At 43.9% G+C, this 230686-nt stretch carries 211 protein-coding genes, 27 tRNA genes, 7 rRNA genes, 3 pseudogenes and 2 other annotated features (1 of these 250 cut by a window edge); of the genes and pseudogenes, 35 read left to right on the top strand and 213 right to left on the bottom strand.

The window, feature by feature from the left end; translation table 11 throughout:
* The 41 genes from AB4027_RS01240 to AB4027_RS01040 all read right to left on the bottom strand — a co-directional run.
* A protein-coding gene (locus AB4027_RS01240; RefSeq protein ID WP_368645640.1) for a hypothetical protein crosses the window boundary here: on the bottom strand, nucleotides 1-56 show its 5' end (the start). 493 nt of this gene lie to the left of the window's left edge; 56 of the gene's 549 nt are visible here — the first part of the coding sequence; the start codon lies at nucleotides 54-56; the stop codon falls past the left edge of the window.
* Between the two features lie 183 nt (nucleotides 57-239).
* Entirely contained in the window at nucleotides 240-1616 is a 1377-nt protein-coding gene (locus tag AB4027_RS01235; RefSeq protein WP_368645639.1) for a peptidoglycan DD-metalloendopeptidase family protein, read from the bottom strand.
* 300 nt (nucleotides 1617-1916) lie between these two features.
* Nucleotides 1917-2258 carry a hypothetical protein gene (locus AB4027_RS01230; RefSeq protein WP_091488915.1) on the bottom strand — a complete coding sequence of 114 codons (342 nt, stop codon included), beginning with the start codon at nucleotides 2256-2258 and terminating at the stop codon, nucleotides 1917-1919.
* Nucleotides 2259-2591: 333 nt separating this feature from the next.
* A complete protein-coding gene (locus tag AB4027_RS01225) occupies nucleotides 2592-3866 on the bottom strand; it encodes a peptidoglycan DD-metalloendopeptidase family protein (RefSeq protein ID WP_368645638.1) in 1275 nt (424 codons plus the stop codon).
* Between the two features lie 332 nt (nucleotides 3867-4198).
* Complete coding sequence (locus AB4027_RS01220; protein ID WP_368645637.1) at nucleotides 4199-4819, bottom strand: class I SAM-dependent methyltransferase; 621 nt, start codon at nucleotides 4817-4819, stop codon at nucleotides 4199-4201.
* 204 nt (nucleotides 4820-5023) lie between these two features.
* On the bottom strand, nucleotides 5024-5779 hold the full coding sequence (locus AB4027_RS01215; protein WP_368645636.1) for a nucleoside/nucleotide kinase family protein: 756 nt from the start codon (nucleotides 5777-5779) through the stop codon (nucleotides 5024-5026).
* A 3-nt stretch (nucleotides 5780-5782) separates the two neighbouring features.
* Nucleotides 5783-6568 carry a tRNA pseudouridine(38-40) synthase TruA gene (truA, locus tag AB4027_RS01210; RefSeq protein ID WP_368645635.1) on the bottom strand — a complete coding sequence of 262 codons (786 nt, stop codon included), beginning with the start codon at nucleotides 6566-6568 and terminating at the stop codon, nucleotides 5783-5785.
* Between the two features lie 121 nt (nucleotides 6569-6689).
* On the bottom strand, nucleotides 6690-7175 hold the full coding sequence (locus AB4027_RS01205; protein ID WP_368645634.1) for a hypothetical protein: 486 nt from the start codon (nucleotides 7173-7175) through the stop codon (nucleotides 6690-6692).
* Between the two features lie 154 nt (nucleotides 7176-7329).
* A complete protein-coding gene (locus tag AB4027_RS01200) occupies nucleotides 7330-8127 on the bottom strand; it encodes an energy-coupling factor transporter transmembrane protein EcfT (RefSeq protein WP_091488905.1) in 798 nt (265 codons plus the stop codon).
* A complete protein-coding gene (locus AB4027_RS01195) occupies nucleotides 8124-8999 on the bottom strand; it encodes an energy-coupling factor ABC transporter ATP-binding protein (protein ID WP_368645633.1) in 876 nt (291 codons plus the stop codon). Before AB4027_RS01195 ends, AB4027_RS01200 begins: the two co-directional genes overlap by 4 nt.
* On the bottom strand, nucleotides 8975-9814 hold the full coding sequence (locus AB4027_RS01190; protein WP_368645632.1) for an energy-coupling factor ABC transporter ATP-binding protein: 840 nt from the start codon (nucleotides 9812-9814) through the stop codon (nucleotides 8975-8977). The genes AB4027_RS01195 and AB4027_RS01190 overlap by 25 nt, the downstream gene beginning before the upstream one ends.
* 369 nt (nucleotides 9815-10183) lie before the next feature.
* Nucleotides 10184-10600: a 50S ribosomal protein L17 gene (gene rplQ, locus AB4027_RS01185; RefSeq protein ID WP_091488900.1), complete on the bottom strand. Its 417-nt coding sequence runs from the start codon at nucleotides 10598-10600 to the stop codon at nucleotides 10184-10186.
* Nucleotides 10601-10627: 27 nt separating this feature from the next.
* On the bottom strand, nucleotides 10628-11572 hold the full coding sequence (locus AB4027_RS01180) for a DNA-directed RNA polymerase subunit alpha (RefSeq protein WP_091488898.1): 945 nt from the start codon (nucleotides 11570-11572) through the stop codon (nucleotides 10628-10630).
* A gap of 69 nt (nucleotides 11573-11641) precedes the next feature.
* Entirely contained in the window at nucleotides 11642-12040 is a 399-nt protein-coding gene (gene rpsK / locus AB4027_RS01175) for a 30S ribosomal protein S11 (RefSeq protein ID WP_091488897.1), read from the bottom strand.
* Nucleotides 12041-12069: 29 nt separating this feature from the next.
* On the bottom strand, nucleotides 12070-12435 hold the full coding sequence (gene rpsM, locus AB4027_RS01170; protein WP_091488895.1) for a 30S ribosomal protein S13: 366 nt from the start codon (nucleotides 12433-12435) through the stop codon (nucleotides 12070-12072).
* A gap of 27 nt (nucleotides 12436-12462) precedes the next feature.
* On the bottom strand, nucleotides 12463-12576 hold the full coding sequence (rpmJ, locus tag AB4027_RS01165) for a 50S ribosomal protein L36 (protein WP_034299928.1): 114 nt from the start codon (nucleotides 12574-12576) through the stop codon (nucleotides 12463-12465).
* Between the two features lie 36 nt (nucleotides 12577-12612).
* Entirely contained in the window at nucleotides 12613-12831 is a 219-nt protein-coding gene (infA, locus tag AB4027_RS01160; protein ID WP_034299926.1) for a translation initiation factor IF-1, read from the bottom strand.
* 174 nt (nucleotides 12832-13005) lie between these two features.
* Nucleotides 13006-13650: an adenylate kinase gene (locus tag AB4027_RS01155; protein ID WP_091488887.1), complete on the bottom strand. Its 645-nt coding sequence runs from the start codon at nucleotides 13648-13650 to the stop codon at nucleotides 13006-13008.
* Nucleotides 13651-13771: 121 nt separating this feature from the next.
* Nucleotides 13772-15070: a preprotein translocase subunit SecY gene (gene secY, locus AB4027_RS01150; protein WP_368645631.1), complete on the bottom strand. Its 1299-nt coding sequence runs from the start codon at nucleotides 15068-15070 to the stop codon at nucleotides 13772-13774.
* 2 nt (nucleotides 15071-15072) lie between these two features.
* A complete protein-coding gene (gene rplO / locus AB4027_RS01145) occupies nucleotides 15073-15513 on the bottom strand; it encodes a 50S ribosomal protein L15 (protein ID WP_091488884.1) in 441 nt (146 codons plus the stop codon).
* A gap of 37 nt (nucleotides 15514-15550) precedes the next feature.
* Nucleotides 15551-15730 carry a 50S ribosomal protein L30 gene (rpmD, locus tag AB4027_RS01140; RefSeq protein WP_091488883.1) on the bottom strand — a complete coding sequence of 60 codons (180 nt, stop codon included), beginning with the start codon at nucleotides 15728-15730 and terminating at the stop codon, nucleotides 15551-15553.
* A gap of 14 nt (nucleotides 15731-15744) precedes the next feature.
* Nucleotides 15745-16248: a 30S ribosomal protein S5 gene (rpsE, locus tag AB4027_RS01135; protein WP_091488881.1), complete on the bottom strand. Its 504-nt coding sequence runs from the start codon at nucleotides 16246-16248 to the stop codon at nucleotides 15745-15747.
* A 22-nt stretch (nucleotides 16249-16270) separates the two neighbouring features.
* Entirely contained in the window at nucleotides 16271-16636 is a 366-nt protein-coding gene (gene rplR / locus AB4027_RS01130; protein ID WP_091488927.1) for a 50S ribosomal protein L18, read from the bottom strand.
* 101 nt (nucleotides 16637-16737) lie between these two features.
* Nucleotides 16738-17274, bottom strand: coding sequence for a 50S ribosomal protein L6 (gene rplF, locus AB4027_RS01125; RefSeq protein WP_091488879.1), 537 nt, complete (start codon nucleotides 17272-17274; stop codon nucleotides 16738-16740).
* A gap of 32 nt (nucleotides 17275-17306) precedes the next feature.
* Complete coding sequence (gene rpsH, locus AB4027_RS01120) at nucleotides 17307-17705, bottom strand: 30S ribosomal protein S8 (RefSeq protein ID WP_091488877.1); 399 nt, start codon at nucleotides 17703-17705, stop codon at nucleotides 17307-17309.
* 37 nt (nucleotides 17706-17742) lie between these two features.
* Complete coding sequence (locus AB4027_RS01115; RefSeq protein WP_091488876.1) at nucleotides 17743-17928, bottom strand: type Z 30S ribosomal protein S14; 186 nt, start codon at nucleotides 17926-17928, stop codon at nucleotides 17743-17745.
* 33 nt (nucleotides 17929-17961) lie between these two features.
* On the bottom strand, nucleotides 17962-18501 hold the full coding sequence (gene rplE, locus AB4027_RS01110) for a 50S ribosomal protein L5 (protein ID WP_091488874.1): 540 nt from the start codon (nucleotides 18499-18501) through the stop codon (nucleotides 17962-17964).
* Between the two features lie 29 nt (nucleotides 18502-18530).
* Nucleotides 18531-18836: a 50S ribosomal protein L24 gene (gene rplX, locus AB4027_RS01105; protein WP_091488872.1), complete on the bottom strand. Its 306-nt coding sequence runs from the start codon at nucleotides 18834-18836 to the stop codon at nucleotides 18531-18533.
* Between the two features lie 34 nt (nucleotides 18837-18870).
* Entirely contained in the window at nucleotides 18871-19239 is a 369-nt protein-coding gene (gene rplN / locus AB4027_RS01100) for a 50S ribosomal protein L14 (RefSeq protein WP_091488870.1), read from the bottom strand.
* Nucleotides 19240-19314: 75 nt separating this feature from the next.
* Nucleotides 19315-19578: a 30S ribosomal protein S17 gene (gene rpsQ / locus AB4027_RS01095; RefSeq protein ID WP_091488868.1), complete on the bottom strand. Its 264-nt coding sequence runs from the start codon at nucleotides 19576-19578 to the stop codon at nucleotides 19315-19317.
* A 41-nt stretch (nucleotides 19579-19619) separates the two neighbouring features.
* A complete protein-coding gene (rpmC, locus tag AB4027_RS01090; protein WP_091488866.1) occupies nucleotides 19620-19811 on the bottom strand; it encodes a 50S ribosomal protein L29 in 192 nt (63 codons plus the stop codon).
* Nucleotides 19801-20232: a 50S ribosomal protein L16 gene (gene rplP / locus AB4027_RS01085; protein WP_091488864.1), complete on the bottom strand. Its 432-nt coding sequence runs from the start codon at nucleotides 20230-20232 to the stop codon at nucleotides 19801-19803. The genes rpmC and rplP overlap by 11 nt, the downstream gene beginning before the upstream one ends.
* 3 nt (nucleotides 20233-20235) lie before the next feature.
* Nucleotides 20236-20892 carry a 30S ribosomal protein S3 gene (rpsC, locus tag AB4027_RS01080; protein ID WP_091488862.1) on the bottom strand — a complete coding sequence of 219 codons (657 nt, stop codon included), beginning with the start codon at nucleotides 20890-20892 and terminating at the stop codon, nucleotides 20236-20238.
* A 3-nt stretch (nucleotides 20893-20895) separates the two neighbouring features.
* Complete coding sequence (gene rplV / locus AB4027_RS01075; protein ID WP_091488861.1) at nucleotides 20896-21252, bottom strand: 50S ribosomal protein L22; 357 nt, start codon at nucleotides 21250-21252, stop codon at nucleotides 20896-20898.
* Nucleotides 21253-21273: 21 nt separating this feature from the next.
* Nucleotides 21274-21549, bottom strand: a complete 276-nt coding sequence (gene rpsS / locus AB4027_RS01070) for a 30S ribosomal protein S19 (protein ID WP_091488859.1) — start codon at nucleotides 21547-21549, stop codon at nucleotides 21274-21276.
* Between the two features lie 61 nt (nucleotides 21550-21610).
* Nucleotides 21611-22450 (bottom strand): 50S ribosomal protein L2, encoded by an 840-nt coding sequence (rplB, locus tag AB4027_RS01065; protein ID WP_368645630.1) that lies wholly within the window; start codon nucleotides 22448-22450, stop codon nucleotides 21611-21613.
* 56 nt (nucleotides 22451-22506) lie between these two features.
* Entirely contained in the window at nucleotides 22507-22797 is a 291-nt protein-coding gene (rplW, locus tag AB4027_RS01060) for a 50S ribosomal protein L23 (RefSeq protein WP_368645629.1), read from the bottom strand.
* Nucleotides 22797-23420 carry a 50S ribosomal protein L4 gene (rplD, locus tag AB4027_RS01055; protein ID WP_368645628.1) on the bottom strand — a complete coding sequence of 208 codons (624 nt, stop codon included), beginning with the start codon at nucleotides 23418-23420 and terminating at the stop codon, nucleotides 22797-22799. The genes rplW and rplD overlap by 1 nt, the downstream gene beginning before the upstream one ends.
* 26 nt (nucleotides 23421-23446) lie before the next feature.
* Complete coding sequence (rplC, locus tag AB4027_RS01050) at nucleotides 23447-24082, bottom strand: 50S ribosomal protein L3 (RefSeq protein WP_368645627.1); 636 nt, start codon at nucleotides 24080-24082, stop codon at nucleotides 23447-23449.
* Nucleotides 24083-24121: 39 nt separating this feature from the next.
* Nucleotides 24122-24430, bottom strand: a complete 309-nt coding sequence (gene rpsJ / locus AB4027_RS01045) for a 30S ribosomal protein S10 (protein ID WP_091488850.1) — start codon at nucleotides 24428-24430, stop codon at nucleotides 24122-24124.
* Nucleotides 24431-24794: 364 nt separating this feature from the next.
* Entirely contained in the window at nucleotides 24795-25847 is a 1053-nt protein-coding gene (locus AB4027_RS01040; protein ID WP_368645626.1) for an IS30 family transposase, read from the bottom strand.
* Between the two features lie 436 nt (nucleotides 25848-26283).
* Here AB4027_RS01040 and AB4027_RS01035 point away from each other — a divergent pair, with 436 nt between their 5' ends.
* From AB4027_RS01035 to AB4027_RS01025, 3 genes are read left to right on the top strand one after another with little or no spacing between them, the layout of a single operon-like run.
* Nucleotides 26284-27246, top strand: a complete 963-nt coding sequence (locus tag AB4027_RS01035) for an AAA family ATPase (protein ID WP_368645625.1) — start codon at nucleotides 26284-26286, stop codon at nucleotides 27244-27246.
* Complete coding sequence (locus AB4027_RS01030) at nucleotides 27243-28298, top strand: DUF58 domain-containing protein (RefSeq protein WP_368645624.1); 1056 nt, start codon at nucleotides 27243-27245, stop codon at nucleotides 28296-28298. The genes AB4027_RS01035 and AB4027_RS01030 overlap by 4 nt, the downstream gene beginning before the upstream one ends.
* The gene (locus tag AB4027_RS01025; protein WP_368645623.1) at nucleotides 28279-30675 is read left to right on the top strand and encodes a transglutaminase-like domain-containing protein; all 2397 of its coding nucleotides are present in this window, start codon (nucleotides 28279-28281) and stop codon (nucleotides 30673-30675) included. The genes AB4027_RS01030 and AB4027_RS01025 overlap by 20 nt, the downstream gene beginning before the upstream one ends.
* Nucleotides 30676-31319: 644 nt before the next feature.
* Here AB4027_RS01025 and AB4027_RS01020 read toward each other — a convergent pair.
* The 9 genes from AB4027_RS01020 to AB4027_RS00980 all read right to left on the bottom strand — a co-directional run bounded on the left by AB4027_RS01020 (nucleotide 31320) and on the right by AB4027_RS00980 (nucleotide 48287).
* Nucleotides 31320-32192 (bottom strand): DMT family transporter, encoded by an 873-nt coding sequence (locus AB4027_RS01020; protein ID WP_368645622.1) that lies wholly within the window; start codon nucleotides 32190-32192, stop codon nucleotides 31320-31322.
* 186 nt (nucleotides 32193-32378) lie between these two features.
* Nucleotides 32379-33563, bottom strand: a complete 1185-nt coding sequence (gene tuf / locus AB4027_RS01015) for an elongation factor Tu (protein ID WP_368645621.1) — start codon at nucleotides 33561-33563, stop codon at nucleotides 32379-32381.
* A gap of 192 nt (nucleotides 33564-33755) precedes the next feature.
* Entirely contained in the window at nucleotides 33756-35843 is a 2088-nt protein-coding gene (gene fusA / locus AB4027_RS01010) for an elongation factor G (protein WP_368645620.1), read from the bottom strand.
* Nucleotides 35844-35957: 114 nt separating this feature from the next.
* On the bottom strand, nucleotides 35958-36428 hold the full coding sequence (rpsG, locus tag AB4027_RS01005; protein WP_368645619.1) for a 30S ribosomal protein S7: 471 nt from the start codon (nucleotides 36426-36428) through the stop codon (nucleotides 35958-35960).
* Nucleotides 36429-36655: 227 nt separating this feature from the next.
* Complete coding sequence (gene rpsL / locus AB4027_RS01000; RefSeq protein ID WP_368645618.1) at nucleotides 36656-37066, bottom strand: 30S ribosomal protein S12; 411 nt, start codon at nucleotides 37064-37066, stop codon at nucleotides 36656-36658.
* Nucleotides 37067-37412: 346 nt separating this feature from the next.
* Complete coding sequence (gene rpoC / locus AB4027_RS00995) at nucleotides 37413-41048, bottom strand: DNA-directed RNA polymerase subunit beta' (RefSeq protein WP_091490063.1); 3636 nt, start codon at nucleotides 41046-41048, stop codon at nucleotides 37413-37415.
* Between the two features lie 122 nt (nucleotides 41049-41170).
* A complete protein-coding gene (locus AB4027_RS00990) occupies nucleotides 41171-44794 on the bottom strand; it encodes a DNA-directed RNA polymerase subunit beta (protein WP_368645617.1) in 3624 nt (1207 codons plus the stop codon).
* A 1444-nt stretch (nucleotides 44795-46238) separates the two neighbouring features.
* Nucleotides 46239-46841 (bottom strand): class I SAM-dependent methyltransferase, encoded by a 603-nt coding sequence (locus AB4027_RS00985; RefSeq protein WP_368645616.1) that lies wholly within the window; start codon nucleotides 46839-46841, stop codon nucleotides 46239-46241.
* A gap of 96 nt (nucleotides 46842-46937) precedes the next feature.
* A complete protein-coding gene (locus tag AB4027_RS00980; protein ID WP_091489317.1) occupies nucleotides 46938-48287 on the bottom strand; it encodes a uracil-xanthine permease family protein in 1350 nt (449 codons plus the stop codon).
* 344 nt (nucleotides 48288-48631) lie between these two features.
* Here AB4027_RS00980 and AB4027_RS00975 point away from each other — a divergent pair, with 344 nt between their 5' ends.
* Complete coding sequence (locus AB4027_RS00975) at nucleotides 48632-49861, top strand: MFS transporter (RefSeq protein ID WP_368645615.1); 1230 nt, start codon at nucleotides 48632-48634, stop codon at nucleotides 49859-49861.
* Nucleotides 49862-49952: 91 nt separating this feature from the next.
* On the opposite strand, the gene AB4027_RS00970 is transcribed toward AB4027_RS00975, so the two are convergent.
* The 11 genes from AB4027_RS00970 to AB4027_RS00920 form a co-directional block, all read right to left on the bottom strand.
* Nucleotides 49953-50435, bottom strand: coding sequence for an LURP-one-related/scramblase family protein (locus AB4027_RS00970; protein WP_368645614.1), 483 nt, complete (start codon nucleotides 50433-50435; stop codon nucleotides 49953-49955).
* 11 nt (nucleotides 50436-50446) lie between these two features.
* The gene (locus AB4027_RS00965; RefSeq protein WP_368645613.1) at nucleotides 50447-51607 is read right to left on the bottom strand and encodes an FtsW/RodA/SpoVE family cell cycle protein; all 1161 of its coding nucleotides are present in this window, start codon (nucleotides 51605-51607) and stop codon (nucleotides 50447-50449) included.
* 24 nt (nucleotides 51608-51631) lie between these two features.
* Nucleotides 51632-52828 carry an FtsW/RodA/SpoVE family cell cycle protein gene (locus AB4027_RS00960; protein ID WP_368645612.1) on the bottom strand — a complete coding sequence of 399 codons (1197 nt, stop codon included), beginning with the start codon at nucleotides 52826-52828 and terminating at the stop codon, nucleotides 51632-51634.
* A gap of 201 nt (nucleotides 52829-53029) precedes the next feature.
* Nucleotides 53030-53395: a 50S ribosomal protein L7/L12 gene (rplL, locus tag AB4027_RS00955; protein WP_091489325.1), complete on the bottom strand. Its 366-nt coding sequence runs from the start codon at nucleotides 53393-53395 to the stop codon at nucleotides 53030-53032.
* 88 nt (nucleotides 53396-53483) lie between these two features.
* Nucleotides 53484-53990: a 50S ribosomal protein L10 gene (gene rplJ / locus AB4027_RS00950; RefSeq protein ID WP_091489327.1), complete on the bottom strand. Its 507-nt coding sequence runs from the start codon at nucleotides 53988-53990 to the stop codon at nucleotides 53484-53486.
* A 65-nt stretch (nucleotides 53991-54055) separates the two neighbouring features.
* Nucleotides 54056-54186 (bottom strand) — a sequence feature (ribosomal protein L10 leader region).
* Nucleotides 54187-54291: 105 nt separating this feature from the next.
* Complete coding sequence (gene rplA / locus AB4027_RS00945) at nucleotides 54292-54987, bottom strand: 50S ribosomal protein L1 (RefSeq protein WP_091489328.1); 696 nt, start codon at nucleotides 54985-54987, stop codon at nucleotides 54292-54294.
* Nucleotides 54988-55135: 148 nt separating this feature from the next.
* The gene (gene rplK / locus AB4027_RS00940) at nucleotides 55136-55561 is read right to left on the bottom strand and encodes a 50S ribosomal protein L11 (RefSeq protein ID WP_091489330.1); all 426 of its coding nucleotides are present in this window, start codon (nucleotides 55559-55561) and stop codon (nucleotides 55136-55138) included.
* A 149-nt stretch (nucleotides 55562-55710) separates the two neighbouring features.
* Nucleotides 55711-56262, bottom strand: coding sequence for a transcription termination/antitermination protein NusG (gene nusG, locus AB4027_RS00935; protein WP_091489331.1), 552 nt, complete (start codon nucleotides 56260-56262; stop codon nucleotides 55711-55713).
* A gap of 140 nt (nucleotides 56263-56402) precedes the next feature.
* Entirely contained in the window at nucleotides 56403-56579 is a 177-nt protein-coding gene (gene secE / locus AB4027_RS00930; RefSeq protein WP_091489360.1) for a preprotein translocase subunit SecE, read from the bottom strand.
* 34 nt (nucleotides 56580-56613) lie between these two features.
* A complete protein-coding gene (rpmG, locus tag AB4027_RS00925) occupies nucleotides 56614-56766 on the bottom strand; it encodes a 50S ribosomal protein L33 (protein ID WP_245751941.1) in 153 nt (50 codons plus the stop codon).
* 85 nt (nucleotides 56767-56851) lie between these two features.
* Nucleotides 56852-57910, bottom strand: coding sequence for an FAD:protein FMN transferase (locus AB4027_RS00920; protein ID WP_368645611.1), 1059 nt, complete (start codon nucleotides 57908-57910; stop codon nucleotides 56852-56854).
* A 175-nt stretch (nucleotides 57911-58085) separates the two neighbouring features.
* On the opposite strand from AB4027_RS00920, the gene AB4027_RS00915 reads away from it, so the two are divergent.
* A complete protein-coding gene (locus AB4027_RS00915) occupies nucleotides 58086-58658 on the top strand; it encodes a Gx transporter family protein (protein WP_368645610.1) in 573 nt (190 codons plus the stop codon).
* Nucleotides 58659-58751: 93 nt separating this feature from the next.
* Here the strand turns inward: AB4027_RS00915 and AB4027_RS00910 are convergent, their stop codons facing one another.
* The 11 genes from AB4027_RS00910 to AB4027_RS00860 form a co-directional block, all read right to left on the bottom strand.
* On the bottom strand, nucleotides 58752-59384 hold the full coding sequence (locus tag AB4027_RS00910) for a sigma-70 family RNA polymerase sigma factor (protein WP_091489338.1): 633 nt from the start codon (nucleotides 59382-59384) through the stop codon (nucleotides 58752-58754).
* Nucleotides 59385-59607: 223 nt separating this feature from the next.
* Entirely contained in the window at nucleotides 59608-60141 is a 534-nt protein-coding gene (locus tag AB4027_RS00905) for an NYN domain-containing protein (RefSeq protein WP_091489339.1), read from the bottom strand.
* Nucleotides 60142-60176: 35 nt separating this feature from the next.
* A complete protein-coding gene (gene rlmB, locus AB4027_RS00900) occupies nucleotides 60177-60902 on the bottom strand; it encodes a 23S rRNA (guanosine(2251)-2'-O)-methyltransferase RlmB (protein ID WP_368646392.1) in 726 nt (241 codons plus the stop codon).
* A gap of 94 nt (nucleotides 60903-60996) precedes the next feature.
* Nucleotides 60997-61413 (bottom strand): Mini-ribonuclease 3, encoded by a 417-nt coding sequence (locus AB4027_RS00895; protein WP_368645609.1) that lies wholly within the window; start codon nucleotides 61411-61413, stop codon nucleotides 60997-60999.
* A gap of 1 nt (nucleotide 61414) precedes the next feature.
* The gene (gene cysS, locus AB4027_RS00890; protein ID WP_368645608.1) at nucleotides 61415-62824 is read right to left on the bottom strand and encodes a cysteine--tRNA ligase; all 1410 of its coding nucleotides are present in this window, start codon (nucleotides 62822-62824) and stop codon (nucleotides 61415-61417) included.
* 137 nt (nucleotides 62825-62961) lie between these two features.
* Nucleotides 62962-64440, bottom strand: a complete 1479-nt coding sequence (gene gltX / locus AB4027_RS00885) for a glutamate--tRNA ligase (protein WP_368645607.1) — start codon at nucleotides 64438-64440, stop codon at nucleotides 62962-62964.
* Nucleotides 64441-64555: 115 nt separating this feature from the next.
* Nucleotides 64556-65254 carry a 2-C-methyl-D-erythritol 4-phosphate cytidylyltransferase gene (locus AB4027_RS00880; protein WP_368645606.1) on the bottom strand — a complete coding sequence of 233 codons (699 nt, stop codon included), beginning with the start codon at nucleotides 65252-65254 and terminating at the stop codon, nucleotides 64556-64558.
* Entirely contained in the window at nucleotides 65247-66362 is a 1116-nt protein-coding gene (locus AB4027_RS00875; RefSeq protein ID WP_091489349.1) for a PIN/TRAM domain-containing protein, read from the bottom strand. Before AB4027_RS00875 ends, AB4027_RS00880 begins: the two co-directional genes overlap by 8 nt.
* 86 nt (nucleotides 66363-66448) lie before the next feature.
* On the bottom strand, nucleotides 66449-67819 hold the full coding sequence (gene radA / locus AB4027_RS00870) for a DNA repair protein RadA (RefSeq protein WP_091489350.1): 1371 nt from the start codon (nucleotides 67817-67819) through the stop codon (nucleotides 66449-66451).
* Nucleotides 67820-67936: 117 nt separating this feature from the next.
* Nucleotides 67937-68434: a dUTP diphosphatase gene (gene dut / locus AB4027_RS00865; RefSeq protein WP_368645605.1), complete on the bottom strand. Its 498-nt coding sequence runs from the start codon at nucleotides 68432-68434 to the stop codon at nucleotides 67937-67939.
* Nucleotides 68435-68616: 182 nt separating this feature from the next.
* Nucleotides 68617-69723, bottom strand: a complete 1107-nt coding sequence (locus AB4027_RS00860) for an ABC transporter ATP-binding protein (protein ID WP_368645604.1) — start codon at nucleotides 69721-69723, stop codon at nucleotides 68617-68619.
* A 494-nt stretch (nucleotides 69724-70217) separates the two neighbouring features.
* Between AB4027_RS00860 and AB4027_RS00855 the strand changes: the two genes are divergently transcribed.
* Together AB4027_RS00855 and AB4027_RS00850 are read left to right on the top strand one after the other, a co-directional pair.
* Nucleotides 70218-71333, top strand: coding sequence for an NADH-dependent flavin oxidoreductase (locus AB4027_RS00855; RefSeq protein WP_368645603.1), 1116 nt, complete (start codon nucleotides 70218-70220; stop codon nucleotides 71331-71333).
* Between the two features lie 73 nt (nucleotides 71334-71406).
* Nucleotides 71407-71706 carry a HesB/YadR/YfhF family protein gene (locus AB4027_RS00850; protein WP_091489356.1) on the top strand — a complete coding sequence of 100 codons (300 nt, stop codon included), beginning with the start codon at nucleotides 71407-71409 and terminating at the stop codon, nucleotides 71704-71706.
* A gap of 151 nt (nucleotides 71707-71857) precedes the next feature.
* Here the strand turns inward: AB4027_RS00850 and AB4027_RS00845 are convergent, their stop codons facing one another.
* The 48 genes from AB4027_RS00845 to AB4027_RS00610 all read right to left on the bottom strand — a co-directional run bounded on the left by AB4027_RS00845 (nucleotide 71858) and on the right by AB4027_RS00610 (nucleotide 97219).
* Nucleotides 71858-72655 (bottom strand): ABC transporter permease, encoded by a 798-nt coding sequence (locus AB4027_RS00845; protein WP_368645602.1) that lies wholly within the window; start codon nucleotides 72653-72655, stop codon nucleotides 71858-71860.
* Entirely contained in the window at nucleotides 72648-73571 is a 924-nt protein-coding gene (locus AB4027_RS00840) for an ABC transporter ATP-binding protein (RefSeq protein ID WP_368645601.1), read from the bottom strand. The genes AB4027_RS00845 and AB4027_RS00840 overlap by 8 nt, the downstream gene beginning before the upstream one ends.
* A 73-nt stretch (nucleotides 73572-73644) precedes the next feature.
* Nucleotides 73645-73717: transfer RNA gene (locus AB4027_RS00835), tRNA-Asn, on the bottom strand.
* 30 nt (nucleotides 73718-73747) lie between these two features.
* Nucleotides 73748-73863 (bottom strand): 5S ribosomal RNA (gene rrf / locus AB4027_RS00830).
* A 115-nt stretch (nucleotides 73864-73978) separates the two neighbouring features.
* Nucleotides 73979-76894 (bottom strand): 23S ribosomal RNA (locus AB4027_RS00825).
* Between the two features lie 219 nt (nucleotides 76895-77113).
* A 16S ribosomal RNA gene (locus AB4027_RS00820) occupies nucleotides 77114-78667 on the bottom strand.
* 368 nt (nucleotides 78668-79035) lie between these two features.
* Nucleotides 79036-79108, bottom strand: a tRNA-Asn gene (locus AB4027_RS00815).
* 36 nt (nucleotides 79109-79144) lie between these two features.
* Nucleotides 79145-79260, bottom strand: a 5S ribosomal RNA gene (gene rrf, locus AB4027_RS00810).
* Between the two features lie 116 nt (nucleotides 79261-79376).
* Nucleotides 79377-82292 (bottom strand): 23S ribosomal RNA (locus AB4027_RS00805).
* Nucleotides 82293-82511: 219 nt separating this feature from the next.
* Nucleotides 82512-84065, bottom strand: a 16S ribosomal RNA gene (locus tag AB4027_RS00800).
* Together the 16S, 23S and 5S rRNA genes with 2 tRNA genes alongside form the textbook arrangement of a ribosomal RNA operon.
* Nucleotides 84066-84556: 491 nt before the next feature.
* Entirely contained in the window at nucleotides 84557-85189 is a 633-nt protein-coding gene (locus AB4027_RS00795) for a ThuA domain-containing protein (RefSeq protein WP_368645600.1), read from the bottom strand.
* 633 nt (nucleotides 85190-85822) lie between these two features.
* Nucleotides 85823-85906: transfer RNA gene (locus AB4027_RS00790), tRNA-Leu, on the bottom strand.
* A 19-nt stretch (nucleotides 85907-85925) separates the two neighbouring features.
* A tRNA-Cys gene (locus AB4027_RS00785) sits at nucleotides 85926-85996 on the bottom strand.
* Between the two features lie 14 nt (nucleotides 85997-86010).
* Nucleotides 86011-86082 (bottom strand) — tRNA-Gln (locus AB4027_RS00780).
* Between the two features lie 7 nt (nucleotides 86083-86089).
* A tRNA-His gene (locus AB4027_RS00775) sits at nucleotides 86090-86162 on the bottom strand.
* Nucleotides 86163-86230: 68 nt separating this feature from the next.
* Nucleotides 86231-86301, bottom strand: a tRNA-Trp gene (locus tag AB4027_RS00770).
* Between the two features lie 6 nt (nucleotides 86302-86307).
* Nucleotides 86308-86388, bottom strand: a tRNA-Tyr gene (locus tag AB4027_RS00765).
* Nucleotides 86389-86404: 16 nt separating this feature from the next.
* Nucleotides 86405-86477 (bottom strand) — tRNA-Phe (locus AB4027_RS00760).
* A gap of 20 nt (nucleotides 86478-86497) precedes the next feature.
* Nucleotides 86498-86570: transfer RNA gene (locus AB4027_RS00755), tRNA-Asp, on the bottom strand.
* Between the two features lie 159 nt (nucleotides 86571-86729).
* Nucleotides 86730-86802 (bottom strand) — tRNA-Met (locus AB4027_RS00750).
* A gap of 10 nt (nucleotides 86803-86812) precedes the next feature.
* Nucleotides 86813-86902, bottom strand: a tRNA-Ser gene (locus AB4027_RS00745).
* 36 nt (nucleotides 86903-86938) lie between these two features.
* Nucleotides 86939-87010 (bottom strand) — tRNA-Glu (locus tag AB4027_RS00740).
* Between the two features lie 15 nt (nucleotides 87011-87025).
* Nucleotides 87026-87100, bottom strand: a tRNA-Ile gene (locus tag AB4027_RS00735).
* A gap of 26 nt (nucleotides 87101-87126) precedes the next feature.
* Nucleotides 87127-87197: transfer RNA gene (locus AB4027_RS00730), tRNA-Gly, on the bottom strand.
* 13 nt (nucleotides 87198-87210) lie between these two features.
* Nucleotides 87211-87283, bottom strand: a tRNA-Asp gene (locus AB4027_RS00725).
* Between the two features lie 160 nt (nucleotides 87284-87443).
* Nucleotides 87444-87516: transfer RNA gene (locus tag AB4027_RS00720), tRNA-Met, on the bottom strand.
* A gap of 20 nt (nucleotides 87517-87536) precedes the next feature.
* Nucleotides 87537-87610: transfer RNA gene (locus AB4027_RS00715), tRNA-Ile, on the bottom strand.
* 18 nt (nucleotides 87611-87628) lie between these two features.
* Nucleotides 87629-87702: transfer RNA gene (locus AB4027_RS00710), tRNA-Met, on the bottom strand.
* 11 nt (nucleotides 87703-87713) lie between these two features.
* A tRNA-Pro gene (locus AB4027_RS00705) sits at nucleotides 87714-87787 on the bottom strand.
* 15 nt (nucleotides 87788-87802) lie between these two features.
* A tRNA-Arg gene (locus tag AB4027_RS00700) sits at nucleotides 87803-87876 on the bottom strand.
* 22 nt (nucleotides 87877-87898) lie between these two features.
* Nucleotides 87899-87984 (bottom strand) — tRNA-Leu (locus AB4027_RS00695).
* Nucleotides 87985-88018: 34 nt separating this feature from the next.
* A tRNA-Gly gene (locus AB4027_RS00690) sits at nucleotides 88019-88090 on the bottom strand.
* An 8-nt stretch (nucleotides 88091-88098) separates the two neighbouring features.
* A tRNA-Thr gene (locus AB4027_RS00685) sits at nucleotides 88099-88171 on the bottom strand.
* Between the two features lie 22 nt (nucleotides 88172-88193).
* Nucleotides 88194-88275 (bottom strand) — tRNA-Leu (locus tag AB4027_RS00680).
* Between the two features lie 27 nt (nucleotides 88276-88302).
* Nucleotides 88303-88375, bottom strand: a tRNA-Lys gene (locus AB4027_RS00675).
* A 9-nt stretch (nucleotides 88376-88384) separates the two neighbouring features.
* Nucleotides 88385-88457: transfer RNA gene (locus AB4027_RS00670), tRNA-Val, on the bottom strand.
* Nucleotides 88458-88466: 9 nt separating this feature from the next.
* Nucleotides 88467-88582: ribosomal RNA gene (gene rrf / locus AB4027_RS00665) — 5S ribosomal RNA — on the bottom strand.
* Nucleotides 88583-88720: 138 nt separating this feature from the next.
* On the bottom strand, nucleotides 88721-89248 hold the full coding sequence (gene msrA / locus AB4027_RS00660) for a peptide-methionine (S)-S-oxide reductase MsrA (RefSeq protein WP_368645599.1): 528 nt from the start codon (nucleotides 89246-89248) through the stop codon (nucleotides 88721-88723).
* 35 nt (nucleotides 89249-89283) lie between these two features.
* Nucleotides 89284-90558, bottom strand: coding sequence for a serine--tRNA ligase (gene serS, locus AB4027_RS00655; RefSeq protein WP_368645598.1), 1275 nt, complete (start codon nucleotides 90556-90558; stop codon nucleotides 89284-89286).
* A 65-nt stretch (nucleotides 90559-90623) separates the two neighbouring features.
* Nucleotides 90624-90846: a binding site (T-box leader), on the bottom strand.
* Between the two features lie 65 nt (nucleotides 90847-90911).
* Nucleotides 90912-92234, bottom strand: a complete 1323-nt coding sequence (locus tag AB4027_RS00650) for a serine hydrolase (protein ID WP_368645597.1) — start codon at nucleotides 92232-92234, stop codon at nucleotides 90912-90914.
* A gap of 225 nt (nucleotides 92235-92459) precedes the next feature.
* Nucleotides 92460-92645 (bottom strand): hypothetical protein, encoded by a 186-nt coding sequence (locus AB4027_RS00645; protein WP_091489503.1) that lies wholly within the window; start codon nucleotides 92643-92645, stop codon nucleotides 92460-92462.
* Nucleotides 92646-92795: 150 nt separating this feature from the next.
* Entirely contained in the window at nucleotides 92796-93920 is a 1125-nt protein-coding gene (locus tag AB4027_RS00640; protein WP_368645596.1) for a sensor histidine kinase, read from the bottom strand.
* 17 nt (nucleotides 93921-93937) lie between these two features.
* Complete coding sequence (locus AB4027_RS00635) at nucleotides 93938-94621, bottom strand: response regulator transcription factor (RefSeq protein WP_091489501.1); 684 nt, start codon at nucleotides 94619-94621, stop codon at nucleotides 93938-93940.
* A 119-nt stretch (nucleotides 94622-94740) separates the two neighbouring features.
* Nucleotides 94741-95049, bottom strand: a complete 309-nt coding sequence (locus AB4027_RS00630; protein ID WP_368645595.1) for a hypothetical protein — start codon at nucleotides 95047-95049, stop codon at nucleotides 94741-94743.
* A gap of 101 nt (nucleotides 95050-95150) precedes the next feature.
* Complete coding sequence (locus tag AB4027_RS00625) at nucleotides 95151-95744, bottom strand: class D sortase (RefSeq protein WP_368645594.1); 594 nt, start codon at nucleotides 95742-95744, stop codon at nucleotides 95151-95153.
* Nucleotides 95745-95941: 197 nt separating this feature from the next.
* Entirely contained in the window at nucleotides 95942-96247 is a 306-nt protein-coding gene (gene yidD, locus AB4027_RS00620; RefSeq protein ID WP_368645593.1) for a membrane protein insertion efficiency factor YidD, read from the bottom strand.
* A 496-nt stretch (nucleotides 96248-96743) separates the two neighbouring features.
* On the bottom strand, nucleotides 96744-96968 hold the full coding sequence (locus tag AB4027_RS00615) for a DUF2922 domain-containing protein (protein WP_368645592.1): 225 nt from the start codon (nucleotides 96966-96968) through the stop codon (nucleotides 96744-96746).
* Nucleotides 96969-97015: 47 nt separating this feature from the next.
* Nucleotides 97016-97219 carry a hypothetical protein gene (locus AB4027_RS00610; protein ID WP_091489489.1) on the bottom strand — a complete coding sequence of 68 codons (204 nt, stop codon included), beginning with the start codon at nucleotides 97217-97219 and terminating at the stop codon, nucleotides 97016-97018.
* Between the two features lie 365 nt (nucleotides 97220-97584).
* Here AB4027_RS00610 and AB4027_RS00605 point away from each other — a divergent pair, with 365 nt between their 5' ends.
* Nucleotides 97585-99762 carry an amino acid ABC transporter substrate-binding protein/permease gene (locus tag AB4027_RS00605; protein WP_368645591.1) on the top strand — a complete coding sequence of 726 codons (2178 nt, stop codon included), beginning with the start codon at nucleotides 97585-97587 and terminating at the stop codon, nucleotides 99760-99762.
* On the top strand, nucleotides 99755-100483 hold the full coding sequence (locus AB4027_RS00600) for an amino acid ABC transporter ATP-binding protein (protein ID WP_091489487.1): 729 nt from the start codon (nucleotides 99755-99757) through the stop codon (nucleotides 100481-100483). Before AB4027_RS00605 ends, AB4027_RS00600 begins: the two co-directional genes overlap by 8 nt.
* 54 nt (nucleotides 100484-100537) lie before the next feature.
* Here AB4027_RS00600 and AB4027_RS00595 read toward each other — a convergent pair whose 3' ends face one another.
* Both AB4027_RS00595 and AB4027_RS00590 read right to left on the bottom strand, forming a co-directional pair.
* Nucleotides 100538-100978, bottom strand: coding sequence for a VOC family protein (locus tag AB4027_RS00595; RefSeq protein ID WP_368645590.1), 441 nt, complete (start codon nucleotides 100976-100978; stop codon nucleotides 100538-100540).
* A gap of 1 nt (nucleotide 100979) precedes the next feature.
* Nucleotides 100980-101552 carry a DNA-3-methyladenine glycosylase I gene (locus AB4027_RS00590; protein ID WP_368645589.1) on the bottom strand — a complete coding sequence of 191 codons (573 nt, stop codon included), beginning with the start codon at nucleotides 101550-101552 and terminating at the stop codon, nucleotides 100980-100982.
* Between the two features lie 757 nt (nucleotides 101553-102309).
* On the opposite strand from AB4027_RS00590, the gene AB4027_RS00585 reads away from it, so the two are divergent.
* Together AB4027_RS00585 and AB4027_RS00580 are read left to right on the top strand one after the other, a co-directional pair.
* Complete coding sequence (locus tag AB4027_RS00585; protein WP_368645588.1) at nucleotides 102310-103518, top strand: glycine betaine/L-proline ABC transporter ATP-binding protein; 1209 nt, start codon at nucleotides 102310-102312, stop codon at nucleotides 103516-103518.
* A pseudogene (locus AB4027_RS00580) lies at nucleotides 103508-105311 on the top strand (ABC transporter permease/substrate binding protein). Before AB4027_RS00585 ends, AB4027_RS00580 begins: the two are co-directional and overlap by 11 nt.
* Nucleotides 105312-105869: 558 nt before the next feature.
* On the opposite strand, the gene AB4027_RS00575 reads toward AB4027_RS00580, so the two are convergent.
* The 8 genes from AB4027_RS00575 to AB4027_RS00540 form a co-directional block, all read right to left on the bottom strand.
* Nucleotides 105870-107045, bottom strand: coding sequence for a sodium:proton antiporter (locus AB4027_RS00575; RefSeq protein ID WP_091489708.1), 1176 nt, complete (start codon nucleotides 107043-107045; stop codon nucleotides 105870-105872).
* Nucleotides 107046-107126: 81 nt separating this feature from the next.
* Nucleotides 107127-107774, bottom strand: a complete 648-nt coding sequence (gene pcp / locus AB4027_RS00570; RefSeq protein WP_368645587.1) for a pyroglutamyl-peptidase I — start codon at nucleotides 107772-107774, stop codon at nucleotides 107127-107129.
* 230 nt (nucleotides 107775-108004) lie between these two features.
* Entirely contained in the window at nucleotides 108005-108214 is a 210-nt protein-coding gene (locus AB4027_RS00565) for a heavy-metal-associated domain-containing protein (RefSeq protein ID WP_091489713.1), read from the bottom strand.
* A 22-nt stretch (nucleotides 108215-108236) separates the two neighbouring features.
* Nucleotides 108237-109736 (bottom strand): copper-translocating P-type ATPase, encoded by a 1500-nt coding sequence (locus AB4027_RS00560; RefSeq protein WP_368645586.1) that lies wholly within the window; start codon nucleotides 109734-109736, stop codon nucleotides 108237-108239.
* Nucleotides 109660-110724, bottom strand: coding sequence for a copper ion binding protein (locus AB4027_RS00555; RefSeq protein WP_368645585.1), 1065 nt, complete (start codon nucleotides 110722-110724; stop codon nucleotides 109660-109662). Before AB4027_RS00555 ends, AB4027_RS00560 begins: the two co-directional genes overlap by 77 nt.
* A gap of 14 nt (nucleotides 110725-110738) precedes the next feature.
* A complete protein-coding gene (locus AB4027_RS00550; RefSeq protein ID WP_368645584.1) occupies nucleotides 110739-111167 on the bottom strand; it encodes a CopY/TcrY family copper transport repressor in 429 nt (142 codons plus the stop codon).
* Nucleotides 111168-111351: 184 nt separating this feature from the next.
* On the bottom strand, nucleotides 111352-111876 hold the full coding sequence (locus AB4027_RS00545; RefSeq protein ID WP_368645583.1) for a YcxB family protein: 525 nt from the start codon (nucleotides 111874-111876) through the stop codon (nucleotides 111352-111354).
* 87 nt (nucleotides 111877-111963) lie between these two features.
* A complete protein-coding gene (locus tag AB4027_RS00540) occupies nucleotides 111964-112677 on the bottom strand; it encodes an aspartate/glutamate racemase family protein (RefSeq protein WP_368645582.1) in 714 nt (237 codons plus the stop codon).
* A gap of 175 nt (nucleotides 112678-112852) precedes the next feature.
* Here AB4027_RS00540 and AB4027_RS00535 point away from each other — a divergent pair, with 175 nt between their 5' ends.
* Nucleotides 112853-114304, top strand: a complete 1452-nt coding sequence (locus AB4027_RS00535; RefSeq protein ID WP_368645581.1) for a transposase — start codon at nucleotides 112853-112855, stop codon at nucleotides 114302-114304.
* Nucleotides 114305-114626: 322 nt separating this feature from the next.
* Here the strand turns inward: AB4027_RS00535 and AB4027_RS00530 are convergent, their stop codons facing one another.
* From AB4027_RS00530 to AB4027_RS00505, 6 genes are all read right to left on the bottom strand, one after another.
* Entirely contained in the window at nucleotides 114627-116078 is a 1452-nt protein-coding gene (locus tag AB4027_RS00530) for a UDP-N-acetylmuramoyl-L-alanyl-D-glutamate--2,6-diaminopimelate ligase (RefSeq protein WP_368645580.1), read from the bottom strand.
* Between the two features lie 71 nt (nucleotides 116079-116149).
* Nucleotides 116150-117358 (bottom strand): M15 family metallopeptidase, encoded by a 1209-nt coding sequence (locus AB4027_RS00525; protein WP_368645579.1) that lies wholly within the window; start codon nucleotides 117356-117358, stop codon nucleotides 116150-116152.
* Nucleotides 117359-117444: 86 nt separating this feature from the next.
* The gene (locus AB4027_RS00520) at nucleotides 117445-118161 is read right to left on the bottom strand and encodes a TraX family protein (RefSeq protein ID WP_091489730.1); all 717 of its coding nucleotides are present in this window, start codon (nucleotides 118159-118161) and stop codon (nucleotides 117445-117447) included.
* Nucleotides 118162-118191: 30 nt separating this feature from the next.
* The gene (locus AB4027_RS00515) at nucleotides 118192-119757 is read right to left on the bottom strand and encodes a Mur ligase family protein (RefSeq protein WP_368645578.1); all 1566 of its coding nucleotides are present in this window, start codon (nucleotides 119755-119757) and stop codon (nucleotides 118192-118194) included.
* A gap of 52 nt (nucleotides 119758-119809) precedes the next feature.
* Nucleotides 119810-121003, bottom strand: a complete 1194-nt coding sequence (locus AB4027_RS00510) for a carboxylate--amine ligase (RefSeq protein ID WP_368645577.1) — start codon at nucleotides 121001-121003, stop codon at nucleotides 119810-119812.
* 3 nt (nucleotides 121004-121006) lie between these two features.
* The gene (locus AB4027_RS00505) at nucleotides 121007-122383 is read right to left on the bottom strand and encodes a M20 family metallopeptidase (RefSeq protein WP_368645576.1); all 1377 of its coding nucleotides are present in this window, start codon (nucleotides 122381-122383) and stop codon (nucleotides 121007-121009) included.
* A 426-nt stretch (nucleotides 122384-122809) separates the two neighbouring features.
* Here AB4027_RS00505 and AB4027_RS00500 point away from each other — a divergent pair, with 426 nt between their 5' ends.
* Together AB4027_RS00500 and AB4027_RS00495 are read left to right on the top strand one after the other, a co-directional pair.
* A complete protein-coding gene (locus tag AB4027_RS00500; RefSeq protein WP_368645575.1) occupies nucleotides 122810-124216 on the top strand; it encodes an MATE family efflux transporter in 1407 nt (468 codons plus the stop codon).
* Between the two features lie 311 nt (nucleotides 124217-124527).
* Nucleotides 124528-125901 carry an MATE family efflux transporter gene (locus tag AB4027_RS00495; RefSeq protein ID WP_368645574.1) on the top strand — a complete coding sequence of 458 codons (1374 nt, stop codon included), beginning with the start codon at nucleotides 124528-124530 and terminating at the stop codon, nucleotides 125899-125901.
* Between the two features lie 93 nt (nucleotides 125902-125994).
* Here the strand turns inward: AB4027_RS00495 and AB4027_RS00490 are convergent, their stop codons facing one another.
* Nucleotides 125995-126636: a hypothetical protein gene (locus tag AB4027_RS00490; protein WP_368645573.1), complete on the bottom strand. Its 642-nt coding sequence runs from the start codon at nucleotides 126634-126636 to the stop codon at nucleotides 125995-125997.
* Nucleotides 126637-126819: 183 nt separating this feature from the next.
* On the opposite strand from AB4027_RS00490, the gene AB4027_RS00485 reads away from it, so the two are divergent.
* The 6 genes from AB4027_RS00485 to AB4027_RS00460 all read left to right on the top strand — a co-directional run bounded on the left by AB4027_RS00485 (nucleotide 126820) and on the right by AB4027_RS00460 (nucleotide 132221).
* Complete coding sequence (locus AB4027_RS00485) at nucleotides 126820-127200, top strand: GntR family transcriptional regulator (protein WP_368645572.1); 381 nt, start codon at nucleotides 126820-126822, stop codon at nucleotides 127198-127200.
* On the top strand, nucleotides 127197-127886 hold the full coding sequence (locus AB4027_RS00480) for an ATP-binding cassette domain-containing protein (RefSeq protein WP_368645571.1): 690 nt from the start codon (nucleotides 127197-127199) through the stop codon (nucleotides 127884-127886). Before AB4027_RS00485 ends, AB4027_RS00480 begins: the two co-directional genes overlap by 4 nt.
* Nucleotides 127883-128731, top strand: a complete 849-nt coding sequence (locus tag AB4027_RS00475; protein WP_368645570.1) for a hypothetical protein — start codon at nucleotides 127883-127885, stop codon at nucleotides 128729-128731. The genes AB4027_RS00480 and AB4027_RS00475 overlap by 4 nt, the downstream gene beginning before the upstream one ends.
* A gap of 13 nt (nucleotides 128732-128744) precedes the next feature.
* Complete coding sequence (locus AB4027_RS00470) at nucleotides 128745-129986, top strand: hypothetical protein (protein ID WP_368645569.1); 1242 nt, start codon at nucleotides 128745-128747, stop codon at nucleotides 129984-129986.
* 159 nt (nucleotides 129987-130145) lie between these two features.
* Complete coding sequence (gene proB, locus AB4027_RS00465; RefSeq protein WP_368645568.1) at nucleotides 130146-130958, top strand: glutamate 5-kinase; 813 nt, start codon at nucleotides 130146-130148, stop codon at nucleotides 130956-130958.
* 18 nt (nucleotides 130959-130976) lie between these two features.
* Nucleotides 130977-132221, top strand: coding sequence for a glutamate-5-semialdehyde dehydrogenase (locus AB4027_RS00460; RefSeq protein WP_368645567.1), 1245 nt, complete (start codon nucleotides 130977-130979; stop codon nucleotides 132219-132221).
* Nucleotides 132222-132490: 269 nt separating this feature from the next.
* Here AB4027_RS00460 and AB4027_RS00455 read toward each other — a convergent pair whose 3' ends face one another.
* The 5 genes from AB4027_RS00455 to AB4027_RS00435 all read right to left on the bottom strand — a co-directional run bounded on the left by AB4027_RS00455 (nucleotide 132491) and on the right by AB4027_RS00435 (nucleotide 136846).
* Complete coding sequence (locus AB4027_RS00455) at nucleotides 132491-132658, bottom strand: hypothetical protein (RefSeq protein WP_368645566.1); 168 nt, start codon at nucleotides 132656-132658, stop codon at nucleotides 132491-132493.
* A gap of 113 nt (nucleotides 132659-132771) precedes the next feature.
* Nucleotides 132772-133218: a GNAT family N-acetyltransferase gene (locus AB4027_RS00450; RefSeq protein ID WP_368645565.1), complete on the bottom strand. Its 447-nt coding sequence runs from the start codon at nucleotides 133216-133218 to the stop codon at nucleotides 132772-132774.
* Between the two features lie 30 nt (nucleotides 133219-133248).
* Entirely contained in the window at nucleotides 133249-134262 is a 1014-nt protein-coding gene (trpS, locus tag AB4027_RS00445; protein WP_368645564.1) for a tryptophan--tRNA ligase, read from the bottom strand.
* A gap of 141 nt (nucleotides 134263-134403) precedes the next feature.
* Entirely contained in the window at nucleotides 134404-136068 is a 1665-nt protein-coding gene (locus tag AB4027_RS00440) for a hypothetical protein (protein ID WP_368645563.1), read from the bottom strand.
* On the bottom strand, nucleotides 136058-136846 hold the full coding sequence (locus AB4027_RS00435) for an ABC transporter ATP-binding protein (protein WP_368645562.1): 789 nt from the start codon (nucleotides 136844-136846) through the stop codon (nucleotides 136058-136060). Before AB4027_RS00435 ends, AB4027_RS00440 begins: the two co-directional genes overlap by 11 nt.
* A 128-nt stretch (nucleotides 136847-136974) precedes the next feature.
* Between AB4027_RS00435 and AB4027_RS00430 the strand changes: the two genes are divergently transcribed.
* Nucleotides 136975-137865 carry a lysostaphin resistance A-like protein gene (locus tag AB4027_RS00430; protein WP_368645561.1) on the top strand — a complete coding sequence of 297 codons (891 nt, stop codon included), beginning with the start codon at nucleotides 136975-136977 and terminating at the stop codon, nucleotides 137863-137865.
* A gap of 21 nt (nucleotides 137866-137886) precedes the next feature.
* On the opposite strand, the gene AB4027_RS00425 is transcribed toward AB4027_RS00430, so the two are convergent.
* The 6 genes from AB4027_RS00425 to AB4027_RS00400 all read right to left on the bottom strand — a co-directional run bounded on the left by AB4027_RS00425 (nucleotide 137887) and on the right by AB4027_RS00400 (nucleotide 142460).
* A complete protein-coding gene (locus tag AB4027_RS00425) occupies nucleotides 137887-138540 on the bottom strand; it encodes an HD domain-containing protein (RefSeq protein ID WP_368645560.1) in 654 nt (217 codons plus the stop codon).
* 719 nt (nucleotides 138541-139259) lie between these two features.
* On the bottom strand, nucleotides 139260-139796 hold the full coding sequence (locus tag AB4027_RS00420) for a PepSY domain-containing protein (RefSeq protein WP_368645559.1): 537 nt from the start codon (nucleotides 139794-139796) through the stop codon (nucleotides 139260-139262).
* Nucleotides 139797-139931: 135 nt separating this feature from the next.
* Complete coding sequence (locus tag AB4027_RS00415) at nucleotides 139932-140192, bottom strand: metal-sensitive transcriptional regulator (protein ID WP_091489208.1); 261 nt, start codon at nucleotides 140190-140192, stop codon at nucleotides 139932-139934.
* A gap of 1 nt (nucleotide 140193) precedes the next feature.
* Entirely contained in the window at nucleotides 140194-140490 is a 297-nt protein-coding gene (locus AB4027_RS00410) for a rhodanese-like domain-containing protein (RefSeq protein WP_091489210.1), read from the bottom strand.
* On the bottom strand, nucleotides 140483-142141 hold the full coding sequence (locus tag AB4027_RS00405) for an FAD-dependent oxidoreductase (protein WP_368645558.1): 1659 nt from the start codon (nucleotides 142139-142141) through the stop codon (nucleotides 140483-140485). The genes AB4027_RS00410 and AB4027_RS00405 overlap by 8 nt, the downstream gene beginning before the upstream one ends.
* A gap of 1 nt (nucleotide 142142) precedes the next feature.
* Nucleotides 142143-142460, bottom strand: a complete 318-nt coding sequence (locus tag AB4027_RS00400; RefSeq protein WP_091489213.1) for a rhodanese-like domain-containing protein — start codon at nucleotides 142458-142460, stop codon at nucleotides 142143-142145.
* Between the two features lie 154 nt (nucleotides 142461-142614).
* On the opposite strand from AB4027_RS00400, the gene AB4027_RS00395 reads away from it, so the two are divergent.
* Nucleotides 142615-143562: an alpha/beta hydrolase gene (locus AB4027_RS00395; RefSeq protein ID WP_368645557.1), complete on the top strand. Its 948-nt coding sequence runs from the start codon at nucleotides 142615-142617 to the stop codon at nucleotides 143560-143562.
* Nucleotides 143563-143614: 52 nt separating this feature from the next.
* On the opposite strand, the gene AB4027_RS00390 is transcribed toward AB4027_RS00395, so the two are convergent.
* Nucleotides 143615-144619: an ion channel gene (locus AB4027_RS00390; protein ID WP_368645556.1), complete on the bottom strand. Its 1005-nt coding sequence runs from the start codon at nucleotides 144617-144619 to the stop codon at nucleotides 143615-143617.
* Nucleotides 144620-144887: 268 nt separating this feature from the next.
* Between AB4027_RS00390 and AB4027_RS00385 the strand changes: the two genes are divergently transcribed.
* Entirely contained in the window at nucleotides 144888-146744 is a 1857-nt protein-coding gene (locus AB4027_RS00385; protein WP_368645555.1) for a diguanylate cyclase, read from the top strand.
* A gap of 51 nt (nucleotides 146745-146795) precedes the next feature.
* Here the strand turns inward: AB4027_RS00385 and AB4027_RS00380 are convergent, their stop codons facing one another.
* From AB4027_RS00380 to AB4027_RS00355, 6 genes are all read right to left on the bottom strand, one after another.
* A complete protein-coding gene (locus AB4027_RS00380) occupies nucleotides 146796-149648 on the bottom strand; it encodes a DEAD/DEAH box helicase (protein WP_368645554.1) in 2853 nt (950 codons plus the stop codon).
* Nucleotides 149645-150046, bottom strand: a complete 402-nt coding sequence (locus AB4027_RS00375) for a (deoxy)nucleoside triphosphate pyrophosphohydrolase (RefSeq protein WP_091489221.1) — start codon at nucleotides 150044-150046, stop codon at nucleotides 149645-149647. Before AB4027_RS00375 ends, AB4027_RS00380 begins: the two co-directional genes overlap by 4 nt.
* Before the next feature lie 30 nt (nucleotides 150047-150076).
* Nucleotides 150077-150745 (bottom strand): DUF6320 domain-containing protein, encoded by a 669-nt coding sequence (locus AB4027_RS00370; RefSeq protein ID WP_368645553.1) that lies wholly within the window; start codon nucleotides 150743-150745, stop codon nucleotides 150077-150079.
* Nucleotides 150742-152091, bottom strand: coding sequence for an alcohol acetyltransferase (locus AB4027_RS00365; protein ID WP_368645552.1), 1350 nt, complete (start codon nucleotides 152089-152091; stop codon nucleotides 150742-150744). The genes AB4027_RS00370 and AB4027_RS00365 overlap by 4 nt, the downstream gene beginning before the upstream one ends.
* Nucleotides 152092-152106: 15 nt before the next feature.
* Nucleotides 152107-153018 carry an alpha/beta hydrolase gene (locus tag AB4027_RS00360; protein ID WP_368645551.1) on the bottom strand — a complete coding sequence of 304 codons (912 nt, stop codon included), beginning with the start codon at nucleotides 153016-153018 and terminating at the stop codon, nucleotides 152107-152109.
* A gap of 71 nt (nucleotides 153019-153089) precedes the next feature.
* Nucleotides 153090-154472, bottom strand: coding sequence for a PTS galactitol transporter subunit IIC (locus AB4027_RS00355; RefSeq protein ID WP_368646434.1), 1383 nt, complete (start codon nucleotides 154470-154472; stop codon nucleotides 153090-153092).
* A gap of 295 nt (nucleotides 154473-154767) precedes the next feature.
* Between AB4027_RS00355 and msrA (AB4027_RS00350) the strand changes: the two genes are divergently transcribed.
* A complete protein-coding gene (msrA, locus tag AB4027_RS00350; protein ID WP_368645550.1) occupies nucleotides 154768-155418 on the top strand; it encodes a peptide-methionine (S)-S-oxide reductase MsrA in 651 nt (216 codons plus the stop codon).
* Between the two features lie 122 nt (nucleotides 155419-155540).
* Here msrA (AB4027_RS00350) and corA read toward each other — a convergent pair whose 3' ends face one another.
* The 11 genes and pseudogenes from corA to AB4027_RS00295 form a co-directional block, all read right to left on the bottom strand.
* Nucleotides 155541-156497: a magnesium/cobalt transporter CorA gene (gene corA, locus AB4027_RS00345; protein ID WP_368645549.1), complete on the bottom strand. Its 957-nt coding sequence runs from the start codon at nucleotides 156495-156497 to the stop codon at nucleotides 155541-155543.
* Between the two features lie 655 nt (nucleotides 156498-157152).
* The gene (locus AB4027_RS00340) at nucleotides 157153-158199 is read right to left on the bottom strand and encodes a MupG family TIM beta-alpha barrel fold protein (protein ID WP_368645548.1); all 1047 of its coding nucleotides are present in this window, start codon (nucleotides 158197-158199) and stop codon (nucleotides 157153-157155) included.
* Nucleotides 158186-159613: a PTS transporter subunit EIIC gene (locus AB4027_RS00335; protein WP_368645547.1), complete on the bottom strand. Its 1428-nt coding sequence runs from the start codon at nucleotides 159611-159613 to the stop codon at nucleotides 158186-158188. Before AB4027_RS00335 ends, AB4027_RS00340 begins: the two co-directional genes overlap by 14 nt.
* A gap of 47 nt (nucleotides 159614-159660) precedes the next feature.
* Nucleotides 159661-160551 carry an N-acetylmuramic acid 6-phosphate etherase gene (murQ, locus tag AB4027_RS00330; protein ID WP_091490032.1) on the bottom strand — a complete coding sequence of 297 codons (891 nt, stop codon included), beginning with the start codon at nucleotides 160549-160551 and terminating at the stop codon, nucleotides 159661-159663.
* On the bottom strand, nucleotides 160551-161396 hold the full coding sequence (locus tag AB4027_RS00325) for a MurR/RpiR family transcriptional regulator (protein WP_091490029.1): 846 nt from the start codon (nucleotides 161394-161396) through the stop codon (nucleotides 160551-160553). The genes murQ and AB4027_RS00325 overlap by 1 nt, the downstream gene beginning before the upstream one ends.
* 306 nt (nucleotides 161397-161702) lie before the next feature.
* Complete coding sequence (locus AB4027_RS00320) at nucleotides 161703-162140, bottom strand: OsmC family protein (protein WP_091490026.1); 438 nt, start codon at nucleotides 162138-162140, stop codon at nucleotides 161703-161705.
* Between the two features lie 122 nt (nucleotides 162141-162262).
* Nucleotides 162263-163519 carry a cytosine deaminase gene (gene codA / locus AB4027_RS00315; RefSeq protein WP_368645546.1) on the bottom strand — a complete coding sequence of 419 codons (1257 nt, stop codon included), beginning with the start codon at nucleotides 163517-163519 and terminating at the stop codon, nucleotides 162263-162265.
* A 3-nt stretch (nucleotides 163520-163522) separates the two neighbouring features.
* On the bottom strand, nucleotides 163523-164773 hold the full coding sequence (gene codB, locus AB4027_RS00310; RefSeq protein ID WP_368645545.1) for a cytosine permease: 1251 nt from the start codon (nucleotides 164771-164773) through the stop codon (nucleotides 163523-163525).
* A 341-nt stretch (nucleotides 164774-165114) separates the two neighbouring features.
* Nucleotides 165115-165399, bottom strand: a pseudogene (locus AB4027_RS00305) (OsmC family protein); the annotation flags it as partial.
* An 18-nt stretch (nucleotides 165400-165417) separates the two neighbouring features.
* A complete protein-coding gene (locus AB4027_RS00300) occupies nucleotides 165418-165588 on the bottom strand; it encodes an OsmC family protein (protein WP_368645544.1) in 171 nt (56 codons plus the stop codon).
* A 77-nt stretch (nucleotides 165589-165665) separates the two neighbouring features.
* A complete protein-coding gene (locus AB4027_RS00295; protein WP_368645543.1) occupies nucleotides 165666-166514 on the bottom strand; it encodes a metallophosphoesterase in 849 nt (282 codons plus the stop codon).
* A 196-nt stretch (nucleotides 166515-166710) separates the two neighbouring features.
* On the opposite strand from AB4027_RS00295, the gene AB4027_RS00290 reads away from it, so the two are divergent.
* On the top strand, nucleotides 166711-167202 hold the full coding sequence (locus AB4027_RS00290) for a cupin domain-containing protein (RefSeq protein ID WP_368645542.1): 492 nt from the start codon (nucleotides 166711-166713) through the stop codon (nucleotides 167200-167202).
* 35 nt (nucleotides 167203-167237) lie between these two features.
* On the opposite strand, the gene AB4027_RS00285 is transcribed toward AB4027_RS00290, so the two are convergent.
* The 3 genes from AB4027_RS00285 to AB4027_RS00275 all read right to left on the bottom strand — a co-directional run bounded on the left by AB4027_RS00285 (nucleotide 167238) and on the right by AB4027_RS00275 (nucleotide 171071).
* Nucleotides 167238-167630: a VOC family protein gene (locus AB4027_RS00285; RefSeq protein WP_091490017.1), complete on the bottom strand. Its 393-nt coding sequence runs from the start codon at nucleotides 167628-167630 to the stop codon at nucleotides 167238-167240.
* 113 nt (nucleotides 167631-167743) lie between these two features.
* A complete protein-coding gene (locus AB4027_RS00280) occupies nucleotides 167744-168610 on the bottom strand; it encodes an alpha/beta fold hydrolase (protein WP_368645541.1) in 867 nt (288 codons plus the stop codon).
* Between the two features lie 214 nt (nucleotides 168611-168824).
* Complete coding sequence (locus AB4027_RS00275) at nucleotides 168825-171071, bottom strand: putative bifunctional diguanylate cyclase/phosphodiesterase (protein WP_368645540.1); 2247 nt, start codon at nucleotides 171069-171071, stop codon at nucleotides 168825-168827.
* Nucleotides 171072-171418: 347 nt separating this feature from the next.
* Between AB4027_RS00275 and AB4027_RS00270 the strand changes: the two genes are divergently transcribed.
* Complete coding sequence (locus AB4027_RS00270) at nucleotides 171419-172126, top strand: pseudouridine synthase (protein WP_368645539.1); 708 nt, start codon at nucleotides 171419-171421, stop codon at nucleotides 172124-172126.
* A gap of 76 nt (nucleotides 172127-172202) precedes the next feature.
* Here the strand turns inward: AB4027_RS00270 and gloB are convergent, their stop codons facing one another.
* Nucleotides 172203-172907: a hydroxyacylglutathione hydrolase gene (gene gloB / locus AB4027_RS00265; RefSeq protein WP_368645538.1), complete on the bottom strand. Its 705-nt coding sequence runs from the start codon at nucleotides 172905-172907 to the stop codon at nucleotides 172203-172205.
* A gap of 182 nt (nucleotides 172908-173089) precedes the next feature.
* Between gloB and fabV the strand changes: the two genes are divergently transcribed.
* On the top strand, nucleotides 173090-174286 hold the full coding sequence (gene fabV, locus AB4027_RS00260; RefSeq protein WP_368645537.1) for an enoyl-ACP reductase FabV: 1197 nt from the start codon (nucleotides 173090-173092) through the stop codon (nucleotides 174284-174286).
* Between the two features lie 374 nt (nucleotides 174287-174660).
* On the opposite strand, the gene AB4027_RS00255 is transcribed toward fabV, so the two are convergent.
* The 4 genes from AB4027_RS00255 to AB4027_RS00240 all read right to left on the bottom strand — a co-directional run bounded on the left by AB4027_RS00255 (nucleotide 174661) and on the right by AB4027_RS00240 (nucleotide 176556).
* On the bottom strand, nucleotides 174661-174969 hold the full coding sequence (locus tag AB4027_RS00255; protein WP_368645536.1) for an MGMT family protein: 309 nt from the start codon (nucleotides 174967-174969) through the stop codon (nucleotides 174661-174663).
* A 14-nt stretch (nucleotides 174970-174983) separates the two neighbouring features.
* Entirely contained in the window at nucleotides 174984-175457 is a 474-nt protein-coding gene (locus AB4027_RS00250; protein ID WP_368645535.1) for a YbaK/EbsC family protein, read from the bottom strand.
* 225 nt (nucleotides 175458-175682) lie between these two features.
* Nucleotides 175683-176294, bottom strand: a complete 612-nt coding sequence (locus AB4027_RS00245) for a DegV family protein (protein ID WP_368645534.1) — start codon at nucleotides 176292-176294, stop codon at nucleotides 175683-175685.
* Nucleotides 176287-176556, bottom strand: a complete 270-nt coding sequence (locus AB4027_RS00240; protein ID WP_368645533.1) for a DegV family protein — start codon at nucleotides 176554-176556, stop codon at nucleotides 176287-176289. The genes AB4027_RS00245 and AB4027_RS00240 overlap by 8 nt, the downstream gene beginning before the upstream one ends.
* A 238-nt stretch (nucleotides 176557-176794) precedes the next feature.
* Between AB4027_RS00240 and AB4027_RS00235 the strand changes: the two are divergent.
* Nucleotides 176795-178114: pseudogene (locus AB4027_RS00235) on the top strand (IS1380 family transposase).
* 326 nt (nucleotides 178115-178440) lie between these two features.
* Here AB4027_RS00235 and AB4027_RS00230 read toward each other — a convergent pair.
* The 12 genes from AB4027_RS00230 to AB4027_RS00175 form a co-directional block, all read right to left on the bottom strand.
* Nucleotides 178441-179853: a DEAD/DEAH box helicase gene (locus tag AB4027_RS00230; protein ID WP_368645532.1), complete on the bottom strand. Its 1413-nt coding sequence runs from the start codon at nucleotides 179851-179853 to the stop codon at nucleotides 178441-178443.
* A 1562-nt stretch (nucleotides 179854-181415) separates the two neighbouring features.
* Complete coding sequence (gene tkt / locus AB4027_RS00225; protein ID WP_368645531.1) at nucleotides 181416-183416, bottom strand: transketolase; 2001 nt, start codon at nucleotides 183414-183416, stop codon at nucleotides 181416-181418.
* Nucleotides 183417-183482: 66 nt separating this feature from the next.
* A complete protein-coding gene (rpe, locus tag AB4027_RS00220; RefSeq protein ID WP_368645530.1) occupies nucleotides 183483-184136 on the bottom strand; it encodes a ribulose-phosphate 3-epimerase in 654 nt (217 codons plus the stop codon).
* Between the two features lie 17 nt (nucleotides 184137-184153).
* Nucleotides 184154-184858 carry a ribulose-phosphate 3-epimerase gene (locus AB4027_RS00215; protein ID WP_368645529.1) on the bottom strand — a complete coding sequence of 235 codons (705 nt, stop codon included), beginning with the start codon at nucleotides 184856-184858 and terminating at the stop codon, nucleotides 184154-184156.
* Nucleotides 184858-185505 (bottom strand): transaldolase family protein, encoded by a 648-nt coding sequence (locus AB4027_RS00210; RefSeq protein ID WP_368645528.1) that lies wholly within the window; start codon nucleotides 185503-185505, stop codon nucleotides 184858-184860. The genes AB4027_RS00215 and AB4027_RS00210 overlap by 1 nt, the downstream gene beginning before the upstream one ends.
* 37 nt (nucleotides 185506-185542) lie before the next feature.
* Nucleotides 185543-185986, bottom strand: coding sequence for a ribose 5-phosphate isomerase B (gene rpiB / locus AB4027_RS00205; protein WP_368645527.1), 444 nt, complete (start codon nucleotides 185984-185986; stop codon nucleotides 185543-185545).
* A 44-nt stretch (nucleotides 185987-186030) separates the two neighbouring features.
* The gene (locus tag AB4027_RS00200) at nucleotides 186031-187065 is read right to left on the bottom strand and encodes a zinc-binding dehydrogenase (RefSeq protein WP_368645526.1); all 1035 of its coding nucleotides are present in this window, start codon (nucleotides 187063-187065) and stop codon (nucleotides 186031-186033) included.
* A gap of 2 nt (nucleotides 187066-187067) precedes the next feature.
* Nucleotides 187068-188126: a galactitol-1-phosphate 5-dehydrogenase gene (locus tag AB4027_RS00195; RefSeq protein WP_368645525.1), complete on the bottom strand. Its 1059-nt coding sequence runs from the start codon at nucleotides 188124-188126 to the stop codon at nucleotides 187068-187070.
* 55 nt (nucleotides 188127-188181) lie between these two features.
* Nucleotides 188182-189471: a PTS galactitol transporter subunit IIC gene (locus AB4027_RS00190; protein WP_368645524.1), complete on the bottom strand. Its 1290-nt coding sequence runs from the start codon at nucleotides 189469-189471 to the stop codon at nucleotides 188182-188184.
* 84 nt (nucleotides 189472-189555) lie between these two features.
* Nucleotides 189556-189843, bottom strand: coding sequence for a PTS sugar transporter subunit IIB (locus tag AB4027_RS00185; RefSeq protein ID WP_368645523.1), 288 nt, complete (start codon nucleotides 189841-189843; stop codon nucleotides 189556-189558).
* Between the two features lie 29 nt (nucleotides 189844-189872).
* Entirely contained in the window at nucleotides 189873-190337 is a 465-nt protein-coding gene (locus AB4027_RS00180) for a PTS sugar transporter subunit IIA (protein ID WP_368645522.1), read from the bottom strand.
* A gap of 14 nt (nucleotides 190338-190351) precedes the next feature.
* Nucleotides 190352-192460: a BglG family transcription antiterminator gene (locus AB4027_RS00175; protein ID WP_368645521.1), complete on the bottom strand. Its 2109-nt coding sequence runs from the start codon at nucleotides 192458-192460 to the stop codon at nucleotides 190352-190354.
* Between the two features lie 1255 nt (nucleotides 192461-193715).
* Between AB4027_RS00175 and AB4027_RS00170 the strand changes: the two genes are divergently transcribed.
* Complete coding sequence (locus AB4027_RS00170; RefSeq protein ID WP_368645520.1) at nucleotides 193716-194096, top strand: VOC family protein; 381 nt, start codon at nucleotides 193716-193718, stop codon at nucleotides 194094-194096.
* A gap of 260 nt (nucleotides 194097-194356) precedes the next feature.
* Here the strand turns inward: AB4027_RS00170 and AB4027_RS00165 are convergent, their stop codons facing one another.
* The 3 genes from AB4027_RS00165 to AB4027_RS00155 form a co-directional block, all read right to left on the bottom strand.
* A complete protein-coding gene (locus AB4027_RS00165; RefSeq protein ID WP_368645519.1) occupies nucleotides 194357-194911 on the bottom strand; it encodes a hypothetical protein in 555 nt (184 codons plus the stop codon).
* 451 nt (nucleotides 194912-195362) lie between these two features.
* On the bottom strand, nucleotides 195363-195842 hold the full coding sequence (rlmH, locus tag AB4027_RS00160; RefSeq protein WP_368645518.1) for a 23S rRNA (pseudouridine(1915)-N(3))-methyltransferase RlmH: 480 nt from the start codon (nucleotides 195840-195842) through the stop codon (nucleotides 195363-195365).
* Between the two features lie 16 nt (nucleotides 195843-195858).
* Nucleotides 195859-196284 (bottom strand): MarR family winged helix-turn-helix transcriptional regulator, encoded by a 426-nt coding sequence (locus AB4027_RS00155; RefSeq protein ID WP_246119093.1) that lies wholly within the window; start codon nucleotides 196282-196284, stop codon nucleotides 195859-195861.
* Between the two features lie 121 nt (nucleotides 196285-196405).
* On the opposite strand from AB4027_RS00155, the gene AB4027_RS00150 reads away from it, so the two are divergent.
* Nucleotides 196406-196828 (top strand): organic hydroperoxide resistance protein, encoded by a 423-nt coding sequence (locus AB4027_RS00150; protein ID WP_368645517.1) that lies wholly within the window; start codon nucleotides 196406-196408, stop codon nucleotides 196826-196828.
* A gap of 437 nt (nucleotides 196829-197265) precedes the next feature.
* On the opposite strand, the gene AB4027_RS00145 is transcribed toward AB4027_RS00150, so the two are convergent.
* The 7 genes from AB4027_RS00145 to AB4027_RS00115 form a co-directional block, all read right to left on the bottom strand.
* A complete protein-coding gene (locus tag AB4027_RS00145) occupies nucleotides 197266-198468 on the bottom strand; it encodes a S1C family serine protease (protein WP_368645516.1) in 1203 nt (400 codons plus the stop codon).
* A 706-nt stretch (nucleotides 198469-199174) separates the two neighbouring features.
* Entirely contained in the window at nucleotides 199175-199987 is an 813-nt protein-coding gene (locus AB4027_RS00140; RefSeq protein WP_368645515.1) for an MBL fold metallo-hydrolase, read from the bottom strand.
* Between the two features lie 94 nt (nucleotides 199988-200081).
* A complete protein-coding gene (locus tag AB4027_RS00135; RefSeq protein ID WP_368645514.1) occupies nucleotides 200082-201038 on the bottom strand; it encodes a two-component system regulatory protein YycI in 957 nt (318 codons plus the stop codon).
* Nucleotides 201028-202341, bottom strand: coding sequence for a YycH family regulatory protein (locus AB4027_RS00130; RefSeq protein ID WP_368645513.1), 1314 nt, complete (start codon nucleotides 202339-202341; stop codon nucleotides 201028-201030). Before AB4027_RS00130 ends, AB4027_RS00135 begins: the two co-directional genes overlap by 11 nt.
* Complete coding sequence (gene walK, locus AB4027_RS00125; protein ID WP_091488832.1) at nucleotides 202338-204197, bottom strand: cell wall metabolism sensor histidine kinase WalK; 1860 nt, start codon at nucleotides 204195-204197, stop codon at nucleotides 202338-202340. Before walK ends, AB4027_RS00130 begins: the two co-directional genes overlap by 4 nt.
* A gap of 6 nt (nucleotides 204198-204203) precedes the next feature.
* On the bottom strand, nucleotides 204204-204917 hold the full coding sequence (yycF, locus tag AB4027_RS00120; protein WP_091488834.1) for a response regulator YycF: 714 nt from the start codon (nucleotides 204915-204917) through the stop codon (nucleotides 204204-204206).
* Between the two features lie 112 nt (nucleotides 204918-205029).
* A complete protein-coding gene (locus AB4027_RS00115) occupies nucleotides 205030-205551 on the bottom strand; it encodes a PTS glucose transporter subunit IIA (protein WP_368645512.1) in 522 nt (173 codons plus the stop codon).
* Nucleotides 205552-205820: 269 nt separating this feature from the next.
* On the opposite strand from AB4027_RS00115, the gene AB4027_RS00110 reads away from it, so the two are divergent.
* Together AB4027_RS00110 and AB4027_RS00105 are read left to right on the top strand one after the other, a co-directional pair.
* Nucleotides 205821-206282 (top strand): DUF948 domain-containing protein, encoded by a 462-nt coding sequence (locus AB4027_RS00110; protein WP_368645511.1) that lies wholly within the window; start codon nucleotides 205821-205823, stop codon nucleotides 206280-206282.
* Between the two features lie 30 nt (nucleotides 206283-206312).
* On the top strand, nucleotides 206313-206855 hold the full coding sequence (locus AB4027_RS00105) for a YtxH domain-containing protein (RefSeq protein ID WP_368645510.1): 543 nt from the start codon (nucleotides 206313-206315) through the stop codon (nucleotides 206853-206855).
* A gap of 450 nt (nucleotides 206856-207305) precedes the next feature.
* On the opposite strand, the gene AB4027_RS00100 is transcribed toward AB4027_RS00105, so the two are convergent.
* Entirely contained in the window at nucleotides 207306-208760 is a 1455-nt protein-coding gene (locus AB4027_RS00100; RefSeq protein WP_368645509.1) for an alpha-amylase, read from the bottom strand.
* 227 nt (nucleotides 208761-208987) lie between these two features.
* Between AB4027_RS00100 and AB4027_RS00095 the strand changes: the two genes are divergently transcribed.
* On the top strand, nucleotides 208988-210376 hold the full coding sequence (locus AB4027_RS00095; protein WP_368645508.1) for a TrkH family potassium uptake protein: 1389 nt from the start codon (nucleotides 208988-208990) through the stop codon (nucleotides 210374-210376).
* Nucleotides 210377-210388: 12 nt separating this feature from the next.
* Nucleotides 210389-211057 (top strand): TrkA family potassium uptake protein, encoded by a 669-nt coding sequence (locus AB4027_RS00090; RefSeq protein WP_368645507.1) that lies wholly within the window; start codon nucleotides 210389-210391, stop codon nucleotides 211055-211057.
* Nucleotides 211058-211191: 134 nt separating this feature from the next.
* On the opposite strand, the gene AB4027_RS00085 is transcribed toward AB4027_RS00090, so the two are convergent.
* The 16 genes from AB4027_RS00085 to dnaA form a co-directional block, all read right to left on the bottom strand.
* The gene (locus AB4027_RS00085; RefSeq protein ID WP_091487079.1) at nucleotides 211192-212256 is read right to left on the bottom strand and encodes a PTS fructose transporter subunit IIC; all 1065 of its coding nucleotides are present in this window, start codon (nucleotides 212254-212256) and stop codon (nucleotides 211192-211194) included.
* A gap of 10 nt (nucleotides 212257-212266) precedes the next feature.
* The gene (locus tag AB4027_RS00080) at nucleotides 212267-212581 is read right to left on the bottom strand and encodes a PTS fructose transporter subunit IIB (protein ID WP_368645506.1); all 315 of its coding nucleotides are present in this window, start codon (nucleotides 212579-212581) and stop codon (nucleotides 212267-212269) included.
* Between the two features lie 15 nt (nucleotides 212582-212596).
* Nucleotides 212597-213067, bottom strand: coding sequence for a PTS sugar transporter subunit IIA (locus AB4027_RS00075; RefSeq protein ID WP_091487076.1), 471 nt, complete (start codon nucleotides 213065-213067; stop codon nucleotides 212597-212599).
* A gap of 144 nt (nucleotides 213068-213211) precedes the next feature.
* On the bottom strand, nucleotides 213212-214579 hold the full coding sequence (gene dnaB, locus AB4027_RS00070; protein ID WP_091487074.1) for a replicative DNA helicase: 1368 nt from the start codon (nucleotides 214577-214579) through the stop codon (nucleotides 213212-213214).
* A 192-nt stretch (nucleotides 214580-214771) separates the two neighbouring features.
* Entirely contained in the window at nucleotides 214772-215224 is a 453-nt protein-coding gene (gene rplI / locus AB4027_RS00065; protein ID WP_091487072.1) for a 50S ribosomal protein L9, read from the bottom strand.
* 22 nt (nucleotides 215225-215246) lie between these two features.
* Complete coding sequence (locus tag AB4027_RS00060; RefSeq protein WP_368645505.1) at nucleotides 215247-217244, bottom strand: DHH family phosphoesterase; 1998 nt, start codon at nucleotides 217242-217244, stop codon at nucleotides 215247-215249.
* 189 nt (nucleotides 217245-217433) lie between these two features.
* Nucleotides 217434-218822, bottom strand: a complete 1389-nt coding sequence (gene ltrA / locus AB4027_RS00055) for a group II intron reverse transcriptase/maturase (RefSeq protein ID WP_368645238.1) — start codon at nucleotides 218820-218822, stop codon at nucleotides 217434-217436.
* A gap of 436 nt (nucleotides 218823-219258) precedes the next feature.
* On the bottom strand, nucleotides 219259-219492 hold the full coding sequence (rpsR, locus tag AB4027_RS00050; protein ID WP_091487071.1) for a 30S ribosomal protein S18: 234 nt from the start codon (nucleotides 219490-219492) through the stop codon (nucleotides 219259-219261).
* 26 nt (nucleotides 219493-219518) lie between these two features.
* Nucleotides 219519-220046 (bottom strand): single-stranded DNA-binding protein, encoded by a 528-nt coding sequence (gene ssb / locus AB4027_RS00045; RefSeq protein WP_091487069.1) that lies wholly within the window; start codon nucleotides 220044-220046, stop codon nucleotides 219519-219521.
* Nucleotides 220047-220101: 55 nt separating this feature from the next.
* Complete coding sequence (rpsF, locus tag AB4027_RS00040) at nucleotides 220102-220401, bottom strand: 30S ribosomal protein S6 (RefSeq protein WP_091487067.1); 300 nt, start codon at nucleotides 220399-220401, stop codon at nucleotides 220102-220104.
* A 199-nt stretch (nucleotides 220402-220600) separates the two neighbouring features.
* Nucleotides 220601-223144: a DNA gyrase subunit A gene (gene gyrA / locus AB4027_RS00035; RefSeq protein WP_368646433.1), complete on the bottom strand. Its 2544-nt coding sequence runs from the start codon at nucleotides 223142-223144 to the stop codon at nucleotides 220601-220603.
* 99 nt (nucleotides 223145-223243) lie between these two features.
* Nucleotides 223244-225190 (bottom strand): DNA topoisomerase (ATP-hydrolyzing) subunit B, encoded by a 1947-nt coding sequence (gene gyrB, locus AB4027_RS00030; RefSeq protein ID WP_368645504.1) that lies wholly within the window; start codon nucleotides 225188-225190, stop codon nucleotides 223244-223246.
* A 1-nt stretch (nucleotide 225191) separates the two neighbouring features.
* On the bottom strand, nucleotides 225192-226313 hold the full coding sequence (gene recF / locus AB4027_RS00025) for a DNA replication/repair protein RecF (RefSeq protein WP_368645503.1): 1122 nt from the start codon (nucleotides 226311-226313) through the stop codon (nucleotides 225192-225194).
* Between the two features lie 2 nt (nucleotides 226314-226315).
* The gene (gene yaaA / locus AB4027_RS00020; protein WP_091487060.1) at nucleotides 226316-226546 is read right to left on the bottom strand and encodes a S4 domain-containing protein YaaA; all 231 of its coding nucleotides are present in this window, start codon (nucleotides 226544-226546) and stop codon (nucleotides 226316-226318) included.
* Nucleotides 226547-227257: 711 nt separating this feature from the next.
* Nucleotides 227258-228397, bottom strand: coding sequence for a DNA polymerase III subunit beta (gene dnaN / locus AB4027_RS00015; RefSeq protein WP_368645502.1), 1140 nt, complete (start codon nucleotides 228395-228397; stop codon nucleotides 227258-227260).
* Nucleotides 228398-228584: 187 nt separating this feature from the next.
* The gene (dnaA, locus tag AB4027_RS00010; RefSeq protein ID WP_368645501.1) at nucleotides 228585-229919 is read right to left on the bottom strand and encodes a chromosomal replication initiator protein DnaA; all 1335 of its coding nucleotides are present in this window, start codon (nucleotides 229917-229919) and stop codon (nucleotides 228585-228587) included.
* A 540-nt stretch (nucleotides 229920-230459) separates the two neighbouring features.
* Here dnaA and rpmH point away from each other — a divergent pair.
* Nucleotides 230460-230600: a 50S ribosomal protein L34 gene (rpmH, locus tag AB4027_RS00005; protein ID WP_091487056.1), complete on the top strand. Its 141-nt coding sequence runs from the start codon at nucleotides 230460-230462 to the stop codon at nucleotides 230598-230600.
* The last annotated feature ends 86 nt before the right edge of the window (nucleotides 230601-230686 follow it).

Here is a 230686-nt window from a genome sequence, read left to right as displayed (position 1 = left end):
CTAGATACTCCTCCAATAACCAGTAAACTTGCGATATATTTTTTTCCTTTTTTCATTTTCTCCACCTCTTCTTATTCTATACCTTTAGTATAAAAAAGAATTATGGAGAAAAAATGGAGATTGCAGTTTATATTATTTTTTTGTTTATTCACTGGTTAATTGTTCAAAAAAAGACGTCAGCGACTGTTCATCCACTGACGTCATAATTTTACACTGACACGTACTAAATTTTGAAATTACTAATTGATATAGTTCATCGGATCAACGGTTTCTCCATTTTTATAGACTTTGAAGTCCAGGTGCACGCCCGTTGAATCTCCAGTCGTCCCCATTATGCCGAGCTGTTGACCTTGTGACACTCGTTGACCACGCGCAACACTTAGATTAGGCTGCATATGCGAATACACTGATGTATAGCCATCACCGTGGTCTACCTTGACGTAATAGCCTAGAGCGCCATTATACCCGGCTGTAGTTACAGTACCGGCACGGGCAGCTATGATCGGGCCACTTCCTGCGATATCAACACCTGTATGGAATGTGCGATCGCCAAAAATCGGATGAGTTCGCCAGCCATAGGGTGACGATATTCTCCCTCTAGCGGGTCTTGTCCATCCATTACTTGTTGGAGCGACATTCGATGAAGCCTCAGTCGAACTTGCATTATTTGAAGACGTTGCAGCTTGTGGTTTATCGTTGGCTTTGGCGGCGGCAGCTGTTTTTGCCTCTGCCTTAGCTCTTGCTGCCGCTTCTGCTTTAGCCTTTGCTTCTGCTTCTCTCTGTGCTTTTTCCTGAGCGATACGGATCGCTTCTTGTCTAGCACGTTCTTCTTCAATGATGCGCTGTTTCTCAGCTTTCATTTCTTCATTTAATGTGCTGGTACGTTCTGCAAGGATCGCCTGTTCATTGATGAATGATTCTCTTTCTTCAGCATTCATCTCATATTTTTCTGCGATCTGAACGATTTTATCATCTAACTCAACACGCTGGTTGACTAAATTATTTCGGCTGACTTCCAGTTGAGCTTTAACTTTTTCCATCTCTTCCTGTTCAGCTTTAACTTGTTTTTCGTTTTCTTCTAAAGCATTCTGGTCAGCGATCTGTTCTCCCATAATATCCTGATTTGCAGTAACCAGTTTATTGACGACGTTGATGCGTCCAACTAAATCAGATAAGCTTTCCGCTGACATCAACAAGTCAACGATGTCTGAAGCGCTGGCGTTTGTCTGTACAGAACGTGCTTGTGATTCCAGTTGTTCATTACGGTTATCGATCTGCTGTTGCAGTTGAACGATTTCTTTCTGCAGACGTTCGATTTCTTCTTTGATGCGCTGGATTTCATTTTCCTGTTCATTGATTTCCAGAACTAGAGTATCGATATCTGCTTGAAGGGCGGTCACTTCTTTTTCCAGTTGAGCTTTTTCTTTTTCAAGTGATGCCATTTTTTCTTCACGGCTCTGGACCTCAGTACCTATTTTTTGTGATTCACTTTCCAGTTCCTGCTGCTGAATTTCCAGTTCTTCTAATTTTTGAGAGGCTTCAACCTCTATCGGCTGCATTAAAGGTCCTGCGAGAATTACTGATGCTATAAATGTTAAAATGTATTTTTTTTTCACGATATGTAGCTCCTTGTCCTTTGATATCTGTTTAGGTTGATAGTACATTTTTATATTTTCTTTACGGCTAAGTGATTTCTACTTTTTTCTTTGTCAAAAAATAGTATAGCATAAACACTGCCAAAGTTATGTTTTATTTGTATGACATATTTAACTTATATTTCAAAATAACTTTATTATCATCATAATCCAAGACATGTGTGGTGTACATGCAAAAGTAGCACGTGATTAGTTATCTGCTATAACCAAATATAAAGAAGCCACTAAGTATTGCTTGTGGCTTCTTTTATAATTTAACCTTTAATGCATGCTGTCCATACCTTTGAAATTATTACTTTGAGAAGATCCGCCTGTTCCATGCATATCCTTGTAATGCTCCCTAAGCTGCTGATTAGTTAACTCAGGATGCACTTCATTCAAATGCGGCTTCATTTGTCCGAAGTTGATAATCTCGTCTTCCATTAATCTTTCCATATCTTTAAAATCTTCCGCATCCATCACATCTGACATATGGTTATAACTGACATTGTTCTCTACACTGACTATGTCTTGGTTTGTCATATCTTCTTTAACAATATCTGAGAAACCCAGTCCACCTGAAAAAGCTAAAGCCCCTGCTAGAATTCCACTAATCATATTCATTTGATCCATCTCCTTATAGTTATCTCTTCTTGCTAGTTTAATAATAACCATTAGTTATGGATATTTTATGGATTTCTGACAACTTTTAAACAGATGCTGAAGAAGAGACTGTTATGGTTCTTGAACAGGAACCCCTAATCAAAAGCCACTATTTTTCCGCTATACAATAAGACTTGAAGCTAAGGAATAAATATGGACTCAACCACCTTTTCAGTTATTCGGCAATCAGATACTTCCATTTTCTAAAGCGATTAAAAAAGAGGAAGAAAACGTGGTCGTTTTCTTCCTCTTTCAGTCCTGTTCAATTGGTTTACTGACCAGCCTGTTGTCCCTTTAGTTTAAATAGTTCATCGGGTTGACAGCTTCTCCGCCTTTGCGGATTTCAAAGTGCAGGTGAACGCCTGTCGAACGTCCGGTCGTTCCCATGATTCCCAGCTGCTGCCCTTGTGAGACACTCTGACCAGCCGACACACTTAATCCTTTTTTCATGTGAGCATATAAGGTCGAGTAGCCATCGCCATGGTCAACGATGACTCGGTAACCATAGGTGTCAGAGTAAGAAGCTGCTTTTACTGTTCCAGCACGGGAGGCGACAACAGAACCGCCGCCTGCAATATCGATCCCGGCGTGGAAAGACCCTTGTTTACCCGTTACCGGATGGGTACGATAGCCAAAAGGTGACGTCATATTGCCGCTTGCCGGACGTGACCATCCACTGCTTTTTGACTCTTTCGCTCCTTCAGATGACGACGTTGAGACCTCCGCCTTTACTTCTACTTTCGCTTTCTCTTTTGCAGCTTTCTCTTCTGCTGCTTCCTTCTCTTCCTCAGCTTTCGCTTTCGCTTTTTCTTCTGCTTCTTTTTCTTTTTTGCGTTTTTCTTGAGCTAAACGCTCGGCTTCTTCTTTTTCTCGTTCTTCTTCGAGAATACGCTGCTGTTCGTTTTTCAGCTCTTCATTAAGACTGCTGGTTCGTTCAGCTATGATGGCCTGTTCGTTGACGAATGATTCTTTTTCATCATCCGCCATGTCATACTTTTCAGCGACCTTAACGATCCGGTCTTCCAGATCCGTACGCTGGCTGACGATGTCGTCTCGGCTGACTTCCAGTTCTGCTTCGGCGCTCTCAAGGTCTTCTTTCTGGCGTTTCACTTGCTCTTCAGCTCTATCCAGTGCCTTCTGATCGTTTATTTGTGCCAGTAAAGTATTCTGAGCAGAGGGAGCCAAACTGTTCACATCACCCATTTGTCCCACCGGATTTAACAGGTTCACGTTTTTTTTCTTGTCAGAACGTGATTTATTTACTAACTCTTCACTGCGCTGTTTGATTTGCTCTTTCAACTGAGTGATTTCTTCTTGAGCCTGTTCGATTTCTGTTCTGCCCTTTTCAAGGTCTGCTTCCTGACTGCTGATATCTATAACAAGGTCATCGATGGTTGCCTGAGTGTCTGAAATAATTACTTCCAGTTCTGCTTTTTCCTTTTCAAAAGATTTCTCTTCCTGACTCATGGCATCTTCTGAGTTTTGTGATGCATCCACTACTGTTAAACGTAACAAAGGTCCTGCCAGCACTAACGATGTCATTAATGATACAACAAATTTTTTGTTCAAAAGAAAGCTCCCCATTCTATAAAAGTCATATAAGTTAATTTTATGCTAATTTTTCTGTCTGTGTCGATATGAAACACTGTTATTCATACCTTTATTTTCTCCACTCGAATGAGTATAGCATAAAAATGGGTAAAACTTTATTTAGTTTCTGTAACAAAACAAACAATATATGTTACATGACTGTATCATCATGACAGTTAGTATATAAAAATCACTTTAAAACCCTTTTCTTACATCTTCTCCGATAAAATAAGGGGTACGTTTTCATAAAAAGGCTGATTCATCAGTATCCAGAAGAAACTGGATACTCTTTCCTTGTGAATTTTCAGCTTTCACTTCTCTGCTGGTTTCACCACGATCTTTCTTACAATGGTTGAGAAAAGATTCTCTTTCTGTTCGATCTTTAGACCAGCTTTATTGATATTTTCCAGTGTTTTCCTGTTGATGTTTGCTCCCCACGCATTGACCGCCAGCGGGTTAAAGAGATCCATCGCCTTGCCGACCGCTTCATTTTCACTGCGCATATGTTCCAGCATCAAAATCTTCCCATCCGGTTTGCAGACTCTGCCCAACTCTTTCAAGCCTTTCACAGGGTCCGGGACCGAGCAGAAAACGCAGGTGGTGACGACATAATCAAAGCCATCATCCGGAAAGTCCAGCTGCTGAATATCCATTTCTTTGAGTGTCACTGTATATGGCAAAGTCAGTGTATCCAGCTTCTTTCTGGCATGTTCAAGCATTTTCGGGCTGAAATCGATGCCGGTCAGTTCAATGCCTGCAGGATAATACGGCAGATTGGCACCTGTTCCGATCCCTGCTTCCAGAACCTTTCCTTCAACTTCCTGCAGCATATCCTTTCGCCAGCTGTCTTTCATCATCTTGTCCATCGAGTCATAGACACGTGATACCCGGTCATAACGCTTTTTAATTTTATCATTCAGGTTCTCTCCCATAAAAGGGCCCTCCTTCTGATTCGGTGTTTCTCTTACTCTTATTTAAATACAAAAAACGTCCAGTTACAAAGCATATGCCATAAGCCGAAACCTCTTCCCAGTTTCTCTTATCAAACCGAAAAGACATACACAACGAAATGAGTGATCATTAGCCGTTGAATACGTCTTTTAGATTTCCAGTTTACGTAACCAACGGTCGCCGCTTTATTCTGATCCTTTTTCAGCTGATCTGGAGAAGCCTTCAGAAGTCAGATAGAGTTTAAGATCCGCATCCATGGACTGAGCCAGTACAAGCTCGGCATTGACTTTATCTGTTTTATTATAATGGTCGACGGCTTTTTCCAGGCTCGTACCCCCCAGCTGTTTTCTGTCGATCAGACGTTTTTCAAGTCTGTCCAGTGTCGTATCGATAAAAATCGTATAATCAGCATACTCTTTCAATTTACGCCATCCTTCTTTATCCAGCAGCAGATAATTCCCTTCGATCAGAACGATATCCGCATCCACTTCGACCGTTTCTTCGGCGACATCATGACGTGTCCGGTCATACGTCGGCCACTCAATGGATTCCTGCTGTCTGAGCGCCTCTATTTTCTCTTTTAAGGTATTTAAGTCAAACGATTCGGGTATGCCCTTAAAATCCTTTAAACGCTCCTCATGGCCTTTTCTCGTAACAGTATGGCTTTCCAGATAAGCATTATAATGATGAAAGCCGTCCATGGCAACCGACTGAAAACTGAATAGATGATCCTGTTCTTTGTAAAGGTCTTCGAGAAACAAGGATAAGGTCGTTTTTCCCGCTCCCGGCGGTGCAGCCAGATAAACGATCACGCGGTCCTTTTTATCCAGTTTTAGTTTGACCAGCTTCTCCAGCAGTGGGATGAAGATATCAGTCACTTCTTTTTCTGAGAATGAAGCATCGATCATGTGGCCCGTGACGTTGTATTGTCTATGGATCATCGCTTACCCCTCCTTGTTGTATCCAGGAATTTCCTCTGTATCATAGTAGACAGTTTCCATACACAGGCCTGAAGGTGATAATGTCGGTCCGGCTGCTTCTCTGTCTTTGGCAGCAATGATTGCTTTTATCTCTTCCGGCTCACGTCGTCCGTCAGCGACCTGCAGCAGTGTTCCCATCAGGATTCGGATCATATTGTACAAAAAGCCGTTCCCTACGAAAGTAAACACCCACTCGTTCGTGTCTTCGTCCATTTTGACTGATGCCTGGTAGATGGTCCGGACTTTGTCTTTCTTGTCTGAATGAGTGGAGGCGAAACTTGTGAAGTCGTGTCTCCCGACCAGCTGGTTGAGCGCCTGCTCTACTTTTTCTATGGTCATCGGGTAGCGGTGATGATGGCTGTAGTGTCTCAAAAACGGGTCGCGAAACCGGTTGTTATCGACGCGATACGTATATTTTTTCCCTTTGGCCAGGTAACGTGCATGAAAGGAATCTTCCACACGTTCCATGTCCAGAATGGTGATTTCAGACGTCGTTCCGGAATTCATGCCTGTCATGAGTCCCACTGGATCGATTTCAAAAGGAAAATCAAAGTGAATGATCTGTCCTCTGGCATGGACGCCGGCATCTGTCCGCCCCGCACCGTGTACCCGGACTTTTTCTCCTTTGGCTATTTTAGTGAGTACTTTTTCCAGATCCCCCTGGACCGTTCGCTCGTCCGGCTGTATCTGGTAGCCGGAAAAGTGGGTGCCGTCGTATATGATTTTTGCCTTGTACCTCAAACCCGTCATCGCTATCTTCCTTTTCTGTTGACTGAAATTTCTTTTTCGTATGTATAGTACGTTCTTTCAGATAGGTAGGATTCGGCTGAAGCCGAATCCAGACCTTATTAGATCCTAGTTCATCTGAATATTAACTGAGCTCGTTTGAGAGCGCCTCATTGGCATTACTCACACTTATTCTGTGGTGAGTACGCTGAATGCGCCCTTCATTGGCATTACTCACGCTCATTCTGTGCTGAGTACGTCCAATGTGCCCTTCATTGGCATCACTCACGCTCATTCTGTCTGGAGCACGTCGAATCAGCGCCTCATTGGCATCACTCACGCTCATTCTGTGCTGAGTACGTTCAATGCACCCTTCATTGGCATCGCTCACGCTCATTCTGTGATGAGTACGTCCAATGCACCCTTCATTGGCATCGCTCGCGCTCATTCTGGGGTGAGTACGCTGAATGCGCGCCTCATTGGCATTACTCACGCTCATTCTGTGCTGAGTACGCTGAATGCGCCCTTCATTAGCATTACCCAAGCTCTTTCTGTCCCAAGTACGCTGAATGCGCGCCTCATTGGCAGTGCTCAGACTGTTTATATCCTGAGCACGTCCAATCCCCTTCATTGGCATTTCTCAAGCTGAATGATTAGGCGAGTATGCCTAATCAAGACCTTATCCCAATCAAGCTCTTCATCATGCGGATACTCGTCAGCAGACGAGTATCTCCCTTCCAATATATAGGAAAAAGGATAAAGATTCTCATCTTTATCCTTCCACATTATGTTCTTAATACAAATAATACACCGGAAAGTACAGCAAAAGCAATCATAACCGTTGTATCCCGGCCTTCCCAGGACAGTTTACGGAATTTCGTACGGCCTTCGCCGCCTTTGTAGCCTCGGGCTTCCATAGCAGTCGCAAGTTCTTCAGCCCGGTTGAAAGAGCTGACGAACAGCGGGATCAGCAGTGGAACGATCGATTTCATCTGTTCATAAATGTTGCCTTCACCAAAATCGATCCCCCGTGCACGCTGGGCGTTCATGATCTTCTCGGTCTCATCCATCAATGTCGGAACGAAACGTAAAGCGATCGACAGCATCAGCGCGATTTCATGCACCGGTACTTTAATAGCCGCAAATGGACGCAAAAGAAATTCTATCGCATCTGTCAGCGACAGCGGCATCGTTGTCAGTGTCAGGATCGTCGACATGAAAATGATGAGGACGAAACGGAAGAAGATGAAGACCCCGTTCAGTACGCCTTCCTGCGAGATGACGACCGGTCCGAATCGGAACCAGATCGTCTGTCCACTCGTAAAGAGGATCTGGAGGATGACCGTAAACAGGATCAGCCAGATGAGCGGTTTCACTCCATTGATAAAGAACTTCGGATTGATTTCAGAAAGTTTTACAGCTGTCAGCACGAAAGCGATCAGTACGACATAAGATAACCAGTTGTTCGCCAAAAAGATGATAATGATGAACCAGATAGCACCTAAAAGTTTCGTTCGCGGATCCAGTCTGTGGATCAGAGAATCACCGGGAATGTAGCGTCCGAAAATCAGTTTATCCATCATACAGATGCCCCCCCTCTAGTCGGGAGTTTCTCGATGATCTGTGCAGCCAGTTCATCCGTCGTCAGAGGCAGTGGATCGAATGTCCACTCGAACTTCTCTTCCAGTTCATGCGCGAATTTCACGGTAGACGGGACACCGAGCTGCATGCTTGCCAGCCAGCCGGCTTCTTTGAATATTTCTCTGGGATGGCCTTCTTTCATGACTGTCCCTTTTTCCAGCACGATCATGTGATCGGCATATTCAGCGACGTCATCCATTTGGTGCGTGACAAGTACGATCGTCAGGCCTTTGTTTTTATATAAACTGTGGAACATATTCATGACTTCTTTGCGTCCCTGCGGATCCAGACCGGCTGTCGGTTCATCTAAAACCAGCACCTCAGGCTCCAGAGCCAGGACGCCCGCGATCGCGACACGTCGCATCTGGCCGCCGGATAGATCGAAAGGCGAACGCTCCATGAAGGTCTCGTCCAGTCCTACTAACGGCAGCAGTTCGCGAGCTTTTTCAAGGCCTCCTTCTTCAGTCATGCCGAAGTTCTTGGGACCAAAGGCAATGTCTTTGCCGACGGTTTCTTCAAACAGCTGGGCTTCTGGAAACTGAAAAACGATCCCTACTTTTTTGCGTAGCGACTTCAGTCCTTTGTTATCAGACAGACTGGTGATGACACGGTCTCCGATAGTCACGGTGCCTTCTGTCGGTTTCTTCAAGGCATTCAGATGCTGAAGCACCGTCGACTTGCCGCTGCCGGTATGTCCGACGATCGCAGTAAATGACCCGTCCGTGATGGACAGGTCGATGTCGTAGATCGCTTTGCTTTCAAATGGTGTACCTTTTTGGTAAGTATACCCTACATCTTGGAAACGGATGTCCATAACCAGTCCACCATCCCTTCTTCTGTTAAATAATCATGCGGGACGTCGAGACCCTGCTTTTTCAGCGATGCCTTCAGACGCTCAGGGAAAGGCAGATCCAGCCCCATCTCGACGAGCTCTTCGCCGTATGAGAAGATCGTTTCAGGAGAGCCTTCCTGGATCATCTGTCCATCTCTCATCACTAAGATACGTGTCGCAGCAGCTGCTTCATCGATATCATGTGTGATCGACAGCACGGACAGGTTTTCTTCTTCCTTTACTTCCTTCACAGTACGCAGCACTTCTTCTCGTCCCTGAGGGTCCAGCATACTGGTTGCTTCATCAAGGATCATGATAGCGGGGCGCAGAGCCACGATACCGGCTATAGCTACACGCTGTTTCTGGCCACCGGAGAGGCGGGCAGGTTCGCGTTCGGCAAATTCCAGCATGTTGACTTTATCCAGTGCATTTCTGACACGTTCGATCATCTCATCCCGTGGAATGCCAAGATTTTCCAGACCGAATGCCACATCATCCTGAACCGTCGACCCGACAAACTGGTTATCGGGATTCTGAAATACCATCCCGACCATTTCACGGATGGACCAGACATTCTTCTCATTAAGCATCAGCCCGCCGACTTCGACCTTTCCGCTGTCCGGTTCGATCAGGCCATTGATGGTTTTTGCCAGCGTGGATTTTCCGGAACCATTGGGACCGATGATGGCGACCCATTCGCCCCGGTTCACAGAAAAAGAAACATCCTGTAAAGCAGGACGCTGATCTTCATCATCATATTTATAAGTTATATTATCTAAACGTATGATTTCAGTCATGATTTACCTCAACTTTTTTATTCAGTCTCAAGCCTTATTTTCACGTAATCATCAAGGTGTCTTGACAGTTACTCAACAGTACAAGATTACCAAAAACACCCTAGCATAACAATAGTAAAACGGCTTGTATCCCTTTACAATTATGAAACTTTTAGATTCAGACAGTCAGAAAAATTATGAATACATTCGAGCAGAAGTTCTATGTAATGAAAGGTCAAGCTAATAAAAAAACACTTTACGATATATGGTGTTTCTCCTGAGGACATCCCCAGGAGAAACTGAGCTAGACACTTGGAAAAAAACATTCCATCATCATAACGCTCATCATACATCCAAAAGTGGTTTTGGTTATAGTTTATTAAACTCTAATTATTCAGCGTCTTCATCGCTTGAAACTGCTGTTTTTTCTACTAATTCCAAAACAGCCATTGGAGCACCGTCACCACGACGAGGTCCCATTTTCAAGACACGAGTGTATCCTCCATTGCGTTCTGCAAAACGAGGAGCAATGTCGTTAAATAATTTTTGTAATACCGTTTGTACTACGATTTCGTCTTCAGTTTCTGATACAGTTGCCAGTTCGTTACGTACAAAAGCAGCAGCTTGACGACGAGCGTGTAAATCTCCACGTTTACCTAATGTGATCATTTTGTCTGCAATTGAAGAAACTTCTTTTGCACGAGTCACAGTTGTAATAATACGTTCGTTGATCAACAAATCAGATGTTAAATCACGAAGCATCGCTTTACGTTGAGAACTGACACGTCCTAATTTACGATAAGCCATTGGTCGAAATCCTCCCTTAACTACAAATTATTCTTCTTCGCGTAAGCCTAAATCAAGCTCGCCAAGTTTTAGTTTTACTTCTTCCAGTGATTTACGTCCAAGGTTGCGGACCTTCATCATTTCTGGTTCTGTTTTATTCGTTAATTCCTGAACAGTGTTTATTCCGGCACGTTTCAAGCAGTTATAAGAGCGCACAGACAGATCCAGCTCTTCGATTGTCATCTCAAGCATTTTTTCCATTTGTGTTTCTTCTTTTTCGACCATTATCTCTGCTTCACGCGCTTCTTCTGTCAGGTTAACAAAAATGTTCAAGTGTTCAGTCATGATTTTTGCGGCAAGACTGACACCGTCTTCTGGAGAAATCGATCCGTCTGTCCAGACGTCAAGCGTTAACTTGTCATATTGTTCTTTTTCTCCAACACGTGTATTTTCGACATGGTAATTCACACGGCTGATCGGGGTATATATCGAATCAACCGGCATAACACCAATCGGCATATCATCGTGTTTGTTGTGTTCAGCACGTACATAACCTCTGCCTTTTTGCGCTTCCATGCGAGCATGCAAGTGTCCGCCTTCAGAGACTGTACAAATATATAAATCAGGGTTCATTATTTCAACATCACTGTCGAAGATAATATCTGCCGCTGTAACAGTAGCTGGCCCTTCAATATCGATTTCAATGGTTTTTGTTTCTTCAGAATACAATTTAAGTGCGAGCTTTTTCAAGTTTAAAATGATGGCAGTGACGTCTTCAACCACACCATCAATCGCAGTGAATTCATGCAGAACACCATCGATCTGTAAAGTTGTGACGGCAGCACCTGGCAAAGATGACAAAAGAATTCGACGCAGGGAATTTCCTAGCGTTGTCCCGTAACCACGTTCAAGCGGTTCGACGACAAACTTACCGAATTTTCCATCTTCACTGATCTCAACTGTTTCTATTACCGGCTTTTCAATTTCGATCATATAATCCGTTTACCCCTTTCAAAACGTTAATCCACGCTATCCCAAAAACGATCTCGTTAATAGTATCTATTATACGCGACGACGTTTTGGAGGACGGCAACCGTTATGTGGTACCGGTGTTACGTCACGAATTGCAGTGACTTCTAATCCTGTAGCCTGTAGTGAACGGATCGCAGCTTCACGACCAGATCCAGGTCCTTTAACAGAAACCTCGACAGTCTTCATACCGTTTTCCATTCCGCCTTTAGCAGCAGCTTCAGCAGCCATTTGAGCAGCAAAAGGAGTTGATTTACGAGATCCTCTGAACCCTAGTGAGCCTGCAGAAGACCAGGAAATTGCATTCCCGTGTGCGTCTGTTATCATTACGATTGTATTGTTAAATGTTGAACGGATATGTGCTACTCCATGTTCAATATTCTTTTTCACTCTACGTTTACGATTACGAGCGGGTCTTTTTACTTTAGCCATTCGAAGATTGACCTCCTAACTTTAGGTAATTATTTTTTCTTGCCGGCAATAGCGACTGCTTTGCCTTTACGCGTACGCGCGTTGTTTTTCGTGTTTTGTCCACGTACTGGTAAACCACGACGGTGACGGATGCCACGGTATGATCCAATTTCGATTAAACGTTTGATGTTCTGACGAACTTCACGACGAAGATCTCCTTCGATTTTACGTTTATCTACTTCAGCACGGACTGCATCTAATTGATCGTTTGTTAATTCACGGACACGAGTTTCTTCTGGAACTCCTGCAGCTGCTAAAATTTCTTGAGCTGTAGTTTTACCGATTCCATAAATATAAGTTAATGAAATGACGATATGTTTGTCACGTGGAATATCTACACCTGCTATACGAGCCATGTCTATGCACCTCCTGTTGTTATAAAATTATCCTTGACGTTGTTTGTGTTTAGGATTTTCGCATATAACCATTACACGGCCATTACGACGGATCACTTTACACTTGTCACACATTTTTTTGACTGATGGTCTTACCTTCATGAACTTTCCCTCCTTGATTTCTTCGGAGTCCTAAGTTTATTTAAATCGATACGTAATGCGTCCACGTGTTAAATCATATGGAGACATTTCAACCGTTACCTTATCCCCAGGCAGAATCCGGATGTAATTCATACGAATTTTGCCAGAAACGTGTGCTAGAATTTCGTGACCATTTTCAAGTTCTACTTTAAACATTGCATTTGGTAACGTTTCTAGGACGGTTCCTTCAATCTCTATAACATCGTCTTTTGCCACGCCTGGTTTCCTCCTTTGATATCTCACTTCAGTACGCATGAATAGAGTGAAAGCCTAAAGCCTCACTTTAATTTATGCTATAATAGTCGTTTGGTTTATTGCTTTTTGACGCTCGTACTATTATATCATGCATACATGATCATTGCAAGGATTCATCATAAAACATCGGACTTCTTAGTTTAGTATGTCCACAATGTCCTGGAAAACTTGTTTCGGACTTTGTTTCCCGTCGATTTCTCTAACGAGGCCTAAATCACTGTAGTGTTTGGCAAGTTTTTCCGTTTGTTCTTCATTCACGTTGATACGATTCTCAACCGTTTCCGGCTTGTCATCTTCTCTCTGATAGAAATCATGTGAGCCGCACTTATCGCAGGTGCCTTCCACTTTAGGTGGAGAATACACTTTGTGATAGGTCGCACCACAATTTGAACACATGAATCGTCCAGTCAATCGTTCCATCAAAATATCTTTAGGTACTTTGATGTACAGCACGTGATCGAGTCTTCTGTTTGTAGAAGCCAAGGCCTGCTGCAGCGCTTGAGCCTGATTCAATGTCCGTGGATATCCATCAAGCAGAAATCCTCTTTTTGCATCATCTTGCTGAAGACGTTCTTTAACGATCCCGTTTGTTACATCATCAGGAACCAGTTCACCTTCGTCCATATACTGTTTTGCTTTCAAGCCAAGAGCTGTCTTATTCTTCATAGCTGCACGAAACATATCTCCGGTAGAAATATGCGGAATATTATATCTTTCCGAAATACGCGAAGCCTGCGTCCCTTTTCCAGCTCCAGGAAGACCTAATAGGATCAAATTCATTATGCTTCCTCCTTTTTTCGTTCACTTAGTTCATCAGCATAAATGGAAAAAAGATCGATTTACCCACCTCTGCCAAAATGACATCCGGGCAAATCGTCTTAATTCAATTTTCAAAAACTGCTTATGAGTGCTGAATGAAACCTTGGTAACTCTTCTTGCTCAGCAATCCTTCCAGTTGTCGCATAGAGTCAAGCGCCACACCAACTACGATGAGCAAGCTTGTACCTCCTAATGCAAGAGAACCAGGCAGATTGTATAAAGCAGAAGCTATAATCGGAAGCAATGAAATGGTTCCTAAATAAATGGCTCCCACTGTACTTAAACGAATAAGCATATACCCAATATATTCTTCGGTTGCTCGTCCCGGACGAATACTCGGAATGTAGCCGTTTTGTTTCTGTAGATTTTCAGCAGCCTTTTCAGGATTGACCTGAATGAATGCATAGAAATACGTGAACAAGACGATCAGTACTGTATAAAGTACAGCACCCATAGGTTCCTGGAGATTGAACACACTGTTCAACACCTGGTACCAGCCTTCATTCTGATTCCCCTGAGCAAAATAACCCAGGATGATCTGTGGCGTCATGAGGAACGAACTAGCGAAGATAACTGGAATAACGCCAGCCGAGTTCACTTTTAATGGTAAAACAGCACTGTCTTTCGTTGTGCTTGCACGTTTAGAATAGCGAACAGGGATATTACGCTTGGCATTTTCCACAAAAGTTACAAGTAACACAAGTAACACGAACACAACGACAATTGTTATCGCAAGGATCCAGGCACTGACGACCTCATCGCCGGCGTTTCGGATCTGTGTGTTATAAAATTGTGCAATGTCCTGAGGAAAACGAGCGACGATACCGGAAAAGATTATAAATGAGACGCCGTTCCCGAAACCGTGAACGGTGATCATTTCTCCCAGCCACATGACGAGCATCGTTCCTGCTGTCAGTATGATCGCGATCGTAATATATGTTGCCGGCCCAGGATTACGGACCAGTCCTAAACCTGTCAATGCGTTGAATCCATAAGAAATACCGATAGCCTGGAAAAATGCTAAGAAAATCGTTAAATAGCGTGTGGCCTGATTCAACTTGCGTCGTCCGACTTCTCCCTGATCTGCCCATTCCTTGAATTTAGGAATGACATCCATCTGCAGGAGCTGAATGACGATAGAAGACGTAATGTAAGGTGAAACACCTAAAGCAAATATTGAATAGCTGCTCAGGGCTCCACCACCAAACGTATCTAATAAGTTGAATAATCCAGTACTGGATAGATCACCCAGAGAGTCAGCGTTGACGCCCGGTACAGTCAAATGTGTACCAAGACGAAAGACGACTAGGATCCCAAGAGTGAACAGCACACGACTACGCACATCTTTTTCTTTGATCACACCTTTAATCAGCTCGATCATTCTTAGATCACCTCTACTGATCCACCGGCAGCTTCGATCGCTTCTTTAGCTGCTGAAGAAAACTTGTTAGCTTTCACAGTAAGTTTGTGATCGATGTTTCCTTTCGCCAAAACCTTAACACCGGATTTCTTGTTTTTGATTACTCCTGCTTTGACTAATACGTCTGGAGTAACTTCTGTACCTTCTTCAAATCGGTTTAATGTGTCTAAATTGACAATGTCGAATTCTTTACGGTTGTAGTTTGTAAATCCACGTTTTGGTAAAGTTTGGAATAATGGTGTTTGTCCACCTTCGAAACCTAAACGTGTTCCACCACCTGAACGCGCTTTTTGTCCTTTTTGTCCACGACCGGATGTTTTTCCGTTACCAGAAGAAGATCCACGACCTACACGGTTACGTGATTTACGTGATCCTTCTGCGGGTTTTAATTCATGAAGTTTCATAAATCTTGGCACCTCCTTTAGTTAGACTCTTTGCTCATTAGACTTCTTTAACGTCTACTAAATGAGCGATATGTTTAATTGCTCCTCGCACTGCTTCATTATCAGGTCTTACAACTGAAGAGTTGGTTTTTCTCAGACCTAATGATTTAACTACTTGATGTTGTCTTTGAGGACGACCAATTAAACTACGTTTTAATGTTATTTCCAAGTTTGCCATTGTGTCATCTCTCCTTATCCAAGTAATTCTTCTACAGATTTCCCGCGAAGTTTTGCTACGTCTTCTACACGTTTCATTTGGTTGATTCCATCGATCGTTGCACGAATCATGTTGATTGGTGAACTAGATCCAACAGACTTAGAAGAAACGTCTTGTACGCCGGCTAATTCTAAAATCGCACGTACTGGACCACCAGCAGAAACTCCAGAACCGGCTGTAGCAGGTTTCAAGATGATGTTACCGCCGCCGTGACGACCAATTACTTTATGTGGCAATGTAGTACCAACGATCGGCACTTCTACTAAATTGGTTTTAGCAGCTTCGATCGCTTTACGGATCGCTTCTGGTACTTCTTGCGCTTTACCTGTACCAAAACCAACGTGACCGTTTCTGTCTCCTACTACGACTAACGCAGCAAAACGTAAACGACGTCCACCTTTAACAACTTTAGTTACACGGTTGATTTCAACTACGCGATCTTCAATATCTAATTTAGATGCATCAATATGAGTTGTCATATACTGTTATTCCTCCTTTTCTTTAGAATGATAGTCCGTTTTCACGAGCTGCGTCTGCTAATGCTTTGACACGTCCGTGGTATTGATATCCGCCACGGTCAAAAACAACGACTGAAATGTCTTTGTCTTTAGCGCGTTTAGCAATCAATGTTCCTACTGCAGCAGCTTCTTCAACTTTCGAATCTCCTGAAACGTCAGTATCTAAGGAAGATGCACTTGCGAGCGTTACACCCTCTACATCATCAATTAATTGAGCGTAGATGTTTGTGTTCGAACGGAACACACTCAAACGCGGGCGCTCAGCAGTACCAGAAAGATTTCTGCGAATGCGTTTATGTCTTTTTTGACGTAATTTGTTTTTATCTGGTTTTGTAATCACAATTGTCACCTCTTTATTCAAAATTCTCATGTGAATGAGATAGTCAGGTTTCCTGATAAAAGGAAAGTAGAACGTTATAACAGATCGTTATAGTGTTCTCTTTCATTTTATTATTTACCTGTTTTACCTTCTTTACGACGTACGTTTTCGCCTCTATAGCGGATCCCTTTACCTTTATAAGGCTCTGGTGGACGTACGGAACGAACGTTAGCAGCCAAAGCGCCAACGTGCTCTTTGTTTGCGCCCTTGATAGAAATAACAGTGTTAGATGGAACTTCTACTGTTAATCCTTCAACAGCTTCGAACTCGACTGGGTGAGATAGTCCAACGTTTACGACTAATTTGTTACCTTGTTTTTGTGCACGGTAACCAACACCATTTAATTCTAGAACTTTTTCAAAACCGACAGTAACACCTTCGACCATGTTATTCACAATAGCGCGAGTTGTTCCGTGGATCGTACGACTAGATTTTGATTCATCAGGTCGTTCAAATGTCATTTGATTATCTTCAACTTTAACATCAATAATAGGGCTGATTTCACGGCTCAATTCTCCGTTTTTCCCTTTAACTGTGATCACGTTTCCGTCGATGTTTACTTCCACACCTTCAGGAATCGTAATCGGCATTTTTCCGATACGGCTCAAAGTCCGGCACCTCCTTCATCTTTCTTAGCTGATTACCAAACGTATGCGAGGACTTCTCCCCCGATATTTTTAGCACGAGCTGTTTTGTCTGTTACAACACCTTCGGATGTAGAAACTAGAGCGATACCTAGTCCGTTCAACACTTTAGGCATTTCTTCTGCGTTAACGTAAACGCGCAAACCTGGTTTTGAAATACGTTTCAAACCTGTGATAACACGTTCGTTGTTTTGACCATATTTCAAGAACACGCGGACGATGCCTTGTTTGTCATCTTCCACAAATTCAACATCCTTTATGAAACCTTCTGATTTCAGGATATCGGCCATACCTTTTTTTAAGTTAGAAGCAGGGATCTCAACTTTCGTATGACGAGCGTTATTAGCGTTACGGATACGAGTTAAGAAATCTGCGATTGGATCTGTCATGACCATTCGTTGTAGCCTCCTTTACGGCAAGTTTTCGTTTTGTTTACCAGCTTGCTTTTTTCAAGCCAGGAATTTCACCTTTATAAGCTAGCTCACGCAAGCAAATACGGCATAATTTGAATTTTTGGTATACAGCATGTGGGCGTCCACAACGTTCACAGCGGGTATACTCACGTGTCGAAAACTTGGCTGGTTTTTTGTTTTTAGCAATCATTGATTTTTTAGCCATTTTTACAATTACCCTCCTAATAGGTAGTTTAGGTTATTTCTGGAACGGCATTCCCATTTGTCCAAGTAATTCACGTGCTTCTTCGTCAGTGTTAGCTGATGTAACAATAACAATATCCATACCGCGAACTTTATCTACATCATCATAATTAACTTCAGGGAAAATCAGCTGCTCTTTGATACCTAGCGTGTAGTTTCCACGTCCGTCAAAAGCGTTTTTGCTTACTCCACGGAAATCACGTACACGAGGTAATGAAACAGTCACTAATTTATCCAAGAAATCATACATGCGATCGCCACGAAGTGTAACTTTCGTACCGATTGGCATACCTTCACGTAAACGGAATGCGGCGATAGATTTTTTCGCACGAGTGACAACTGGTTTTTGTCCAGAAATTAATGTTAACTCTTCTACTGCTTTATCTAAGTTTTTAGTGTTTGATACAGCTTCACCCACACCCATGTTGATAACGATCTTTTCAACTTTTGGTGCTTCCATGACAGAACTGTATTCAAATTTTTCAACTAATGATGGTCGTACATCACTGTTATATTTTTCTTTAAGGCGTGTCATAAATGAATGCCCTCCTTTCCTACTTTAGATTAAAGTGCTCCGCCAGATTTTTTAGCGTAGCGAACTTTTTTGCCATCTTCAACTTTATAACCTACTCGAGTAGATTCATTTGTTTCGGGATCGATCAACTGAACATTAGAAACGTGAATTGGTGCTTCTTTCTCAACAATTCCGCCTTCTTGTCCCATACCAGTAGGACGGGTATGTTTTTTCATGATATTGAGTCCTTCAACAATAACTTTGTTTTGTTTAGGCATAGCAGCTAATATAGTGCCTTCTTTGCCTTTATCTTTTCCTGCGATTACTTTGACTTTGTCTCCTGTTTTTACAAACATTCTCTAGCGCACCTCCTTATGACGTTTATCGGAATTATAGAACTTCCGGAGCTAACGAAACAATTCTCATAAAGTCATTCTCACGTAATTCACGAGCAACTGGTCCGAAGATACGTGTTCCACGTGGTGCTTTGTCTTCACGAATAATTACACAAGCATTTTCATCGAATTTAATATAAGAACCATCTGGACGTCTAGCGCCAGATTTAGTACGAACGATTACTGCACGAGCAACGTCCCCTTTTTTAACAACGCCGCCTGGTGTAGCATGTTTTACAGTAACAACTACTTCATCACCAATGTTAGCAGTTTTGGCTCCTGATCCACCTAAAACTTTAATGACAAGCACTTCACGTGCTCCAGAGTTGTCAGCGACTTTCATACGACTTTCTGTTTGAATCACGTTAGGATCCTCCTTTCAAACTCACGATAAAGTTTACTTCATCGTTGTGTAGCTCCCGGTTCCCCGGATGTTAGATTATAAAACTACTGATTCTTCAACCACTTCTAATAAACGGAAACGTTTATCTTTAGACAATGGTCGAGTTTCCATGATTTTAACAATGTCGCCAGTTTTAGCAGTGTTGTTTTCGTCATGTGCTTTAAATTTAGTTGAGTATTTAATACGTTTTTTGTATTTAGGGTGCTGTTTCTGCGTAGCGATCTCAACAACGATGGTTTTATCCATTTTGTCTGAAGTCACTTTACCTTGATATACTTTACGTTCGTTACGTTCAGCCATTTTCTAGCCTCCTTTGAATAAGCTATTACACTATCTAGTTACTATGCCATTTCAGCTTGGCGCAAAACAGTTTTAACACGCGCGATGTTTTTACGTACCTCACCGATACGAGCGGTGTTTTCTAATTGTCCAGTAGCTAATTGAAAGCGTAAGTTAAATAGCTCTTCTTTGAATTCTGCTTCTTTTTCAATCAATTCAGTAGTGGATAAGCTTTTTAATTCATTAGCCTTCATTTGAGTCACCACTTTCTTCACGAGTTACTACTCTAGTTCTAACCGGTAGTTTGTGTGAAGCTAAACGCAAGGCTTCGCGAGCGACTTCTTCAGATACGCCGCCGATTTCAAACATGATCTTACCACGTTTGACAGGGGCTACCCAGCTCTCAGGAGCTCCTTTACCAGAACCCATACGAACACCAATTGCTTTAGCTGACACTGGTTTGTGAGGGAAAATTTTGATCCATACTTTCCCACCACGTTTCATATAACGAGTCATCGCTATACGAGCTGATTCGATTTGTCTGCTTGTGATCCATACAGAGTCAATTGCTTGTAATCCGTATTGACCGTAAGCTATTTCTTTGCCGCCTTTTGCTTCTCCACGCATTTTACCACGGAATTCGCGACGGTGTTTTACACGTTTTGGTACTAACATTGATTATTTCCCTCCTTTCTTAGCTTCCTTAACTTCAGGAAGAACTTCTCCTTTGTAGATCCATACTTTAACTCCGATTTTACCGTAAGTTGTATCGGCTTCTTCGTTAGCGTAATCGATATCTGCACGGATCGTGTGCAAAGGAACTGATCCTTCAGCAAAACTTTCGCTGCGGGCAATGTCTGCACCGTTTAGACGACCGGCTACCATTGTACGTACACCTTTAGCACCTGAACGCATTGTGCGCTGGATCGCTTGTTTTTGTGCACGACGGAATGAAATACGGTTTTCTAATTGCTCAGCAATACTTTTAGCTACTAATGTAGCATCCATATCTGGACGTTTGATTTCCACGATGTTCACGTGTACTCGTTTGCCAGTTAAGTTGTTTAATCCATTTCTTAAAGCATCAACTTCTGATCCACCTTTACCAATAACCATTCCTGGTTTAGCAGTGTGAATAGACACGTTGATTCTGTTTGCTGCACGTTCGATTTCTACACGAGAAACAGAGGCATCACTTAGTTTTTCAGCAATGTACTCACGAACAGCAAGGTCTTCATGTAATTTATCTGCAAAATCTTTTTCTGCGTACCATTTAGCGTCCCAATCTTGGATGACGCCGACACGCATACCATGAGGATTTACTTTTTGTCCCACTGATTACCCCTCCTTCTTCTCTGTTACCACTACAGTAATGTGGCTTGTTCGTTTGTTTATACGTGAAGCTGCACCTTTCGCACGAGGGCGGAACCTTTTTAAGGTTGCTCCTTCATTTACATAGGCTTCGCTTACGACTAATTCTTCGATATCCATATCGTAATTGTGTTCAGCATTTGCAATTGCTGACATTAAAACTTTTTCTACCGCTTCTGCTGCTCCTCTGTTAGTGAAGCGAAGGATAGAAATAGCTTCTGCAGCACTTTTCCCTCTGATGGTATCTACGACCATACGTGTTTTACGTGGTGCGATGCGAACCATGCGAGCAGTTGCTTTTGCTGCTGTTACTGTTTCTGCCATGAATGTATCCTCCCTTCGCTATTAACGTTTCGTAGTGCGGTCGTCTTTTCCGTGTCCGCGATACGTTCTTGTTGGTGCAAATTCACCTAGTTTGTGTCCAACCATGTCTTCTTGAACATAAACTGGCACATGCTTTCTTCCATCATATACGGCAATGGTGTAACCTACAAAGTTCGGAAAGATAGTTGAACGACGTGACCAAGTTTTGATTACACGTTTGTTGTTGTCATCCATTTCGCGAACTTTTTTCATCAAGTGATCATCGACGAAAGGTCCTTTTTTCAAACTACGGCTCATGTATTGCCCTCCTCTTCGGGTTTACCCCATAATATTTCTCTTTACTCTTTAAGTGTTATGCTTATTTTTTCTTAGTTTTACGACGACGTACGATAAGTTTATCTGAACGATTCTTACCTTTACGTGTTTTCTTACCAAGTGTTGGTTTACCCCATGGTGACATTGGGCTTGGGCGGCCGATAGGCGCTTTACCTTCACCACCACCGTGTGGGTGATCGTTAGGGTTCATTACAGAACCACGAACTGTCGGACGTTTGCCTAACCAGCGGTTACGTCCAGCTTTACCGATGTTGATCAGTTCATGCTGTTCGTTACCTACTGAACCGACTGTTGCACGGCAGCTTGATAAGATCAGACGTGTTTCACCTGAGCTTAAACGAACAAGGGCATATTTGCCTTCTTTACCTAATACTTGAGCTGAAGTACCAGCTGAACGAACCAGTTGTCCGCCTTTGCCAGGTTTCATTTCAATGTTGTGTACGAATGTACCAACCGGGATATTTATTAATGGTAAAGCATTCCCTACTTTGATATCAACGTCAGTACCTGAGTAGATGCTTGAACCTACTTCGATTCCTTTAGGTGATAAAATGTAAGTTTTTGTTCCATCTTCATATTGTACCAATGAGATATTTGCGGAACGGTTTGGATCATATTCAACAGTTTTTACAATACCGCGAACGCCATCTTTTTGACGTTTGAAGTCGATCACACGATATTTATGCTTGTGGCCTCCGCCTTGATGACGGACAGTGATTTTACCAGCATTGTTACGTCCGGCACGTTTAGGGTTTGGTCTTAACAAGCTCTTTTCAGGCTTAGACGTTGTGATTTCAGCGAAATCAGACCCTGTCATGTTACGACGTCCATTAGTGGTAGCTTTGTATGTCTTAATTGCCACGTGATTCCCCTCCTTGTTAAACTAGTTTTTCATAAATCTAATGTTAAATGTACGATTTATTCTTCGTCTCCGAACAATGCGATATCTTTTGAGTCAGCTGAAAGTGTTACGATCGCTTTTTTGCGTTTTTTCGTGTGACCTTCATAACGTCCCATGCGTTTTGGCTTAGGCGCTGTATTGATAACGTTGACTCGGTCAACTTTTACATCGAATAGTTCTTCGACAGATTTTTTGATGTTAGTTTTTTTAGCGCGAACATCCACTTCAAAAGTGTACTTTTTGCTGTCCATAGCGTACATAGAAGCTTCGGTAATGATCGGGCGTAAAATTACGTCTCGTGCGTCCATTATTGAAGAGCCTCCTCTACTTTTTCCAGAGCAGCCTTCGTCAAGATGAGTGTGTCATGTGCAACAACGTCTAGCACGGATACATTGTTAGGAGCTACGACTTTAACTCCGGGAATATTACGTGCAGACAATTTTGCAAATTCATTGTCATCTTCCAAGACAACTAATGCTTTTTTACTTGCATCTAGATTGCTTAGCATAGCTCTGAACTCTTTCGTTTTCGGTGCGTCGAAGCTTAAACCATCTAATACGATGATGTCATCTCCTGCTGCCTTTGCAGACAATACAGATTTGATAGCTAAACGACGTACTTTTCTTGGTAATTTGTATGAATATGAACGTGGTGTCGGTCCGAAGACAACTCCACCTCCACGCCATTGTGGTGAACGGATAGAACCTTGACGTGCACGTCCCGTTCCTTTTTGACGCCATGGTTTGCGTCCTCCGCCGCGTACTGCGCTACGGTTTTTTACTGCATGTGTTCCTTGTCTTAATGACGCACGCTGCATTGTGATGGCATCAAATACGACATCTTCATTTGGTTCGATCCCAAAAATCGCATCGTTCAATGTTACATCACCATTTTGCGTTCCGTCTTGTTTAAATAACGTTACAGTTGGCATTCTGCTAGTCCTCCCTTCCTACTCTATTACTTGTTGATTTTTTCTGCAGTTCGTATTTGGATAAGTGATTTTTTAGCACCTGGTACATTACCTTTGATCAGTAATACGTTACGGTCTGTATCGACACGAACGATTTCAAGGTTTTGTACAGTGACTTGATCTCCACCCATACGGCCAGCTAATTTTTTGCCTTTGAATACGCGTCCGGGATGAGTAGCCATACCCATTGAACCAGGACGACGGTGATAACGAGATCCGTGAGTTTCAGGTCCGCGGCTTTGGCCGTGACGTTTGATAACCCCTTGGAATCCTTTACCTTTAGACGTTCCTGTGACATCAACGATGTCGCCTTCTGCAAATGTGTCTACTTTAATTTCGTTTCCAACTTCGACGTCCCCTAGCTCAGCATCTCGTAATTCCTTAATGAAGCGCTTAGGAGCCGTGTTAGCTTTTTTAACATGACCTTGTGCTGGTTTGTTAGATAATACTTCACGTTTATCTTCATACCCTAATTGAACAGCATTGTAACCATCCGTTTCAGTCGTTTTAAGTTGTAAAACAATGTTAGGCTGAACTTCGATTACTGTTACAGGTAGTAATTCTCCTGTTTCGCTGAAAATTTGAGTCATTCCAACTTTTCTTCCTAAGATTCCCTTGGTCATGAGTACACCTCCGTTATTATGATTTTTTATTTTTGTTTATTATAGTTTGATTTCGATGTCTACGCCTGACGGCAAGTCAAGTTTAGTTAATGCATCAACAGTTTTCGCTGTTGGGTTCAAAATGTCCACTAAACGTTTGTGTGTGCGCATTTCGAATTGTTCGCGTGAATCTTTGTATTTGTGTGGTGAACGGATTACAGTGAATAATTTGCGTTCAGTTGGCAGCGGGATTGGACCGGATACGTTTGCCCCAGTTCTCTTTGCTGTTTCCACAATTTTGTCTGCTGATTGATCAAGTACGCGATGTTCGTAAGCTTTCAAACGAATACGTATTTTTTGTTTTGCCATGATTTTCCCTCCTTCGCTTATTTAAGAAATAAACCTAGCTCCACGAAAATTTTTCCAACCACCCTCCATGGCAATGCACCCGGGTGTGTCGCAACCTCTCGCTTCCTAGCCTTGGCTCTATGATTTACCCTCCCCCTCTGAATACTGAGCAAAACCTTGACGGCATGCGTTTTTTTCAGAAAAGAAGCGTCACTCACAGACACCTTTACAAGTATACAGACAATAGCATACATAATCAAGTCTTTTTCTGTCTTTTTTAAAAATAATCCATTTACTTGAGTTGTAAAGTTAAATGCAACACTTTCTGTTACATGATTCGATGAACTTAAATCTCTTTACTTCTTCCCCTAGGGGAAGAGAAATTTTAAATACTACATTGTTGAAAATACTCTTCTGATGAACGTAGCCCTATCACTTCTCTAATCCTTCTATTGATTGCCTGAGCGGCTTGATCGATATCCATTTCTGAAAAAAGATGGATGGATTTTCCTTTAGGGATGAATTCCCTCAACAGTTTATTGAAGTTTTCGTTTGAGCCCCGTTCCCAGGATGCGTAGGCATGACAAAAATATACGTCTGTATTGAGTTCAGACATTAATGCGAATTCCGAACCATTATCAAAAGTGATTGAAGCAAATAGGTTAGGGTTATCTGCTAGAATCTCTTCAAAGGCATTTTTAACCGTTTGACTTTTATAGTCGCTGATTTTCTTAGTAATGGCATAGCGTGTTTTTCTCTCCACCAAGGTAATGATTGCCGGTTCATTTTTCGTTTTCTTTCCTTTAACCAGATCAGCTTCCCAGTGTCCAAATGTTTCTCTTGATAATACGTCCTCTGGACGATTGGTGATACTGGTACCTAGGATTCTTTTGTTTTTTCCCTTAGGGTTACTATGTTGGTTTTTTCTTGGTTTCAGACGATACATGACAGGTAAGTCATGTGGTTTGATAGACAACAGACCTTGACGTATATAAGAATAGACGGTTTTAAACGTTGGTATATTCTCTACAGGATGCTTTTTTCTATAAAGAGCTATGAATGTCTTTATGTTGTAGAGACGCTGTTTCCCTTTAAACAAACCTTTAGTAAAAGCATCTTCCAGCTCAGAGAAGAAAGCGCTCGAGAAAGAAACAATCTTTTTACGGACACTCTTTGATCGTCGTTTTTCATAAACAGATTGACCGGAATCTGAATAGTACACAGTGACTTTCTTATTATAGCCATTGATCTGCTTGATTTGTTCTACTTTGCCTCGATTGATTTCTCTATGGATTGTGGAACGGTTACGTCCAAGGCGTCTGCCTATCTCTGCTTTATTAACATCTTCGTTTAACCATTTTTCTATCAGTTGTCTTTCTTTAAAATCTAAATGAGTAAATGATCGAGTCTGATTTGTGTTATAATTACCTGTGGACATGAAGATTCTCCTTTGCTTATTTTGTGGTGATTTAAGTATAACGAATCTTCATGTCTTTTTGTATTTTCAGAAATTAATGAGTGTTGCATTTCATTTTACAACACACCAATAATCCATTTATTTTTATTTCTGAAACTTTTGCTCTTCCACTCTTTTTATTTTTTCTTGCATCCGTTGAGACACGTGCCAGCGTCTCCCGTTTTTCCAGTTTCTACTATAGTATAGCTTATCTCCTATTGAAATTCTGTCCGGGCTGTAGACTATGCTCATGATCGAACCGTAAAACAATCATCTACTCACCCTTTTACTGGAGGCTCTTGCTAAATCGTTGAGTTATTTCAATAATCTCTATACAATTATATTAACGAATACAAAACACAGTCTGTTATTCCATTTTGACCACGATCCTATTAATCCATATAAAGGAGGGACCGACATGGCTTTATTTCAGAAAACGCACCTCTCTATCGAAAAGCTTCATACGCTCATCGATACGGTAGACAGCATCGTCATCGGCAAGAAAGACGTGACCCGTCTGACTATCGTTGCTATGCTGGCGGGTGGACATATTTTATTTGAGGACATTCCCGGCGTTGGGAAAACACTCCTGATACGTACCATCGCCAAGTGTCTGGATGCTGACTTTGCCCGCATCCAGTTTACACCTGATCTCTTACCTTCAGACATCATCGGTTTCTCTGTGCCGAATGCCGAGGGGACTGCATTCAATTTTAGAAAAGGCCCTATCTTCAATCAGCTGCTGCTGGCCGATGAGATCAACCGGACCTCGCCGCGCACTCAGGCAGCGATGCTTGAAGCCATGTCGGAAAAGCAGGTGACCTTAGACGGCGAAACACATACCCTGCCTGAACCTTTTTTCGTTCTCGCCACTCAGAATCCGATAGAGTATAAAGGGACTTACCCGCTTCCCGAAGCCCAGCTGGATCGTTTTCTGTTCCAGCTGTCACTGGGATATCCCGATACAGAACAGGAAGTGCAGATGCTGGCTGCACCCGATCAGCAGAAAGCGGTCGAGATCCTTCAGCCAGTAATGACTCTGGATGAGTTCCTCACCTTAAAAGAAGCTGCCGCTCACGTTTACGTTGATGACAGCCTGCTGCAGTATATCGTTTCTCTGGCTCTACTGACAAGAAATCATCCAGCTATACGTCTGGGGATCAGCCCTAGAGGCAATCAGTTTGCTCTGGCCTCAGCCCGTGCCCACGCTCTGCTGTCAGGGAGAGATTACGTTATTCCACAAGATATCCTGGACATACTGAAGCCCCTGTATCGCCATAGACTGTTATTCGAGAATCACCACAGCAAAGAAGAAATCGAGGCGTTCATCGATCAGCTGACCAGAGAACTGGTCATCCCCAAGCAGAGCAGGCACAAATGATGAAGAACCGATACCGTTACCTACGCCTTTTCTGGATCCTGCTCTTATATGCTCTGATCATTCTCTATACCCTGGTTTTCCCAACGACCGCCTCCTGGTTTATTTTCTACGCCTTTACCCTTTGGCTTCTTTTATCCTTTCTATCAACACGACAAACCTACCACCTGACCCGTACCGATAAACTGAAAAAAGAGGACAATACGTTCAGTTTTATTTTTTTTATTGAGAACAAACGGCGCCAGCCTTTCCTGCTGTCTTCCATAGAAATCATTCTTGTATTCAATGACATCCAACGTTCTTCTTCCACAGCCGTCTTTTTTGCAAGAAAGATCGAAAGTCAGTTCCACTCCATCACTTTACCCAGAGGTCATCACGATACCCTTACTTTGACGATCGTCGGAACAGGATGGTTTGGCGTCTGGAAGAAACGGTCGCAGCTTATCGTTCCTATAAACATAGATATATATCCGGCTGTCTTAAGAAAGATCGAGCGGGAGCGACTGATGTACCATTTAGCCTCTTTCCTCACGGAGACATCCCGGTCACTGCATCACGACTATTACATGACAGATATCAGGGACTTTCAGAACCGCGATGCTCTTTCAGGTATCGACTGGAAAACCAGTCTCAAGCGGGGACAATGGATGGTGAAAGAATACGAGGCTGAAGAAGAAACGCCGGTGGATCTGTATGTCCTGGGTCTTGACACTGAAAGCTTCGAGACTCTCCTGAGTATCGCCTACAGTCTTTTAATGGAATTGAAGAAAACGAAAGATGTGCGCCTGTTTCTGCTGGGTGACTTTGACGGTCAGGCAACTGTTGTAATGGATGAATCCGGCTTTCTGACGATCCAGCCTGCACAAAATAAAACCACTCTCTTACACTTATGGGAGAAAACCCGGAACACCCCCTCAAAAAAAATCATCATCAAGTCCAGTCAAGTGACTGTCCCGGTCCTAGCTCACCCTTCCCAAAGTGCCAAGATCATCGATGAGGAAACCATTCCTGTGATTAAAGGAGGCGAGTCTGACAGTGAACAAGATAATGGATAAACGCGCGCTGATCAAGCGTATCCTGACCGGCGTGCTTTACAGTTTAATGCTTATGCCCATACTCAATCTGCTGATGACGATCAATGCTCTTTCCGGAAAAATCACTCTCTTCTTTTTTTTCACACTCACACTACTGTCTGCCGCTTTTATAAGAAAAGGATGGCTGTTTCTCATCATTCAGATCAGCCTGTTCTTTGTATTTATCTTTACCCTCTTCCCCCCTTCACCAGATGACGCTCTTATCAGGGAGTGGCTGCCTGAGAAGTGGGGCACAGGGGTCACACAATGGCAGACACTCCTGGAAGCCAATCTGACTGAAGTGCCCGTACTGCTTTTGATGACCGGACTTTTTTTACTGATGTCGGTTTTGGCCTATCTGCTCTTTCACTTCGCCCAGCCCCTGCCCGCTTTCTTTGCTGCACTTGTCTACTTGCTGATCCTTCATACCTTCACGTCCCGAACCGTCCTGCCTTACTTGATCTTACTCATAGGCACAACTTTTTCACTGGTTGCCTTATCACAAATCGACATCACATCCCGCTGGCAGACCGTATCCTATACCTTGCTGACTACTTATGCATCGATTTTTCTCCTGATCGGTCTGTCCTACTTCAGCCTGGAGAGACTGGAAAGAAGCCAGGAATGGGTCGAAACAAAATCCAATGCTTATCAGAAAGAGCTGGATCAGCGCGGATTCTTCGACTGGATCAACAGCAATGCAACTGGCCTTGGTTTTCGACGGACTGGAATGGGGACAGGCACAGACAGACTCGGTGGACGGCTGCATCAGGATTTCTCTCCTGTCTTCCGGGCCTATACTCAACGGCCGAATTACTGGAAAGTGATGCACCGGACGACGTATAACGGTTTAGGCTGGAACAGTGCGGGGACCGATTCACAAAGGACCCTTCCCATCCCTTATAGCGCACGGGAGAATGACAGCCTGACAATGGAGCAGCGCCAGGATATACCTGAACAAGAAGATCTTTCTACTATACGACTTGAATGGTTTGAAGACCTGTCGTATCTTGCCTACCCATACGGCTGGCTCGAACTCGATTTCAATTCAGGCGAAGAAGCGGAAGTCACAGTGCAGCTGGATGACAAAAATGATTACTTTACGGTACAAAGCGATGGGGATAGCCGCGACGACTATCTCCTGACCTATGACAGAACGTTCCCGACCCGGTTCGACGAGGAAGCTTTGCGTAAAGATGACGGCTGGCGTGAAGAACTCGCGGCCACCTATAAAGAGTTATTAGCTGACGATGCATTCGTTCAGGAAATGGATAGAGACGAGATCATAGCTTCCTGGTTCGAAGATGAACTCCAGCTGCCAGCCGCGCTTCCTTCCCGTGTCAGAGACCTTGCCGAGGAAATAACAGCAGGCCTGGATACCGAATACGAGATCGTCCGTGCAGTGGAAACCTACCTCAAAGAAGAGGGCGGTTACCGCTATAGCCTGCTTGATGTGGAAAGGACCCCTGAAGACGGCGATTACGTGGACCACTTTTTATTTGAATCTCAAATTGGCTACTGCGACAACTTTTCTACATCGATGGCTGTGATGCTGCGTTCGCTCGGCATACCTACGCGCTGGACGAAAGGCTTCACGCCCGGCTCACTTGTCGAAAGTGAGAACAGCGAGCCTTATTTTCTCGTAGATAACAGTAACGCCCACTCCTGGCCGGAAGTTTTTTTCCCCAGTTACGGCTGGGTTCCTTTTGAACCGAGTCCTTCTTTTGCAAACCCCGTGACGAACGAGGAAGATGTAGCCAGTATCAGGGGCGAGACGTATACCTTCGATGATGATTCAGACATCATGGAAATCGGCGACACCGAGCCGGAACCATTGGCAACAGAGGACCTGGACGGTGATGGAGTAGAGGAAGAATCCCCGGAAGCAGAAACAGCAGAGGGTATCAGCGAATCTGACGAGGCCGCCTCCTCTTCGGATCAGTCAGTTTTCGAGAGATGGACATCTATTCTTTATCCGGTACTTCTGTTTATAGCCATTACAAGCAGTGTTATTGCAGTCTTCAGATGGCATTTAGTCCTCTGGCTGCCGAGATTCCTGATCAGAAGAGACAAACTTTCTCTTAACCAGGCCTCAAGGCTCCTTCTTCGACTGTATTACTTGAAACACAAACCTGGACCGGGCCAGACGGTTCAGATGTACATGAATGAATGGAAACCTTTCGCATCCGGTCATAAACAGACCCTTGACGACTTCAGCCAATTGGCCGACTGGGCGTTTTATGGTCCTATAGACTCCTCGAAGACGTTGACAGATAATGAACGAAGCGTACTCATTGATATGCTGAATCTGTACCCTATACTTCCCAATGTGGATGCTAAAGCTCCTCAACAAATATGAACGGACAGCACATCACATCACTGCTGATCGAGAGTGGACGAGAAAATTGTTAGCTTCGTCCCTTCTTACGTCTGCACTATACGATACCCGCTTAAGTAATAAGCTGAGCCATAAGAAAGCTGAATCATCTTAAAAACATATTAATATAAAATAATTGGAGAAGAGGCTGGGACAGAAAAGTCCCAGCCTCTTTCCTACGTTTAGTCAAGTCACCGTGTTCTTCCAGTATTGGTTTAGCTACTAGTTCACACAGTTTTTCTTCAGGAAGTAGTCACAATATCGGTTTAGCGACCACTTCTTTCAGCTTTTCTTCAGGAAGTAGTCGCAATATCAGTTTAGTGACCAGTTCTTATAGTTTTTCTTCAGGAAGTAGTCGCAATATCGGTTTAGCGACCAGTTCTTACAGTTTTTCTTCAGGAAGTAGTCGCAATATCGGTTTAGCAACCATTTCTTACAGTTTTTCTTCAGGAAGTAGTCACAATATCGGTTTAGCGACCTGTTCATACAGTTTTTTCCCAGGAACTGGTCGCAATACGATGAGCCGATCATATCTCAGTATGTCTTACCTGTATATGATTACAAAACGGACACTGACTTTAACTGGAAGGCAGCCTCTCTCCAGAGGCTGCTCCACTAAAAAATCACTAACTGGATTTCTTTGCACTCAGCAATGTGATGGTGATCAGAATAAGTGCCATCCCAGTCAGTTGAATCATTGTGAGCGTATTTCCCAGAAACAGGAGACCAAATATCGAAGCAGTCACGGGTTCGATCATGGCAACCATCGAGGCTGTCGTCGGTGCTGTCTTTTGAAGACCGATCACATACACAGTAAACGAGAGACCGGCGCCAATAATACCAAGCAGGAGGAACCAGCCTGTATCACTGGATGATAAAACGCTGAATGCTTCCTCTCTGTCCATAAACAAAAATAAAACAAGAGAGAACGCAAGAAAGGCAGTTGTCAGCACCGCCGGCTGATTCCCGATAGACGATGCTTTTTTAAACCCGAATATAAACAGGGCATATGAAAGCCCCGCGCCGAGACCGGCTGCCGTCCCGATCAAACTCATGGAAAGCGACTCCAGATCATAAGCCCCCGTAAGCAATACGATACCTAAAAGAACCACAGCAATGCCTGCCCACTTATACCAATGCGACCGTTCGATCCTGAAGATGATCGATGTCACCAGGACGAATACGGGTGCCGTATACATCAGGGTCGCAGCTACCGGCACACTTGCCTGCTGGATACTGACAAAATATAATGTAAAGTTACCGGCTACACCCAGCCCTGCAAGAAGTGACCACAAGTAAAAAGATATAGAGGTCGTGATATTCTGTTTGAACCTTAATAAGAACCAGATAACAAAGCAAAGCCAACCGACAGCGCCTCTGTAAAATGAAACAGTGACCGGGCTCCAGCCTCTATCCATAAGAATATCAGCCAGTCCGCCGCTGATCCCCCATAGTATGGCAGCCAGAATCACCAGACTGATACCATCGTACTTTCTCATAATGACCCTCCAGGTACATTTAGATTAATCTATGTTATTTTTTTAGACTCTACTACTATTATGCCTGTGAAAATGAAAAACACAAAACAACAGGCCTCTTGAGAAAATGCGTTTTTACATAAAAAAAAGAGCCTGGAAGAAAACTTCCAGGCTCTTTCAGCTTAAATTGTTTAAACAGGATCGAAATTATTCGATAATGCTTGTTACAACTCCAGCGCCAACAGTACGTCCGCCTTCACGGATAGTGAATTTAGTACCGTCTTCAACAGCGATAGGAGCGATCAATGAAACTGTCATTTCTGTGTTGTCGCCAGGCATAACCATTTCTGTACCTTCTGGTAACTCGATAACACCAGTTACGTCAGTTGTACGGAAAAAGAATTGTGGACGATAGTTTGAGAAGAATGGAGTGTGACGTCCGCCCTCTTCTTTAGAAAGAACATAAACTTCAGCGTTGAACTTTGTGTGTGGTGTGATTGAACCTGGTTTAGCTAATACTTGTCCACGTTCGATATCGTCACGTGACATACCACGTAACAATGCACCAATGTTGTCGCCGGCTTCAGCGTAGTCTAACAGTTTACGGAACATTTCTACACCAGTAACAGTTGTTTTAGCAGTATCTTTGATACCGATAACTTCAACTTCGTCACCAACAGAAACTTTTCCGGATTCAACACGACCTGTTGCAACCGTACCACGACCAGTGATTGAGAATACGTCCTCAACTGGCATCATGAATGGTCTGTCAGCGTGACGTTCTGGAGCAGGAATGTAAGTGTCAACAGCTTCCATCAACTCAAGGATTTTCTCTTCGTAAGCTTCGTCGCCTTCAAGAGCTTTAAGAGCTGAACCAGCAACTACAGGAATGTCGTCGCCTGGGAAGTCGTATTCTGACAATAAGTCACGAACTTCCATTTCAACTAATTCTAGTAATTCTTCGTCGTCGACCATATCAACTTTGTTTAAGAAAACAACGATGTAAGGTACACCAACTTGACGAGATAACAGGATGTGCTCACGTGTTTGTGGCATTGGGCCGTCAGCAGCAGAAACTACTAAGATAGCTCCGTCCATTTGTGCAGCACCAGTGATCATGTTTTTAACGTAGTCCGCGTGACCTGGGCAGTCAACGTGTGCATAGTGACGAGTATCTGTTTCGTACTCTACGTGAGAAGTTGAAATCGTGATTCCACGTTCTTTTTCTTCTGCAGCACCGTCGATTTTGTCGTATGCTGTTGCTTCTGCAAAACCTTTTTTAGATAATACAGTAGTGATAGCAGCTGTTAAAGTTGTTTTACCATGGTCAACGTGTCCGATGGTACCAATGTTCATATGTTGTTTTGTACGGTCAAATTTTTGTTTAGCCATTTTAAACATTTCCTCCTTAGGGTTTTGTTCTAATTTTTTTTAAAATAGAAAGAGATTTTTCTATTCCTATTTTCACTCATTCATTATACCGATAGACCGGTATAAAATCAATATATATAGCAGAGGCACACTCAGACAAAACAGTCAGTTAAACTCTTCTGTATGAGTGCGGCTTTCAGGAATGAACCTGAATTAAGCTTCTCCACCATTTTTCTTGATGATTTCTTCAGCAATGCTCTTAGGCACTTGTTCGTAGTGGTCAAACTGCATCGTAAATGTTCCGCGACCTTGTGTTGCAGAACGTAATGACGTTGCATAACCGAACATTTCAGATAAAGGAATGAATCCTTTAACGATCACTGCGTTACCACGCTGAGTCGAACCTTCAATGTTTCCTCGACGAGCTGAGATGTGGCCCATGATATCACCCATGTAGTCTTCTGGAACTGTGATTTCTACAGCCATTAGAGGTTCAAGGATAACAGCACCAGCTTTTTTAGCGGCATTTTTAAGTGCCAGTGACGCAGCTACTTTAAACGCCGTCTCATTTGAGTCGACATCGTGGTATGATCCGTCATAAAGTTTCGCTTTAACGTCAACTAGTGGATAGCCCGCTAGGACACCATTGTCAAGTGACGCTTCCAAACCAGCTTTAACTGCTGGGATGTATTCACGAGGAACGACACCACCAACGATAGCATCTTCGAATTCAAAGCCTGCTCCTTCTTCGTTCGGTGTGAATTCGATCCATACGTGACCGTATTGACCTTTACCACCGGACTGACGAACGAACTTACCTTCAGATTCAACTTGTTTCGTGAATGTTTCACGGTAAGAAACTTGTGGTGCACCTACGTTAGCTTCAACCTTGAATTCACGTTTCATACGGTCAACGATGATATCCAAGTGCAATTCACCCATACCGGCAATGATAACTTCGCCAGTTTCGTGATCTGTTTCAGCACGGAACGTTGGGTCTTCTTCAGCAAGTTTCTGGAGAGCCAAGCCCATTTTATCCTGGTCAGCTTTCGATTTAGGCTCGATAGCAACTTGGATAACTGGTTCAGGGAATTCCATAGATTCTAAGATAACTGGATGTTCCAGGTCACACAAAGTGTCCCCTGTTGACGTATCTTTCAAACCAACTGCAGCAGCGATATCACCAGAGAATACTTCAGGGATCTCTTGACGAGAGTTCGCGTGCATTTGCAGGATACGTCCGACACGTTCACGAGAGTCTTTTGTTGCATTCAAGATATAAGAACCGGATTCCAGAGTACCTGAGTACACACGGAAGAATGTCAGACGACCAACATAAGGGTCTGTCATAACTTTAAAGGCTAAAGCGGCAAAGTGCTGATCGTCGCCGGCTTCAACTTTAATTTCAGCTTCCGGATTTCTTTGTTCGTGTCCAACAATGGCACGAACATCAAGTGGTGAAGGCAGATAGTCAACAACAGCATCAAGAAGTAATTGTACCCCTTTGTTTTTAAAAGCAGAACCAACAAGAACTGGGTAGAATTCTACGCTCAGTGTTGCTTGACGGATTCCATCTTTTAATTGCTTGTTAGTGATTTCTTCACCTTCAAGATATTGCATCATGAGCTCTTCGTCCATTTCTGCAACGCCTTCGACTAACTTAGTACGCCATTCATCAGCTAACTCTTTGTAGTCTTCAGGAATTTCCACTTCATTGATTTCAGTTCCCAAGTCGTTTCCGTACATGAAAGCTTTCATTTCAACTAAGTCGATAATACCTTTGAAGTCATCTTCTGCACCGATCGGTAATTGGATCGGATGAGCATTAGCCTGCAGACGGTCTTTCAATGTTTCATTTGAATGCAGGAAGTCTGCACCGATCTTGTCCATTTTGTTTACGAAAACAATACGAGGTACGCCATAAGTTGTTGCCTGACGCCATACTGTTTCAGTTTGCGGTTCTACACCAGACTGTGCGTCCAGTACAGCAACTGCACCATCTAATACACGGAGTGAACGTTCAACTTCAACTGTGAAGTCTACGTGTCCAGGTGTATCGATGATGTTTACGCGGTGGTCATTCCACTGAGCTGTTGTAGCAGCTGACGTGATCGTGATTCCACGTTCCTGTTCTTGCTCCATCCAGTCCATTTGTGACGCACCTTCGTGAGTTTCACCAATTTTATGGATTCGGCCAGTGTAATAAAGGATACGCTCGGTCGTTGTTGTTTTACCAGCATCGATATGAGCCATGATCCCGATATTACGCGTTTGTTTTAGAGGAAATTGTCTCTTGGCCACTAATCATTACACCTCTCTTAAATAAATTAACTTCATCCTTGTGATGAAGACGGATAATACATCAAAATGATCATCACTGACTTTCTATCTGATAGAAAGTCAGAAGGGATCATCTTACCAGCGGTAGTGAGCAAACGCTTTGTTTGCTTCAGCCATACGGTGGATTTCTTCACGTTTACGAACAGCAGCACCAGTGTTGTTGGCTGCGTCCATGATTTCTTTAGCTAAACGGTCGACCATGGTGTTTTCACCACGAAGACGTGCATAGTTAACTAACCAGCGTAACGCTAGAGTTGTACGACGGTCAGGACGTACTTCTACAGGTACTTGGTAGTTAGAACCTCCGACACGACGAGCTTTAACTTCTAATACAGGCATGATGTTCTTAAGTGCTTGTTCAAACACTTCGATTGGATCATTACCAGTCTGTTCTTTAATTTGATCAAATGCATCATACAAAATCGAAGATGCTTTCCCACGTTTACCGTCAACCATCAAGCGGTTGATCAAACGGGAAACCAATTTACTATTGTACATTGGATCTGGCAAGACATCACGTTTTGCAACAGGACCTTTACGAGGCATTCAAATTCCTCCTTCCGAGAGATATTAGTTTCATAGATTTTATTTTAATTGTTTGATTCAGTTTCGTTCAGCGATTAAACGCCTCACTTCACTTTTTTAATCCAGTTTCGTTCGGCAATTCACCGCTCCATTAACTTTTAAAGCCATTGCGCGGCTTTCAGCCTGCTCATTCAGGCTTTAAAGCGATAATGTCGGGTTGAATTAAACGCCTCACTACACTTTTTATATTATTTTGCGCGTTTTGTTCCGTATTTAGAACGGCTTTGCTTACGGTCAGATACTCCAGCAGTATCAAGAGCACCACGAACGATATGGTAACGTACACCCGGTAAGTCTTTAACTCGACCTCCACGGATAAGTACCACGCTGTGTTCTTGTAAGTTGTGTCCTTCACCCGGAATGTATGCAGTTACTTCGATCATGTTAGATAAACGAACACGAGCGTATTTACGTAACGCTGAGTTAGGTTTTTTAGGAGTCATTGTCCCAACACGTGTACATACACCACGTTTTTGTGGAGAGTATACCGTTGTCTGTTTACGTTTTTGAGTGTTGTAACCTTTGTTCAAAGCTGGTGATTCAGATTTACTTACTTTTGATTTACGAGGTTTACGGATCAATTGATTCATTGTAGGCATTTCATGTGTCCTCCCTTCATTTAAACTAAATTACTAGTGCGTTTCTAGACCCACACATCCAGGTGGTTCATTGAAAAGCAAAAAAGAATAATCGCATGAATGATGCGAAGTCTCAAGCTTTAATAAAACCCGAATATATGGCTAATTTTGGCTATTGTGCGCCAGTCAGAACGACTGTTAAATCTTACGAGCTAGATGAATCTAGAACAGGAATCTGTACACAAAAGCACCTATAGCATAGTACCACGTGTAAGAATTAGAGTCAATAGATTATCTGATAATTTTTTAAAAATAAACGGAAGTTCAGAGCAGCCTCAGCTGCTCTGTTTTCCATTCCTATCATTTATTACTGTTCAGTATTTTCTGTCTGCTTTTTTTCGTCATTGATACTATACACATTTTCGCTGACGACGCCTACTTTTTTGGGTTCCATGTCGTTATACACTTTCATACCTGTTCCGGCTGGAATAGATTTACCGATAATGACATTTTCTTTCAATCCAATCAGCGGATCGTTTTTCCCTCTGATAGCGGCATCTGTCAGGACACGTGTTGTTTCCTGGAACGATGCGGCAGATAAGAAACTGTTTGTTTCCAGTGATGCTTTTGTGATACCCAATAACACCGGACGTGCTGTTGCAGGAAGTCCACCTGTTACGAGCGTTTCTTTGTTTGCTTGTTTAAAGTCATCGACATCGATCAGGCTACCCGGCAGGATGCTGGTGTCACCTGGATCGAGAACACGTACTTTCTGAAGCATTTGACGAACCATAACTTCGATATGCTTATCGCCGATTTCTACCCCTTGAGAGCGGTAAGCGTATTGTACTTCTTTAAGCAGATAGTTCTGCAGTTTGATGACATCACTGACTGCAAGCAGCTGTTTCGGATCGATAGACCCTTCGTTAAAGGCATCCCCACGTTCGATGAAACTTCCTTCTTTGACACGCATACGTGCATTGATAGGAAGAGTATAGGTACGTGTATCTGTTGCACCTTTAACAGTGATTTCTTTGGTTCTTTCACCTGGTTTTTCATCGATGGCGATGATTTCCCCGGTTACTTCAGTAATGACAGCTTGTCCTTTCGGATGTCTGGCTTCGAATATTTCCTGTACACGTGGAAGACCCTGAGTGATATCGTCTCCGGCAACTCCCCCTGTATGGAAGGTACGCATGGTCAACTGAGTACCCGGTTCACCGATGGATTGAGCAGCGATCGTTCCAACTGCTTCCCCAACTTCGACTTCTCGTCCGGTAGCCAGGTTGCGACCATAACATTTCTTACATACGCCGTGTTTGGCATTACATGTAAAGGCTGAACGGATCGTGACTTGTTCAATACCTGAATCCACGATTTCTTTAGCCAAGTCTTCAGTGATCAGTTCGTTCTCAGAAACCATGACTTTTCCAGTTTCCGGATGCTTCACTGTCTTACGTGCATATCTTCCGATAATACGTTCGTCTAAAGGTTCGATGATTTCGTTTCCGTCTTTAATGGATTGAACGAGTAAACCACGTTTCGTGCCACAGTCCTCATTACGGATGATGACATCTTGTGCCACATCGACCAGACGACGAGTAAGGTACCCTGAGTCAGCTGTTTTAAGCGCCGTATCGGTCATTCCTTTACGGGCTCCGTGAGTGGAGATGAACATTTCCAGAACGGACAGACCTTCACGGAAGTTCGATGTGATCGGCAGTTCCATGATTCGTCCACTCGGTGCAGCCATCAAACCACGCATACCAGCCAGCTGGGTAAAGTTGGAGATGTTACCACGCGCTCCGGAATCACTCATCATGAAGATGTTGTTGTGATTATCCAGTGAGTTCATCAGGTGGTCCTGGATCGTGTCTTTCGTTTTCGTCCAGACTTCGATGACAGCAGTATAGCGCTCTTCTTCTGTAATCAGACCACGACGGTGTGATGCATTGATGCGGTCCACTTGTTTGTGTGCCTGTTCCAGGATCTCTTCTTTTTCTTTCAGATCGGAAATGTCGGCAATACCAACAGTGATCCCGGATTTTGTCGAATACTTGTATCCGAGGTTTTTCATCTTATCCAGCATTTTAGATGTTTCTGTCACCTGGAATCGTTTGAAGACTTCAGCAATGATATTACTCAAGTTTTTCTTCTTGAACGGTTCAACAAGCGGCATTTCACTGATATGTTTTCTGATATCTGTACCGTAAGGAACAAAATATTTGTCCGGAGTCTGTTTTTCAAGATTTTCCTGAGTCGGTTCATTCAAGTAAGGGAACTCTTCAGGCATGATCTCATTGAAAATCAGTTTTCCGACAGTCGTTATCAGGAAGTGCTGTTTCTGTTCATCTGTAAACGGCTTATTCGGTAAGGATGATACATGGACAGCTATACGTGAATGCAGGTGGACATATCCTGTCTGATAGGCCTGTACCGCTTCTGCGTTGCTTGAAAAGACCATACCTTCACCGATCTTGTCTTCCACTTCCATTGTCAGGTAGTAGTTACCTAAAACCATATCCTGAGAAGGAGTTACAACAGGTTTACCGTCTTTAGGATTCAGGATGTTCTGAGCACCAAGCATCAATATACGTGCTTCGGCCTGCGCTTCGTCACTTAACGGAACGTGAACAGCCATCTGGTCCCCATCAAAGTCGGCATTGTACGCTTCACAAACTAACGGGTGAAGACGGATCGCTTTACCTTCGACCAGGATCGGTTCAAAGGCCTGAATACCCAGTCTGTGCAATGTAGGGGCACGGTTTAGAAGGACCGGGTGCTCGCGGATGACATCCTGCAGGACAGCCCAGACTTCTTCGTCCATACGTTCTACTTTACGTTTGGCGTTTTTGATATTGTTGGCAATTTCTCTTGCGACCAGTTCGCGCATGACGAACGGTTTGAACAGTTCGATCGCCATTTCTTTCGGCAGACCACACTGATACATCTTCAAAGTCGGTCCAACGACGATAACGGAACGTCCGGAATAGTCGACACGTTTACCCAGTAAGTTCTGACGGAAACGTCCCTGTTTCCCTTTAAGCATGTGTGACAGTGATTTCAATGGACGGTTACCCGGTCCCGTCACTGCACGTCCGCGACGGCCGTTGTCGACTAAAGCATCGACAGCTTCCTGCAGCATACGTTTTTCGTTCTGAACGATGATATGCGGTGCATTCAAGTCCAGCAGACGTTTCAGACGGTTGTTACGATTGATCACGCGGCGGTACAAGTCATTCAAGTCACTTGTCGCGAAACGGCCACCTTCAAGTTGAACCATTGGTCGCAGTTCCGGCGGGATGATCGGCACAACGTCCATGACCATCCATGACGGATCGTTGCCTGAGTTTCTGAATGCTTCCAGAATATCCAGACGGCGGATCGCACGTGTACGTTTCTGACCTGTTGCAGACTGAAGCAGTTCTTTCAGTTCTTTGACTTCTTCATCAAGGTCGACATTGTTCAACAGAGACTTGATCGCTTCCGCACCGATGTCAGCCTGGAATTTGTTTCCATACTGCAGGCGACGCTCGCGGTATTCTCTTTCTGTCATCAATTGTTTCTTCTCTAATGGTGTGTCACCCGGATCAATGACCACGTAGGAAGCAAAATAGATGATTTCTTCCAGCGCACGCGGTGACATGTCCAGGATAAGACCCATTCGACTCGGGATTCCTTTGAAATACCAAATGTGTGTGACAGGCGCTGCCAGTTCCAAGTGTCCCATACGTTCACGACGTACTTTAGACTTGGTCACTTCAACGCCACAACGGTCACAGACGATACCTTTATAATGGACACGTTTGTACTTGCCGCACGCACATTCATAGTCTTTAGATGGCCCGAATATTCTTTCACAGAATAAGCCGTCTTTTTCTGGTTTCAGTGTTCGATAATTGATTGTTTCCGGTTTTTTAACTTCTCCGTAAGACCAACTGCGGATCTTATCAGGTGAAGCCAATCCGATCTGAATACTTTCAAATTTATTTACATCGATCAAAGGGGCTACCTCCCTTTTGTAGATTATGAAGCTGCCCTATTGCTTCACGTTTCTATTACTCTTTTTTACGTAGTTGACTGAGAGGCGGTTTAGTCACCGCGCTCTCGCCGATCTACTTTGTTTTATTCTTGTTCCTGCTCTTGTTCATCTTTTTCTGCCTGTTCTTCACGTGCTTCTTCTTCTTCAGCTTTCTTGCGCGCTTCTTCTGCACGTTTTTCATCCTGCTCTTTTTTCATTTTCTCTAAAGAGTCGATGTTTCCAAAGTCATCATCTTCATCTGAATCCTGAAGATCGATGGCTTCTTTATTGATATCCAGGACTTTCAGATCCAATCCTAATGACTGCAGCTCTTTAACAAGAACACGGAAGGATTCCGGTACACCCGGTTTAGGAATGGTTTCCCCTTTGACGATGGCTTCGTATGTTTTCACACGACCCACGACGTCATCTGATTTATAGGTCAGGATTTCCTGCAGGGTATATGCAGCACCGTAAGCTTCAAGTGCCCAAACTTCCATCTCACCGAAACGCTGTCCACCAAATTGTGCTTTACCACCAAGCGGCTGCTGCGTAACAAGTGAGTAAGGTCCAGTTGAACGTGCATGCAGTTTATCATCAACCATGTGGGCTAATTTAATATAGTACATGACACCAACGGATACTTTGTTGTCGAATTCTTCACCGGTACGGCCGTCAAAGAGAACAGTCTTGGCATCGTCGTCCATACCCGCTTCTTTGATCGTTTCCCAGACATCTTCATCTGAGGCCCCGTCAAATACCGGTGTGGCGATGTGGATGCCCAGCTGACGTGCAGCCATTCCCATGTGGAGTTCGATGACCTGACCGATATTCATACGTGACGGTACCCCTAGAGGGTTCAGCATAATATCGACCGGTGTGCCATCCGGCATGAACGGCATATCTTCTTCCGGAAGGATAAGTGAGACAACACCTTTGTTTCCGTGACGTCCGGCCAGCTTGTCACCGACGTTGATTTTACGTTTCTGAACGATAAAGACGCGGACAAGATAGTTGACGCCTGGAGACAGTTCATCTCCGGATTCACGGGTGAAGATCTTCACGTCATGAACGATACCGCCGCCGCCGTGTGGCACACGGAGTGACGTATCTCTGACTTCACGTGCTTTTTCACCAAAGATGGCATGCAGCAGTTTTTCTTCTGCAGAAAGTTCTGATACACCTTTTGGCGTGACTTTACCGACGAGGATGTCACCATCATGAACTTCAGCACCGATACGGATGATTCCGCGGTCGTCTAAGTTCTTAAGTGCATCGTCACCGACGTTCGGAAGTTCACGGGTAATTTCTTCAGGTCCCAGTTTTGTATCTCTGGCTTCTGATTCGTATTCTTCGATATGAATAGATGTGTAAACGTCATCTTTAACTAAACGCTCACTCATGATGATCGCATCTTCAAAGTTATAGCCGTCAAATGTCGTAAAGGCGATCAGCGGATTTTTACCGATGGCCATTTCTCCATTTTCCATAGATGGGCCATCTGCCAGGATATCTCCTTTTTCAACCACTTCTCCATGACGGACGAGTGAACGCTGATTGTAAGAGGTTCCCGCATTTGAACGTTTGAATTTAGCAACAAGGTATTTATCCAGTGCCCCGTCTTCACGTCTGACGCGAATCTCTTTCGCATCTACGTATTCAACAGTACCTGGGTGTTTAGCAATGACTGCAGCTCCGGAGTCGCGGGCAGCTGTGTGCTCGATACCCGTTCCGACAAGCGGTGCTTCCGGCTGGATCAATGGAACCGCCTGACGCTGCATGTTCGCACCCATCAAGGCACGGTTGGAGTCATCGTTTTCTAAGAAGGGAATACTTGCCGTTGCCACAGAAACAACCTGTTTCGGTGAAACATCCATGTAATCCACTTTTGATACTTCAAGCTCTTCGTTGTTATTTTTTGTTCGTGCCAATACCAGATCGTTCACGAAGGTACCATCTTCATTCAATGGTGCGTTTGCCTGAGCCACGACGTACAGATCCTCTTCGTCAGCTGTCAGGTATGCGATCTTATCGGTCACACGCCCTGTTTTCTTGTCTACTTTACGGTAAGGTGTTTCGATAAAGCCGAATTCGTTGATCTTCGCATAAGTGGACAAGCTGTTGATCAGCCCGATGTTGGGTCCCTCAGGCGTTTCGATCGGACACATACGTCCGTAGTGGGAGTAGTGAACGTCTCGTACTTCATAACCGGCACGGTCACGGGTCAGTCCACCAGGTCCCAAAGCAGACAGACGACGTTTATGCGTTAATTCGCCAAGCGGGTTGGTCTGATCCATGAACTGTGACAATTGGGATGAACCGAAGAATTCTTTGATCGACGCAACGACTGGACGGATATTGACCAGCTGCTGCGGTGTTGTAGTTGAGGTGTCTTGAATCGACATACGCTCACGTACAACACGTTCCATACGGGACAAACCGATACGGAACTGATTCTGAAGAAGTTCTCCGACAGAACGGATACGACGGTTACCTAAGTGGTCGATATCGTCTGTTTCGCCGATACCTTCCTGAAGGTTGAAGAAGTAACTCATCGATGCGATCATGTCTGCAGGGATGATGTACTTGACTTCTTTGTCAGGGTGTCCGTTACCGATAACGTGTACGATGCGGTCATTGTCCGCAGGAGAGTAAACTTTAACGATCTGCAGATCGATCGGTTCAGGTACGACACCGTCATCTGATGGCTGAAGCGTGATGCCGTTCAGTCCGTTATCAAGATGTGGACCTAATTCATCCATCACTTCACGCGTGACCAGTGTACCTTCTTTAGCTAACAGTTCGCCTGTTTCACCATCAACGAGGGATTCAGCCAATGTAAGTCCCATCAGACGGTTTTTCAAGTCGAGTTTTTTATTCATTTTATAACGACCGACGCGAGCGAGGTCGTAACGTTTAGGATCGAAGAAGCGTGTTGTCAGTAAGCTTCGGGAAGAATCAGCCGTTTTGGGCTCTCCCGGACGCAGACGTTCGTAGACATCTTTCAGCGCTTCTTCTACACGAGAATCAGAAATGTTTTTGTGCACGTCTTTCTCAAGCGTTGCAGCTAAACTTTCGTTAGATCCGAAGATATCTAAAATCTCATCGTCAGAACCGAAACCTAAGGCACGAACCAGAACACTTAAAGGAATCTTACGTGTACGGTCGATACGTACATTAGATAAGCCTTTAGAATCTGTTTCATATTCCAGCCATGCGCCACGGTTAGGAATGACGGTTGCTCCGAATCCTTCCATGCCGTTCTTTTCAACTTTCGGGCTGAAGTACACACCCGGCGAACGAACGAGCTGAGAAACGATAACACGTTCGGAACCGTTAATGATAAAGGTACCTTGTTCAGTCATTAATGGGAAGTCTCCAAAGAACACTTCCTGCTCTTTCACTTCACCTGTATCTTTAACGATCAAACGCAGTTTTACATATAAAGGCGCAGAATAGTTTGCGTCGTGCTGTCTTGCTTCGTCTACAGTGTATTTTGGTTCCTGGAACTGATAGTCGGTAAACTCCAGTGCCAGATTTCCAGAAAAGTCCTCAACAGGAGAGATATCTTTAAACATGTCCTTGAGTCCTTCTTCTAGGAACCAGTCATATGAATTAGTCTGAATTTCAATTAAGTTTGGAAGTTCTAATACTTCACTGATTCGTGAATAACTTCTACGTGTACGGTGCTTGCCGTATTTCACATTTTGGCCTGCCAACCTCTTCACCCCTCATTATTAATCACTAGTCGTCATACTCAAAAGCCATTGGTCCAGTCGGATAGTCGTCAACGTCGCTTTGTTACAATCGCGTAACAAATGTTAACATCCGATTAAGAAGTAGGGTTTTACCCTGTTTTAGACCAAAAAAAATACAAAAGATTAGTGAAAGATACAATCGTATTCATCACACATTCTTTTGTTTAGCTTCAGAAATCGCGTACGGACAATATTTCGCACGAATTTCATTTTCATACTTTGTTTAGCGTCTACTAAGTTTACAGTAAAGAGCTGACAAAGTCAAGGCTCTTTCCGGTGTTTTTTGTTATCTAAGAAGGATAGCAATCGGCAGCCGATTGCTTACATTATGAAGGACTCTCTTTATTCTGATCGGCCGATGATTTTACGCTCCTTTCCGCAGGTTTTATTGTTAAAAAATGAGCTGTATCGGTTTTTTGTGCCCTTCGTCTGCTTGTCGTTCGCGCGAAGGGCACACATACGCTGCTTTTGTGACCTCCAGATACCTGGCGTTCGTGCGAAGGGCACATATACGCTGCTTTTGTGACCTCCAGATACTTGGCGTTCGCGCGAAGGGCACATATCTGCCTCTTTTGTGACCTCCAGATACCTGGCGTTCGTGCGAAGGGCACATATACGCTGCTTTTGTGACCTCCAGATACTTGGCGTTCGTGCGAAGGGCACATATCTGCCTCTTTTGTGACCTCCAGACACTTGGCGTTCGTGTGAAGGGCACATATACGCTGCTTTTGTGACCTCCAGATACTTGGCGTTCGTGCGAAGGGCACATATCTGCCTCGTTTGCGACCTCCAGACACTTGGCGTTCGCACGAAGGGCACGCGCCGACCGTTTGCGTGACCTCCAGACTTCTCTTTCTCGCACGAAAGGCACGCGCCGACTATTTGCGTGACCTTCAGGCTCCTCTTCCTCGCGCGAAGGGCACGCGCCGACTATTTGCGTGACCTTCAGGCTCCTCTTCCTCGCGCGAAGGGCACGCGCCGACCGTTTGCGTGACCTCCAGACTTCTCTTTCTCGCACGAAAGGCACGCACCGACTATTTGCGTGACCTTCAGGCTCCTCTTCCTCGCGCGAAGGGCACGCGCCGACTATTTGCGTGACCTTCAGGCTCCTCTTCCTCGCGCGAAGGGCACGCGCCGACCGTTTGCGTGACCTCCAGACTTCTCTTTCTCGCACGAAGGGCACGCGCTATCCATTTGCGTGACCTCCAGTCTCCTCTTTCTCGCACGAAGGGCACGCGCCGTCTGTTTGCGTTCCCTTCAGACTCCTCTTCCTCGCGCGAAGGGCACGCAAACGTTAAAAATCTGTCCGCTAGCAGGATCGGCGGTCGCTCCGCTTTAGCCTTATTCTCTTTCATAAAAAAAGACCTGCGACTTTAAAGTCGCAGGTCCTCATTACTTGTCCCATCAGAACAGTTTATTTTTTTGCTTGTAAAACCCAGTAACCTTTATCCAGGGCGATACGTTCAACGTTATCGAAAACATCGGTCATTCTCTGTTTAGCACTCGGGGCGCCTTGTTTCTTCTGAATCACGATGACGAGCACGCCATCTTCAGCCAGATGATCATAGGCTTCGGAAATGATCTGATGCACGACTTTCTTTCCAGCTCTTATCGGCGGATTGGAAAGTACGGCACCAAATGCCTTTTCTTCAACGTTTTCATATATGGAAGAAAGATAGATATCGACGTTCTTGATCCCATTTTCCTCAGCATTTTTACGAGCGAGATCGAGTGCACGCTCGTTGACGTCTACCATGTCTATCGATAGTTCAGGGTAGGCTTTTGCCAGAGACAAACCGACCGGACCGTAGCCACAGCCCATATCCAGTACTTTTCCATTTGGAAATACTGACGGGTCAACAGCCTCGATCATGACCTGCGAACCGTAATCGACTCGCTCTTTAGAAAAAACGCCTGAGTCTGTATTAAAGGTAATCATATTGCCTTTTAAAGTCATTTCAAAATTTTGTTCTTTATGTTTCGCATTTGGATTGGATGTGAAATAATGATCTGCCATTGTATAACGCCTCTTTCCGTTAGTTCTTTCCCTAACAGTATACTATGCAGACCTCGGCATCTCAATCATTCAGTCAGATACTGAAAGACAAGCGCATTAGCTGGCTGGTTCATAGTCTGCATTATACTTGGACTGTTTTTTCGACTCTTTTTCGTATTCCGGCTCATATTCCGGTTCTTCTTTCGGCAGGATCTGATTCAAAAGAATGCCTGTGATGGCACTCAAGGCTGTTCCAGAGAGAGTCAGAAGTCCGGCAATATCGAACACTGCGCCGCCCAGACCGATCACCAGCATTGAGCTGGCAATGATCAGGTTTCTTGACTGATTGAAGTCCACTTTGTCTTCGATCATCACTTTCAACCCATTGCTTGCGATGACGCCGTACAAGAGGATCGACATGCCGCCTAAAACCGCAGCCGGGATGGTTGAAATCAGTGCTGTGAATTTACCCATAAAACTCAGAGCGACGGCAATGAAGGCTGCATTTCTGATGACTGAGACCGATGCGATGCGCGTCATACCGATCACGCCGGTATTTTCTCCGTAAGTGGTATTGGCCGGTCCACCAAAGAAGGCCGACACAGCTGTCGCCGCTCCGTCACCGATCAGTGTGCGGTTCAGACCCGGCTCTTTCAGGAATTCACGGTCACAGATCTTCCCTAATACCGAGTGGTCCCCGATATGCTCAGCCACTGTCACCAAAACGATAGGCAGCAGTGCCAGGGCTTCAGGACCGAAGTAGAAATCGTAACTCTGGAAGGTGTTTGTTTCAAAAGGCAGGTACAGTTCCGGCAGAGCGATCCAGTTCGCTTCTCTTACCGCAGTAAAATCTACGATCCCAAGAACTGTGGCTAAAAGGTAGCCTCCGATTATGGCAACTAAGAATGGAATGATTTTCAGGAAGCCTTTTGCTTTCGTGTTGATAAAGGCCGCGATCAGGAAGGTCGTAACGGATACGACGATGACGCGCCAGTCTGAATCAGCGACAAATCCCGCATTCTGAACCGCGTTGGCTGCCAGTCCCAGACCAATGACCATGATCATCGGGCCGATAACGATCGGGGGAAGCAGTTTATCCACCCAGGACGTTCCGACTACCCGAACGATCCCTGCGATGATGATATATAAGAGTCCGACCATGACCACACCTGTCTGTGCGGCGCTGATATCTCCGCCCATTTGTTCTATCGCTATCTGCATGGCTGCGATATAGGCAAATGAGGACCCGAGATACACCGGTACTTTTGCTTTCGTTGCGATCTGGTAGATGAGTGTTCCCACACCGCTGGCTAAAAGTGCGACGGATACGGGCATGTTGAGCAGGATGGGGACGAGGATCGTTGCCCCAAACATTGCGAATACGTGCTGAAGACTTAAGAACATCCCTTTCACCAAGGGCGGCTTTGCCTCCACGTCTAATATTAACGGTCGTTGTTGAATGGCCATAACTTATCATCCTTCTTTCTTATTTTTAGGCATAAAAAAATGCCCTTTTATTTTACGCAAAAAGGACCTTTAGATAAGATGGATGCTAAGCGGCATCGGGATACAGATCTTTACATCAGTTTCTGTGTACAGACTGTTCCTGTGCTTTTCAGCTATATGAAATTTTTCCATCCTTTTCTACCTCACGGGATAGAATTAAAGGAATTTTGCTTGCACTTAGTTTACCAAGTGCCTCCTTTAAAAGCAAGACTTAATTTAACGGCGTGTTTTAATAATTATCCTTTACTTAGAAGAGGGCGAACTTGTATACTAGATTTAACATATTTTGAAAGAGGTTACACATAATGAATGATCCGTCAAGAACGTTGAAACACTGGCTGGTGCTCGCGATCGCCTGCGGTATGTCCGCCAGTGCAGTCGGCCTTACAATGAATGTGATAGGGGTTTTCTACACACCGGTTGCTCAGGATTTGAATATTTATCGTGGGTCGTTCGCTCTTCATGCCACTCTGGCTTCTGTTGCTTTAGCCGTGATCTCTTTGTTCTTTACTACGTTACTTTATCGTTACGGCTGGAAAAAGGTCTTGATCGCAGGTGTCACTCTTGCTTCTTTATCCACCATGGCAATGGCATTCACGACTCAGCTGTGGGTTTTTTATATTCTGGGCATGATTCGCGGCATCGGTGCGGGTCTGTACGCCATGATCCCTTTATCGATGATCATTAATAACTGGTTTGAAGAGAAAAAAGGATTTGCCATGAGCCTCTCCTTTGGTTCTACCGGTATTGCGGGCGCTATCTTCTCACCTGTTTTCACAGCACTGATCAATGCTTTGGGATGGGAGTATTCCTTTGTCGTGATGGGTCTGATTATGATCGCCCTTGCCCTGCCGGCTATCCTTTATCGTTATGAACTGGACCCGAAAGACGAAGGCCTGCTTCCTTACGGCTACGATGAAGCAAAAGAATCCAGGCAGCGCCTGATCAAGCAGCCCAACTGGACCACTTTCTCTTATACGAATATAGCTTTCATACTGATTTTCATCATTGCGTTTACCCATACATCTATCGCAGGCATATCCCAGCATTTGCCCGGATACGCAGAATCCAACTTTCTTTCTGAACAGATAGGCGGCGTCCTCCTGTCTGCTGTGATGATCGGCAATATCACATTCAAGCTCATTATCGGCTCGTTAAGTGATACTGTCGGAATCGTTAAAGCCAGTGTTATTATGCTGGTATTGACGGCTGTCAGCATCGTTATGCTGCTGACGCTGTCAAACACGTATTTACTCATCTTTTCTGCTTTCTTATTCGGCACGGTCTTTACAGTTCCGGCTGTCGCCTTACCGTTATTAACAACTGAGTTTTTTGGAAAAGAGCTGTACGTCCGGATTTATCCGATCCTCTCTTTTTCAGCAGGGATCGGTGCCGCCTTGTCGATGACGCTTGTCGGTTATGCCTATGACTTTACCGGTTCTTATGTCCTGGCTTTCACGATCGCTCTGATTTTCATCGCAGTCAACATCCCACTGCTGTTCATTGCTCAAAAGCATGCACCAAAGCGAACCTGACATCCTGGCCGCCCATAAACCTGCGAGTCGATGCAGTTGAAATCTAAAGAGTCAGGGACATTCAAAAATGTCCCTGACTCTTTACTTTATTCTACTGACCGGGAGGGTTTTCCTGTGCAATAACAGCGTCGATGACGACGACGATCCCCAGCAGCAGGGAAACATACTGTTCGTCATGTATGTTTATTTCGTAAGTATCTCCCCATGACAGCCACTTTTTATTGATGTCCGCGATCACTTTATCGCCTTCTTTGATCATATAATCATGCGCCATAACGGAGCCTTCAATATGCCAGTCGGGGCCTAAAATCGTATAATTATTTTTGAAAAGGGTAAAGTCTTTTTTAACAGTAGCTACTTTTTCCCCTTTCTCATAGAGGTTGTATTCAGGCAGAAACCTCCATAAGGATTGTTCGATGTAAAGCTGTTCTTCATTATCTTTATTAAAGAGCCTTAGTTTTTTTGCAAAAGAGAAGAATTCCCCTTCGACATAGTACCTATCTCGCTCAACATCATCCTTTATTGAAAAGCGGTCTTTAAACGACCAGACTTTCTGTTTGATATATAAACGCATAGACGTTCCTCCTAGAGTTGTGATTGAGCACGCTGATAATTGACACGGGCAGAAACATTGGCGACCAGACCTAAAGAAACCGAAAGCACCATCAAGCTGGACCCGCCATAACTGATGAACGGGAAAGTGACTCCCGTAATGGGCATCAGACCTACCACGCCCATCAGATTGACCATCGACTGGATGAGGAACATCGCGGCTACGCCGATACTCAATATCGAATTAAAGGCACTCTTTGAACGGATCGCAGTCAGGATCATGCGTGACACCATCAAGGCAAAGACGAATAAAAAGATCGTAATGCCAAGCAGCCCGAATTCTTCTCCAATAATCGCGACGATAAAATCTGTATAAGGAAACGGTAGGTAGCCTGTTTTCTGCACACTGTTTCCGAAGCCTACACCAAGCAGACCGCCTCGGCTCAAAGCATAGTAGGAATTGACGAGCTGTAGACCGGCTCCTTCAGCTAGCTGAAACGGATCCCAGAACCCTTGAAATCGTCTATAGCGATTTTCATTAAGAAAAAACAAACGTGTTCCGTACACTTTGATCAGCTGAGTGAGCCCCAGTAGAGAAGTTACGCCGATTAATCCGAAGCCGGTGCCCAATTTAGGAGAAACACCGCTCGCAAAAATCGTGACAGTTCCGATCAGAACGATGATGAATGCCGAGCCTGTATCCGGCTGGACATAGATCATAAGCACGATCAGGCTCACTAAGCCTATAGGCGCAACGATAGCATTGAAGAAATTCTCAGTTATTATTTTCTGCTTCTTCGACAAGATATAAGCCAGATACCAGATCACAGTGAATTTAGTAAATTCAGCTGGCTGAATATTGAACAGCGGCGTTTCTATCCAGCCTTTCGCGCCATTGATTTCCCTTCCGAACAATAGTAAAAAACCAAGGGAAAGGGCAGTGATCAAGATACCGATCATAACATATTTCTTGTTTTTCAAGATTTTCAGCGGAAAAAACAGCGCCAGAAGAAACAAGACATATGACATCCCTACGAATATAATCTGTCTCGGCAGGTAATAGTGCGGATTCCCATAGTCATTCAGTGCGCTATAGCTGCTCGCACTGTAGATCATGATGATGCTGAACAGCGTCAGCGCAAGATAGGGTACGACTAAATATTTATCTACATGTTTCAATCTGTCTTTTATCATCGTCTCATTCCTCTTCTGCACATTTTATGACGTTCCCGGATGAAAGTCTTCCCCTTCGCCCGAGAAGAAGTATGATTTATGATGAAAACGCATGGACATGATCAGGCCGATCCCCATCATGTTACCTAAAAGAGAGGATCCTCCCTGCGAAATAAAAGGCAGCGGAATACCTGTCACAGGAAGCAGGCCGATATTCATTCCGATATTTTCCAATACGTGGAAGGCTATCATCATAATAACGCCAGTAGCGATATACGCATAAAATTCATTTTTTGTATCATAAACGACCTTTATCATATGATAGACCAGGACAAAGTAAGTGAAGATCAGGAATGAACCGCCGGCAAAGCCAAAGTTTTCACCGATCGTGGCAAAAATCATATCAGATTCTCTGACAGGGACATAAACTTCACTTACGCCGAAACCTTTACCGAACACACCGCCTGAGCCGATAGACTTAAAGGCCTGTGTCACCTGATACGTTGCATCCGTCGATCCTTCATGAGGCCTCAGCCAAGTATTGATCCGGGCAAACTGATATGGACTGAAAAGCCCTGTATTTAAAAGAAACTCCTGATTATATACAGCTAATAAGATGAGCGTGACACCGATGGTCGATATGGTCAGGAAGATGGGAAGCAGGATCTGCCACTTGATGCCTGAAAGCAGCACTACTCCGATCAGGATCGCGATATACACCAGCCCCGTCCCCAGATCGTTCTGCATAAAAACAAGCAGGATAGGCAATGCTGAATACAACAGCAGTTTTCCCATCAATAGAAAATCACTTGAATAATCTCTGATTTTATAGGTACTGTTGTGCTTGGTTACTGCTTTAGCCAGCATAAGGATATACGGGATCTTGACGAACTCCGACGGCTGAATGGTCCCAAGTGGTCCAAGTCGTATCCAGGATTTCCCACCCGTACGCATCGCCAGGTTCCGATCGTATATAAGAAGCGTTAGTATCAGCACGATGATGCCTAAAATGTATAAGTATGTGGTCATCTTCCATAACTGTTCCGAATCGAACTGCATCAATACCAGCATGGCGATCGTGCCTAACCCATACCACATGATTTGTCTAAGTGTCATGCCAAGCGAGGCATCCTGGATCAGTACGGTCGTTGAATAGAGCGATACGATGCTGATGATGGCGAGCAGCATCACTGATAAAATAATGCCATAGTCTATACGTTGAGGATATTTATCGTTGTTCATTTATTTCTCCCTTTCTTAAGTAAACATAGAATTCTGGTAAGCCTATAGGGAAGATCCCATTCAATGACACATTTTATCAGATATTCGGTCTAATTCATACGTTATAACCAAATTGACACAAAAGTGTAGAACAAAAAAACCCCTTTGCTATAAAGATACTCTTTACAGCAAAGGGATTCAATGTGTTTAAGTTAAATTAAATTATTTAACTTCTACAGAAGCGCCAGCTTCTTCTAATTTACCTTTTAATTCTTCTGCTTCTTCTTTAGAAACATTTTCTTTAACTGGTGCTGGTGCGCCGTCTACTAAAGCTTTAGCTTCTTTCAAGCCAAGACCTGTAGCTTCACGAACTGCTTTGATAACTTTGATTTTTGCTGAACCTGCGCTTGTTAATTCAACAGTAAATTCTGTTTGTTCTGCTTCTGCAGCTGCGCCAGCTCCTGCTGCTGCAACTGGAGCTGCAGCTTCTACACCGAATTCTTCTTCGATCGCACTTACTAAGTCGTTTAATTCTACGACAGTTGACTCTTTCAAGTCAGCAATGATTTTTTCAATATCTAATGCCATTTTTGTTTTCCTCCATTTGTAATTTAAATTAGTTTAGTTTCAGCTTGCCATACGACTGTATAGCAGTAAGTCAGTTGAATCGACTGCTTTACGCAGCTTCTTCTTCTTTTTTCTCTGCAACAGCTTTGATTGCCAAGGCTGTGTTTCGAACAGGTGCCTGAAGTACAGATAATAGCATTGAAAGTAGGCCGTCGCGGCTTGGTAGTGTAGCAATTTTGTTGATTTGTTCAACACTTGCAACTTTACCTTCCAATACGCCACCTTTAATTTCTAAAGCTTCTGCATCTTTAGCGAATTCTGCAATAATTTTTGCAGGGGCAACAACTTCTTCGTTACTGAATGCTACAGCAGTAGGTCCTTTGAAGACATCTACTAAATCTGACAAATCAGCTGCTTCTGCAGCACGACGAAGCATAGTGTTTTTCAATACGCGCATTTCAATTCCTGCATCACGTAATTGTTTACGTAATTCAGTGACTTGTTCCACTGTCAAACCACGGTAGTCAACGACTACGACAGCTTCTGCGTCTTGAAATTTCTTCGTAATATCATTGACCACTTCTTGTTTTTTTGCAATGACATTTGCTTTACTCATTGATGTTTCACCTCCTGATCGATTGAAATGAGGATTTCCCCTTATACTTACATCCAAAAAGAATTTATCGCATAAAAAAACCCCATGTCACCGTAGACATAGAGGGATCATAGTTGATTAATGTAATCACATGTGTCCTCGGTATGATATTAAGGCGTGAGCCACATACTGTCTTCGGTATTATCCGGTAATAGAATCTATCACCATCATTCATCAATGCATATTTAATTTAAGTTATTTCCTTAACCTGCATAAGTATAGCAAGCTATACCCTGCAGGTCAAGAGAAATTTCAACTTTTTTTATTTAGCAACTGTTGTTGGGTCTACTTTAACACCAGGGCCGAACGTGCTTGCTACTGCCATGTTTTTGATGTAAACACCTTTAGAGCTTGCTGGTTTAGCTTTTACGATAACATCGTGTAAAGCAGCCAAGTTCTCTTTAAGTTTTTCAGTTTCAAATGATACTTTACCGATCGGCACGTGTACATTTGACTGACGGTCGACACGGTAAGTGACTTGACCGGCTTTGATGTCGTTAACAGCTTTAGCTACATCTGGTGTAACGGTACCTGTTTTAGGGTTAGGCATTAAACCTTTAGGTCCTAAGACACGGCCCAATTTACCTACTTCAGCCATCATGTCTGGTGCAGCAACGACGACGTCGAAGTCTAACCATCCACCTTGAACTTTTTCTACAAGATCGCTGTCGCCAACGAAGTCTGCGCCTGCTTCTTCAGCAGCTTTAGCAGCATCGCCTTTTGCGAAAACAATCACTGTCTGAGATTTACCAGTACCGTGCGGCAATACCATTGCGCCACGCAGCTGCTGGTCTGCTTGTTTAGGATCGACACCAAGTCTGTAAGCTACTTCAACACTTGCGTCGAAATTAGCGTAGTCGATTTCTTTAACTAATTCTAATGCTTCAGTTGCATCGTATTTGTTTTCTCTGTCTACTTTTTCCAAAGCAGCTAAGAATTTTTTACTCTTTTTCGCCATTATTTTTCCTCCTTATTGTGGTATTAACGGTTTGACCTCCCACTTGATCTCCGCACGCAATGGACTGATCAGTCAGTTACCATTGGTGATCACGTCGAGTGGCCTCGAATGACTGGATGCGGAGTCAGCAAGCAATGTGATCGTCAAATTAACCTTTGACAGTGAATCCCATACTGCGAGCTGTACCTTCGACCATGCGCATTGCTGCTTCAACACTAGCTGCGTTTAGGTCTTCCATTTTTGTTTCAGCAATTTCTCTTACTTGATCGCTTGTTACAGTTGCCACTTTTTTAGTGTTTGGTTCGCCTGAACCAGACTCAACGCCAGCTGCTTTTTTAAGCAATACTGCTGCAGGTGGTGTTTTAGTGATAAATGTGAATGAACGGTCTTCATAAACAGAAATAACTACAGGAATGATCATCCCTGCCTGGTCAGCTGTACGAGCATTAAACTCTTTACAGAATCCCATAATGTTTACTTGAGCTTGTCCTAATGCAGGTCCTACTGGGGGTGCTGGGTTAGCTTTCCCTGCAGGTATTTGCAATTTCACGACATTAACTACTTTTTTTGCCACGAGACATACCTCCTTGATTTGTGTCCGTGAGTGGTTAAATGAGGTTTCAATTTTCCTCTCCCACTATGTTACTACACCTCACACTACGGATGTGTATAAGGCGCACTGACAAATATTACCATATTTTAATTGGGAATGCAAGGTGTTATTTAATCGATTTTTGAGATCTGATTGTAATCCAGTTCAGCTGTCGTTTCTCTCCCGAACATTTCGATCGATGCTTTGATTTTACCTTTTTCGGTTTCAAGAGCAGTGACATTACCTTCCATCCCGGCAAAGGCGCCATCAGTGATCTGGATACGTTCGCCTAACTCAAGGTCCATTTCCACTTTACGCGGATTGATTCCCATGCTGCGGAGGATCTGATCCACTTCATCCGGCAGAAGCGGAGACGGTTTGCTTCCCGCGCCGTGCGAGCCGACAAATCCGGTCACGCCCGGTGTGTTTCTGACGATGTACCAGGCTTCATCTGACATGATCATTTCCACTAAGACATATCCCGGGAACGTTTTTTCCATCTCGGTTTTTGACTTGCCGTCTTTTTCAGTGGTTTTTTCTTCTTCCGGTATCAGCACCTGCAGGATGTTATCTTCCATTTTCATACTTTGTGCACGTGATTCCAGATTTTGTTTTACTTTATTTTCATAACCTGAATACGTCTGCAGCACGTACCACGCTTTTGAACTCTCTAATTCTTCCATTTTGAACTCCTTTTTTTTAGTCTTATTTTTTCGTACTAAAAAAACCTTCTTTACACACTGTGAAAGAGAAGGTTTTCCATCGGTTCTCGTACTGTAGTATAGCACGAAGGTCTAGTAAATTCTACTGATTTTATGTTTTGTCATACTAAATTCAATAAAAAGGTAATGACTGAATCGACAGCATAAAAGAATACTCCAAAGAATGCCATGACACCAAATACAGTCAGTGTATTTTTACGCATGGCTTCTTTTGTCGGCCAGGTCGTTTCTTTCAGCTCGTGTTTCACTTCGCCTAAGAATGTCTTAACTTTACTCATGTGGGCTGCTCCTTCCACTTTCACTTCGTTCATATTATTTTGTTTCCCTGTGTAATGTATGTTTTTTACAGTAACGGCAATATTTTTTTATTTCAAGACGTTCTGTACGGACTTTGTCGCCTACATCTTTCGTGTAGTTGCGTGACCCGCACTCTGTACAAGCTAATGCTAATTTTTTCTTCATTATTTTTCCTCGCTTCTTACGTTCCATATCTTAAGTTGATCAGTATCCTATTAACTTTAACATCTATACCAAAGCCTGTCAAATCAGTCTATTCGACCAGTTCAAACATTTCATCAGTGATTTCGACCTTGTGAGTGAGGTTGTCAGAAGTAAATACTTTCTTGTCTTTTGTAACATAGATAACATCCACATCGGGCATCTCATTGATATAGTCGAGACCCTCTTCTACGCCCATTGCAAAAGCAGCGGTCGCTATCGCATCGCCATCCATTGCGTTATCTGAAATGATACTGATGCCGGAGATATTGTTTTCAAAAGGATAGCCCGTTTCAGGATTGAGTATATGATGGTAGGATTTACCATCTTCTTCAAAGTTTCGTTCATAGATGCCAGATGTAACGATAGCAGAGTCTACCAGTTCAACCATTCCCATGATATCGCCGCGATCATCAAAAGGATCCTGGATCCCAACGCGCCACGGCTCACTTTCTCCACGGGTACTGTTTCCGACGACCACGATATCGCCACCCAGATCCACAATAGCCGTATTGACACCTTCTTCAACTAATATACGGGCCGCTTCATCTGTAATATAACCTTTCGCAATGGCCCCAAGATCTAATTCCATTCCCTTTTCCTCAAGATATATCGTCTGTTCTTCTTCATTCAGTTCAACTAAATTATAGTCGACGACATCTAGAACATTCTCCAGTTTTTCTTCTTCGGGTACTGCTGCATCTTCCTGCCCGATATTCCATAAACTGGTCATTGCACCGATAGTCGGATCAAATTTACCATCTGATACTTCGGCATAGTAAAGAGCCCTTTCCATAACATGAAAGACTTCCTCCGATACTTTTACAGGCTTTATACCAGCTTGACGATTCACTTCTGATATCTGTGAATCTTCTTTTTCTTTTGCAAACCATTCATCCAGTTCGGTGACTTTTTCAAAGGCAAGATCCAAAGCCTCCTCTTCACCTTCATTAAATACTTTTATATTAGCGACTGTGCCAAGTAGAAACTCTGTTCGTTCGATCGGATTCTCAGCCAGCCCTCGTGGGTCCCCTTCTTCACAACCAGTTAAAAACACTGTAGCTAAAGGGATACTCATTAAAGTTAAAGGCAGTTTACTGCGCTTTCTCATTCTCATTATCCTTCCATTCATTTTCTCTGTACATATTACAACAAAAGTGCTATCCTGTCTATGTTTTCACAAGATAAGATTTGGTATAATATTTTTTTAATGATGATAGCTAACTGACTCCATTTGTGGCAAACTATAACTAGTACAACTAAGCCTAGAAGAGAAGGATTTTCTTATGAACCGCACACAAAAAATGATCTATATATCGCTGCTCTCAGCTCAGGCTGTCATCTTGGGTCTGATCGAACGCAGTATTCCCTTCCCCTTTGCTTTTGCACCTGGGGCAAAGCTTGGAATCGCCAACTTAATAATTATTGTCGCCATCTACACCCTGCCGTTTAAAGACAGTTTCAAAGTGGTGTGGATGCGCCTGTTGATGACCACTCTGCTGGGGGGGACACTGTCGACCTTCCTTTACAGTACAGCCGGTGCCCTGCTCAGTTACTTCGGCATGTTGTTCGTCAAGTTTGCAGGAGGTAAACGTGTCAGCATCATCGGGGTCAGCGCGACTGGCGGTATCCTCCATAACCTGGGACAGCTCCTCGTAGCCAGCTCTATTGCCCAGACCTGGACGGTGCTTCTGTATCTCCCGATATTATCTTCTATGGGGATCCTGTCTGGGATCGCCATCGGGATCGCCGCCAACTTTTTGATGGAAAAAGTCTCCACCATCCAGCGCTTCCGGCAGGAGAACGATGAAAAAAAAAGCCCTGAATTCAGAAAAAAGCTGAATGAGAGCTTATCATAGTAAACAAAAAAAGCCCGGAGAGGCTTTTTTTGTTTAGACAGAAACTATTCAATGAATACGAAGTTATATAAATGTTTGCTCTATTCTTAGCCATCACATGAAATGTTTGCGGTACTTTTCAGTACAGCGATGTTTGGCATTCATGACTTTCTCTTTCGTGCACTCCAGGTCTACGGCGATTTTTTCAAAAGAGTAACCTAAAAAGCAGCAAAGACATACTTCTTTTTCGAAAGAAGACAAATAGTTTATGTATTCTTCCATGGTTTCATTCACTATTGGTTTATCTTCTGGTTGAATAGTTTTGGATGGACCGGCCAGCTGATAGCCGTTTTCTTCCAGCACACTTTCCAGTGATAAGGCCTCTTTATAAGACTTTCGTTTTAATGCGTTACTCTTTCTGATCAGGCGATTGAAGTGATTATCCAGATTCAAGCAGACATACTGATTAAAACTCATCCCTCTATCTAGTTCATATTTTTCTACAGATTCCACTAAAATCAAGCAGGCTTCCTGATATAGATCATCCCGTTCATAGCCTTTGATAAAGCGCCGGTACGTTGACTTTCTTAACAAGGCTTCACTACGTTCCAGAAGATCCGGAAAAAGTGAAGAGTCTCCTGACTGGATCCGAATGATCATGCTGTCGACGATCGGGTCACTTACATCCTTATATACTTTCGTTTCTTTCCTTTCTTTCGTCTCTTCTTTTTCTGTATATAACTGCATCCTTTCTTCTCCTTCTGTTTATTGTGTCTAACAATAACAGAACAGTACATTTATAGTTTCTGGTGATGTATCCTTTGAAAGCGTTTCATTTAATTATACTTACTTTTAAATTAAAAAGTCATTATTTTTATTTTGTTTGTGAGTGAATTCTAATAAATATATATATAAAACATGCGTAAGACTGACAGGATTCATCAGCCCTACGCATGTTTTACACTGTATTTTACTTATCCTGTTTTTTCACCATATTATAATACAGCGACTGGAGGTTCTTTAGATCCTTATCTTTCAGAGGGGAGTTACGTGACCGGTTCTGCATGCGGTACAGCGTACTGTCCAGGGCGATGTTCTTCTTTGTCCGCTTGACGTCTTTGTAAAGTTCATTGGCGGATTTACGTGTGGCGCCGCGTTGGAAGATCAGCCACTGTTCTGCCAGATCCGACGTGGCGACCTGGACGTGCGTGACGAGGAGGTTTTCATCCCCGATAGCCTTTTCGATGTAGCTGTCGGCTGTTTCCCCTTCACTTGTAAAGATGACCGCGACCTCGTACTTGTCATAGCGCTGAGCGATACCGGGGACCAGCTGGGCGTCAAAAACGATGCGTATCTCGATCCCTTCATACTTGGCATAGTTTGAGAGCTCATGCAGGAGAAGATCCCGTGCATCTGCCATTTTATCCAGCCGCTTCAGCTTCACCAGTTCAGGCCAGGCTCCGATCATATTATAGCCATCCACGTACAGCAGTTCTTTTTTCACTTAACTCCCCTCCTTTCAAGTTTTTTATTATGATTTTATAAAGCGTTGCGTTTTCTGAATACTTCGTACATTAGAAGCCCTGAAGCCACACCGGCGTTCAGGCTCTGGACATCCCCGACCATCGGGATTGACAGGGTTTCATCCACTTTCTCTTTCACCAGGCGTGACATCCCTTTACCTTCACTCCCGATGACTAAACCGACTGGAGACGCGACATCCCAGTAACGGTAGTCTTTGCCTTTCATATCAGTCCCGAAGATCCAGAGACCACGGTCTTTCAGTTCATCGATGGTCTGCGCCATGTTGGTCACACGGGCTACCAGGACATGTTCGATCGCTCCGGCAGAGGCTTTTGCTACAGTAGAGGTCAACCCTACTGCGCGGCGTTTAGGGATGATCACACCGTGTACCCCGCTGGCATCGGCAGATCTCAGGATCGATCCCAGATTATGCGGGTCCTCGATCCCATCCAGCAGCAGGAAGAAAGGTGCTTCGTTTTTCTCCTCGGCTTTTTCGAACAGCTCATCGAGGGTGGCATAGTTCACCGGACTGGCAGCCAAAACGAGGCCCTGGTGATTGCCGCCATCAGACAGATTGTCCAGTTTTGTTTTAGGTACAAAGGACAGCTGGACTTTGCGTTTTTTTGCTTCGCTGACCACTTTATTGATCTTATTATCAGTCAGACCGTCCTGAACGAACAGCTTGTTCACGTCCCGTTCGGACCGGAGTGTTTCCAGGACCGGATTTCTGCCATAGACCATTTCATCATCGGTGATGGTCGATTCATTATTGTCGTGTTTCGGTTTTTCATTATTGTTTCGTTTTTTTATTGCCATGTTGACATCTCCTTCCTCTTTACAGTTCTTTGATTTTTTCAGTTTCTTCGATTTTTTCGATACACCAGCTGATCAGTTCCTGCAGACGGTCTGCTTCACCAGTCAGGTAAAGAAAACCGATCAGCGATTCAAAGCCCGTGGACTGACTATAGGTCTTTGAGTCTGCGTTCTTGGCTTTCGAATAACTCTTGGCATTGCGTCCGCGTTTATAGTAATCCAATTCCTCTTCGGTCAATATTTCCTGGTCAATCATTTTTCCTATCAGAAAAGACTGGGCTTTCGCCGAGACATAGCCGGTCGCAGAGACGTGTAGTCGGTTCGGCTTTGTTTTACCGGAATAAATAAGGTGTTCTCTCACCGCCTGTTCGTATACGGCATCTCCCATGTAAGCGAGCGCCAGACCATTCAGCTGTTTCGGGTCGACCGTCCGGTTCATCCTATTCTCCCCGTTTCCAGCGTAAACCCTGAGGCGTATCTTCTAAAATGATATTTTTTTCTTTCAGTAGATCCCTGATTTCATCTGCACGCTGGAATTGGCGTTCTTTCCGCGCTGTTTCCCGTTCTTCGATCAGTTTTTCGATGTCATCGTCCAAAAGATCATTCGCTGCTTCGATCGTTATACCAAAAACATACATGAATTCTTCGATCAGCTGCATGGCAAACTCTAAAACGACCCGTGAAACTTCCGGCTCTTCGAGATAACGGTTGAGGAAACGTACCAAATCATAGACGACGGTGATGCCGTTTTGTGTCTGAAAGTCATCATCCATGTGACGGATAAATTCCTCTTTAAATGCTTCCAGCTGATCCATTTTTTCGCTGTCCGAGTCAAGCGCTGTTTCTGCCTGTTCCAGACGACGAGACGCATTAAAATAGGATGTCTCGATGCGGTTTAAATTAGTCTTGGCTTCTTCTATCGCATCCACCGAGTAATTGATCGGACGACGATAGTGAGCGGTGGACATGAAGAATCTCAGCGCCTTCGGATCATGCTTTTCACGCAGATCTTTCACCAGGACCACATTCCCGATGGACTTGCTCATCTTCTCTTCATTCATCGTGACAAAGCCGTTGTGCATCCAGTAATTCGCAAAGGTCTTGTGGGTCTTGGCTTCTGTCTGGGCAATTTCATTCTCGTGATGCGGGAACGCCAGATCCTGACCTCCGGCGTGGATGTCGATGGTGTCGCCCAGGTATTTCGTCGCCATCACTGAACACTCGATGTGCCAGCCCGGTCTGCCTTTACCCCAAGGGGATTCCCAGCTGATTTCGCCTTCTTTGGCTGCTTTCCATAAGGCAAAGTCCAGCGGGTCTTCTTTTTTATCCATCTCGTCGCCTACCCGGTTACTTGCACCCAGTTCCAGATCATCCAGAGAGATCCGGCTCAGGTTTCCGTACTTTTCAAAACGACGGGTACGGTAGTACACATCGCCCTCTGATTCATAGGCATAGCCGTTGTCTATAAGCGCTTCAACAAACGCAATGATCTCCGGGATATTCTCCATGACGCGCGGCGCATGGGTCGGTTTTTTCACTTCCAGCGCCAGCGTGTCCGCGTAGAAGGCTTCAATGAACGTGTCTGCCACTTCCGGAGCCGTCTGACCCAGCTCTTTCGCGGCTCGGATGATTTTGTCATCCACGTCTGTGAAGTTGGAGACGTAATCGACGTCGTACCCTCTATACGTGAAATAGCGCCGTACCGTATCGAACGCAACGGTACTTCTAGCGTTTCCTATATGAATGTAGTTATAGACCGTCGGCCCACAGACATACATTTTCACTTTTCCTTCTTCCAAGGGTACGAAGGTTTCTTTTTTTCGTGTCAGTGTATTGTAAATGTGTATCATCTTGCGCGACTCCCTTCTTCTGTAAACGAGTTCCGGACTTCTGACTGCTCAGAATCCGTCAAAAAGAAAAGCCACACAACCGGTTGAAAGAAAGTTCGGGTTGCATGGCTTCATGGCCTTTCTTAACAGCTTATGCCTTAAAAGGATTTGATCAAATCTTGTGCTTTATTGATATTGGCAATCGCTTTTTCTCTTCCCAGCAATTCAATTGTGTCGTTTAACTGAGGCCCATGTTCCTGCCCTGAAACGGCCACACGGATAGGCATGAAGAGATTCTTGCCTTTGATCCCCGTTTCTTTCTGAACAGCCTTGATGGCTTTTTTTATTTCGCCTGCTTCAAACGGTTCGACCGTTTTCAGCTGCTCAGTAAAGGCGTCCAGTACAGTCGGTACGGTTTCGCCTTTCAGCACGTCCTGTGCTCCGTCTGACCAGTCCAGTTTATCTTCAAAGAATAAACCGGCGAGCTGTGTGATTTGTGCCGCATAGCTCATTTGTTCCTGATACAGACCGATCAGTTTTTTGATCCATTCACTTTTTTCTTCTGAAGGATTGGCTTCGACATAACCCGCTTCAACTAAATGCGGGATCGCTCTCAACGTCAGTTCACCTGTATCCATGTTTTTCATGTACTGATTGCTGATCCATTCCAGTTTGCTTGCATCAAAAGCAGCTGGTGACGTACCCAGACGGTTGTGATCGAACATCTCAACGAATTCTTCTTTGGAGAACAATTCGTCTTCCCCAACTGGAGACCAGCCCAGCAGGGTAATAAAGTTGAATAAAGCTTCTGGCATGTAGCCCAGTTCGCGGTACTGTTCGATAAACTGCAGGATCGTTTCGTCACGCTTGCTCAGCTTTTTACCCGTTTCGGCGTTGATGATCAGTGTCATGTGTCCGAAACGCGGAGCTTTCCACTCGAATGCGTCATAGATCATCATCTGTTTTGGTGTGTTAGCGATATGATCATCGCCTCTCAATACGTGAGAGATCTTCATGTAATGATCATCCACCGTTACGGCAAAGTTATAGGTCGGCATACCGTCACGCTTGCGGATCACCCAGTCGCCGCCGATCGAATCAGCTTCAAAGGATATGTTCCCTTTCACCATGTCATCGAACGTATACGTGGACCCTTTAGGAATACGGAAACGAACGACCGGTGTGATGCCTTCTTCCTGTTTGGCTTTCTGTTCAGCCGCAGAAAGATTGGCACATTTCCCGCTGTAATGAGGCATTTCGCCACGGGCACGCTGCGCTTCACGTTCGGCTTCCAGTTCTTCACTGGTACAGTAACACTTGTAGGCATTATTGCTGGCTAAAAGCTGGTCCACCAGGGGATCATAGATGTCTTTACGTTCGGACTGACGGTAAGGTCCGTATGGTCCGCCTACGTCTGAACTTTCATCCCAGTCGATGCCTAGCCATTTCAAGTTGTTCAACTGGCTTGTTTCTCCAGTTTCTACATGTCTTTTCTGATCGGTATCCTCGATACGGATGATGAAATCTCCGCCGTGATGACGGGCAAATAAATAATTGAATAACGCCGTACGCGCATTCCCGATGTGTAAATGTCCAGTCGGACTCGGTGCGTAACGTACACGAACTTTTTCTGTCATAATTGAACGCTCCTTATTGTTTTACTTCAAATGTTTTTCATTGTCGCAGTAGTATAAACTTACCATTATTTCGCAGATTCTTCCACTAGAACCGGCAAATACTATATGATCGGTCTCAGCTTTCCTTAAGCATGCGCGCCATCTGATAATCAAAGGCTGTGGTCAGTTTGAAATTATCGTCCGACCCCGAAATGACTTTGACTGGATAACCTGCACGCTCGACGAGCTCAGTTTCTTCATTGCCATAAAAATGCTCCTGTTCGGCCTGATCCACCGCCTGTTTCAATACTATGGAGTCAAACAGCTGCGGCGTCTGAATATGCCAGACTTCCGGTCGGCAAAGCGAACGAACCACCCTTTTGTCTCTGACGATTTTCATCGAATCTTTAGCTGGTATGCCCAGCGTGACCGCAGGCGATGCTTTTCCCGCCTCTAGCAGAGCAATTAAAAGATTTCTTGTTACAAACGGCCGGGCCGCATCATGGATCATGATTTTCCCTTGATCTGTGCAAGTCATTTGAGCCAGGGCACGTGCGACACTATCCTGTCTTTCTCTGCCGCCGATGACCCATTGTATTTTTTCTGGCATCTCTTTGTATAGGTCGATCAGATAGTCTTGGATGAGGGGCTGATTAACAGCGTTCACGACAAACCATATTTTCCGGCAGTCAGTGTCCTTATTGAAAAGTCTGAAAGAATAATCGAACACAGGCCGGTCTGCCAGAGGCATCAGGACTTTGTTCAATTTTTCCGGATGATGAAATCGCCTAGCCGATCCCGCAGCCAGGAGTATGACTTCATAGGGATCAGCCATTGGCATCTTTCCTGTTATCCAGTGATTTCTGGTCATTCGCCAGTTTGGCAAAAATCATACGTCCGGCATTGGTCTGGAGTGAACTCGTCACCACAACATCGACCATTTCATTGACATGGTGCTTGCCTTCCTCCACAACGACCATTGTGCCGTCATCAAGATAAGCCACTCCCTGGCTGCGTTCGGTACCGTGCTTCACGATCATGACCCGCATGGCTTCTCCCGGTATCACAACAGGCTTGACTGCATTGGCTAATTCGTTGATATTCAGAACAGATACATTCTGGAACTCAGCCACTTTGTTCAGATTAAAGTCATTGGTGATGACCATACCATCCAGTTTTTTTGCTAGATGAACTAGTTTTAAATCGACTTCTTCTGTCTCAGGAATGTCACTGTCATCCATCTCAAGCGCGATACTTTTTTCTTTCTGCAGAGCGTTTAGAATATCCAGTCCGCGGCGCCCTCTTACCCGTTTCAGACTATCTGAAGAATCTGCAATATACTGCAATTCTTTGAGTACATAGTGAGACACGACGAGTACACCTTCAAGAAACCCTGTTCTGACAACATCGAGGATGCGTCCGTCAATGATGGTGCTCGTGTCCAGCACTTTATACTTGCGGAAGGTTTCACCTTCTTTTCGGTCTAAAACATCGCTGTTCTCCTTCTCGGGGATCTTAGGTGTAAAGAGACGTCTGATCTCTTCTCTTCGTGACGTCCCCAGCTGGAACCCTCCGTAGGCAAGAGCTACTGTTAATATGAATGGAAACACATCGCTTATGAAGATTATGTTCAGAGCATTCAAACCATAACTAAATAATAAAGCAAGAATAAGTCCAATAATCGCACCAATGCTCCCGAACATAAGATAAGAGATACTCATTTCACTGAAAATCTTTTCCACCTTAGCAATAGCTTTTTCTATCGGTTTAACGGCTGCCAGAGCCCCCATGTAAAACAGTGCTGCTCCTAAAACCATGCCAATAATTGGATGCAAAAGCCAGCTAGGCGCACCCTCCCAGTTTGCTATCAAATCCGGGAAGACATTATAACCTAAACTGCCACCAACTAAAGTAAACGTAAGCAGTATCAATTTCGTTACCATTTACTCCCTCCTTTTCGTTAATATGTTTTTATACTCTATCAGTATACCAACCTGAGTTATAAATACGAATAAATCCGGCTTTTTCATTACGAAAAAGCCCGTTTTATCGCTTCAGACAACGTGGTACATCCAATCACTTCTATGTTTTTGGGCATGTCCCAGCCGTCTTTATTGTTTTTAGGAATAAAAATACGCTTGAACCCCAGTTTAGCCGCTTCTTTGACACGCTGCTCGATTTTAGAAATACTTCTTATTTCACCCGTCAGACCGATTTCGCCTATGAAACAGTCCGTTGGCCGTGTCTCTTTCTCTTTATAACTGGAGGCGATGCTGATAGCGATGGATAAATCGATAGCCGGCTCATCCAGACGTACGCCACCTGCAGCTTTCAAGTAAGCATCCTGATTCTGCAGCAGGAGTCCGGCACGTTTTTCCAGCACGGCCATGATCAGGGAAACTCGCGAGTAATCCAGTCCGCTGGATGTCCGTTTTGCATTACCGAAAACGGTTGGAGATATCAGTGACTGGATCTCAACGAGCATCGGTCGCGTCCCTTCCATCGCGGCTACGACGGCCGATCCTGTGGCTCCCGCTAGACGTTCCTCCAGAAAGAGCTGTGACGGGTTAAGGACTTCTTCGAGGCCACCGTTCTTCATCTCAAATATCCCGATCTCATTCGTCGATCCGAAACGGTTCTTAACGGCTCTCAGGATACGGAAGGTATGGTGCTGTTCACCTTCAAAATAAAGCACGGTATCCACCATGTGCTCAAGCATTCTCGGACCGGCGATCGCGCCTTCTTTGGTCACATGGCCGACGATGAAAATAGCGATCTCGTTCATCTTCGCTATCTGCATCAATGTGGACGTCGATTCTCTTACCTGAGATACACTTCCGGAAGCACTGTCGATATTTGCGTGGTGCATCGTCTGGATCGAGTCGATGATGACATAATCCGGTTTCAGTGTTTCGATCGTTTCCTGTATAGCAGTCACTTCAGTCTCCGCATATAAATAAAAGTCGGTCCCGCGCAATTCCAGCCGTTCCGCTCTCATTTTTATCTGGGCGGTACTTTCCTCACCGGAAACGTACAGTACTTTCCCGCCCTGCTGGTTCAACTGTGCCGATACCTGCAAGAGCAGCGTGGATTTCCCTATACCCGGATCTCCACCGATCAGAACGAGTGAGCCGGGTACGACGCCGCCACCCAGGACACGGTTGAATTCAACCATTTTTGTTTTTACACGCTCTTCTTTTTCTATGGTTATGTCTGTAATAGGTTCTGCCTTGGATGCTTTACCCGACATGGTCACACGGCTTCGGCTGTCGGATTTATCCGGCAGTTTTTCTTCGACCATCTGATTCCAGGTGCCGCAGCTTGGACATTTCCCTAAATATTTCGGAGATTCATAGCCGCAGTTTTGACAGACAAATACAGTTGCTTTCTTTTTTGCCAATTCATAGACTCCTTCAATTATCAACTTGATGTAAAAATATCGACATTACTTGATTTCTCTTCATTGCACAACGCCTGAACAGGATTCATTGCTCTACCAGCGGCCTTTTTTACTTCCTTATCTGCCGGAAGAGCCGAAGCCACCTATGCGCTTGTCAAAGGCATGGTCTTCCTCATCCACGACTTCATATCTGGAAAAGATGCCCTGAGCAATGCGTTCTCCTTTAGCGATCGTCACATCTTCGAGCCCGTAGTTAATGACCTGAACAAAGATTTCACCTTCATTTCCTGCATTCCCATAATAGTCAGAATCAATGACGCCTATGCCGTTTGGAACAGCCAGCTGACGTTTCATCGGGTTGCTTGACCGGTTAGCCAGCAGCAAGTACTCATTTTCCGGCATATAGGCTTTCACTCCTGTCGGAATGAGCGTCGACCGCATCGGATTCTCACCGCGTTTATCTGTTTCTTTCCATTCCTTGAATGCAGAGGGAACAACCACATCTACTGCAGCCGTTAAATCATACCCGGCTGACCCTTTCGTGGCCCGTTTCGGCAGCACCAGGTCTGCTTCTTTATACTTCGTTACAATTTCAAATCCTCTAAGTCTAGTCATTGTACGCTCTGCACAGAAAAACGTGCAGATCAACTCCCCTTTCAATGCACACTATAATACTTCCATTTTACACTAAAAACGGCTTAACATAAATGAGTAATATAAAAAACCTCTCTGAGTATACAGTGTATACCAGAGAGGAAAAAAGGGGGCTATTCTAATACAACCCAGGTTATCTCGAATTAACGGATAACGTTAGTTGTTTCTGGATCGAAGAAGTGTGATTTGCCCATATCAAAGGCCAAGTCTACATCTTCACCCGGTTTGTGATAGTCACGTGCATCAACACGCGCGATGTATTCAGTGCTTCCGATTTGTGAATAAAGCATGGTTTCAGCACCTAACAGCTCAGAAACGGTAACTTTTGATCGGACCACTGAGTTAGGGAAAGATTCCAAGGCAACTTGTTCGCTCTTGATATCTTCAGGACGAATACCAAAGACCAGTTTTGATCCGTCGGCATATCCTTTGTCACGTAATAATTTCATTTTTCCTTCAGGCACTTCGATATCCAGTCCATCATGGTTATTGATACGGTTGCCTTCAAGCGTAACATCAAAGAAGTTCATGGCAGGTGATCCGATGAATCCACCAACGAAGACGTTGACCGGGAAGTCATAGACTTCTTTAGGTGAACCGATCTGCTGTACGAAACCGTCTTTCAAGATAACGATACGGTCAGCCATTGTCATCGCTTCAGTCTGGTCATGGGTAACGTAGATAGATGTTGTATTCAAGCGCTGGTGCAGTTTAGCGATCTCAGCACGCATGGCTACACGAAGTTTAGCATCCAAGTTAGATAGAGGCTCATCCATCAGGAACACTTTAGCATCACGAACGATCGCACGACCTAAAGCTACACGCTGACGCTGTCCACCAGATAGAGCCGCTGGTTTACGGTCTAGTAATGGTGTCAGACCTAAAATGTCTGCAGCATTATCAACACGTTTTTTGATTTCATCTTTTTTGTATTTACGCAGTTTCAATCCGAAAGCCATGTTGTCAAAAACAGTCATGTGCGGGTACAAAGCGTAGTTCTGGAATACCATCGCGATATCACGGTCTTTAGGAGCCACGTCGTTCATCATTGTGTCACCGATCCATAATTCACCGTCAGTGATTTCTTCCAGTCCAGCGATCATACGAAGCGTTGTAGATTTACCACAACCTGAAGGTCCAACGAAGACGATAAATTCGCGGTCTTTCACGCGCATATCGAAATCAGATACTGCGAAATCATCAGAGTTATCATAACGTTTGTAAATATTTTTCATTGCTATTTCTACCATAAGTAAAAACACCTTTCTTCTTTTGAGTTTATGATTCTATTTTTTGAATCAAACATTGTTTAGTTGACAATTCTTATTATATTGAAAACGGTTTACTAATCCTATGTAAACGTGCACAAAAATGATGGAAGCGTTTTGTGCACGTTGACAAAGAGAAAGAGGTCGAATCGTTGATCAACGTAACCTTTGGAATATTCGGCTGACTATATATTTTATTCAACAAGGCAGATATAGGTGCTCAAGGTGAAGCACAATGAGTTCTCATAACTGATCAGTGGTGATTTTACCGCTTTACAGCAGTGCTTGATACAGCTTTGAATAGACTTTCTATGAACATTTCAAACGCTCTCTTTTGTGTTCATATCATGGTTTCAGTTTCGTTGACAACCCACATCGTTCCCTATAAAATAAGGAGAGCGACTTACTTTTATACAGTAAAAAAACCAGTACATTGACCTTATCCCTATACTCAGGATAAACCGGAGAGGAATTAAATGACCTATACTTTTTTGGATCCTTTTACTATTAAAAAAGGACTGACATTAAAAAACAGAGTGTTGATGGCTCCTATGACGACAAGTTCAAGTACCACAGAAGGCGATGTCACTGATGCCGAGCTTATCTATTATTTAGTCCGATCAAATGGACCAGGCGCAGTGATAACCGCCTGTGCCTATATCTCATCAGAAGGACAAGCTTTCCCCAATGGTATGAGTGTTGCAAAAGACAGTCACATTGACGGACTAAGTAGATTGGCAACAGTAATAAAGCTTCAGGGTGCTAAACCGATCCTGCAAATCTATCATGGAGGACGAATGAGCCAGCGAAAATATAACGGCGGGAGACAACCTATATCCCCTTCTCCTGTACGCGCTGAGAGAAAATGGGCAGATACGCCAAAAGAACTCACAGAGGGTGGTATAAATATACTTATCCATCAGTTCGGTTCTGCCGTCAGAAGAGCCATAGAGGCAGGATTTGATGGCGTGGAGCTGCATGGAGCGAATACCTATCTGCTTCAGCAGTTCTTTTCACCCCATTCCAACCAGCGGAGCGATAAATGGGGAGGATCGATGGAAAAGAGGGTGAACTTTCCTCTTGAGGTCGTCAGACACTGTCAGTCCATAATCGAAGAATATGCTGACAGACCGTTTCTTCTAGGGTACCGATTTTCCCCAGAAGAAGTTGAAACACCTGGCATACGACTCCATGATACGCTCTTTCTGGTCGATGCATTGATCAGGGAAAACATTGACTATCTTCACCTTTCTGTCAATTATTATTATCAGCCATCTTTAGTCGGTTTTCGGAATTATAAAGAACAGATTCCCTATCAGATTGGCAGACATATCAATAGCAGAGTCCCTCTTATAAGTGTGGGGGCGATCAAAATGCCGACTGATGCTGAAAAGGCTTTGGACTATTCACAATTAGTGGCGTTAGGAAAGCCATTGATCATTGATCCACAATGGGTCCAAAAGGTCGAGAATAACGATGAAAAATCGATCCAAACTACGTTGAGGCTATCTAAAAAGTCAGCCTACCATATCCCTGACCCCTTATGGAACACTCTCATTTCAATTCCTAAGTGGATCCCAATACGTGAATAAGAAATCAACCTGTGCTCAGAGTACAAATAAATGGTATGCTTAATATAGAAAGTGTAAAGAAAGGATTTTGATTATGCACATCACAGTAACAGACAAAGCGGTTAAATGGTTTGAAGATGAAATGGCTCTGGATTCTGGAGACGCTATTCGTTTTTTTGGTAAAACTTACGGGAAGACGGAAGTCCATGATGGGTTTTCAGTAGGTATGAGCGTCGAGCATCCAGACGACGAGGTCTTGGGGAAAACTGAAATCAACGGAATCACTTACTATGCCGGTACAGAAGACGACTGGTTTTTCAGCAGATATGATTTAGTTGTAGATTATGACGAAAAGAAAGACGAACCGATCTATCACTTTGAAAGCAATGAATAGCTTCGACCACATTTTTTATTTAACAGCAATCAGGCTACCATTTTGAGAGTAGAATCTTTCTGCTCTTTTTTTATGCCGTCTGACAAAAAGACTCCCTCTTAACTGTCAGAACAGTCATGGGGGAGTCTTTAGAATTCACCTTTTCATTTTCTTAAATCAGTTTTTCGGGACTAAATCTTTTAGACACTTGTTTTATCAGGAAAAAATCTACAAGGAACATTAAACTTCCTATCACAACCAGGAAAAAGTCATTCAACAAAAACAGGCCGGATGTTTGTCCAACCAGGAGCAGGATGACAGGCAGGACAAGTAAGCCGCTGATTTGCTGGGCGCCCTGAAAACTGTTCGCTTTCGCTGAAACAAGAGCTGTAAAGACAAGAGACAGCATACTAAGTGCAGGTGACAGCCAGCCGACAATCAGCAGCCACTGAACAGTCGGAAAAATCAATTGATCAAAATACACTAGGCCGCCAACATTGATAATGACTGTAAAAATGAGAAATGAAAACAGAGTGACTACAAAAGAAGGCAGAAAGACACCAAATATCTTTGCACGCAGTAATCGTTCCATGGAGATAGGTGTGTAGAAAAGACTTTCCATGGTATGATGTTCTTTTTCACCAACAAAACTGCTTGCGCCCATGACGCTCGAGCTTAGTATAGAGATGATAAGGAAGAATGGTGGAAAAAGAAAATCGACCGTGATCTTGATTAAAAGTTGTGCAGGAGTATAAGCAGAAGAGTCAAATTGAAGCTGCTTTATAAGGGGTTCGATATCCGTAAACACATTCGAATCCATGTCTGTTACATATTGAGCACCAACTAGCAGTACAGAAGGGAAGATAACGACAAAAAGCAACGGAACAATAATCATAGGCAATAAGACCTGTTTATTACTCAATAGTTCCTGAATATCTTTTTTTATAAGTGCTTGTTCACTCTTATTCATCCTGTTCCTCCTCACTGAAGGAATTTTTAATAAACATGAAGTACAGTTCTTCCAAAGTCAATTTCTGCTGTTTCGCTTCAAAAATCTTTCCACCATTTTTAACAATGGCAGTTATCATGGCACTGGCTTCCTCATCATCTGAAACATATTTAGCATATACTCCCCCTCGACTTTGAACAAATCCGAGGTTGGAAGGGATCGAATTCCCTCTAACCGTTAGCTGTACGCGAGCTTGCTTTAAGGCGGCCAATTCGTCAAATGTTCCAAAACCAAGAAGTTCCCCTTTATGTATAAACCCATAGAGCGAACATATCTCTTCAGCATATTTCAACTGATGTGTACAGAGGAAAACAGTGACTTTATTTTCAGTGGCCAGGTTCTTGATCAAACCAGTTACATTACGTGCACTTTCCGGATCTAAACCGGAAGTCGGCTCATCCAGAAATAAAACTTTTGGATCATGAATCAAAGCAATCGCCAGCGACACTCTTTTTTTCATACCGGTACTTAACGTCTGTACCTTTTGTTCACGCACTTCTCTCAATTCTAACTTACTGATCAAGTACTCTATTCGTTCGCTCAACAGTGACTCTTCCATTTCATGCATATTACCGAAAAACCGTAAATTCTGTTCCGTAGTCAAGTGTCTATAGCTATGTGCCGTTTCTGTCATAACCCCACACAAACGATGTACAGCCTTTGGGTTTTCTGCAACTGAATTATTCAGAATTTCTGCGTGACCAGAAGACATTGAAAGAAGTCCATTCAATATTCTCACTGTCGTTGTCTTCCCGGATCCATTTGGTCCTAGGAACCCAAATATTTCGCCTTCTGGAATACTAAGATTGATATTCTTAAGCACACTAGTCTGGCCATCAAAAGATTTCTCTAAATTCTTTATCTTGATTGCATGCATATTTATCCACTCGTTTTCTCTTATTCTGATATGAATATACTACTCTATTTCTGTAAAAAAAGACACAAAAAAACTCCGCAAGCAGGGCTCGAACCTGCGACATCATGATTAACAGTCATGCGCTCTACCAGCTGAGCTATTGCGGAATGGTAAGTTTTATATAAAAAAAAAGAGCTGCACGGCAACGTCCTGCTTTCACAAAGGGAAACCCTTCACTATCCTCGGCGCTGGGAAGCTTAACGGCTGTGTTCGGAATGGGAACAGGTGGGTCCTTCCCGCCATCGTCACCGCACAGTGACTCTTCTTTTTATTTTTTTGAGAACTCTGTTCTCTCAAAACTAGACAGTTGATTTTACGTACACACAAAGTTTTCTACAACACCGCATCTTACCCTTAAACCACCTTTGGTGGTTAAGTCCTCGACCGATTAGTACTGGTCCGCTCCACATATCACTATGCTTCCACTTCCAGCCTATCTACCTGATCATCTTTCAGGGGTCTTACTTCCTTAAAGGAATGGGAGATCTCATCTTGAAGGGGGCTTCACGCTTAGATGCTTTCAGCGTTTATCCCGTCCACACATAGCTACCCAGCGATGCCAATGGCTTGACAACTGGTACACCAGCGGTGTGTCCATCCCGGTCCTCTCGTACTAAGGATAGCTCTTCTCAAATCTCCAACGCCCGCGACGGATAGGGACCGAACTGTCTCACGACGTTCTGAACCCAGCTCGCGTACCGCTTTAATGGGCGAACAGCCCAACCCTTGGGACCGACTACAGCCCCAGGATGCGATGAGCCGACATCGAGGTGCCAAACCTCCCCGTCGATGTGAACTCTTGGGGGAGATAAGCCTGTTATCCCCAGGGTAGCTTTTATCCGTTGAGCGATGGCCCTTCCATATGGTACCACCGGATCACTAAGCCCGACTTTCGTCCCTGCTCGACTTGTAGGTCTCGCAGTCAAGCTCCCTTCTGCCTTTACACTCTACGAATGATTTCCAACCATTCTGAGGGAACCTTTGGGCGCCTCCGTTACATTTTGGGAGGCGACCGCCCCAGTCAAACTGCCCATCTGACACTGTCTCCCGACCGGTTAACGGTCGTGGGTTAGAGTGGCCATACAGCGAGGGTAGTATCCCACCAACGCCTCCACCAAGACTAGCGTCCTGGCTTCATAGGCTCCTACCTATCCTGTACAAGCTGTACAGACACTCAATATCAAACTACAGTAAAGCTCCATGGGGTCTTTCCGTCCTGTCGCGGGTAACCTGCATTTTCACAGGTACTATAATTTCACCGAGTCTCTCGTTGAGACAGTGCCCAAATCGTTACACCTTTCGTGCGGGTCGGAACTTACCCGACAAGGAATTTCGCTACCTTAGGACCGTTATAGTTACGGCCGCCGTTTACTGGGGCTTCAATTCAGAGCTTCGCCGAAGCTAACCCTTCCTCTTAACCTTCCAGCACCGGGCAGGTGTCAGCCCCTATACATCTTCTTACGAATTAGCAGAGACCTGTGTTTTTGGTAAACAGTCGCTTGGGCCTATTCACTGCGGCTGACCAATTGGTCAGCACCCCTTCTCCCGAAGTTACGGGGTCATTTTGCCGAGTTCCTTAACGAGAGTTCTCTCGATCACCTTAGGATTCTCTCCTCGACTACCTGTGTCGGTTTGCGGTACGGGCAGCCTACTTCTCACTAGAAGCTTTTCTCGGCAGTGTGACATCGGATACTTCGGTACTTAATTTCCCTCCCCATCACAACTTGTCCTTAAGAGAAAAAGCATTTGACTCTTTCTCAGACTTGTTGCTTGGACACGCTATTCCAGCAGCGTGCACATCTTAGCCTCCTGCGTCCCTCCATTGCTCAAACAAAGCAGACTGGTACAGGAATATCAACCTGTTGTCCATCGCCTACGCCTTTCGGCCTCAGCTTAGGTCCCGACTAACCCTGGGCGGACGAGCCTTCCCCAGGAAACCTTAGTCATTCGGTGGACGGGATTCTCACCCGTCTTTCGCTACTCATACCGGCATTCTCACTTCTAAGCGCTCCACAAGTCCTCACGATCTTGCTTCAACGCCCTTAGAACGCTCTCCTACCATAGAACCATTGGTTCTATCCGTGGCTTCGGTATCTTGTTTAGCCCCGGTACATTTTCGGCGCAGGGCCACTCGACTAGTGAGCTATTACGCACTCTTTAAATGATGGCTGCTTCTAAGCCAACATCCTAGTTGTCTAAGCAGCCCCACATCCTTTTCCACTTAACAAGAATTTGGGGACCTTAGCCGACGGTCTGGGCTGTTTCCCTTTCCACTACGGATCTTATCACTCGCAGTGTGACTCCCGGATCTACATCTGTGGCATTCGGAGTTTATCAGGATTCGGTAACCCGATAAGGGCCCCTAGTCCAAACAGTCGCTCTACCTCCACGATGCATATTATCCGAGGCTAGCCCTAAAGCTATTTCGGAGAGAACCAGCTATCTCCAAGTTCGATTGGAATTTCTCCGCTACCCACACCTCATCCCAGCATTTTTCAACATACTTGGGTTCGGGCCTCCAGTGCATTTCACTGCACCTTCACCCTGGACATGGGTAGGTCACTTGGTTTCGGGTCGACGACGGCATACTCTACGCCCTATTCAGACTCGCTTTCGCTGCGGCTCCACCTCTTCGGTTTAACCTTGCATGACATCGTCACTCGCCGGTCCATTCTACAAAAGGTACGCCATCACCCATTAACGGGCTCTGACTACTTGTAAGCACACGGTTTCAGGTGCTGTTTCACTCCCCTTCCGGGGTTCTTTTCACCTTTCCCTCACGGTACTGGTTCACTATCGGTCACTAGGGAGTATTTAGGCTTGGGAGATGGTCCTCCCGGATTCCGACGGAATTTCTCGTGTTCCGCCGTACTCAGGATCCCGGCTAGGCAAGGTTGAATGTCGCATACGGGGCTTTCACCCTGTCTCGCATAACTTTCCAGTTATTTCTGCTATTCTCGCTTGTCCATGTCGCCAGTCCTACAACCCCAGAAGGCAAGCCTTCTGGTTTGGCCTCTTCCCGTTTCGCTCGCCGCTACTCAGGGAATCGCATTTTGCTTTCTCTTCCTGCAGGTACTGAGATGTTTCAGTTCCCCACGTCTACCTTATCCATAGCTATGTATTCACTATGGATATATCACTTGATGAAAAGTGATGGGTTCCCCCATTCGGAAATCTCCGGATCAAAGCTTACTTACAGCTCCCCGAAGCATATCGGTGTTCGTCCCGTCCTTCATCGGCTCCTAGTGCCAAGGCATCCACCGTGCGCCCTTATTCACTTAACCTGACGGTTAAGGGTAATTATAGCGATGAGAGTTTCGTCTTAAAACAAAACTGTTCTCAATTTCTATTTCTCGGTGTTGTTTCTTAACATTTGTGTTTGTTATAAAATCAACTATCTAGTTTTCAAAGAACAAAGTCTGAAGGAAAAGTATCCCTCAAAACTAAACAAAGTAAAAGCAACCTGTGCAAGGTTCCGTTTGCCCTAATGGCAATATCCTTAGAAAGGAGGTGATCCAGCCGCACCTTCCGATACGGCTACCTTGTTACGACTTCACCCCAATCATCCATCCCACCTTCGGCGGCTGGCTCCCAATAAAGGGTTACCCTACCGACTTCGGGTGTTACAAACTCTCGTGGTGTGACGGGCGGTGTGTACAAGACCCGGGAACGTATTCACCGCGACGTTCTGATTCGCGATTACTAGCGATTCCAGCTTCATGCAGGCGAGTTGCAGCCTGCAATCCGAACTGAGAATGGCTTTAGGAGATTAGCTAAACCTCGCGGTCTCGCAACTCGTTGTACCATCCATTGTAGCACGTGTGTAGCCCAGATCATAAGGGGCATGATGATTTGACGTCATCCCCGCCTTCCTCCGGTTTATCACCGGCAGTCTCGCTAGAGTGCCCAACTGAATGCTGGCAACTAACAATAAGGGTTGCGCTCGTTACGGGACTTAACCCAACATCTCACGACACGAGCTGACGACAACCATGCACCACCTGTCACTCTGTCCCCGAAGGGAAAGCCCAGTTTCCTGGGTGGTCAGAGGATGTCAAGATCTGGTAAGGTTCTTCGCGTTGCTTCGAATTAAACCACATGCTCCACCGCTTGTGCGGGTCCCCGTCAATTCCTTTGAGTTTCAGCCTTGCGGCCGTACTCCCCAGGCGGAGTGCTTAATGCGTTAGCTCCAGCACTGAAGGGCGGAAACCCTCCAACACTTAGCACTCATCGTTTACGGCGTGGACTACCAGGGTATCTAATCCTGTTCGCTCCCCACGCTTTCGAGCCTCAGCGTCAATTACAGACCAGAAAGTCGCCTTCGCCACTGGTGTTCCTCCATATATCTACGCATTTCACCGCTACACATGGAATTCCACTTTCCTCTTCTGCATTCAAGTCTTCCAGTTTCCAATGACCATCCACGGTTGAGCCGTGGGCTTTCACATCAGACTTAAAAGACCGCCTGCGCTCGCTTTACGCCCAATAAATCCGGACAACGCTTGTCACCTACGTATTACCGCGGCTGCTGGCACGTAGTTAGCCGTGACTTTCTGGTTAGATACCGTCAAGGAGGTGCCAGTTACTACACCTCTTGTTCTTCTCTAACAACAGAGCTTTACGATCCGAAGACCTTCTTCACTCACGCGGCATTGCTCCATCAGGCTTTCGCCCATTGTGGAAGATTCCCTACTGCTGCCTCCCGTAGGAGTCTGGGCCGTGTCTCAGTCCCAGTGTGGCCGATCACCCTCTCAGGTCGGCTACGTATCACTGCCTTGGTAAGCCATTACCTTACCAACTAGCTAATACGCCGCGGGGCCATCCATAAGCGATAGCCGAAGCCATCTTTAATGATCTAAGCATGCGCTATGATCACCTATGCGGTATTAGCACCCGTTTCCGGATGTTATCCCCCTCTTATGGGCAGGTTCCCCACGTGTTACTCACCCGTTCGCCACTCTTCCGCACTCTGCAAGCAGAGTGCTTCATCGTTCGACTTGCATGTATTAGGCATGCCGCCAGCGTTCGTCCTGAGCCAGGATCAAACTCTCATTTTGGTAGTTTGAAATAGCTCAATTTAAAAATTGTGAGTTAAACATGTTAACTCGTTTGTGTTGTCCTGATCCGATAAATCGGATCGAAGACCCCTGCACATTTGGTTGTTTTACTTTGTTCAGTTTTCAAAGATCTCATTCGTTCAGACGTTGACGACGTTTCGTGTCAACTCATATAATATTACAGGCTTTCGCTTGGATTGTCAAGAACTTTTCGAAATTCTTTTTCACTCATTTAACTGAGTGATCTGACGATCTAAAAAGCACTGCGTCGCTTTAAATCAGCAACGTATATTACTATACCAGTTTACGATTGTTACGTCAACACTTATTTTTACTTTTTTATGCGCTGTAAAAAGGGCATAAAAAAACTCCGCAAGCAGGGCTCGAACCTGCGACATCATGATTAACAGTCATGCGCTCTACCAGCTGAGCTATTGCGGAATCATACTATATCTAACTATATATAAAAAAAGAGCTGCACGGCAACGTCCTGCTTTCACAAAGGGAAACCCTTCACTATCCTCGGCGCTGGGAAGCTTAACGGCTGTGTTCGGAATGGGAACAGGTGGATCCTTCCCGCCATCGTCACCGCACAGTGACTCTTCTTTTTATTTTTTTGAGAACTCTGTTCTCTCAAAACTAGACAGTTGATTTTACGTACACACAACGTTTTTCTACAACACCGCATCTTACCCTTAAGCCACCTTTGGTGGTTAAGTCCTCGACCGATTAGTACTGGTCCGCTCCACATATCACTATGCTTCCACTTCCAGCCTATCTACCTGATCATCTTTCAGGGGTCTTACTTCCTTAAAGGAATGGGAGATCTCATCTTGAAGGGGGCTTCACGCTTAGATGCTTTCAGCGTTTATCCCGTCCACACATAGCTACCCAGCGATGCCAATGGCTTGACAACTGGTACACCAGCGGTGTGTCCATCCCGGTCCTCTCGTACTAAGGATAGCTCTTCTCAAATCTCCAACGCCCGCGACGGATAGGGACCGAACTGTCTCACGACGTTCTGAACCCAGCTCGCGTACCGCTTTAATGGGCGAACAGCCCAACCCTTGGGACCGACTACAGCCCCAGGATGCGATGAGCCGACATCGAGGTGCCAAACCTCCCCGTCGATGTGAACTCTTGGGGGAGATAAGCCTGTTATCCCCAGGGTAGCTTTTATCCGTTGAGCGATGGCCCTTCCATATGGTACCACCGGATCACTAAGCCCGACTTTCGTCCCTGCTCGACTTGTAGGTCTCGCAGTCAAGCTCCCTTCTGCCTTTACACTCTACGAATGATTTCCAACCATTCTGAGGGAACCTTTGGGCGCCTCCGTTACATTTTGGGAGGCGACCGCCCCAGTCAAACTGCCCATCTGACACTGTCTCCCGACCGGTTAACGGTCGTGGGTTAGAGTGGCCATACAGCGAGGGTAGTATCCCACCAACGCCTCCACCAAGACTGGCGTCCTGGCTTCATAGGCTCCTACCTATCCTGTACAAGCTGTACAGACACTCAATATCAAACTACAGTAAAGCTCCATGGGGTCTTTCCGTCCTGTCGCGGGTAACCTGCATTTTCACAGGTACTATAATTTCACCGAGTCTCTCGTTGAGACAGTGCCCAAATCGTTACACCTTTCGTGCGGGTCGGAACTTACCCGACAAGGAATTTCGCTACCTTAGGACCGTTATAGTTACGGCCGCCGTTTACTGGGGCTTCAATTCAGAGCTTCGCCGAAGCTAACCCTTCCTCTTAACCTTCCAGCACCGGGCAGGTGTCAGCCCCTATACATCTTCTTACGAATTAGCAGAGACCTGTGTTTTTGGTAAACAGTCGCTTGGGCCTATTCACTGCGGCTGACCAATTGGTCAGCACCCCTTCTCCCGAAGTTACGGGGTCATTTTGCCGAGTTCCTTAACGAGAGTTCTCTCGATCACCTTAGGATTCTCTCCTCGACTACCTGTGTCGGTTTGCGGTACGGGCAGCCTACTTCTCACTAGAAGCTTTTCTCGGCAGTGTGACATCAGATACTTCGGTACTTAATTTCCCTCCCCATCACAACTTGTCCTTAAGAGAAAAAGCATTTGACTCTTTCTCAGACTTGTTGCTTGGACACGCTATTCCAGCAGCGTGCACATCTTAGCCTCCTGCGTCCCTCCATTGCTCAAACAAAGCAGACTGGTACAGGAATATCAACCTGTTGTCCATCGCCTACGCCTTTCGGCCTCAGCTTAGGTCCCGACTAACCCTGGGCGGACGAGCCTTCCCCAGGAAACCTTAGTCATTCGGTGGACGGGATTCTCACCCGTCTTTCGCTACTCATACCGGCATTCTCACTTCTAAGCGCTCCACAAGTCCTCACGATCTTGCTTCAACGCCCTTAGAACGCTCTCCTACCATAGAACCATTGGTTCTATCCGTGGCTTCGGTATCTTGTTTAGCCCCGGTACATTTTCGGCGCAGGGCCACTCGACTAGTGAGCTATTACGCACTCTTTAAATGATGGCTGCTTCTAAGCCAACATCCTAGTTGTCTAAGCAGCCCCACATCCTTTTCCACTTAACAAGAATTTGGGGACCTTAGCCGACGGTCTGGGCTGTTTCCCTTTCCACTACGGATCTTATCACTCGCAGTGTGACTCCCGGATCTACATCTGTGGCATTCGGAGTTTATCAGGATTCGGTAACCCGATAAGGGCCCCTAGTCCAAACAGTCGCTCTACCTCCACGATGCATATTATCCGAGGCTAGCCCTAAAGCTATTTCGGAGAGAACCAGCTATCTCCAAGTTCGATTGGAATTTCTCCGCTACCCACACCTCATCCCAGCATTTTTCAACATACTTGGGTTCGGGCCTCCAGTGCATTTCACTGCACCTTCACCCTGGACATGGGTAGGTCACTTGGTTTCGGGTCGACGACGGCATACTCTACGCCCTATTCAGACTCGCTTTCGCTGCGGCTCCACCTCTTCGGTTTAACCTTGCATGACATCGTCACTCGCCGGTCCATTCTACAAAAGGTACGCCATCACCCATTAACGGGCTCTGACTACTTGTAAGCACACGGTTTCAGGTGCTGTTTCACTCCCCTTCCGGGGTTCTTTTCACCTTTCCCTCACGGTACTGGTTCACTATCGGTCACTAGGGAGTATTTAGGCTTGGGAGATGGTCCTCCCGGATTCCGACGGAATTTCTCGTGTTCCGCCGTACTCAGGATCCCGGCTAGGCAAGGTTGAATGTCGCATACGGGGCTTTCACCCTGTCTCGCATAACTTTCCAGTTATTTCTGCTATTCTCGCTTGTCCATGTCGCCAGTCCTACAACCCCAGAAGGCAAGCCTTCTGGTTTGGCCTCTTCCCGTTTCGCTCGCCGCTACTCAGGGAATCGCATTTTGCTTTCTCTTCCTGCAGGTACTGAGATGTTTCAGTTCCCCACGTCTACCTTATCCATAGCTATGTATTCACTATGGATATATCACTTGATGAAAAGTGATGGGTTCCCCCATTCGGAAATCTCCGGATCAAAGCTTACTTACAGCTCCCCGAAGCATATCGGTGTTCGTCCCGTCCTTCATCGGCTCCTAGTGCCAAGGCATCCACCGTGCGCCCTTATTCACTTAACCTGACGGTTAAGGGTAATTATAGCGATGAGAGTTTCGTCTTAAAACAAAACTGTTCTCAATTTCTATTTCTCGGTGTTGTTTCTTAACATTTGTGTTTGTTATAAAATCAACTATCTAGTTTTCAAAGAACAAAGTCTGAAGGAAAAGTATCCCTCAAAACTAAACAAAGTAAAAGCAACCTGTGCAAGGTTCCGTTTGCCCTAATGGCAATATCCTTAGAAAGGAGGTGATCCAGCCGCACCTTCCGATACGGCTACCTTGTTACGACTTCACCCCAATCATCCATCCCACCTTCGGCGGCTGGCTCCCAATAAAGGGTTACCCTACCGACTTCGGGTGTTACAAACTCTCGTGGTGTGACGGGCGGTGTGTACAAGACCCGGGAACGTATTCACCGCGACGTTCTGATTCGCGATTACTAGCGATTCCAGCTTCATGCAGGCGAGTTGCAGCCTGCAATCCGAACTGAGAATGGCTTTAGGAGATTAGCTAAACCTCGCGGTCTCGCAACTCGTTGTACCATCCATTGTAGCACGTGTGTAGCCCAGATCATAAGGGGCATGATGATTTGACGTCATCCCCGCCTTCCTCCGGTTTATCACCGGCAGTCTCGCTAGAGTGCCCAACTGAATGCTGGCAACTAACAATAAGGGTTGCGCTCGTTACGGGACTTAACCCAACATCTCACGACACGAGCTGACGACAACCATGCACCACCTGTCACTCTGTCCCCGAAGGGAAAGCCCAGTTTCCTGGGTGGTCAGAGGATGTCAAGATCTGGTAAGGTTCTTCGCGTTGCTTCGAATTAAACCACATGCTCCACCGCTTGTGCGGGTCCCCGTCAATTCCTTTGAGTTTCAGCCTTGCGGCCGTACTCCCCAGGCGGAGTGCTTAATGCGTTAGCTCCAGCACTGAAGGGCGGAAACCCTCCAACACTTAGCACTCATCGTTTACGGCGTGGACTACCAGGGTATCTAATCCTGTTCGCTCCCCACGCTTTCGAGCCTCAGCGTCAATTACAGACCAGAAAGTCGCCTTCGCCACTGGTGTTCCTCCATATATCTACGCATTTCACCGCTACACATGGAATTCCACTTTCCTCTTCTGCATTCAAGTCTTCCAGTTTCCAATGACCATCCACGGTTGAGCCGTGGGCTTTCACATCAGACTTAAAAGACCGCCTGCGCTCGCTTTACGCCCAATAAATCCGGACAACGCTTGTCACCTACGTATTACCGCGGCTGCTGGCACGTAGTTAGCCGTGACTTTCTGGTTAGATACCGTCAAGGAGGTGCCAGTTACTACACCTCTTGTTCTTCTCTAACAACAGAGCTTTACGATCCGAAGACCTTCTTCACTCACGCGGCATTGCTCCATCAGGCTTTCGCCCATTGTGGAAGATTCCCTACTGCTGCCTCCCGTAGGAGTCTGGGCCGTGTCTCAGTCCCAGTGTGGCCGATCACCCTCTCAGGTCGGCTACGTATCACTGCCTTGGTAAGCCATTACCTTACCAACTAGCTAATACGCCGCGGGGCCATCCATAAGCGATAGCCGAAGCCATCTTTAATGATCTAAGCATGCGCTATGATCACCTATGCGGTATTAGCACCCGTTTCCGGATGTTATCCCCCTCTTATGGGCAGGTTCCCCACGTGTTACTCACCCGTTCGCCACTCTTCCGCACTCTGCAAGCAGAGTGCTTCATCGTTCGACTTGCATGTATTAGGCATGCCGCCAGCGTTCGTCCTGAGCCAGGATCAAACTCTCATTTTGGTAGTTTGAAATAGCTCAATTTAAATAGTGTGAGTTAAACATGTTAACTCGTTTGTGTTGTCCTGATCCGATAAATCGGATCGAAGACCCCTGCACATTTGGTTGTTTTACTTTGTTCAGTTTTCAAAGATCTCATTCATTCAGACGTTGACGACGTTTCGTGTCAACTCATATAATATTACAGGCTTTCGCTTGGATTGTCAAGAACTTTTCGAAATTCTTTTTCACTCATTTGACTGAGTGATCTGACGATCTAAAAAGCACTGCGTCGCTTTAAATCAGCAACACAAATAACTATACCAGTATTTGCTTTACACGTCAATGCTTTTATTCTATTTTATTGATTTTTTATTCTGATGTATTCCTTGTACAGGCTAAAACACCCACTTGTCAACGATTCTCCATTAAAATTCTTCCATATATCATGATCACGAGATATAACGATACACTCTTTCATGTTCCTGCCTAGTTACTATAGAAGGTTCTTCACCTTATTTAAACCATCTAATAACAGTACTTAGGTCTCTTTGTACAGATACGTTCATCAAGCCTTCCTCGTTATGTGCCGGAATGTAGCAGCAGATTTTCCCTTTACCATAACTTCTTGTCCATCCTGCGTCGGAAACCCCATAGGTTGATAGAGATTCTAAAAAATAAGTATTCTTCTCGACCCTTTCAATAAAATAATGTTCGTCCATTATAGCAAACGACGCTTTTTCATGACTTAATACGTGATCGTTTTTATAGTCATATCTTACCTTTAGATGATCATCAGGGTGATGTGTGAAACATCCACCCAGCATACTGACATAACCCTTATTTTCTTCATACCCTGCCAGACCTGAATGCCAGGCGAACCAGTTTCCGCCTTGTTTTACATAGTCGATGATTTGACGCTCTACAGATTCAGTTAACCATTTCTTATCTGGATCTCTTTCTGGATCCAGCCTGTTCTCTGAGGCTACTATCACCAAGTCCGGTTTTTCTCTTAACTTATCCACTAGCTCCAGACGACTGGCATACACTAATTCAATACCCTCTATTTCTCTGACAGCATCAGAAAGAGCGTTTTTCAACAGAGATTCCTTATGATAAAAATCCCCCAGCACTGCTACAATCTTCATTCCATGATCTCCTTTCAAGTTTTCCGGTACATTTCACTTCTTTTATCCACAGCACTAACTTCTCTTTTACTCCTACTTGGCTTAAGCCACACTTCTTGGTCTATACATATTTACAGACTTTTTTTACTCATCTAATGGATGTTCCAGTATGATCTGACATCATTCGCATGTCACAGTACAGTTCCTCTATTACAATAAAAGGCTATTTGCATATAAGGATCTTGCTTTAACGCACCAGCTAGAGGCGCCCATCATAACTCGTTTATCCACTTTTCAATATCAAAATACAGTTACGGAACGCTGCGCTTATCCCGGGGAACATCCTGGTCTCCCATCGCCTTTCATTTACTAACCATGATCTTATTGATTTAGTCACCTGTTAGCTTACCGATCACTAAACAGAAGAACATTACCACCCCGCAGAGGAACAACTTTTCCTGTTTTCGTGATAAAGGTACTATCCAGTCTTCAATACTATCCTGTTGTCGTCTGCTCCTCACATAACGATTTTACCATAATCAAATATGACTCTTTTAGTCATAGGCATCATACCCTCATCCAACTGACACTTCCAGGAACAACAAAAAGCTGATACATCTCTATAAAGAGACATATCAGCTTTTTCGTGATTTATACCGGCGGCCGGAGTCGAACCGGCACGCCCTAATGGGCACTGGATTTTGAGTCCAGCGCGTCTACCAATTCCGCCACGCCGGCATTATTTCAAATGAAGATAAGGCGGTAACCGGATTTGAACCGGTGATGAAGGTTTTGCAGACCTCTGCCTTACCACTTGGCTATACCGCCATTATTAAATTTAACTGGGCTACTAGGATTCGAACCTAGGAATGACAGGATCAAAACCTGCTGCCTTACCGCTTGGCTATAGCCCAATAAAAGGGCGACTGATGGGGTTCGAACCCACGCATGCCGAGACCACAACCCGGTGCGTTAACCACTTCGCCACAGTCGCCATATTACCATTTCCAATAAATAGTATAGCACAAATAACTAAAGTATTCATTATTCAATTTATTGAAACAGGGGTAGTAGGAATCGAACCCACATCGATGGTTTTGGAGACCATAGTTTTACCATTAAACTATACCCCTAACTAATGGAGGGAGTAGGATTTGAACCTACGAACCCGAAGGAACGGATTTACAGTCCGCTGCGTTTGGCCACTTCGCTATCCCTCCAGAATATTAAGTTGAATGGCGCAGGACAGAGTCGAACTGCCGACACACGGAGCTTCAATCCGTTGCTCTACCAACTGAGCTACTGCGCCAAAGAGTAATCATAAAGCGACGGTCCCGACGGGAATCGAACCCGCGATCTCCTGCGTGACAGGCAGGCGTGATAACCGCTACACTACGGGACCAGTTGAAATGATTTGATTCAGACACACTGCAGTCTTACGACTGAGTGTACCATGCTTGTAAGCTTCTAAAGAAGCAACAATCTCATTAATGAGATACGGCAAGCTGAAGCTTGCGTATACCATGTCTGTACGCAGCTAAAGCAACTACAGCCATGGCAATTGCGGAGGCAGGACTCGAACCTGCGACCTCCGGGTTATGAGCCCGACGAGCTGCCAACTGCTCTACCCCGCGATAATAAAAGAGGAGGATGTGGGATTCGAACCCACGCGCGCTTTGACACGCCTGACGGTTTTCAAGACCGTTCCCTTAAGCCGGACTTGGGTAATCCTCCGTTATACTATTAAACAACACATTTTGTGCTGCATCATGACCCCTACGGGATTCGAACCCGTGTTACCGCCGTGAAAGGGCGGTGTCTTAACCGCTTGACCAAGGGGCCTTTTATTTGTTTCTATGGGCCTAAGTGGACTCGAACCACCGACCTCACGCTTATCAGGCGTGCGCTCTAACCGGACTGAGCTATAGGCCCTAAAAATTCTTATACATTTTGTATAAAGCGGGTGAGGAGAATCGAACTCCCGACATCAGCTTGGAAGGCTGGGGTTTTACCACTAAACTACACCCGCATAACTTTTTAAACGGTCCCGACGGGAATCGAACCCGCGATCTCCTGCGTGACAGGCAGGCGTGATAACCGCTACACTACGGGACCAGTTGAAATGATTTGATTCAGACACACTGCAGTCTTACGCTCGAGTGTACCATGCTTGTAAGCTTCTAAAGAAGCAACAAACTCATTAATGAGATACGACAAGCTGAAGCTTGCCGTATACCATGTCTGTACGTAGCTAAAGCAACTACAGCCATGGCAATTGCGGAGGCAGGACTCGAACCTGCGACCTCCGGGTTATGAGCCCGACGAGCTGCCAACTGCTCTACCCCGCGATAATAGTAAATGATTAATATGGACCTTGCAGGACTCGAACCTGCGACCGAACGGTTATGAGCCGTTTGCTCTAACCAACTGAGCTAAAGGTCCGTTAATCAGCATTATTTATAGCGGCGGAGGGAATCGAACCCACGACCTCACGGGTATGAACCGTACGCTCTAGCCAGCTGAGCTACACCGCCATTTTAATACATCGGGAAGACAGGATTCGAACCTGCGACCCCCTGGTCCCAAACCAGGTGCTCTACCAAGCTGAGCTACTTCCCGCGCTTTTTTGTTACATGCACCCTAGAGGACTTGAACCTCTAACCGCCTGATTCGTAGTCAGGTACTCTATCCAATTGAGCTAAGGGTGCGTTATCTATTGATCATAGATGATGCCGAGGGCCGGAGTCGAACCGGCACGGAGAAAACTCTCCGCAGGATTTTAAGTCCTGTGCGTCTACCAATTCCGCCACCCCGGCCTGGAGCTGTATTGAGACCAATATGAAATTGGAAAGCGGAAGACGGGATTCGAACCCGCGACCCCCACCTTGGCAAGGTGATGTTCTACCACTGAACTACTTCCGCAAAACAAGTGCCGGCTAAAGGAGTTGAACCCTCGACCCACTGATTACAAATCAGTTGCTCTACCAACTGAGCTAAGCCGGCTTGATAAATTAATATGAAGCAATGCGGATGGAGGGACTTGAACCCCCACGCCGTGAAGCGCTAGATCCTAAATCTAGTGCGTCTGCCAATTCCGCCACATCCGCATATATAAAGGTTTAACTTTATATATATGAGCCGTGCTGGGCTCGAACCAGCGACCCTCTGATTAAAAGTCAGATGCTCTACCAACTGAGCTAACGGCTCTAAAGGCAATGGAGGTTAACGGGCTCGAACCGCTGACCCTCTGCTTGTAAGGCAGATGCTCTCCCAACTGAGCTAAACCTCCGAATATACTGCATAGCAATGTCCTGCTTTCACAAAGGGAAACCCTTCACTATCCTCGGCGCTGAGAAGCTTAACTACTGTGTTCGAAATGGAAACAGGTGGGTCCTTCTCGCCATTATCACTATACATTATATTTTTTGAATTGCTGAAACAATTACTTCAGCAACTCTTATATCATACAAAGATATTCCTTCTTTGTCAACTATATTTTTAATATTTTTAAAAATAATCGACAAAGAAGGTGTTATCTTATGGTTTTCTTATTTAATTTCCCCAGTGTCTACTTATAAACCCGGCTCTCCCGGAACCTACACTATACCTTTTGTAATGAGCTGATTCTTTCTTGTAATAATCCTGATGATAATCTTCAGCCGGATAGAACGGTTCGGCTTCTTCTATCTGAGTGAGGATCGGATCATCAAATTTTCCGCTTTGTTCTAATTCTCTTTTTGATTCTTCAGCCACTTCTTTTTGATGCGTATTCAAATAGAAAATAACCGGTCTATAGGAGTCGCCTCTGTCCGCAAACTGCCCGCCCGCATCGGTTGGGTCTGTTTGTCGCCAGTAAATTTCTACCAGTTCCCTGTAAGAGATCTTGTCCGGATCATAAACGATTTCCACCGCTTCCGTATGACCTGTCCGCCCGCTGGTCACTTGCCGGTAGGTAGGTTTTTCAACATGTCCGCCTGTGTAGCCTGAAGTGATCGAAATGATACCTGGTAATGAATCAAAAGGCTGGACCATACACCAGAAACAACCACCCGCGAATATTGCTCTTTGTTCATTAACCATTTACATTCTCCTTTACTGCTGTTCCTTGGGTTGACTTAACGGATTTCGGTAACGCCACCCATATACGGTACGAGAGCTTCCGGTATTTTGATGCTGCCGTCAGCCTGCTGATAGTTTTCCATGATGGCTGCAACTGTTCGACCTACAGCCAATCCCGAGCCGTTCAAGGTGTGTACATATTCTATTTTACCATCTGATTCTTTTCTGTATCTAATCATAGCTCTTCGCGCCTGGAAATCTTCTGTGTTTGAACATGAGCTGATTTCTCTATAGGTGTCCTGAGCCGGGATCCAAACTTCCAGATCATAGGTTTTCGCTGCTGCAAAGCCGGTATCACCTGTTGAAAGCAGCACGACGCGGTAAGGAAGACCTAGCCTCTTGAGGATCGCTTCAGCGTTATTGGTCATTTTCTCAAGTTCATCATAGGACTCTTCCGGCTTGGCAAACTTGACCATTTCTACTTTATTGAACTGATGCAGTCGGATCAGTCCGCGCGTATCTCTGCCGGCACTTCCGGCTTCTGAACGGAATGACGGAGACAGAGCCGTAAAGTATTTGGGCAGGTCTTTCTCTTCAAGGATCTCATTCTGATAGTAGTTCGTCAAAGGCACTTCTGCTGTCGGGATCAGTGTCAGCGGGTGATTTTTGATTTGGAATACATCTTCCTTGAATTTAGGGAACTGACCTGTTCCGTATAAGGCATTATCATTTGCCAGATAAGGCGGGATGATTTCTTCATAGCCGTGTTCCGTCGTATGCATATCCAGCATGAAGTTATACAGCGCTCTCTCTAAGCGAGCACCTAATCCTTTATAGTAAAGGAAGCGGCTGCGGGCTACTTTCGCACCGCGTTCAAAGTCCAGGATACCTAAGTCTGCACCTAAGTCCCAGTGCGGTTTCGGCTCGAAGTCAAAAGCATTCGGTTCTCCCCATTTGCGTACTTCCACATTGGATTCTTCATCTTCACCGACTGGGAGTGAGGAATGGGGAAGGTTCGGCAAGCCAGCTGCTATCTCATTGACTTGTTCTTCCAGTTCCTCCAGATCGGCATCGATCGTTTTTATCTGCCCGCCGACTTCCTGCATGGCCGCTATCGTCTCTGATGCATCTTCTTTATTTCGTTTCTTTTCTGCGATCTGTGCAGAAACATCGTTGCGGTGTTTCTTTAATTTTTCGGATTCTTGGATGAGCTCTCTTCTTTTTTCGTCTAACGCTTTCAGGTTATCCAATTCTTCCGCTGCCACGCCTCGCGTCTGCAGGCGTTTTTTAGTTGTTTCAAAGTCATTGCGGATACGTTTGATATCTATCATGTCTTCTCCTTCTTTCCTGTTTTGAATATTTGCGGGTATTAAAAAAGCAGCCCTTTGATCCCAAAGTAAGGGACGAAAGGACTGCTTCTCGCGGTACCACCCTGATTCAGAAAAACAGCTCACTGCCTTCCTGCACTCTCAAGGATAACGGTCCGGGCCGAAATAATTTAGGCAGTATCGCTTCATTATTTAATGTCGAACGACGGATTCCAGGATAAACAAGATCAGTTTACACCACCCACTGACTCTCTATGCTTGCTTTGTCCTCTACTAGTTCGTTCATCTGTTGTTTATTTAACTGTGCTTACATTTTACCTTACTTCGTTCTAAAAGGTCAACACTTATGTCACGGATCAGAAGCGGTCTCTCAGACTGCCAAAGAAATCTTTGACCAGGTTCGAGAACACGGTAAAGAAACCTGCGCGTTCAACAGAATCTGCTGCAGCCACGGGTATTGAATTCTGAGCTTCTGAATCCAGGAAGTCTACACCCTCCTGGTCGTCCAGGATCAATTCTCCTAAGATCGTTCCAGCTTCTACCGGCGCTTCCAGTTCGCCGTTTTGATTCAATAATTCTTCGTTTGGTTCGAACGTATAACTGATCGCATCTTTGTTTCTTGTATCAGGCAGATAATACTCCAGTGCTTCGGTCGTTTTTAGAGCAACATCTTCCTCCAAGCCGTTTTTAACAGGCAGTGGTGTGACATCCATCAGCACGACATCTCCTTCGACAAGGGTAGTATACTCCCATTCACCGAAGCCATAGTCGAACAGTTTCGCTGTTTCTTCAAAACGCTGCGAACGGTTGGTGAAACCGTCCCCTGCGCCCATAACGACTGAGACCAGACGCTGTCCGTCAGTTTCCGCCGTTCCAGTAAATGTCGCACCGGCAAAAGCTGTTGTCCCCGTCTTCAGGCCGTCTACGCCTGTTCGCTCATGCGCGAGTCCTTCCAGCATCCAGTTCCAGTTTCTCATGGAAATAGCATCTTCCGTACCTTCTCTGAATGTTTTCACTGGGATGCTGGACGTTTCAAGAACTTCCGGATAATCTTCCAGTAATTTCATCGCTACCTTGGCAATACCTTTAGCTGGCATGGCATTCTCTGCATCCTCATCACTGCCTGGGTAATGGTTCCCGTTCAGGTAGCTGTTGTTCAGACCTGTTGTATTATAAATTTCATAATCCTCGATCCCCCATGACTCAACCAGAGAGCGCATGCGATCGACGAAGGCTGATTCGGACCCTTCTATTTCTTCCGCTAAAGCGATCGTCGCTCCATTGGCGGAGTAGATAGCTAAAGCTTCATATAATTCTTTGACTGTGTAGGTACCGCCCGCATGTAAAGGCACATTAGACAAAGCGTAATCCTGACTGATGCTATATGCGTAATCGCTGATCGTCACTTCCGAGTCCCAGGATAGGTTCCCGGCTTCGATCTCTTGAAACAGGATGTATTCGACCAGCATTTTAGTCATCGAAGCGATACCCTTTGCCTCATCGGCATCCTGCTCATGAAGGATCTGGCCTGTCTTAAAGTCCACGAGCAGAGATGCGTCTGCATCGATCTCTATTTCATGTTCGTCAGCAAAGGCCGTTGTGCCTGTCATAAATATGGGGAAAGCCAGAGAAGCACTCATGGCTAGTTTAAGTAATCGGGTCATTTTTGTTTTTATCATTATAATTAACTCCTATATCAGATTCATAGATTCTGTTTCCACTTGTTATCAGCAGTGAACACTTTCATTTCACCATGTCTTATAGTACGCTACCGTTATAAAAAACACAACCGTCTTCACGGAGTTTTCATATTTCCGACACCGGCATGTCATCTGACCACACAAAAAAAGTGCAACAGGAAGTTCTGCAGCTTCCGTCGCACTTTTCATTAGTGACTTATCTCTTTAACTGGATGGGTCCTCATTGCCGGATTCAAGTTTTCTGTTTGCGATATCTTTTAAATTTTCCTCTTCTTCTTCACTGATATCGCCGTTCTGTCTGGATTGTCTGAACTGCTTGATCAGATCTTTTACTTCTTCTGTATCTGCATTGATGATCCTGTCTCTGAAAACATCAAATTTAACACTCATTGAAAAAGCCTCCTTTAGGTTCTGTGCTGCTACACTTTAACCCTAAAAGAACAGCTCGTTTTTTTCAACTGATACAGCTTGCGGTCAGGGTTGTATCCCCTCTCTGTGTTTTTAAAAAAAGCGAAACAGATTTGATCTGCTTCGCCCCTTTCAGAAGTCATTATTCATTGGAAGAACGACATCAAAGACCGTCCATCCCTCTTCAACACGCGCCGTGATCGTGCCGTGATGAAGTTCAACGATGCTTTGAGCAATTGCCAGCCCCAATCCTGTCCCTGCAGTTTCTTGTGAGCGGGAAGTTTCAGCCCGGTAGAAACGCTCAAACAATTGTTCAATCGCTTCCTTCGGTAATGTCTCTCCATTATTTTTTACGGAAACAATGACATTACTTCCTTCTTTTCGTACTTTTATCTGCACTAAAGTCCCGCCTTTGCCGTATTTCAGCGCATTCGAGAGAAGATTGTGGAAGACACGGACGACTTTCTCCGTATCAGCCCGCATCATAATCTGTTTCTGAGAAGAAGAGATCTGGATCTCTCTCCCTTTTTTCTGAGCTTCCAGTTCAAAATCGATCGCCACTTGCTCAAGTAGCTGGATCATATCAAACGTCACAAACTCCAGCGGAACAGCTGTCTGCCTGACCGTGGTGTATTCAAACAGGTCATCAACAAGGACTTTCATCTGCTTGGCTTTTTCATAAGCGGTGTGGACATATTTTTTTGCCTGTTCTTCTGAACCGTACCGGTTTTCTTCTATTAAACCGAGATATCCTATGATCGACGTCAGCGGCGTTCTAATATCATGGCTGACATTAGTGATCAGCTCATCCTTGCTTTGTTCGATACGCCGTTCTTCTTCCATAGCTTCAACGGTAGAATCGACCAGCACGTGGATGCTTTCGACGACTTTGCCGATGTCTCCGCTGTAAGATCCACGGATACGGTGGTCGTAATTTCCCTGGGCGATATAATGAAGTTCTTTGATGATATGTTTCAGTTCATATTGACGGTAGCGTCTTTTCAGTCGCCAGTAAATGGCTACTGCTGCGATTAGCGTCAGGAACAGGAAGACCAGCGGTGTCAGTCCCCATAGTTCCTGATTGCCGATATCTTCAACCACATTACCGAAAAACCAGAATTCATCAAAAACGTCCTGAAAGGTTACGACGAACCAGCGGAAGATTTCATAAACTGCAAAGTAGCAGAGGAAAATGATCCCGGCTGTCACCACAGCTTCAAAAGCGAGACGCCATCGTTCTTTTCTCGTCAGCTGCATCGTACCATCCTCTCTTGTCAGCTTTCTATTTTATATCCGACGCCCCAGACCGTTTTAACGATGCTCTCTCCGCCTGTGGCTTTTTCGATTTTATCACGCAGATGGCTCACATGGACCATAACCGTCTTTGCAGGAACGAGACTCTCCTGTTTCCAGACTTTTTCAAAAATATCATCTGCACTGAAAACACGATTAGGATTCGTAGCAAGCAGGTATAATATGCCGAACTCCAAAGCCGTCAACTGAATAGCTACGCCATCCACCGTTTCCACCTGATGCTGGTCTTTCCGAATGATCAGCGGACCGATCTCCAGTTCGCCGGAGTCGTTCTGACCGGCACCGTAAGTACTTCTTCTGATCAGGGACTTCACTCTAGCCAGGACTTCCAGCGGATTGAACGGTTTGACGACGTAATCATCTGCCCCGTTGGTCAGTCCTCTGATCTTATCGATGTCAGCCGTTTTTGCACTCAGCATCAATACTGGCAGCGCTGAGGTTTTTCTGATTTCCTTGACCACTTCCAGCCCGCTTTTTTTAGGCATCATGACATCCAGGATCAGGCAGTCGATATCCAGTTTCTGTATTTTATCGATAACTTCCTGTCCATCGTATGCTTTTTCAACGTCAAACCCTTCATTATTTATATAAATTTCAAGCAGATCGCAGATCTCTTTATCATCATCAGCAACTAATATACGCATGCATGCGTCCCTCCTTAGTCTCTTCCTTTCCATTTTATCATGGATAGCCTGCAGGAATACTAAAGTTTTTATAAAGAAAAAGCGGGGCGGAATACCTCCCATTTTTTCTTTATGACCCGTCAACTGATCGTTTCTTTATCCAGATAATAAGTGTGATCTCCATCTTCAAACTTGCCTTTAGATATGATTTTCTCTTTTTCTTTTACTGAAGACAGGGACTTATACGCGACTACCTTCCTTTTTTCATCAAGGGAGATTTCCGCTATCTCGATTCCTTTGTCTTCAAAAACGTATTCATATGTTTTGGCTTTTTCTTGTTCATGTGGTCGTCGCTTGAACCCCAGCGTGAAAACGCTCCGGATCATACTTTTCCAATCGATTTTAGGCACTCGATAGCCCTGCGCACTCTTATTTTTGTGATTTGTCATGACTATAAACTTCTTTCTATTATTATTCTCCAAGGTTATCCGAATTGTACAGGAAAGGAGGTCAGTTAAAAACCCAACTCAGAACGAATTGGGTTTTCTTCTTATTCTACTACTGGATAAGCATAAAAGACAAAGCGTTCTGGAGCATTACCTAAATAGTCAAAAGGGTAACACGTAGAGACCACAAGGACCTCTTCGCCCATCTTTCCGACGACGGTCGTATCATCGGCATCCACGATTTCTGTATCTTTGATTTCATAGGTGTAGTCCCCATAAGGCATCTCCACCACAAACGTGTCGCCAAGATCCAGTTCTGCAAAGTTCTTGAACACAGTGTCCCGATGACCGGAAAAGACGATCTGTTCTCCCTGGCCCGGCAGGACCGTACTCTTCATATGTCCGACACCTTTGTCTAAAGCATCCGGATCGGTCCCTTCCACGACGCCGATACTTCTTTCCAGCTTAGGAACATGCAGGATGCCAAAGGCTTCGTACATCTCTGGCGAAAAGTTAAGGATCTCCTTTTCACGATCAGGAGAGTCTGCCTCGGCACTCTCGTCGCGGAGCTTTTCGATCGCCGTTTCCGCCTGTTCTATGGTAACGGACTGCATTTGATCCTGCTCATACAAAGAATAGCCAAACCAGCCTAAAAAACCTAAACCGACAATAATAAAGATATTCGCTAGCGCTTTCATTTTAACCCTCCCATCATGAGAAATCGAAAAGCGAAGAGAATAGACTCTTCGCTTTTCTCTGTTCTTCTATAATACCTTATTTTTGCCTGCGTATAAAGCGAAGACCTACACCGGACAGCAGGCTGAGAGGAATTCATAATAACTGAACAATTCTTTGCAGTTACTGTGGCTTTCATTCTTATCCTCTTCTTAATCGATCATTGGGTGGATCGGTCTTCTTTTTTCTTTACCGTGATGCCTGATCCCAGATACACTTCATCTTCACTATCCGGATTCCTTTTCACAGTAAAGTGATCAGGGACTTTATCCACGCCACCTTTGACAAACGGGTTGCACCTTAAGACTCTTGAGGTACCCATAATGGATCCTTTGAGTGCCCCATGTTTTTCCAGGGCTTCAACAGCATAATGTGAACATGTCGGATAATAGCGGCAGCTTGGCGGAAATAATGGGGAAATAAGTTTTTGATAAAATTTAACGAGAGCTAGTAGAAAAGTTTTCACGATGTTAACTCCTTTATATTTCTTACTCTGGTAGTATAGCAAAAAAACTTACTTTTAGAAAGCTCTCTTCCTCACCGACGCGTCCGTAACAACACAGATATGAAAACCTTCAGTTTTTTACTTAATGAAGGTTTTTATAGAAAGAAAAACACTCTGCCGATCGATTGCATTGTTATAGCAACAACTTCCTAGTGGATCATTGTATCACCTGGTCGCTATACAGCTATTGAAACCACTTCCTGAAGAATCACGGCGTAAACTGGTCACTATACGGCTATTGAGACCACTTTCTGAAGAATCACGATATAAACTGGTCGCAATACGGCTATTGAAACCACTTCCTGAAGAATCACGGCATAAACTGGTCACTATACCTCCACAGATTTCACTTCTAGTGACCGGACGGCGGCGCTGCTATTTGGATCACCTTTATAAAAAGTATTCGAAAACGTTAAAGGAGCTGAGACTTCTGTCCCAGCTCCTTTTGATCATTTAGTTAAGCTTCTGCGATGATATCGTCTACTGTACGCGTAACATAACGGGCATCTTTGATCTTAGTGAATTGCTTGATGCCTTCCACCTCGAACATGTCCTGACCGATGATTTGCTCCATCGCTGTCTGAACGACCAGCGGATCAAGATTTTCCACCGGCTGATCGATACCGATCACCTTTGTTTTGCCTTCACCAGTTTCAAAGCGCAGTTCTAATCGTTTTGCCATATCGTTTCCTCCTCATTCTCTTATCTATTATCTTCTATATTATGTCATTAAAATGTGTAACGGTATTCTTCCACCACTGCGGCATAAGATACGGGCAGGTCATTCACCGTACTCAGTGCTTGGGTAAATGCTGTTACCTGTTCATCAGTCAACCCCTGCAGTGCGCCATTGAAACGACGTCGAATGTATTTCTCATTTACAGCGTCTTCTAAAAATAAATCCACCTTGCTTCCATCCCATTCTTTTTGCATATCTTTTCCTCCTCTATTTTTTTGTAAGGTGATCACTGCTTACACCTTTAATAACGGAATGACTTTAAAAAGTGTTACCTTTTTTTAAATTTTTTTCATTTTTATCAATAATTTATCTTTTCAGCAGAACACGAATCCTCTTTTCGCACTCCTTTCTAAAAATCATTGTTATATCAGCGTTTATTGGCGGTCATAGATAAAAGCATCGACATAACCCACTCAATAATGGAGAGAAAAAAAGCTCTTTTTTCAAACATACAGCGTTCTCTCATTGTATTATTTGAAAAATTTCATTTGTTTTAAAGATGATTTTAATATAAAATTATGATTAGTTATTTTTTATGCTTATATTTGAGAGGAGAAAGATGATGAAAGTTAAAAAGAAATCCCATATTCTTATTGGGCTGATGTTCCTGTTGACACTCGCATCGAGTTTGCTGGTTCCGGAAAAACCGGCCGAGGCAGCAGAACAGTCAGATCCTTATATAATTGCGACGGATGTGACCTTCGCGCCCTTTGAGTATCAGAATGAAGACGGTGAATATATCGGCATAGATATCGAATTGCTCGCTGCCATAGCTGAAGACCAGGGCTTTGAGTATGAACTCAGACCCATGAATTTCAGTGCCGGTCTGCAGGCTTTGGAGGGGAATCAGGTCGATGGCATGATAGCCGCCATGAGCATCACGCCGGAGCGGGAAAATTCCTTTGATTTCTCTGAACCTTATATCGATGCTGGACCTGTGCTGGCCGTTCATGAGGATAATGATGAGATCACTTCTTACGATGATTTAGACGGAAAAACACTGGCCGTGAAAATCGGAACGACTGGGGCGCAGTTCGCTGATGAACTCGCTGAAGACTACGATATCACGATCAACCAGTTTGAAGATTCCGCCAACATGTACGAAGACGTTGCGGCCGGGCAAGCAGATGCGGCTGTGGAAGACTATCCCGTTATGGCCTATGCCATCCAGCAGGGATTACCGCTGAAACTGCCTACTGAATCCGAAGAAGGCTACCCTGTAGGTTTTGCCGTCAATGAAGACCAGAATCAGGAACTGCTTGAAATGTTCAATGCCGGTCTAACTAATATAAAAGAAGACGGCACGTATGACGAGATCATGGACACCTATCTCATCAGTTCAGAGAATACTGAAGACGAAGGTGCAGAAGAGACTGCAGCACAGCAGGATCCTTATATCATTGCTACAGACGTTACCTTCGCACCTTTTGAGTATCAGAACGATGACAATGAATATATCGGTATAGATATCGATCTGCTCGCTGCTATCGCTGAAGACCAGGGCTTCACTTATGAACTCAGACCCATGAACTTCAGTGCCGGTCTACAGGCATTGGAGACAAACCAGGTCGACGGCATGATAGCCGCCATGAGTATCACCCCTGAGCGGGAAGAGTCCTTCGACTTTTCCGAACCTTATATCGATGCCGGACCTGTGCTGGCGGTTCACGAGGACAATGACGAGATCACGTCTTATGAGGATCTAGACGGAAAAACATTGGCTGTTAAAGTCGGAACCACTGGCGCTCAGTTCGCTGATGAGCTCACCCAAGAGTACGATATAACGATCAACCAGTTTGAAGATTCCGCCAATATGTATGAAGATGTTGCGGCCGGACAAGCGGATGCGGCTGTCGAAGATTATCCGGTTATGGCTTACGCTATCCAGCAGGGGCTGCCGCTGAAACTGCCTACCCAACCAGAAGAAGGTTATCCGATCGGTTTTGCTGTAAATGAAGGACAAAATCAGGAACTGCTTGAGATGTTCAATGCTGGTCTGGTCAATGTAATGGAAGACGGCACATATGACGAGATCATGGATACCTACCTGATCAGTCCGGAAGAGGCTGAAGTTGCAGAAGATACTGGCATCTTCTCATTACTGTCATCCAATTTCGATGCATTGATGGCTGGACTTGGACGAACGCTTCTCCTGACTCTGGTCTCTTTCGCTATTTCTTTAGTTGCGGGAACCATTTTCGGTCTCTTCAGTGCTACAAAGAACCGAGCACTTAACCTGATCGCCAATATCTACGTGACGGTCCTGCGTGGTATCCCACTTATCGTCCTGGCATTCTTTATGTATTTCTCTGTGCCTCAGTTGTTTGATATTCAGCTTACAGCTTTCATGGCCGGGATCATTACGTTAAGTTTAAATACCACTGCTTATATTTCAGAACAAGTCAGGGGTGGGATCGCCGCCGTTCCGATCGGCCAGCTGGAAGCAGCACGAAGCCTCGGCTTGCCGTACCGACAATCCATGCAGAAAGTCGTTCTGCCACAGGCGATCAAGATCATGATCCCTTCATTGATCAACCAGCTCGTCATCACGCTTAAAGATACATCGATCCTTTCTGTTATCGGCATCGTTGAACTGACTCAGTCAGGGCGTATCATCATTGCACGTTCTTATCAGTCCGGAGCCATGTGGATCATTGTCGGCCTGATTTATCTGATCATCATTACGCTGCTAACTAAACTCTCCAACTTGATAGAAAGGAGTCTCATGAATGACTAAACTAAAAACAGAAAACCTGCACAAAAGTTTCGGCAAGCTCGAAGTACTGAAAGGTCTGGATCTTGAAGTCCAGGAAGGCGAAGTCGTTGTTATCATCGGACCATCCGGCTCGGGAAAAAGTACGTATTTAAGATGTATGAACTTGCTGGAAGATGTCAATGACGGAAAAGTGATCGTTGATGATTACGATTTGACCGACCCAAGTCAGAACATTAATAAAGTGAGAGAAAATATCGGGATGGTTTTTCAGCAGTTTAATCTGTTCCCACATTTGACTGTGATGGAGAATATCCTGCTCGCACCAAGAAAACTTAAAAACATGTCGAAAAGCGAAGGACGTAAACTAGGAATGTCGCTGCTGGAAAGTGTGGGGATGGAAGACAAAGCCGATGCTTATCCGAACTCTTTATCCGGTGGACAGAAGCAGCGTGCAGCTATTGCACGGGCTTTGGCAATGGACCCGGATATCCTCCTTTTTGATGAACCGACGAGTGCTTTGGACCCCGAGATGGTCGGTGATGTTCTTGAGGTCATGCAGAATCTGGCCAAAGAGGGCATGACGATGGTCGTGGTCACCCACGAGATGGGATTCGCCAGAGAAGTGGCCGACCGGGTCGTCTTCATGGATGACGGAAACATCGTGGAAATCGGACCGCCTTCTCAAGTGTTTGAACATCCAAAAAACGAACGGACAAAAAACTTCTTAGATAAAATACTGTAAGAAATGTCGAGAGCCCACCAAGGATCAATCCCTGGTGGGCTCTTTTTGCTCTTTTCAATCGTTCTCAATGATCAGCATATTCCGGTCATCAAACTGCCAGTCTGCGGCATAGGCCAGTTCCCAGTAATACCCATCAGGATCTCTGAAATAGCCACTGTAGCCACCCCAATAAACAGGCTGTGGATCTTTAACCACATCTCCACCCGCTTCTTCGACCCGTTTCATCATATCATCCACTTCTCTTTCGGACTTCATATTGCAGGCAAAGGTGATGCCCGAAAAACTTCCTCTGGATTTTTCTGGTGGATCATCTGGATCGATATCTTTCTGCAGTTCATTTAAAGGAAACAGTTCCAGTTTACTTCCTTCATTATCAAAAAAGACGATCGGCGGGCTTTCGCTAGTCTCAGGGGTCTGAAACCCTATGGCTTTGTAAAAGGTCAGCGACCGGGGCATATCTTCCACTCCGACAGTGACTAAGTTTATCCGATTCATTTTATTCCCTCCCATTTTTGATTTCTTCATAACAGAAACAATCCTTTACATGATCATTGACCATACCGCTTGCCTGCATGAATGCATAGCAGATCGTCGGACCCACAAACTTGAACCCGTCTTTCTTCAGCTGCCTGCTCATGCGCTGACTTCTCTCGGTCTGAGTCGGGATGTCATCAAGGGTCGATCTGGCATTCTGAATCGGCAGGCCGTCGACGAACTGCCAGAGATAATCGGAAAAGGACTGGCCATTTTGTGTTATTTCCAGATATGCCCGGGCATTTGTCACAACAGATCTGATTTTCAGCTTGTTACGGATAATTTTTTCATTCTGTATCAATTCCTGAATTTTTTCCTCATTATATTGACTGATTAATCCGGGGTCGAATTGGTCGAAAGCCTCCCGGTAACCTTCTCTTTTTTTTAGTACGGTCAGCCAGCTTAATCCAGCTTGTGCGCCTTCCAGACACAAGAGTTCAAAGAGTTTCCGGTCATCATATAGAGGTCTGCCCCATTCCTGATCGTGATACACTTCATACTGATGGTCCTCCGTTACCCATCCACACCGTTTCATTTTATTACCCCATCCTTTCTCTCTTCATTATAATAAACTTTTTCAAAAATACCTATTTTGGCCTCTCACAACGTTCTTCTGTCAATCTGCAATGGAACACATCCTCTTCTAACGATCATTCAACCAAACAGTCTACACTATCAGATGATTTATACTGGTCACCTATGTTGCGGAGCTATCCCTAACGTATAGGATAAGTATCACCTTTTTGCACAGTCCTTTCAATAGTAGCCAGCACCTCATCGTCGATTTCAAGATAAAGCTTGACCCCCATAAACGTTCACAGTGATCAGCACTCCTTACATTTACAGAACATTAAAATATCACTCATAATTCAAGACACGCCAGATCAAGTGATGTGTCTTTCAAAAAAATAATATGGATCTTTGATAAAAAAGACGGATATGCAGCATAGAACAAAATGCTCAACAGAGTCATTCCTCTTATACCACTTCTTTATTTTCACAAAGTTTATTACGGATGAAACCGTTTTGTCACTGTTTTGTCATTTTTAATCAAATTCTTAGAATAGCGTTTTAAAAGGATACGTAACCGCAAACATTTTGCATGAAAACATCATAGCAGGGTCAATCGTTTTACTGTTGTTCTCATGATTGGTATAATTAATGTTGTGCAAAGGACGCCGATAACGTTTGTTTTTAATTTGTTTCGTACTTTTCATTTCCATACACACGTTATCCGTTCAATGATTGAAGAGCAAAATAAGAAAAAACTATTTTAAGGAGGCTGTAAATCTTTGGCAACTAAAGTTGAAATTCAAAATTTATATAAGATTTTTGGCAAGAAAGAAAAACAAGCTTTAGAGCTGGCCAAGAAAGGTCATTCAAAAGAAGAAATTCTTGAGAAGACAGGCGCCACTGTAGGTGTCAACTCAGCAAGTTTCAAAGTAGAAGAAGGCGAGATTTTTGTTATCATGGGACTTTCCGGTAGTGGTAAATCGACGCTTGTGCGTATGCTCAACCGTCTGATTGAACCGACTGCAGGAGATATACTGATCGATGGTGAAAATGTTTCTCAAATGAATAAAGACGAGTTACGAAAAGTTCGTCGTGAAAAATTATCTATGGTGTTCCAGAACTTTGGACTCTTCCCTCACCGAACTATTCTCGAAAACACAGAATACGGATTAGAGGTACAGGGCGTAGATAAGGAAACACGTCAGAAAAAAGCTGAAGCAGCACTTGATAATGCCGGACTTCTTCCATATAAGGATCAGAAGCCTAACCAGTTATCCGGTGGGATGCAGCAGCGTGTCGGCTTGGCACGTGCTTTAGCAAATGATCCGGAAGTATTACTCATGGATGAAGCATTCTCAGCACTTGACCCGCTTATCCGTCGTGATATGCAGGACGAACTGCTTGAAATGCAGGAGAAAATGCACAAAACGATCATCTTCATTACGCACGATTTAAATGAATCACTGCGTATCGGTGACCGCATCGCCATCATGAAAGATGGGGAAGTCGTTCAGGTCGGTACGGGTGAAGAGATCTTAACCAATCCTGCTAACGACTATGTGGAACGTTTCGTCGAAGACGTTGACCGTTCTAAAGTCTTGACGGCAGAAAATATCATGATCCGTCCTCAGACTCTGCGTGCAAGCAAACAAGGACCAAGAGTCGCTGCACAACAAATGAAAGCTGAAGGCTTGTCAAGTATGCTGGTCATCGATGATAATCATCAGTTAAAAGGGTATGTCACAGATAAGGATGTCCTGGCTGCTGTTAAATCGAACATTCGAAACTTCGACAGTATTCTGCGTACAGATATTCCTAGAGTGGCTAAAGACACCTTGATCGGTGACTTATATGATATAATCTACGATTCAGACACACCTGTCGCCGTCGTAGATGAAAACAACAGACTAGAGGGTATCGTTATCCGTAGTTTAGTTATCGGTGCCTTAGCTAAAGAAAGAGAGGAGGAATCTAATAATGGAGAATAGTATTTTAGATGTCATCCCAGAAATTCCAGTAGCCGATTGGATGGCCAATTTCATCGATTGGCTGACAGATAACCTTTCATGGCTCTTCGATGCCTTACGTGACAGTGGTGACTGGGTCATGGACTCAATGACTGAGTTACTGCTTCTGGTTCCGCCGGTCGTCTTTATCATCCTGCTTACTGCACTGGCCTTTTTCGCAGGCAGCAAAAAGTGGGGCCTGCCGACGTTTACGGTGCTGGGCTTGATCTACATTTACAACCAGGGATTATGGGAACCACTGATGTTCACCATTACACTGGTTATCGTAGCCAGTCTACTATCCATCATTATTGGGGTGCCCCTCGGCATACTCATGGCTAAGAGCGAGATCGCGAACTTTATCATCACGCCCGTTCTTGACTTCATGCAGACGATGCCGGCGTTCGTTTACCTGATTCCAGCTGTTGCATTCTTCGGAATCGGTATGGTGCCTGGTGTATTCTCAGCTGTCATCTTTGCTCTGCCACCGACGGTTCGTTTCACGAACCTTGGTATCAGACAAGTATCTGATGAAATGGTAGAAGCCGCTCAGTCATTCGGTAGTACAGGCTCTCAGCAGTTATTCAAGGTTGAGCTGCCATTAGCTAAAGCAACGATCATGGCTGGTATCAACCAGACCGTATTGCTTGCCTTGTCAATGGTCGTTATCGCCTCAATGATCGGTGCACCTGGACTAGGTGAACGTGTCATCAACGCCTTACAGCGTGCTCAAGTCGGACCTGGCTTTGTTGCAGGATTCGCTTTAGTTGTTCTGGCTATCATCTTAGACAGAACGCTTCAAGGCTTTAACAAAGACTAATCGTATCAAACAAATTTAACGAGATTTAATAAAATTAAAAGGGGTTTTTATTTTGACAAACACATGGAAAAAATTAGGTTTAACAACATTATCTGCATCAGCATTATTCTTGGCAGCATGTTCAGATGACGCTGATACAACAGAAGACACAACCGAAGATACAGCGGATGGATCTTTAAGTGGTGAAGTCGAACTTGCTTACGTTTCTTGGGATTCAGAAATTGCATCAACCAATGTTATTGGTCAAGTACTGAAAGACGTTGGTTATGACGTCAATTTAGTTGCTTTAGATAATGCCATCATGTGGGAAGCTGTTGCTAATGACGAAGCCGATGCTATGGTATCAGCCTGGTTGCCTGGCACACACGCACCACAATTTGAAAATTATTCCGACGAAATGGTTCATTTAGGACCTAACTTGGAAGGCGCAAAAATCGGTTTAGTTGTTCCTGAATATATGGACGTCGATTCCATCGCCGACTTAACTGATCAAGCAGATCAGACGATCACAGGTATCGAAGCCGGTGCCGGTGTTGTAGCTGCTGCTGAACAAGCAACAGAAGATTATGATAACTTATCAGACTGGAATGTTCAGACATCTTCATCTGGTGCAATGGTCACTCAGTTAGCTGATGCCTATGAAAGTGAAGAAGACATCATCGTGACTGGCTGGTCTCCACACTGGAAATTCCAGTCTTACGATCTGAAATACCTTGAAGATCCAGAAGGTTCTTTCGGTGGCGAAGAAACCATTGATACATTCGTACGTGAAGGTCTGGAAGAAGACATGCCTGAAGCTTACGAAATCTTAGATAACTTCCAATGGGAAGCTTCTGATATGGAATCTGTCATGTTAGAAATCCAAGATGGTGTTGACCCTGAAGAAGCTGCTCAGAACTGGATTGAAAACAATCAGGATAAAGTTTCTGAATGGACAGAAGGCGTAGTAGAATAAATCATAGTTAATGAAAAGACTGGGACCCGTGTCCCAGTCTTTTTTTTACATTTAAAGTTTTTTTCTCAATCAACTCCTGTGTCCTTGTAGACACTACCAAATAATCAAGTTAGGAATCTGTTCAGAAGATATCCATTCACTGATCTGCTCCTTTATAGATATTGCGACTAGTTCTGGTATCTCTATCCTCAAAAACTTGTTCTAATATCGATATTGCGACTAGTTCTGGTACCTCTATCCTCAAAAACTTGTTCTAATATAAGTATTGCGACTAGTTCTGGTATCTCCATCTTCAAAAACCTGTTCTAATATCGATATTGCGACTAGTTCTGGTATCTCCATCCTCAAAAACTTGTTCTAATATCGATATTGCGACTAGTTCTGGTATCTCCATCCTCAAAAACTTGTTCTAATATAAGAATTGTGACTAGTTCTGCAGTCTACTCCTCAGAAAGTGATCATTATACCGGTGAAAGTAATTTTAGATCATCTATAAAATCAGTGCATACAACGATTCTTAAAATGAAAAAGGCGCGGATCAGCATCCGCGCCTTTTCCTTATTCAACTTGTTTCAGTAATTTGGGAGCAGAAGCATAAATGGCTAAGGCCCCCAGTGGAGCTGTCAGTATGATAGACAGGACAGCAAAAGCTAGAATAGTTTCACCGTGCTCGACACCCAAAGCTAAAGGCATGGCTCCGATAGCTGCCTGAACGGTGGCTTTAGGCGTGTAGGCGATCATACAGAATACACGCTCTTTAACATTCAGCTCACTCTTCCAGGTGGCCAGCCAGACTCCCAGACTGCGAGCCGCCAGACCAATCAATATAATCAATACACCAGTCAGCCCGGCATCTAATGCTACGTTAATATTGACCTCTGATCCTACCAGTGCAAATAACAGAATCTGCAGGAATACCCATAAGCCTCCTAACGCAAGCGAAAATTCTTTGGATTGTGTCGGTATTTTTTCAAGCAATAGAAAGCCGATCGTCATGACACCTAGTAAGCTCGCTATCCCTATATGCTCGCCCCACTCTACAAAAAGGATGGATACTCCAAGCAACAGCACCAGCTTTTCGACATACTTTTTATGCATCAGCCTGAAGATAAAGACAATGCCTAGAGCTAGAACTGCTCCGAGCAGTACTCCTCCTATTATACTGGCCGGTATGCTTATAATATCAAAGGCCAACGAACTCTCTCGAGCTTCTGTTCCCAGACCAAGAAAAAAGGTGAAAAATGTGATGGCAATGACGTCATCAATCGATGTTCCAGCTAACAGCAGCGTGGGGATCTGTTTATCTTCACCAAGTCTTTTATCTTTTAGGTCCAGCATGCTGGGCACCACCACCGCTGGCGATACAGCAGCAATAATAAAGCCAAGCATCCCCGCTTCAGCCAGTGAAAATTCCAGCAGATAGTAAGTCAGTCCCATGACCGTTATCCCTTCCATAATACAGGGAATACTGCTCATTTTAAGCGCAATGGTCCCTACACGCTTTATCTGGTCTTTTTTTATGCCTAAGCCGGCTCTCAAAAGAATAATGATCAAAGCAAACGTCCGAATGTCCTGCGAGACTAGCAGCAAATCGGAATCGAGCCAGTCAAGTACGTATGGTCCGGTCAATACTCCGATAAATAGCATCCCGATAAGTGGCGGTAGTTTTAACTTTGAAGCCAGTTTTCCTCCTATGTATCCTAATAACAAAATCAGTCCTAGTCCTGTCAACATTTCCCTATCTTCTTTCTCTATGGTTTTTTTAATCAAAAAGGCAGCGCGGTAGCTCCGGCTGCCTTTTTACTCTATCACGGATCAATGGATCGTGCCACCTATTTCCTTAACATCTTCTTTTCCGTATCTTTCAATGATCGCTTCAATCCCGGCTTCAAGACCCGATACAATATCCACCAGATTCATCGAAGGCTGGTTTGGTTTATCCACCACTTGTTCAGGGATAAACGGACAGTGAATGAAACCGCCTGTTTTATCCGGGTAGTTTTTGTCGATTATATATAAGATCTGATACATGATATGGTTACATACAAATGTGCCAGCTGAATTTGAGATACTTGCCGGGATCTTTGCTTCTTTCATTTTCTCCACCATTGCCTTGATGGGCAGAGAGCTAAAATAAGCATCTGATCCGTCTTCTTTTATTTTTTCATCAATGGGTTGTTTCTGTTCATTGTCAGGTATGCGGGCATCATCGACATTGATCGCCACACGTTCGGGAGTGATGCCGTAGCGTCCGCCTGCTTGTCCAATACAGAGGATAACGTCGGGATCGACTTCCCGGACCTTTTCTTCAAGTACTTCTGCAGCCAGATGGAAAACTGTAGGAATTTCCATCTTCACTATTTCTGCACCCATGATTGAATCCGGCAGTAGTTTCACCGCTTCATACGCCGGATTTATCTTCTCTCCTCCAAAAGGATCAAAACCACTGATCAGAATTTTCACTTTTATCTTCCTTTCAGATTTATTTGTTGGTAATGGAACATCGCTATCTATTTTATGGGACCTAATCTTCACTTTTACTCGTCAACTATTATTGGGCTCTACTCTTACTATTCTTTTTACTGGTTGTTTTTATGATACACTATTTTTTTCTCTCTGTAAGTCATTTTTAAATATAAGTAAAAAGGCACGCCACTCTAAATCGTTTGAGTGACCTGCCTTTCCTTACTACATTAGTTTAAAGATTCGACTGTATAGCTGGTATCCGCTAATGCTTCTTCCAGCTGCGCTTTGGTCAGTTCCTGAGATGACTCAAGTGTTGCCTGCTTCTCATCCAGATCGATCTTAACGTCTGAAACACCATCGATTTGTGAGAGTGCTGCCTTTACGGAATTTGCACACCCGTTGCAGCTCATTCCTGCTACTTTTGCCTGATAATTCATAGTCTATCTCTCCTTCATTATTTTATTTATCACTGACTGTTTCAGCCAGTGTGGGTTTAAAGTTTTTCAAACGCAAAGCGTTGAGCAATACTGAAACCGAACTGAAACTCATTGCTGCCGCGGCAAAGGCCGGGTTCAGCAGAGGTCCGCCAAGCAGATACAAGCCGCCCATGGCGATAGGGATACCGACCACATTATAGGCAAAGGCCCAGAACAGATTCTGCTTGATGTTTTTCAGCGTGTCTTTACTCAATTCGATCGCTGTCAATACTTCTTTGATATCACTGCGCATCAGGACAACGTCTGCAGACTCTACAGCGACGTCCGTTCCCGATCCTATAGCTATGCCGATGTCTGCCTGTGCCAAAGCCGGTGCATCATTGATCCCGTCACCGACCATGGCGACTTTTTTGCCTTCCTGCTGAAGTTTCTTCACTTCGTTGGCTTTGTCTTCCGGCAAGACATCACTCAGGACACGGTCGATTCCAGCTTGTCTGGCAACGGCATTGGCTGTCCGGGTATTGTCCCCGGTGATCATGGCGATCTCGATCCCCTGTTTGTGCAGCGCTTCGATCGTTTCCACGCTGTTTTCTTTCAGAGTATCGGCTACGGCAATGATGCCTTCAACCGTATCGTTTATGGCCAGATACATCGGCGTTTTCCCTTCATCCGCCAGCTGGTTGGCTTTCAATTCCAGTTCAGCAATAGAGAAACCTTGTTCAGTCATCAGTTTTTTATTACCGAAATAAAGGGTAGCTGTGCCAACTTCTGCAAGCAGTCCCTGACCCGGGATCGCTTCAAAATGGGAGACATCGGTGAATGTCAGTTTGTCCTGTTCAGCCTGTTTGACAATCGCTTCGCCCAGCGGGTGTTCACTGCCTTTTTCAGCAGAAGCAGCCATCTGCAGCAAGGTTGCTTTTTCAAAACTTGACTGTTCTCTTACAACGATATCTGTGACGACGGGTTTCCCTTCTGTCAATGTACCGGTTTTATCAAACACGATGGTATCGACATTATGGATCGTTTCAAGAGCATCTCCACTTTTGATTAGGACACCGTGTTCAGCGCCTTTACCTGTTCCGACCATGATCGCGGTCGGAGTAGCCAGTCCTAAAGCACATGGACAAGCGATAACCAGCACAGATATCAATATTGTGAGCGCAAAGAGAAAACTCTGACCGGCGATCAGCCAGACTAAGCCGGACACCAGGGCAAGCCCCATCACGATCGGAACAAAGTAGCCTGTAATAATGTCCGCCAGCTTAGCGATCGGTGCTTTAGACCCCTGCGCTTCTTCAACAAGTTTGATGATCTGAGAAAGGGTCGTATCCTTGCCGACTTTAGTTGCACGGTAATCGATCGAGCCATTCTTGTTCATGCTGGCTCCGATGATCGTGTCCCCTGTTTCTTTTGCAACCGGCATGCTTTCTCCCGTAAGCATTGATTCATCCACAGCTGTACGCCCTTTGACTATGATTCCGTCTACCGGCATTTTTTTTCCCTGGACGTACACGGATGACATCACCGGGCGAGACTTCTTCGATCGCCACTTCTTCTTCCTGACCGTCATGGATGATGCGCGCTGTTTTCGGTGCCAGGTCCATCAGTTTCTGAATGGCTTCCGACATGCGGCCTTTTGAGCGCTCCTCCAGATATTTACCTAGGGTATGGAAAGCTAGGATAACTGCTGAGGTCTCATAATAAAGCATCATAGCTAAGTCAGCATTGTTGAAGAGAATGGCATAGGTAGCAGCCAGACTGTAAATAAATGCAGCAGAGGTCCCTAAAGCGATCAGAGAGTTCATATTGGGATGTCCTTTAGACAGCGTCTTGAAGCCCTGTTCAAAATATGTCTTACCCGACCAGACGACCGGCAGGGTCAGTGCTAACTGTAAGAGTGCATGGTTGCCCGGGTTCTGCATATGATCGATCACTGAAGGAAGCTCCAGTCCTACCATCGGCCCCATGGATATGATCAGCAGGGGAATGGTAAATGCCGCTGAAAGGATCGTACGTTTCTTATACATTTCTTCTTTAGACAGTTTCTCCGCTTCATCCGGACCGGTCATTTCAACCTGCTCCTCTTCTTGAGGGATAGCTTTATAACCAGAACCTGAAACAGCATCGGATATATCTCTTACAGAAAGTACCAGCGGATTATAGGTCACCGACATTTTTTCTGAAGCCAGATTGACCGATGCTTTTTCCATGCCGTTGAGTTTAGCTGCCGTTTTTTCTACTGTTGATGAACATGACGCACACGTCATGCCTTCGACATCAAAGGTTTTCGTCACGTATTGCGGCATGACCATTTTATATCCGGTCGCATCGATCTGTCTTTCCAGTTCTTCCGGATCAAAGGCGCCTTCTTCCACTTTGATGTTCAGTTTTTCTGAGGCCAGATTGACTGACGCGTCAGTCACACCGGCTAATTTCTGGGCCGTTTTTTCTACTGTAGCGGCGCATGAAGCACACGTCATGCCCTCAATAGGATATGATTTAGTTTCCAATTAATATTTCCTCCTTAATGTACACAGGAACATTGTCCAGGCGTACACGTGCATTTAACTTCTTCTGGAGCATCTGCTTTTTTCTTTTCAATAAGTGCTTCCAGACGTTCCAAGTCGCTTTTGCTGATGACACTTTTCTCCAGGATCGTCTCTACACTGCGGCCGACCTTTGTATCACACATCTGATCGAGTAGATCATCTATGGATTCGTCGATACTTTCTTTTTCAGAGACTAAAGGACTGTATTCGTACTTCCGTCCTTTTTGTTCTGTTGAAAGCAGGCCTTTTTTCACCAAACGGCCAATAAGCGTTTTGGTCGTAGCCAGTTTCCACTCTTTTTTTTCTTTTAAGATGTCGTTGATTTCTTTACTCGTAATCGGATGCGTCGTCCAGACGACGCGCATGATTTCCCATTCGGATGGCGAAATCTGATTCTCATGCATATGATCTTCTCCTTTTGTTTACATTAGTAAACGTTAAACTCTTTATATAGTTTACAACTGTAAACGTAAAATGTCAACAAAAAAACTATTCTTTCTGAAAAATTCAGTAAAGAATAGCCGTTTGGTATATTAAATCTTTATTCTATTAGATCATCACTTTAACTAGTGGCCCTGGGCTTCGTCCTCATTTGTCATACAGCTCAACTTGAGTCATATTCTGCGAAACAAGTTCCTTGAACTGTCTCATGTGAGCCTCAGTCTGAAAAAAACGTTTTGGTAAGACGAGGGCTTTATTCTTAGACAAATACAGCAGAAATATCTCTTTATGTTCCCGGGCTTTCAAAAAATCATCCCATTCGTACTGACTCCTCGATTGCCTGACATGCTGAATGACACTATCTCTGTTAAACGTGTAACTGATCTTTTGTTTGATCAGCTGGTCACTTTTATATTCTTTAACAGCTAAATGTTTGCGCAGTCTTTTAGCAAAGTAATATAACAAGCTTGATAATAAAAGAGACGGTATCCCTGCAATCAGGATGATCAATAGGACATCACCTGACATAGGGATCTGAAAAACTAAGAAAAGGATGATAAAGCAGAAGACAAAATATATTTTCAGTATATTTTTTAAATGATAGTGATTGTACTTGATAAAATCTTCCAAGGTGAGTTTCCCGGAAATGTGTACACTTTCTTCTGTTGCCAAAATTTTCTCTCCTTCAGTTTGTCCATGCGTTCTGTATAGATCAACTCTGTTTTCACTAGCTTGGTTATTCCACGATTCCTGATAAGATTATTCTGATGTTTCGCTTTTAGTCAGATCTTTAGCGGCAACACGCATTGGATCGATAAAAGGAACAGTTAGGTCCTTTGACTTTAAGACCAACTCTACTTCTGTACATCCACCAACGATCAACTCACACTGTTCTTCATCAATCAGACGTTCAGCCACTTCAAGCAGGAGCTGTTTGGGTTCTTGGCCTGTGTTCCCCTGTTTGATCCCATTATCGCCGTAAATCGCCTGCATCACCTTTTTCTCCTGTTCAAAGGCATTGGGATATACGATTTCTTTATCTTTGAGATACTGCTGAAACAACCCGGTCTCTTTTGTCGCACTCGTCGATAATACGCCTATTTTCTTTACGTCTGGATATTCCTCATCTATATAGCTGTTTAACCCTTTCAGCACATGGTGAAGCGGGATATCGATCTCTTTTTGAATAGCTTCATAAAAGTAATGTGCAGTCACACATGGCATGACTGCTACTGTCGCTCCTGCAGCTTGTAGATTTTTTGCTGTCATGACCATTTCTTCAACTGGAGAAGGGCCGTTATTTAATATAGCTGCTGTTCGATCAGGAATCTTGGGGTTACTATCGATAATGGTCCGAAAATGATCCTGGTCTTTTGATACATGTGTTTCTTTAATGACTTTGTAAAAGAAACTGGCCGTGGCTTCCGGTCCCATCCCACCTAAGATACCAATGATACGTTCGTTATTTTCCATAATATCCCTCCCTATGTGTTGTTAGTACTTACCAATTTTTTTGTTTTTTCGTGCTGTTTTAATGCAACTATCGTTGCTCTATCAATTGAAATGCAAAAAGGCACCTCTTCCCCCCTTAATCTGATAAAATGAAGTTTACCAAAACAAACATTCATCACTTAAGGAGTGAATAGAGATGCCTAATCTACTTCAGATTATCATGTATTTAGTTAATAAAATCAAGTGGCAAAATAAATTAATTCAACTTTTGAATGATTATATTACCTGGCTTGAAGACGAGGGTGACCGTCCACCTAAAGGGACCGATATCACAAAGCTTGATTACAACAAATTGACTCTTGATGATCCACCGAAAGTTGTCACAATTGAACGGGCGGACTTTAAAAACCTTCTAAAACAGGCCATAGAAGCAGGTAAACCGATCAAACCCATTCGTCGACAGAAATCATCTTCTGAAGTACCTGAACATATACGTTGTGCTAAGTGTAATGCACCACATAATTATCTCTATAAAAATAACGGTATGCAGGGACAATATCAGTGTAAGATTTGTTCTACTTTGTTTAGCGAAAAAAATCGTTATTCTAAAGATGTCATTCTAAAATGTCCTCACTGTGACAAGTGTCTTGAGAAGATTAAACAACGGTCCGAATTCGACATCTACAAGTGTAAAAATGACACCTGTCCTTATTATATTCAGGCGTTAAATCAATTGAGCGAAGAGCAGAAGGAACTCTATAATGTCGCTCCGTATTACTTAAAGTTACGATATGTCTACCGCCAGTTTCATCTTAAACTCGAAGACATCAAGTCCTATGGACTGATTGAGTCTCCAGTTGACTTAAATCGCATTCATGCCTCACCTCGATTATTAGGTGAGATTCTGACCTACCACGTTAATTACGGACTGCCTGCATCTAAAGTAGCCGCATTAATGTACGACATACACGGCGTAAAGATTGGTAGACAGACGGTATTAAACTATGCGGCAGCAGCTGGGGCTCAACTTTACACCCTTACGCAACATTACCCCTATGATCTCTCTGATCAAATTTGTGGAGACGAGACCTACATTCGTGTCGGGAAAAAATGGCACTATATCTGTTACTTCTTCGATGCGAAGAATAAAATCATCTTATCCCAAAGAGTGTCTGACAAACGCAATACTGAATTAGCAATCAGGGCCATTCATGATGTGCTTGACCACTATATAGCCAGTGAAATCCCTGAGGATTTGAACCTCATCGTTGATGGGAATCCCATTTACAAACTGGCTCAGCATTTCCTAGCCCAACATGATTTGAACTTTGATATCACTCAGGTCATAGGCTTAACCAACCAAGATGAGATCTCTAGACAGTATCGCCCACTTAAACAAATTATTGAGCGCTTGAACCGGACTTATAAAGGGAATTACCGTGGAACCCATGGATTTAAATCGCAAAACGGTGCACGTGCTCACGTTGCCTGCTTTGCTGCCTGTTTCAACTTTCTGCGTCCGCATCAGTCATTAGATGGCGAAGTTCCTGTGAGGATCCCATTTGTCCATGATGATGCGAAAACAATGCCCGACAAGTGGATCCGTTTATTATCTTTCGGGAACAGTGTTCTACAGTGCCAGGACTAATATTGTTTAACTGGTCTTACATATCTCTAAAAACTTCAAAAAACGAAGTTTTTTAAACATGCCTTCTTATACTTCTCGTTGCTTTACTGGGTCTGTTATAAAGCTATTTAATCTAGAAATGAGTGGATTATATTACCTTAATCGCCAGGAATCATCAAAAGAGCAACGAGTTTTTTTCAAAGCATAGTTTTTCATAGATTATTGGGAGTTACCGTGTTGTTTTCTCCTGAGTATCCACTTGTTTTTTATGATTTTACACAAAGTGAGTCAGGGTATTCCTTTCATTTATATATCTATTAGAGCTGCTCAATTAAACTGCTGGCTAGGACAGCCGTTTGTGATCAGTAAATAACAAGAATGTTTCTTTGTCAGATTTGGCTGATAACTGAAAATCCTGCTGATAGTCTTCGTGCCCTTTCCCTGATAGAACAATCAGAGTAGGCTCTGTGGCTTCTTCTACTAGTTGAGAAACAGCGAGCGTCCGGTCCAGGATAACACTTACTTTATCAGTCATGTCTCTTTCCCGAAAACGGTTATACTCCTTTTCCATCTCCTCCACACTGACACCATTCAGATCATCCAGAGTCAGAACGATTTCATCACTGTACTGTTTAGATACTTCCAGCATTTTTTCTCTTTTTGAAATATCACGATTACCTCTGAATCCAAACAGATGCACCAGTCTATAGTCGGAATACAACTCTCTGATCGTAGGTAGAAGTGCTTGCAGTGCTTCTGCTGTATGTGCATAGTCCACTATCCCACTTACCCGATCAGAGAGCTCATAAACTTCAAAGCGTCCAGGTATCACATCCATATCTTTCATCAGCTCTGATACATTCGTGAGATCATGCTGCAAGTCACTTAAAACAGTCAGTGCCAAAGATAAATTTGCGAGATTATATTTTCCAGGCAGAGGTAGACTGATTTCATAAGTTCTGTCCCCGATGACACATATTCCTCTCGAGGAATTTTCTAATCGATAACGCGTAAACTGGTCGTCTTCTCCTACAGTAATAACCGTCTTCTCTTCATCCACCAGCAGGTTTGTAAGCTTCTTTCCCCACTTACTCTCTTCATTTATGACTGCTTTTCCCGAACTTTTCAATAAATCGAATAACTTCTTTTTTGCTAAAAAGTACTCATCCATAGAATTGTGATAATCTAAATGATCATGCTGCAGATTAGTGAACAGTGCATAATCAAATGTCATGCCTTCCATACGGAACTGCTCAAGCCCCTGAGAAGATACTTCTATGACAGCAACTTGATCCTCCGATTCAGCCAGTGCTTTTTGAATCATTAAAGAATTGGGTGTTGTCAGATCACTCTTTGAGCGTTCATTATTCACTTCATTAAATACTGTACCGAAAAAAGAAACACTGTAGCCTTCCTTTCTCAACAAATGTCTTAAAAACAGACCAGTGGTTGTTTTTCCATTTGTCCCCGTCACTCCAATAACCAATTTATCCTCTGAAGGGTACTCGTAAAAACTGGCAGCCAGTTGTCCTAATATTTTTCTAGTGTTGTTCACATGTACATACGGAATCGTTTCTTGTTCGATGGGGCGTTGTCCAACAACGACACTGGCCCCTCTTTCTGCTGCTTCAGAAATAAATTTATGACCATCAGTTTTAAATCCCTGTATAGCGACAAATATATAGCCTTCTTGAACTTCTGAGGACTTATCGGTGATCCCCTTGATCTCAATTGTATCCGAAACAGTTTCCACATACAGCTCTGGTATGTTTCTGATTAATCTTCTCCATTCCACTATAATATCTCCTTAATTATTGGATTGCATTCGTTATACCTGCACTGCACTCTAGGGATGCATGGATCGCCTCACTGGGCAGGTGAAATTTCTTTCCATCTGGGGACGCTGTTAATCGTTTCACGGATAAAAAATTTACCGTTTCCTGCATCTTTCCCCAGATCTTCCAGGGCATCGACATCATTAAAATGCCACCATTCAGAAGCAAGGGGATTAAACCCCGCTTCGACCATATAATCCTGGAGTTTAAGTGCAGGCTGCGTCATTTCCGGATTGATTTCCAGTTTTTTCCAGCCTTCACGGTCGGCTGAGGCGATCGGTCTATTAAACACAGCTGACTCATCGCTTAATTCATGTATCGGGGTGTGCATGGTGTATTCCTTAAACTCTTTAACTCCCAGTGCTTTAAAATCTCCGATCGTCTGATCTGTCAATTCTTCCACTTCAGCAAGGCTGACGTCTAATGATAATCCGCGCTGGTGATTTGACACATTCATATTTATGAACCAGGTGATACTCCAAGGCTCACCAGTGATCCCTTCAGCTACTTCCTCATTTTCTTCGGCCAGCTTCTCCATCGACTCATTGACGAGCAGCTGAAGTTCTCTCGGTCGGAATGTTTCATATATGACGAGAGTATCTCCATTCTGGAGGGCAAGTTGCTGAGCATGAAAAACTTTTTTAGCCGTCTGATAAAGGATAGGCATAACATACTCTTCTTTTTCCAGTCGTTTATTATAATCGACCATTGGATTCAATGGTTCCCCCGTTAATTCAGGGATATCCATATAAGAGGTCTGAAAACGCGACGCGTAACTATTAGTATGATTGTAGAGAATGGATGGTACGACATCCGGCAAATTAATAAAAGCAAAGCGATGTTCGATCCAGCCTTTAAAAGATTCTGATTCTATAGACCAGTATTTTCCGCTTTCACCTTTTATCTCAAAGGGCGTCCCCGGTTTTAATTCCTGAAGAACTTTTGCATCAGCTTCAGGCTCTTCAAATAATGGCTGTGTCACTGACGTATATCCTGCGGCGCCGATAATAGGTAGTTCAAACGGTCCATCGAGGTGCCACATTGGCAGCTCATGCTCTACATTCGTATTTATCTCTTCATTCGAATCGCCGTCTTCAGTCTGTCCTGATGGAGTTTCACTGCCTTGTCTGCTCGGATCGTCCGCAGGTGTTCGCTGTAAGTATAGGACTATACTTACAATCACGATCGAAAAGAGCAGTATGATGATCAAGCCATTTAAGAACGGTTTCTGTTTCTTCAAAATCAAAGCTCCTTTTTCTGATAAACCACTAGTCTAGTCCATATTTATTTTATCTTTACACAGTATAAGACCTTGGATGCTTCAGGTCAAAACATCTTCAATGCATAAAGGAATATCAGATGCAGAGGATAGAACCAGTAGAAAGCCCACTTCGTGAACCAGGTTCTTTTCCCCGGTTTTCTATTGTAGTAATAAAAGAACGGCAATGCCAGCAGACTCCCGAAACGGTACGTGACTTCGGTCCCATACTGCTGCAGACCCGGTATGATATAGAATAACACTGTAATGACAACGAATCCTGTAAGCTTAAAGCCCATTCGCTCTCTGAACAAACCGAAGTTCAATACCCAAAGCACAGCAATATAATTCCAGTTTGCCGGGGCGGCAAGAATCAGGCTCGCTCCCACTATCAGGACTTTCCATATATCAGAAAGTTCGTCGTTCGTTGCTGCTGTCAGGGCAATCAGTCCCATCAGTAAAGACCAGAAGACACTGGTTGCCTGAAAAAAACCAAAACCAAAATATACAATATACGGTATATGGGAGATAAGCGCAAAGATAAACAGCCGTTTTGCGTAAGCTAGTTTATCTGACGTATAGTAATGACCTTCTGCCACGAGATAGGCGATCAACGGAGCTGCCAGCCGTCCAAACAAATGGAGTCCCCAGCTGGTCGCTGTTCCTTCTTCGGTAATCACCCGGGAGAAATGGTCGACAAACATAGAGGTGACCGCAACGATTTTAATCACATTGGCATTAAACCCGATATTTTTGATGTTTGTAGTCGAGAATGGCTTTTCCATCGTATCACTCCAATACTTTGAGTCAATAAGTTAACTGTCACCTAAAAATGATTCGTCGATCCCGGCCACGCGTTCGCCAAGAGGAGCCAGTACTTCTTCAGCATTTAGATCCGGACGTTTGTCAACGAGCTGATTCAGGATATATTTCGCTCCAAAGTCCATCCCCTGTGCCCCGCCGATGAGAACGACATCTCCTGCTTCGACTTGATCGAGACTAGACTCCAAAGCATCCGGCATTTCTTTATGCAGTTCGATCTCCACGCCGACTTTGTCCATCTCTTCTTTGAATGCCTCCAGTTCTTCCGGCAGGACATCATCTTTATCGATAACATGTGATTCACTCAGTGATACGATCACTTTTTCAAGACCTAATTTAGGCGCCCACTTTGCGAGAGTCTCCGCATTTTCACGGTTTGTTGTCACACCGCGGCTGCCTCTGATGGCATAGACGATATGCAGTTTTTTATAATCCATTTTCATCAACGTTTCCAAAGTGACTTCGATATTCCCTGCATTTGCAAAATGGTCGTCTACTATTTTAAAATCCTTCTCATAGATAAACTGGAAGCGACGTTCCACACCTTTGAAACTTTCGATGCCAGACTGGATCGTTTGGATATCTACTCCGCTGATCAAACCAATGGTTATAGCAGCCATCGCATTATAGACTGAATGGTAGCCAGCCACAGACAAGTGGATGTCAAATGCTGTTTTTTCAACAGTATCGCCATTGATCGTTTTAAAGGGTTTGTTGATCTCTACAGTAAAATTCCCTCTGCCAGTAGACAAATCAATGTCCCTGCACTGAAGAAAGCCTGATGTATCTTCAATACCGTAAGTAACGACAGATGCTGCCGTTTCAGTGGTCAGTGAAGCAGAATGCGCATCATCCAGATTCAATACTGCAAACTGATCTGATTTGGCCTCGCGTACCAGACTTGCTTTGGCATTAAAATATTCTTCGAATGAGCCATGTAAATCGATGTGTTCACGACTGATGTTATTCAGTGCTACGATATCAAACGAAACACTACCGACTCGGCTTAATTCCAGTGCGGAAGAAGAGACTTCCATTGTGACATGTGAAATGTTCTCCTTACGCATTCTGTCAAAATACCCGTGCAGATCCAGTGATTCCGGTGTAGTCAAAATACTCGGAACCAGTGTATCTCCATATTTCACCATGACTGTCCCGATCAGACCCGTCTTCCAGTTGTTTGCCTCTAAAATGGCATTCGTCATGAAGGACGTCGACGTTTTTCCGTTGGTGGCTGTGATGCCCACGAGTGTCATATCTTTGGATGGATGACCATAATACTGATCGCCTAATGCGGCAAGTGCTTTCCGGCTATCTTCCACGCGGTACTGCGGCACAGCGATCTCTGGAAGGAATTCCTCGACGATCAAGGCCACAGCCCCTCTATTTACAGCATCCTCTGCATACTGATGCCCATCTGTCTTATAACCTCTGATACACACGAACAACGAATCCCCCTGTACCTTGCTGGAATGATACGCGATCGTGCTGATTTCACTATTTTTTTCGTTCTTTGATTCTAATACATTTATAGCTGTGAGTAGCTCAGATAATTGCATAAGCTCGGTTCTCCTCTTTTAAGACATTCACTCAATACAAGAAAATCTCTTTTTATTTTCTTTTCACTATCTTATTTTTGACTTTATTAGCTAGACCACCGACATAGTGCAGGCCGGGTTTAGGATCACTGGCTGACCAGATCGATCCGACTCTTTTTTCCGTATAAGTTTTCAGGATGTTTTTCCACGTCAGCTGACCAGATTTTACGTACGCACGGGACGCATGCAGATCTTCATACATATAATGGAAAGCCAGATTGGTCGTTTCCGTTAAGCTGTCCTGTCCGATTTCCTGACCTGTCAGTTCTTTATAGGCTAAAAGTGGCATATTGAACCCCAGTTCTGTCAGCATCTGGTTAAAATTCGTGGTCCGGACATTGATCTCGATCAGGAAATATTCACCGGTCTGCTCATCTTTCTTGAACTCGATTTCTGCAAATCCTTTATAGCCGATCGCCTCCAGGAAAGGGGCCCCGATCTCATGAAGTTCCGGTACATATTTCTGCTTGATGTAAACAGACGCACCGAAGTTGATAGGATACTGGCGTTCTTTTTGAGCCGTCACCCAGTGTGTGACTTTAGAATCCTGATTCAAGTAGGCATCAAAGGTATACATATGATCATCAAATCCTTGCACCAGTTGCTGGACGACTACTTCGATACCAGCGTCTTTCGCTTTTTTCAAGCCTTCTTCCAGTTCATCCCGGTTCGTCACTTTGAAAAGTTTCTTGCGGAAGGTAGAGACAAAAGTCGAAGAATCAGACGGTTTGATGATGCAGGGATAGCCCAGTTCCTGTTCGACTCTTTCAATGACATCGTTCTGTTTGACCTGAATCGTTTTCGGCACGCGAACGTTGTGTTGTTGAGCCAAGACATACAGCTTGTCTTTATCGATCAGATCGCTCCAGAAGCCCTGTTTTGTCTGATTGATCAGATAAACCTCTTTCAGTTCATCCAAGTACGTGTCGATAAATTCCACATACGGATCCGCAGTGGGGTACAGGACAGGTTTATAGTCCTGATTTTTAGCATAGCCGATAAGGAAGTCTTTGAATTTTTCCGCTTCTTTACTGTAATGCGGTCCTATCAGTTTTTCAGTCACATACTTGGACTGACGGGCATAGGCCCCTTCCTCCTGATAGTCTACAACAGCGACCGGGACGCCATGTTTCCCAAGGCTCCTGATAATGCTCAGTCCGATATAATAATTATTGCCCAGTACGACTGCTTTATGTTTGGTTTCCATTCTTTACTCACTCTTTCCATTGCTTTGCTGACTGTCTGTACAGCATAAGCGGTATATCGTTTCAGCATAGATATCCATTGCCTTGTAAAATTCATCCAGATTTATACCCTCATTCTCCTGATGCTCTAGACTGATGCTTCCAGGGAAATGGGCACCGAACGCAACCATGTTCGGCATCGCACGTGCATAAGTGGCTCCGCCGGATACCATCGGCTTGTTTTCTGTGTCTCCTGTTTTTTCCTGGTAAATCGCCAGCAGTGACTGGACCAGCTCACTGTCTTCAGGCACATACAAGGAGTCCAGGAAATCATGTTCTTTGTATTCCAGTCCATATTCGCTGCTTATATTTTTTACTTTTTCTACGATGTCTTCTTTGTCATAAGTCACAGGGATCCTGATGTCCAGCATGGCTTCAGACGTATTTTCACTAATTTCCAGAGTGCCGACATTTAAAGTCAGTTCGCCTGACACTTCGTCTTTCACTTCACCGAACAGCGTTTCACCATTGGTTTCCATACCGATTTTCTCAGCTAAAAATGAAATCAGCGGGTGAGGCTGCAAGTCGACCAGACCCTGCGCCAGACGCGTCACGGCATTTTTCCCTTCACCGGCCTTGCTTGCATGCACACTTTTTCCTTCAACAACGATACCTTCTTCTGACTGATGATACGGAATGTCTTTGTCAGTCAGGATACGGCTCAGTTCTTCCAGGTGTCCGCCTTTGTATTCGGCCCGTTCCGGAACGACGTTAGGCGCACTTCCACACTGCAGTTTCAGTTTAGACGTCCCCGGTCCAACGACTCTGGCCTGGAGCAGACCTTTTTCAGCATAAGTGAGCGGGAATCTGGAATCCGGAACAAATCCGAGATCTGGGAAGTCTTCATGCTCTTTGTAATGATCCATACCGCGCCAGAGGATCTCTTCATCTGTACCGAAAATGAAACGAATTTTTTTATTAAAGGTTTTGCCGGCATCGACCACTGCTTTGAACGCATAAAGCGCCGCAACAGTAGGGCCTTTATCATCCTGTGAGCCACGTCCATAAAGTACGCCGTCACGTTCGACTCCTTTAAATGGATCGGATTTCCATTTCTCTGTATCGCCTTCCGGGACGACATCCAAGTGACAGAGGACGCCGACGGTTTCTTCGCCACTTCCATATTCTGCATAACCATAAAAGCCTTCTGGATCATAAAAAGTATCCATACCCAATTTGTCACAGATAGCCAGCGTTTCTTTCAACGCCCGGTCTATTTCTTTGCCGAACGGCGGATAAGTCTCCTCTGTCTCCTGACTTGTATTCACCGAAGGGATGCCGATCAGTTTCTTCAATAGTTGCAGGCTTTCACTTTTTATCGAATCTGTCAGATAATTTTCCATTGGTATGCTCCTCGTTTGTTCTATTTAAAATAGAACCTTTTTATTTGTCTTCTTGTTCATCACGTTACTTGATATGAGAAAAAAGTCAACTATTCCCATACTTTTTTCGGAAAAACTAATTTCTTCTATTATACCGTATAATTGTTTATCATTCTTTACGAATCCACTACGATTTTACCACTTCTCTCCTTTATTGCAGTTGCTAATACCTAAGTCTGGATCTGTCTGTCTGCTTCACTGCTGCTCATCCGTTTACATCCTGACCGATCGTCTTTCACTTTCTTTTGTAAAAGTTAAATTTAAGCTTGTTTTTATATTCAATAAAGCTATAATTATCAGGTAATTACAAATTTATGCATCTGCCTTATTTTTTTGTCAGGCAGTGACACTTTGTCATAATATGTTCAGATACACAGGAGTGATCACATGAAAAAAGATATGACCCACGGCAATCCGATCAAACTGATCCTTGGTTTTACCGTTCCTTTATTGATAGGGAACTTATTTCAGCAGCTCTACAATATGGCAGACGCCTATATCGTCAGTCAGACCATAGGGGTAACAGCCTTTTCAGCTATCGGTTCTACTTCTAGTCTTCAATTCTTGATACTTGGTCTGGCTATAGGGATCACAGCCGGCTTATCCGTCATAACGGCCCAGCGCTTCGGTCGCAAAGATGAAAAAGCCCTGCGAAAAAACCTGTCCACCGGTTTGATCATCAGCCTGACGATCGGCATCACGCTGACCTTTTTGACCACCACCTTTACAGAAGAGATCTTGACCATCATGAAAACACCTGATGAGACCTATGCCTATGCTTATGACTACTTGAATGTCATGTTCCGAGGCATCGGTGCTGTCATTCTTTTTAACTACCTGGCTAACCTACTGCGCGCTTTAGGCGACAGTAAAACACCGCTGTACTTTTTGATTGTTACTTCTATTTTAAATATTGTTCTGGACTATGTCTACATTCTTGTCTTTGACCTGGGTATAAGAGGAGCAGCTTTAGCGACCATCACGGCTCAAATCGTCTCCAGTATTCTGACGCTCTGGTTCATATGGAAGAAAGTGCCGCTCCTGCGTATCCACAAAGAAGACTGGAAACTGGATAAAGCGGAATTCAAGGAACATTTACGCATCGGTCTGCCTTATGGCTTTCAGTATTCCATTATCGCCATAGGCTCCGTTGCCATCACGATGACGCTCAATCAGCTCGGCGCACCAGCTGTCGCTGCCTTTACTGCCGCTCAGAAAATCGATTCAGTCGCCATGCTTCCTTTGCAGTCTTTCGGCATAACGATGTCGACCTATGCGGCTCAAAACTATGGGGCAAGGAAACTGAACCGGGTCTGGTACGGCGTGGATCAGGCGTTGAAGATGAGTATCGGATACAGTATCGTTATTGGTCTCGTCCTTATGATCTGGGGTAGAAACTTTGCCACTTTGTTTGTGGGTGCTGATGCCCCGGCTGAGATCCTTCAGATGATCCAGTATTATTTCCTGACGAATTCTTCATTATATGCTGTTCTTTCAGTCTTGTTCATCTACCGTCATACTCTGCAGGGCCTTGGCAACAGTCTGGCTCCAACTGTTGCGGGCATCGGTGAACTGCTGGCTCGTGTATTGGCTGCCGGCTTCCTGTCTGTCCATCTGGGCTTTTTAGGGACCGTCATCGCCAACCCACTCGCCTGGTTTGCCGCTTTCGTTCCTCTGGTATGGGCTTACCGTGCGACCAAGCGCGACTTGTCCGGCAGAATGCCTGTCAGTATCGAGACTGAACCGGATCTCACTCTTGATCAGCTGGAACCGTCACCCTCAAAAATCAAATAAGGTGTTAAAGAGCATGGATCTCAGTGATCCGTGCTCTTTTTATTTCTATCATTTTAATCATTCTCTCATTTTTCATATTTTGTCTACATTTTCAAAAATATCCTTTTAAATCAAGGAATGCCCCTGTTGAGCAAATGAAAACGGCTCCTATTTTCATGGTTTTTTCCGTTCACAAAACTGTCAAGTTTCCCTTCGTTTATGGGTTGTAATCAGATGTAATCTGCCTATACTTATCCAAAGACCTAAAAAATGAAGCTTATTGAAAACACGTCATAAAAGACATGAACATTACAAAACGGAGGAATCATTTTATGAACCAGGATATGACCAAAGGTAGTCCCTTAAAACTCATTTTACTCTTCACTTTACCTTTAGTGATCGGAAATATATTACAGCAAATGTACCAGATGGCAGATACGTACATCGTCAGTCAGACACTAGGCGTTAATGCCTTCGCAGCCGTCGGATCTACACACAGCATCAACGTCCTTGTCTTAGGACTTGCCATCGGATTGACATCCGGTCTGTCAGTAATCACCGCCCAGCGTTTCGGCAAGAAAGACGAAAAAGCCATCCGCGAAAACCTGGCAGCCAGCGTGATCATCGCCGGTGCCGTGAGTGTTGTGCTGACTGTACTAGCTGTTTCATTCAGAAGAAACATTTTAGAATTCATGAACACACCGCACGAACTGATCGGCTTTGCGAACGATTATCTGACCATGATGTTCATCGGCTTAAGCGGGATCGTCTTATTCAACCTCGTCTCAAACCTGCTGCGCGCCATCGGAAATACTAAAGCGCCGCTCGTCTTTCTGGCTATCGCATCCGTCTTGAACGTTGTTTTAGATTTAGCCTTCATTCTAGTGTTTGACATGGGTGTGGCCGGTGCCGGTTTAGCGACCGTCATTGCACAGTTCATCTCAGGCCTGATCGGACTCGTCTACATCAAACGCAGTGTGCCGCTTTTCCGCATCCATAAAGAAGACTGGGCTGCAGGAATGAAGCAGATCAAAGAACATTCAGCGATCGCATTCCCGATGGGCTTCCAGACATCGCTTATCGCTATTGGTATGATCGTTGTTTCTATGACGTTAAATACACTAGGACCTGAAGCTGTTGCGGCAACGACCGCTGCACAGAAAATCGATTCTCTGGCAACCAAGCCTTTGATGGCAATCGGTGTGACCATGGCGACCTATACCGCTCAGAACTACGGTGCAGACAAGCTTGACCGTGTCTGGGAAGGTGTTCAGAAAGTCCTGAAAGTCACCACCATCTATAGCGTTGTCGTCGGCGCCATCCTTATTTTCTTCGGCCAGTATTTCGCTCTGCTCTTTGTCGGACCTGAAAATACGGAGATCCTGGAAATGACTCGTCTGTACTTCATCACGAACTCAGCGTTTTATGTCCTGCTGTCATCACTGATCGTTCATCGTTATACGCTCCAGGGCTTAGGTAAAAGTACTGCGCCAACCCTTGCCGGCTTATTTGAACTCTTCGGCCGTGTCGGTGCCGTCCTGCTCTTGTCAAAATCACTCGGCTTTGTCGGCGTCGGCCTATCGAACCCGATCGCCTGGGTCGGTGCACTGTTCCCATTGCTTGGTTCATATTATGCACTGAAACGTCAGCTGACTGGTGGCAAAACAATCAGACCTTTCAAAAAACTGGCTAACGTCATCAAATAATCTATTTATAAGGTCCCAGCTGTCTATGCGATGGTTGGGATTTTTTGTTGTTTTGTTGAAGTGGCGTTGATTCGACGTACTCGCGGTAGTTTTTTACCGAGTGATGCTAATGGTGCCTTCATTGGGTGTACTCACGGTATTTGGGGTCTGAGTGATGCCATTGATGCTCTCATTCGACGTACTCACGGTATTTGGGGTCTGAGTGATGCCATTGATGCTCTCATTCGACGTACTCACGGTTATTTTTGTTGGAGTACGTCCATTGACGCCTTCATTCGACGTGCTCACGGTTATTTTTGTTGGAGTACGTCCATTGACGCCTTCATTCGACGTGCTCACGGTTATTTTTGTTGGAGCACGTCCTTTGACGCCTTCATTCGACGTGCTCACGGCTATTTTTGTTTCAGTACGTCCTTTGACGCCTTCATTCAACGTACCCACAGTTATTTTTATTGGAGTACGTCCATTGATCCCTTCATTGGGTGTACTCACGGTGTTCTGTGTCTGAGTGATGCCAATGATGCTCTCATTCGACGTGCTCAAGGCTATTTTTGTTTCAGTACGTCCATTGATCCCTTCATTGGGTGTACTCACGGTGTTTTGTGTCTGAGTGATGCCAATGATGCTCTCATTCGACGTGCTCATGGTGATCCATATATGAGCAATCCCAATCATCAATAATAACCGGTCTAAATTCAATAAGGTCTTGATCAGGCCCGCAGCCTGATCATTCATTCTTGAAGATCTTTTCAGTTTTTTCATTTTCACGTTGACACAGCAGCTGTATCATGTATATAATACAGCTAGCAGGTGTACTATCCACTTGATACACCTTGTGTTTTTTTATCCTTAGTGTATTAACCATTTAATACAGTTGCTCGCTTACTCATTTACTTTTCTTGGAAAGGACTGAACCAGTTGAATGTAACCTTCAATAAAAGAGACCCGATCTATCTCCAGGTCATACAGTATTTCAAACGGCAGATCGTATCAGGAGAATTTGATCCGGGAGACGAAATGCCTTCACGAAGACAGCTGGCTAACCAGCTTAAAATTAACCCGAACACTGTCCAGCGGGCTTACAGCGAAATGGAGGAACAGCGCTTGATCTATACAGAACCCAATCGTCCGAGCCGAGTGACTGCAGACCCGTCGGTGCTCAGTCAGTTAAAAAGAGAATGGCTGGATCAGGCGGTCAACACCTTTGTATCAGCCATCGATCCTATTGATATTCCTTTGGATGACATCGTTCATCTTATAGAAGAAAAAATGCATACAAGAAAGAAGGATACGCAATGATAGAACTTAAAAACGTACACAAGAGCTTTGGGCGTAAAAAAGTGCTCGACGGCATCTCTTTCACCGCCAACAAAGGCGAGATCACCTGTCTTGTCGGCGTCAATGGCGTTGGGAAAACAACGATCCTGAACGCCATAATGAACCTGACGCCTATTAAAAAGGGAGAAATAACCATCGACGGTGAAAAAATGGGTCCGGCTATGTACAATAAAGTCGCATTCATACCGGATGTCGCCATCATGCTGCCTCAAATGACAGTGCACGAAGCCATGGACTTTATGAAAGATTATTACAGCAGCTGGAACTGTAAACGAGCGAAAGAAATCGTCCGCTTTTTCCGGCTGAACATGCCAGACAAAATCTCTGAACTGTCGAAAGGGAATCAGGCCAAAGTAAATCTACTTATGGGACTGGCTTTAGATGTGGATTATGTTTTAATGGATGAGCCTTTTTCAGGTATCGATATTTTCACACGCGAACAGATCACTGAAGTCTTCAGCAGTCGCCTGGTCGAAGACCGTGGTGTACTGATCACGACGCATGAAATCTATGACATTGAACATCTTCTGGATAAAGTGGTCCTTTTGGATAATGGCGTCATTTACAAAGAATTCAATGCAGAAGAAATGCGCGAAACAGAAGGCAAATCTGTCGTTGACGTTATGAGGGAGGTTTATAATCAATGAAAAAATCACTACATACACTACTTAAATTAACGAATTTCGAACTGGAACGCTTGTCTAAACTCCTGTTTACCTTAATGGGACTGACCCTACTGATCAATCTGGTCGGTTACGTTTACACCCCGATGCAGCATATGGGAAAAATCAATGAATATATCGCTCAGAATTCTGCCACGCCCCAGCAGGCACTTGACACATTCGGCCGTTTCTCGTTCTACGATGTCACACAAACGCTCTGGATCGCCGGACCCATCGCTATCGGGGTCAGCGGTCTGCTCTTTTACGCCGTGTTCATCTGGTATAGAGAGTGGTTCGGGAAAAACACCTTTGCTTACCGCCTGCTCATGCTGCCGGTTTCACGGATGACACTGTATTTTTCAAAGCTGATCACCTTGTTTTTCGGCATATTCACACTGATTGCAACACAAATGATCTCGCTCTTTATCGGCTATCCGATCGTTTCAGCTATTATCGAAAGTACGTATTCAGCTGAAATCGGCCTGATGGAATCTTTACGGATGAATTTTTTATTCATTTATCTTTTCCCTTTAGAGCCTGGTTACTTTTTAGTGATCAACGGCATCGGTATGATCCTCCTGCTCGTTCTGTTTACAGTCATCCTTATGGAAAGAAGCTTTGCAGTGAAAGGCATCCTGCTGGGAATCGGCTACGCTGTCTGTTCTTTATCCATTGTTCTATTCCCTCTCTCCTTACCTGACTTACTGAAAAACAATTATATCTTATATGATTCAGAACTGATGATCATTGAAATCGTACTGATCACAATAGTCGGCGCCGTCTCATTACTGTTGAGCCGTCACTTGATCAATAAAAAAATCACGGTATAGAAAGGAACGAATCATGACCAAATACATCAAGTTAACGAGCCTGCTCCTGTTCATAGCCGTCGCCTTGACCGGTTTCAGCTTTTACAATGCACAGGCCAGCTCGCCTTATCCTGAATTGAATATTGTCACTTCACAAGGAAAGCCGGAATACGCTGAGCCTCTCCAGTTCATGGGGTTTGTTGCGGATGCTCAAAATTATTCCAACAGTTCGACAGTCATATTTAAAAACGGGGACTCTCTGTACAGAGAGGACATTCCCTTCCCTAAACGCATGGATTTCGGCTTAAGCCCGAATATGAATGAACTGATCACTGACTATCGCTCCTTTATGCGCGGAAAAAGCCGCCGGCCGGAACATTATGTTGAGACAGATAACCACTTGATCTATGCTGCAATGGAAGGCGATGTGCACTGGGGTTCGGCTTCAAATGGTCAGTTGACCATCGCTGTTCTGGATAAAGAAACAGAAGCTGAAAAAACGTTTGAAGTTGATCTGAGCGGCCAGGGACAGTCTCATGAGGTTCGAGCTGCTTACGTCAACTATCCTTCTTTAACGCTTTTCGTCAACAACTACTCAGGGGAGTCACAGGATCTCATATATACTGTTGACTTAGAGAACCCTGCCGAAGAATTGACGGCTACCCTGAACCTTTCAAAAGAAACGGGGACTACGGGGATCTATACTAGCCTCCATATCGTCCAGTCTTTTGACAAGACCGAACGCTTTCTCCTATTAAAGTCAGTAAGCGAAACAGCCGTGTCAGAGTTTGACTATACAACTGAAACGACTGGTTATTACGCTTATGACACGCAAACACAGGAAGTGATCGAGATTCCGCTTTTTGAAGAAGAAGAGACGCTTCTTTTCACTGACAACGACAGCCTTTATGCAGGGAAAGACCTGGGTGAAGCGATAGAATTATACGAAGTGAATTCGGAGAACCAGGAAACGGATCTGGTAGGGACCATCGAGATGGTTTCAGCTACCATTGGAAGGGACTTCAGTGACAGTTATAGCAAAACCTTCAATCAGAGCATGACCATTTCGAACGGAAAACTGTATGCCTACGAAGTTCAGACTGCTGAAGCTGCAGGAAATCATTCTGCAGGAGTCACTCGCCCGATCTTTCAGGTCAGTGACATCCAGACGCAGGAAACACTTTTCCAGGGTACTGTAGAACCCAGAGACTCCAGCAAACATGATGCAATAAGTATTGAACTTTATGAGTTTGGCATCGACCCGTCAGCTGAATAAATCAACATTTCCCCACTCACCTTTAATTACTAAGATGAGTGGGGAAACTTATTTTTTATAAGTAACAATGAAAGGTATCTGGCATTTAATGATATAACTTGTTATACTATGGAAAGTTAAGTGACAGTACAGAACTCTTATTAAAGAAAGAATGATTATATGACTAACGAAACGAGAAAGAAAATCAGAGAAAGCAAGCGAATCGTCATCAAAGTAGGAACCAGCACGATCATGTACCCGAATGGGGCCATCAACTTGCAGCAGATGGAAAAACTATCCTTCGTGTTGAGCGACTTGTTGAATCAGGGCAAAGAAGTGATCCTCGTCTCTTCAGGTGCCATCGGTGTGGGCTTGTCTCGCATGAACCTGACCAAGCGTCCCGCAACGATACCTGAGCAGCAGGCTATTGCCTCTATCGGTCAGACTGAACTCATGAGTCTTTACAGCAAGTTCTTTTACCACTACGGTCACCAGATCGGCCAAGTCTTATTGACAAAAGATGTTACCGACTTCCCTGTGAGCCGAAGAAATACGGTCAATACTTTTGAACAGCTTCTGGTCAAAAATGTTATCCCGATCGTCAACGAAAATGATACGGTCTCTGTCGAAGAACTGGATCATCTGACCCGCTTTGGTGATAACGATACTCTCTCAGCGATCGTCCTTGAACTGACAGAAGCGGATCTTTTGATCATGCTGTCAGACATCGACGGCTTTTATGATAAAAACCCGATGAAACATGACGATGCCAAGCGTTTTGACGTCGTCAGCGAAGTGACAGAGGATATCCTTGACTTGGCACAGGATGCCACATCAAAATTCGGTACTGGTGGTATGATCACGAAACTGAATGCGGCGCAGATCGTCCTGGGAGCCGATAAACGCATGGTCTTAGCCAATGGATCTGACTTGACAGTCCTGTTCCGGATCTTAAACGGTGAAGACGAAGGAACTTTATTCTCAAAAGAATAGACGGGAGGAGCATGACTAATGGAAACATTGATCGAACTCGGTAAAAAAGCGAAACAGGCTGAACGTCAGCTGGCTCAGGCCTCTTCAAAAGCAAAAAATGAGGCGCTGCTTTTAATGGCGGAAGGCCTTTTAAACGATACAGATAAGATAATCGAAGCCAATAAAAAGGACACAGAAACCGCAAAAGAAAACGGCATCTCAGAATCCCTGCTGGACCGACTGACCTTGACGAAAGAACGGGTCGAAGCTATGGCTCAGGGACTGAAAGATATTGCCAAACTACCTGATCCGATCGGACTGGTCGAAAGCATGTGGACCAACGACGCCGGCCTTAGAATCGGCAAGCAGTCGGTTCCACTGGGCGTCATCGGTATCATTTATGAAGCCCGTCCAAACGTCACGTCAGACGCAGCCGGACTGTGCTTCAAATCCGGTAACGTCGTCATCCTGCGTGGCGGAAAAGAAGCCTTCAATTCCAATCTGGCCGTCGTGACCAGCCTGCGTGCATCGCTTAAAGGAAGCACTTTGCCTGAAACAGCGATCCAATTAGTCGAAGATACGTCACGCGACTCAGCCAACGAAATGATGAAACTGAACCGTTATCTGGACGTTCTGATCCCCCGCGGCGGCGCGAACCTTATCAAAGCGGTCGTTGAAAATGCGACGGTGCCGGTCATTGAAACTGGAACGGGGAACTGTCACGTCTATATCGACCAGTCCGCCCAACTTGATATGGCTAAAGACATCATCGTCAATGCCAAAACAGATCGTCCGTCCGTTTGTAATGCGGCTGAGACTCTATTGATCCATAAAGACGTCGCAGAAAACTATCTGCCCGTCATCGAAGAAGCTCTGAATGAATGGAAGGTCGAACTGCGTGCGGACGAAGCCGCTCAGAAACACCTGAAAGCTTTCACCCCTGCGACAGAAGCCGACTGGGAAACAGAATACCTGGATTATATCCTGGCTGTTAAAGTCGTTGATTCTTTAGATGATGCCATCGAGCACATCAACACATACAGTACCGGTCACTCGGAAGCGATCGTGACGAACGATTACTTTGCCGGCCAGCGTTTCCACCGTGAAGTGGATTCTGCAGCGGTTTACGTCAATGCGTCAACGCGCTATACTGACGGCTTTGAGTTCGGGTTCGGCGCAGAAATCGGCATCAGCACCCAGAAACTGCATGCCAGGGGGCCAATGGGCTTGCCAGAACTGACTTCTTCCAAGTACATCATCTTTGGCGAAGGACAAACACGCTGATTTATTTCAACTCTATAAGAACGATTAACAGACAGGATCCTATGATCTTGTCTGTTTTTCTTTTTTCATAAGGTAGCTGTTTCCACCGAAACAGCTTCGTCTTTCGGGTGGGTATAAGTGATTTTCTTTCTGCCTTCTCAGCTCAAGGTTATAGTCGGGCAGTCACTATCTGACACTTCTATTGACCGCTCTATTTCTTTTCGATAGTGACTTGTCACTATCTTCCTCATCTAGTGTCTTCTGAAGCACTTTTTTAAAACGAGTAGTCACTACAGGCACCCTCTACTGACCACCCAATTTTTTTCTAGTGCCGACCGGTCACTACTGGCTGCTTTTATTGCCTGCTCAACGTATTTTTCGTCTGAGTGTGACGTATCTTTAGCTTTTATTGACCGCTCGAAAGGACGAAAATAGCCGGTAGTCACAACCTTTTTCATTACGTCAAACTCAAGTTGTTATTGTTCGTCAGCCGGCACAACTTGAATCCACAAAGACTAAAAAGCATGCAGTGGCTCTGAGCCAGTGCATGCTTTTCCAATTCTATTCATTTTTACCATTTTCTGACGTAGACGTGTTCGCCTTCCACGACACCTTCTTTAACGAAGCGAAACGATTCATACAGCTGGATCGCCTTGTCGTTTTCCGGTTCCACACCCAGCCTTACTTCATCCACCGATTCGTCCGGCTTGTACTCCCTCAAAAAGAGCGTGAGCGCTTGTCTGCCTAAGCCTTGACCCTGTTTGTCCTTATCGATCATAAACCGCTCCAGCCACCAGGAAGCGATGGGGTACGCTTTATCTGCCGGATAATAGCTGCACATGATGAAGCCGACAGGATCTCCGTCGTGGTAGACGGCAAACGGATATTTGTCGCTCTCGTAATTGGCTTCAAGCAGGGACAGCCAGTTCTGGGCAACATACTTTTCCTGATGGGGATGGACTTTGAGATCCACCACCATCAGATAGTTATGTTTCGTTACAGGTTTCAGTTCCATCATACGCGTCACTTCACTTTTCATTTCAGAGATTTACTTGAAATAGTTGATGCCCATCGCTTCTTTGACTTCGTCCAGCGTTTGAGCTGCAACGGCTTCCGCTTTCAGACTGCCCTCTTTCAGCATTTCAAGGACGGCGCCTCTGTCTTGTGCAAAAGCTTCACGACGTTCACGGATCGGCTGAAGCTTCGCCTGCAGGACATCGTTCAGGTAGCGTTTAATCTTCACGTCACCCAGACCGCCTTTACGGTACTGGTCTTTCAGCTCCTGAACTTTTTCCTTGTCATCATCGAATACATCCAGATAGGTGAAGACGACATTGCCTTCGACCTGACCGGGGTCTTCCACACGAATGTGATTCGGGTCCGTGTACATCTTCATGATTTTCTTCTGAATCTCATCCGCACTGTCGGAAAGATAAATGCCGTTGTTCAGTGATTTACTCATCTTTCCTTTGCCGTCGATACCGACTAAGCGGCCTGAGCCTTTTGGCGGCAGGATGATATCCGGCTCGACCAGAACGTCTTTTCCGTAGGTGCGGTTAAAGTCGCGCGCCACTTCGCGTGTCTGCTCGACCATCGGTTTCTGATCTTCACCGACAGGCACATGTGTCGCTTTGAATGCTGTGATATCTGCGGCCTGACTGACCGGATACATGAAGAAGCCGGCAGGAATACTTTCGTTGAAACCTTTTTCCAATATTTCCGATTTAACTGTCGGGTTACGCTGCAGACGCGCCACTGTGACCAGGTTCAAGTAATACATCGTCAATTCAGGAAGCTGAGGGATCTGAGACTGCACGAATATCGTGGTCTTCTTGGGATCCAGGCCAACTGCCAGATAGTCCAGCGCTACTTCCACTAAGTTCTGCTGTACTTTTTCAGGATTTTTCGCGTTGTCGGTCAATGCCTGCTGATCGGCGATCATGACAAAGACTTTAGTGTTTTCATCTTCCTGCAGTTTCAAACGGTTCTGCAGTGAGCCGACGTAATGACCAAGATGCAGTTTCCCGGTCGGACGGTCTCCGGTTAATATGATTCGTTCCATGTTTAATAATCTCCTCTAATTTATCTGATTGGTTTAATTGTATCTTAATTAGACAGGAAAAAAAAGGAGAAAAAGCCTCTTCTCCTTTCTCTCACGCTTATTCTGGTACGCTTCTTTCCGCTTACATCATCCTTATGCGCCTTATTTATTGAACCCCTTTTTCATCCACCAGGCATTCAAAGCGATGAGTGCCACTAAGACACCCCATTCTGCATAAGGGACAAAGGACTGAAGCAGGATCATGCCTAATGAAATCACGAATACCGGTATAAAGAAAATGAGACTGGCCATGCAGCCCTGATTGGCTTCCGATGCGGCGTACTTTCTGGAAAACGGCAGCCCCTGACTGGACCGTTTCATCTCAAAGTATAGAATGGCGCTCATCAGTAAAAAGCCGTTCAGCAGCTGAACACTGTAGATGAACCCTGTCAAGATAAGGATCAGTAGACTGATCAGGCCGTACATCGGGAGCAGGATCTTGACCAACATGACTTTCGTCACCGCCCTCAAAAAAGGACCTTTGGCATGCTTCGGGCTCAGCTCAAACAGCCATCTGCCCTTGTAGTTCACAGAAAACTGTGTAGCCACAGCGATCATCGGGATGGCCAGCATCGTGAAATACGGCAGATATAAAAAGGTTTGTGTATTCTGACTCGTGATCGGCTGATCTCCTCTCAAACTTGAGAAGAACATGAACAGCGGAAAGATCATCGCGCTGGCTATCGATGGATATAAACGCGTCTTGAACTCCCGCTCATTTTTCGTCAGCTGCCAGGTGAAGTGGTAATAGGCCTTTTCTAGTGAACTAAAACTCAGCAACTTCGCTGTGCCGTTTTCCAGAAAAGAACGACTGGACGGCTTGGCTTTTGCCTTGTCCATCTTCTGAAGATTGCTGTCTATTTTATCACTGTTCACGTTATAAAGAATCCCGATAACAACGGTTCCTGCAATCAGAAAGAGTGTGTAAACGATATAAACGGTTTGAATGCCTTCCTGCAAGAGACCGAACGGGGCTACGAACCACATCGGAAACAGCAGGGCATGGCCCACTGACAGGTTCATTTCAACCAGGAAGGTCTCCGGATCGATGACCTCAAAAATCTGTCCCATCAGGTAATACCCCATGACCATAAATATGGACACACCAATTTGGCTGTAGGCAATGATGTTCTTCAGCTTTTCCCCATCAAAGTGTTTCAGGACGGTTGAGTACATGATGATCGTCAAACCGAGTGCCCATAATGAAGATAGAAACGTCAGGAATATAATGAGGACACCAGCCAGGATGCCATTGAAGTAGAAGGTCGCCAGCATGACAGCCAGTCCGACGGCAAAGGTGAACGACACGAGATAAATGCCGATATGCGTCGCTTTGGCTGCTCCGATAGTCTTTTGCGAGACCGGCTTCGTCCCGATCAGTTCAGCGTCCTTTGTATCCAGCAGGATGTTGGAAAAATTCGCCAGCATCGTTGAAAACAGCATGATGAAGATGTAGCTGAAATAAGTCGTGTACTGGAAGACCCAGTTGTCATAGACAAACAGGAACAACAGAAACACACTGATGATCGCATAGACCCACAAGCTTGAAAAGAAGTGATTCTTCTCTTCGTTTTGCTTGGCATTGGATCCCATGCCCTGGATGACGGCTTCCTTCCGGCTGTCCATCGTCATCTTCATTTCAAGGATGGTCCGCATCTGCCGGTAGTCGACGCCGACTTTGGTGTACAAAGGGGCCAGCTTATCGATCAGTTTCAGATAGACCGGTTCTTTTGCCTGCTCCCCCGTGCCGAACACATTACGCATCATGCGTGATTTCCCCTTTCATCCCTTTAAGGAACTGCTCTGCCAGGGCTTCATGCTGGTCAAAGCCGGTCAGGGTATTGAAGAGCTGCTCGAGTGTCCCGGCTGCTTCTTTTTTCAGTTCACTGAACGGTCCGTCTGCGACCACATGACCGTCATGCAGGATCAGGATCCGGTCACTCAGTTTTTCAACGGTATCCATGACATGAGAAGAATAAAAAATCGTCTTGCCTTCCTGTTTCAGTTTGGCTAACAGTTCCTTGATGATCTGCACACTGTTGGCATCCAGACCACTCAGCGGTTCGTCCCAGAACAAAATATCCGGATCATGGATCAGACTGGATATGATCAGCACTTTCTGGCGCATCCCCTTGGAAAAGCTGGACAGACGTCCATGAAAAGCGTCTTTGATGCCTAGTGCATCCATCATCTGCACGGCTCTTTCAACGATCTCCTTCTCTTCCATTCCGTACAGTTCACCGACAAACAGCAGATATTCTTTCGCTGTCAGCGTTTCATACAGTTCCGCATTCTCGGGGACATACCCGATACGCGCTTTATACGTCACATCGTTCGGGTCAAGCGGCTGATCGAACAGCCTTATGGTTCCTGAGTCTTTTTTCAGCATACCTAAAATTATTTTTACGGTGGTGCTTTTTCCCGCACCGTTTGGACCTATGTAGCCGATGATCTCGCCGGGCATCACGGAAAAGGTCACGCCTTTAAGTACCGGTGTCCCGTCAAACTGCTTGGTTACATCGACTAATTCTACGATTGGTTTCATATACTTCTCCTTCGATTCACTTTGACCCTAGTTTATCATAAATCTCACAGTTGTAGCCTTCATAATATGATTTCAGACTGAATTGTGCTAGTCTATACTTAAAACAAACACTGAAAGAAGGGAATCTGATGTATCAGAAGTCATTCAAGCACGCTTCGCTCTGGGGACTCCTGGGATGGACCATTCTATCCTTCATCGCTGTGACCATTTTGACCACGGTACTGCTGCTCGCTTTTGCCGGTGAACACTTTTCTTTTGTCCGTATCTTATCTGACAGCGTGCTTTATTTTCTGGTCTATAAAATAGTGGTTTCCCAGATGAAAAAGCAGGCATTGAGTATCGATGCTGTGGCTCATTCGACGCCTAAAAAAGGGCACGACCTACTTAAGATAGCTGGCTGGACACTGCTCATAGCTGTTGTCGCCACAAGTTTTTCCATATTCCTGCTGACCATCATTTCGTTTATCCCGAATATTTTTGACCGGCTGATCCCTTACCTTGAACAGATCTCCACCGATGATGGTTTGTCTGCGTCATACCTCTTTGTCATCGCTGTTATCGTGGCACCGATCGTTGAAGAAATCGTTTTCCGCGGCTACATAATGAACAAATGGGTGGATAAGTATTCTGTTAAAAAAGGCGTCATTTTCAGTTCCTTGCTTTTCATGGTGTTTCATTTCAGTTCACTCTTCATCCCCCAGCTGCTCTTAGGCCTGTTGTGTGCTCTGGTTTATGTGAAATACCAGAATCTTTTTTATGCCATCTTCACGCATAGTTTATACAACTTTCTCGTTATTCTGCCTGCCCTTCTCGTGCCCAGTGACGAGGAACCCGCGATAGAAAGCTTATTAGCACTGTCAGAAGGACTGCCTACTGACTTTATTGTCTTTTCCGTCATTTTTATCGTCGGACTGTTTATCGTGATCTTCATTTTTGCAAGAATATTCCGGTCCATAAAAAGTGAACAAAGCCCCTACGCTGATAATTTAGAACAAATAGAAAAGACAGTCACGTATTAAAAGTACGTGACTGTCTTTTTTTTACTGACCTTCCCATTCATTGAAGAAGTGCGTCAAGTAGTCTTCCATAAAGGCATGGCGTTCTTCCGCCATTTCTCTGGCTGCCCCTGTATTCATCAGGTCTTTCAGTTTCAGCAGTTTCTCGTAAAAATGATGGACAGCACTGGATTTTCCTTTACGATATTCTTCTTCCGTCATCTTTTCTCTGACAGACAGTTCCGGATCAAACAATGGATCACCTTTGCTCCCGGCATAAGCGAAGCAGCGGGCGATACCTATGGCACCGATGGCATCCAGACGATCCGCATCCTGGACGATCTGCGCTTCTAGGGTGTGCAGCTTTTTAGAATTACCGCCTTTGAAAGAAATCGTTTCGATAATCTCCAGTATCCGTTCGCTGTCTTTTGACGTGACCCCGACGCCTTCCAGCCAGTACATCACTTCCTGCACCGCTTCATCTTTGTTGGAGACGAGTTTGTCATCGATCAAGTCATGCAAAAGGGCAGCAAGTTCGACGATAAACCGGTTGGCCTTTTCTTTTTCAGCCAGAGTCACAGCCGTTTTCCATACCCGTTCGATATGGTACCAGTCGTGTCCGGTCCCTTCGTTCAAGAGCTTCCCCCGTACCATCTCTTTCGTATCATTGATTATCGTTTCGTTATACATTTCAGACATCCCTTTTTCTTTTTCTTCACTTTAACACATTCAGAAACCATTCACCTAAAAAAGTTTAAGCGCTGTATCGAATTCATGTTATTTGAGGACGATTCCCGAAGCTCACCTTTTTTCAGGTGTCCAGTTACGGGAATAATCACTTATTTCAGTAACTCATCGCTTCTGCTGACACTCAGTTCCGGAAATTAGGCTTTATTTCAGGCACTCGTCGCCGCTGCTGAGCTCCAGTCTCGGGAATGACCCCTTATTCCAAGAACTCATACCATTGTCGACACTCAGTTCCGGGAATGAGCCCTTATTTCAGGAACTCGCACGTGTTAAAGTCTCTGAGTTCCGTTTATTAGCGCTCATATCGGCAACCGGTGTCGTACATAGACGTCGAGTTCCCACTATAGCGGATATTAGCAGGAACTCTATCCACTTTAGGTCTTTCAGTTCCTATTAAAGTCACTAATAATAGAAACTCTTCCATATCTTTCTCCTTCAGTTATAATTATATGCGCCGATAACAGTAACTCGCTCTCATTCCCTGCATGCAGTTGCGACTATAAGCGTTCATAATAAAAACTCATCTCAGCTTTCTCTTTTCAGTTCCGGTTATCGTCTTAGAATTGTTCTGATTCCCCCAAAAACAACTTCCCTCAAGATGAAAATAGAAAAGAAGAGTCGCGGGGGACTCTTCTTTCAGATCATTCATGTCGTCTTTTAGATTTACATGCTTACATCGCTTGGCCCGAAACAGCATCGATTTGCTGATCGTCGCCGTCTTCGACATCGATATCATAAATCGTCTGGTCGTTTTCTACTTCCAGTTCCCACTCTTCCACATAGCCTGACCCGCTGGCTTCAAGCGCAGCGTCCATGGCTTCTATCGGATCAATGATATCTTCCAGGTTCAACTCATCTTCTGTTTCACTGTCTTCTTCCTGCTCCTGGTCAAAGACTTCACTCGTTTCCGCATCGACTTTCAACTCATAGGCAAACTCGCCGTCCCAACCATCGAAGGCGTAAATATAGCGTCCATCATCTTCTTCAAACTGGATCGAATCAATACTGATATCTTCCGATTCAAACGTCTCATAGAATAGATCTATTGCATTATTTAATGGAACGGGCAACTCGATACCTTGTATCCCCGCTGTCTCTTCTTCACTAGGGCTTGTTTCAGTCGGCTCATCTTCTCCATTACATCCTGCGAGCAGAAGACTGGCTGATAAAGAAAGAAGGCCATACTTCACCGCTTTGACTTTAGACATCTCTATCTCCTCCTAAAAAGAGTTTAGCTGATTCTACTATTTATCTTACCAAGAACCATTCGTTTAATCATGTTTAATGTTTTTCTGCAAACTAAAACAGACCCTGCTCATAGAGCAAGGTCTGTTTTCCAGTCATTATTTCTTTATAACTAACTGGATCGCTTTTTGAATTTTCTCTGCCTGTTCTTCGGGATCTGCATCAGGATTCTCAACACACTGTTTCAGATTCTCTGCAACGATCAGACCCATGATTCGGTCCACACTGGAACGGACAGCGGATAATTGCGTGACAAGATCTGAACATTCTTTTTCCTCTTCGAGCATACGCTGAATGCCTCTGATCTGACCCTCAGTCCGTTTCAAGCGATTAAGGATGCTTTTGTCACATTTTACCATCTTACTCGATGTCTCCTCTCCAGGCAGACATGCCGCCCATCACGTTAGTTACAGTATACCCATTATTTCCTAAAAAGTCACATGCAACAGAAGAGCGTGCCCCAGACAGACACAGGACATAATAGTCTTTGTCTTTATCGATTTTGTCGAGATGCTGAGCAAATTCGCTTAAAGGTACGTTGACAGCGCCTGGAATGTGGCCAGATGCAAATTCACCTGTTTCTCTGACGTCTATGATATTGATGTCTTCTTTTCTTTGTTTTTGACCAAATTCATCCATACTGATTGAATTATACATAGTCGATCTCCTCCGGTTTTACAGTTTGATACAGTGCAAAAGCACCGTCTAAGTTTTTCACTTTATAGCCTGATTGCTTGAGCAGGCGTTCGCCGATATAACTTCTCTGACCACTGCGGCAGCTGATGACGTAGGTCTGGTCTTTGTCCAGTTCATCCATACGGTCACGCAGATCGTTCAGCGGGATATTGACTGAGTTAGGGAAACGTCCTGATGCTTCAAGTTCAGATTCGTTTCTTACGTCTAACAGGACAGCCCCATTTTCAAGTTCGCTGTTCAGTTCATGCCACTGTACAGATTCGCTCATGCCTTCAATGATATTCAGTGCAGCATAACCGATCATGTTGACTGGGTCTTTAGCTGAACCAAATGGTGGGGCATAAGTGAATTCAAGTTCTGGAAGATCGTAAACAGTCAGACCTGCTTTAATCGCTGTTGAAAGGATATCGATACGTTTGTCGACACCTTTGACACCGACACCCTGCGCACCATAAATGGTCCCGTCATTCGGGTTGAATACCAGTTTCAATGTGATGTCTGTGGCGCCAGGATAGTAACCGGCGTGGTCTTTGCTTAATGTGTGAACAGAAGCAACATCAAGACCAGCCATTTTCACCATGCGTTCGCTGAGTCCCGCTGATGCGGCAGTAAGCCCGAAGGCACGAACGATCGCTGTACCGATGCTTCCTTTGTTCTTGCGTTTCATCCCGGCAATAATGTCAGCCACTTGACGTCCCTGACGGTTAGCTGGCGATGCAAGAGAAATCAAGGCATCTGCGCCTGTGATCTGGTTTTTAACGACGATCGCATCTCCGACTGCATAAATGTCAGAAACGTTTGTTTCGTAGTTTTCGTCCACTAAAATACCACCACGGAATCCAAGCTCGATACCTGCAGATTCTGCTAAAGTATTTTCAGGCTGAACACCTACGGACATGACGGTCATATCTGTTTCCAGTTCACTTCCGTCTTCCAATATTACGCGCTGACCCTTGTCTTTAAAGGCAACTGCAGATTGAGATGTGATGACTTTTATGCCGTTTTCTTCCATTTCGTTTTCAACGAAGACAGCCATTTCTTCATCTAACGGCGGCAGGACTTGAGGTGCTTTCTCAACGACAACAACGTCGATACCCTTGTGTTTCAGGTTTTCAGCCATTTCGATACCGATAAAGCCGGCACCGATAACGACCGCTTTTTTAGGGTTCGTTCCGTCGATGCGTTTCATGATCTTGTCCAGATCCGGAACGTTTCTTAAGGTGTAAACATTCTCTGTTTCATTCAATCCTTCGATCGGTGGTACAAAAGGTCTGGCGCCTGGTGAAAGGATCAGCTTGTCGTAGCTTTCAGTTGATTCTTCCCCATTGCTTCTGACTGTCACTGTCTTTTCTTCTGCATTGATAGACAGGACTTCATGTTCAGGTCTGACATCCAAACGGAAACGGTCATACAAGGCTTCCGGCGTCTGAACCAGCAGCTTGCTGCGGTCTGAAATCTCACCTGAAACATAGTAAGGCAGTCCGCAGTTTGCAAAAGAAACATATGGACCTTTTTCAAAAATAATGATTTCTGCCTTTTCATCTAAACGACGCAGACGTGTTGCGGCTGACATACCGCCGGCTACGCCTCCAACAATAACTACTTTACTCATTTTATAGTTTTCCTCCTCGTACTGTTCCATTCCATTGATTCATACCGCCGCGAACATTCACGACGTCATACCCTTTTTTCTGCAGGGCTGATGCTGCGCGCTTGCTTCTCATACCTGATTGACAGATAACGTAAAGCTTGTCGTCTGTTTTACCTTTATACTGTTCAATTTTATTTAGCGGGAAGTTTTTTGATCCCGGGATATGCCCCTGACGGTATTCGCCTGGCATACGCACATCTAACACAGTAGGTTTCTTGCTTAATTCCGATTCTAATTGTTTAGTTGTAATAGTTGGTATACGATTAAAAAGTCCAAACATGCTATTCTCCTCTGCTTTCTTTCTTTTTTGGATACCCCACTAGGTATACTAAACCTTATAAACCAGGATGTCAAGCGCGATAAATAAAAAACTTCGCATTTTTTTCAATTTTCTACGTTATAATGGAATCAATGATTTAAAGGAGGCTTATCCTATGAGAAAGCGAATGAAATGGGGCTTACTTGGAGCAGTAGGCTTGACGACCAGTTTGTTTACCTTTGCAAGTACATATCTTTATAAAACCGCTGTAGGTATCAGTAAAAAGGAATTTGTCGCTGAGTACAGTATGGAAGAAATATACCCAGACGATCCCTGGGAAAAAGAAAAAAGGTGGTACCAGACCGTCGAAAAGGATGTGCTGGTCCAGCGGGCGACCGATGGCCTGCTGCTTTCCGGGCTCTTTATCCCCGCTAAAGAATCCTCAAAAAAAGTCGCTATCATAGCGCACGGATACAGCGGAAGCAACCGGGATATGGCTCCCTGGGCCAAGCTGTTTTATGACCTGGGATTCAGCCTGCTGCTCCCGGACGCACGCGGACACGGGGAAAGCGAAGGCGACTATATCGGTTTTGGCTGGCATGAACGGGAAGATTATGTCCTGTGGATCCAGCAGATGATCGACACATTCGGTGAAGACACGGAGGTCGTTTTGTATGGTTTAAGTATGGGCGGCGCTACAGTGATGAATGTCAGCGGAGAATCCCTGCCAAAAAACGTTAAAGCAATCGTTGAAGACTGCGGGTACAGTTCTGTTTCCAAAGAAATGGCCCATCAGTTGAAAACGATGTACAAGCTTCCGCAGTATCCCTTTATACCTTTGACCAGCTTTATCACAAAAATCAAAGCAGGTTACTGGTTCGGCGAAGCCAACCCGGAAAAACAAGTTCAGAAGAGCCGGACTCCGATCCTCTTTATTCATGGAAGCAACGATCAGTTCGTTCCCACCCACATGGCTTATGATGTCTATGAAGCGGCCAGCTGTCCAAAAGAACTGTATATCGTCCCTGAAGCCGGACACGCCTACGGGTATATTACAAATAAAGAAGAATACCGGAAACGTATTAAAGGCTTTTTATCCAAATACCTCTCAAAAATAGATTAACTGACAGAAAAGACCCGGACGCGATCATCCGGGTCTTTTCTATATAAAAAATTTACTGATTTTTTTTATGCGTTGGCCAGTCATGATTATCTGAGTAGACAGCTCCCAGTAATTTCTGACGACGACGAGACAGTGTATCCAGATCCCGCATGAATTCTTCTTCCTTTACGAAAGGAATCCCCATATTGAATAATCTGGTGATATCCGGACGATCCGGCTCTGATTCAGAAGGTTTGACAAAAGCCGAAGTCAGGGTATCCAGATAGGTTTCAATACTGGACCGTGTCTCTTTTACCAGAACCGCATTGACTGAATCTTTGTCTTTTAATCCGTAGTGCAGTATGGTCATTAAATCATCAAGGATGGCTACTCCGACAGCCGAGGCTTCCTCTGGTGTCTGACTATGGTAGTAATGCAGCAGTGGGTAAGCCTGATGTTGTTGTGTGAGTTTAGAGATGTCCGCAGAAGCATTCATCAAGAGCAGATCCAACTGATGGAAATCTTTTCCATTCCATCCCGCCTTCATAATCTCTTCGCTGGTCATCCCGAGTCCTGAAATAGACCGTGCAAACGATCGTTTATTGACCACGGCACCGACGACATTAATAACATAAGAGGCCCCTAGAGTGAGAAAGAGTATGCCTATACCTGAGCCAAACGCAGTGACGACCTGCCAGAACCCGGGTTTGGGAGTGAAATCACCGATCCCTAAGGTAAAAATCGTATAGCCGGTAAAATAGAGCCGGTCAGTCCAGCCGATCGGCCGCATATTTGAAGAGTCAACGATCGATCCTGTATCTCCCGCAAAAAACAGGGTATAACCAGCCCACATAAAAATGACCCAGCTGAGCAGTGTGGCCATAAGGACGATCGGCCCGACAAGAGTCAGCAGTTTATTCTTTTTTCCTAACACTTTTTCTACGATCCTCCATGTCCCATGAGCCACTCGTTTGGAAAGGGGACCGGCTCCGCCGTCTATCCATAATGTTGTCCAAATTACATCGATGATCGTGAAAATCGTTAAACCAAAGCCCAGGATATAATAGATATATGACATTTTTCTTTACACTTCCTTATAGTGGTTACTTCAATAGTACGCGACCAAGAAGCTTTTTTGCAACTAAATCACCCTAGCCAGCTATTCGGTCCTCTGGGCTGTCGAGGTTCTTGTGTATCCACTTTCCAGCCCATGAGTGTCTGTCGACATTTTTTGTTCACCACTCTATTCTCTTTTTATTTCTTAAAACAATTATCTATGTTACTTTCATTTATAGTGTGGTATGGTTTTCATAAAGAAATATCTCAGTTTAAGGAGATCACATGACATGCTTGCTAAACACAAAAATAAAATCGTTCTTGTGTTTATTTTTATTTATACCTTTTTCTACTATGGTTGGATAACAATATTTCAAACGCACGAATACATACGGACACTTGGGGGAAACCTGTTCTCTATTGCCGGACCTCTATTGGCTACGATCTGGCTGGCACAGGCCTATAAAAAAAATCGGGATAAAGATAAATTATTCTGGCTGTTTCTGTCTTTCGGCACCTTCAGTTTCGTTATTGCAGAAGTTTTATGGTTTATCTATGAAACAGTTTTACTGTTCGATGTCCCTTATCCCGGAAGTCCCGACATTTTTTACATACTGAATATTATCTTCTATCTGATGGCCTTTAGTTATAAACTCAAGATGGAGAAAAAGTACCTCTCCATTACAAAGTTCATCTTTGATATTTTCCTTGTGATGACGGTCTATACGACCTTTTTCTGGTATTTTCTCATTAAACCGCTCATTGCAAATGATACAGTAACACCATTTGAACTGGCATTATCTCTCTTTTATCCTCTTGGAGATCTGACTCTGCTGTTTTTTATCGTCATATTGTTCATGACAGGACGACGTCTCTTTCATAGGTATACAACCGTCTTCCTGTTCTCAGGAGTACTTGTTCAAATCACTGCAGATATCGGTTTTTTGCTTATGCAGAATACAGACAGTTATGTTTCCGGGAGTTTTCTGGATCCTTTATTTGTTCTAGGTCTGATGCTGATCGGCTTTACGGGGCTGCTTCAAAAGGAGCCCTTCTCAGAAGAGACCAGTAACCTACTGCTCAATGAATCCGATAGCCGCCTGCGCATGCTGTTCCCCTACATTTATGTCAGCATTCTTTTTATTTATATGGTCGTCAATGCTTCTACGCTCAATGAAGTAACATTCGGTGCTGGTGTAACAATCGCTGTCATTATTGTCAGACAGCTGCTTGTCCTGGTTGAAAACAAGCGCCTTATAAAGGACTATCAAAGACAGACAACTGATCTGATCCTTAGTGAAGAAAGGCATAAATCCCTTTTCTATCATCACCCTGATGCTGTATTTTCCCTTGATTTAAAAGGACATGTCCTGAGCGTCAACGAAAAAGGTGAAGACCTGCTTGGAGTAAAACGCGAAAAATTGATCAGTCAGTCCATCATGCACTTTGTCGACGATGCCTATAAAGAGAAAGCAAGAGAAACCTTCTATAATACTAAGAAAGGAATATCCCAGCATTATGAGTTCCCCCTCACGAATCATTTCGGTCGTCTAGTGTATATCAACGTCACTCATATTCCAATAATGATAAAGACAGAAATGGTCGGCGTCTTCTCTATCGCCCAGGATATCACTCAAAACAAGCGAAACGAAGAACGGATCCATTACATGGCGTATCACGATACACTCACCGACCTGGCAAACCGGACACATTTTGAAGGGAACCTCAACAAACAGATCAGGCAGTCTGAAAAAACAGGTGAACCCTTTGCCGTAATATTCATGGATCTGGATAATTTCAAGCACATCAACGATACTTATGGACACGCCACTGGTGATGAGTTGCTTTCTGAAGTCGGCTATCGTCTCCGCCTGATATTGAATGATGTAGAACATGGTGCCCGCTTAGGCGGTGATGAGTTTACTCTCCTTTTGACCGGTATCTCCTCTCGAAACGATATCAGTTCGCGTATTCAGGAACTATCTGATGCGTTGAGCCACCCTTATCAGATCAAAGATAAAAAACTGACATGCATCCCAAGCATCGGTTATTCGCTGTTCCCAGAGGACGGCACTACAGCAGCCGCTCTGCTGAAATGCGCCGATGACGCCATGTATGCGAACAAACGCCAGTCAAAACAGCACTAATGCAAAACACACCGTATCCACTCATGCTTATCGAGCGGATACGGTGTGTTTTTATTCTTTCAAGATCAAATAGCGGTACAAACTGTTTTCGATTGGCTGCTTTAATTTCAAGTCCAGTGTTACCACACTTTTCTCTTTGCCCTCCTGGGTATGTTTCTTTATTTCTTTAAGCGAACTTTGGACAGGTTCAACTTTTCCTAAATAGTAAAAATCGCTTCCCTCATCATCTGATTTTTTGACAAACAGACGATACGTCCAGTTCAACGGATCTTTCAATTTTTCTACTTCCGGTGACTTTAACGTTCTAGGTGATTTGGTAAACCACTTCATTGTACTGGAATCCAGCAACTCATCTTCGTAAGCCATGAGTGCCCCAGCAAAGGTTTCCCCTTTTTCCAGAGTGACGAATATGACAAACTCCCCATCTTTAGCTATATAGCCACCGACTATCTGCGCATTCATTTGTTTTTCCCAGTTCAAGAGTCTGAGGACATCCTTCCTCTTGTATTTCTGGTAAAGAGTCAGGGGTTTATCCGTTTCAAACTCTTCTGTATTCAATAATCCTGTTTCAATGACATCCGTTAGGAGAAGTTTCAAATAATCGTTAAGTAGCACTTTTTTCAAATCATCAGATAAACTTATCTCATTGTCCGTCACATGAATAAATCCGTTTTCACCATACATTTTTTTCGTCTCATTGGAAAAATAACTGAAATTCAGTGTATTCAACACGGATTGGAAGGTCCGGTCGTCAGTCGTTAACTGCTGTTCTTCATACAACTTACGTACTTCTTTCAGTTCAAGAATCTTTTCAGGCTTGTTCATCAGTTCTTTCAATAAAATCAGTTCATGCTTTCTCATCCCCGGCAGTAGTTCCCGCGAAGCAATCATCAGATATTTGTTTTCCATTTCAGAAAGTGTACCTTCATTTCCCTTTACACTTACCAGAAAATCGTAATAACTATTCTTCTTATTCGCCAAAAGGACCGGATCCAAGATTTGCTGCTGCTTGAAATCCACCAGATACGGGACCCTACCAAGCCGGTTGTACAGTAAGTTGAAGGACTTTTTCAGTTCATTCATCGAATCCATCTTAGTCTGATCAATCGACTCAAATATCTGCTTTTTTGCTATCTCTTCAAAATTTATCGATGAAACGCCAGCGATAAAATCAGTGTCATACGTATCTTTTCTTACTTTGTTTTTGTTCCGCGAGACATCTCCGGATAAGGCCATCGGGATCAGGTAGTTGTTTTTATAATTACCTATAAAATCAATAACGGTCACATACTCTTTGGACGGATCTTTTCGAAGTCCGCGACCCAGCTGCTGGATAAAGATGATACTGGACTGGGTGTTTCTCAACATCACGACCTGATTGATTTTTGGGATGTCGATGCCTTCATTAAAAATATCGACAGTAAAGATATAACTGATCTCCCCTTTTTCGAGACGGCCGACTTCACTTTCACGCTTATCCAGAGAGTCTTCACCGGATAAGTACGTACTTGCTATGCCATTAGTATTAAATCGCTCAGCAAGTGCCTTGGCTTCTTTTTTTCGGCTGCAGAAAACCAGTCCTTTCGGTTTGTTTCTCGAGCAGCCATAGTAACCTAATTTTTCCAGAAGAAAATTGACACGGTCTTCCTCGACAAGTTGGGAAAAGTCGGTTTCCTCAGAAATCATTGTGCCATTTTTCTCAAAATCAGTGACACCGAAATAATGAAAGGGGCACAGCATATCTTCTTCCAAGGCTTCCTGCAGACGTATCTCGTAGGCAATATTGTAATCGAACAGTTCAAATATATTGAATCCGTCCGTACGCTCAGGTGTCGCTGTCATCCCCAGTAAAAACTTTGGAGAAAAATAATCGATCACTTTATGGTAAGAAGCCGCTCCCGCTTTGTGGACTTCATCGATCAGGATATAATCAAAGTGCTCTTCAATAAATTGACTGTATACTGATTCTTTTGAGAGGGTCTGAATCGTTGCAAAGAGATACTTGGCATCAAGGTCTTTATGCGATCCCGATAACACCCCGTAATCCGAATCTGGACCGCTGAGGATCTTCTTATAATCTTCTTTTGCTTTATTGAGGATTTGTTCCCGATGTACAATAAACAGGACACGATCCGGTGAAAACTGATTGACATCAAAGGCGGAAAGGAACGTTTTACCCGTGCCGGTTGCTGATATCACAAGGCCTTTGTCAGCTCCGCGGGCTCTAAGTCCCCGAAGATTACTGAGCGCCTGTTTCTGCATGGTATTGGGCCGAATATAAAGAGGTTCGTCTTCGCTTAGGGACACCCTTTTATATTCAACTTGCGGATCGTAGTTTTTCTGGTAATCTTCTATCCATTTACGGGTCAGCACTTCCGCCTGCTGCCACTCTGCTTCCATATGATCGTGGATGTCCTGGATCATTTGGCCATGGTTATAGGATGTCAGTTTCACGTTCCATTCATAATTGATTTTCAACGCACTCATGGTTAAGTTGGAACTCCCCACGATAAAGGAGTGGTGTGTTTGATGCGTAAATAAATATCCTTTAGAATGGAAGCCCTCTTTGTTTGAAATGCGGACCTCCACGTTGGGAATATTCAGCAGATCACTGAAGACATCTGGTTTATTGAAAGCCAGATAAACAGAAGTCAGGATACGTCCCTGGATCCCTTTTTTATGTAAATCAGCCAGCTGCGTTTTCAATGCAGCCAAGCCATCCTGGGTCACAAAAGCGACTGAAAAGAAAAAATCCGTACATGTAACTAATTCTTCATGTAGAACATTAAGCATAAATTCTTTTTTTGAAACATCATTGATGATCAACTGCGGATCATAGTGGGACCCTTGAAGCTGATGATCAATAAATGCCTTCTTCAGTGAACGTTCCATCATATCAGTCATGCAGAGACACCTTCTTGCATCAGTTTTTCTACAATAGGAATGTCTGCTGGGGCCCATTGTAAATCTTTCAGCTCCTCAACCTCTAACCATTTGACGGCTTTGTGTTCTGACAGATAAGGAGTCCCTTTCATGTAGCCGCACCTATAAGCTGCCAGATGCACCCGGCCAAAGTCATACTCATATATCGTTTCTTCAAATAACTGGTCGTCTACTTTTATATCAAGTTCAAGCTCTTCTTTAATTTCACGCTTCAAAGCTTCCTGATGTGTTTCGTTTCCTTCTATTTTTCCTCCGGGGAATTCCCACAAATCAGCCAATGTCATGGATGAACTTCTTTGAGCACATAGGATTTTTCCATTATATTCTATGATTGCTCCCACCACATAAATGTCTTTCATTCTATACACTTCCTTGCTTGTCATTCTTTTTTATACATGCATACGTTTTTCAAGTTCATTTATAACAGCCTGTCGATGCTTGAAAAAGACAGCAACGGACATGACCAGACTAAATACAATGGACAAAAGACTTGGCAGAGCAAAAACAACCCAGTCCATCAATAAAAAAACGGCGGGTATCAAGCCTGCGATGGCCGCCAGCTGAAGATAGAGAACGTAGTCTTCAGCCCTGAGATTCACCACTTGGATAGAAATGAACATAGCGAGCAGGGCAGAGATACACAGGATCGGGATCACAAAGGTCAGCGACCATCCCAGCCAGCCATTGACATAGTCGAAATATAAACTCAACAAGGAAAACAGGAACAAGATATACACGATACCTTTTACGATGTTTCGGCGTTTTCTAATAATGACGAGCATCATCAGCCACATGATCAGAATGCCAAACAGCACATACTCTAAATTGAAGAACTGAAACCGCCAGATAAAATGAGCCACAAAATAAAGGAAGATCAGGAGAACCGAACTAAAACTGAGTACCTGCTTGATTTTTTTTCGATTGAATTTCAGAGGGACTTCCGGAAAATCCGACTCTTCAGGCTTTTCACTCTCTGGCACTTTCAAATCTGTCTGACACAGCGGACATCTTTCCCAGTCTCCTTTGACATCAGCATGACATTCGGGACAGCGTTTCATTTGCCGTTCATCTCCTCTCTGGATACTCTATTCACATCCATCGTGACCTTTACGTTCTTTTCTGTCAGCAGTCGGACAAATTCACGATGGATATCTGTTTCAACAAACGGGCTCGTAAAGCTTATTGTCAGGACATCCTGATAACTTATCAGGCAGAACTGAGGGCGCACCGCCGCTGTATAGAAGAATGTCTGCTTGACATACTGCTCCATCCCTTCCGGCAGCTGTACCCGTCCTAAGTTGGACATGGCTACTGTGATGTTTTTATTATTGAAGTAGTTCACCAGCTTCAGCATGCCATCTTTAAGTGGACGAGGGGTGATACGCGTCAACGGATTGAATTCAAATCGTATGAAACGGTTCAGTCTTTTCTCCAATGCTTCTTTCTGCAGCTGTGCCTTGAATTGACGCGTCAGTTTTTCATAGAGATCATCGAGATAATCATCCTTATCCGGCTTGAAGGTGTAGGAAACGATCGTCGTACTGAAAAAGTTACGCACGGAGACTGACGGGAAAAACTGTCTCAGGTTTATAGGAATGGAGGTCGAGATCGTCACATCTTCTGATTTATCTTCTTTGGCACGGTAAACAGCCAGCATATAAAGAGTTGTCATGTAGAGGGTCAATGAGACCTTTTCACTTCGAGCAAGGTCCAGCACTTCTTTTAAAGGCAGACTCATTTCTATAACACGCTGGCGATGATCCGGTGTTTTTTTGCCTTTGATCCGATATACAGAAGAAGATTCAGGCTCCGGCTCTAACGGTTCCTCATCGTCTGCCAAATCTTTATCCCTGTATTTTTCCAGCGGTTCCATACTGGCTTCGATCGCAGTATACTTTTTCTTTTTTCTGAAATAACGTTTAAAACTGTCTTCCAGATCTGCTTTTTCTCTGCTGGCCGGTTTATCCAAAGACTTCAGCACCTTGGCCTGACGCAGCCTGACATATTCTGTCAGCAGATCTTCATAGAACCACAACGCTCCGGTCCCATCGGTCAGTGCATGAAAAACTTCCAGGTGTATCCGGTCTTTATAATAAAGTACTCTGAACAGAAACTCCCGCTTGTCATAATGATACAGCGGCGAACACGGCGGTTCCGTTTCAAGTTTCACTTTGGGCGTTCCCCTGCGCTCTTCCAGGTAATACCAGAAAATACCCCGTCTCAGCACATTATGAAACAACGGATACTCTTTGTATGTTTCCTGCAGAGCAGACTGGAGTAACACAGGATCCACCACTTCTGTCATTTCAGCCGATAAGCGAAAAACTTTCGTATCTGTTTCATTTCTGGCAGCTAAAAAGATATTCGAGGCGTTATCCAGCCTGACCCATTTTTTCTTTTCCATAGCTGCTGGACCTCCTTAATCGTTTAAAAAAGTTTCCATTTCCTTCAGTGTTTCCTCCATCGGTTCAGTAAAAGCAGGATAGTTGATGAACCCATGGACACTGTTCAGTACCCGATGGATCTTTACTCTGTTCCCCGCTTTTCTCAAGGCTTTTCCGTAAGCTTCCCCTTCATCCCGCAGCGGATCGAATTCAGCAGTCAGGACAAGCGTATCTGGAAGACCACTTAAGTCTTCAGCCATCAAAGGTGAGATCAGCGGACTCTTTCGTTCGGTCATATCAGGGCCGTACAGTTCCATGAAGCCCTGGATTTTCTTGATCGTCATGCCGTAATCATAGCCGTTCGTTTTGACCGATTCAAACGGCGAGTTTTCCGTATGATCCCAGTAAGTCAAGGGATAGATCAGCACTTGTTTTTTAGGCAGTCTTTTTTTACGGTCACGCAGCAGCATCGAGACGACTGCAGCTAAATTACCTCCTGCTGAATCACCCATAATGATCCAGTCCTCTTCTTCTTCGCCTTCCAGCGGCGTAAGCAGAACTTCAGCGACACGGTAGACATCATTCAAGCCGGCCGGATACGGATTCTCCGGAGCCAGGCGGTAATCGACGGAGTAGACGACGCGGCCGAGATGATCAGCTATATTGACACAGGCGCGCGTGTAGTAATCGATATCGCCGATCGCCCAGCCGCCGCCATGGATGTAGAGGATCGGTTCAGGATGTGTTTTCTTCTTAGGAAAAAAAATACGTACAGGGATTTCATGATTATTGTTCTTTGAATAGATCTTTTCATCCAGTGTACGAAAACGGGCTGTCGGTGCACTGGAAAAGACCTTCTGCAGCTTTCTCACCCACTGGTAGTCTTCCTGCATGTCGATACGCGGCGATGACGCTAAGCGTAGTAAAAATTTAAATACTGGATTCATCTTTTTCCCTCATTATCCTCAGACTTCTTTTTTATTTTAACGGACAGTTTGAATACCCTGCAATCATACCTTTATTTTGCCTGTTCCTCCAGATACAACAGGAAATCCTCTTTGTTTTTCTTGAAAACGATGTATAGCGCGATAAATAGGATTACAGACAGACCGATGAGATACGTATTTTGGGTCATGAAGACTAAAAACAGCAAGCCCCCCAGCATGTTGGTCAGCACCGTTAAGCTGAATATCAAAACCGCCCCTTCCGGCAGGTTGACCCCGACACTCAAAGCCACTTCCGTGAATATAGGAGCCACAACGGTGACTAAGTACAGACCTGACACGAGATACAACGTTCCTGAAATCAGTGACTTGAATATATTCCCGTTTGAGATGGAGACGATCACCTGCATCATGTAAGGCAGAGCCACGAGATCGACCAGCGGCAGTGCCTGGTTCCCGGGAAGCACGATCGCCAGGATAATGATGATCGGGATCAGGAGCAGACTGGTCAAAATCGTTGCCGGTTCACCGTATCCTGCGGCATCGTTGATAGCCAGATACCAGACGCGCTTGTCTTCATCGTCTGATTTGGCGGATCCTTTGGACGCGTCTGTGAGTGTTTTAAATGCTGAAGCAAAGATATCAGCGATTTTAGGGAAGACCGCCATGACCGTTGCGGTCGCGATCCCGACAGTAAAGGATTCACCCCAGCCTTCGAGCGTATCAAGGCGGGTAACGTTTCCTGCCAATCCTAAAAGAACCCCCAAAATAAAACCGATCGTTGTCGGATCGCCTAAAGCCCCCAGGCGTTTTTGCAGGGTCTCAGTGTCCCATTTCACCTTGTCGGCGCCCAGCTTGTTCAATATATGATTCATGACGACAGCCAAGGGAAAGGAACCTAAAGCGTGCGAAGCCACGATGGTCGTTCGGGGATAGCCGTAATAGGTCGACCATCTCCTTGACAGACCTTCTGCAAAAACCATCGTGTACACGTTGATCAGAACCATCAGACCAATAGACAGCCAGACGTTTCCCGTCACTACGTACAGCATCGATCCCCAAAGCATGTAAGAATAGTTATTCCACAAATCTGATGGAAAAAACACATCCGTAAATTTCAGTACAAAAAGCAGCACTTGGATCAAAAGACCCAACCCCAGGAAGATCATGCCGACTTGCGTGGAATAAGCCACGATACTGGTTGCCTGCCAGCCGGTATCCAGGATATTCAAGTTGACGCCGGTCGTCGCCACCATCCGCTGGACGACCGGGGTCACGATCGGGGTATAAGCCCCTACCAGCAAGTTAAATCCCGTCAGTCCGATGCCGGCATTGAGCGCGGACTGGAAGGCTTTTTTTCCGGGAACTTTCATAATAAGATTCAGTACAAACAAAACGACGGGGACCACTATTGCCGCGCCAAAGGAATCCATGATCAGCGACAGCCCATTCAATATATTCTGCATCTCTTTCTCCTTTGAACTCTTTTCATTTCTATATATTCCATGTATAAGAAGTATACCAAAAATGACCGGACATATTCCCGCCTGATTTTATTTCTGTTACTTTATATGACTCATCGGCAGACCTCTGTTTGCTGCCCCTGAATCTCAAATAGACATCCCAGACTGATCTGATGCTTTACTCTCCCCTTTTTGAAATATAGCAATGATTAGTTAATGCAAACGTGCACGTGTTAAACTAATAAACACGTACTGACAAGGATACATCTACTTAAAGGAGGAACCTCTGATGCTTGATTTCAATCGCCGCGCACAAAAAATGGAGACCGCAACCTTCGGGATGGGCTGTTTCTGGGGGCCGGAAAGCCAGTTTGGTCAGTACCCCGGTGTGCTCCATACCCGTACAGGATTTGCCGGCGGGACGACCGCTGAACCTACTTATCGAAACATGGGGAACCATACTGAATCGATTCAGATCGCTTTTGATCCTTCCCTTCTATCTTATGAAGATATTCTAAGGATTTTCTGGGACAGTCACGATGCCGTAAAGGACCGCAGTTATAAAGGTCGTCAATACCTTTCACAGCTGATCGTCCATTCCACTGAGCAGCTTGAGTCAGCTCAGAAAGTTAAAAGCGAATGGGAAAAGCAAAACGGAAAAAGGATCGGGACAGAGATCCATTATGATCTACCTTTTTATCCCGCTGAAGATCGTCATCAGAAATATTTTCTCAAGCGGTTCGATAAAGCAATGGATACCCTCCTGCCTTTATTCCCGGATCATACGAGTTTCGTGTATTCCACTATCACCGCTCGCTTAAACGGTTTTGTCAGGGAAAACGGGCGTTTATCTGACATCAAAGAGGAAATGGAAGACTGGCAGTTAAATGAGGACGCTGAAGCAGTCCTCAGAGAAACGCTCCAGACCATCCGCTGGTAACCTGTCTTCTCTGACTTTTCCAGTAAATTGCTTCACGTGAAACATTTATGAAAAGCTCCCGTCATGGCAGAATGATTTTATTCTCTGCTTTGACGGGAGCTTTTTTATTATTTGACTAATGACTAGTCGAACCAGCCTTTTTTCTTGAACCAGAAAAATAGCGACAGGCCTATAATCAGCATAACGGTCAGCACGACATAATAGCTGTACTGCCATTCTAGTTCGGGCATATTGACGAAGTTCATGCCGTAAATCCCTGATATCAGTGTCAGTGGCGTGAAGATAGACGTAATAATGGTCAAGAACTTCATGACTTCATTGGTTTGATGAGAAGTCATGGACAGATAATTGTCCCTTATATCCGTGGTGACCTCCCTGTTTGAACTGACCATTTCCGATACTTTGAGTAAGTGATCGTAGATATCAGAGAAATACTCGCGTCTTTTTTTTACTTCCGTTAAATGATGGGAATTCAGCATCCGGTAGAGCAGATCCCTCATCGGGTTGACTGTCTGCCGGATATGCAATAGCATGTGCCGGATATCAAAGAGTTCATCCATCAGTTCACCCACGGACTGATTTTGTCTATTGTCTTCGATCACGTCCAGCTCTGCCTCTATAGTATAAATAAGTGGAAAATAAGCGTCGACCAGCTTGTCCAGTGTTTGATAAAAGATATAATACGGATCCCATTTTTCAATGGCGGCCTGATTCATGATCCTGCTCCATACTTGTTCAACTTCTTTGGATTCTTCAAAGTGAAATGTGACGATATAATTCGGACCGACGAAGAAGTCCAATTCTTCCTTTATGATTTCTTTAGCTTCCTGCTTGGCGATGTGGGTTACATAGAAATCATATCCGTCATAATAATCCAGTTTAGGACGCTGGAGTATGATCCCGCAGTCTTCGATCGCTAAAGGATGAAAATGAAACACAGAATCCAGCAGCCGGAACTCGTCAGCTGTCGGATTGTTGAAATCCACCCAGTACCATTTATATCTCTTTAAATTCTCCTCAGTCACTTTGACATCTGTTTCCACCGTGTCATCCGGCAGTACGCCTATAATGTTGATCATATATAAAAACATCCTTTAATATTTCACTTGATAATTCATTATACGATAATATAAGAAACTATTCTAACTTTCTAATTATACATAATCTGAAAAAATAAAAGACAGTGTACCATACGACGTTCCTAACGAGGTTCCTAGCTATTCTTTAATTCAGTTGACTTGTCAGATGTTACTTCAAAACTTGTATTGCGACCTGTTTTATGGAGATATCTTGCCAAAACCTGTTCTAATACTGATATTGCAACATGTTTTATGAAGACACCTTGGCAAAACTTGTTCCAATACTGATATTGCAACATGTTTTATGAAGACACCTTGGCAAAACCTGTTCCAATACTGATATTACGACTTGTTTTTGGGAGGTACCTTGTCAAAACTTGTTCCAATACTGAAATTGCGACCTGTTTTATGGAGATATCTTGTCACAACCTGTTCCAATACTGATGTTGCAACTCCTATTATGCAGTAATAATGGCAAAACTAGCTGTAAAGCTCGTTCAGCATCAAGATATTACATAATGTGCTTCAGAAGTATCGTTAATCGATTAGATCAGTCAGTCGAAGGCTACTTTCATCTAAATGTTGCCAGAAAATAAACGAAAGAGGCTGGAACAACTGAGCTGTCCCAACCTCTTCCATTTACTTTTTCCTTCTTTTATTCCCCTCGTTCAGGTACGAACATAAAGGTTTCACCATTGTGGAGATTATCGAGCAGTAGATGATATTTTTCACTCAACCTTCCGATGACATTCACCCGATCATCTTGCGGATAATCGGCTTTTGTCACCTGAACTTCTCCCGAATAGCGTTTATAGCGCTCGTTATCCATCGTGACGGACCCTCTCAGACGCTTGTCTGTCTGGTCCGGTTCGACGTGTTTTCCGGCTTGCGCGTACTGTCTGGACTCCTGGACACGGATCAGCGTGCCTGGTGAATCTACTCGGACAGTAAATCTTTCGTTATACAACTGATCCAATGCTGCCGGCAGCTTGACCGGAAGACGGATCAGTCCATCCTCTAAATACTTCATGATCAAGTCCAGTTCAAAGTCAGACATTTTTATGTCTCCTAGAAACACTTTATCGACACCATAGGTCTTCAAAAGATCGACACACTGGGCATACGGCGAAAGGTAGCGGTGTGCTTCAAGAGTAGGCAAACCTTCATACAAAGGTCCGCGCTTTTCCTCATCGCCAGAGATAAACGCCAGTGTCTGACCAGACGCCTCTTTGATCCGCTGATTCAGTGAAGTAAAGAAGACGTCATCCAGCCCCGTTTCAGGTCTCGGATAAAAATTATGCATGTAGAAGGCTTCTGCTTCTTCACTATCCTGATTCAGCAGCGTTGAGGCATTATAGGTGAAACTGACATTCAACTCATCTTTTTTCAGTTGCTTTAAATCGAAGCCAAAGTCTAACCTCAAGTTATCTAAATGAAGACGACGAGCCAGAGAAGCCAGTGAGTCCTCGCCAAACCGTTTCAGCGTCAACGGCGATACATCCGCCATGATCCAGAACCCGTTCTCATGCAGCCATTGGCACATCTCTTCCACATCATCCACATAAGAATCCGTCACTTCTTCATTCATATGAAGAGAGGTAAAGACCGGTGCGTTTTGATCCTTCATCATTTCAAGGAATGGACGCTGCCGTTTAAATGCGGACACGTAAACGGCGAATCCAAAAATTTTAGATGTTTGCATTTCTTAAATCGTCCTCTTTAATGAACAGACGTGTGATGATGAATCCTCCAAGATAAGAGATCAGTATGCCGATTGCGTAATGAATCATTCCATCCTGCATCAATGGAAGAGCGACCCAGCCGGATGGTCCCCAGGCATTTGCCATAACACCCATCATCATGACATATGCGCCACCAAAGCCTGCACCTAAACCGGCCGTGATGAACGGTTTACCTAAAGGCAGTGTGACACCGTAAATCAGAGGCTCACCGATCCCCAGGATACCCGCAGGCAGTGCGCCTGAAATAACGCCTTTCATTCTTTCGTCGCCGACTTTTTTAGCGATCAAGTAAATGGCAATGGCTGCTCCAACTTGTCCGGCACCGGCCATAGCCAATACTGGGAACAGTGATACGCCACCTAAAGCTTCAAGTTGAATGGCATAGATCGGGATCAACCCGTGATGCAGACCAACCAATACCATTGGCAGGAAGACTGCAGCTAAGATATAGCCAGACAAGATACTTACAAATGTGTTTTCAGAACCAATGATCAGGCTTAATCCGCGTACAAGCCAATCAGAAAAGAAGCCTGAAACTGGCATGATGATAAAAACAAAGATCAGGGTCGTAATGAGTAAGGTCACGATCGGTGTGACCATCAAGTCCAGGACATCCGGCGTACGTTTTCGTACAGCTTTTTCTATCTTCGCCAGGATGAATACACCGAAGATAACACCGATGATCCCACCTTTACCCGTTGTCAGGATCGAATTCAGCGGCTGTTCAGCATCATACAGACCAACGAGTGTGGATAGATCAATCAGGGGTGCCGCAATCGACATGGCCCCGATCATCCCACCTATGGCTTCTGTTGCACCAAAGCGTTTGGCCGCATTCATACCAGTGAAGATAGCGAAGTAGCCCAGGAACGAGTTCCCGATCAATGCAAAGGTGATGCGGATACCTTCCCAGACATCGCCGCTGATCGTCCCTTCGCTGATCATTGTACCAAGCAGTCCGCTTAGTCCCTGGAAAATACCGGCGGCAATGATCGCAGGGATCATTGGGATAAAGATATTGGCGATCGTGGCTAAGGCTTGTTTGAATTTGCTTTGTTTCTGCCCACCTTTGATCTGCTGTTTGTTTTCCTGCCAGTTATTGGCGCTGCCGGATGAATCCTGTACATTGTATTTTTCTACGAGCAGATCATTGATTTTTTTAGCCGTTCCCGGTCCAACAATGACCTGGTAAGTATCTGCATCATTCACGCCCATGACACCTTCGGTATTTTTAAGTCCAGCTTCATCGATCAGGCTCTTGTCTTTGACGTTCATCCTGACACGGGTCATACAGTTCGTGGAGGAAGCGATGTTATCCTTGCCACCAACTGCATCGACGATTTCTTGAGCTAATTTTTCATTGTTTTTAACCATCTGTGTGTTGCTCCTTTTCATTTTTGTTTTTTATTAACGTATTTTTATTAAAGTGCTTTTCTAACATGTCCTTCTGATGTTTCCAGCTTGTTGACGGCAGCCTCTTTATCGATATCTAATAAAATCATTATAATGGCAACTTTGACTTTGCCGTCACTTTCAGCAAGAGCTTTCTTAGCCGTTTCTCGGTCAGCATCCGTTGCTTTCATCACGATGTTTTCTGCACGTGATACAAGTTTTTCGTTTGTCGGCTGAACATCGACCATCAGGTTTTTATATACCTTGCCGACCCCTACCATGGCGATCGTCGACAGCATATTCAGGATCATTTTCTGTGTGGACCCTGCCTTCAAACGTGTCGAGCCCGTCAGGACTTCTGGACCCGGGACCGCTTCAATAGCAATATCCGCTGCCTGACCGATTTTGGTGTCTTTATTGCAGGCGATGGCGATCGTTGGAACCTTTATTTCTCCCGCATAATTCAATGCACCAATGACATAAGGGGTACGTCCACTTGCGGCTAATCCCACCACGACATCGTTTTCATTCAACTCTAACTTTACTAAATCTTCTTTTCCTAACTCCTGGCTATCTTCTGCACCTTCGATGGCTTCCGTAAAGGCACGTTCCCCACCTGCGATCAGACCCACGACTTTTTCTTTCGGTGTGCCGAAGGTCGGTGGACACTCAGAAGCATCAAGAACGCCTAGACGACCGCTCGTACCGGCACCTGTATAGATCAGTCTCCCTCCTTTTTTCAGTTGACCGATGATCGTGTGGACGGCGCTTTCAATTTCAGGAATCACCTCCTCAATGGCTTCTGCCACCTTTTTATCCTCATTGTTCATTACAGTGAGTGCTTCTTTCACACTCATCTGATCAAGATTCATCGTATTGGGATTCTGTTTTTCTGTTTCCATCTTTCCTAACTCTACCATCAGTCCTGCTCCTTTTTTATCTGTGTTTTTTCAAGTATCTCGATAGTCTCTTCGTACATTTTATTGATATAGCTCGTAAAGAGGATATCGATGATATTCAACTGTGCAATACGCGACGACATCGCCCCGCTTCTGAAGCTGAACTCATTTGATGCGACATAAATTGCATAATCTGCTAATCTATTGATCGGTGATTCATCTGTTTTCGTGATCGAGATGATCGTGGCACCATTCTCCTTTGCCACTTCCGTACAGGTGATCATTTCTTCTGTCTGACCGGAATAGGAAATCACTAAGGCAACATCCTTCTCACTCATGTTTTTGGCCATGAGCAGCTGAGTGTGCCAGTCTTCGCTGACATAAGACATTTTGTTGATACGTGTAAACTTCAGCTGGGCATCTTTGGCCACGATAAGCGAGGCTCCCATACCGAAAATAGTCAGTTTCTCGCACTCAAACAGTTTTTGTACACATGTTTTGATCGTTTCTGTATCGATCAGTTTTTCTGTTTCTTCCAGTGAAAGAATATTTTTATGTGTCACTTTATTAATGATTTCTTCTATTTCATCTGTTTTTGTCAGTTCAGCAATATGCTTTTTTTTGTAATTCGACCGAACAGCCTGTTCATAGATCAAATCTTTCAAAAAGTCCTTGTAGCCTTTGTAGCCAGTCTTTTTACATAGACGAATAATTGTCGAAGGGGAGGAGAACGTCTTCTCCGCTAAATCATATATCGTCATTCGACTGGTTTCTTCTGCATTTTTTAAAATGTAATCGATGATCGCCACTTCTGTCGGGCTGGCATCCTTTTTATATTCTTTTAATTTTAACGTTGCTATGGCCATAATTTATCTCCCTCTTCATTACTATATTAACATCATAAAACATAGTGTCAATGAAACGCTTACTTTATAAAACAAAGTACTACCTGTTGGATACTATTTAGTGAATACGCTTAAATTTATGAAACAATACTCACCCTATTTATATTATACTAAACGGACTGGAAAAGATATTATAGGCATTCTGACATAGGTCTGTTTCAATAATGGGCTGAAAAAGCAGAAATACCGTCAATTCAAGGATTGAATGTCCCTGAAATTGACGGTATTTTCTTTTCTAGTGTTTTTCCAAAGCCTTCTTCATTTTTTTTAAGCTTTGACCCAACTATCGTTCATTTTAACTCCTGCGGCTTTAAGTAAAGTGTAGATGGGACAGCGGGCTTCCACTTGTTTCTTTAACGCTTGAATTTCCACGTCGTCTTCCGGCGTATCCACTTGAACATTGACGGTCACCTGTTCATAGTAAGGATGAACGGATGCATCACCCATAACCCCAAATGGATCGAATACCCCTTGCACATCAAAGGACAGACCTCTCAAGTCAAAATACATTTCGCCGGCGATCATATTCGCTGTTATATTTGTACACGAAGCCAACGTCGCGAGCAGGGTCTCCATCGGGTGCGGCCCTTTATTTTGTCCGCCATACACTTCAGACTCATCGAAAATAATCTTATGCTCTCCTGTGCTTGCTCTCACCACAAGATTTTCACTTTGAGCATTTACAGAAACAGTCATTTTTCTCATCAATTCTATCATCCTTTACTAAATCATACCCTTCTCCATACTTACATTCAGTAAAATAAGAAACGAATCAAACTCTTCCTGGATCATAAATACTTTATATCATTGGCTTTTTCATAAATTGCTTATCTTTCGAAATCGATCATCATAGGTTCGGGCAAATAAACAGAGGATGCCTTGGGTTTTGTTTCTGCTATCTTCTTTCCTTTACGGTAGGAGGCGAGCACTTCAGCCTGCTTTCTCAGTGCATCATATCGATTTGTGGCATTCAAGATGATAAAGTTAGCCGGCTTACCTTCTTCTATACCGTACGCGTCTTGAATATTCAGTGTGACTGCACTGTTATCCGTTATATAATCGAACGAGTCAACGATCTGATTGTAGCCCATCAATTGCGTGACATGGATCCCCATATGCAGGACCTGAAGCATATTCCCTGTTCCCAAGGGATACCAAGGATCAAATATATCATCGTGCCCGAAACAGACATTCAGTCCCGCTTCACTCAATTCTTTCACGCGGGTGATCCCACGGCGTTTCGGGTAGTCATCGAACCGTCCCTGCAAGTGGATATTCACCAGCGGATTGGCCACAAAATTGATTTTGGACAGCTTTAACAGCTTCATGAGCTTGGAGACATATGCCCCGTTATACGAGTGCATCGCCGTCGTATGGCTTGCGGTCACTCTGCTCCCGAGTCCTCTTTTATACGCCTCTGCCGCAACGACTTCCACGAACCGCGACTGCTCGTCATCGATCTCGTCACAGTGAATATCAATGAGTCGATCATATTTTTCAGCTAAGTCAAATGCGATCTTCATTGATTCCACTCCGTCTTCACGGGTAAATTCATAATGAGGAATACCTCCTACAACATCCGCTCCCAGTTTCAAGGCTTCTTCTACCAGTTCCGTCCCATCAGAATATGAGAGGAAGCCTTCTTGAGGAAAAGCAACGAGTTGGATCTCAACAAATTCTTTCATTTCTTCTTTTACTTCCAGTAAGGCTTTGAGCGCTGTTAGTGATGGATCGCAGACGTCCACATGGGTCCGCACCGCTTGGATCCCCTGAGCGATCTGCCACTGCAAGGCTTTTTTTGCCCGTTTCTTAACATCTTCTTTAGTCAGTGTCTTTTTTCTTTCCGCCCATGTTGAAATCCCTTCAAACAACGTACCGCTCTCATTCCATTTCGGCTCTCCAGCTGTCAAGGTCGTATCCAGATGGATATGCGGTTCGATAAATGGCGCACTCACTAACTTACCTTCTACATCCAATGCGCCGTCGACCGAACGGGCTTTTTCTATTTTAATGAACTGGCCATTTTCTATGTGAATGTTCCATAGGCCCTCTCTTTTTACTAAAGCTGCATTTTGTATGATCATCGATTAAACCTCTTCCCCTAAAGTCGCCTGTTTCTGGTCCGTTGCTTTTTCTGCCAGTTTAGTCAGTCCCACAAACAGGACGACTGCTCCGATCATACTGTTCAGTGGCGGGATGCCCGGCAGCCATTGTGCTGAAGCAAATCCGCCTATCCAGGCGATGATCGCCGGCCATTTGACCATTTCTAGATCCATATCGTCCAGCTTAAGATAATGTCCTTTGTTAAGAATAAAGTAGTCAGCCAGGATGATAGCGCCGATTGGGGGAAGTGCGCCTCCCAAGAGTGTCAGCCAGCCTATAAAGTTATTGTAAAGCCACATCGCCAGTAACGTTCCGACAATGCCGTTGAAAACAACCAGTTTACTTTTACTGATTTTAGTTATATTGGAAAAGCCTAAGCCAGAGGCATACAGTGCATTATCATTAGTCGTCCAGATATTCAACCCTAATACAATGACAGCCGGGATAATAAGACCCTGAGAAAACATGACATCTGAAATATCCCCGGCCCCTGTGGCAATGGAACCAACAGCTCCAAACAAAAACATTAAACTGTTGCCGACGAAGAAGGCTATCAACGTGGTAAGGACCGCTGATTTTTTAGTTTTTGCAAAGCGTGCAAAATCCGGTGTGAGCGTCCCTCCGCTGGCAAATGAGCCTACACAGATCGTCAGCGCCGCAGCCAGACCCAGTGACTGTTCAGGCTGATAGGCAAACAATTCGGACAGACCACCAAGATCACTGACAGCGATACCCACTGATGTACTTCCAAGAACTGCAATGGCAGGTACTGCCACAAAACTTAAGATGGCTAGAGCCTTCATCCCGAAGAATGCCGAAAAAGTCATCGCCGCTCCTGAAATCACGATCAGAGTAAACATGTCGATGCCCGTCACACGATTGACCGGTACGGCAAACATGGCTATCCCTACTCCAAACCAGCCGACTTGGGTCGCTCCCAGCAGAAAGGATGCCAAGTACGACCCCTTTTCTCCAAATGCATATCTTGCCAGCAAGTGTGTGGACAGTCCGGTTTTCGCCGCGATATAGGCAAGACCGCCCGTATACGCCCCTAGTATAAAGTTTCCTAACAGCACCATCCAGATAAAATCTTTCATCGTGAGTCCTAATCCGAGTTCCCCGCCTGAAAGCATACTGGCTGAAAAAAATGTAAAGCCCAGCATGACCACAAACATCCTTAAATAACCATTGCGGTTTGCCTGTGGTACCTCCTGTAGTGAAAAGTCTTTGTCCATTTTTCTTCCTCCTTGTTTGGTTGCTTATTAGTACCCATACCTGACAGGTTTTTATACATAAAAATTTGCATAAAAAAAGCTTCCTGCCCGATACGACAAGAAGCGTTCGAAAAAAAGACACACGTGTAGTCGATACACTTGTCGCCTGTTTTTCATCCGTAGTCCTTGTCAGCCTCACGGGACTGATTTAAAGGTACCAATATTCAATTGGAGTTATTATCTCAATACTTTCTCTGCTTGTCAATCAGAAATATGAAAAAAGCTGTGACTTTACATAAAAAGTCTGGATCAATTTACTGCAAAAAAAGACAGCCATCAGATGACTGTTTTTTCATGGTGACTTATGCTTTTACCCAAGTGTCGTTCATTTTAACGCCTGCTGCTTTAAATAGTGTATAGTTCGGGCAGCGTGCTTCGACCTGTTCTTTAATGAGCTGGATGCGTTCGTCAGATTCTGATATGTCTACTTTGACATTGATCGTGACTTCTTCAAAGTACGGCTGAACAGATGCATCGCCCATGAATCCGCGTGGGTCAAATGTACCTGAAACGTTTATCGTCAGACATTTCAAGTCAAAGTCCATTTCTCTTGCGGCCATATTAGCCGTTACGTTTTCACAGGATACGAGAGCAGCGAGTGCTGTCTACATCGGATTAGGTCCGGTGTTTTTTCCGCCCATTGTTTCTGATTCATCTAGAATAAGTTCATGTTTTCCAGCCTTGGCTGTTAATGCGAACCCATCAGTTTTAGCATTCACTGCAAATTTCATTTTTTTGTTTTCCATCATCATCCCTTTTCTAAAATCTTTGCTCATTATATCGTTAATTCTACTTTTAATAAATAAGTACAAATAGTAAGTATGTGATATTTTTGTGAACATTTGTGCATGACTTAGTCCTTATTAATAAGCGTGAAGACAGTTATTTCAGGTACAGCATTTATCCTCATCGGAGTGATACTCATGCCGATGCCTCTGTTTACATACAAGCTGTTTCCGGCAGATCCATAATCTTCTTTTATCCATCCGTCTGCAGTGACTTCTCCACTCTGAAGCAGATTTAGATAAGACCATGTTTCTGTAAATGGCACACGTATCTGCCCACCATGGGTATGTCCGGCTACAGCCACAGGGGATACACCACCTGCCAGCGTCTTAAATGAATCGGGATTGTGCATCAGAACCATTCGGGGCGCTTCTTCAGGGACCCCTTCGAATGCTTTGTTCGCCAAGTCATTACCAGCCCAGTGCGACCCCAGTCCGACGACATATAAATCTGTATTTACACCTTCTAGAAGGATCTCATTTTTATTATCCAGCATCATGATGCCTAAAGAGGATAATTCAGTAGCCAGCCCTTCCGCCAGTTCCGTGTTTGGCTCAACATCTTGAGAGGACATGGCATAATCATGATTCCCGAGCACACTGTAAACCGGTATACCACTCTCTGCAAGTGGACGCATGACTTCCATGACTTCTGCTATTTCAGGGTCATCCATATTGTCTACATGATACACGTAATCCCCTGTAATAAGTATGGCTGCAGGATCCATATCGATCACGTCTTCCACTGCTTTTTCCACGGTCCACACGTTATCCAGCCACAAGCCTATTTGAAAATCTCCAATGACTGCGATTTTTTTACCTTCCATCTCGGAAGGGAGGTTCGTTATCGCTGCTTCTTCTTCCTCAACATCAAGGATGTAAGGTTCGACAAATCCCCATATAGCGATAGCTAACAAAACTGCGCCGGCAGCAACCAGCCATTTTTTTGTCTTTTTTTTTCATCTCATTCCACCCTCTAACTTATTCTTATACTTATTATACCGGATATAGGTCAAATCAATGAATATGAAGCATTTTTAAAAGGTTTTACCTGGTCTCTGATTTTATCTGATATACTAAAGATCAGATTAAGATATGTGAGGAGAATGAAAGATGAAAACAGCAGAACAATGGATCAGTGAATTGAACCTTGAACCTCATCCGGAAGATGGATACTTCAGACAAACTGAATTATCTGATGAGACATATGAGAAAAATGGAAAGGATTTTGCTTTGTATACATCGATTTATTTCCTTTTGACCACAGATAGTCCCTCTCATTTTCATAGACTTGTTTCCGATGAAATGTGGTTTTATCATGCCGGTCATCCACTCACCGTCCATTCTCTTTTACCCGATGGGTCATACAAAAAGACCACACTAAGTTTGGATATCGAACAAGGGCATCACCTGCATCATACCGTTCCAGCAGGGACTATTTTTGGTTCCACAGTCGAAACCGGCTATGCCTTAGTCAGCTGCACGGTCGTTCCCGGCTTTGATTTCTCCGATTTCAGGTTGTTTACGAAAAAAGAACTGCTGGAAAAATACCCCGAACACTCAACTATCATAAAAAGACTCGCTTACGACACGCTCCCCGAATGAACAGGTGCGTTGTCAGCGAGTCTTTTATCAATCAATCAACTTGTCTTTTGAGGGGACTGCGGATCAAGTTCCATGAACTCAAGCCAGTTACCATCAGGATCTCTGAGCCAGAACTGGGTGTTGGTATCTTTCCCTACAGACAGCTCCTGAGCAAAGTCGACTTCTTTTTTTCTCAGTTCCTGAGCTAGTTTTTCAATTTCTTCCACTTCAAAACAAATGTGATCATACTGGTGTTTTTCTTCTTTAGTCCCGCCATAGAAAAATTCCACAAATGACCCATCGGCAACCTTGACGTATTCGATCCATGGCTTTCCGTCATCGTCTTTCAGATCGAATGCATGCGTGAATCCCAGAATATCACAGTAAAAATGGAGTGTTTTCTCCATGTCGGTCACTTGTAGTCCTTTATGATGAATCCCTTTGATCATTTTCTCCACTCACCTTTTATATAGTATTGTTTTTCCTCACATACATAGCATACACCTATACTCAGCTGTTATTAAGCAAAAGTCTTCAGTCATTCCACTGCCGCTCTCACCCTTTACTGCTTTCCTTCAATAAAATCGATGATCCGCTGACTGACATGCTCTGTTTCTTCAATATGGACCCAGTGCGTTCCTTCCCCGAGCAGGAGACCTTTCCCGTTATCACAATACGCCAGACTCTCATGTGCCAGATCTGAATCCAAAAACTGATCCTTCATCCCCCAGATGACTAAAGTCGGTACAGTGACACGGATCGGTCCCTGTCCATTCATGAATGTTTTTCCATTAGCCCGATACCAGTTCAACATGGAGCTCATTGCACGGGGTTTTAACCAGGCTGAAACGTACTGGTCTAAATCAGCCTCTTTGAACGTCCCCTTCTGACTGCTTTTCTTCATTGTTTTGGTGAAAGGTTTCCAGTCAAGGAGACGCAGGGTCCACTCAACTATACCTCTGAACTGAAAAAATAAGATATAGGAACTTTTCAATAGCTGTGATGGTTTATGACGGATGTGCTTGATCATCGCTCTTTCATGGGGCGCATTCAAAATAACCAGTTTATCAATGAGTTCAGGGTGCTGTCTGGCGACATGCCAGGCTACGATCCCACCCCAGTCGTGACCCACGAGAGTGACCGTCTCTTTGCCAGACGCTGTTATCAGTCCCACGATATCCGATACCAGTTCATCCAGTTTATAGTCTTTGACTCTTTTTGGCTTGTCACTCAAGTTATACCCGCGCTGATCCGGCGCCATTGCCCGGTAGCCGTTATCCGCAAAATAAGAAAGATGCTTTTGCCAGCTGTACCAGAATTCAGGAAAGCCGTGCAGAAACAGAACGCCTGTCCCGTCTTCAGGACCAGCTGCAGCGACATGCAAGTCGATCCCATTCGTTTGGATATAGTTATGTTCCAGCGCTGCCATTTTAATTTCCTCCTCTTGTTTGGTTCATGCATTCAGTTATCTATTCTTGTTCTCTTAGGTTCATATTATTTTACCTGACATAGATTATTCAACTGTAACGTTCAAAAAAGACTGTTTAGTTTTAAAGAACGAGAAAAAACCAGACGCTCTTCTCTTCATTTTGAGAAAAACGTCTGGTTGATGATCTATTAGTAAGATAAAATCAGTGGCCTTTCTAAGTTGTTTTTTCGTTGAGCAGCTCTTCTATTCTCTCTGCCCGCACAGCTTTTGAAAAGAGATAACCTTGTCCATACTCACAGCGGGCTTCGATCAGTTTAATTAACTGATACTCCGTTTCTATTCCCTCAGCCACGACATTCAAATGCAGATCATTACCCAAGTTAACGATGGTTCTGACCATGGCCTGCTGGTCGGCACTTGCCATATCCTCAATGAATGTTTTATCAAGTTTAATGGTATCGATGGGAAGCTGCTTGATGACATTGAGCGAAGAATATCCCGTCCCAAAATCATCGATCGAGATCCGGACGCCTAATCTCCTCAATCCGCGGATGATTTCTGTGCTCTCTTTCGTATCCTGCATGATGCTTTCCGTCACTTCGATTTCCAGTAAGCGTGGATCCAATTCTGCCTCTTCTAAGGCTTCTTTGACCAGTGTCAAAATCGTCCCCTGCTGGAATTGCCGAACTGAGACATTGACCGATATATTGGCTGGCGTCAGCCCTTTTTTCTGCCAATTTTTACTTTGAAGACAGGCTGTTTTAAGAACCCATTCCCCAATGGAGATGATTTGACCATTTTCTTCGGCTATCGGAATAAATTCCGCCGGAGAGATCCAGCCAAGTTCAGGATGCTGCCACCTCAGTAAAGCCTCCATCCCTATTATTTTTTTTGTCTTCAATTCGACTTTGGGCTGATAAAAAACTTCAAACTGTTCTTCTTCAAGAGCTCTTCTTAAGTCACTCTCGATCCTCATCTGTCGCGACATTTTCTGATTCAAGTCATCATTATAAAAACGATAGCCGTTTTTACCACCTTCTTTAGCAAGATACATCGCAGCATCGGCATATTTAAATAATTCTTCAAACGTTTCTCCGTGAGTCGGGTACATACTGATCCCCATACTTGCCGTTACGATGATTTCATGGTTAAACATTGAAAGAGGCTGCTGGAACTTTTCAAGGATCGTTTCTGCAATCTTTATACACTTTTCTTCCGTTGCATTAGACAAGACCACGGTGAATTTATCTCCGCCAAGTCTGAAGATTTGAGTATCTGGACCCAGGATATGCTGCAGATATTCAGATATTTTCACGAGAATGTAGTCGCCGGCCTGGTGTCCCAGCGTATCATTGACCACTTTAAAGCGATCCAAATCGACCAGTAGTAAGGCCGTATTGCCATTATCGAACTGTTTCATCTCGCTGTTCATGTGCTCTTCGAAGCTTACCCGATTATATAAGCCGGTCAGTGGGTCATGATAAGCCAAGTGCCGATATTCATCTATCAATCGATTATTTTCCTTGATCACAAAAAGTTGTCGGCCGATGATCATGAAAACGATGATAACCAACCCAAGGCTTAATATATTAAAATCCCAGTTATAACTTTCACTGACCAATACGATCAGTATGACCGTACTGATATAAGGAATGACCTCATTCAATTTTTCATATGTTTTTTCTATACTTTTCAACGGTTTTTCGTTTGCTGCTGTCATATAATATCCAGCCAGACCGATCAACCATATACTCATCAGCCAGAGGAAATCTGATACGCCCCCTCGTGAATAGCTTTCTAAAGCTCCAGAATAGACAGAATACGAATCAGCCATCGTATGTAAAAAAACACCTGAGACTATAAGCAGCATCACACTTTTATCCCTGTCTTTATGAATCAGGTAATAAATAATACTTGCAAGGAAAAGCAAACTCAAGTCGACAACAGGATAGGCTAACATGACAGCCGTATTCCATACTGAAGCACCTGATAAGGTGATGATAGGCTCAATAAGAAAATGCAGACTGATAGAAGCTGCGGTAATCATAAAGATGATAATATTAAATAAATAAACACCTTTAAAGGCATTGGGTTTCGCCCACCTTATCCAGTAAATCAGTGAAGATAAAATCAGGATATACGCGGCCAGCCAGAGAGAATACGCACTTTCTGAAAAAACAGTCCTCACATCATCGATAAGAAAAAACAGCCAGAACAAATTGGCCACGAGATAGGTAAACAAGCCTACATTAAGTATGGACCAGAATTTCCGTTCTTTATTTTTAATGCGTTTGAACGCTCTAAATGTAAAAACATTCCCAAAAATCAATCCGGCTATATGCTGAAGGTTTACCCCTACCGCTAACAGCCAGGAATTCCCTCCACTGAACACTAGCCATCCATAAAAAATGATGATATTTATTCCCATTATGCCTATAATAAATCTTCCACGCTTGAACACTCTTATCCCTCTAATCTCTCTATATATGATTCGTTTACAGCATAAATCCTTGCAGATTGTTCTTCTCCCACACCTCACTGCAGGCTTAACCTTGTATAAGCGTCTAAATTTATTTCCTTTTTAAGATATAGCGTTATTATATTAGACATCTACCACGCGATATAACGCTTTCTTTTTATACAATCCACAGTCTTATTATCGCACTTTTCTTTAGTTAGTTAAGATTGTTTCAATAAAAATGTCAACAGTGAAGACAGGTCGTATTAAAACCGCTCACGCCTTGATTCCTTATTCATTTAAGGTATAGTGAATAGAGATAAACATCCTCAAATTAAGGAAGTGTCAGCATGCGTATCAATAAATTTATCAGCGAAGCGGGTAAATCCTCCAGACGGGGTGCCGACAGACTGATCGAACAAGGGCAAGTGACCATCAACGGTAAAAAGGCAGAGGTCGGCAGTCAGGTCGAACCGGGAGATGACGTCCGTGTGGGCGGTAATCAGATCTTTGTGGCCCGGAATAATGTCTATATCGCCTTGAACAAACCTGTCGGCATCACGAGTACGACCGAAAAAGACGTCAAAGGCAACATCGTCGACCTGGTCAACCATCCGTTCCGTGTGTTTCATATCGGACGCCTGGACAAGGATTCAGAAGGCCTTATTTTACTTACGAATGACGGCGACATCGTGAACGAGATCCTGCGTTCTGAAAATGAACACGAAAAAAGATATATCGTCTCGGTGGACCGCCAGATCACACCGGAATTTCTCCAGCAGATGTCTGAAGGCGTCGATATCCTGGACACGACGACCCTTCCCGCTAAAGTAACACAGGTGAACAAATATGAATTCGAGATCATTTTGACCCAGGGGCTGAACCGGCAGATCCGTCGCATGTGTGAGGCTTTAGGGTATAACGTGTATCGCCTTCAGCGGCTTCAGATCATGAACATCCACTTAGGCAAACTACCAGTCGGCCAGTGGCGCTATCTATCCAAGAAAGAGAAAAGACAGCTTTTTAAAGAATTAAATTACACTCCTAGAGAATGGTAAACCCGTTATGTAAGGCCTATTACCGACTGCATTCAACTGATGCAGTCGGTGATGGGCTGTTTTTATGCTGCCTCTATTAGAAATCGTCACGCGCCTGGCGCAGTTCTTTAAAGGCTTCCAGCGTTTCCGCCTGAAGAAACAGATTGATGTCTTTTTCTCTCCCGATGGTCGACGGCAGGGTCGGACGCTCTTCTTTTCTTAGGCGTTTCGCCTCATCCAGAGCATCGGAAACAGCTTGGTTCTCCGGCTTTATCGACTGAGCAAAGGTCAGATTTTTCTCTGTATATTCATGACCGGCATAGACCTTCACTTTGTCATCCAGCGCCTTGAACTTCTCTAAGGCCGCAAACTGGGCCTGATAATCTTTCGTAAAGACCCGGCCGCATCCACCTGAGAACAAGGCGTCGCCACAGAAAAGAGCGTCATTATTCATCACTAAACTGATATGCCCATTGGTATGTCCCGCCGTTACCATTACTTGGAATTGCTGTCCTAAGAGTTCAACGGTGTCCCCGCCCTTTAGTGTCTCTGTGTTCAGATCAGCCGTTTCTTCCGGTCCGTATACGGGCGTTTCTGGAAAACGAGCTAAAATCCTGTTTACCCCTCCTGTATGGTCCTCATGGTCATGCGTCAGAATAATGGCATTTAAATAGAGCTGTTTTTCTTTCAGAAATTTAAGTACCCCTTCAGCTTCGCCGGGATCGACGACGATGGCCTTGTTATTTTCCTCGATGACCCAGATATAATTGTCAGATAAAGCCTTGATTGGATGAATAGTCATATAAAACACTCCTCGCTAAAAAATAGATCGATCTGTCTTTATTCAGTATAGCAGATTTTCAAGCCAATCTAACTTATCGAGTACCACAGCAGCTGATGAGAATAAAAAATACTTTGATGTTCAAAATAAATCTGTTTTCTGCTATTATGGACTTACAACAAATTAACAGGGGGAAAATAAGCATGGTGGAATTTGAACAAAAACTTCGAGGAAACATTGCAGTCAGTGTCAACCCGCTTGGACGCAAACAGCAAGTCTTGAATCACATCGATCACGTAAAAAGTAAAGGGACATTTGAAGGGCCGAAAAAAGTCCTCATCATCGGAGCCTCATCCAGCTACGGTTTAGCGACACGGATCAGTCTGGCTTTCGGTGCCGGTGCAGATACGATCGGTGTCTCCTATGAAAAAGGACCAAAGAGCGAACGCAACCTCGGAACAGCAGGCTGGTACAACAATATCGCCTTTAAAGAAGCCGCTGGAAAAGAGGGTCTGATCGCCAAAAACTTCGTGCAGGACGCCTTCAGCACAGAAACCAAACAAGAAGTCATCGACTATATCAAAAACGAATTCGGCGGAAAAGTCGACCTCGTGGTTTACAGTCTGGCAAGCGGCAGACGGACCGATCCAGAAACGGGCGAAACGTACACGTCATCGATCAAAGCCATCGGTGAGCCGGTCGTCGGCCCGAACATCAATATGCAAAAGGAAGACTATTACACAGAAACTCTGGAACCTGCAACAGAACAGGAAATTGAAGATACGATTAAAGTCATGGGCGGAGAAGACTGGGAACTCTGGTTGAAAGCCTTGAAAGAAGCCGACGTATTGACAGAAGGTGTTCTGACAACGAACTATTCTTATTTAGGTTCAGAATTGAATCATCCTTACTACGGTCACGGCACGCTCGGCCGCGCTAAAGCCGACTGTGATGAAAAAGCAGACACGATCAACGAACTGCTGGCAGACATCAACGGCAAGGCTCAGATCGTCGTAGCTACTGCTGTAACGACCAAAGCCAGTTCAGTCATCCCCTTCTTCCCGGTCTACTGCATCGGTTTGTATAAAGTGATGTCGGAAAAAGGGACCCACGAGACACCGATCATGCATATGGACCGTATTTACCGTGACATGATCTACGGTGACAAGCCTGAGTATGACGAAGAGGGACGTCTGCGCCCGGACAGCTGGGAACTGGACAGCGATACACAGGCACAGACAAAAGCACTGATCGGTGAACTCAACGAAGAGAACTTCAATACCGATCTGACTGCCTACGCTCTCTTTTATAAAGAATTCTCCAACCTCAGCGGCTTCATGGTCGATGGCTTTATTGAAAAAGAGGTCACGATCGACGAGCTGAAAGCAATGGAGTACTGATCGACATAAGTAAAAAAGGTTATGGCGGATAAAGCCATAACCTTTTTTCTGTTTTCACTAGTGATTTTTTATTCATCTCTCTCGAAAAAGCGAATGTTCTTCTGGATCTTCAGGAGTATTCAGAAAAACATCGGTCACTTCTTAAGTTAACTGATAAACGTAAGAAGTGAGAGCACTTTTTGGTGAAACTTCAGAAGTTACGCTGCCTATCTTCAGAAGTTTGCTGTGTTAGTGTCCCAACTTCTGAAGATCAGCCTGCTTATCGGTTTTCAAGGTGCAAAAAAACCAGGCAACTTCTAACATCTCCAAGAAGTTGCCTGGTTTTCCTGCGCTTCAAAATGGACATGAAGTGTTTACCCTTGATTCAGATCAGCTCAAAGATACCACTGATAGCTCTTTATATCCACATGGTCCATATTCCTCATGGACACTCCCTCAGCTTCCAGGAGCTGTTTCTGTTCGCTCCAGCCGGGCACCAATCGTCCGGCATGATTCACTACTCTGTGACACGGGTAGCTGCCATAGAACTCAGCCATGCTCAACACGCGGCCGACCAGCCGGGCATTGCGTTCTCTGCCGATCAGTCTGGCGATCTGTCCATAAGTCGCCACTTTCCCTTCAGGTATCTCTTCGACGACTGACAAGATTTCGTAAATCAAATCCTCATCTAAAACCCGGCTCATTACTTACTTTCCTTTCATTTTTCACGATAGATCAATAACTCGTTTCCCAAAAGTCTAGTGATTTTTTCTAAATCTTCAGCCTTGATGACCATCGTCTGATCCGGCCGGGCAGGCGCAAAGACAAGTTTTTCCTGCTCAAACAACTCCGCATCCACGATCATTGGTATGGACGCTTCATAGCCCAGTGGTGTCACGGCACCCGGTTTCTGGCCAGTGACTTCTTCCATTTCGTCCGGCTTTACAATGGACACTTTCTCCCCTGCCACTTTTTTCAACTGTTTAAAATCAGTACTCTTTGTCGTAAAGGTCACGAATGAATAGTACTGTCCCGATTTCCCTTTCAGAAAGAGCGCTTTGGTTTCCGTCCCTGTAAATCCTTTTTCTTCTTTCATGAGCACGGCAGCTTCATTAGTGTAGATCGGATCATGGTCGTACAGTTCAAAATCAATGTAATGCTTGTTAAAAAACGCTTTAAGATCGACGAGCATTTCAGTCAGTCCTCCTCTGAGCAATTTTAAAAAAAGAATACCCATTCATCATGATTATTAAGAGTTCTTAATCCTGTGCTTTCTTTTAGTTTCTTGTTTTTAGTATACTCTGCTTCCTTCTTAAATCAAAGATATCGACAGAGACTTTTTATCATCTTTCTGATCATCACATGAGATAAAAAAGCCCTCCAGGAATTATCCTGAAGGACGCGTATCGATCAACTTTTATATCGTTTCTTTTTCCATAAAGAACAAGGACAAGCCGCCCAGACCGACATGTGTTCCAACAGCCACACCCATTTGCATGATGTGCATGTCTCCAATAAAATCTTTTTTCAGCTTGATTTTTTCTTTCAGCTGCTCTGCAATGCTCTTGTCGTTAGAATACCCGATAATGATGAACGTGGTCCACTCCGGGTCAACGCGTTTTTGAAATTCTTCAACATAATAGTTCAGTGCCTTCTTCGTGCCTCTTGCTTTGGCTACGATGGCACCTTTCGTGTCTTTCATGGACATGATCGGTTTGACCCGAAGGAGACTGCCGATAAAGGCACCGGTATTCGATATACGTCCGCTTTTCGTTAAATTGTGCAGATCCTCCACGCATAAAAAGTGCTTCACGCGTTTTTTATGCGTTTCATTGAAAGCGATCAGTTCTTCAAAGGAATAGCCTGCTTCAAGCAGCTGGGCCGACTTCATGATCAGCCAGCCGCTGCCATGACTCATCGACCAGGAATCAACGACATGGATCTTCACGTCTGTCTCCTCGTTTTTATCATAAAACGATTCCCTTGCAATTTCGGCTGCCTGATAAGAGGCACTTGTACCACTAGACATGCAGATACATAAAAAATTCGCTGTAACCTTCAGTCATCGCTTCTTCAATAATATTCAAGTAAGCCTCAGGACTCGGTGCTCCCGTTTTAGGTAGCTCTTTCATTTCAGGCAGGCGTTCAAAAAACTCATCCGACGTCAGGTCCACTTTATCACGGTAGTTAATGCCTTCAATTTCAATGTTCAAAGGTGCAATGCCAATATTATATCGCTCCACGATCTCCTGCGACAAATCACACGTTGAATCAGCCATAATTTTAATCATTTTTGTTTCCCCCATTGTTTTACCCCTCTTAAGCTCTCGGGGACTATTGCATAGTATACTTTATCCTGAATAATTCATAGTTCAAACGTAAATCGGTTTGTAACGTTGATCTACAATGGTTTGGTTCTATCTTTTCACTTCACCCATTAGGTGAAGTGAAAAGAATGCAAAAAGAGCACACTCTGTGATATTGTAAAGTCATCCAAAACCTAAATACCAAAAAGAGGTGTGCTCTTATATGGAAACTTTACAAGAAAAACAATTACAATTCAATCCCCAATTAGTCATTTCAAACGATGGTGGACAATTATCCAATGATGCCGGTCTTCTTTTGCTCTTTGAATTTTTTCATAAGATCAAATTCAAAGAGTTGGTCAACGAATCATTGCATATTGATGATTCAAGAAGCTATTGCACACATGATTATATTGATTTGTTCATGCAGGTTCTTGTGCAACTAATAGCCGGTTATTCAACGGATTCTTCAGCGAATTGGCTGCGCCATGATCCGGTTTTTCAACAGGGGTTAAATAAACCGATCTTGGGTTCACAATCTATGGTTTCTCGTTTTATTCATCACTTGTCTGAAGAAAATATCGGTCAACTTCAATCAATTGCCAAGGAATTGACCAACATCTCCATCCAACACAAAAATATGCAGCAGATGATTATTGACGTGGACTCTACTCATTCAGACACTTATGGAAAACAAGAACAAACTGACTTCAATACACACTACGGCACAACGGGCTATCATCCTCTAGTGGCTTTTGATGGACTGACTGGCTTATTTTTAGGTGCCGAACTTCGTCCGGGCAATGTGTACACATCTACAAAAGCTGAAGTCTTTTTAGCAGATATCATCAATCAGCACAAGTAACATTCCTGTGATATGTTTTTAACGGTTCGAGGGGACAGTGGCTTCGCCAAACCGGAAATTTATGACTTATGTGAGAAAGAACAAGTGAAGTATATTATTCGTCTCAAAGTCAATGCCCGATTGAAAAGCATGGCTCAACGCAAGGTCCTTTACGGACCGGATACAGATCTTACACAGAAAGAATCGCAGTATTTTACAGTCGATTATCAAGCGGGGTCATGGAAAACGGCCCGTAAAGTAGCAGTGAAAGCGACACGTGAAGCCGGCCAGTTCCTGTTTACATCATTTGAATTTATCGTAGCTAACTTTTTTGATATTCCTTCTCAAACGCTATTCAAGCTCTACCAAAAAAGAGGAACAATGGAAAACTATATCAAAGAAGTGAAGCTGGGATTTTCTTTTGATAAGACAGATAGTTCAACGTTTCTTGCGAACCAAGCGCGCATGATGATGAGTTGTATTGCCTATAATGTCATTCACTTAATGAAAGAGCTGACGTTCCCAGAGCAAGAGAAAAAATCAACAGTGTCGACTATTCGGTTCAAAGTTTTCCACATTGCTGGACGGCTGACAAGGCACGCGCGTAAAATTCAGGTCCGCTTATCCACAGGTTATGTTTTCTCTTCACTGTTCTGGAAAATACTGGAGAACATTCAACAGCTGATTCTATTGTGTTAGCTAATTCAAAATGCGAATCTCTCTAATATTTTTTATTTTTGTAAGACCAAGGGGTCTTTAGGCTCTTTTTTCCAGCTTTTTGCTTTGGATGTGCGCGAGAAGGATTCAAAGCAACATTAAAGACAGTCAATACTTAAAAATTCCAAAATATAGAGTATGTATAACAGAAAAAGTTATCCACATTTATAGGTATGAATAATTCAGGTTTATTTCAGTGAAATATAACACTTAAAATTTAAAGTGAGGTTAATACCGTTAGAACGTTCTACCTCTACGACAATAAAAACCCTCCATAAGTTTACTGCTAACTTATGGAGGATACTGTATTACTTGCGTGCTTTACGGACTTTCAGTGTTTTTCCTTTAACCGTGCGGTCCTGCATTTCTGAAATGACATAAGGACCTTTACCATTCAGTATTTCAATGTAGGTGACATTCTCCTGGATCGTGATGATGCCGATATCTTCAGCTGAGACCTCCCTTATACTTGTTAGTGTCCCGACGAAATCAAACGCGCGCAGTTTTTTCTTCTTGCCGCCGTTGAAGTAAACCTTGGTGATGTCCTTGTTCAACTCTTTATTGCGGGCGATCTTCGGTTTGACCCGGGTATTTATTTTCTTTTCAAACGCAGCTTTTGAACGGTTGACCAGGCGATCGTTAGGGGCAAAGACTTCCGTAAGTTCCTGGTTGTCGTCGAAGGCATAGTCACGAACCTCCTGCCAACGTCTCTGGTCGCTGTCACTGACCATCGTCAAAGCCAGACCTGTTTTACCTGTACGGCCTGTCCGACCGGTCCGGTGTGTATAGCTCTCTTTTTCAAATGGTACATCGTAGTTGATGACGTGGGTCACATTGTCGATGTCGATCCCACGGGCAGCCACATCCGTCGCCACCAGATACCGGAGTTTCCCCGAGCGGAAGTCATCCATCACAGCCAAACGGTCGTCCTGATCCATCCCGCCGTGCAGCTTGTCGATCGGCAGACCGGCTTTGTTCAACTGTTTTTCAACAGCATCCACTGCATCTTTCGTATTACAGAAGATGATGCAGGCGTCGGGATTCTCGACGGTCAGCAAATCCAGCAGCTGTTTTTCTTTGGTTGCTTCATCCACATTGATATAAGAGTGGAAAATCTTCGGTGTGTTCTCTTCTGATGCTTCCATTTTGACAGAAGCCCGGTCAGGCCTCATATAAAAACTGGCTAACTCCTCTATTTTGGGCGGCATAGTGGCAGAAAACAGCATCGTCTGACGTTCTTTCGGCAAGTGTTCAATAATGTCTTCTACCTGATCGATGAAGCCCATATTGAGCATCTCATCCGCTTCGTCTAGAACGAGACTGCTGACATTATCGACGACCAATGTGCCTTCTTTCAAATGCTCCAGCATCCGGCCCGGCGTACCGACCACGATGTGACTTTTCTGCTTGAGTTCAGATTTCTGTGTTTTAAAGGAGGTCTTCCCGAATATCGCGGTAACTTTTATCCGTTTCAAACGTCCGATATTCATGATGTCGTTTTTCACCTGCAGCGCCAGCTCTCGCGTCGGGACCAGAATTAAAGCTTGCGGTTTGTTCTCTTCCCACTCAACTTGTTCACAAAGCGGAATACCAAAAGCAACAGTCTTCCCGCTCCCTGTTTGAGACTCAACTAATACGTCCTGTTTTTCCAAAGCCAACGGAATAACTGCTTCCTGTACCGCCGTTGGATTGTAATAACGTAAACTCGTCAGTGCTTTCACTATCTCGGGACTGATCCCGAAAGTTTCAAATGATTGTTTAATTATATTCTCCTGCTTTCTTTTAGTTCGTTTAGTTATTATAACAGATTTTAAACCATTTACAGATTTTTCTCAAAAAAGCTTATGTGTAAAGTTATTCTAGAGGTCTGAAATACTATTATATTTTTTTCCTTTTCGAATCATTTTCGTTTTAATAGCTTTTAGAAGCTGAGAAAAAAAGGTCTAACTTAGAAATTTCTGTAATGGCACCATTGGGCTTGATGAGGAACCATATTTAGCTACTCTTCCAATTTTCACACTAATTGACGGTCTGAATTTACTTTTCTTCAGAGCTGCTCTCACAGCACCTTTAAACTTCAGTTGGAGTTCCAGTGAAGGCTTAGGTATTTTATTTGTTTAGGCTTGAGATACGTTCCATTCTTACGTACAGAAATAATCGCTGTTACATTCCGTACACCTCTAGCTGAAAAAACGCATCCTTGTCGTTTCATGCGATATCTATAAGAATGATGATTACTCTCACACACGCTAATCCCTTTATTTATAGACAGGTCTCTCACTTCTAAAGGTATTAGACTATTTCAATTTCAATATAAATAAACTCTCAACTGTGAAAGTTCTTCTCTATATTCAGTAGCTTTTTCATCATTTCTTTAAATACGACTTTCAATCATAGCTATAACCAATTCAACAAGATCGATATTGTATATACGCACTGCTTGTCTCATTTTCTTTTCCATTAATTTTATCGAAACACATACGCTGTTTAATTTTCTCGTTTACATGATAAGCATCTTTGAAGTGTTCATTTCGCTGACGTTTTTCAATGATTTGATGAAATATATCTTTATTGTAACCTCTTCCCCCATCACTTTTGAAACGACAGTCGTCTGACGTATATTATAAATGCTTTCTAGTCATAGACTTGCACTTCTAAAAGCTTCTTTACTTAATACAGTACTCTCAAACGTTTTAGAATTAATTAAGACAGGTCTTTTCTGTTTCTCTTATACTCTACACCTTTATGAAATTGAACACGATGAATCTCAGGAGGTTTTTCTCTTGCCTTTTTTAAGAATTAAACCATCACCTTCAATAAAACAATACAGGTATTTCTCTCCTCACCTATAAGACATCCCATCATGAAGAAAGGCTGTTTATGTCCACTCCAGAATCATTTCTTTAATTTCTTACATAATAAAAACGTACTCATTTATATAGTATAGCTCTTAATTTTTTTTACTAATTTCTTAAATCTATCTCTGAATGCTAAGGATAAGCATCTAATCCTATATAAAACAGCTTATTTAAACAACTCACCCTTTAAATGCATTATTCACCATGTTCGGTTGTACAATATAGTGAAGAGCACACCTCAGCTGCTTAGTCAGCCAAGATATACTCTACGATAATATAAAAATGGCTACTATTATTCTTCACCAACATTAGTTGACGTAGAATCGATAAAGGATGACGACAGTGGAAAAAATCCACTGTCGTCATCCTTTTGCGGTCTTTCATTATTCAGTTTCAAGTTCATTTCATAATAGTTGAATTAAGCTTTATTTTTCAAAAGTCAAATAGTTTTTAACCACATTTTCCGTAGTAAAACCATATTCCTCAATAATGACTTCTCCTTTACCGCTCGCTCCAAACGTGTCGATGCTCAGACTTCTTCCTTCTATACCAACATAACGTTCCCAACCGAATGAAGAACCCATTTCAATTGAAAGTCGTTTTGTAACATTTTTTGGTAATACACTTTCTTTATACGCCTCATCCTGCATGTCGAATAGATCGGTACTTGGCATGGAAATGACGGAAACGTCATGTCCTTTCTCTTTCAATTGCTTTTGGGCCTCCATTGCCAAGGGAACTTCTGAACCAGTTGCAATCAAAATACCATCTGGTGTTTCTCCACTTTGGGGTGACAGGACATATGCACCCTTTTCAACATACTGAGGAGCCAATTCGTTTGTTTTCGGTAAAACCGGTAAGTTTTGACGAGTTAGCACCAGTATCGTTGGTCGATTGGTTGAAGTCATTGCAACCTTCCATGCTGCAACTGCTTCATTTCCGTCTGCTGGACGTAGAACAGTCAGGTTGTGCATACCTCTTAAACTGGAAAGATGTTCAATCGGTTCATGTGTCGGGCCATCTTCGCCAACGGCGATGGAGTCATGTGTCATGACGTAAATTGCGGGAAGTTTGGAAATGGCTGCCAACCGAACAGCTGGACGCAGGTAGTCTGTAAAGACGAAGAAAGTTGCAGCATATGTCTTCGTTCCCCCATGCAGAAGTATACCGTTCATAGCTGCGGCCATCGCAAATTCACGCACACCATACCAGATATTCCGTCCTTCATATTGTCCATGTTGGAAATCTTTCGATCCATCAATCATTGTTTTGTTGGAACTCGATAAATCGGCAGCTCCACCCCAGAAATTAGGAACGGTCGAACCGATTGCATTGATGACTTCCCCACTGATACTACGGGTAGCGGCTTCTTTTCCACCTTCTTCGTAGACTGGCAGGTTTTTGTCCCAGTCTTTCGGCATTTCCCCACTGATAGCCATTTCAAGCTGTTTGCCAAGTTCTGGTTGAGCTTTTTTATATTCGGCCAGGCGGTCATCCCATTCAGAATTAAGTTTTTCCCCTCTTGCGATTACAGTTTCTTGGAAACGCTGAGCTACTTCTTTCGGAACGAAGAATTCTTCACCTTTCCAGCCATAAGCTTTTTTAGCAGCTTCCACACCTTCAACTCCAAGTGGTGCACCGTGTACAGCGTGACTTCCGGCTTTAGGGGCACCAAAACCGATGATGGTTTTGATTTCGATGATGGTGGGCTTGCCAGTTTCTTGTTTTGCTTCTTCAATCGCTTGATCGATAGCAGCTAAGTTATTGCCATCCTTCACGAGAATATGCTGCCAGCCGTAAGATTTGAACCTGTCACCCACATTTTCGGTGAATGCTTTGGATGTAGGACCATCCAGAGAGATGTCATTGGAATCATATAGCATAATCAGTTTATCCAATTTCAGGTGACCAGCCAAACTTGCTGATTCAGCTGATACTCCCTCCATTAAATCGCCATCTCCACATAACATATAGGTATAATGATCAACCGGTTTATGATTATCTCTTGAATATGTCGCTCCAAGATGTGCTTCGGCCATTGCCATGCCCACGCCGTTGGCAATCCCTTGTCCCAAAGGTCCTGTTGTTGCCTCAACTCCCTCAGTAATGTGAACTTCTGGGTGACCTGGTGTGCGACTTTCGAATTGACGAAAGTTTTTTAGGTCATCCAAGGTCACATCAAATCCTGACAGGTGAAGCATGCTGTACAGTAACATTGAACCATGTCCTGCAGAAAGGACAAATCGGTCTCTATTGAACCAAGTTGGATTCTTGGGATTTACATTCAAGTGATTCTTCCATAAAACATAAGCCATAGGTGCGGCGCCCATAGGTAAACCCGGGTGACCTGAGTTTGCCTTCTGAATTCCGTCCATACTTAAAGTGCGGATTGTATCCACTGCCATCTGATCAGTTTTGTCAAACATAAAAAATTTCCTCCTAATGATTCTTTTTCATAAGTTCTCTTTATCACAAACTTTGTCAAAAAAAATTTAAATCTGTTCTTGAAGTTCCTTCACTAACTCATTTTTATTATCAGAATCGATAAAGAAAGAGCCCGCCACCAATAAATCTACACCTGAATTGACACAATCAGCTGCAGTGGAGAAATTAATTCCGCCATCTACCTCGATCATATATGACAAGTTTTCTTCTTCTCTCCATTTCGAAAGTTGTTTAATGTTGTCCAGAGTCGATTCAATGAACTTTTGTCCACCAAAACCTGGAAAAACGGTCATTTGAAGAATCAAGTCAATTTCAGAAATGTATTTCTTTATCTTTTCTGCAGATGTATCAGGATTGATGGCGATCCCTGGTTTGCAACCATGCTCCTTGATGGAGCTCAAGACTTCATCCAGATTGTTCAAACAGGCTTCGTAATGAACTGTGATAATTTCAGCGCCTGCTTCCGCAAATTCTTTAATAAAACGTTCAGGTTTTTCAATCATCAGATGAACATCTAACGGCAATGAACATTCCCTGGACATCTGACGGACCATTTCGGGTCCAAAAGTCATATTTGGAACAAAATGACCATCCATAATATCCAAATGAAGATACTCTGCACCTGACTGATTAATGGACTTCAATTCTGTAGTAAAATTCATATAATCAGCAGATAGTATAGATACTCCTACTTTTGTCATATTGACTAACTCCTTTTTTAAGTAATGCTTTTTAAGCTGCTTTTCTCTTTCTCCAATGAATCAATAAACCTTTTCAAGAATTCCAGTCTTTCGGTATAACTTGACTGATCCTTGTTATGAAATAAAGCCGATGTACCCAAGACATAAACATCCGGTTGGATGTCTTCCATTAACGCAATCGTTCCGGAATGGATATTGCCGTCCACTTCAATAAGCGGCTGGTGTTTCCTATTCTCCAGAACAGCTTTTAACTTTTTGATTTTTGGAATAACTTCCTCATTGAATTTCTGTCCGGAAAATCCAGGATTGACAGTCATCATCAACACCATATCCACTTCTTCCAGATAAGGAATAATCGCTTCGATATCCGTCTCTGGGTTCAATGCAATCGAGGGTTTGATTCCGTAGGTCTTGATATGTTGAATGACCTTTTTCACATCATCGACCACTTCTACATGAAACGATAGGTAGTCCGGTTTAGTTGAAGCAAACATATCAATGTACTTTATCGGATCAACACAGGCCAAATGTATATCGATTGGAATCGAAGTGAAATTTTTGACTGCCTCAATCCATTCTGGTCCTAGGGCTAGGTTATTCACATAAATCCCATCCATGACATCCAGATGAAGTAAGTCACAGCCGGCTTCTTCCAGTTTCCGCAATTCTTCCGCCACGTATAAAGGATCGCCACACATTAGTGATGCCGCAAAATGTTTCATCAGTAAGACTGGACCTCCAGTGCATGTTCATTGAAAACCTTGATACTGTCATCCGCCAACTTATTGGTCAGTATGGTGTCAAGTATGGATACCGGAACCGTTACGTCATGCGCTCCTGCAAGCAAACAATTGGTCACCTGACTTGAGTTCTTGAAGCTGGCACCCAATATTTTTGTTTCTATTACTTGGGAAGCATAGAGGGTGGAAATTTTAGCCATCACTTCAATGGCTTCCAAACTTTGATTTTCCATTCGGTTGATATAAGGAGCTATCCACTCGCATCCAGCCAACCCCGCCAAATAAGCCTGTTCCACAGAAAAAATGGCAGTCGCAAGAATTTTTGTGGAAGGATATTCTCTTTTGATCTCTTCAATCGCTTCAAATCCGATGCGATCTGCTGGAATCTTCAATATAATTTTAGTCCCAAAATGTTGAATCAAACTTTCAGCGTCTTCGATCATTTCTTTTGTGGTGTTGCCACTTACTTGAACAAATAGTTCTTTTTCTCCGATGATTTTCAGGATTTCATTTATTTGAACCATCCTGTTTTTTTTCTCACCACGAAGCAAAGTGGGATTCGTTGTAACACCATCGATCCAACTGTATTTTAAATACTGACTGATTTCAGCCAGATTTGCTGTATCCAAATACATTTTTCATCCCTTTTCTTATATGTGCATGTTCTTAAAGGTCATTTTCGATTTTGGATATTTGTTCGATTCTTCGTCCATGTCTTCCACCTTCAAATTCAGTTGAAATCCATGTATCCACAATCTTCAATGCCAAACTTTCCCCGACAACCCTTTCTCCCAAACATAAGACATTGGAGTTGTTGTGTTTCCGTGTCGCTTCGGCAGAAAAACAATCTGAAACCACTGAAGCACGAATACCGTTAATCTTATTCGCGGCTATCGACATCCCGATTCCTGTCCCACAACACAAGATACCCAAATCGGCATCATTTCCTGCAACCCGATTACCCACTTCAACAGCGTAGCTGGGAAAGTCTACGCTGTCGATCGTATATGGGCCAATATCATTAACGTTCAAACTTTTATTTTTCAAGTGCTCAACTATGGAATCTTTTAACTTTTTCCCTCCGTGATCCGAACCGATGACAATGTTCATCCACTAAACCTCCATTGGGCTTCCCCAAAAAATATTGACAGAACTTATTCGGATTTAACTAAAACTTTTATTTCATTTCCAGCCATGACAGCTTCGAATGCTTCTCTCCAGTGATCCAAATCATACTCTTTTGTAATCATCTTATCTGCATCCACTTTGCCTTTTGACAGCAAGTCCAATGCCAAATCCCAAGAACTAGGTTTTTGTGATCTGCTTCCAACATACTGTATTTCACGTTGAATGATGGATTCCTGGTCAAATTTATTCAATTTTTCCGCAAAAATCCCAACCTGAACGAAAGTTCCTTTTTTTGCAGTAAGTGGCAATGCTTGGTTCACAGCTACAGCAGCACCGGAGCAATCGAATACTTTATCCGCACCATATCCATCTGTTTCTTCCATAACAATGGCAGCCAAGTCTTCTTTCAATGAATCAACAACAATATCCACACCCAGCTCTTTCCCTAAATCAAGACGGGGACGATCCTGCGTGATACCTGACATGATGACTTTAGCGCCTTGCGCTTTTACGACTTGAGCCAACAACAAACCGATTGGTCCCGGACCGATAATCAGAACGGTGTCAGAGGATTCAATCGTTGTTTTTTCCAAAGCAGCATGAGTGCAACAAGCAAGTGGTTCAGTTAGTGCAGCTGCTTCAAAAGTGACATTTTCGGGAATCAAGTGGACACTTTCTTCTCTTGCAAGAAGATATTCAGCATAGCTTCCATCTTGTTGAGTCCCGATTCCTTTACGGTAACTGCAAAGATTATAATCTTTCTGTTGACAGTAGCGACAAACTCCACAAGTTGTAAAAGTCGTTTCACTGACGACACGATCTCCAACCTTGTACTCTGTCACTTCAGGTCCTACTTCTACAACTGTTCCAGAAAATTCGTGGCCCAATGTGACCGGCGTGGTAGGATTCTTATACTCCCCTTTGAAAGTATGGATATCCGATCCACAAATACCTGTGAATTCTGGCTTTATTTTCACCAGATCACCTGATACTTCGGGTTCCGGGACCTCTTCAAGTTTCATATTGTCATACCCAGGAGCTATTTTTCTGACTGCTTTCATTCTTAATTTTCCTCCTTGATTTCACTCGGTTTAATCATCACTTTACTGAACGTTTCCTTGCGATTCACAACCATGTCAAACGCTGCTTTTGTTTCTTCCAAAGGTATCCGGTGGGAAATCAATTCTTTCAGTCTGATTTTTCCCTGTTTGACAAACTCAATCCCGTTGGTCCATTCCCTCCCAGGAAATGGAGCGCTATAGGAATTCCAAAAACCTTTAATAGTATACTCTCGACGGAATATATTCTCAAATGACTTTTCTGGCAATAGAACATCTTGATATGCAATGCCTAAATAGCCAATTTTACCTTGCTTAGCAACAATCCTCAGACATTGTTCTTGAGTGATTTTAGATCCGGCACATTCCATAGCAATATCTGCTCCTGCACCATTTGTATATTCTTTAACTTTTTCTTCAAGATTTTCTTTCAAAGAATTGATTGTGAATTCAGCTCCGAACGATTTGGCTTCTTTCAATTTATCGTCACTTATATCAACTGCGATTACACTTTTCACACCTGCCACCAGTAACGCCTGAACAACCAGAATGCCAATTGTTCCGATACCAAATACCACGACTGAATCTCCCAATTTGGGCTCGATTCCTTGCACTCCATGCATTGCCACGGCCAGCGGTTCAATCATCGCACCCTCTTCAAAACTAAGATCCCCGATAGAGACAACATTATTTTTAGGAAGGACAACAGTTTCCGCAAAACCGCCATGGTAATGCGATCCAATCATTTCATAATTTTCACACAAGGAATAGTTTCCTTTTTGGCAATATTCACAAGAATAGCAAGGCAGGAATGGGATACCAGCGACTCGATCACCTAATTTCAGGTGATCGACATTATCGCCGATTTCGCATATTTCTCCCGCAAACTCGTGGCCCATTACCGCTGGTAATGGGTATTTCCACCTAGTTTGCATTTTGTGGATATCCGATCCACAAATACCTGCTGCTCTTACTTTGACTCTGACTTCGTTGTGTTTCAGAGGTTTTTCCTCAACATTCTCAACATCAATTTGATTGTTTTCTCTTAATACAGCAGCGCGCACAACGAATCCCCTTTCTTAAACATTCACAACTTTTTTAGACTGTCTTAAAATTTGCTTAATTGACGAATGGAGCGGCAAATTCGGACAAGAGGTACAATAGATAGTTCAATGGACTACCACCTGTAGTCAATGATGTGATTTGGTTAGCACCTTCTGTTGCGGTGAATCCAGTTCCTTGCATCATTTCGGTATGAACAGGAGCAAAGCTCGTTGCCATCCAAAGAACGAGTACCATCATAATAGTACCAGTGATGATGGATTGAACCAAGTTACCCTTACTTGCAGCGACAACAAAGACGATGAAGAATGTGATTCCAACTAAGTCACCGAAAGGTAAAACTGCGTTACCCGGTAGAAGAACAGCAATCAAAATTGTGATTGGAACCAATACTAATGACGTAGACAAAACACCAGGGTGTCCTACAGCCAAAGCAGCATCCACACCAATGAACAATTCGCGACCAGGGAAACGTTTTTTCATCCATTTACTTGCAGCATCGGAGATTGGGATAAGACCTTCCATGAAGATTTTAACCATACGAGGCATTAAGAGCATTACGGCTCCCATGGAAATACCAACTTGGAAAGCTTGCAAGACTTCGTCAATACCAAAGCCATAACCTAAGAGACCCACGACTGTACCAAGAATCAAACCAATCATCATTGGTTCACCGAAAATCCCGAATTTTTCTTGGATGGTCTCTGAGTCGGCATTTAGATTGCCAATTCCAGGGATTTTCCCAACTGCCCAAGCAATAGGGATACCGATAAGACCGAAACTTGTAGGGGAACCTGTAGGGAATGTCAGACCTTCAAGACCAAAGAACTTTTCAACATATGGTTGTGTCCAGTCAGCAATAAGTAAAACAATTGCTTCATAAATGATGGTGATTAAAACCGCAAACCAGATATTTCCATTGGTTACGATATAACCAGTGGATCCAGCAGCGATCATATGCCAGAAGTTCCAAATATCCACGTTTAATGTTTTAGTGACTTTGAAGAAGATCAAAGCGATATTTACCAACAAAATGATAGGAATTAGTAAAGGCGCAATTGGCATAGCGAATGCGGCTGCCGCAGCTGCTGGCCAACCTGCATCGATTACATTCAATTCCAAACCGAAGTTATCAATCATCCCTTGAGCCGCAGGAGCCAAGAATGAATCCAACAACCCAATGATCAGGCTGACCCCAACAAATCCAATACCGATAGTAATACCGGATTTAAATGCTTTCTTAAAACCTGTACCGAAAATTAAACCAATGATAGTGATGGAAATAGGTAAAATAGCTGTTGGTCCAACATTCAAAATTGCATTAACGATGTTAATTAATATGTCCATTAATTCTACTCCTTTAATATGTGTTTTTGGTGCCCTGAGGCACTTTGATTTTTCTATGTGGTATTTCTTATGAATAAATTATTTTTATTCAGCGTTTAATGCATCAAGGATTTTTTGATCCAATTCTTCTGTTTTAATTCCAGTGATATATCCAGTTGCTGTGATTGTTGGAATAGAATACTTTGTGGGCAGCATAGTAGTTGTGATAATCAAATCTGCTTCGTTTTGCTTATTTTTGGCTTCTGAAATTTTGATTTGTTCAACCTCAGCATCCAGTTTGTGTTCCTTTACCAATTCCTCAACTTTGTTCACAACCACTGTTGATGTTGCGATACCTGTTCCACATGCTACTAAAATTTTCTTCTTTGCCATTATATTTTTCCTTCTCTCTTTTATATTTTTTATTTTGATAAATTTCCAAGATAATCAATAACTTCTTCTTTACTATTTGAATCCCTTAATTTCTGAACAACTTCTTTTTCTTGAAGAATGCCCATCAATTCCTGTAACATAGTCAACTGGCTATGTGGCTCATTCAAACCCAAGACGAAAATGACTTTTGCATCAACCTCTTGCGACGCATCATCCATTCGTTTAAAAGGTACACCTTCTTTGGGTAGGAGCACTGCTATAAACTGCTCTTTTATGCAATCCGGATCAGTATGTGGAATGGCCACTCCGTATCCATCCAATTGCAATCCTGTAGGGAATGTTTGCTCCCTTTCTGAAATCTTTTCCAAGAAATGATCATTGACAAAGTTGTGTTCCATGCCTTTATTGTAGACGGTTTCAAACACATCTTTACTTGTTTCCACATCTGCTTGAGTCCAGATCAACTCTGGCTTCAAAAATTCTGCTATCGACATTTACTATACTCTCCTTAAAAATTTGATTGAGATAGACTCCGTAACACTTTATTATCTAAAAAACGACTGATGCACTGATGAACTTCTGTGGGAGTGCTACAGTTTTGTAAACTTTCCATTACCTCTTTGTCCTCGGATAATTCACTGAGTTGAAGCAATGCAGCCAAGTGCTGGTGCTTATCAACCGCAGAAAGAACGACTATGAATTTAAGTTTGCTGCCATCCCAGTTTGTGATGCCTTGTCGGATATGCAACAAGCTCATCCCCAATTTATTTGAACCTCTTTCAATCTCAGCATGTGGAATCGCTATGTTATTACTCAGGACAATGTAGTCTTTTACTTGGGGAAAGTCTTCCTTTATAGCTTCAATGTATCCTTGATCTATAGATCCATTCTTTAACAAGGGTTGCGCTGCGAGTTCCAAGGCTGTTTGCCAATCGTCCGCCTCATCCACTTGTTGGATTGTTTCGCTAGTGAGTAATCTGTCAAGATCTTTTTGCAAAGTATCCACAGAACGTTTCGGATTGAGATGGGTACTTTCCACAGGCGCATTCAGAATGGTTTGCAAATCCTTAATTAAATTTTCTTCATCCAGGATTTTCGAGTGCTTCTTAATGGTGTTCAAAATGTCCGTAAATTGATTACGACTATCAGCTCCTAACAACTCCATTTGAATCAATCTCTGCCTCAATTTCTTCTTCTCATCTTCATCCATTACTTGGTTCACTAATAATAAAGGTTTATCTGTTTGAAGTGGGGTAGCAGAGAAGATAATATCATACTCTTCACTGAATTGATAAAATTCCCGAATCGACATTGCCGTATAGAAAAACATTTCGGGAAAAAGCGAGATGAGACTTTTCTCCATCAGTTTTGAGACAGTCAAACCATTCGGACACACAACAACCGCTTTCACTTTAGAATTCAAATTATTGTGTTCGTTATGATTGACAATATGGCTTGAGATGAACAATGTAATGAAAATCATTTCCTCTTCCGGTATCAGACACTTTAAGAAATCTTCCAGTGGTTCAAGGGACTGCAGAACAAAATAATGAATCGTTGAAAATTCTTCATTAAATTTTTCAAGCGCTTCATAATTAGTCGTAAGATTGTATTTGATTCGATAGTAGGCTGGCTTAAAATGAACAAATAACTTTTCAAGCAGCAAATCCTTTTCGTAAAGGTTAATCATTGCCTTGTTTTCAAAAGCAGTCAGCATCTCTTCTAAGGCTTGCTTTAATCTCGGTAGTTCCTCACCTGTCAAAGTACCAGCATTTAATGCTTTTGAAGTCAAAAGCTGCAAGGTCAAATACATCTTTTCACTCCGTGGTACATCTTTGAAAGAATCTTCCAGGAAAATACTGACAGCTTCAAACTCACGGGTATCGGATAACTCACGGTATTCAATTGAAAAGTTTTGATGGATCAGTTTTTGTTTTTTGATTCTTTTCAGGATTCCCTGCAGCGAATAAGGAAGAATACTCAAGTCGATGTCTGTGAATTTCAAGTTTAATTTTTCTTCAATTTCCAGAATCTTATTATGAATGATCTTCACTACTTCGTCACTGATATCCATGAATTCCTGAAGGAGACTTTCCCCTCCGTGACTTCTTATGATATTGTGAATGGATTTAATGATCAAAACACGCTTGTTCCATTCCTCGCCTATAAAATGATAGCCCGTTTCACGTGTGTACTCAAACGTCACATCCATATCTTCAATGATTTCCTTAATAAGATTCAAGTCATTTAAAATTGTATTCTTACTTACCTCCAGCTTATCCGCCAGACCAGGGAGTGAAATTTCTTCATCCCGCGTAAGAATCATCAATATAATTAAGTAAACTCGTTCTTCTTTAGAAGGAATATACAAAGAAATATCTTTGTCTCCCTTGGAAAAGTTGTTAATCAGAGACAAATCAGCAGGTAGCCTGTAGTGACCTTGAACCTTTTGAATCAAAGGTTCACCTTTTTTCCCCAACCAATCATTGATCTTACTGAAACTATAATCCACTTGCCTTCGTGTCAACCCGAATTTTTCCTGGAGTTTTTTGTTTGTGATATCCGGATTTCGAATGATTTCCTCAAAGAGTTTATTACTCCTTTCATCAATATACATCTACCCTTCCCCCCATGAATATTATTATACATTTAATCAAAAACAAAACAACCCTATAAGAAGACGTTTTCATTCCTGTTTTTGTCACTGCCTTTGTACACTATTGTGATGGATCACTTTGAATTCCACTTTTTTTGAGAGTATAAGGTATACCAGCAGAAACTTTAATAAATGCTTCGTCTTTCTTAACCCTTTGATATTATGCGATTAATTCGATTACCCAATCATCACTTCTTCTATATTGCATTTTGAGATTCACTTGTGGTTTTGTTCAATATATTGTCACTTTAACCAAAATAAAACAACTGTTATACAAGCATCCTCTTATCATCTCACCTTATAAAATGGATATAATGAATAAATTTATGCAGTTTGCTATGGTTGCTAAATAAGTATGTGTACTTTTATCCTATTATTTCGTTCCATTTGATTTTGATAAACTAGAAACGCTAATTTATTGACTGGATGGAGAAAAAGAAGGTAGAGATTGAAAAAGTAAACCGAATTGCAAAAATGTATCATTACAATAAGAAAGGATTTTCGAATGTAAAAATCAGTCGATTGCTCGGCATTCACCGTAATACAGTTATTAGTGATCTGAAGAAAGAACCAACTGAAGCAGTTAATAAATGGAATCCTTATCGAATTGGAAAAAAAATTGGATCCCTAAATAGGAAGACACAGAATAATAATTTTCTTACTATGTAAAGAAACGAGACTGGAGAAGAGTTAAGGAAAAGGAGGGCAAGATTTTATTTACCCTCCACGAAAAATAATATGTAAGTTAACATCAATGATTAACTAGGTATCATTGTGCATAAAGCGAGCTTTATCACTGACCACATGATTAAATGATTGTAACTGGTCAATTCAATGAAACCAAAGGTATCGATTATTTCGTTAACTTAGATGAAACTGTAATCACTCGATAAGCATCCACCTGTATGCGAGTCCATAATATTTGAATTGAATTTTACCTAGTTTTTGTATAGGTTAAACATGAAGAATCCTATTCTGATATAGTTGCTTTCGACAGCTTAACAAAATCAGGATAGGATTCTTTCTTTCATCAATTAACAGGTGATACCGTAGTTTTTAATTTATCCTGCCATTAGGAAGTTTCTAGATTTTAAAAGGAGAACTATGAATTATCGATGTACTAAAAAGCAATATAGCAGACAACATGAGTCGAATAAATGCCTATATGATCGATTCATGCTAGAATGTATATAAGAAATTATTGGAGGATGATAATATGAACCAAGAACTTGTTGAGATTTGCCTACGTATGAGAGATATCGATGCGACATTAGACTTCTATACAAATCTATTTGATTTTGAAGTAGCGAGCCGAAGAGAATTTCCAGAAAATAAGTTTGATTTGATTTATCTGAATTCGCCCGGTTCATCTGTACAGATCGAACTCACTTACAATTACGATGCCGAGCCATATGAGGTAGGAAATGGCTTCAGTCATTTAGGCTTGACTGTCGATGACTTAGAAGAAATGCATGAGACATGTAAAGCTTCTGCCTATAAGACAGGCGAGTTAAAAGGACTTTCAGGCGGCACACCCAGCTATTTCTTTGTGACTGACCCTGATGGCTACCGCATTGAAGTCAAGCGCAGAAAATAATGTTTCAAAAAGTGTAAATGCAAGCCTATTGGTTGTTGCCAATAGGCTTTTTTATTATCAATAATGATTACTTACTTATAATACGGTTCATTTTGCATCATTAGTTACTGCGGTTTTTAATCGCTATTGAATTGTTACGGTTACCGTATCAGCTATTAAGATTCCCTCTTAATTTAAGTATTTAGTTCAATAGAGACCATTAAAACAAAAGAGCCAACAAATTTTTATATGCTGTTGGATTTGGTTTTTGTAAAAAAATATTAATCATTTAATAGGCTATTAATTTTTATTTCCTTTTCTTCTGCTGTAATGATCCCAAAATCAAATTGCTGTTCAATATTTTTAATCTCGTCAAATAACTCAATGCGTTTTCTATATTGTTTAATCTTTTGGTCATACTCTTCTTGTGTAATAACATCCATTGCTAATGCACGATCAAATTTCTCTTTTTCTACCGTAAATTCTGATTCTAGTTTATTTTTTTCCTGTAAAAGAGCTACGTCCTTTAATCGCTTCTCGATTTCTATAAACTCAGCATCTAACTCTTCCTTACGAGCAAGTTTAGGCTTAAGCATTTTTAGTAAATCAAACACATCTAGGCCCGTAGACTCTTGATTTTGAATGTAGTATTCCACATACTTGCGTCCTATTTGGGTATAGGCAGCATCAATTTCAGTGTCTATAACCCCCCTCTCTCTGTTTATGCGAGCCTTATTTTCCTGTTCCTTTACTTCTGTAGAGACAGAATTCATTAAATTTGTAGCCGACTTTGTAACAGAATTGGTCATGACTTTAAAATCATTCAAAAATGCCACTATAATCACTCCTTAAATTTTTATTGTTTTATTCCTTTATAATGTAAAGCTTAGCAACTTATATGTAACTTAGTGTTATTTGACTGTAGGTTTTTTCCCACTTTAACTCTAAAATTAAAGGACCCAACTAAAAATCTGTGACCTAACAAACTAATTGTAACACAATTATACCCTTCCTATTACCTATAATTTATCGATACACAGAGGAAAGTCGAGGATTATTAGCTCCTGAAAAATAAAATGCTCTTTTTTGGATGAGTAGGGTTTAGGCATCTCTCAACGTCACAATGAATCTATCAATTTCAATCAAAAAAATATTTCAAATTATTTTTACTTATTACTCGATTACACAGCTTGTTCGAGACCCTGAACACATACCTGGGGTTTTCTTCTAAGATCATTCAGCGCAACCACATCAGATTGTGCTATTAAATTTACAAAAAAACCTCATTCATTTATGGTACGGTTCATTCCGCATGATCCGAAATGCTCGATAGATCTGTTCGACTAAAATCAGTCTCATCAATTGATGGGGGTAGGTCATTTTTCCGAAGGAGATGGTGGTGTCGCTTCGGTCCATGACCGCCTGGCTCAATCCTAATGAGCCGCCGATGACAAAGACGAGTTTGCTTTTGCCGTGGATCATGAGCTGTTCGATTTCTTTAGCGAAGGATTCTGAGGTGCGTTCTTTGGACTGGATAGCCAAGGTGAAGACGTAGGCCTGGTCAGGAATTTTTGCCAGTAGACGCTCGCCTTCTTTTCCCTTCACCTGTTCCATCTCGGCTTCACTTAGGTTTTCGGGGGCTTTTTCATCCGGCACTTCGATGACTTTGATTTTTGTGTAGGCGCCTAAACGCTTGGTGTATTCATCGATGCCTTTTTTCAGGTACTTTTCTTTCAACTTTCCGACTGACAATATTGTGATATCCATTACTGGCTCCTTCTATTTAAACTTGATCGAGTATTTTGGTCAGCAGACGTTTCAGCTCATCAAATTCGTCTTGTTCCAGGTGTATCTCTTTGGAAAATCTATTCGGTATCTCTTCTGCCTTCTTTTCGATGCTGCGGCCTTTTTCTGTCAGGCTGACTTCCACGACGCGTTCATCTTTGCTGGATCGCTTACGTTCCACTAACCCGTGCTCTTCCATGCGTTTCAGCATCGGGGTCAGGGTCCCTGAATCCAGATATAAGCGTTCACCCAGTTCTTTGACTGTGACAGATACATCTTCGAACAAGACCAGCAGGACCAGGTATTGCGGATAGGTCACTTCCAGCTTTTCAAGCATCGGCCGGTAGAGCTTAGTGATCTGCCGTGTTGCTGCGTATAATGGAAAACACACTTGATTACTTAATTTTAATATATTTTTCGACACGTTCGTTCACTCCTCTTTTTTCTTATTATAGCAAGGAATATCAAAAGTTCCTACATTTTGACAAAAACAATTAAATTGTGTACAATTTAATTGTAGTAAATTAAAAGGAAGAGGTGTTTTTATGGGACTTGCACTCTATACAACAGAATCCACAGCCCGCGGTGGACGTCAGGGACATGTTAAATCATCAGATGGTAATCTGGAAGTCGATCTGGCTACGCCTAAGGGATTAGGCGGGAAGGATGTCAAAGGGGCGACCAATCCGGAACAACTGTTTTCTGCAGGATATGCCGCCTGTTTCGACAGCGCACTGCAGTTGTCCGCAAAGAAAGCGAAAAAGAAAACAACATCAGCGGTCACAGCTAAAGTCAGTATCGAGAAACGATTAAAAGGATTCGGTTTAAGCGTCGAGCTATATGTGGAAATCGAAGGCGTTACCCAAGCAGAAGCAGAAGAATTAGTTGAGCAGGCACACGAAGTTTGCCCATATTCTCGAGCGATCGAAGGCAATGTCAAAGTGAAGAAAACCGGTAAAGCACTATAAGTTAATCACACTCTCCACAGGGATTTTCTGTTGGTTTAACAGGAAATCTCTTTTTTTATACCCAAATTTTCCACAGTTATCCACAAAGTTATGCACATATCCACAGGCTTTGTTCCCGTTTCTGCTTATGAAAGCTTGAAGCTCCGTCAAGATCCAGTTCGTTTATTCAGAAAGTTATGCACACTTTTATTGGGGATTACTTTTATAGGCAACCTGCACAAAAGCCCTTTACCTAAAGGGTTAAATCTATCAGTCCAACTTCTATAAATAAAGTTATACACAACTCGTTTGTAGGTTGTGTATAACTTATTTGAAGAAATCCCCGGTATAAATGGTTTCTATATAAAGTTATGCACACCCGAACGGAACAGTTCTTCTTTTTTCCCCAAATAAAAACGCACAGTCTGTGAAAAAGACTGTGCGTTTGATTGAACGGCTTATATATTCTGTTCTTCAGTACTTTGCAGGGTTAGTGTGACTGACTGCAGCTCTCCGTCACGGTAGAATTCGATTTCCACTTCATCCCCGATCTCGGTATCATAGATTTCCTGTCTCAATTCGATGCCATTCGCTACTTCTTCACCGTTGAATGACACGATCACGTCATTCGATTCAAGACCCGCTTCATCGGCCGAACTGTTTGGCTGTACTTCTGCAATCACTACACCGCCTGTGACATCCTCCGGCAGATTTAGTATCGCTTTCTGCTGCTGTGGTGACACCATGGATAAATCGACCATGGCCACGCCTATGACTGGTCTGATTACCTCACCGTCCTGTTCCAGCTGATTGATGATATCCAGTGCATCATTACTTGGAATAGCAAAGCCCATCCCTTCAATGGTTGAAGATGAGATTTTCATGGAATTGATCCCCACGACCTGACCCGCGATATTGACGAGCGGTCCACCGGAATTCCCCGGATTGATGGCTGCATCAGTCTGAATGGCAGTCATTTCCCAATCGTTTTCTCCATCCATGTTCGTATCTACGGGCACTGTTCGGCCGGTAGCGGAGATGATCCCTGAGGTTACGGAAGAAGCAAAATTTGTCCCCAGCGGCGAGCCGATCGCAATAGCCGGTTCACCCACGGTCAGGTTTTCTGAATCGCCAAATTCTGCTGTCGCCGATACTGATTCTGAGTCGATTGCCAATACAGCCAGATCAGTCCATAAGTCTGCCCCGACTATAGATGCTTCAACGCGCGAACCATCTTTAAACAGGACTTCTATGGCGTCTGAACCATCGACAACGTGATTGTTCGTAAAGATGTAGGCCGTATCGCCATCCACTTTATAAACAGCTCCACTACCTGTCCCAACCTGCTGCAGGTCTTCTCCCTCTGCATCTGCATCTTGAGACCCTTCATACCAGCCATATGGATTCTGTCCCACATGCTGCATGTTTATAATGGAAACAACGGCTTCATCTACTTCCTGCACAGCGTCTGTTATGTCTGAGGTCACGTCTACTCTGACTTCAGATATTTGGACATCTCCTTCTTCTGTCACAGGTGTATCTTCTACAATTTCTTCATCCTCTGTTTCGGGTTCGGTTTGCGGATCCGTGACATCACACCCTGCGAGTAGTGCGCCTGATAAGCTTAACGCCAATAATGTTTTATATATATTATTTTTCATTTATCGATTCCTCCAGTAAACATATTTACATTATCTATATTAACGGTCAACCATGACATTTTTATGTCTATTTTTCAATTATATCATGATACAATTCTATCATAATCAACTTTTTTTCCGTATTATTAAGCTTTTTGAAGAAAATTAGACTATTTCGTGTTAAAAATACTATCAAGACGACTTGATCCATCTCTTCGATACATAAAGGTGAATCAGGTCTTTCTAATAACTGTCTCCTTCATTCACTAGTAAGTGAGTGAATGAAAGTGTTTTTGCTTTTATTAACTCTTCCTTTTTAATCTATCAGGTTGATAGAAGATCCGTCATCTTTTGGTAACCCCTAGTCAAAATGGCGCCCGAGTTACTAGAAGAACCGCCTTCTTTAAGTAACTCTACTGTTAATATCTGCTGAGTTATCAAAACAGCCCCTGTCTTTTAGTAACTCAGCGGCCAATCGGTAAAAAGTTATCAAAAGAACAGCCCTCTTTTGATAACTCCCCATCATGTTAACGACCGAGTTCATAGAAGAAGGTTGAACTTCTATGAACTGAGTCACTTTTACTCAAGGAGTTGCTGGAACGAATTCTACCTTTTCTAAACTCCAGTTGATCTATCCAGCGAGTTGATGCAAATGAATTTCCAGACATAAAAAAAGCCTTCCTCATCTCTAACTCATACGTTAAAGATGAAGAAAGCTTTATGGATGTTACAGAATAAACAGCGGACAAGGTTCTGCCGGATCTGTGTCATAGAGCTGGAACCGTTCGTTGACTCCGGTGTCTTTTCTCAAAAGGATGTCTTCCACCGTCTGATGAGCGACTTCCTTGATGTTGTTTTCCTTGCTCAAATGGCCCAGATACACACGTTTGGTATTGTCTCCAATAATTTCCGCCAGGGCCAGTGCCCCATCTTCGTTGGATAAATGGCCTTTGTCGCCGATGATACGCTGCTTCAGTGACCAGGGATATTTCCCCATACGCAGCATGCTCAGATCGTGATTGCTTTCGAATAAATAAGCATCGGCGTCTTTCACCAGACCGCGCATACGGTCGCTCACGTAGCCTGTATCTGTCAGCATGACGAAACGCTTATCATTTTTCTGGAAAGTGTAAAACTGAGGATCGATCGCATCATGAGACACGCCGAAACTGGAAATGTCGATATCCCCCAGCGTCAAGGTTTTCTCTTTTGAAAAATGATGCTTCTGTTCGATCTTCAGTTTACCGAGCTTGGGTTCCATCGCCTGCCAGGTTTTTTCGTTGGCATAGATGTCCAAGTCATATTTTCGGGCGAGGATCCCCACGCCTTTGATGTGGTCCGTATGTTCATGCGTGACTAAGATGGCATCCAGGTCTTCCGGACGGCGCCCTATCTTCGTCATCAATTCGACTGCTTTCTTGCCGCTGAATCCGCAGTCCACCAATACTTTTGTCTGATCGGTTTCGATATATGTGATGTTTCCGGTACTTCCACTAGCTAACACGCTGATGCGCAAGCCGGACTGTTCTGTTTGCATCATGACAATGATTCCTCTCTCTGCGAATACTCATTGTCTATCTTACAACAAGTCATCACCTACAAGCAAGACCACTTTTTCAGGTCCTTTCCTTCTATTATTCCTCTGATTCATCACTACTGATTTCTACATCTATCTCAAGCATTGCTTCTACGTCTTCCTCTGGCTCTTCTGTTGCCTCTTCCTCCGGTTCTTCAGAATCTTCTGACTCTTCAGGCTCTTCCGGTTCTTCAGGTACAAGCGGTGCGGCCGGCTCTGTAATGATCGTGCGTTCCAGAGCATCCACGCGAAGGATTCGTTCGCCGCCGGTATTTCTGACCGGGACATACCAGACCGGGCCGTACATACTTAAGTCTTCCAGATGCAGGGTCCGGTAGTAAGACAGGATCGGCTGTCCGACGACTGAGTTGGAGCTGATTTCATTGTTCTGAAAAAGGACCTCAATGGCCTGTCTATCTGTAATGATCGCCTGCGTGGTCCCTTGTGGTATCATCGGTCCGGCATAGGTCTGCTGGTAAGAGATGATGTTTCCGTCACTGCCGTAAAAGAGCGAGATTTCGGATGTCCCATCTGCCACGGGGATCCCTTCCACTACCTGGGCATAGACAAAGCGATTTTGACTGCGGTCATACCTCAAGTAAGTATATTCATCCCCAAATAAAACCGAATCACTTAAAATAAACTCGTTTAGTCTAGCAAAGTCTGCTTCGGTAAAGCCATCGTCAGGATTGCCTTCGATCTCGATCGGATCAGATAGAATACTTGTGTAGAGAGACCCGTCCGCCGCGACAGAACCCGCCTGATTTTCCAGCTGATCGACATTCTCTTCCAGCAGCTGATTGCTGTCTGCCTGAACATAATAGACTTCCCGTTCTTCTTCCTGAAGGGTGGGCAGTTCGATACCGATCTGCTCCATCTCACGTATCAGATTGACTTGACCGGGGGCACTCGTTGCCTGCTGGATATCATTCCGATTGAAGTAACTGACAAGAAGATAAATATTCAGCAGCAGAAAGGTGATCAGAAAAATGTTTTCAATTTTTTTAAAATCCATTTAGTGATGCCTCCTGTGACTCAATGAATCGGCTGACTTCTATCCAGTTATCCTGAGTTTCTACATACCAGTCGGGTTCAAAGTGCACGACCCGTTCATCTTCTTCACTCTCTGTCCATGTCAAGCCAATGCGGATATCTTCGATATTTTCCATAGTGCCTGCCTCTTCAAGCTGTGCCATAATTTCTGTGCCGCTTGGCAAGGTCTTCGTTCGTTCACCCGTCAAGGTCAGGGGGGTCTGAACGACTCGGATAGGAACCTCAAGGCTTGTCAGACCACTCTCAACGACGGTCACCTCGATCATCGACTCATACTGCTGATAGCTGTAGATAGGATAGCCCTGGATATAACGCTGGTACGTGACTTCCTGGGTCTCAGGGACATATCCCTGATAATGCACGTGTTCTGTCCAGTTCTCGATCTGCGTCAGCGTCTGATAGCTGCTTAGAAGGCGTTCGCTGAACGTCATCTGTCCCATATCTGAACGCTGTCTCAGATACATTAGGGTATTTGTCGAATCATTTATTCTCAATTCAGTAGTCAGATCGATATAGCGCGTCGTATTGCCCGTACGTCTCGCATCGATATCCGACGTATCGGAAAAGAACTGAAGCACGAACAGGTTATTCGGCAGACGCTCGACCAGATAGTCACGGTACTCCACTTCCTGTTCTTCTACAGGCAGATAAATGAATCGCTCATTGACTTGAAACGCTTCAACATCGGTCATGATATTATCCTGGGAATAGAGGAGCTCGTCGAGTATCTCTTCTGTATACTCAGTCCCATCGATCTGATAAAGAAATTCATTATGTGAATCGTAGAAACCGGCAAGTTCAGGGTTTTCCTTATTCATCAAGACATGTGTAAAGGTACGGTTCTCGTAATCTGTCGGCAAATCACTGAAGCCATTCTCAAAGATCCCAAAGGGTACCGGCGCATCGAAAATAAATTCGATCCAGCTTTCCTCGTTTAGGTACTCCTGATAAGCAGAGAAACTCAAGCGCTGCGGCGACTGTACTTCGCCAAAGGTGGTTTCCGATAAATATTCTTCAAACCAGTCTACTGTATAAAATGTATTGATATCGAGTTTTCTGTCCAGTTCATTACGGTGCCAGATGATTTTCTTGGGAGAAAAAACTTCCACCAGCGAACGGTCGACCAGTGAAGCGGGAACGGTACTGCCGCCTCCGGAAGAAGGTTCGCGCAGCTGCACACCGGTCGTCCAGATCTGAAAACTCAAGAACAAGCTCAAACCGATCAGGGCGATCAAGAGCAATTGTCTGATTTTAGACCAAATCATTCCCATTCCTCCTCTTCATAAGGGACATAAGGAAGGGAGAGATAAAAGGTCGTCCCTTTGCCTTCCGTACTTTCTGCCCAGATGCGGCCGCCGTGCTGTTCCACGACCTCCTTGGAAATAGCCAGTCCTAGACCGCTGCCTCCCATGGCGCGTGACCGGGCCCGATCCACACGATAGAAACGGGAGAATATCTTATTGAGATCGGCTTTAGGGATACCCATCCCTTCATCACGGATACTGATGAGCACCGTGTCGTATCTTTTTTCCATTTTTCCTGTGATGGTTCCGCCGTCCGGTGAATACTTGATCGCATTGTTCATGATATTATCCAGGACCTGGATCATTCTGTCCGGATCCACTTCAACAAACACGGACTCCTGGAGGATATCTTTTCTGATCTGATAGTTCTTGCCTTCATACTCGGCCGAATGAATCACCATGTCGAACCGGTTAAGCACATGTTCGAGCATTTCGGTCATATCGACGATCTCAAGATTCAGCACACTTTTACCCGAATCGATACGGGATAAGTGAAGCAGATCCTGGATCATGCGGATCATACGGTCTGTTTCGTTCTGTGTGACTTCTAAAAAGCGCGGTGCCAGATCGGGATCCTGCCAGGCCCCATCCGCCAGTGCTTCGATATAGCTGCGCATGCTCGTCAATGGTGTGCGCAGTTCGTGAGAGACGTTGGAAACGAATTGCTTACGCTCTTCTTCTATCCGTTCCTGTTCCGTGACGTCATGGAGCACACAGACGATCCCACTGATAAAGCCCGACTCTCTCTGGATCAGAGAAAAAGAGGCGCGCAGGATGATCGGGATACCGTTCTGTTTGCTGTTCACCAGCATATCGTCCTGATTTTCCAGGATACGGCGCAGAGTGACATCTTCTTCTACGTCCAGGATGGACAGCAGATTGCGTCCGATGGCTTCCTCCTGGTTCTTATCCAGCATGGACTGGGCCATCTCATTGATGATCATGATCTTGCCGCGCCTGTCTGTCGCCACAACGCCATCCGTCATATGGGTCAGGACGCTGTCCAGACGTCTGCGCTCGGCATCGATGGATTCCTGCGCCTCGGCAACATCATCGGACAAGTCATTGATCAGACTGGCAAGCTGACCCAGTTCGTCTTCGCCGTAAACTTTCAGCGTACCTGAATAATCTCCTTCAGCGATCTGACGGGTCTGGATCTGCATTTCCTTGATCGGTTTTGTGAGTGCCCGGGAGACCATGTTGGCCAGGACGAGGGACAAGATGATGGCCACCGCACTGGACTGCAGAAAGATGCCGGTGATTTGAGAGATCTGATCATAAACGGATTCAATATTGCTTTCCATTAAAATAGCCCCTAAAAACTGAGACTCTTCCCCCGCTGAAAAAACAGGTTCGACGATTTTCCATCTTCTGTTCTGAGTGACCGGATCGATCACTTGTCTGGTGATGGAATTTTCAGTTATCTGGGCCTGTCTCAGATCGACGTCATCGGATAATTGTCCGACAATGTTCTGCTGGGTCGTATCACTGGTCCCCATGAGAATAAGTTCCGAATTCACGACTTGAAGATCGGTAATGCCGCTGCCTGAAAACTCAGTGAGCAGATTGCTGATCTCCTGTTCCGGATTTACTTCGCCTTCTTCCCCGCTTTCTTCACGTTCCAGCGCGGGAAGGATCGTACTTTCCAGAAAATTCATCTGTACTTGACGGTCTTCCTGAAAATTGGCGATCAGCTGACGCTCAATTTGGGTAATAAAATTCGCCCCGATAAGCTGCAGGGCGAATACAAGTAATAGGACGATCACGAATACGATTTTAGTGTTGATCGACTGATAAATGCGAATCTTTTTTTTCATAAATCACTACTTCTCCTGTTGTTCAGGACTTCTCAGATAATAACCTACACCTCGGCGTGTGACGAGGAAAGTTGGATGACTTGGATTGTCTTCGATTTTCTCACGCAGACGTCTGACCGTGACATCTACCGTACGGACATCTCCAAAATAGTCATAACCCCAGACCGTTTCAAGCAGGTGCTCCCGTGTCATGACTTGACCGATATGTCTGGCCAGATAATGCAGCAGTTCAAACTCCCGGTGGGTCAGTTCGATGGACTCGCCGCGTTTGGACACGATATAGGCATCGGGATGAACGGTCAAGTCACCCACTTCGATATCATTGCTCTCTTCTTTGGCCGCTTCTGTACTCTGCAGAGAAGCCTGTCTTCTGACATTGGCTTTCACTCGCGCCACCAGTTCACGGTTAGAGAAAGGCTTCGTGACGTAATCGTCTGCTCCAAGCTCCAATCCCAGTACCTTATCGATCTCCTGGTCTTTGGCTGTGACCATAATGATCGGGATATCCTTCGTTTTTCGGACCTCACGGCAGACTTCCAGTCCATCCATTTTAGGCAGCATAAGATCCAGGACGATCAAGTCCGGATTCTCTTCTTCGACCTTTTGAAGGGCTTCTTCCCCATCAAAGGCAGTGACCACTTCAAATCCTTCTTTTTCTAAATTAAATTTAACAATATCGGAAATCGGCTTTTCGTCGTCGACAACTAGTATCTTTTTCAAAGATGTTCCTCCTCAGAACTGTTTTAAAAAACTGAAAACTGTGATGCATTTCACTTTGATTATACCCTACCTATAAGATGTGTTCAATTTTACTTCATCGACCGGCCGAGTTTCAGCGGGTCAAGGTGATCTTCAAGGCATCTGTTTCTCTGGCTATGGCTTTCTTTTCAGGTAAAGTTTCCAGCGACAATACAGAGTCATGTTCCAGAACGATGACAGGTATTACGGTATTAAAGCCTTTTTCGCTGATCAATTTCTGATCGAACGTGGCCAGCTGAGCTCCTTTTTCCACGCGGTCGTTCTTCCTTAAAGAGGTCTGAAACCCTTCGCCGTTCATCAACAGGGTATCGATACCGATGTGTATCAAGACTTTCAGTCCTCCATCTGTTTCTATATAATAGGCATGCTTTGCATCTGCAACTTCGATCAGTTTGCCGGAAACAGGCGCATAAACTATTTCAGAAGAAGGCTTGATCGCGTAACCGTCACCGATCATTTTCTGGGAAAATAAATCGTCCTGCACTTCCTCAATGGGAATGATTTCGCCATCTGTGACAGCACTTAACATCAATTCCACTGTATCGCTTTTTTGCTCTCTTTTCTGATCACCGAACCCCTTACGTTCATTACTCATTTTTTTCTCCTTTTTAAAGCGACTGATTTTTATCTGAACAGGCTAAGCAGCACCCTTTTCTGCTTATTTTGCTGCTGCTCATCCACTCCGCTTTTTCGTTTCACTTGACAACGCACAAAAATCCTATTGTGTTGCTACTATTCTAACAATTAAAGCTCTTTCAAGCAATATCTTTTCGCTAGCGTTTCAGTTGGTGTTCTATTTACTTCATGGTATTCTAATACTATAGATGTAAAAATAATGAAACTGATCAGTAAAGGAGGCACACAATGGAAGCCGGTTATCTTATTTCGCTCATTATTGTTGGTGTATCGCTTGTTCTCCTCATCGCCATAGGTATTTATGCCATGAAGAAAATGAAGCCGACCCTGAACAATATTGAACGGACACAAACCAACGTACAAGACCAGGTTGAACATTTTACTAACGAAGCGGATGTGATGCAGAAGAAAGTGGATCTGATCATGACCCGTGTTGACAGCACCAAAGAGGTGGCGCAGACCAATATGGAAAGAATGAACGAACTGTCGGATACTGCGTCTAGTTTGTCTCACTCGCTGACTTACCTGAAAGAACACAGCGCTGATTATTCCAAGGGTATCGCACAAAACACCTATACGGAACTGAAGACAGACGGACCCCGTTTAGCCAAGACCTTCAAACGTGCGTTCAAAGGGACAGTCGAAAAACAGAAACAGCGTCATCAGAACGACTCGACACAAACACTATAAACCACATTATCTTGAAAGGATGACTGAATCATGCCCAAAGTAAGTTTAACAAAAGCCGTACTCATGAGTGCCGCATCAGCCTTCGCCGCTCTAATGTTTGCCCCTAAAAACGGTAAAGCCTTTAGAGAAGACCTGAAAGACGAGGCTCTGAAATTAAAAGACTCTGGAGAAGAAAAAGCTCACGAACTCGTGGATGACTTTAAAACGTCTTACATGGAAGCTGAAAAAGAGCTGGAATCAGAACAGGCTAAACTTGATGCCAAACAGGCGAAATTGAACCAGACTATTGAAGAAATCGAAAGAGATCTGGCTTTAAGTGAAGCCGAAAGACAAGGAACGACAACGCCTGCATCCGATGCCGCTTCTGCAGGCCAGACGATGTATACCGATGATAAATTAGGCGATGTCAAAGATACGCCTCTTGAACCTGAACATGATCAGGCTATTCCGAAAGACAAAGTGGATGAAGCCCTCCACGATAATTACCTGTCAGATGATGACGATTTTGATATCAACAAATCTGAAGCTGAAGGTAAAGAAGATGCTTCATTGAAGGTAAACCCTAACGAATAATACCATAGGAAAAGGCTGGACTCTATTGAGCCCAGCCTTTTTTCTGTGTTTAAATAAGAAACCTTCGATAATGTAACGGGAAAAGTCGTCGGCTAGCGGTATTAAGACATGTTCTGGTGATTTCTTCTCAGGAACTTGTTCTAATAACGGTTTTGCGACATGTTTTTAGTGATTTTCCCTCAGAAAGGTGTGCTAATTGCGATATTGCAACATGTTTTTAGTGATTTTCTCTCAGAAAGGTGTTCTAATTGCGATATTGCAACATGTTTTTAGCGATTTCCCCTCAGAAAGGTGTTCTAATAACGGTTTTGTGACATGTTTTAGCAACTTTTTCCCAGAATGGTGTTCTAATTGCGATATTGCGACACGTTCAGTCACCTCTGCTGCTGTTACTCTATTGATTTTGAAAAAAAGCGACTCGGATCACAAGATCCGAGTCGCTTTTCTCCTTTATTCCGGTTTTCTGACCCATACAGAAAGGGATTCTGCATTGACCAGGAACGTTGCTTTCCCTTCATCGTCGATCGTTATTTCTTCATCCCGATTTTTCAGTAAATCGATGTAGACATCCCCCGCATGGAGATCTCCCACGTACATTTCTTTAAATCCTTCATCACCGTTAGACATGATGACCGCACACCCTTCCGGATGCTCATCATCCCCTGTCCGGGTAAAGCCGATACAATTATCATGATCCAGATAATTGCTCTGCTCGCCATACGCATACTCTTCGCGTGCATGGAGCAGGATATCGATTTCTTTCCGGCAGCCGTCATATTCTATATCGCCGCTGTATCCATAGTAGTCACTGTAGAACACACACGGATACCCGTAAGAACTTAACAGAATAAAGCCATATGCCAGCGGTTTGAACCAGGGTTCGACATACGATTCCAGAGACTGTCCCGGCTGCGAATCGTGGTTTTCAACAAAGGTGACCGCCTGTTCAGCGTTTGATTTATAAAGCGTTCCATCGATCAGACGTCTAAGATCGAACTCATTATGCTGCTTGCTTGCTTCATGCAGTGCATAGTGGAACCGGACATCCATCATGGACAGGGCATACTCATGTTCTTCCAGATAATCTTCCAGGAATTTATAGCGCTGATGCCAGTATTCAGCTACAAAAAAGAAATCGTCATCGTAGGTTTCCCTGACATCTTCAATCAAGTCTTTCATGAAGGCACTGTCGATGTGTTTCACTGCATCGAGCCGAATGCCGTCGATATTCGTTTCTTCGATAAACCAGTGGATCCATTTCTTGGTTTCTTCAACCACTTCCGGATGGCTGTAATCGATGTCCGCAAACATCAGGTAATCGAAGTTGCCGAACTCCGTCGATACATTCTCGTCAGGGGCCCAGCCTTTGTCTTCTCCTTCGATACGGAAAATACCATGATCACCGGTCTTCTCATCATCAGAAACGCCCGAAAAATGATACCAGTGCCATTCAAAGTCTGAATACTCTCCATTCCTTCCCGGGAAATTGAAATACGTCCATGCCTCGATTTCACGCGTTTCACCGATCGCCTCATGACGATTATCTTCATTTACCGGTGTGGCTTCAAATGTTTCAGTCTCGTCTGCGCCGCCTTTATGGTTCAGTACGACATCAGCATACACATGAATCCCCTGTTTATGTAATGCCTCTATTGCTTCAAGCAGTTCTTTTTTTGTACCATATTTCGTACGGACCGTGCCTTTCTGGTCGAACTCTCCTAAATCGTACATGTCATAAACACCATAACCAACGTCCTCTTGCCCCACGCCTTTATAGCACGGAGGAATCCAAACAGACGTGATCCCTATCTCTTTCAGGTGTTCTGCATCATCTTTCAACCGCTGCCAGTGTTTTCCATCATTTGGCAAGTCCCATTCAAAGTACTGCATCATTGTTCCGTTCATATTCTTTCTCCCTCCATTGACCTGCAGCATAAAATACTGCACCTCATAATTTTACCTTGAATACTTGTTATTAACAACTTTAACGCCTTTTCAGCCCCTCTGATCCAGGTCTATAATATTGGAATAAAGAATGCTTGTATTTATGGATAAAGCACGGTAAAATCTAGCTATTCTTGTTTTGTTTCGTTACAATAAAGGGTAGTATATATGAGGAAGGATTGTTACTGATGAAAAAATTCCTGCGCCAATTTTCCAGTTGGCCCATATCCATTAAGATCATAGTCAGTTTTGCTTTTGCTATGTTTGCGGGTTCTCTGATACTGGCTATGCCATTCAGTCAATTAGAAACGTCTCAAGCCACTTATTTTGATCATCTCTTTGGCGCCATTTCAATGGTTGCTGTAACTGGCTTATCTACCGTACCAGTTGCTGAGACTTATAATTTATTCGGTCAGATCGTTACACTTATCTTGATCAAGCTTGGCGGTTTAGGTCTGATCACGATCGTTTCAGCTATTATTATGCAGTTTGGCCGGCAAGTAAGTATGAAAGAAGAAATCACCTTACAGCAGGCTTTGAACCGGAACGATATGAAAGGGTTCCGGCATTTCTTACTTAACGTCGTCAAATACACGACGATTTTTGAAGCGCTCGGCGCTCTCATATTCATGTTCAAATTCATCCCTTTGTTTGGATGGGGCAAAGGCATTTTCAATTCTATATTCCTGTCGATTTCTGCCTTCAATAATGCCGGATTTGATAACCTGGGCACGATAAGTCTCCAAAACTTCGTCGCTATGCCCGTCGTTAACATCGTTGTCCCTGTTTTAATTATTCTTGGAGGTATCGGCTTCTCCGTCTGGTTCGATGTCGCCAACCATTTCAAACAATTCAGAGCAGCAAGAAGCTGGCTGGATTTTAAAGGGACCTATCGTCGTTTGACCCTGCATTCGCGTTTAGTCATCAAGTGGTCCTTGATGCTGATCCTTGCTGCTATGATTATTTTTACTCTAGCAGAATGGAATAATCCCGAATCCTTAGGCGGATTAAGCTTTTCCGCAAAAATACAGGCTATTTTCTTTCAGGCAGTGACATTGAGGACAGCTGGTTTCAGCACCTTGAATTTTGCTGAATTCCACATGTTCACTCTTGTGGCATTCACGGTCTTCATGTTCATTGGTGGGTCTCCGGGCGGAACAGCCGGCGGTGCAAAAACCTCTACCGTTGCATTAGTTGTCAAGCTCATTGTTACAGAAATAAAAGGATTTACACATATCAACTATAAAAACAGAACACTGGAAATGGATATCGTCAAACGGGCACTGGTCATCGTCGTCATGTTTATTTTACTTAACTTTATTGCTTTATCCTTCATGACGATATTCGATGAAGATATCCCACTGCAGTATCTGTTTTTTGAAACCGTCTCGGCTTTTGGTACCGTCGGCTTATCGGCCAATTTAACAGCAACACTTTCCAGATACAGTCAGACTGTCATTATGTTCTGTATGTTTATCGGGAGAATCGGACCGATCACCATCTTTACTGCTTTAGGCAATAGAGATAGAAGAAAACGAGATATCAAGTACGCTACAGGCAGCATATTAATTGGTTAGGAGTTGTTAATTTTGGTTAAAACAGTTGGAGTATTAGGGTTGGGTGTATTTGGATCGACTATTGCTAAAGAACTGGGAGAGCAGCATTACGACGTGATCGCTGTAGATAAAAACCTTGTCGATGTCAATCGTGTCGAAGAGTTTGTGATTCAAGCTGTTCAGGGTAATTTCACAGATATCGAACTTTTAAGAAGCATCGGTTTCTCGAATTGCGATGTGGCTGTCATCGGTACAGGCTCAAACCTGGAATCAAGCGTTCTGGCGATCATGAACTGTAAGAAACTGGGTATCAAACGGATCGTGGCCAAAGCTAAGAACCGTACGCATATGGAAATCATGCAGGAAATGGGCGCGGATGAAATCATTCGTCCAGAAAAAGAAATGGGCGATAAAGTGGCCCGTAACATCATGCGTAATAATATCCTCGATGTCATTACCCTTGATGAAGAAAATTCCATTATCGAATTTACTGCCCCTGATCGCTGGATCGGACGCAGCTTGAAAGAAATGGATCTGCGTAAAAAGTATAAAATCAATGTTATCGGCATGAAGTCTGAACCCAATGGGAAACTAGTTATTAATGTCCACCCTGAAGAAAAGATCAAACCGGGCAGTTTCATCGTTGCGATCGGCAAGCCGGAAACATTTGAACACCTGGATTACACAAATCAGCTGAAGTAAATAGAAATCGTGATAAAGAAGAAAACACCGTCACATCGAGGAAATCCACTCCTTGATGTGACGGTGTTTTTATTTACATAATTTATAAAATTTCAAAAGTCTTTTGCCCGGCTTACTGTGTTTGTTTAACCTACTTACATCGTGATTTCAAATTCCAGATCGTCTTCTTCAGAAGACAGCGTATCTGTGGCCGGTTTCTTCCAGGCAATCTGAGCTCCCACAGAAATCGCAGTGCCTACAAGTATAGCTAACACGAATAATACAATATTGCTGGCCATCGGTAAGCCGAACACGCCTGACACACCGGATGTTGAAATACCCATTCCCATCATCAGCGCACCGCCTACTGCTGCTCCCAGCATATTCGAACCAATGACACGGATCGGATCACGGAAGGCATAGGGCAAGGTTGCTTCCGTAATACCGACCAGACCGGATAGAATAGAAGCTGGCGCCATTTTGATTTCATCTTCAGTGTATTTTTCTTTAGCCAGCAGGGCCGCAATACCGACTGATAATGCAGGGACCATGATCCCGGGGAAGACTGCCGCATTGACAATGAATCCTATGCCGCTTGGATTATTCCAGACTGCAAAGACGAAGGTGATGGCGATTTTATTGAGTGGTCCTCCCATATCAAAAGCACACATCGCACTTAGGATGGCACCCAGCAGGAATGCATACTGCGGCGCTTGGGATAAGGTAATAAGATTATTTATGATAACATCATTCAATGTCCCAACGATAATAGCTACGGGATAGGCCATCACAAAGTACAACAGCCAGCCTGTCAGTACAGGAATAAACAGCGTCTTATGAATCGACTGTAAAAACTCTGGCATCGGCAGTTTTCTCAAGGCCAGTACAACGTATCCGGCGAGGAATCCTGCTAATATAGCCCCCAAGAAACCACTGGCTGAAGTGCCTTCAACAAGCGGATGGGCTGCAATATACCCGCCGATGAACCCGGGAATGAGCGCGGCTTTATCTCCGATCGCATACGCCATATAAGCAGCAAAGATAGCCGGTATAATATTCATCATGGTCCAGGCGAATCCATTTAAAAGCGTCACAGCCTGTATTTCACTGCTTGCGGATTGAGCAATCATACCTGTTACAGCGATCGTCATACCTGAAAAGACAATGAGCGGCAGCATATAAGAGACGCCCGTCATCAGTGCTTGCTGAAATTTTTTCATGTGTTTTCCCTCACTCTTCCTTTAATTTTTCTTCTATTTTCTTTATTAAACTCCCCGCATTCTTGATTGCAGCGGCGACGGGTATGTTGACCTTCTTGATTCCTTCAAAGCGCTCAGTCCGTGCTAATTTCACGTCTGAAGCAATGATAAGAATGTCCGCCTCCTGCAGATCTTTCCTGGACAGCTCGTCCTCTATCCCTGTGGCTCCCTGCGTTTCCACTTTCACCTCATGTCCGCGTTCTTTAGCGGCATCTTCGATGGCACGTTTAGCCATAAATGTATGGGCAACACCTGTGGCACAGGCTGTCACTGCTACGATCTTCATTATATTCCCACCTTCCTATACTAAGAGCTGATTCAACAGTGCTTCACAATCCTCTTTCGTTTCAGCATTTTTGAATGCTTCCTGAATTTTCTTATCCATTAAATGATAGGACAGTCTGGACAATAGTTTTAAATGGATCGCTTCCCCTTTTTCCTTTGGTACAATGAGCAGAAAGATGATCGAAACAGGTTGGCCGTCCAGCGCTTCCCACTCCAGCTTCTGATCTGTTTTCATCAGTACCACGATCGGTGTATGTATCTGGCTGGACTTTCCATGAGGGATAGCAAAGCCATTCCCGAATCCTGTTGTACTGAGAGCCTCACGTTTTTTGATTTCCTGCAGCACTTCTTCTCTTTCAAAGTCGAACGCTGAATGACTTTTTACATCATCGAGTATTTCCTTGAAGATTTCAGTTTTCTTCCCTGACTGAAAGGTTTTTGATGGATCAATGTAGTAATCGACCCCGCCGTCTGCTGACTCATTCAATACTCCTCACTCCTTTTGCTTATAAAGTAGTCTTATTATACCAATTATTCGCATGGAGAAGAAAAGATATGCCAGCACAAAAAAAACGATATCTTTTGTCCCACCCTTTTTACAGGCGGATACAAAAGATATCGCTCTAACTGTTTAACCCGGTATGTCACTTTCAGGATAGTAAGACAAGGAAGAAAACTTATTGTACTCCTTGATGAACAGTAGTTTAACTGTTCCTCGTGCGCCTGAACGGTTCTTCTCCAGGATGACTTCGACGACGTTCTCATCTGCCGACTCATCTTCTTCGCCATCTTCACTGCGGTAGTAGTCTTCTCTATATAAAAAGGCTACGATATCGGCATCCTGCTCGATCGATCCGGATTCTCTCAAATCACTGAGGATCGGACGCTTATCCTGTCTCTGCTCCACACTACGCGAGAGCTGAGACAACGCAACAACAGGGACAGACAGTTCTTTGGCTAACTTTTTGAGTTGTCTGGATATTTCAGAAACTTCCTGCTGACGACTTTCCCGACCCGTTCCTTCGATCAGCTGGAGATAGTCGATCACGATCAGACCAATACTCCCTTTCTCCTGCTTGAGTTTACGGCATTTGGCACGGATCTCGGCCGTTCTGATCCCCGGCGTATCATCGATATAAATATTCGCTTTAGACAAACTGCCCATAGCCACGAACAGTTTCGTGAATTCCTCTTCAGTCAGCTGACCCGTACGCAAATGCGTGGCGTTGATGGTTCCTTCTGCACAGAGCATACGGTTGACCAGCTGCTCCGCACCCATTTCAAGACTGAATATAGCAACATTCTCATCCGTCTTTGTTCCGATATTCTGGGCCACATTCAAGGCAAAGGCCGTTTTACCCACACCCGGACGAGCGGCCAGGATGATCAGTTCGTCCTCATGGAGACCGGCTGTCATCTGATCGAGCATTTTATATCCCGTCGAAACACCGGTAATGTCATCGTCATTCTGAAAGAGATCATCGATGTTGTTGATCGTATTTCTCAAGACAGTTTCTATGTCAACGAAGCCGCTCCTGCTTTTCTTCTCGGAAACTTCCAGGATCCTTCTTTCTGCTTCATCAAGCAGATTGGGGATATTGTCTGTTTCCTGATAGCCCTGAGAAGCTATTTCTGTGGCTGTCTGGATCAGGTTCCTCAGTATGGCGCGTTCTTCCACGATTTTAGCATAATGCTCGACGTTTGCCGCTGTAGGCACCGTCGTAGCCAGTTCTGCCAGATAAGGGGTCCCGCCAACATCTTCCAGCTGATCCTTCGATTCTAAATTATTTGCAATTGTAATGACGTCAATGGCTTCATTCTTTTCGTTCAATTCAATCATGGATTGAAAAATAAGCTGATGCGCACGACGATAAAAATCATTAGCTTCCACATACTCCATAGCCGGAATAATAGCTTCAGGATCAAGTAAGATTGACCCCAAGACAGATTGTTCGGCTTCTATATTCTGTGGAGGTAAGCGATCACCTATAACGTCCATCTCGATGTCTAACTTCCTTTCGTGTCCTTCGCTGTTTCTCTATTGTACCCTATCTCAAAATAAAAGTATATAAGGGAACATACGTTTAATGTTGATTGTTTCACGTGAAACAATCCAGACAAAAGCTAGCATGGTCTAAGGAATGGATACCTGAAACATGCTAGCTCACGTAATTCTGTAGTATTTGTTCGTCTATTCGTCTTTGGCTAGGACTCTAACCGTTATTTCTGCTGTCACATCTTTGTGCAGTTTGACATCCATTTTCTGGCTGCCTAAAGAACGCATCGGAACTGACTGATTGATCTTTCTTTTATCCACTTTTACGCTCAGCTGTTTCTCGATCGCTTTTGCGATCTGCTTAGTAGTGACAGACCCGAACAGACGCCCGTCTTCTGCTGCCTTTTCATAGATTTCGATCGGGTTCTCTTCAAGGATCTCTTTTTCCTTTTTAGCTTCTTCCAGAATTTCCTGTTCTTCTCTCTTCTGGGCTTTTTTCTTCATCGTCAGCTCTTTCTTAGCTGATGAAGTGGCTTCTGCAGCAAATCCTTTTTTAATCAAAAAGTTTCTGGCATAACCGTCAGAGACGTTTTTGACTTCTCCTTTTTTCCCTGTTCCTTTTACGTCTTTTAATAGAATAACTTCCATAGTTTTAACTCCCTCTCTTTTTTTAGTCTAATTGAGAATGTATAACTTCTTTTAATTCTTCTATTATTTCAGAGATGCTCTGACCGTCGATCTGTGTTGCGGCATTGGATAAATGACCTCCGCCGCCCATTTTTTCCATAATGGCCTGAACGTTGATTTTACCCAAGCTCCGTGCGCTTATACCCACTGTTTCTTCTGACCGCCTTGTAATGACGAATGCGGCTTCAACACCTGACATGCTTAACATGGTGTCAGCTGTCTGAGCGGCCGTCACAGAGGGATAGATTTCATCATCTGCCCCATAAGCGATCGCGACACCATCGATAACATAGTCAAGTGTTTCGATCAACCGGCTGCGCCTTAGATAGCTTTCAGGGTCTTCTTTCAGCAGTCGCTGGATCATAGTGGAATTGGCCCCCACAGATTGGAGATAACTGGCTGCATCAAAGGTACGCGATCCCGTTCTCAAACTGAAGTTGTTCGTATCTACGACGATCCCGCCCAGCATCGCTGTTGCTTCAATACGATTGATCGGTTCACCATCGGTCGATACATATTCAAACAGTTCAGTGATCAGTTCAGCTGTTGACGATGCATAGGGTTCAATGTAAACCAGCAGAGGATTCTCTGTGAACTCTTCTCCTCGCCGGTGATGATCGATCACCATATTGCGCTTGGTTTTTCTCAGCAGGTTAGGTGCGATAGAAAGCACAGGTTTATGATGATCCACTAATATGACCAGATCATTGGCATTGATCATCCGCTCCGCTTCTGCTGAAGAAATGAGATTGCTGTTCACCTGTTTATGCTTCTTGATTTCCTGAAGGAGTTTGGCTACATCCTTGTTGACATCGTCTTCATCTATGACGACATGTACCTCTTTTTTGAGCATCATGGCTATCCGTGCGATCCCAAGAGAAGAGCCGACAGAATCCATGTCAGGATTTTTGTGTCCCATGACGTATATCGTTTCGCTGTCATTCATCAGTTTCTGCATAGCCTGACTGATCATACGCGAGCGGACCCGAGTCCGTTTTTCCATCGGATTCGTCTTTCCGCCGTAATAGCGCGGCTCTTCGTCGATCGCTTTAACGATGGCCTGATCTCCCCCGCGTCCCAGAGCTAAGTCCAGATTGTTTTGAGCGAGATCTGCCAGTTTGTCAAAGGATGCATCACCATAAGACAAACCGATACTGATCGTCAGCGGCAGGTTCCGCTTGGACGTCCGGTCTCTGATGCTGTCGATGATATTGAATTTATCATTTTCCAGTCGTTCCAGTTCTTCTCTGTCTAACAGCAGGAAGTAGCGGTCATCAGATATCCGTTTATAGAATATCCCGTGCTGCTTGCCCCAGTTGGAAAAATAAGTGGTCAGCAGGCTGTCAAAACCGGAGACCCCTCTGTCATCAAGACCTTGAGTGATCTCATCGTAGTTATCTAGAAACAGCCAGCCAACTACGGGACGTGTTTTTTCATATTCTTCAGTGATCGACGCGTATTCAGTGATATCCAGCAGATACAGTGCGTTGATGTCTTTTTGAAGAGAAACTTTATAAATCTTCTCGTTCCACTCCACTAAATTAAAGTCTTCTCTTTTATCATTGTCAAAATAGTCCGACAAGTCTTTGTTCACTTCTCTGATCGGTTCACCTAACAGCTGCTGGTCACTGGGAAGCTGCAGCTGCATGTAAGGATTGATCCATTCGATCTGGTTTTCCTCATTGAGTAGAATGATTCCCATCGGCATTTTGATCAAAGCTTCCTGTTGTCCACGTTTAATACGATAAGACAAATTAAGTATATAGTTATTCAGCTCCTCGTTGTATTCATTGCTGAATCGCCATATGATTACAAGAGTGATCAGGAATAACACTAACATCAATGCCCCGAGCCAGATATATGCAAAAAAACTCAAAACCGTCATCGTGAACTGAACAGCTACCGCAAATAGAAGCATACGCTTTAAATACGGGTGATTCAGTAATTTAGGAAGATTTTCTTCCTGCGACTTATTATTCATATTTTCTCCTCTTAACATCGTCATTATAACTATTTCCTTATATTTTAACACGTTTATAAGGTTACTTCTATACTAGATGTCAGTATTTAAATGTTTCATGTGAAACATTTAAAATCGAGTAGGAGATAAATGATTAATTCATTTATCGTCCTCTCACACCACCGTACGTACGGTTCCGTATACGGCGGTTCAATATCTTAAGTAAGCAGACTCTGCCAGGTCTCGTAGTGAAACTACGTTCCACCGGTAGAGTCTTTTCGTTGTAAGCACCCAATGAACTTCAGGTGTTTTTGACAGTCTCCAGTATTTCTTTCTGGAATAGCCTATGCGTTTGGCACTATCTATATCTAGACCTAAGCGCATTAATCTGCTAATCTTAGTACGTGGATTTTTCCATCTCTTTAAAATTAGCTGCCTGATTCGGTGATGGAGCCATTGCTCCACTTTAGTTACGAAGGTTTTGATGAAGCCTGTGCCAAAATAATTTATCCAGCCTCTTGTTCGGCTGTTTATCTCTTTGACAATCTCATCAAACTTCCCTGCTCGCTTACGTTTGGTCAAGCGTTTCAAGGTGCGAATGAATTTCGCTTTGGCTTCGTTCGAAGGTCTGTAGCGACAGACCCCATTCACTGTGGTTATCAGACAACCCAAGAACTTTAAACGCGTTGGTGAACCCACTTTACTTTTCTCTTGGTTGACAGTTAGTTTCAGGTCTTTTTCAATGAAGCGAGTGATGCTTTGGAGCACACGTTCACCGGCTCGTTTTGACTTCACAAAGATGACGAAGTCATCAGCGAACCGAACGAAACGATGTCCTCTCTGCTTCATTTCTTTATCCAGTTCATGTAAGTATACGTTACTGAGTAGGGGCGAAATCACGCCACCTTGTGGTGCGCCTGTGTTACTTTCTACGAATTCGCCAGACAGATCTATGACACCGCTCTGTAAGAACTTACGGATAATTTTCAGAATCATTTTGTCCTGTATATACTGTTCGAGATAGTACATCAGCTTATCATGATTGAGTGTGTCAAAGCACTGTTTCAGGTCACAATCGACGGCCACTTTGTAGCCTTGCTGATAATAGTCGACACACTCTTTCAGAGCTGTATGATTGCTTTTCCCTTTACGGAACCCATGACTGTGTGGGAGGAAATGTTTATCAATGATAGGTTCTATCACTTGCCTGATGGCTTGCTGGACCACTCGGTCCCGTACCACTGGAATGCCCAGTTTTCGGATACCCCCATTCGCTTTGGGAATTTCCACCCGTCTGACCGGTTGTGGTTTATAGGTGCCGTCTAACAGTTTCTTTTTTAAATACGGACTCATTTCCATGATATGTGATTCTATCTCATTAACTGTCATACCATCTACTCCAGCAGCTCCTTTATTGCGTTTAACAATTTTAGCCGCTTCAAATAGATTCTTCTCACTTACAACGAGCCTCATGAGAGACTCACCATACTTGTCTTTACATTCACCTAGGCGATTACTCCGCACATCTACATACTCTTTCGCTTCCAGCTTATCCCTTTGTAGTTTGCCAACCCGTGGGTCGTTTTCTGCGTTTGTCATAATGCCTAACCTCCAATCTTCAAAGTATTGATATTGTTCGGTCCTTCGGTACATTTTCCCTACTATGACCTCGGCTGACTTCTCGCCATTCGTTGTTACTACTAAGCGCTGACGAGACCTCCCCGGGTAAGAACGACAACCTTCTGCTCACGTCACTGCTTCATTTACTCAATAGAATTCGGGCAGTATCGGACTTCACTTTGTGATGCAAGCTCATCCGTTCTATTAAGCCTTGGTATGAAGTTTCTGTTCGTCAGTGCAAGCATTTGCGTCCGACTTCCTTCAGATTCCGCCTCACGGCGGACACCCTTGTCTTTCGCTAACAGTTCCTACTGCCAAGTCTGTAGTGGACTTTCACCACCAAGTTGTCGCCCATGCCGGGCGCACATCAAAAGAAGCTGTAACAGATTAATCTGTCACAGCTTCTATAAATTGTTTATTCTTCAGTAACGAATGGCAACAAGCCCATGATACGAGCACGTTTGATTGCTTTCGTTAATTTACGTTGGTTTTTAGCGTAAGTTCCAGTTACACGACGTGGTAAAATCTTACCTCTGTCTGAAATGAAACGTTTCAATAAATCGACATCTTTGTAATCAATATATTCAATATGATTAGCTGCAAAGAAGTCAACTTTACGGCGCTTTCTTCCGCCTCTACGTCCAGCCATGTTATAATCCTCCTTTTATTCTTGAATCAAAATGGTAAATCGTCATCGGAAATATCGATCGAATCATTGTTTGAATCAAATGGATCCTCATCGAAATTTGCGTAATTGCTTTTACTGTTGTTTTTGGGAGCTTGATTGTTATTCTGCGAATAATTTGAATTATTGGAGTAGTTGTTATTTGAAAATCCGGAGTTAGAACTTGACCCATCATTCTGCGCACGTTTTTCAGTGACCGACTTCGGTTCAAGCATCTGGAAGTTTTCACAGACTACTTCTGTAATATAAACTTTTCTACCTTCGTTATTGGTATAGTTTCGCGTTTGAATATGACCAGTCACTCCGACTAACGATCCCTTGCGGGTAAAGTTAGAAATGATCTCAGCTGTTTTTCTCCAAGCCACACAGTTGATAAAGTCAGTTTCTCTCTCACCTTGTGCGTTCTTGAATTGACGTTCCACAGCTACGGTAAATGAAGCAACGGCTGTCCCGCTACCCGTATAACGAAGTTCAGCATCTCTAGTCAATCTTCCAACTAGTACGACATTGTTAATCAATCAAAGTGGCTCCTTTCTTAAAAAGGCAATTATTAAAAGTGTTTCACGTGAAACATTAGTCTTCTAGACGAACGATCATATGACGTAAAATGTCGTCATTGATACGTGCTAGGCGTTCAAATTCATTGATAGCTGCTGCATCTGAAGTTTGTAGGTTTACTAAGCGATATGTTCCTTCGCGGTATCCTTTGATTTCATACGCAAAACGGCGTTTCGCCCAGTCTTTTGATTCAGTTACTTCAGCACCGTTATCTTTTAAGATAGTTTCAAAGCGCTCTACTAAAGCTTTTTTACCTTCTTCATCAAGATCGGGACGGATGATATATAATAATTCATATTTAGCTGATTGACTCATCTTTGACTGTCACCTCCTTATGGACTTTGGCCCTTTCATTTGAAAGAGCAAGGAGAGTATTCTATACAGAGTACTCACCGAAATATTATAGCACACACCTGATTGAAACACAAGGTTTCTTTCAAGTAGTCTGTATAAAAAAGAGAGCCGCTCATTTTACTGGCCGCCCTCTTCATTATTTATAAACATACTATTCGATTTAGCTTTGTAAATCTTCGTCTGTATCCTCTTCTGTTACAACATCTGCTGGTTCTGATTCCTCTGAAATTTCTTCGTCAGTTACAGAGTCAGTTGCTGTTTCTTCAGAATCAGTCAGCTCTTCGTCGTCTTCCTCTTCTTCAGGTTCGACTTTCGCAAGGGTGGATACATAGATATCATCTTCCAGTCTCATTAACCGGACACCCTGTGTGGCACGGCCTGTTTGAGAAATGTTTTTCGAATGGAAGCGAATGATCACACCACTTGTCGTAATCAGCATGATGTCCTCTTCCCCATGAACAGTTTTCAGTCCGACTAACGGACCGTTTTTATCTGTGATATTAACGGTCTTGACGCCTTTACCGCCACGGCCTCTGATGGCATACTCTGAAGCGTCTGTTCGCTTGCCGTAACCATTCTCAGTGATCACCAGTACTTCGGAATCAGGATTTAGAATGTCCATGCCAACGACATAATCGTCTTCTCTTAAACGGACACCTCTGACCCCCGCTGCGGCACGTCCCATGCTTCTGACGTCTTCTTCATGGAAGCTGACAGCATAGCCCTGACGCGTCCCGATAACGATATGGTCAGAACCATGGGTGACAGCCACGTTGATCAGCTCATCCTCTTCTTTAAGCACGATGGCTCGAAGACCGCTGGTTCGGATATTTTCAAATTCAGAGAAAGCGGTACGCTTCACGGTACCCATTCGCGTCGTGAAGAAGAGATGATCGGATTCTTTCGTTTCGCCTCTGGTATTGATGATCGCCTGGATACTCTCATCGTTATTGATCCCCAGGAAGTTGATGGCCGGGATCCCTTTAGCTGTTCGGCCGTATTCCGGGATCTCGTAGCCTTTAGCTTTATACACTTTACCGGTGTTCGTGAAGAACAGCAGCAGGTCATGGGTCGAGCAAGTGACCAGTGTTTCCACAAAGTCGTCTGTGTTCGTTGTCATGCCTTTAACGCCACGGCCCCCACGGTTCTGTGCTTTGAACTCGGAAATCGCCATACGCTTCATATAGCCGTTATGCGAAAGGGTGACTGCGATCTCTTCTTCTTCGATCAGGTCTTCATCTTCCAGACTGAGTGATTCCCCTACCAGAAGTTCTGTCCGGCGGTCATCGCCATGCTTGTCGGCGATCTCTTCCAGTTCTTCAGCAATGATTTCGTGGACACGCTGAGGATTCGACAGGATATCTGCCAAGTCATTGATGAGTGTCAGAAGGTCCTGGTACTCGCCTTCGATTTTCTCTCTTTCCAGACCTGTCAGTCGGACCATACGCATATCAAGGATGGCCTGTGACTGACGGTCACTGAGTCCAAAACGTTCCATCAAGGCATTTTTAGCTACATCTGCCGTGTTGGATCCTCTGATGATCGAAATGATCTCATCGATATGATCCAGGGCGATACGCAGACCTTCCAGAATGTGCGCACGCGCTTCTGCCTTACGCTTGTCGTATTCGGTTCTTCGGCGAATGACGATACGCTGATGTTTCAGATATTCGACCAGGATCTCTTTAAGTCCCAATGTTTTCGGAACACCGTTGACGATCGCCAGCATGTTGAAACCGAATGACGTCTGCAGCGGTGTCATCTTATACAAGTTATTTAATACGATACTGGCTGAAACGTCACGTCTGACATCGATAACGATACGCATGCCGTCTCTGTCTGATTCATCATTCAGGTCGGTGATGCCTTCGATACGTTTGTCTCGAGCTAGGTCTGCTATACGTTCGACCAGTTTAGCTTTATTGACTAAGTAAGGAATTTCATCCACGATGATGCGTTCTTTACCGTTCGGCTGAACTTCGATTCTTACTTTAGCTCTTACTTTTATAGATCCTCTACCTGTTTCATACGCTTTTCTTATCCCTGATTTACCTAAAACCATGGCTCCCGTAGGAAAATCCGGGCCAGGCAGGACTTCCATCAAGTCTGCAACCGTCGCGTCTTCGTTTTCCATGACGATACGACAGGCTTTGATGACTTCTCTCAAGTTATGCGGCGGGATATTCGTTGCCATCCCGACTGCGATCCCTGACGCTCCATTAACGAGCAGATTAGGGAAACGCGCCGGCAGAACATTCGGTTCACGTTCCGATCCGTCATAGTTATCATGGTAGTCAACGGTATCTTTATTGATGTCCCGCAGCATTTCCAGAGCCATTTTACTCATTCTGGCCTCTGTATAACGCATGGCTGCGGCACTGTCTCCATCGATGGACCCGAAGTTTCCGTGCCCATCGATCAGAGGGTTACGGAAACTGAAATCCTGGGACATACGTACCATCGATTCATAGATTGCGGAGTCACCGTGCGGGTGATACTTACCCATAACATCTCCGACGATACGGGCAGATTTTTTAAAGGCCTTGTCCGGGGTCATCCCCAGTTCATTCATGCCATACAATATACGACGATGCACAGGTTTCAACCCGTCACGCACATCGGGTAAAGCACGAGAGACAATAACACTCATCGCGTAGTCTAAAAAAGACTTTCTCATCTCGCTGGATAAGTTTATTTTTTCCATGCGTGCTTCTCTTTCTTCAGTCAAGTGATTTTTCCTCCTCAAGCAATTACATAACTTTTTTATCTTTATATTTTAAAAAACAGTTAATATAGTTATAAATTATACGTCGATATTTTCTACATACTGGGCATTTTCTTCGATGAATTCGCGACGCGGCTCTACTTTTTCTCCCATCAGCATGTCAAAAACCAGATCCGCTTCGATCGCATCTTCAACAGTGACTTGAAGCAGACGTCTGTTTTCCGGATTCATAGTCGTTTCCCATAACTGCTCCGCATCCATCTCACCTAGTCCTTTATAACGCTGAATAGAGGGTTTAGGAGACGCCGGAATCGATTTAAGGTGTTCCTCCAATTCTCTTTCAGAATCCACGTAGACCTCTTTTTTGCCCTGTTTTATTTGATACAGAGGCGGCATCGCTACATAAACGTAACCTGCTTCGACAACGGGACGCATGTAACGGTAAAAGAGTGTGAGCAGCAGCGTTCTGATATGCGCGCCGTCCACGTCGGCATCGGTCATGATGATCAGTTTATGGTAACGGGCTTTATCGATCTGAAATTCTTCACCGAAACCTGTCCCCATCGCTGTAAACAAGGAACGGATCTCTTCATTCGCCAGGATACGGTCGATCGACGCTTTTTCCACGTTCAGGATCTTCCCTCGGATCGGTAAAATAGCCTGGAACAAGCGTGAACGTCCTTGTTTGGCTGAGCCGCCCGCGGAGTCCCCCTCAACGATAAAGATTTCTGATTTTTCAGGATCTTTAGACGAGCAGTCTGCCAGTTTACCTGGTAAGTTGCTGATTTCCAGACCATTTTTCTTACGTGTCACTTCACGCGCACGCTTGGCAGCCAGACGGGCTTTAGCAGCCAGCAGAGCTTTATCGATGATTTTCTTGCCAACTTGAGGATTTTCAACGAGGAAACGGTTGAAGTGCTCACTGAAAAGACGGTCGGTAATGGTCCTTACTTCTGAGTTACCCAGTTTTGTCTTCGTCTGTCCTTCAAACTGTGGATCCGGATGCTTGATGCTTAAAACGATCGTCAGCCCTTCTCTGGCATCTTCACCGCTTAAATTGTCCTCGTTTTCTTTCAAATATTTATTTCGTTTGGCATAATCGTTGATGATACGCGTGAGTGCCGTTTTAAAGCCGGACTCATGCATCCCACCTTCATAGGTATGGATATTATTCGCAAAACTCATAATGTTCGTGTGGTAGCCATCCGTATGCTGTAAAGCCACCTCAACGGCGATCCCGTCCTGTTCACCTTCCAGGAAAATCGGTTCATCGTATAACACGGTCTTGCTCTGATTCAAGTATTCAACATAACTCTTGATCCCGCCGTCATACTGATATTCCAGACGAACCGGTTCATCATGGCGCTGATCTTCGATCGAAATAGCTAAGCCGCGGTTAAGGAAGGCTAGTTCACGTACACGTGTGGCCAGTTTGTTGAAGTCATAGGTCGTTGTTTCCTGGAAGATTTCTGCGTCTGCTTTAAAACGGACCACGGTTCCAGATTTGTCTGTATCCCCGGTCTCATGCAGTTCCTTTACAACATCGCCGCGTTCGAAGGCCATGTTGTGGACCCTGCCGTTTTTATGGACATCCACTTCAAGAAATTCTGACAAGGCATTAACGACAGATGAACCCACGCCGTGAAGACCGCCGGACACTTTATAGCCGCCTCCACCGAATTTTCCTCCGGCATGCAGGATCGTAAAGACGGTCTCGACTGCCGGACGGCCTGTTTTTTCCTGTATATCGATCGGGATCCCACGGCCATCATCACTGACTTCGATGATATCATCCTTTTTGATGACGATATCGATGTTCTCAGCATGACCGGCCATCGCTTCATCGATCGAGTTATCCACGATTTCCCATACAAGGTGGTGCAGCCCTTCAGGACCCGTCGATCCAATGTACATTCCCGGACGCTTTCTGACGGCTTCCAGACCTTCAAGCACCTGGATCTGACTGGCATTATACTCTTCTCTTAGTTCTTCGATTTCTTTCGGCGTTAATTTATCTTCAGCCACTTTATTCACTCTCCATTTCAATCTGTCCGTTATGCACGGTAAAAATACGCGGATCATGGAGCAATTCTTTCTTTACTCCGTCTAAACTCGTTGTGGTTAAAAAGGTCTGTACTTTATCCTGAATGGACTTTAAAAGATGCGTCTGGCGGTCGTCATCCAGTTCGCTCAGCACATCATCCAGCAGTAGAACGGGATACTCCCCCGTCATCTCTTTCATCAATTCGATCTCAGCGAGCTTCACGCTCAGTGCCGTTGTCCGCTGCTGTCCCTGGGAACCATAGGTCTGAACGTTTTTTTCATTCACATAAAACCGGACATCGTCGCGATGCGGACCCGAGAGTGTCGTCCCCTGGTCCATTTCCCGTCGTTCATTCTTTTTATACTGTTCCAGTAGATCTTTCATGACCTGTTCTTTATCTTTTTCTGAGTGCAAAGAGACCGACGAGGCATACTCAAGCGTGAGTTCCTCTTTCTCCTGACTGATATCGGCATGGATGGGCTGGGCCCATTTTTCCAGTCGCTTGACAAAAGAAAAGCGTTCAGCAAGCACCTCAGCACCTTCTGCCGCTAATTGTTCGTTCAAGATAGATAAATACGTTTGATCTATCTTTCCATTTCGACGATTCTGTTTTAAGTAAGCATTGCGCTGTTTGAGGATCTTCTGGTATTCGACAAGATGGTACAGATAAATGGCACTCATCTGTCCCATTTCCATGTCCAGGAACTTCCGTCTCACCGAAGGAGAACCTTTGACCAGAGCCAGATCCTCCGGTGCAAACAGGATCACGTTCAAATGACCGATATACGCACTCAGTTTCTTCTGTTCCAGGTGATTAAGCCGGGCTTTCTTCCCTTTTTTAGACAACACGATCTCAAGCGGATAGGTCGTTTTATCCGTTTCCACCTTACCGGTGACTTTGGCAAAGTCCTGATCCCAGCCGATGAGTTCTTTATCATTGGCCGTGCGGTGACTGCGCGCCATGGCTAAAACGTAAATGCTTTCCATCATGTTCGTCTTCCCCTGCGCATTTTCTCCTAGAAAGACATTTATTTTTTCTGAGAATTTTGCTTCCGCTGTCTCGTAATTCCTGTAGCCTCTTAAAGAAAGTTCTTTTAAAAACATCCCTATTCCCCGTCGGCAGTGGATTCTATCGTGTACGTCCCGAATTCCTCGATTTTTATCGTATCACCGTGGCGAAGCTTCTTGCCTCGACGGTTTTCAGGTTCACCGTTTACCCAAATCGGGTATTCGAGCAGAAACGGCTTTGCCATCCCGCCGCTGGATATGATGTTTGCGTGTTTTAAAAACTGACCCAGTGTGATCACTGAATCATCGATTTGAATGATTTCAGACATCGTTTTCGACTCCTTAAAAAGTAAAGACGTGGATAGCTATCCACGTTCACTAGTTTCTCTTCATATTATACCTTAAATGACCGTTTAAAACAAATCTATATAGGAATATATGCATTCTAATCGATTTTAGCGGATAATCGATAAAAAGTACTTTATGTCCTGAAACGAGCTCAGAAAGGAAAATTTCACATGATTCAGAAATTTTTGATCAGAATTTACAAAAATCAACTCGATTCCGGGTCAGAAGGTGGAGGAGTGAGCTGTTAAATTCTATAAAATCAGCGTTTTTTCTCATTTTTCCGTGTTTTTTGAGGGGTTCGGCTTATTGAAGAGGATCGCTGCTGCGAATCAGCCGAAGTTTAAGAGGTTCGGTTGATTGAATACTGACTATCCTTCCAATGAACCGAAGTTTGCCCAAGTTCGGTTCGTTGGAAGGGCTGTGGCAGCTGTATACGTCGAAGAAGACGATCTTCGGTCGATACAGTGAGTTTTTGACGTTGAACAAGCCGAACTACTGTCAAGTTCGGCTTGTTCGTCATTGATGGGATAGTGAAACGACCGAACATCTATCAGTTCGGTCGTTTCCAATGTTCTTTCTGACTGTATCGACCGAACAGGAGGGGAGAAGCCATAGTGACTGACCGAAGAGTATGAAAATTCCTGACCGGACAAAAAAAGACCCTCGAAAGGGTCTTTTTTCATATTCGTACTTTAGGAAGCGGTTCTGATCGGTGTGATCAGTTGAATGAATTCGTCATTGTCTTCACTTGGGACCAGCACGAAAGGACGCAGAGTCGAAATCAGTTTGACCGTGATTTCAACAGGACCAAAGGTGGTCAGGGCGGCTTTCAGATAATCCGGGTTGAAGGAGATTTCCATATTTTCCCCGTTCAAGTCATTGAAGGACACTTGTTCGTTCACGCGTCCGACTTCAGGGGAGTTACCGGTGATCTCAACGCTGTTGTCTTTGACCGTCAGCTTGACGACATTGTTTTTACCTTCATGGGAAAGCAGGCTGGCACGTTCCACAGCCCCTAAAAGCACATTAGCGTCTAAAGTCAGCTGAGTAGACGAGTTGTCGGGGATCAGTCTGTTCGTGTCCGGATAATTCCCTTCTAAAAGACGTGAGTAGAAGTAGGTGTCTTCCGTCTTGAATAAGATCTGGTTTTCAGCAACTGCAACTTCGATCTCATCTAGACTATCATCGAGCAGGCGAGTCAGCTCCTGCAGACTTTTACCTGGGATCACCAGATCATGCGACAGATTTTCTGTTCCTTCGATCGGGATCACACGCTGACTCAAGCGGTGACTGTCTGTGGCGACAGCTTTCAGTTTGCCGTCACTGATCGTGAAGTGGATCCCCGTTAGGATCGGACGGCTTTCATGCGTCGACACGGCAATGACGGTCTGTTTGATGATCTTTTTAAGCAGATTGACAGGCAGCGTAAAGGACTGCTCTGTGTCTATTTCAGGGAGATGTGGATAATTGACCGCATCCAGTCCATTGATGACAAAAGCAGAAGAAGCAGAGGTGATAGAGGTCTGTACACCGTCTTTCACTTCTACTGTAAAGGTTTCGTCCGGCAGTTTATTGACGATATCACTGAAGAAGCGGGCAGGTTGTAAAACAATCTGGCCGGTTTCTTCAATAGTGAGGCCTGCTTTTTCATCAGTCACACTCAGAAGCGTTTCAATTGAGATATCTGAATTGCTTCCTGTCATTTTTATCCCTTCAGAATCAGCGATCAGTTTGATCCCTGTTAATATCGGAATGGTTGCGCGAGATGAAACAGCTAACTGGACATCTTTTAATTTCTTTAAGAACGTTGCTCGATTGACAGTGAATTTCATAGTCATCCTCCATTGATAAAATAGTACCCTAATTCATATTATATATTAATATAAAGACTTAGTAATAGTAGTAGGGCCTGTGTATACTGTGGAAAACGCAAAAAGCATATAGCAGTCAAGGTTTTCCACTTGTGGATAAGTTGTGCATAACAATGTGTTTAACTTGAATGTTTATCCACAGTGCCTTTTACAGACTTTTCTTGATTTCTTCGATCTGATCCCGCATTTCACCGTTTTCTTCTTCATTCAAGACTTTCTTGATTTTCTCATGGGCATGAATAACGGTCGTGTGATCCTTGCCGCCGAATTCTTTTCCGATCTTCGGCAGGGACGTACTGGTCAGTTCTCTTGACAGGTACATGGCGATCTGACGGGGAAGCACGATTTGTCGGACGCGTTTTTTCCCTTTTAGATCAGCTAAAGAGATCTGATAGTACTTGCTGACTTTCTGTTGTATAGAAGCAATGGACACGTTCTGCTTGGCATCCTGCTTGATCATGCTTTTCAGAGCATCGGCCGCGAGACTTGTGGTGATGTCGCTGCGCTGGATCGCTGAATAAGCCTGAACGCGGACCAGGGCACCTTCCAGTTCTCTGATGTTGGAATCGATCTGTCCGGCAATGTAGCTCAAGGTGTCGTTCGGTATTTCCAGGCCTTCCGCATTGGCTTTTTTACGCAGAATCGCGATACGTGTTTCGAGATCGGGAGGCGTGATGTCGACGGAGAGTCCCCATGCAAAACGTGAAACGAGACGTTCCTGAAGTTTAGGGATCTCATTCGGCAGACGGTCACTTGTCAGGACGATCTGTTTCCGGTCATCATATAAAGCATTGAACGTATGGAAGAATTCCTCCTGCGTTCCTTCTTTATCCGCGAAAAACTGAATATCATCGACCAGCAGCAGATCCACATTACGGTAATTCTGTCTGAATTTTTCCTGCGTCCGGTTTTGAATCGAATTGATGAAGTCATTGGCAAAATTTTCACTGGATACATATTTGATGCGGGCATTCGGATTGATCTGAAGATACTGATGTCCGATCGCATGCATCAAGTGGGTCTTGCCTAAACCGACGCCGCCATAGAAGAAGAGGGGGTTGTAGATCGTTCCCGGTTCTTCAGCTACGACCAGTGCAGCGGCATGCGCCATCTGGTTGCCTTTACCGATAACAAAGGTGTCAAAGGTATACTTGCTGTTTAAGGTACTCGATTTGTTTTGAGATGTGAACTGATCGACCATATCATTCGTGTCTTGTTCTTCAAACGTGGCCTGTTCGTCTGCTGTGACAAATAAAGGAGAAACTTCTCGTCCTAAAAATTCATACAGGTATTCCACAACTTTAGTAGAGAGATTATTTTTCCAGTATTCCTTATGCAGAGTAGAAGGCACTTCGATCGTGATCGAATTATCAGAGAGTCTGACGAGGTTAGCACTTTGAATCCAGGTATCATAACTAACTTTTGAGAGTGTTTCTTTAAATTTATCTTGTAGATAAGTCCATACTGTATGTATGTCGTCCATAATTTTCCTCCTCGCCGTAAAGTTACTTTTTCTATTTTATCACGTCTTGATTCAGTTTTCCACAATTGCGTAAAATTGTTAATAAAAATTCCACAGGGTGTAAAAAAAGATATCCACAGGCAAAATCTAAATGTTAATAACTTTATAAACAATAGGTTTTAAACAAGAATTGTGGATAACTATATCGGTTATAACCGTTGCTATGAAAGGTTTTTTGAAAGTTATGCACAGCGTTAGAGAACCTGTGTACGGTTTCCATTAACAGGATGTGAAACTGTGGATAGTCTGTGAATGGGAAGGTGGATAAGAAAAAGAGGTAAGGGAGTTATTCTTCACATGTGGATATCTTTTCGGCATAACTTTTCGTTCACATTTGAAAATAAAGATGTAATCTGAACGGATTGATGGTAAAATAAGCTTGACAAACTGTGAAATGTTTTCTAAAATAACATAGTCTGTCTATATAGTGAAAAGTGATAGTCTGATATTGCTTATTATAAGTACAGAAGACATAAGGAAAGATTCAGGAGGTGTTTGCCAATGGCACAAGGATTAACATATCAACCAAAAAAACGTAAACGTCAAAGAGTACACGGATTCAGAAAACGTATGAGTACTAAAAACGGACGTAGAGTATTGAAAAACAGACGTCGTAAAGGAAGAAAAAGAATTTCTGCTTAATGACGCTAGGCGACGGAAGCTTCTTGCTGGAATATTTGGTGAGAGCACGTTGCCTTTTTTTTATTCAAATTTTTGAAAATACTTAG

Source organism: Alkalibacterium putridalgicola (genome assembly GCF_040959045.1).
GTDB lineage: Bacteria > Bacillota > Bacilli > Lactobacillales > Carnobacteriaceae_A > Alkalibacterium > Alkalibacterium putridalgicola.
Note: the sequence above shows the minus strand (reverse complement) of the source record. Positions and strands in the feature narration are given on the sequence as shown.

Bases quoted from the DNA above. Each gene is read 5' to 3' on its own strand.
- AB4027_RS01230 (WP_091488915.1), bottom strand. From the start codon at position 2,258: ATGAATATGATTAGTGGAATTCTAGCAGGGGCTTTAGCTTTTTCAGGT.
- AB4027_RS01220 (WP_368645637.1), bottom strand. From the start codon at position 4,819: ATGGGAGAGAACCTGAATGATAAAATTAAAAAGCGTTATGACCGGGTA.
- AB4027_RS01215 (WP_368645636.1), bottom strand. From the start codon at position 5,779: ATGATCCATAGACAATACAACGTCACGGGCCACATGATCGATGCTTCA.
- truA (WP_368645635.1), bottom strand. From the start codon at position 6,568: ATGACGGGTTTGAGGTACAAGGCAAAAATCATATACGACGGCACCCAC.
- AB4027_RS01205 (WP_368645634.1), bottom strand. From the start codon at position 7,175: ATGAAGGGGATTGGACGTGCTCAGGATATAAACAGTCTGAGCACTGCC.
- AB4027_RS01200 (WP_091488905.1), bottom strand. From the start codon at position 8,127: ATGATGGATAAACTGATTTTCGGACGCTACATTCCCGGTGATTCTCTG.
- AB4027_RS01195 (WP_368645633.1), bottom strand. From the start codon at position 8,999: ATGGACATCCGTTTCCAAGATGTAGGGTATACTTACCAAAAAGGTACA.
- AB4027_RS01190 (WP_368645632.1), bottom strand. From the start codon at position 9,814: ATGACTGAAATCATACGTTTAGATAATATAACTTATAAATATGATGAT.
- rplQ (WP_091488900.1), bottom strand. From the start codon at position 10,600: ATGGCTTATCGTAAATTAGGACGTGTCAGTTCTCAACGTAAAGCGATG.
- AB4027_RS01180 (WP_091488898.1), bottom strand. From the start codon at position 11,572: ATGATCGAAATTGAAAAGCCGGTAATAGAAACAGTTGAGATCAGTGAA.
- rpsK (WP_091488897.1), bottom strand. From the start codon at position 12,040: ATGGCTAAAGTAAAAAGACCCGCTCGTAATCGTAAACGTAGAGTGAAA.
- rpsM (WP_091488895.1), bottom strand. From the start codon at position 12,435: ATGGCTCGTATAGCAGGTGTAGATATTCCACGTGACAAACATATCGTC.
- rpmJ (WP_034299928.1), bottom strand. From the start codon at position 12,576: ATGAAGGTAAGACCATCAGTCAAAAAAATGTGTGACAAGTGTAAAGTG.
- AB4027_RS01155 (WP_091488887.1), bottom strand. From the start codon at position 13,650: ATGAATTTGATCCTATTAGGTCTTCCTGGAGCTGGAAAAGGGACGCAG.
- secY (WP_368645631.1), bottom strand. From the start codon at position 15,070: ATGATCGAGCTGATTAAAGGTGTGATCAAAGAAAAAGATGTGCGTAGT.
- rplO (WP_091488884.1), bottom strand. From the start codon at position 15,513: ATGAAACTTCATGAATTAAAACCCGCAGAAGGATCACGTAAATCACGT.
- rpmD (WP_091488883.1), bottom strand. From the start codon at position 15,730: ATGGCAAACTTGGAAATAACATTAAAACGTAGTTTAATTGGTCGTCCT.
- rpsE (WP_091488881.1), bottom strand. From the start codon at position 16,248: ATGACAACTCATATTGATGCATCTAAATTAGATATTGAAGATCGCGTA.
- rpsH (WP_091488877.1), bottom strand. From the start codon at position 17,705: ATGGTCATGACAGATCCAATCGCAGATTTCTTAACTCGTATCCGTAAC.
- AB4027_RS01115 (WP_091488876.1), bottom strand. From the start codon at position 17,928: ATGGCTAAAAAATCAATGATTGCTAAAAACAAAAAACCAGCCAAGTTT.
- rplE (WP_091488874.1), bottom strand. From the start codon at position 18,501: ATGACACGCCTTAAAGAAAAATATAACAGTGATGTACGACCATCATTA.
- rplX (WP_091488872.1), bottom strand. From the start codon at position 18,836: ATGTTTGTAAAAACAGGAGACAAAGTCAAAGTAATCGCAGGAAAAGAT.
- rpsQ (WP_091488868.1), bottom strand. From the start codon at position 19,578: ATGGCTGAACGTAACGAACGTAAAGTATATCAAGGTAAAGTGACTTCA.
- rpmC (WP_091488866.1), bottom strand. From the start codon at position 19,811: ATGAAGGCTAATGAATTAAAAAGCTTATCCACTACTGAATTGATTGAA.
- rplP (WP_091488864.1), bottom strand. From the start codon at position 20,232: ATGTTAGTACCAAAACGTGTAAAACACCGTCGCGAATTCCGTGGTAAA.
- rplV (WP_091488861.1), bottom strand. From the start codon at position 21,252: ATGGCAGAAACAGTAACAGCAGCAAAAGCAACTGCTCGCATGGTTCGC.
- rpsS (WP_091488859.1), bottom strand. From the start codon at position 21,549: ATGAGCCGTAGTTTGAAAAAAGGACCTTTCGTCGATGATCACTTGATG.
- rplW (WP_368645629.1), bottom strand. From the start codon at position 22,797: ATGGACGCACGAGACGTAATTTTACGCCCGATCATTACCGAAGCTTCT.
- rplD (WP_368645628.1), bottom strand. From the start codon at position 23,420: ATGCCAACTGTAACGTTATTTAAACAAGACGGAACGCAAAATGGTGAT.
- rplC (WP_368645627.1), bottom strand. From the start codon at position 24,082: ATGACCAAGGGAATCTTAGGAAGAAAAGTTGGAATGACTCAAATTTTC.
- rpsJ (WP_091488850.1), bottom strand. From the start codon at position 24,430: ATGGCAAAACAAAAAATACGTATTCGTTTGAAAGCTTACGAACATCGC.
- AB4027_RS01040 (WP_368645626.1), bottom strand. From the start codon at position 25,847: ATGTCCACAGGTAATTATAACACAAATCAGACTCGATCATTTACTCAT.
- AB4027_RS01035 (WP_368645625.1), top strand. From the start codon at position 26,284: ATGGCTTTATTTCAGAAAACGCACCTCTCTATCGAAAAGCTTCATACG.
- AB4027_RS01030 (WP_368645624.1), top strand. From the start codon at position 27,243: ATGATGAAGAACCGATACCGTTACCTACGCCTTTTCTGGATCCTGCTC.
- AB4027_RS01020 (WP_368645622.1), bottom strand. From the start codon at position 32,192: ATGAGAAAGTACGATGGTATCAGTCTGGTGATTCTGGCTGCCATACTA.
- tuf (WP_368645621.1), bottom strand. From the start codon at position 33,563: ATGGCTAAACAAAAATTTGACCGTACAAAACAACATATGAACATTGGT.
- rpsG (WP_368645619.1), bottom strand. From the start codon at position 36,428: ATGCCTCGTAAAGGTCCTGTTGCAAAACGTGATGTCTTGCCAGATCCA.
- rpsL (WP_368645618.1), bottom strand. From the start codon at position 37,066: ATGCCTACAATGAATCAATTGATCCGTAAACCTCGTAAATCAAAAGTA.
- AB4027_RS00985 (WP_368645616.1), bottom strand. From the start codon at position 46,841: ATGGCAGATCATTATTTCACATCCAATCCAAATGCGAAACATAAAGAA.
- AB4027_RS00980 (WP_091489317.1), bottom strand. From the start codon at position 48,287: ATGGCCATTCAACAACGACCGTTAATATTAGACGTGGAGGCAAAGCCG.
- AB4027_RS00975 (WP_368645615.1), top strand. From the start codon at position 48,632: ATGAATGATCCGTCAAGAACGTTGAAACACTGGCTGGTGCTCGCGATC.
- AB4027_RS00970 (WP_368645614.1), bottom strand. From the start codon at position 50,435: ATGCGTTTATATATCAAACAGAAAGTCTGGTCGTTTAAAGACCGCTTT.
- AB4027_RS00965 (WP_368645613.1), bottom strand. From the start codon at position 51,607: ATGATAAAAGACAGATTGAAACATGTAGATAAATATTTAGTCGTACCC.
- AB4027_RS00960 (WP_368645612.1), bottom strand. From the start codon at position 52,828: ATGAACAACGATAAATATCCTCAACGTATAGACTATGGCATTATTTTA.
- rplL (WP_091489325.1), bottom strand. From the start codon at position 53,395: ATGGCATTAGATATTGAAAAAATCATTGCTGACTTGAAAGAGTCAACT.
- rplJ (WP_091489327.1), bottom strand. From the start codon at position 53,990: ATGAGTAAAGCAAATGTCATTGCAAAAAAACAAGAAGTGGTCAATGAT.
- rplA (WP_091489328.1), bottom strand. From the start codon at position 54,987: ATGGCGAAAAAGAGTAAAAAATTCTTAGCTGCTTTGGAAAAAGTAGAC.
- nusG (WP_091489331.1), bottom strand. From the start codon at position 56,262: ATGGAAGAATTAGAGAGTTCAAAAGCGTGGTACGTGCTGCAGACGTAT.
- secE (WP_091489360.1), bottom strand. From the start codon at position 56,579: ATGAGTAAAGTTAAGACATTCTTAGGCGAAGTGAAACACGAGCTGAAA.
- AB4027_RS00920 (WP_368645611.1), bottom strand. From the start codon at position 57,910: ATGAGAAAGCGCAGTAAACTGCCTTTAACTTTAATGAGTATCCCTTTA.
- AB4027_RS00915 (WP_368645610.1), top strand. From the start codon at position 58,086: ATGAACCGCACACAAAAAATGATCTATATATCGCTGCTCTCAGCTCAG.
- AB4027_RS00910 (WP_091489338.1), bottom strand. From the start codon at position 59,384: ATGCAGTTATATACAGAAAAAGAAGAGACGAAAGAAAGGAAAGAAACG.
- rlmB (WP_368646392.1), bottom strand. From the start codon at position 60,902: ATGGTCTATGGCAGAAATCCGGTCCTGGAAACACTCCGGTCCGAACGG.
- AB4027_RS00895 (WP_368645609.1), bottom strand. From the start codon at position 61,413: ATGAACCGGACGGTCGACCCGAAACAGCTGAATGGTCTGGCGCTCGCT.
- cysS (WP_368645608.1), bottom strand. From the start codon at position 62,824: ATGATACACATTTACAATACACTGACACGAAAAAAAGAAACCTTCGTA.
- gltX (WP_368645607.1), bottom strand. From the start codon at position 64,440: ATGACAGAAAAAGTTCGTGTACGTTACGCACCGAGTCCGACTGGACAT.
- AB4027_RS00880 (WP_368645606.1), bottom strand. From the start codon at position 65,254: ATGGCTGATCCCTATGAAGTCATACTCCTGGCTGCGGGATCGGCTAGG.
- AB4027_RS00875 (WP_091489349.1), bottom strand. From the start codon at position 66,362: ATGGTAACGAAATTGATACTGCTTACGTTTACTTTAGTTGGTGGCAGT.
- dut (WP_368645605.1), bottom strand. From the start codon at position 68,434: ATGACTAGACTTAGAGGATTTGAAATTGTAACGAAGTATAAAGAAGCA.
- AB4027_RS00860 (WP_368645604.1), bottom strand. From the start codon at position 69,723: ATGGTAGAAATAGCAATGAAAAATATTTACAAACGTTATGATAACTCT.
- AB4027_RS00855 (WP_368645603.1), top strand. From the start codon at position 70,218: ATGACCTATACTTTTTTGGATCCTTTTACTATTAAAAAAGGACTGACA.
- AB4027_RS00850 (WP_091489356.1), top strand. From the start codon at position 71,407: ATGCACATCACAGTAACAGACAAAGCGGTTAAATGGTTTGAAGATGAA.
- AB4027_RS00845 (WP_368645602.1), bottom strand. From the start codon at position 72,655: ATGAATAAGAGTGAACAAGCACTTATAAAAAAAGATATTCAGGAACTA.
- AB4027_RS00840 (WP_368645601.1), bottom strand. From the start codon at position 73,571: ATGCATGCAATCAAGATAAAGAATTTAGAGAAATCTTTTGATGGCCAG.
- AB4027_RS00795 (WP_368645600.1), bottom strand. From the start codon at position 85,189: ATGAAGATTGTAGCAGTGCTGGGGGATTTTTATCATAAGGAATCTCTG.
- msrA (WP_368645599.1), bottom strand. From the start codon at position 89,248: ATGGTTAATGAACAAAGAGCAATATTCGCGGGTGGTTGTTTCTGGTGT.
- serS (WP_368645598.1), bottom strand. From the start codon at position 90,558: ATGATAGATATCAAACGTATCCGCAATGACTTTGAAACAACTAAAAAA.
- AB4027_RS00650 (WP_368645597.1), bottom strand. From the start codon at position 92,234: ATGATAAAAACAAAAATGACCCGATTACTTAAACTAGCCATGAGTGCT.
- AB4027_RS00645 (WP_091489503.1), bottom strand. From the start codon at position 92,645: ATGAGTGTTAAATTTGATGTTTTCAGAGACAGGATCATCAATGCAGAT.
- AB4027_RS00640 (WP_368645596.1), bottom strand. From the start codon at position 93,920: ATGCAGCTGACGAGAAAAGAACGATGGCGTCTCGCTTTTGAAGCTGTG.
- AB4027_RS00635 (WP_091489501.1), bottom strand. From the start codon at position 94,621: ATGCGTATATTAGTTGCTGATGATGATAAAGAGATCTGCGATCTGCTT.
- AB4027_RS00630 (WP_368645595.1), bottom strand. From the start codon at position 95,049: ATGACAAATCACAAAAATAAGAGTGCGCAGGGCTATCGAGTGCCTAAA.
- AB4027_RS00625 (WP_368645594.1), bottom strand. From the start codon at position 95,744: ATGAAAGCGCTAGCGAATATCTTTATTATTGTCGGTTTAGGTTTTTTA.
- AB4027_RS00615 (WP_368645592.1), bottom strand. From the start codon at position 96,968: ATGGCAAAACGATTAGAACTGCGCTTTGAAACTGGTGAAGGCAAAACA.
- AB4027_RS00610 (WP_091489489.1), bottom strand. From the start codon at position 97,219: ATGCAAAAAGAATGGGATGGAAGCAAGGTGGATTTATTTTTAGAAGAC.
- AB4027_RS00605 (WP_368645591.1), top strand. From the start codon at position 97,585: ATGATGAAAGTTAAAAAGAAATCCCATATTCTTATTGGGCTGATGTTC.
- AB4027_RS00600 (WP_091489487.1), top strand. From the start codon at position 99,755: ATGACTAAACTAAAAACAGAAAACCTGCACAAAAGTTTCGGCAAGCTC.
- AB4027_RS00595 (WP_368645590.1), bottom strand. From the start codon at position 100,978: ATGAATCGGATAAACTTAGTCACTGTCGGAGTGGAAGATATGCCCCGG.
- AB4027_RS00590 (WP_368645589.1), bottom strand. From the start codon at position 101,552: ATGAAACGGTGTGGATGGGTAACGGAGGACCATCAGTATGAAGTGTAT.
- AB4027_RS00575 (WP_091489708.1), bottom strand. From the start codon at position 107,045: ATGTTGACAGGACTAGGACTGATTTTGTTATTAGGATACATAGGAGGA.
- AB4027_RS00565 (WP_091489713.1), bottom strand. From the start codon at position 108,214: ATGAATTATCAGGCAAAAGTAGCAGGAATGAGCTGCAACGGGTGTGCA.
- AB4027_RS00560 (WP_368645586.1), bottom strand. From the start codon at position 109,736: ATGTCATCCGTGTACGTCCAGGGAAAAAAAATGCCGGTAGACGGAATC.
- AB4027_RS00550 (WP_368645584.1), bottom strand. From the start codon at position 111,167: ATGCATGAGAATCAGATTTCGCCATCCGAATGGGAAATCATGCGCGTC.
- AB4027_RS00540 (WP_368645582.1), bottom strand. From the start codon at position 112,677: ATGGAAAATAACGAACGTATCATTGGTATCTTAGGTGGGATGGGACCG.
- AB4027_RS00535 (WP_368645581.1), top strand. From the start codon at position 112,853: ATGCCTAATCTACTTCAGATTATCATGTATTTAGTTAATAAAATCAAG.
- AB4027_RS00520 (WP_091489730.1), bottom strand. From the start codon at position 118,161: ATGGAAAAGCCATTCTCGACTACAAACATCAAAAATATCGGGTTTAAT.
- AB4027_RS00515 (WP_368645578.1), bottom strand. From the start codon at position 119,757: ATGCAATTATCTGAGCTACTCACAGCTATAAATGTATTAGAATCAAAG.
- AB4027_RS00510 (WP_368645577.1), bottom strand. From the start codon at position 121,003: ATGGAAACCAAACATAAAGCAGTCGTACTGGGCAATAATTATTATATC.
- AB4027_RS00505 (WP_368645576.1), bottom strand. From the start codon at position 122,383: ATGGAAAATTATCTGACAGATTCGATAAAAAGTGAAAGCCTGCAACTA.
- AB4027_RS00500 (WP_368645575.1), top strand. From the start codon at position 122,810: ATGAAAAAAGATATGACCCACGGCAATCCGATCAAACTGATCCTTGGT.
- AB4027_RS00495 (WP_368645574.1), top strand. From the start codon at position 124,528: ATGAACCAGGATATGACCAAAGGTAGTCCCTTAAAACTCATTTTACTC.
- AB4027_RS00490 (WP_368645573.1), bottom strand. From the start codon at position 126,636: ATGAATGATCAGGCTGCGGGCCTGATCAAGACCTTATTGAATTTAGAC.
- AB4027_RS00480 (WP_368645571.1), top strand. From the start codon at position 127,197: ATGATAGAACTTAAAAACGTACACAAGAGCTTTGGGCGTAAAAAAGTG.
- AB4027_RS00475 (WP_368645570.1), top strand. From the start codon at position 127,883: ATGAAAAAATCACTACATACACTACTTAAATTAACGAATTTCGAACTG.
- AB4027_RS00470 (WP_368645569.1), top strand. From the start codon at position 128,745: ATGACCAAATACATCAAGTTAACGAGCCTGCTCCTGTTCATAGCCGTC.
- proB (WP_368645568.1), top strand. From the start codon at position 130,146: ATGACTAACGAAACGAGAAAGAAAATCAGAGAAAGCAAGCGAATCGTC.
- AB4027_RS00460 (WP_368645567.1), top strand. From the start codon at position 130,977: ATGGAAACATTGATCGAACTCGGTAAAAAAGCGAAACAGGCTGAACGT.
- AB4027_RS00455 (WP_368645566.1), bottom strand. From the start codon at position 132,658: ATGAAAAAGGTTGTGACTACCGGCTATTTTCGTCCTTTCGAGCGGTCA.
- AB4027_RS00450 (WP_368645565.1), bottom strand. From the start codon at position 133,218: ATGATGGAACTGAAACCTGTAACGAAACATAACTATCTGATGGTGGTG.
- trpS (WP_368645564.1), bottom strand. From the start codon at position 134,262: ATGGAACGAATCATATTAACCGGAGACCGTCCGACCGGGAAACTGCAT.
- AB4027_RS00440 (WP_368645563.1), bottom strand. From the start codon at position 136,068: ATGATGCGTAATGTGTTCGGCACGGGGGAGCAGGCAAAAGAACCGGTC.
- AB4027_RS00435 (WP_368645562.1), bottom strand. From the start codon at position 136,846: ATGAAACCAATCGTAGAATTAGTCGATGTAACCAAGCAGTTTGACGGG.
- AB4027_RS00430 (WP_368645561.1), top strand. From the start codon at position 136,975: ATGTATCAGAAGTCATTCAAGCACGCTTCGCTCTGGGGACTCCTGGGA.
- AB4027_RS00425 (WP_368645560.1), bottom strand. From the start codon at position 138,540: ATGTCTGAAATGTATAACGAAACGATAATCAATGATACGAAAGAGATG.
- AB4027_RS00420 (WP_368645559.1), bottom strand. From the start codon at position 139,796: ATGTCTAAAGTCAAAGCGGTGAAGTATGGCCTTCTTTCTTTATCAGCC.
- AB4027_RS00415 (WP_091489208.1), bottom strand. From the start codon at position 140,192: ATGGTAAAATGTGACAAAAGCATCCTTAATCGCTTGAAACGGACTGAG.
- AB4027_RS00410 (WP_091489210.1), bottom strand. From the start codon at position 140,490: ATGTATAATTCAATCAGTATGGATGAATTTGGTCAAAAACAAAGAAAA.
- AB4027_RS00405 (WP_368645558.1), bottom strand. From the start codon at position 142,141: ATGAGTAAAGTAGTTATTGTTGGAGGCGTAGCCGGCGGTATGTCAGCC.
- AB4027_RS00400 (WP_091489213.1), bottom strand. From the start codon at position 142,460: ATGTTTGGACTTTTTAATCGTATACCAACTATTACAACTAAACAATTA.
- AB4027_RS00395 (WP_368645557.1), top strand. From the start codon at position 142,615: ATGAGAAAGCGAATGAAATGGGGCTTACTTGGAGCAGTAGGCTTGACG.
- AB4027_RS00390 (WP_368645556.1), bottom strand. From the start codon at position 144,619: ATGTCATATATCTATTATATCCTGGGCTTTGGTTTAACGATTTTCACG.
- AB4027_RS00385 (WP_368645555.1), top strand. From the start codon at position 144,888: ATGCTTGCTAAACACAAAAATAAAATCGTTCTTGTGTTTATTTTTATT.
- AB4027_RS00380 (WP_368645554.1), bottom strand. From the start codon at position 149,648: ATGACTGATATGATGGAACGTTCACTGAAGAAGGCATTTATTGATCAT.
- AB4027_RS00375 (WP_091489221.1), bottom strand. From the start codon at position 150,046: ATGAAAGACATTTATGTGGTGGGAGCAATCATAGAATATAATGGAAAA.
- AB4027_RS00370 (WP_368645553.1), bottom strand. From the start codon at position 150,745: ATGAAACGCTGTCCCGAATGTCATGCTGATGTCAAAGGAGACTGGGAA.
- AB4027_RS00365 (WP_368645552.1), bottom strand. From the start codon at position 152,091: ATGGAAAAGAAAAAATGGGTCAGGCTGGATAACGCCTCGAATATCTTT.
- AB4027_RS00360 (WP_368645551.1), bottom strand. From the start codon at position 153,018: ATGAATCCAGTATTTAAATTTTTACTACGCTTAGCGTCATCGCCGCGT.
- msrA (WP_368645550.1), top strand. From the start codon at position 154,768: ATGCTTGATTTCAATCGCCGCGCACAAAAAATGGAGACCGCAACCTTC.
- corA (WP_368645549.1), bottom strand. From the start codon at position 156,497: ATGATCAACATTATAGGCGTACTGCCGGATGACACGGTGGAAACAGAT.
- AB4027_RS00340 (WP_368645548.1), bottom strand. From the start codon at position 158,199: ATGCAAACATCTAAAATTTTTGGATTCGCCGTTTACGTGTCCGCATTT.
- AB4027_RS00335 (WP_368645547.1), bottom strand. From the start codon at position 159,613: ATGGTTAAAAACAATGAAAAATTAGCTCAAGAAATCGTCGATGCAGTT.
- murQ (WP_091490032.1), bottom strand. From the start codon at position 160,551: ATGGTAGAGTTAGGAAAGATGGAAACAGAAAAACAGAATCCCAATACG.
- AB4027_RS00325 (WP_091490029.1), bottom strand. From the start codon at position 161,396: ATGGCCATAGCAACGTTAAAATTAAAAGAATATAAAAAGGATGCCAGC.
- AB4027_RS00320 (WP_091490026.1), bottom strand. From the start codon at position 162,140: ATGAGAAAAATGACTGTTTCTGTAAATGCTCAAAGTGAAAATCTTGTG.
- codA (WP_368645546.1), bottom strand. From the start codon at position 163,519: ATGATCATACAAAATGCAGCTTTAGTAAAAAGAGAGGGCCTATGGAAC.
- codB (WP_368645545.1), bottom strand. From the start codon at position 164,773: ATGGACAAAGACTTTTCACTACAGGAGGTACCACAGGCAAACCGCAAT.
- AB4027_RS00300 (WP_368645544.1), bottom strand. From the start codon at position 165,588: ATGAGCAAAGATTTTAGAAAAGGGATGATGATGGAAAACAAAAAAATG.
- AB4027_RS00290 (WP_368645542.1), top strand. From the start codon at position 166,711: ATGAAAACAGCAGAACAATGGATCAGTGAATTGAACCTTGAACCTCAT.
- AB4027_RS00285 (WP_091490017.1), bottom strand. From the start codon at position 167,630: ATGATCAAAGGGATTCATCATAAAGGACTACAAGTGACCGACATGGAG.
- AB4027_RS00280 (WP_368645541.1), bottom strand. From the start codon at position 168,610: ATGGCAGCGCTGGAACATAACTATATCCAAACGAATGGGATCGACTTG.
- AB4027_RS00270 (WP_368645539.1), top strand. From the start codon at position 171,419: ATGCGTATCAATAAATTTATCAGCGAAGCGGGTAAATCCTCCAGACGG.
- gloB (WP_368645538.1), bottom strand. From the start codon at position 172,907: ATGACTATTCATCCAATCAAGGCTTTATCTGACAATTATATCTGGGTC.
- fabV (WP_368645537.1), top strand. From the start codon at position 173,090: ATGGTGGAATTTGAACAAAAACTTCGAGGAAACATTGCAGTCAGTGTC.
- AB4027_RS00255 (WP_368645536.1), bottom strand. From the start codon at position 174,969: ATGAGCCGGGTTTTAGATGAGGATTTGATTTACGAAATCTTGTCAGTC.
- AB4027_RS00250 (WP_368645535.1), bottom strand. From the start codon at position 175,457: ATGCTCGTCGATCTTAAAGCGTTTTTTAACAAGCATTACATTGATTTT.
- AB4027_RS00245 (WP_368645534.1), bottom strand. From the start codon at position 176,294: ATGTCTAGTGGTACAAGTGCCTCTTATCAGGCAGCCGAAATTGCAAGG.
- AB4027_RS00240 (WP_368645533.1), bottom strand. From the start codon at position 176,556: ATGATTAAAATTATGGCTGATTCAACGTGTGATTTGTCGCAGGAGATC.
- tkt (WP_368645531.1), bottom strand. From the start codon at position 183,416: ATGTTTGACAAAACTGATCAGATGGCAGTGGATACAATCCGCACTTTA.
- rpe (WP_368645530.1), bottom strand. From the start codon at position 184,136: ATGACAAAAGTAGGAGTATCTATACTATCTGCTGATTATATGAATTTT.
- AB4027_RS00215 (WP_368645529.1), bottom strand. From the start codon at position 184,858: ATGAAACATTTTGCGGCATCACTAATGTGTGGCGATCCTTTATACGTG.
- rpiB (WP_368645527.1), bottom strand. From the start codon at position 185,986: ATGAACATTGTCATCGGTTCGGATCACGGAGGGAAAAAGTTAAAAGAT.
- AB4027_RS00200 (WP_368645526.1), bottom strand. From the start codon at position 187,065: ATGAAAGCAGTCAGAAAAATAGCTCCTGGGTATGACAATATGAAACTT.
- AB4027_RS00190 (WP_368645524.1), bottom strand. From the start codon at position 189,471: ATGGACATATTAATTAACATCGTTAATGCAATTTTGAATGTTGGACCA.
- AB4027_RS00185 (WP_368645523.1), bottom strand. From the start codon at position 189,843: ATGGCAAAGAAGAAAATTTTAGTAGCATGTGGAACAGGTATCGCAACA.
- AB4027_RS00180 (WP_368645522.1), bottom strand. From the start codon at position 190,337: ATGTCGATAGCAGAATTTTTGAAGCCAGAGTTGATCTGGACTCAAGCA.
- AB4027_RS00175 (WP_368645521.1), bottom strand. From the start codon at position 192,460: ATGTATATTGATGAAAGGAGTAATAAACTCTTTGAGGAAATCATTCGA.
- AB4027_RS00170 (WP_368645520.1), top strand. From the start codon at position 193,716: ATGAACCAAGAACTTGTTGAGATTTGCCTACGTATGAGAGATATCGAT.
- rlmH (WP_368645518.1), bottom strand. From the start codon at position 195,842: ATGGATATCACAATATTGTCAGTCGGAAAGTTGAAAGAAAAGTACCTG.
- AB4027_RS00150 (WP_368645517.1), top strand. From the start codon at position 196,406: ATGGGACTTGCACTCTATACAACAGAATCCACAGCCCGCGGTGGACGT.
- AB4027_RS00145 (WP_368645516.1), bottom strand. From the start codon at position 198,468: ATGAAAAATAATATATATAAAACATTATTGGCGTTAAGCTTATCAGGC.
- AB4027_RS00140 (WP_368645515.1), bottom strand. From the start codon at position 199,987: ATGATGCAAACAGAACAGTCCGGCTTGCGCATCAGCGTGTTAGCTAGT.
- AB4027_RS00135 (WP_368645514.1), bottom strand. From the start codon at position 201,038: ATGGATTTTAAAAAAATTGAAAACATTTTTCTGATCACCTTTCTGCTG.
- AB4027_RS00130 (WP_368645513.1), bottom strand. From the start codon at position 202,341: ATGATTTGGTCTAAAATCAGACAATTGCTCTTGATCGCCCTGATCGGT.
- walK (WP_091488832.1), bottom strand. From the start codon at position 204,197: ATGAAAAAAAAGATTCGCATTTATCAGTCGATCAACACTAAAATCGTA.
- AB4027_RS00115 (WP_368645512.1), bottom strand. From the start codon at position 205,551: ATGAGTAATGAACGTAAGGGGTTCGGTGATCAGAAAAGAGAGCAAAAA.
- AB4027_RS00110 (WP_368645511.1), top strand. From the start codon at position 205,821: ATGGAAGCCGGTTATCTTATTTCGCTCATTATTGTTGGTGTATCGCTT.
- AB4027_RS00105 (WP_368645510.1), top strand. From the start codon at position 206,313: ATGCCCAAAGTAAGTTTAACAAAAGCCGTACTCATGAGTGCCGCATCA.
- AB4027_RS00100 (WP_368645509.1), bottom strand. From the start codon at position 208,760: ATGAACGGAACAATGATGCAGTACTTTGAATGGGACTTGCCAAATGAT.
- AB4027_RS00095 (WP_368645508.1), top strand. From the start codon at position 208,988: ATGAAAAAATTCCTGCGCCAATTTTCCAGTTGGCCCATATCCATTAAG.
- AB4027_RS00085 (WP_091487079.1), bottom strand. From the start codon at position 212,256: ATGAAAAAATTTCAGCAAGCACTGATGACGGGCGTCTCTTATATGCTG.
- AB4027_RS00080 (WP_368645506.1), bottom strand. From the start codon at position 212,581: ATGAAGATCGTAGCAGTGACAGCCTGTGCCACAGGTGTTGCCCATACA.
- dnaB (WP_091487074.1), bottom strand. From the start codon at position 214,579: ATGGACGTTATAGGTGATCGCTTACCTCCACAGAATATAGAAGCCGAA.
- rplI (WP_091487072.1), bottom strand. From the start codon at position 215,224: ATGGAAGTTATTCTATTAAAAGACGTAAAAGGAACAGGGAAAAAAGGA.
- AB4027_RS00060 (WP_368645505.1), bottom strand. From the start codon at position 217,244: ATGAATAATAAGTCGCAGGAAGAAAATCTTCCTAAATTACTGAATCAC.
- ltrA (WP_368645238.1), bottom strand. From the start codon at position 218,822: ATGACAAACGCAGAAAACGACCCACGGGTTGGCAAACTACAAAGGGAT.
- rpsR (WP_091487071.1), bottom strand. From the start codon at position 219,492: ATGGCTGGACGTAGAGGCGGAAGAAAGCGCCGTAAAGTTGACTTCTTT.
- rpsF (WP_091487067.1), bottom strand. From the start codon at position 220,401: ATGAGTCAATCAGCTAAATATGAATTATTATATATCATCCGTCCCGAT.
- gyrA (WP_368646433.1), bottom strand. From the start codon at position 223,144: ATGGAAAAAATAAACTTATCCAGCGAGATGAGAAAGTCTTTTTTAGAC.
- recF (WP_368645503.1), bottom strand. From the start codon at position 226,313: ATGTTTTTAAAAGAACTTTCTTTAAGAGGCTACAGGAATTACGAGACA.
- yaaA (WP_091487060.1), bottom strand. From the start codon at position 226,546: ATGTCTGAAATCATTCAAATCGATGATTCAGTGATCACACTGGGTCAG.
- dnaN (WP_368645502.1), bottom strand. From the start codon at position 228,397: ATGAAATTCACTGTCAATCGAGCAACGTTCTTAAAGAAATTAAAAGAT.
- dnaA (WP_368645501.1), bottom strand. From the start codon at position 229,919: ATGGACGACATACATACAGTATGGACTTATCTACAAGATAAATTTAAA.
- rpmH (WP_091487056.1), top strand. From the start codon at position 230,460: ATGGCACAAGGATTAACATATCAACCAAAAAAACGTAAACGTCAAAGA.